This is a genomic window from Thermanaerothrix solaris (assembly GCF_032334255.1).
In the GTDB taxonomy this organism is placed as follows: Bacteria; Chloroflexota; Anaerolineae; order Anaerolineales; family Anaerolineaceae; genus Thermanaerothrix; species Thermanaerothrix solaris.
Genome location: NZ_JAUHMF010000002.1, coordinates 286,435 through 517,120, shown reverse-complemented (window position 1 = coordinate 517,120; position 230,686 = coordinate 286,435). Strand labels below are relative to the sequence as shown.

The 230,686-nt window shown below is 57.9% G+C and carries 202 protein-coding genes, 4 tRNA genes, 2 pseudogenes and 3 riboswitches (2 of these 211 running past the window's edge); of the genes and pseudogenes, 106 read left to right on the top strand and 102 right to left on the bottom strand.

The features are described 5' to 3' along the window. Positions 1–312, top strand: partial view of an SDR family oxidoreductase gene (locus tag QYE77_RS10520; RefSeq protein ID WP_315625365.1) — the 3' portion only. The gene continues 444 nt to the left of window position 1, outside the view; the window shows 312 of its 756 coding nt (coding positions 445–756); the start codon falls outside the window, past its left edge; the stop codon is at positions 310–312. 85 nt (positions 313–397) lie between these two features. Here the strand turns inward: QYE77_RS10520 and QYE77_RS10515 are convergent, their stop codons facing one another. The 18 genes from QYE77_RS10515 to QYE77_RS10430 all read right to left on the bottom strand — a co-directional run bounded on the left by QYE77_RS10515 (position 398) and on the right by QYE77_RS10430 (position 19,803). After that, positions 398–1,429, bottom strand: coding sequence for an ABC transporter permease (locus QYE77_RS10515; protein WP_315625364.1), 1,032 nt, complete (start codon positions 1,427–1,429; stop codon positions 398–400). A gap of 469 nt (positions 1,430–1,898) precedes the next feature. After that, positions 1,899–2,855 (bottom strand): sugar-binding transcriptional regulator, encoded by a 957-nt coding sequence (locus QYE77_RS10510; RefSeq protein ID WP_315625363.1) that lies wholly within the window; start codon positions 2,853–2,855, stop codon positions 1,899–1,901. Between the two features lie 518 nt (positions 2,856–3,373). Further along, positions 3,374–3,447: transfer RNA gene (locus tag QYE77_RS10505), tRNA-Arg, on the bottom strand. Positions 3,448–3,473: 26 nt separating this feature from the next. Then, the gene (locus QYE77_RS10500) at positions 3,474–4,919 is read right to left on the bottom strand and encodes an NADH-quinone oxidoreductase subunit N (protein WP_315625362.1); all 1,446 of its coding nucleotides are present in this window, start codon (positions 4,917–4,919) and stop codon (positions 3,474–3,476) included. A 9-nt stretch (positions 4,920–4,928) separates the two neighbouring features. After that, entirely contained in the window at positions 4,929–6,437 is a 1,509-nt protein-coding gene (locus QYE77_RS10495) for a complex I subunit 4 family protein (RefSeq protein ID WP_315625361.1), read from the bottom strand. A gap of 42 nt (positions 6,438–6,479) precedes the next feature. Beyond that, positions 6,480–8,459, bottom strand: coding sequence for an NADH-quinone oxidoreductase subunit L (gene nuoL / locus QYE77_RS10490; protein WP_315625360.1), 1,980 nt, complete (start codon positions 8,457–8,459; stop codon positions 6,480–6,482). 7 nt (positions 8,460–8,466) lie between these two features. Further along, positions 8,467–8,766 carry an NADH-quinone oxidoreductase subunit NuoK gene (gene nuoK / locus QYE77_RS10485; protein ID WP_315625359.1) on the bottom strand — a complete coding sequence of 100 codons (300 nt, stop codon included), beginning with the start codon at positions 8,764–8,766 and terminating at the stop codon, positions 8,467–8,469. Between the two features lie 6 nt (positions 8,767–8,772). Next, a complete protein-coding gene (locus tag QYE77_RS10480) occupies positions 8,773–9,333 on the bottom strand; it encodes an NADH-quinone oxidoreductase subunit J family protein (RefSeq protein ID WP_315625358.1) in 561 nt (186 codons plus the stop codon). Positions 9,334–9,342: 9 nt separating this feature from the next. Then, complete coding sequence (nuoI, locus tag QYE77_RS10475) at positions 9,343–9,834, bottom strand: NADH-quinone oxidoreductase subunit NuoI (RefSeq protein WP_315625357.1); 492 nt, start codon at positions 9,832–9,834, stop codon at positions 9,343–9,345. A gap of 3 nt (positions 9,835–9,837) precedes the next feature. Continuing rightward, positions 9,838–10,842 carry an NADH-quinone oxidoreductase subunit NuoH gene (gene nuoH, locus QYE77_RS10470; protein ID WP_315625356.1) on the bottom strand — a complete coding sequence of 335 codons (1,005 nt, stop codon included), beginning with the start codon at positions 10,840–10,842 and terminating at the stop codon, positions 9,838–9,840. Positions 10,843–10,851: 9 nt separating this feature from the next. Then, positions 10,852–13,329 (bottom strand): NADH-quinone oxidoreductase subunit NuoG, encoded by a 2,478-nt coding sequence (gene nuoG, locus QYE77_RS10465; RefSeq protein ID WP_315625355.1) that lies wholly within the window; start codon positions 13,327–13,329, stop codon positions 10,852–10,854. Next, positions 13,322–14,587: an NADH-quinone oxidoreductase subunit NuoF gene (gene nuoF, locus QYE77_RS10460; RefSeq protein WP_315625354.1), complete on the bottom strand. Its 1,266-nt coding sequence runs from the start codon at positions 14,585–14,587 to the stop codon at positions 13,322–13,324. The genes nuoG and nuoF overlap by 8 nt, the downstream gene beginning before the upstream one ends. Beyond that, positions 14,584–15,105, bottom strand: coding sequence for a complex I 24 kDa subunit family protein (locus QYE77_RS10455; protein WP_315625353.1), 522 nt, complete (start codon positions 15,103–15,105; stop codon positions 14,584–14,586). The genes nuoF and QYE77_RS10455 overlap by 4 nt, the downstream gene beginning before the upstream one ends. Then, positions 15,102–16,331: an NADH dehydrogenase (quinone) subunit D gene (gene nuoD, locus QYE77_RS10450; RefSeq protein ID WP_315625352.1), complete on the bottom strand. Its 1,230-nt coding sequence runs from the start codon at positions 16,329–16,331 to the stop codon at positions 15,102–15,104. Before nuoD ends, QYE77_RS10455 begins: the two co-directional genes overlap by 4 nt. Positions 16,332–16,345: 14 nt before the next feature. Next, positions 16,346–16,870 (bottom strand): NADH-quinone oxidoreductase subunit C, encoded by a 525-nt coding sequence (locus QYE77_RS10445; RefSeq protein ID WP_315625351.1) that lies wholly within the window; start codon positions 16,868–16,870, stop codon positions 16,346–16,348. An 89-nt stretch (positions 16,871–16,959) separates the two neighbouring features. Next, a complete protein-coding gene (locus QYE77_RS10440; protein ID WP_299030334.1) occupies positions 16,960–17,442 on the bottom strand; it encodes an NADH-quinone oxidoreductase subunit B in 483 nt (160 codons plus the stop codon). Further along, positions 17,433–17,789: an NADH-quinone oxidoreductase subunit A gene (locus QYE77_RS10435; RefSeq protein ID WP_315625350.1), complete on the bottom strand. Its 357-nt coding sequence runs from the start codon at positions 17,787–17,789 to the stop codon at positions 17,433–17,435. Before QYE77_RS10435 ends, QYE77_RS10440 begins: the two co-directional genes overlap by 10 nt. A 136-nt stretch (positions 17,790–17,925) precedes the next feature. Then, the gene (locus QYE77_RS10430; RefSeq protein WP_315625349.1) at positions 17,926–19,803 is read right to left on the bottom strand and encodes a hypothetical protein; all 1,878 of its coding nucleotides are present in this window, start codon (positions 19,801–19,803) and stop codon (positions 17,926–17,928) included. A gap of 133 nt (positions 19,804–19,936) precedes the next feature. Between QYE77_RS10430 and QYE77_RS10425 the strand changes: the two genes are divergently transcribed. The 4 genes from QYE77_RS10425 to QYE77_RS10410 all read left to right on the top strand — a co-directional run bounded on the left by QYE77_RS10425 (position 19,937) and on the right by QYE77_RS10410 (position 27,210). After that, positions 19,937–20,836 carry a CPBP family intramembrane glutamic endopeptidase gene (locus tag QYE77_RS10425; protein WP_315625348.1) on the top strand — a complete coding sequence of 300 codons (900 nt, stop codon included), beginning with the start codon at positions 19,937–19,939 and terminating at the stop codon, positions 20,834–20,836. Beyond that, complete coding sequence (locus tag QYE77_RS10420) at positions 20,833–22,563, top strand: DUF2207 domain-containing protein (RefSeq protein WP_315625347.1); 1,731 nt, start codon at positions 20,833–20,835, stop codon at positions 22,561–22,563. Before QYE77_RS10425 ends, QYE77_RS10420 begins: the two co-directional genes overlap by 4 nt. A gap of 93 nt (positions 22,564–22,656) precedes the next feature. Then, positions 22,657–23,175, top strand: a complete 519-nt coding sequence (gene nusG / locus QYE77_RS10415) for a transcription termination/antitermination protein NusG (protein ID WP_315625346.1) — start codon at positions 22,657–22,659, stop codon at positions 23,173–23,175. A gap of 21 nt (positions 23,176–23,196) precedes the next feature. Beyond that, positions 23,197–27,210, top strand: coding sequence for a GAF domain-containing protein (locus QYE77_RS10410; protein WP_315625345.1), 4,014 nt, complete (start codon positions 23,197–23,199; stop codon positions 27,208–27,210). Positions 27,211–27,248: 38 nt separating this feature from the next. Here QYE77_RS10410 and QYE77_RS10405 read toward each other — a convergent pair whose 3' ends face one another. From QYE77_RS10405 to QYE77_RS10395, 3 genes are read right to left on the bottom strand one after another with little or no spacing between them, the layout of a single operon-like run. Then, entirely contained in the window at positions 27,249–27,653 is a 405-nt protein-coding gene (locus QYE77_RS10405) for a thiol-disulfide oxidoreductase DCC family protein (RefSeq protein WP_315625344.1), read from the bottom strand. 1 nt (position 27,654) lies between these two features. Next, positions 27,655–28,926 carry an alkaline phosphatase family protein gene (locus tag QYE77_RS10400; RefSeq protein ID WP_315625343.1) on the bottom strand — a complete coding sequence of 424 codons (1,272 nt, stop codon included), beginning with the start codon at positions 28,924–28,926 and terminating at the stop codon, positions 27,655–27,657. Positions 28,927–28,934: 8 nt separating this feature from the next. Then, positions 28,935–29,999, bottom strand: coding sequence for an L-threonylcarbamoyladenylate synthase (locus QYE77_RS10395; protein WP_315625342.1), 1,065 nt, complete (start codon positions 29,997–29,999; stop codon positions 28,935–28,937). Between the two features lie 188 nt (positions 30,000–30,187). Here QYE77_RS10395 and QYE77_RS10390 point away from each other — a divergent pair, with 188 nt between their 5' ends. After that, positions 30,188–30,706 carry an HIT family protein gene (locus tag QYE77_RS10390; protein WP_315625341.1) on the top strand — a complete coding sequence of 173 codons (519 nt, stop codon included), beginning with the start codon at positions 30,188–30,190 and terminating at the stop codon, positions 30,704–30,706. On the opposite strand, the gene QYE77_RS10385 is transcribed toward QYE77_RS10390, so the two are convergent. The 4 genes from QYE77_RS10385 to QYE77_RS10370 form a co-directional block, all read right to left on the bottom strand. Beyond that, positions 30,703–31,917: a DUF5667 domain-containing protein gene (locus tag QYE77_RS10385; protein ID WP_315625340.1), complete on the bottom strand. Its 1,215-nt coding sequence runs from the start codon at positions 31,915–31,917 to the stop codon at positions 30,703–30,705. The two genes, QYE77_RS10390 and QYE77_RS10385, sit on opposite strands and share 4 nt — an antisense overlap. Continuing rightward, the gene (locus QYE77_RS10380; RefSeq protein WP_315625339.1) at positions 31,914–32,603 is read right to left on the bottom strand and encodes a sigma-70 family RNA polymerase sigma factor; all 690 of its coding nucleotides are present in this window, start codon (positions 32,601–32,603) and stop codon (positions 31,914–31,916) included. Before QYE77_RS10380 ends, QYE77_RS10385 begins: the two co-directional genes overlap by 4 nt. Before the next feature lie 10 nt (positions 32,604–32,613). Next, positions 32,614–33,813: a DUF5666 domain-containing protein gene (locus QYE77_RS10375; RefSeq protein WP_315625338.1), complete on the bottom strand. Its 1,200-nt coding sequence runs from the start codon at positions 33,811–33,813 to the stop codon at positions 32,614–32,616. A 152-nt stretch (positions 33,814–33,965) separates the two neighbouring features. Further along, positions 33,966–34,039 (bottom strand) — tRNA-Val (locus QYE77_RS10370). 116 nt (positions 34,040–34,155) lie between these two features. On the opposite strand from QYE77_RS10370, the gene QYE77_RS10365 reads away from it, so the two are divergent. The 6 genes from QYE77_RS10365 to QYE77_RS10340 all read left to right on the top strand — a co-directional run bounded on the left by QYE77_RS10365 (position 34,156) and on the right by QYE77_RS10340 (position 39,587). Then, the gene (locus QYE77_RS10365; RefSeq protein ID WP_315625337.1) at positions 34,156–35,754 is read left to right on the top strand and encodes an ABC transporter permease; all 1,599 of its coding nucleotides are present in this window, start codon (positions 34,156–34,158) and stop codon (positions 35,752–35,754) included. A 100-nt stretch (positions 35,755–35,854) separates the two neighbouring features. Further along, entirely contained in the window at positions 35,855–37,186 is a 1,332-nt protein-coding gene (locus tag QYE77_RS10360; protein WP_315625336.1) for an NfeD family protein, read from the top strand. A gap of 151 nt (positions 37,187–37,337) precedes the next feature. Continuing rightward, positions 37,338–37,742 carry a DUF4332 domain-containing protein gene (locus QYE77_RS10355; RefSeq protein ID WP_315625335.1) on the top strand — a complete coding sequence of 135 codons (405 nt, stop codon included), beginning with the start codon at positions 37,338–37,340 and terminating at the stop codon, positions 37,740–37,742. A gap of 185 nt (positions 37,743–37,927) precedes the next feature. Then, the gene (locus QYE77_RS10350) at positions 37,928–38,281 is read left to right on the top strand and encodes a VOC family protein (RefSeq protein ID WP_315625334.1); all 354 of its coding nucleotides are present in this window, start codon (positions 37,928–37,930) and stop codon (positions 38,279–38,281) included. 180 nt (positions 38,282–38,461) lie between these two features. Beyond that, positions 38,462–38,534, top strand: a tRNA-Gly gene (locus QYE77_RS10345). A gap of 54 nt (positions 38,535–38,588) precedes the next feature. Then, positions 38,589–39,587, top strand: coding sequence for a zinc-dependent alcohol dehydrogenase family protein (locus tag QYE77_RS10340; protein ID WP_315625333.1), 999 nt, complete (start codon positions 38,589–38,591; stop codon positions 39,585–39,587). 5 nt (positions 39,588–39,592) lie between these two features. Here the strand turns inward: QYE77_RS10340 and QYE77_RS10335 are convergent, their stop codons facing one another. Together QYE77_RS10335 and QYE77_RS10330 are read right to left on the bottom strand one after the other, a co-directional pair. Next, a complete protein-coding gene (locus tag QYE77_RS10335) occupies positions 39,593–41,779 on the bottom strand; it encodes a heavy metal translocating P-type ATPase (protein WP_315625332.1) in 2,187 nt (728 codons plus the stop codon). Beyond that, positions 41,772–42,176 (bottom strand): ArsR/SmtB family transcription factor, encoded by a 405-nt coding sequence (locus QYE77_RS10330; RefSeq protein ID WP_315625331.1) that lies wholly within the window; start codon positions 42,174–42,176, stop codon positions 41,772–41,774. The genes QYE77_RS10335 and QYE77_RS10330 overlap by 8 nt, the downstream gene beginning before the upstream one ends. A 162-nt stretch (positions 42,177–42,338) precedes the next feature. Between QYE77_RS10330 and QYE77_RS10325 the strand changes: the two genes are divergently transcribed. Continuing rightward, on the top strand, positions 42,339–42,833 hold the full coding sequence (locus tag QYE77_RS10325; protein ID WP_315625330.1) for a GNAT family N-acetyltransferase: 495 nt from the start codon (positions 42,339–42,341) through the stop codon (positions 42,831–42,833). Here QYE77_RS10325 and QYE77_RS10320 read toward each other — a convergent pair. The 10 genes from QYE77_RS10320 to QYE77_RS10275 all read right to left on the bottom strand — a co-directional run bounded on the left by QYE77_RS10320 (position 42,828) and on the right by QYE77_RS10275 (position 53,012). Continuing rightward, positions 42,828–44,468, bottom strand: coding sequence for a hypothetical protein (locus QYE77_RS10320; protein WP_315625329.1), 1,641 nt, complete (start codon positions 44,466–44,468; stop codon positions 42,828–42,830). The two genes, QYE77_RS10325 and QYE77_RS10320, sit on opposite strands and share 6 nt — an antisense overlap. Positions 44,469–44,541: 73 nt before the next feature. Continuing rightward, a complete protein-coding gene (locus QYE77_RS10315) occupies positions 44,542–45,867 on the bottom strand; it encodes an ABC transporter permease (protein ID WP_315625328.1) in 1,326 nt (441 codons plus the stop codon). 18 nt (positions 45,868–45,885) lie between these two features. After that, entirely contained in the window at positions 45,886–47,463 is a 1,578-nt protein-coding gene (locus QYE77_RS10310) for a COG1361 S-layer family protein (RefSeq protein ID WP_315625327.1), read from the bottom strand. 8 nt (positions 47,464–47,471) lie between these two features. Next, the gene (locus QYE77_RS10305) at positions 47,472–47,663 is read right to left on the bottom strand and encodes a hypothetical protein (protein ID WP_315625326.1); all 192 of its coding nucleotides are present in this window, start codon (positions 47,661–47,663) and stop codon (positions 47,472–47,474) included. Beyond that, on the bottom strand, positions 47,660–48,400 hold the full coding sequence (locus QYE77_RS10300) for an ABC transporter ATP-binding protein (protein ID WP_315625325.1): 741 nt from the start codon (positions 48,398–48,400) through the stop codon (positions 47,660–47,662). Before QYE77_RS10300 ends, QYE77_RS10305 begins: the two co-directional genes overlap by 4 nt. 12 nt (positions 48,401–48,412) lie before the next feature. Next, positions 48,413–49,201, bottom strand: a complete 789-nt coding sequence (locus tag QYE77_RS10295) for a YIP1 family protein (RefSeq protein ID WP_315625324.1) — start codon at positions 49,199–49,201, stop codon at positions 48,413–48,415. Between the two features lie 498 nt (positions 49,202–49,699). Further along, complete coding sequence (locus QYE77_RS10290) at positions 49,700–50,539, bottom strand: energy-coupling factor ABC transporter ATP-binding protein (RefSeq protein ID WP_315625323.1); 840 nt, start codon at positions 50,537–50,539, stop codon at positions 49,700–49,702. Between the two features lie 13 nt (positions 50,540–50,552). Further along, on the bottom strand, positions 50,553–51,422 hold the full coding sequence (locus QYE77_RS10285; protein WP_315625322.1) for an energy-coupling factor ABC transporter ATP-binding protein: 870 nt from the start codon (positions 51,420–51,422) through the stop codon (positions 50,553–50,555). Positions 51,423–51,430: 8 nt separating this feature from the next. After that, a complete protein-coding gene (locus QYE77_RS10280) occupies positions 51,431–52,291 on the bottom strand; it encodes an energy-coupling factor transporter transmembrane component T family protein (RefSeq protein WP_315625321.1) in 861 nt (286 codons plus the stop codon). Positions 52,292–52,382: 91 nt separating this feature from the next. Continuing rightward, a complete protein-coding gene (locus QYE77_RS10275) occupies positions 52,383–53,012 on the bottom strand; it encodes a hypothetical protein (protein ID WP_315625319.1) in 630 nt (209 codons plus the stop codon). A 369-nt stretch (positions 53,013–53,381) separates the two neighbouring features. Here QYE77_RS10275 and QYE77_RS10270 point away from each other — a divergent pair, with 369 nt between their 5' ends. The 3 genes from QYE77_RS10270 to QYE77_RS10260 all read left to right on the top strand — a co-directional run bounded on the left by QYE77_RS10270 (position 53,382) and on the right by QYE77_RS10260 (position 55,099). Next, on the top strand, positions 53,382–53,900 hold the full coding sequence (locus QYE77_RS10270; RefSeq protein ID WP_315625318.1) for a flavin reductase family protein: 519 nt from the start codon (positions 53,382–53,384) through the stop codon (positions 53,898–53,900). Positions 53,901–53,972: 72 nt separating this feature from the next. Beyond that, on the top strand, positions 53,973–54,203 hold the full coding sequence (locus tag QYE77_RS10265) for a hypothetical protein (RefSeq protein ID WP_315625317.1): 231 nt from the start codon (positions 53,973–53,975) through the stop codon (positions 54,201–54,203). A gap of 197 nt (positions 54,204–54,400) precedes the next feature. Next, entirely contained in the window at positions 54,401–55,099 is a 699-nt protein-coding gene (locus QYE77_RS10260; RefSeq protein WP_315625316.1) for a hypothetical protein, read from the top strand. Positions 55,100–55,111: 12 nt separating this feature from the next. On the opposite strand, the gene QYE77_RS10255 is transcribed toward QYE77_RS10260, so the two are convergent. Then, a complete protein-coding gene (locus QYE77_RS10255) occupies positions 55,112–55,789 on the bottom strand; it encodes an Ig-like domain-containing protein (protein WP_315625315.1) in 678 nt (225 codons plus the stop codon). Between the two features lie 67 nt (positions 55,790–55,856). On the opposite strand from QYE77_RS10255, the gene QYE77_RS10250 reads away from it, so the two are divergent. Further along, on the top strand, positions 55,857–57,059 hold the full coding sequence (locus QYE77_RS10250; protein ID WP_315625314.1) for an ISAs1 family transposase: 1,203 nt from the start codon (positions 55,857–55,859) through the stop codon (positions 57,057–57,059). 170 nt (positions 57,060–57,229) lie between these two features. Here the strand turns inward: QYE77_RS10250 and QYE77_RS10245 are convergent, their stop codons facing one another. From QYE77_RS10245 to QYE77_RS10225, 5 genes are all read right to left on the bottom strand, one after another. After that, positions 57,230–58,018, bottom strand: a complete 789-nt coding sequence (locus tag QYE77_RS10245; protein ID WP_315625313.1) for an ABC transporter permease subunit — start codon at positions 58,016–58,018, stop codon at positions 57,230–57,232. A gap of 2 nt (positions 58,019–58,020) precedes the next feature. After that, entirely contained in the window at positions 58,021–58,956 is a 936-nt protein-coding gene (locus QYE77_RS10240; protein WP_315625312.1) for an ABC transporter ATP-binding protein, read from the bottom strand. Further along, positions 58,919–59,533, bottom strand: a complete 615-nt coding sequence (locus tag QYE77_RS10235; protein ID WP_315625311.1) for a helix-turn-helix domain-containing protein — start codon at positions 59,531–59,533, stop codon at positions 58,919–58,921. The genes QYE77_RS10240 and QYE77_RS10235 overlap by 38 nt, the downstream gene beginning before the upstream one ends. Further along, complete coding sequence (locus QYE77_RS10230) at positions 59,520–60,431, bottom strand: CPBP family intramembrane glutamic endopeptidase (protein ID WP_315625310.1); 912 nt, start codon at positions 60,429–60,431, stop codon at positions 59,520–59,522. Before QYE77_RS10230 ends, QYE77_RS10235 begins: the two co-directional genes overlap by 14 nt. A 131-nt stretch (positions 60,432–60,562) precedes the next feature. Continuing rightward, a complete protein-coding gene (locus QYE77_RS10225; protein WP_315625309.1) occupies positions 60,563–61,843 on the bottom strand; it encodes an MFS transporter in 1,281 nt (426 codons plus the stop codon). Positions 61,844–62,085: 242 nt separating this feature from the next. Between QYE77_RS10225 and QYE77_RS10220 the strand changes: the two genes are divergently transcribed. The 5 genes from QYE77_RS10220 (at position 62,086) to QYE77_RS10200 (ending at position 67,306) form a co-directional block, all read left to right on the top strand. Beyond that, complete coding sequence (locus QYE77_RS10220) at positions 62,086–63,069, top strand: thiamine pyrophosphate-dependent dehydrogenase E1 component subunit alpha (RefSeq protein ID WP_315625308.1); 984 nt, start codon at positions 62,086–62,088, stop codon at positions 63,067–63,069. Then, positions 63,062–64,045: an alpha-ketoacid dehydrogenase subunit beta gene (locus tag QYE77_RS10215; protein ID WP_315625307.1), complete on the top strand. Its 984-nt coding sequence runs from the start codon at positions 63,062–63,064 to the stop codon at positions 64,043–64,045. The genes QYE77_RS10220 and QYE77_RS10215 overlap by 8 nt, the downstream gene beginning before the upstream one ends. A gap of 12 nt (positions 64,046–64,057) precedes the next feature. After that, positions 64,058–65,326 (top strand): dihydrolipoamide acetyltransferase family protein, encoded by a 1,269-nt coding sequence (locus QYE77_RS10210; protein ID WP_315625306.1) that lies wholly within the window; start codon positions 64,058–64,060, stop codon positions 65,324–65,326. Positions 65,327–65,418: 92 nt separating this feature from the next. Further along, the gene (gene lpdA / locus QYE77_RS10205; protein ID WP_315625305.1) at positions 65,419–66,816 is read left to right on the top strand and encodes a dihydrolipoyl dehydrogenase; all 1,398 of its coding nucleotides are present in this window, start codon (positions 65,419–65,421) and stop codon (positions 66,814–66,816) included. Between the two features lie 88 nt (positions 66,817–66,904). Then, on the top strand, positions 66,905–67,306 hold the full coding sequence (locus tag QYE77_RS10200) for a DUF2087 domain-containing protein (protein WP_315625304.1): 402 nt from the start codon (positions 66,905–66,907) through the stop codon (positions 67,304–67,306). A gap of 84 nt (positions 67,307–67,390) precedes the next feature. Here the strand turns inward: QYE77_RS10200 and QYE77_RS10195 are convergent, their stop codons facing one another. Together QYE77_RS10195 and QYE77_RS10190 are read right to left on the bottom strand one after the other, a co-directional pair. Further along, entirely contained in the window at positions 67,391–67,876 is a 486-nt protein-coding gene (locus QYE77_RS10195) for a nucleotidyltransferase domain-containing protein (protein WP_315625303.1), read from the bottom strand. Positions 67,877–67,894: 18 nt separating this feature from the next. Then, on the bottom strand, positions 67,895–68,392 hold the full coding sequence (locus QYE77_RS10190; protein ID WP_315625302.1) for a pyridoxamine 5'-phosphate oxidase family protein: 498 nt from the start codon (positions 68,390–68,392) through the stop codon (positions 67,895–67,897). 170 nt (positions 68,393–68,562) lie between these two features. Between QYE77_RS10190 and QYE77_RS10185 the strand changes: the two genes are divergently transcribed. The 17 genes and pseudogenes from QYE77_RS10185 (at position 68,563) to QYE77_RS10110 (ending at position 85,767) form a co-directional block, all read left to right on the top strand. After that, complete coding sequence (locus QYE77_RS10185; RefSeq protein ID WP_315625301.1) at positions 68,563–68,784, top strand: aldehyde ferredoxin oxidoreductase N-terminal domain-containing protein; 222 nt, start codon at positions 68,563–68,565, stop codon at positions 68,782–68,784. A gap of 488 nt (positions 68,785–69,272) precedes the next feature. Next, positions 69,273–70,274 carry a LacI family DNA-binding transcriptional regulator gene (locus QYE77_RS10180; protein ID WP_315625300.1) on the top strand — a complete coding sequence of 334 codons (1,002 nt, stop codon included), beginning with the start codon at positions 69,273–69,275 and terminating at the stop codon, positions 70,272–70,274. Beyond that, positions 70,271–71,188: a ribokinase gene (rbsK, locus tag QYE77_RS10175; RefSeq protein ID WP_315625299.1), complete on the top strand. Its 918-nt coding sequence runs from the start codon at positions 70,271–70,273 to the stop codon at positions 71,186–71,188. Before QYE77_RS10180 ends, rbsK begins: the two co-directional genes overlap by 4 nt. Next, positions 71,185–71,580 (top strand): D-ribose pyranase, encoded by a 396-nt coding sequence (rbsD, locus tag QYE77_RS10170; protein ID WP_315625298.1) that lies wholly within the window; start codon positions 71,185–71,187, stop codon positions 71,578–71,580. Before rbsK ends, rbsD begins: the two co-directional genes overlap by 4 nt. A gap of 21 nt (positions 71,581–71,601) precedes the next feature. Beyond that, on the top strand, positions 71,602–72,567 hold the full coding sequence (locus QYE77_RS10165) for an ABC transporter permease (protein ID WP_399390585.1): 966 nt from the start codon (positions 71,602–71,604) through the stop codon (positions 72,565–72,567). A 116-nt stretch (positions 72,568–72,683) separates the two neighbouring features. Beyond that, positions 72,684–73,607: pseudogene (gene rbsB, locus QYE77_RS15380) on the top strand (ribose ABC transporter substrate-binding protein RbsB); the annotation flags it as partial. Positions 73,608–73,634: 27 nt separating this feature from the next. Further along, positions 73,635–74,474: pseudogene (rbsB, locus tag QYE77_RS15375) on the top strand (ribose ABC transporter substrate-binding protein RbsB); the annotation flags it as partial. Between the two features lie 59 nt (positions 74,475–74,533). Continuing rightward, on the top strand, positions 74,534–76,048 hold the full coding sequence (locus QYE77_RS10155; RefSeq protein ID WP_315625295.1) for a sugar ABC transporter ATP-binding protein: 1,515 nt from the start codon (positions 74,534–74,536) through the stop codon (positions 76,046–76,048). Beyond that, the gene (locus tag QYE77_RS10150) at positions 76,045–77,055 is read left to right on the top strand and encodes an ABC transporter permease (protein ID WP_315625294.1); all 1,011 of its coding nucleotides are present in this window, start codon (positions 76,045–76,047) and stop codon (positions 77,053–77,055) included. The genes QYE77_RS10155 and QYE77_RS10150 overlap by 4 nt, the downstream gene beginning before the upstream one ends. 136 nt (positions 77,056–77,191) lie before the next feature. Continuing rightward, positions 77,192–77,614: a single-stranded DNA-binding protein gene (locus QYE77_RS10145; RefSeq protein WP_315625293.1), complete on the top strand. Its 423-nt coding sequence runs from the start codon at positions 77,192–77,194 to the stop codon at positions 77,612–77,614. Then, the gene (locus tag QYE77_RS10140) at positions 77,615–78,298 is read left to right on the top strand and encodes a haloacid dehalogenase (protein WP_315625292.1); all 684 of its coding nucleotides are present in this window, start codon (positions 77,615–77,617) and stop codon (positions 78,296–78,298) included. Further along, on the top strand, positions 78,270–78,515 hold the full coding sequence (locus QYE77_RS10135; RefSeq protein ID WP_315625291.1) for a hypothetical protein: 246 nt from the start codon (positions 78,270–78,272) through the stop codon (positions 78,513–78,515). The genes QYE77_RS10140 and QYE77_RS10135 overlap by 29 nt, the downstream gene beginning before the upstream one ends. Then, the gene (locus tag QYE77_RS10130; protein ID WP_315625290.1) at positions 78,512–79,027 is read left to right on the top strand and encodes a CRISPR-associated protein Cas4; all 516 of its coding nucleotides are present in this window, start codon (positions 78,512–78,514) and stop codon (positions 79,025–79,027) included. The genes QYE77_RS10135 and QYE77_RS10130 overlap by 4 nt, the downstream gene beginning before the upstream one ends. A 39-nt stretch (positions 79,028–79,066) precedes the next feature. Continuing rightward, positions 79,067–79,936: an NAD(+)/NADH kinase gene (locus QYE77_RS10125; RefSeq protein WP_315625289.1), complete on the top strand. Its 870-nt coding sequence runs from the start codon at positions 79,067–79,069 to the stop codon at positions 79,934–79,936. Beyond that, a complete protein-coding gene (locus QYE77_RS10120; protein WP_315625288.1) occupies positions 79,933–80,457 on the top strand; it encodes a B-box zinc finger protein in 525 nt (174 codons plus the stop codon). Before QYE77_RS10125 ends, QYE77_RS10120 begins: the two co-directional genes overlap by 4 nt. 13 nt (positions 80,458–80,470) lie before the next feature. Further along, positions 80,471–82,234 (top strand): DNA repair protein RecN, encoded by a 1,764-nt coding sequence (gene recN, locus QYE77_RS10115; RefSeq protein WP_315625287.1) that lies wholly within the window; start codon positions 80,471–80,473, stop codon positions 82,232–82,234. Positions 82,235–82,254: 20 nt separating this feature from the next. Next, the gene (locus QYE77_RS10110; RefSeq protein ID WP_315625286.1) at positions 82,255–85,767 is read left to right on the top strand and encodes an AAA family ATPase; all 3,513 of its coding nucleotides are present in this window, start codon (positions 82,255–82,257) and stop codon (positions 85,765–85,767) included. Positions 85,768–85,910: 143 nt separating this feature from the next. On the opposite strand, the gene QYE77_RS10105 is transcribed toward QYE77_RS10110, so the two are convergent. Then, complete coding sequence (locus tag QYE77_RS10105) at positions 85,911–88,322, bottom strand: endonuclease MutS2 (protein WP_315625285.1); 2,412 nt, start codon at positions 88,320–88,322, stop codon at positions 85,911–85,913. A gap of 143 nt (positions 88,323–88,465) precedes the next feature. Here QYE77_RS10105 and QYE77_RS10100 point away from each other — a divergent pair, with 143 nt between their 5' ends. The 11 genes from QYE77_RS10100 (at position 88,466) to csx15 (ending at position 100,917) form a co-directional block, all read left to right on the top strand. Beyond that, on the top strand, positions 88,466–88,942 hold the full coding sequence (locus tag QYE77_RS10100) for a hypothetical protein (RefSeq protein ID WP_315625284.1): 477 nt from the start codon (positions 88,466–88,468) through the stop codon (positions 88,940–88,942). A gap of 82 nt (positions 88,943–89,024) precedes the next feature. Beyond that, positions 89,025–89,906, top strand: coding sequence for a CRISPR-associated ring nuclease (locus QYE77_RS10095; RefSeq protein ID WP_315625283.1), 882 nt, complete (start codon positions 89,025–89,027; stop codon positions 89,904–89,906). A 126-nt stretch (positions 89,907–90,032) separates the two neighbouring features. Further along, complete coding sequence (gene cas10 / locus QYE77_RS10090; RefSeq protein WP_315625282.1) at positions 90,033–92,657, top strand: type III-A CRISPR-associated protein Cas10/Csm1; 2,625 nt, start codon at positions 90,033–90,035, stop codon at positions 92,655–92,657. An 18-nt stretch (positions 92,658–92,675) separates the two neighbouring features. After that, positions 92,676–94,745, top strand: coding sequence for an NACHT domain-containing protein (locus QYE77_RS10085; protein ID WP_315625281.1), 2,070 nt, complete (start codon positions 92,676–92,678; stop codon positions 94,743–94,745). A 16-nt stretch (positions 94,746–94,761) separates the two neighbouring features. Then, complete coding sequence (gene csm2 / locus QYE77_RS10080) at positions 94,762–95,172, top strand: type III-A CRISPR-associated protein Csm2 (protein ID WP_315625280.1); 411 nt, start codon at positions 94,762–94,764, stop codon at positions 95,170–95,172. A 17-nt stretch (positions 95,173–95,189) separates the two neighbouring features. After that, positions 95,190–95,999, top strand: a complete 810-nt coding sequence (gene csm3, locus QYE77_RS10075; RefSeq protein ID WP_315625279.1) for a type III-A CRISPR-associated RAMP protein Csm3 — start codon at positions 95,190–95,192, stop codon at positions 95,997–95,999. Between the two features lie 18 nt (positions 96,000–96,017). Next, positions 96,018–97,166, top strand: coding sequence for a type III-A CRISPR-associated RAMP protein Csm4 (gene csm4 / locus QYE77_RS10070; RefSeq protein ID WP_315625278.1), 1,149 nt, complete (start codon positions 96,018–96,020; stop codon positions 97,164–97,166). A gap of 9 nt (positions 97,167–97,175) precedes the next feature. Further along, entirely contained in the window at positions 97,176–98,297 is a 1,122-nt protein-coding gene (gene csm5, locus QYE77_RS10065; protein ID WP_315625277.1) for a type III-A CRISPR-associated RAMP protein Csm5, read from the top strand. Positions 98,298–98,312: 15 nt separating this feature from the next. After that, the gene (gene csx2 / locus QYE77_RS10060) at positions 98,313–99,635 is read left to right on the top strand and encodes a TIGR02221 family CRISPR-associated protein (RefSeq protein WP_315625276.1); all 1,323 of its coding nucleotides are present in this window, start codon (positions 98,313–98,315) and stop codon (positions 99,633–99,635) included. Then, positions 99,590–100,498 carry a Card1-like endonuclease domain-containing protein gene (locus QYE77_RS10055; RefSeq protein ID WP_315625275.1) on the top strand — a complete coding sequence of 303 codons (909 nt, stop codon included), beginning with the start codon at positions 99,590–99,592 and terminating at the stop codon, positions 100,496–100,498. Before csx2 ends, QYE77_RS10055 begins: the two co-directional genes overlap by 46 nt. Positions 100,499–100,521: 23 nt before the next feature. Beyond that, positions 100,522–100,917 carry a CRISPR-associated protein Csx15 gene (csx15, locus tag QYE77_RS10050; RefSeq protein WP_315625274.1) on the top strand — a complete coding sequence of 132 codons (396 nt, stop codon included), beginning with the start codon at positions 100,522–100,524 and terminating at the stop codon, positions 100,915–100,917. Positions 100,918–100,993: 76 nt separating this feature from the next. Here csx15 and QYE77_RS10045 read toward each other — a convergent pair whose 3' ends face one another. Then, on the bottom strand, positions 100,994–101,257 hold the full coding sequence (locus QYE77_RS10045; protein ID WP_315625273.1) for a nuclease-related domain-containing protein: 264 nt from the start codon (positions 101,255–101,257) through the stop codon (positions 100,994–100,996). A gap of 120 nt (positions 101,258–101,377) precedes the next feature. Continuing rightward, a riboswitch (Fluoride riboswitch) is annotated at positions 101,378–101,446 on the top strand. Positions 101,447–101,483: 37 nt separating this feature from the next. Here QYE77_RS10045 and QYE77_RS10040 point away from each other — a divergent pair. Genes QYE77_RS10040 through QYE77_RS10030 form a run of 3 tightly spaced genes read left to right on the top strand, consistent with a single transcriptional unit; the run spans position 101,484 to position 103,174 of the window. Continuing rightward, a complete protein-coding gene (locus QYE77_RS10040) occupies positions 101,484–101,972 on the top strand; it encodes a hypothetical protein (RefSeq protein ID WP_315625272.1) in 489 nt (162 codons plus the stop codon). After that, entirely contained in the window at positions 101,965–102,411 is a 447-nt protein-coding gene (locus QYE77_RS10035) for a hypothetical protein (RefSeq protein ID WP_315625271.1), read from the top strand. Before QYE77_RS10040 ends, QYE77_RS10035 begins: the two co-directional genes overlap by 8 nt. A 7-nt stretch (positions 102,412–102,418) precedes the next feature. Beyond that, the gene (locus QYE77_RS10030) at positions 102,419–103,174 is read left to right on the top strand and encodes a DUF6062 family protein (RefSeq protein ID WP_315625270.1); all 756 of its coding nucleotides are present in this window, start codon (positions 102,419–102,421) and stop codon (positions 103,172–103,174) included. Here QYE77_RS10030 and QYE77_RS10025 read toward each other — a convergent pair. The 6 genes from QYE77_RS10025 to QYE77_RS10000 all read right to left on the bottom strand — a co-directional run bounded on the left by QYE77_RS10025 (position 103,106) and on the right by QYE77_RS10000 (position 111,385). Next, positions 103,106–103,564 carry a HEAT repeat domain-containing protein gene (locus QYE77_RS10025; protein ID WP_315625269.1) on the bottom strand — a complete coding sequence of 153 codons (459 nt, stop codon included), beginning with the start codon at positions 103,562–103,564 and terminating at the stop codon, positions 103,106–103,108. The two genes, QYE77_RS10030 and QYE77_RS10025, sit on opposite strands and share 69 nt — an antisense overlap. A 6-nt stretch (positions 103,565–103,570) precedes the next feature. Continuing rightward, positions 103,571–104,266: a response regulator transcription factor gene (locus QYE77_RS10020; protein ID WP_315625268.1), complete on the bottom strand. Its 696-nt coding sequence runs from the start codon at positions 104,264–104,266 to the stop codon at positions 103,571–103,573. Then, entirely contained in the window at positions 104,256–106,520 is a 2,265-nt protein-coding gene (locus tag QYE77_RS10015; RefSeq protein WP_315625267.1) for a sensor histidine kinase, read from the bottom strand. The genes QYE77_RS10020 and QYE77_RS10015 overlap by 11 nt, the downstream gene beginning before the upstream one ends. Before the next feature lie 83 nt (positions 106,521–106,603). Further along, positions 106,604–106,810, bottom strand: a complete 207-nt coding sequence (locus QYE77_RS10010; protein ID WP_315625266.1) for a hypothetical protein — start codon at positions 106,808–106,810, stop codon at positions 106,604–106,606. Positions 106,811–107,353: 543 nt separating this feature from the next. Continuing rightward, entirely contained in the window at positions 107,354–110,908 is a 3,555-nt protein-coding gene (locus tag QYE77_RS10005) for a P-loop domain-containing protein (protein WP_315625265.1), read from the bottom strand. A gap of 6 nt (positions 110,909–110,914) precedes the next feature. Then, positions 110,915–111,385, bottom strand: coding sequence for a hypothetical protein (locus QYE77_RS10000; RefSeq protein WP_315625264.1), 471 nt, complete (start codon positions 111,383–111,385; stop codon positions 110,915–110,917). 426 nt (positions 111,386–111,811) lie between these two features. On the opposite strand from QYE77_RS10000, the gene QYE77_RS09995 reads away from it, so the two are divergent. Continuing rightward, entirely contained in the window at positions 111,812–113,122 is a 1,311-nt protein-coding gene (locus QYE77_RS09995; protein ID WP_315625263.1) for a hypothetical protein, read from the top strand. Position 113,123: 1 nt separating this feature from the next. Here the strand turns inward: QYE77_RS09995 and QYE77_RS09990 are convergent, their stop codons facing one another. Then, on the bottom strand, positions 113,124–114,833 hold the full coding sequence (locus QYE77_RS09990) for a CapA family protein (RefSeq protein WP_315625262.1): 1,710 nt from the start codon (positions 114,831–114,833) through the stop codon (positions 113,124–113,126). Between the two features lie 132 nt (positions 114,834–114,965). On the opposite strand from QYE77_RS09990, the gene QYE77_RS09985 reads away from it, so the two are divergent. Next, complete coding sequence (locus tag QYE77_RS09985) at positions 114,966–115,556, top strand: O-methyltransferase (protein WP_315625261.1); 591 nt, start codon at positions 114,966–114,968, stop codon at positions 115,554–115,556. Positions 115,557–115,566: 10 nt separating this feature from the next. On the opposite strand, the gene QYE77_RS09980 is transcribed toward QYE77_RS09985, so the two are convergent. Further along, positions 115,567–116,226, bottom strand: a complete 660-nt coding sequence (locus QYE77_RS09980; protein WP_315625260.1) for a hypothetical protein — start codon at positions 116,224–116,226, stop codon at positions 115,567–115,569. Between the two features lie 178 nt (positions 116,227–116,404). Here QYE77_RS09980 and QYE77_RS09975 point away from each other — a divergent pair, with 178 nt between their 5' ends. After that, positions 116,405–117,172 carry an HAD-IIA family hydrolase gene (locus QYE77_RS09975; protein WP_315625259.1) on the top strand — a complete coding sequence of 256 codons (768 nt, stop codon included), beginning with the start codon at positions 116,405–116,407 and terminating at the stop codon, positions 117,170–117,172. Here QYE77_RS09975 and QYE77_RS09970 read toward each other — a convergent pair. Beyond that, the gene (locus tag QYE77_RS09970; protein ID WP_315625258.1) at positions 117,141–120,185 is read right to left on the bottom strand and encodes a histidine kinase N-terminal 7TM domain-containing protein; all 3,045 of its coding nucleotides are present in this window, start codon (positions 120,183–120,185) and stop codon (positions 117,141–117,143) included. The two genes, QYE77_RS09975 and QYE77_RS09970, sit on opposite strands and share 32 nt — an antisense overlap. Before the next feature lie 231 nt (positions 120,186–120,416). Between QYE77_RS09970 and QYE77_RS09965 the strand changes: the two genes are divergently transcribed. The 3 genes from QYE77_RS09965 to QYE77_RS09955 are packed head-to-tail and all read left to right on the top strand — an operon-like array spanning position 120,417 to position 123,156. Then, positions 120,417–121,310 carry a TIGR03619 family F420-dependent LLM class oxidoreductase gene (locus tag QYE77_RS09965; RefSeq protein WP_315625257.1) on the top strand — a complete coding sequence of 298 codons (894 nt, stop codon included), beginning with the start codon at positions 120,417–120,419 and terminating at the stop codon, positions 121,308–121,310. Further along, a complete protein-coding gene (locus QYE77_RS09960; protein WP_315625256.1) occupies positions 121,307–122,320 on the top strand; it encodes a hypothetical protein in 1,014 nt (337 codons plus the stop codon). The genes QYE77_RS09965 and QYE77_RS09960 overlap by 4 nt, the downstream gene beginning before the upstream one ends. A 2-nt stretch (positions 122,321–122,322) precedes the next feature. Then, positions 122,323–123,156, top strand: coding sequence for a class I SAM-dependent methyltransferase (locus QYE77_RS09955; RefSeq protein ID WP_315625255.1), 834 nt, complete (start codon positions 122,323–122,325; stop codon positions 123,154–123,156). 77 nt (positions 123,157–123,233) lie between these two features. Here QYE77_RS09955 and QYE77_RS09950 read toward each other — a convergent pair whose 3' ends face one another. Continuing rightward, positions 123,234–124,646: a hypothetical protein gene (locus tag QYE77_RS09950; protein ID WP_315625254.1), complete on the bottom strand. Its 1,413-nt coding sequence runs from the start codon at positions 124,644–124,646 to the stop codon at positions 123,234–123,236. Positions 124,647–124,797: 151 nt separating this feature from the next. On the opposite strand from QYE77_RS09950, the gene QYE77_RS09945 reads away from it, so the two are divergent. After that, positions 124,798–125,268 carry a carboxypeptidase-like regulatory domain-containing protein gene (locus tag QYE77_RS09945; protein ID WP_315625253.1) on the top strand — a complete coding sequence of 157 codons (471 nt, stop codon included), beginning with the start codon at positions 124,798–124,800 and terminating at the stop codon, positions 125,266–125,268. Positions 125,269–125,272: 4 nt separating this feature from the next. On the opposite strand, the gene QYE77_RS09940 is transcribed toward QYE77_RS09945, so the two are convergent. The 3 genes from QYE77_RS09940 to QYE77_RS09930 are packed head-to-tail and all read right to left on the bottom strand — an operon-like array spanning position 125,273 to position 128,929. Beyond that, positions 125,273–126,424: a glycosyltransferase family 4 protein gene (locus QYE77_RS09940; protein ID WP_315625252.1), complete on the bottom strand. Its 1,152-nt coding sequence runs from the start codon at positions 126,422–126,424 to the stop codon at positions 125,273–125,275. Then, positions 126,421–127,698 carry a polysaccharide pyruvyl transferase family protein gene (locus tag QYE77_RS09935; protein WP_315625251.1) on the bottom strand — a complete coding sequence of 426 codons (1,278 nt, stop codon included), beginning with the start codon at positions 127,696–127,698 and terminating at the stop codon, positions 126,421–126,423. The genes QYE77_RS09940 and QYE77_RS09935 overlap by 4 nt, the downstream gene beginning before the upstream one ends. Positions 127,699–127,702: 4 nt before the next feature. Next, positions 127,703–128,929: a lipopolysaccharide biosynthesis protein gene (locus QYE77_RS09930; protein WP_315625250.1), complete on the bottom strand. Its 1,227-nt coding sequence runs from the start codon at positions 128,927–128,929 to the stop codon at positions 127,703–127,705. A gap of 91 nt (positions 128,930–129,020) precedes the next feature. Here QYE77_RS09930 and QYE77_RS09925 point away from each other — a divergent pair, with 91 nt between their 5' ends. Next, a complete protein-coding gene (locus QYE77_RS09925; RefSeq protein WP_315625249.1) occupies positions 129,021–130,232 on the top strand; it encodes a glycosyltransferase family 4 protein in 1,212 nt (403 codons plus the stop codon). Here the strand turns inward: QYE77_RS09925 and QYE77_RS09920 are convergent. Further along, positions 130,172–131,338: a glycosyltransferase gene (locus QYE77_RS09920; protein WP_315625248.1), complete on the bottom strand. Its 1,167-nt coding sequence runs from the start codon at positions 131,336–131,338 to the stop codon at positions 130,172–130,174. The genes QYE77_RS09925 and QYE77_RS09920 overlap by 61 nt on opposite strands. Positions 131,339–131,883: 545 nt before the next feature. On the opposite strand from QYE77_RS09920, the gene QYE77_RS09915 reads away from it, so the two are divergent. The 3 genes from QYE77_RS09915 (at position 131,884) to QYE77_RS09905 (ending at position 134,910) form a co-directional block, all read left to right on the top strand. Then, on the top strand, positions 131,884–133,221 hold the full coding sequence (locus QYE77_RS09915; protein WP_315625247.1) for a hypothetical protein: 1,338 nt from the start codon (positions 131,884–131,886) through the stop codon (positions 133,219–133,221). Between the two features lie 369 nt (positions 133,222–133,590). Further along, positions 133,591–134,037, top strand: a complete 447-nt coding sequence (locus tag QYE77_RS09910) for a CBS domain-containing protein (RefSeq protein WP_315625246.1) — start codon at positions 133,591–133,593, stop codon at positions 134,035–134,037. Between the two features lie 21 nt (positions 134,038–134,058). Beyond that, positions 134,059–134,910 (top strand): sulfite exporter TauE/SafE family protein, encoded by an 852-nt coding sequence (locus tag QYE77_RS09905; protein WP_315625245.1) that lies wholly within the window; start codon positions 134,059–134,061, stop codon positions 134,908–134,910. Here the strand turns inward: QYE77_RS09905 and QYE77_RS09900 are convergent. Both QYE77_RS09900 and QYE77_RS09895 read right to left on the bottom strand, forming a co-directional pair. Further along, positions 134,883–136,100, bottom strand: coding sequence for an MFS transporter (locus QYE77_RS09900; RefSeq protein WP_315625244.1), 1,218 nt, complete (start codon positions 136,098–136,100; stop codon positions 134,883–134,885). The genes QYE77_RS09905 and QYE77_RS09900 overlap by 28 nt on opposite strands. Next, complete coding sequence (locus QYE77_RS09895; protein WP_315625243.1) at positions 136,097–136,678, bottom strand: Chromate resistance protein ChrB; 582 nt, start codon at positions 136,676–136,678, stop codon at positions 136,097–136,099. Before QYE77_RS09895 ends, QYE77_RS09900 begins: the two co-directional genes overlap by 4 nt. Positions 136,679–136,844: 166 nt before the next feature. On the opposite strand from QYE77_RS09895, the gene QYE77_RS09890 reads away from it, so the two are divergent. Genes QYE77_RS09890 through QYE77_RS09880 form a run of 3 tightly spaced genes read left to right on the top strand, consistent with a single transcriptional unit; the run spans position 136,845 to position 139,732 of the window. Beyond that, positions 136,845–137,198, top strand: a complete 354-nt coding sequence (locus QYE77_RS09890; protein WP_315625242.1) for a hypothetical protein — start codon at positions 136,845–136,847, stop codon at positions 137,196–137,198. Between the two features lie 4 nt (positions 137,199–137,202). Next, on the top strand, positions 137,203–138,195 hold the full coding sequence (locus tag QYE77_RS09885; protein ID WP_315625241.1) for a sodium:calcium antiporter: 993 nt from the start codon (positions 137,203–137,205) through the stop codon (positions 138,193–138,195). A 46-nt stretch (positions 138,196–138,241) separates the two neighbouring features. Continuing rightward, positions 138,242–139,732 carry a serine hydrolase gene (locus QYE77_RS09880; protein WP_315625240.1) on the top strand — a complete coding sequence of 497 codons (1,491 nt, stop codon included), beginning with the start codon at positions 138,242–138,244 and terminating at the stop codon, positions 139,730–139,732. A gap of 12 nt (positions 139,733–139,744) precedes the next feature. On the opposite strand, the gene QYE77_RS09875 is transcribed toward QYE77_RS09880, so the two are convergent. Continuing rightward, positions 139,745–140,431, bottom strand: coding sequence for a metal-dependent hydrolase (locus QYE77_RS09875; protein WP_315625239.1), 687 nt, complete (start codon positions 140,429–140,431; stop codon positions 139,745–139,747). A gap of 186 nt (positions 140,432–140,617) precedes the next feature. Here QYE77_RS09875 and QYE77_RS09870 point away from each other — a divergent pair, with 186 nt between their 5' ends. From QYE77_RS09870 to QYE77_RS09830, 9 genes are all read left to right on the top strand, one after another. Further along, positions 140,618–141,352 (top strand): GntR family transcriptional regulator, encoded by a 735-nt coding sequence (locus QYE77_RS09870; protein ID WP_315625238.1) that lies wholly within the window; start codon positions 140,618–140,620, stop codon positions 141,350–141,352. A 24-nt stretch (positions 141,353–141,376) separates the two neighbouring features. Continuing rightward, entirely contained in the window at positions 141,377–141,661 is a 285-nt protein-coding gene (locus QYE77_RS09865) for a PTS sugar transporter subunit IIB (protein WP_315625237.1), read from the top strand. 151 nt (positions 141,662–141,812) lie between these two features. Then, complete coding sequence (locus QYE77_RS09860; protein ID WP_315625236.1) at positions 141,813–143,108, top strand: PTS ascorbate transporter subunit IIC; 1,296 nt, start codon at positions 141,813–141,815, stop codon at positions 143,106–143,108. A 78-nt stretch (positions 143,109–143,186) separates the two neighbouring features. Then, the gene (locus QYE77_RS09855; RefSeq protein WP_315625235.1) at positions 143,187–143,939 is read left to right on the top strand and encodes an SIS domain-containing protein; all 753 of its coding nucleotides are present in this window, start codon (positions 143,187–143,189) and stop codon (positions 143,937–143,939) included. A 13-nt stretch (positions 143,940–143,952) separates the two neighbouring features. Continuing rightward, positions 143,953–144,387: a PTS sugar transporter subunit IIA gene (locus QYE77_RS09850; RefSeq protein WP_315625234.1), complete on the top strand. Its 435-nt coding sequence runs from the start codon at positions 143,953–143,955 to the stop codon at positions 144,385–144,387. Positions 144,388–144,689: 302 nt separating this feature from the next. Continuing rightward, on the top strand, positions 144,690–145,940 hold the full coding sequence (locus QYE77_RS09845) for a trans-sulfuration enzyme family protein (RefSeq protein ID WP_315625232.1): 1,251 nt from the start codon (positions 144,690–144,692) through the stop codon (positions 145,938–145,940). A 110-nt stretch (positions 145,941–146,050) separates the two neighbouring features. Further along, the gene (locus QYE77_RS09840; RefSeq protein ID WP_315625231.1) at positions 146,051–146,494 is read left to right on the top strand and encodes a CBS domain-containing protein; all 444 of its coding nucleotides are present in this window, start codon (positions 146,051–146,053) and stop codon (positions 146,492–146,494) included. A gap of 11 nt (positions 146,495–146,505) precedes the next feature. After that, on the top strand, positions 146,506–146,940 hold the full coding sequence (locus QYE77_RS09835; protein ID WP_315625230.1) for a CBS domain-containing protein: 435 nt from the start codon (positions 146,506–146,508) through the stop codon (positions 146,938–146,940). After that, positions 146,922–148,172, top strand: coding sequence for a class I SAM-dependent RNA methyltransferase (locus QYE77_RS09830; protein WP_315625229.1), 1,251 nt, complete (start codon positions 146,922–146,924; stop codon positions 148,170–148,172). Before QYE77_RS09835 ends, QYE77_RS09830 begins: the two co-directional genes overlap by 19 nt. Positions 148,173–148,175: 3 nt before the next feature. On the opposite strand, the gene QYE77_RS09825 is transcribed toward QYE77_RS09830, so the two are convergent. The 3 genes from QYE77_RS09825 to QYE77_RS09815 are packed head-to-tail and all read right to left on the bottom strand — an operon-like array spanning position 148,176 to position 151,707. Next, positions 148,176–149,906, bottom strand: a complete 1,731-nt coding sequence (locus QYE77_RS09825; RefSeq protein ID WP_315625228.1) for an ABC transporter permease — start codon at positions 149,904–149,906, stop codon at positions 148,176–148,178. Further along, positions 149,903–151,042, bottom strand: a complete 1,140-nt coding sequence (locus tag QYE77_RS09820; protein ID WP_315625227.1) for a thiamine ABC transporter substrate-binding protein — start codon at positions 151,040–151,042, stop codon at positions 149,903–149,905. Before QYE77_RS09820 ends, QYE77_RS09825 begins: the two co-directional genes overlap by 4 nt. After that, positions 151,039–151,707 carry a thiamine diphosphokinase gene (locus QYE77_RS09815; RefSeq protein ID WP_315625226.1) on the bottom strand — a complete coding sequence of 223 codons (669 nt, stop codon included), beginning with the start codon at positions 151,705–151,707 and terminating at the stop codon, positions 151,039–151,041. The genes QYE77_RS09820 and QYE77_RS09815 overlap by 4 nt, the downstream gene beginning before the upstream one ends. Positions 151,708–151,765: 58 nt before the next feature. Next, a riboswitch (TPP riboswitch) is annotated at positions 151,766–151,878 on the bottom strand. A gap of 165 nt (positions 151,879–152,043) precedes the next feature. Between QYE77_RS09815 and QYE77_RS09810 the strand changes: the two genes are divergently transcribed. Genes QYE77_RS09810 through QYE77_RS09795 form a run of 4 tightly spaced genes read left to right on the top strand, consistent with a single transcriptional unit; the run spans position 152,044 to position 157,345 of the window. Further along, complete coding sequence (locus QYE77_RS09810; RefSeq protein WP_315625225.1) at positions 152,044–152,607, top strand: GrpB family protein; 564 nt, start codon at positions 152,044–152,046, stop codon at positions 152,605–152,607. A gap of 59 nt (positions 152,608–152,666) precedes the next feature. Continuing rightward, entirely contained in the window at positions 152,667–154,448 is a 1,782-nt protein-coding gene (locus tag QYE77_RS09805; RefSeq protein ID WP_315625224.1) for a M3 family oligoendopeptidase, read from the top strand. Positions 154,449–154,460: 12 nt separating this feature from the next. Then, positions 154,461–155,108: a methyltransferase family protein gene (locus QYE77_RS09800; RefSeq protein WP_315625223.1), complete on the top strand. Its 648-nt coding sequence runs from the start codon at positions 154,461–154,463 to the stop codon at positions 155,106–155,108. Next, on the top strand, positions 155,075–157,345 hold the full coding sequence (locus QYE77_RS09795) for a ComEC/Rec2 family competence protein (protein ID WP_315625222.1): 2,271 nt from the start codon (positions 155,075–155,077) through the stop codon (positions 157,343–157,345). Before QYE77_RS09800 ends, QYE77_RS09795 begins: the two co-directional genes overlap by 34 nt. Before the next feature lie 32 nt (positions 157,346–157,377). On the opposite strand, the gene QYE77_RS09790 is transcribed toward QYE77_RS09795, so the two are convergent. From QYE77_RS09790 to QYE77_RS09775, 4 genes are read right to left on the bottom strand one after another with little or no spacing between them, the layout of a single operon-like run. Then, positions 157,378–157,932, bottom strand: a complete 555-nt coding sequence (locus QYE77_RS09790; RefSeq protein WP_315625221.1) for a 2-oxoacid:acceptor oxidoreductase family protein — start codon at positions 157,930–157,932, stop codon at positions 157,378–157,380. Between the two features lie 15 nt (positions 157,933–157,947). After that, a complete protein-coding gene (locus tag QYE77_RS09785; protein WP_315625220.1) occupies positions 157,948–158,724 on the bottom strand; it encodes a thiamine pyrophosphate-dependent enzyme in 777 nt (258 codons plus the stop codon). Positions 158,725–158,736: 12 nt separating this feature from the next. Next, positions 158,737–159,849: a 3-methyl-2-oxobutanoate dehydrogenase subunit VorB gene (vorB, locus tag QYE77_RS09780; RefSeq protein ID WP_315625219.1), complete on the bottom strand. Its 1,113-nt coding sequence runs from the start codon at positions 159,847–159,849 to the stop codon at positions 158,737–158,739. A gap of 10 nt (positions 159,850–159,859) precedes the next feature. Next, on the bottom strand, positions 159,860–160,216 hold the full coding sequence (locus QYE77_RS09775; protein ID WP_315625218.1) for a 4Fe-4S dicluster domain-containing protein: 357 nt from the start codon (positions 160,214–160,216) through the stop codon (positions 159,860–159,862). Between the two features lie 177 nt (positions 160,217–160,393). Here QYE77_RS09775 and moaA point away from each other — a divergent pair, with 177 nt between their 5' ends. The 4 genes from moaA to QYE77_RS09755 all read left to right on the top strand — a co-directional run bounded on the left by moaA (position 160,394) and on the right by QYE77_RS09755 (position 164,292). Further along, the gene (gene moaA, locus QYE77_RS09770) at positions 160,394–161,374 is read left to right on the top strand and encodes a GTP 3',8-cyclase MoaA (RefSeq protein ID WP_315625217.1); all 981 of its coding nucleotides are present in this window, start codon (positions 160,394–160,396) and stop codon (positions 161,372–161,374) included. Positions 161,375–161,454: 80 nt separating this feature from the next. Beyond that, positions 161,455–161,590, top strand: a riboswitch (FMN riboswitch). 85 nt (positions 161,591–161,675) lie between these two features. Continuing rightward, positions 161,676–162,491 carry an ABC transporter permease gene (locus QYE77_RS09765; RefSeq protein ID WP_315625216.1) on the top strand — a complete coding sequence of 272 codons (816 nt, stop codon included), beginning with the start codon at positions 161,676–161,678 and terminating at the stop codon, positions 162,489–162,491. Positions 162,492–162,520: 29 nt separating this feature from the next. After that, positions 162,521–163,543, top strand: a complete 1,023-nt coding sequence (locus QYE77_RS09760; RefSeq protein ID WP_315625215.1) for an ABC transporter substrate-binding protein — start codon at positions 162,521–162,523, stop codon at positions 163,541–163,543. Beyond that, positions 163,540–164,292 (top strand): ABC transporter ATP-binding protein, encoded by a 753-nt coding sequence (locus QYE77_RS09755; protein WP_315625214.1) that lies wholly within the window; start codon positions 163,540–163,542, stop codon positions 164,290–164,292. Before QYE77_RS09760 ends, QYE77_RS09755 begins: the two co-directional genes overlap by 4 nt. Here the strand turns inward: QYE77_RS09755 and QYE77_RS09750 are convergent, their stop codons facing one another. From QYE77_RS09750 to QYE77_RS09705, 10 genes are all read right to left on the bottom strand, one after another. Continuing rightward, on the bottom strand, positions 164,293–165,900 hold the full coding sequence (locus QYE77_RS09750; protein WP_315625213.1) for a tetratricopeptide repeat protein: 1,608 nt from the start codon (positions 165,898–165,900) through the stop codon (positions 164,293–164,295). Between the two features lie 34 nt (positions 165,901–165,934). After that, entirely contained in the window at positions 165,935–167,122 is a 1,188-nt protein-coding gene (locus QYE77_RS09745; RefSeq protein WP_399390583.1) for a glycine C-acetyltransferase, read from the bottom strand. Positions 167,123–167,385: 263 nt separating this feature from the next. After that, complete coding sequence (locus QYE77_RS09740; RefSeq protein WP_315625211.1) at positions 167,386–169,626, bottom strand: TolB family protein; 2,241 nt, start codon at positions 169,624–169,626, stop codon at positions 167,386–167,388. Beyond that, complete coding sequence (locus tag QYE77_RS09735) at positions 169,619–170,194, bottom strand: RNA polymerase sigma factor (RefSeq protein ID WP_315625210.1); 576 nt, start codon at positions 170,192–170,194, stop codon at positions 169,619–169,621. The genes QYE77_RS09740 and QYE77_RS09735 overlap by 8 nt, the downstream gene beginning before the upstream one ends. Positions 170,195–170,520: 326 nt before the next feature. Further along, positions 170,521–172,158: a helicase-associated domain-containing protein gene (locus tag QYE77_RS09730; protein ID WP_315625209.1), complete on the bottom strand. Its 1,638-nt coding sequence runs from the start codon at positions 172,156–172,158 to the stop codon at positions 170,521–170,523. A gap of 19 nt (positions 172,159–172,177) precedes the next feature. Then, positions 172,178–173,098, bottom strand: coding sequence for a diacylglycerol/lipid kinase family protein (locus QYE77_RS09725; protein WP_315625208.1), 921 nt, complete (start codon positions 173,096–173,098; stop codon positions 172,178–172,180). A 52-nt stretch (positions 173,099–173,150) separates the two neighbouring features. Continuing rightward, the gene (locus tag QYE77_RS09720; protein WP_315625207.1) at positions 173,151–173,648 is read right to left on the bottom strand and encodes a YbaK/EbsC family protein; all 498 of its coding nucleotides are present in this window, start codon (positions 173,646–173,648) and stop codon (positions 173,151–173,153) included. Positions 173,649–173,664: 16 nt separating this feature from the next. Continuing rightward, on the bottom strand, positions 173,665–174,417 hold the full coding sequence (gene rlmB / locus QYE77_RS09715; protein ID WP_315625206.1) for a 23S rRNA (guanosine(2251)-2'-O)-methyltransferase RlmB: 753 nt from the start codon (positions 174,415–174,417) through the stop codon (positions 173,665–173,667). A 10-nt stretch (positions 174,418–174,427) separates the two neighbouring features. Beyond that, complete coding sequence (cysS, locus tag QYE77_RS09710) at positions 174,428–175,834, bottom strand: cysteine--tRNA ligase (protein ID WP_315625205.1); 1,407 nt, start codon at positions 175,832–175,834, stop codon at positions 174,428–174,430. A gap of 27 nt (positions 175,835–175,861) precedes the next feature. Continuing rightward, the gene (locus tag QYE77_RS09705) at positions 175,862–176,938 is read right to left on the bottom strand and encodes a PIN/TRAM domain-containing protein (RefSeq protein WP_315625204.1); all 1,077 of its coding nucleotides are present in this window, start codon (positions 176,936–176,938) and stop codon (positions 175,862–175,864) included. A gap of 729 nt (positions 176,939–177,667) precedes the next feature. On the opposite strand from QYE77_RS09705, the gene QYE77_RS09700 reads away from it, so the two are divergent. Genes QYE77_RS09700 through QYE77_RS09690 form a run of 3 tightly spaced genes read left to right on the top strand, consistent with a single transcriptional unit; the run spans position 177,668 to position 182,353 of the window. After that, positions 177,668–178,723 (top strand): glycosyltransferase family 87 protein, encoded by a 1,056-nt coding sequence (locus QYE77_RS09700; protein ID WP_315625203.1) that lies wholly within the window; start codon positions 177,668–177,670, stop codon positions 178,721–178,723. Positions 178,724–178,748: 25 nt separating this feature from the next. Continuing rightward, positions 178,749–180,785 (top strand): hypothetical protein, encoded by a 2,037-nt coding sequence (locus QYE77_RS09695; protein WP_315625202.1) that lies wholly within the window; start codon positions 178,749–178,751, stop codon positions 180,783–180,785. Beyond that, entirely contained in the window at positions 180,782–182,353 is a 1,572-nt protein-coding gene (locus QYE77_RS09690; RefSeq protein ID WP_315625201.1) for a phospholipid carrier-dependent glycosyltransferase, read from the top strand. Before QYE77_RS09695 ends, QYE77_RS09690 begins: the two co-directional genes overlap by 4 nt. Here the strand turns inward: QYE77_RS09690 and QYE77_RS09685 are convergent. From QYE77_RS09685 to fadR, 7 genes are all read right to left on the bottom strand, one after another. Next, positions 182,338–184,149 carry an ATP-binding protein gene (locus QYE77_RS09685; RefSeq protein WP_315625200.1) on the bottom strand — a complete coding sequence of 604 codons (1,812 nt, stop codon included), beginning with the start codon at positions 184,147–184,149 and terminating at the stop codon, positions 182,338–182,340. The genes QYE77_RS09690 and QYE77_RS09685 overlap by 16 nt on opposite strands. A gap of 2 nt (positions 184,150–184,151) precedes the next feature. Further along, positions 184,152–185,303, bottom strand: a complete 1,152-nt coding sequence (locus QYE77_RS09680; protein WP_315625199.1) for a DNA double-strand break repair nuclease NurA — start codon at positions 185,301–185,303, stop codon at positions 184,152–184,154. Further along, positions 185,300–186,448, bottom strand: coding sequence for a Druantia anti-phage system protein DruA (locus QYE77_RS09675; RefSeq protein WP_315625198.1), 1,149 nt, complete (start codon positions 186,446–186,448; stop codon positions 185,300–185,302). The genes QYE77_RS09680 and QYE77_RS09675 overlap by 4 nt, the downstream gene beginning before the upstream one ends. Before the next feature lie 129 nt (positions 186,449–186,577). Beyond that, a complete protein-coding gene (locus QYE77_RS09670) occupies positions 186,578–188,125 on the bottom strand; it encodes an FGGY-family carbohydrate kinase (RefSeq protein WP_315625197.1) in 1,548 nt (515 codons plus the stop codon). Positions 188,126–188,135: 10 nt separating this feature from the next. Beyond that, entirely contained in the window at positions 188,136–189,869 is a 1,734-nt protein-coding gene (locus QYE77_RS09665; RefSeq protein WP_315625196.1) for an FAD-binding oxidoreductase, read from the bottom strand. A gap of 18 nt (positions 189,870–189,887) precedes the next feature. Next, complete coding sequence (locus QYE77_RS09660; RefSeq protein ID WP_315625195.1) at positions 189,888–191,477, bottom strand: glycerol-3-phosphate dehydrogenase/oxidase; 1,590 nt, start codon at positions 191,475–191,477, stop codon at positions 189,888–189,890. Between the two features lie 47 nt (positions 191,478–191,524). Then, positions 191,525–192,235, bottom strand: coding sequence for a fatty acid metabolism transcriptional regulator FadR (gene fadR, locus QYE77_RS09655; RefSeq protein ID WP_315625194.1), 711 nt, complete (start codon positions 192,233–192,235; stop codon positions 191,525–191,527). Positions 192,236–192,357: 122 nt separating this feature from the next. On the opposite strand from fadR, the gene QYE77_RS09650 reads away from it, so the two are divergent. The 3 genes from QYE77_RS09650 (at position 192,358) to galE (ending at position 196,484) form a co-directional block, all read left to right on the top strand. Next, positions 192,358–193,338, top strand: a complete 981-nt coding sequence (locus tag QYE77_RS09650) for a glycosyltransferase family 2 protein (protein WP_315625193.1) — start codon at positions 192,358–192,360, stop codon at positions 193,336–193,338. Between the two features lie 4 nt (positions 193,339–193,342). Then, positions 193,343–195,376, top strand: coding sequence for a tetratricopeptide repeat protein (locus tag QYE77_RS09645; protein ID WP_315625192.1), 2,034 nt, complete (start codon positions 193,343–193,345; stop codon positions 195,374–195,376). 70 nt (positions 195,377–195,446) lie between these two features. Next, complete coding sequence (galE, locus tag QYE77_RS09640) at positions 195,447–196,484, top strand: UDP-glucose 4-epimerase GalE (protein ID WP_315625191.1); 1,038 nt, start codon at positions 195,447–195,449, stop codon at positions 196,482–196,484. Between the two features lie 36 nt (positions 196,485–196,520). Here the strand turns inward: galE and QYE77_RS09635 are convergent, their stop codons facing one another. Further along, positions 196,521–197,909, bottom strand: a complete 1,389-nt coding sequence (locus QYE77_RS09635; RefSeq protein WP_315625190.1) for a Gfo/Idh/MocA family protein — start codon at positions 197,907–197,909, stop codon at positions 196,521–196,523. Between the two features lie 156 nt (positions 197,910–198,065). Here QYE77_RS09635 and QYE77_RS09630 point away from each other — a divergent pair, with 156 nt between their 5' ends. Further along, positions 198,066–198,626, top strand: a complete 561-nt coding sequence (locus QYE77_RS09630; protein ID WP_315625189.1) for a GNAT family N-acetyltransferase — start codon at positions 198,066–198,068, stop codon at positions 198,624–198,626. A 76-nt stretch (positions 198,627–198,702) separates the two neighbouring features. Here QYE77_RS09630 and QYE77_RS09625 read toward each other — a convergent pair whose 3' ends face one another. From QYE77_RS09625 to QYE77_RS09590, 8 genes are all read right to left on the bottom strand, one after another. Then, on the bottom strand, positions 198,703–199,701 hold the full coding sequence (locus QYE77_RS09625; protein WP_315625188.1) for an ABC transporter ATP-binding protein: 999 nt from the start codon (positions 199,699–199,701) through the stop codon (positions 198,703–198,705). Next, on the bottom strand, positions 199,698–200,684 hold the full coding sequence (locus QYE77_RS09620) for an ABC transporter ATP-binding protein (RefSeq protein ID WP_315625187.1): 987 nt from the start codon (positions 200,682–200,684) through the stop codon (positions 199,698–199,700). The genes QYE77_RS09625 and QYE77_RS09620 overlap by 4 nt, the downstream gene beginning before the upstream one ends. A 15-nt stretch (positions 200,685–200,699) precedes the next feature. Beyond that, the gene (locus QYE77_RS09615) at positions 200,700–201,656 is read right to left on the bottom strand and encodes an ABC transporter permease (protein ID WP_315625186.1); all 957 of its coding nucleotides are present in this window, start codon (positions 201,654–201,656) and stop codon (positions 200,700–200,702) included. A gap of 12 nt (positions 201,657–201,668) precedes the next feature. After that, positions 201,669–202,823: an ABC transporter permease gene (locus tag QYE77_RS09610; RefSeq protein WP_315625185.1), complete on the bottom strand. Its 1,155-nt coding sequence runs from the start codon at positions 202,821–202,823 to the stop codon at positions 201,669–201,671. Positions 202,824–203,027: 204 nt separating this feature from the next. Beyond that, the gene (locus QYE77_RS09605) at positions 203,028–205,097 is read right to left on the bottom strand and encodes an ABC transporter substrate-binding protein (protein WP_315625184.1); all 2,070 of its coding nucleotides are present in this window, start codon (positions 205,095–205,097) and stop codon (positions 203,028–203,030) included. 250 nt (positions 205,098–205,347) lie between these two features. Then, on the bottom strand, positions 205,348–205,848 hold the full coding sequence (locus QYE77_RS09600; RefSeq protein ID WP_315625182.1) for a ribonuclease FAU-1 family protein: 501 nt from the start codon (positions 205,846–205,848) through the stop codon (positions 205,348–205,350). Further along, positions 205,845–206,900 carry an ABC transporter ATP-binding protein gene (locus QYE77_RS09595; protein WP_315625181.1) on the bottom strand — a complete coding sequence of 352 codons (1,056 nt, stop codon included), beginning with the start codon at positions 206,898–206,900 and terminating at the stop codon, positions 205,845–205,847. The genes QYE77_RS09600 and QYE77_RS09595 overlap by 4 nt, the downstream gene beginning before the upstream one ends. Before the next feature lie 147 nt (positions 206,901–207,047). After that, a tRNA-Leu gene (locus tag QYE77_RS09590) sits at positions 207,048–207,132 on the bottom strand. A gap of 54 nt (positions 207,133–207,186) precedes the next feature. Between QYE77_RS09590 and ychF the strand changes: the two genes are divergently transcribed. Then, positions 207,187–208,254, top strand: coding sequence for a redox-regulated ATPase YchF (ychF, locus tag QYE77_RS09585; protein WP_315625180.1), 1,068 nt, complete (start codon positions 207,187–207,189; stop codon positions 208,252–208,254). A 77-nt stretch (positions 208,255–208,331) separates the two neighbouring features. On the opposite strand, the gene QYE77_RS09580 is transcribed toward ychF, so the two are convergent. Both QYE77_RS09580 and QYE77_RS09575 read right to left on the bottom strand, forming a co-directional pair. Continuing rightward, the gene (locus QYE77_RS09580) at positions 208,332–209,609 is read right to left on the bottom strand and encodes a vWA domain-containing protein (protein WP_315625179.1); all 1,278 of its coding nucleotides are present in this window, start codon (positions 209,607–209,609) and stop codon (positions 208,332–208,334) included. 46 nt (positions 209,610–209,655) lie between these two features. After that, positions 209,656–210,255, bottom strand: coding sequence for a MerR family transcriptional regulator (locus QYE77_RS09575; RefSeq protein WP_315625178.1), 600 nt, complete (start codon positions 210,253–210,255; stop codon positions 209,656–209,658). A 255-nt stretch (positions 210,256–210,510) separates the two neighbouring features. Between QYE77_RS09575 and QYE77_RS09570 the strand changes: the two genes are divergently transcribed. The 8 genes from QYE77_RS09570 to QYE77_RS09535 are packed head-to-tail and all read left to right on the top strand — an operon-like array spanning position 210,511 to position 218,708. Next, on the top strand, positions 210,511–211,434 hold the full coding sequence (locus QYE77_RS09570; RefSeq protein WP_315625177.1) for a hypothetical protein: 924 nt from the start codon (positions 210,511–210,513) through the stop codon (positions 211,432–211,434). Positions 211,435–211,472: 38 nt separating this feature from the next. Next, positions 211,473–213,098 carry a R3H domain-containing nucleic acid-binding protein gene (locus QYE77_RS09565; protein ID WP_315625176.1) on the top strand — a complete coding sequence of 542 codons (1,626 nt, stop codon included), beginning with the start codon at positions 211,473–211,475 and terminating at the stop codon, positions 213,096–213,098. Between the two features lie 35 nt (positions 213,099–213,133). Then, positions 213,134–213,793, top strand: coding sequence for a dTMP kinase (gene tmk / locus QYE77_RS09560; RefSeq protein ID WP_315625175.1), 660 nt, complete (start codon positions 213,134–213,136; stop codon positions 213,791–213,793). Further along, positions 213,790–215,028 (top strand): peptidylprolyl isomerase, encoded by a 1,239-nt coding sequence (locus QYE77_RS09555; RefSeq protein WP_315625174.1) that lies wholly within the window; start codon positions 213,790–213,792, stop codon positions 215,026–215,028. Before tmk ends, QYE77_RS09555 begins: the two co-directional genes overlap by 4 nt. Continuing rightward, a complete protein-coding gene (locus QYE77_RS09550; RefSeq protein WP_315625173.1) occupies positions 215,025–216,272 on the top strand; it encodes a PrsW family glutamic-type intramembrane protease in 1,248 nt (415 codons plus the stop codon). The genes QYE77_RS09555 and QYE77_RS09550 overlap by 4 nt, the downstream gene beginning before the upstream one ends. A gap of 22 nt (positions 216,273–216,294) precedes the next feature. Beyond that, complete coding sequence (locus tag QYE77_RS09545) at positions 216,295–216,966, top strand: DedA family protein (protein WP_315625172.1); 672 nt, start codon at positions 216,295–216,297, stop codon at positions 216,964–216,966. 14 nt (positions 216,967–216,980) lie between these two features. Then, the gene (locus QYE77_RS09540; RefSeq protein WP_315625171.1) at positions 216,981–217,712 is read left to right on the top strand and encodes a lysophospholipid acyltransferase family protein; all 732 of its coding nucleotides are present in this window, start codon (positions 216,981–216,983) and stop codon (positions 217,710–217,712) included. A 30-nt stretch (positions 217,713–217,742) separates the two neighbouring features. Continuing rightward, positions 217,743–218,708: a DMT family transporter gene (locus QYE77_RS09535; RefSeq protein WP_315625170.1), complete on the top strand. Its 966-nt coding sequence runs from the start codon at positions 217,743–217,745 to the stop codon at positions 218,706–218,708. On the opposite strand, the gene QYE77_RS09530 is transcribed toward QYE77_RS09535, so the two are convergent. Next, complete coding sequence (locus QYE77_RS09530) at positions 218,705–219,217, bottom strand: redoxin domain-containing protein (RefSeq protein ID WP_315625169.1); 513 nt, start codon at positions 219,215–219,217, stop codon at positions 218,705–218,707. The two genes, QYE77_RS09535 and QYE77_RS09530, sit on opposite strands and share 4 nt — an antisense overlap. Before the next feature lie 124 nt (positions 219,218–219,341). On the opposite strand from QYE77_RS09530, the gene QYE77_RS09525 reads away from it, so the two are divergent. The 6 genes from QYE77_RS09525 to QYE77_RS09500 all read left to right on the top strand — a co-directional run bounded on the left by QYE77_RS09525 (position 219,342) and on the right by QYE77_RS09500 (position 227,601). Further along, entirely contained in the window at positions 219,342–221,093 is a 1,752-nt protein-coding gene (locus QYE77_RS09525; protein ID WP_315625168.1) for a phosphatidylglycerol lysyltransferase domain-containing protein, read from the top strand. After that, positions 221,090–223,429, top strand: a complete 2,340-nt coding sequence (locus tag QYE77_RS09520) for a plasma-membrane proton-efflux P-type ATPase (RefSeq protein WP_315625167.1) — start codon at positions 221,090–221,092, stop codon at positions 223,427–223,429. The genes QYE77_RS09525 and QYE77_RS09520 overlap by 4 nt, the downstream gene beginning before the upstream one ends. A 119-nt stretch (positions 223,430–223,548) precedes the next feature. Continuing rightward, positions 223,549–224,844 carry a hydroxymethylglutaryl-CoA reductase, degradative gene (locus QYE77_RS09515; protein ID WP_315625166.1) on the top strand — a complete coding sequence of 432 codons (1,296 nt, stop codon included), beginning with the start codon at positions 223,549–223,551 and terminating at the stop codon, positions 224,842–224,844. Next, a complete protein-coding gene (locus QYE77_RS09510) occupies positions 224,841–225,920 on the top strand; it encodes a hydroxymethylglutaryl-CoA synthase (RefSeq protein ID WP_315625165.1) in 1,080 nt (359 codons plus the stop codon). The genes QYE77_RS09515 and QYE77_RS09510 overlap by 4 nt, the downstream gene beginning before the upstream one ends. Before the next feature lie 11 nt (positions 225,921–225,931). Further along, complete coding sequence (locus QYE77_RS09505; RefSeq protein ID WP_315625164.1) at positions 225,932–227,092, top strand: thiolase C-terminal domain-containing protein; 1,161 nt, start codon at positions 225,932–225,934, stop codon at positions 227,090–227,092. 101 nt (positions 227,093–227,193) lie between these two features. Continuing rightward, positions 227,194–227,601, top strand: coding sequence for a Zn-ribbon domain-containing OB-fold protein (locus QYE77_RS09500; protein ID WP_315625163.1), 408 nt, complete (start codon positions 227,194–227,196; stop codon positions 227,599–227,601). 457 nt (positions 227,602–228,058) lie between these two features. On the opposite strand, the gene QYE77_RS09495 is transcribed toward QYE77_RS09500, so the two are convergent. Together QYE77_RS09495 and QYE77_RS09490 are read right to left on the bottom strand one after the other, a co-directional pair. Beyond that, the gene (locus tag QYE77_RS09495) at positions 228,059–229,231 is read right to left on the bottom strand and encodes an HlyD family secretion protein (protein WP_315625162.1); all 1,173 of its coding nucleotides are present in this window, start codon (positions 229,229–229,231) and stop codon (positions 228,059–228,061) included. Between the two features lie 22 nt (positions 229,232–229,253). Continuing rightward, positions 229,254–230,686 carry the 3' portion of an ABC transporter permease gene (locus tag QYE77_RS09490; RefSeq protein WP_315625161.1) on the bottom strand. It continues 976 nt past the right edge of the window, so 1,433 of the gene's 2,409 nt are visible here — the last part of the coding sequence; its start codon lies beyond the right edge, outside the window; it ends in the stop codon at positions 229,254–229,256.

Here is a 230,686-nt window from a genome sequence, read left to right as displayed (position 1 = left end):
GATAACCGAACTGCCTATTGCGCCGCCAAATGGGGCTTAGAAGGATTAACCGCCGCACTTTCGGAGGAACTTCGTCGCTACAATATCCACGTTCACTTAATATCCCCAGCAGCGACCAATACGCCTTGGTGGCGAGAGGTTCCTGCCAATTTAACCCCCGAAGTTATCGCGAGGATGATCCCACCCGAGGTCGTTGCTCAAGCCGTGCGATGGATGATAAGCCTGCCGGATCAAGTACATGTTCCCGACCTGCCCATCTATAATTTTCAAAATCCTTTTGAGGGGAAAAATTCACCTTTTGAAGGTCTTTAGGAGTCCCTCAAGATAAATAGAGCGGAACGGTGAGCATTTACGCCCACCGTTCCGCAAAGGAGAAAGGAGGATGCGGAGACATCCTTCAGGATTGTGCCAATGGTGATTTCGCCCTTCCTGGCACAGGGCCTAAACGAATTCGTGCTTTTTGAACCTCGAGCAGTAACGCTACCAGGATGATTAAACCGCGCACGCCTGTGATCCAGAAAGGATCAACCTCCATAATGTTTAATCCGGTATCTACGATGGAGAGCAGCAGAACTCCAGAAAATGCTCCCACAATGCTCCCGGCGCCACCTGAGAGCGCAACACCACCAATGACCGCCGAGGCAACTGTTTCAAGGGTCATCCCCTGACCTAGTGTTGGTGTTGAAACCTCTAACCGCCCTAGAAGCATCCAGGACGCCAAACCCGCCATGAAGCCGCCAATCACATAGGCCTGCGTAATGGTGCGCTCGGGCTTAAATCCGGAGGCGCGGGCAGCATCGCGATTTGCTCCAACAGCATAAAGTTCGCGACCAAATCGGGTGTATCGAACAAAAAATTCAAAAACCAGAAATAGAAGAAGGGTAACCACAACCGAGACTGGAATCGCTCCGATTCGTCCGCCCCCCAACCAGTTAAATTCCTTAGGGGTGCCCGGCATAATCGCCCCCAAACTGATCACATATGCGATTCCTCGCAAAAACAACTGCATGGCCAAAGTTACAATAAAGTTATTCATCCGTAACCGTGTAATCAACAACCCGTTGATCCAACCGATCAGAGTTCCCAGGATAAGCATCAATGGGATAACAATGAAAGGCGAAAGTTCCCAGCCGATCCCCCCGGCTTGGGCCAGGGTCATTTCACGATAGGGCAACATAAGCCAGGCGGCAAGGACAGTAAGCAACGAGACAATCCCTTCGGCAGAAAGGTCGAAATTTCCGCTCAAAAGACAAATGGTTTGTCCAATGGTCAACACCCCCAACACGCTGGCATGTAAAAGCACGTTAATTAAAGTGACGCCGCTCAGAAATATCCCCCCCGTCCTAAGGGTGAAGAAGATCACCACTAATATGAGGATAAACCAGATCATTTGATCAAGGATAAACTGAAGCCACTTGCTTCTGGTCATGAGCATTGCCTCCTTCAATTGCCAGCAGTATATTCTCGGGGGTGGTTTGGGGATCATCCGCCTTAAACTCAGCGCTGATACGCCCCTTATACATTACTAGGATACGATCACACACCCCTAACAATTCGCGTACCTCTGACGAGATGATTAGAATCCCTATTCCCTGAGATGCTAATTGTCACAGCGCCACCACCCCCATGTTGAGCATCGCCGGGATGAATAAATAGAGCCGGTGTTCCACAACAGGAAAGCAAATGAGCCAAGCGATAAGCAACTGCGTGGGAGGTACCCGCACCCGCTACCAGCACATGGCCTTCACAGGCAAGTAATACTTGCACAGCCCTTACAAAACTCTGGTCCAGTTGGGGTAACAGAGAAGCTACCGCCTCCGCTTCTCGTCGTATCACATCCTGGGCTATTTCAATCAGAGCATCATCCGATAGGGTATGCGAAGTGGTCATTTCGTTAATCACCTTACCAATTGAGATGCCGTTATATGGTCGGTTATCAGCACGTTAATCAACCTTCCTCGAAGTGCCCCCCGTATTACATCTATCTTTTGAGGGCCACCCGCTACACCAACGACGCGCTTAATTTGACGCAGTTGCTCCAAAGTAATTCCGATAACCCGTTGATCTACCTCTGAGATAATTGCCTGCCCCCAGGCATCAAAGAAGCGCAAAGCGATATCACCGACTGCGCCCTTTTTCAGAAGATCATCCAGCATATCCCAAGAAAGGATGGAACCATCCCGCATGATCACCGAATCGGGAGTAGGGGCACCAATCCCAACGTAGGCCACATTTATTTGTGAAAATAGGTTAAATGCATGTCGTACATGACTATCCGATAAAATAGCCTCCTTTACTTCTACATGGTCAACGATTCCAGGCGCTGGGAGTAGGGTCAGGCGACATTGAAGAAGTTGAGCCAAGCGCCGGCACAAATCTGTAGCGTGGACCTCCGATTCGGGTGGTCCGAGCCCTCCAATAATCTGAACCACATGGGCACCTGGTGTGGGTCGAGGTTGCAGGGCTGCTACCATGTAACTCAGCGTAGTGCCCCATGAAATTCCGATCACATCGTTGTCCTGCAATGTGCGCAACAAGTAATTTGCCGCGGCTATCCCCAATTCGCGTGAGAGCAACGACTGCGATTGAGGATCGCGCGCTTCAACCACTATCGCCTCACTCAGGTGATACCGATTTTCCAGTTCGGCTTCAAGATCGGGGAACAACCCCGGCGGGGAGACGACAGTGATTTTTACAATTCCCCTCTCGCGGGCCCTTTGAAGCAACCGCGACACCTTAGAGCGTGAGAGTTGCAGGCGCTCCATGATCTCATCTTGGGTCAAGTTCTCTTCGTAGTAGAGTTTACTGACCTTGGTGAGCAGACGAAGGTCTTCTTCTTGTTTAGGCCGGGGCATAGGGGAGAACCATAAATGAAAAATTTTTCAATAATAAAAATTTTCTCACTTTCATCAACTATTATAGCAAGAAAATCAAGAAAGTCAAGATCATTGTGAGGAGAGGGAGTGACTACTTTCGTGGAGCAATAAATTCAAATACATGGATAGGAAAATAGGAATAGACTTGCGATTTCTTGTAAGAAATGGGCGATTAGCAAGACCTAGTAGTACAGACAACCCCAGAAAAACAACCCTTTACCGGTTTCTATACGATGTTGTTATTCGCTTCTCCCTCGCGTGTTTTTCCTATCTTATTACCCCCTCTTTGGGTTGATACCCCTCTGTTTTTCAGCACTTTCCTAATTTAAGAAATTTGACAAGCCAAAAATCTTTATTGCAACTTACACGCGATTTAGAGTGTTGAAAAAGTTATGTATAACACACTTTTATACAAAGAGAAGGCTTTTCTTTATAGTAAAAAGCCCTCACCTGAAGAACACCTATACTTACACCACAACCCCTTTTGTGGCTTTCAGCGCCCCCGGCGGGGCTCGAACCCGCAACCTCTGGATTCGAAGTCCATTACTCTATCCAATTGAGCTACGGGGGCGTTCGTCTTTATTATACCGCATTCACCTAGGGCAGGTGCAGTACCGCTTGCGCCGCCAGATTCAGAACCTGCACCGGTACCACACTGAGCACCACCACCGCTGCCGCTGTCCCAATTGCCACCAGGTTCAACCATCCATCGCGGCGCACTTTCGGTTCACCCGGGCGCATGTACATGATCACCACCACCCGCAGGTAGTAGTAAGCCGAGATCACCGAGGTAAGCAAGCCGATGATCGCCAGATCCACATATCCCGCCGCAACCGCCGTGCGGAAGAGGAACAACTTACCCCAAAAGCCCAACGTCAACGGCACCCCGGTCAACGAGAGCATAAAAATGAGCATTGTTACCCCTAGCCAGGGGTATTTAGGTCCCAAGCCGGCGTAATCCTCTAATGTCAAACCGCGTCCTTCGGCCTGCTCTAAAGCCACCACCACCGCCCAGGCGCCAAAGGTGGTCAACCCGTAAGCCAGCAAATAGAATAACATCGAAGATACCGCTTGCGAGGCCACCTGCGCATTCCCATACGGCACGAAAGCCATCAGCAAATAGCCGGCGTTAGCGATACTGGAATAAGCCAACAGGCGCTTGATATTCGATTGCGCCAAGGCCAGCAAATTGCCCACAATCATCGTCAAGGCCGCGACACCCCAAAAGATTGGGGTGAGATTGGAAGCCAAATTGGGGAAGAGGGTCAAGAACAGGCGCATCAACACGGCAAAACCGGCGGCCTTGGTTGCCACAGCCATGAAACTGGTCACTGGCGTCGGCGAGCCATGATACACATCGGGAGCCCATTCGTGGAAGGGCACCGCCGCTACCTTGAACCCAAACCCCACCAGCACCATCACCGCACCCGCAGTAAAGAACCCCATTTCCGCGGTTCCATGACGCACGGCCTCAACCACGCCGGTTACGCTGGCGCTAGCCGTGGCACCGAAAATCAACGCAATCCCGTATAAAACAAAGGCAGAGGAGAACGCCCCTAACAGGAAATACTTCAAGGCTGCCTCTTCCGATTCGAGGCGTGGGCGGGCAAACCCCGCCAGGACGTAAAGGGGTATCGAGAGGAACTCCAAAGCCAGGAAAACCAAAATCAGATGATTGGCTTGGGTCAGCAACATCATCCCCGCGATGGAGAAGAGCAGCATGGCGTAAAATTCGCCCCGCTCGATTTCCATCCGTTTGAGGTAGTCGTATCCTAACGCCAGAGCAATCAAACCACTGACCAGGTAGAGGGCGTTCAGGTAAACGGCAAAGTTATCCAGTACGATCATCTCGTGAAACGCCTGTCCCCCACGGCCACTTTGCGCTAAATCCAATCCCAGTCCTACCGCTAGGCCCAATGCCGTGAGCAAGGCCAGCCATCCCCGGCGTTCACGCGGTAGCCATAAATCCAACAATAATAGGACTACCGCCCAAACCAAGATAAAGGCAATCGGGAGCACCATCACGATGTCGCTTAGAGTCATCTTGTCCTCCTAATGGGCGGCCAGGGCCACCGATTGCACCAACGCCACCAATTGCTCAGCGCTGGGGTTGATCAGATTCAAAAAGGGTTGTGGGTATAACCCAATCCAGAAAATAAGCACCAGTATGGGCACCAAAGTTAGCACCTCGCGGGCGTTTAAGTCTGGCAGGGTGCGGTTTTCTTCATGGCGTACCGGCCCCAGGAACACTTTCTCAAACATGGTCAATAAATACACCGCCGCCAGGATCACCCCGACCGTGGCTACCCCGGCAAACCAGGGGCTTCCCAGTACCGTCGAACGGAATGCCCCTAATAGAATGGTAAGCTCACCCACAAAACCGTTTAAACCCGGCAAGCCTAACGATGAAAGGGTCACCACCAGTGAAAGGGCCCCCAAAACCGGCATTATTTTCCAAATCCCGCCAAAGGCGCTCATCTGACGGGTGTGGCGGCGCTCATAAAGCATCCCCACAATCAAAAACAGGGCGCCGGTGCTCAAACCATGGTTGACCATCTGGAGCACGGCACCAGCCAGCCCTTGCGCGGTGAGGGCAAAGGTACCTAACATCACAAACCCCAGATGGCTCACTGAGGAATATGCCACCAGTTTCTTAACATCCTGCTGGGCATAGGCCACGGCTGCCCCGTAGAGGATGCCGACCACGGCCAAGCCCGCCATCCAAGGTGCCAATTGCAACGTGGCTTGTGGGAAGAGCGGTAGATTGAATCGTAGAAAACCATACGCCCCCATCTTCAGCAGAACGCCAGCCAGGATCACCGAACCGGCCGTTGGGGCTTCCACATGAGCATCGGGCAACCAGGTGTGGAGCGGGAACATGGGTACCTTAATCGCAAAGGCCAGGCCAAAGGCCAGGAAGAGCCACAATTGGGCTGCGGCAAACACCCCACGTTGTTGGAGGAGGGCATCCCAGGCAAAGGTGCGCGTCTGCAACCCCAAATAAAGGATCCCCAACAACATTAACACCGAGCCAACCATGGTGAAGAGGAAGAACTTTACCGCAGCATAAACGCGCCGTTCCCCACCCCACACGCCGATCAGGAAAATCATCGGCACCAGGGTGAATTCCCAGAAGATATAAAAAAGCACCAAATCCAAAGCCAGAAAGACCCCCAACATACCGCTTTCCAGCAGCAGGAAGAAGAGCATAAAACCTTTGACCCGCTCTTCTACCGCGCTCCAGGTTGAGAGGATGGCAATAGGGGTCAGGAAGGCCGTCAACAAAACCATCAGTAGGCTAAGGCCATCCACACCCAGGTAAAACTCAATCGTCACATCGCCGATGCGCACCCAGGGTTGGCGCACCACCATTTGCAAGTTCGGGTTTCCGACTTGAAACTGCGCCAGCACCCCCAGGGCGACGACGAACGTCGCCAGTGAGGTCAGCAACGCCACCCATCGCAGGGCTTTTTTGGCTTCAGAGGGAATAAAAAGCAGAATCACAAACCCCACTAACGGGAGCGCAATTAACCCAATCAGTCCGTTTATACCCAGGATCATTCTCAACCCTCGTTCCTTCGGAATCGGTAGCGATTCAGTCGCCTAGCGCAAGAGCAAATAGGCCACGATCAATACCACGCCCACGACAATGCTTAAGGCATAAGAACGCACATAACCGTTCTGCCATTGACGCCACCACAGCGCAAGCCGGCGCGCCACGTACCCAATCCCATTGACAATACCATCAATGAACCCCAAGTCCACCACTTGCGCCAACACATGGGCTAAACCGTGATATGGACGCACCACCAGCGCGTGATAAATCTCGTCCACCCACCACTTGCGCTCCAGAGCATGGTAAACCCCGTCCAATACTCGCGCCAGAGGATCGGTTTCGCGCGGGCTGGGCAATGGGCGACGTCCGTAAAGCCACCAGGCCAAACCCAGGCCCGCCAGAGCCACCGCCAGCGATGAAGCCGCAATGCTCACCTGGAACGGAATAGCCTCAACCGTATGCAGGGTGTGTTCAAGCCAATGTTCCAGTGCATATGAACCCGGTAGGTTGATCAGACCGCCCAGCACTGATAGCACCGCGAGAACGATCAGCGGCACGGTCACAATCGGCGCGCTCTCGGTTGCTTTCTCGGCGGCTTCACTGCGCGGCTCGCCGAAGAACACCAGCGCCAACTGCCGTCCCATGTAAAGCGCCGTTAGCAGAGCAGAAAAAAGCAAAAGGCCAAAAACAGCCGGGAACTTCGCGCTGGCTGCGGCCAAAATTTCATCTTTGGAGAAGAACCCCGCCAAAGGCGCTACACCGGCTAACGCCAACGCGCCGATCAGATAAACCCAAAAAGTCACCGGCATGCGCTGGCGCAGTCCCCCCATGAAACGCATGTCTTGAACATCAATTTCAACCTGATGGTGATGCCCGGACTCGTGTCCGCGTTCCATGCCCAAAATGACCGAGCCGGCAGAGAGGAAGAGCAGTGCCTTGAAGAAGGCATGTGTCACCAGGTGGAACATCCCCGCTACCGCGGCACCCATTCCCACTGCAGCGACCATGAAGCCCAACTGGCTAATGGTGGAGTAAGCCAATACCCGTTTGATGTCATACTGACCAAGCGCGATAGTTGCAGCCAGCAGTGCTGTCAACCCGCCAACCCAGGTCACCGTGCTCTGCGCCAACGGCACCTCGATATACAGCGCCTGCGAACGCGCCACCAGATAGACACCCGCAGTCACCATCGTCGCCGCATGGATCAGCGCTGAAACCGGTGTGGGGCCGGCCATTGCATCCGGCAACCACACATAGAGTGGGATTTGGGCCGATTTTCCCGTCACGCCCAGCAACATGAACAGCGTGATCGCCGTCAGTATGCCAGGTGCAACCTGTGCCAACTGCGGCGCCTGACGAAACACAGCCTCAAAATCCAGCGTGCCAAAATTGGCAAAGATCAAGAACAGCGCGATCAACAGGCCAAAATCGCCGATGCGGTTGACCACAAACGCCTTTTTTGCTGCCAATGCGTTTCCGATACCGCCGGCGCCCTTCTCGAACCAGAATCCGATCAGCAAATACGAACACAGACCGACCCCTTCCCAACCCACGAAGAGCATCAGGAAGTTGTTCGCACTGACCAGGATCATCATCGCCGCGATGAACAGATTGAGAAAGACAAAAAAGCGGCGGAAGCGGCGCGGATCCCCCTGGTGGCGGACATCCTCGTGCATATACCCGATGGAATAGATATGAATGAGCGCCCCGACACCGGCTACAACCAACATCATCACCACCGAGAGGGTATCCACACGGAAAACCCAATCCACGCGGAAATCACCGATGTGGATCCAGGTCAGCAAGGGGACTACCGCTCCTTCGGGATGGCGGGTCAACCCAACGGCCAGCGCTACCGCCACGCCAAAGGCACCCACCGTGGCCAGGCTGGCGATCCACCCTACCACCTTTTCATTCCAGCGCTCCCCCAAGAACAGGTTCAATAGGATGCCCACCACCGGTAGGAACACCACCCCCGGCGCCAGGCGGAACAACGGTTCGGTTACGGTCATAACCTCCATGTGCATGGGCGGTTTATCCTTTCAACTGACTCATTTGATCCAGGTCAATGGAATGCTTGGTGCGGAAGATCGCCACAATCAACGCCAATCCAATCGCCACCTCGGCGGCAGCCGTCGTAATGACGAAAAACACGAAAATTTCACCATCCAGCACCTTGTGAAAGGCCGCAAACGCCACAAAAGCCAAATTGGCGGCGTTGAACATCAGTTCCAGCCCCATGAACACGACCAGAGGGTTGCGCCGCAATACTACGGCCAAGATCCCGATAGTGAACATAAATGCCGAAAGCCCTAGATAGTACACCAATGGCATAGCGGCCTACTCCTTCCGTTCTCCAAATTGCCCCTGGCGACCTTTGCCCTTACCCACCATGGGGGTTTCCAGACGCGCCAGGAAAATCGCCCCCACCACGGCGATCAGCAACAAGAAGCCCGTAATCTCAAAAGGAAGCAAATACTTTTCGATAATCATGCGCCCAACCACGACCGGGCTTTCAAACCCGAACCCGATCTCTGCTGCCCATTCCGGCGCACTGGTGCGCAGGTACAAAAAGGCCGCGGATTCAACTAGAAAAAGACCTCCGGCCAGCAAACCCAGCCAGCGCTGCCCACGCAGAGGCTCATGAACCGGGAACTGCTCTGCCCCCAACAGCATGATGACAAACACAAACAGCACCATGATGGAGCCGGCATAGACGGCCACCTGAGCGAATGAAATAAACGGCGCCCCCAAGATCAGATACAGCACACCCACCGCAATGAAGTTGAGCACCAGAAAGAGCGCCGAATAAATCGCGTTGCGGCTGAGCAGCATCCCCACAGCCGAGCCGGCCACCACCAGACCTAAGACAGCAAAAACGATGAGGGTTCCAAGGGACATTCAGCCTCCCTAATCGGTGGGATCTTGCATGATAGGTATCGAGCGGGTGTACACCCCGGGTTCCACTTTTTGCGGCGTAGGCTTACCCCCTTCCGGCACCGGCTCCAAAAGCATTTCTTTGGTGTAGATGGACTGGTGACGGTCGGTGAAAGTAAGTTCGTAGTTGTCCGTGAGCACAATCGCCTCAGTCGGGCAGGCATCCTCACAGAAGCCGCAGAAGATACAGCGCAGCATGTTGATCTCATACACCCGCGCGTAACGTTCACCCGGCGAGTAACGCTCATCATCCGTGTTTTCTGCCGCCTCAACAAAGATGGCATCCGAGGGGCAGGCCGCGGCACACAGGGCGCAACCAATACAGCGCTCCAAGCCGTTTTCATACCGGCGCAGGATGTGTCGCCCACGGAAGCGTGCCCGCACCGGGCGTTTGACCTCAGGGTACTGAATCGTGACCGGCTTTTCGGTCATCGAACGGAGTGTTTCGAGCAAACCTTTAAGCATGGCTTATCCTCCAACCCAGACCACCACCAAGGCGGTAATGACCGCGTTCAGCAGTCCCAGCGGGAACATCACCTTCCAGCCTAACTGCATCAGGCGGTCATAGCGAATGCGCGGTAACGTGGCGCGCAGCCAAATCATCACAAACAGCCACACCGCCACTTTGAGGAAGAGGTAAATCGGGCCCAGCCAGGGGAAGCGATCCACAAACGGCCCCATGTATCCGCCCAGGAAAAGCGAGGCGCCGATCATCGCTACCGCAATCATTTTGATGTACTCGGCCATGAAGAAGAGCGCGAACTTCATCCCCGAATACTCAGCATGGTAACCGGCAGTGAGTTCCTGCTCAGCTTCGGGCATATCAAATGGCGCCCGGTTAACCTCGGCCAGCGAAGCCATAAAGTAAAGCAAGAACGCCGCCGGCTGGAGCACGATATACCACAAATGCTTTTGGGCATTAATAATATCCATCAGGCTCAGTGAACCGGCCAACAAAATCGGGCCGACAAACGAAAGCCCCAACGCCAGTTCGTAACTGATCATTTGAGCGGTGGAACGCAAACCACCCAACAGGGCATATTTGTTATTCGAAGCCCACCCTGCCAGGGCAATGCCATAGACCGAAATAGACGCTACCGCCAGAATATACAGGATGCCCACATTGATATCCGTGAGATAGAGGCGGATGACGCGTCCACCGATCACCACGGCATCCCCCCACGGCACCACCGCCGTGATGACCAACGAAGGCAAAACCGTGATGATGGGCGCCAGAAAGAACAGCACCTTATCCGCCCCCGCCGGAGTCAACTCTTCTTTGAAGATTAACTTAATCCCATCGGCTACCGGTTGGAGCAAGCCAAACGGGCCCGCCCGGTTCGGCCCAATGCGCACCTGAATGCGGGCAATGACACGACGCTCATACAGGGTAGCATAGGCAAACCCCCCGGTCAGCACCAGCACGATAATCAGTGACTTGATTACCCACTCCCAAAACAAGGCAGCGTCCATGCGAACTCCTTAACTCCCAGCCTGAGGTTCAAGCACGGCGCGTTGAGCGCGCACCCACTGTGGTTGACGTAACGCCACCCCGCTACTGCGTGGTACTAAACCTGCCCCGGCGGGCACGTTCGCCACCACCTGAACGGACAGCGTTTCCGACCACCCATCCGCACTAATCTGAACATGCTCTCCGTTTTGCACCCCCAACTGGGCCGCCGTCTGCGGCGCCAGGTAAAGAACCGCCTGGGCAACGCGTCGGTGCAGCAAACGCGAAGGCCGCAAAGTTTGTCCCTGATCATAGAGGCGGACGAACGGCACCAGATACAGCGCTTCGGGTGTATGCACCTCCGCCGGTGCGACGTCGGGGAAAGCTATCGCCTCCGCTTCCGCGCTCACCCGCGCCAAGCGCACCCCTAAGCCCTGGGTGTTCTCATAGGCTGTGCCGCCATAGTAGAGATCACTACGCCCAACTATTGGCCATTGTTCCACCACCTCGGCCAAGCGGGTGTAAGAAAGACCGGCAAACGCGGGCAGGGCCTGTGCAATCGCCTGGAAGACACGGAGCGCTGAACGCCCCTCCAATGCCAAGCCCAAGTGTTCGGCCACCTGCGCCACAATGGCAAAATCGGCGCGGGTGCCCTCTAACTCGGGCAAAGCCGGGTAGAAACGCTGTACCCGCCGCTCTCCCGTTGTCCACGTGCCTTCGCGCTCGGTAAACGCCTGCACCGGGAAGACCACATCGGCACGACGGGCCGTCTCGGTCAAGAAGAGGTCTTGCACGATGACAAACCCGGCCTTTTCCAGGGCACGCGCCAGAGCCACATCATCCCCGGCCGGATCGGCAGCCGCTACCCACACCACATCGGCAGCGCTTAGGGTTTCAGCGAGCCGAGGGTCAGGCCGGAAGCCGATTTCCCAGGCTCCCTGGGTGTTGGCATGCGGCCACACCGCCACCAGGCCGCTCAACGGGCGCTCCACCTGCCCGTTTTGCACCAACAGACGCGCCAACATAGCCGCCAGCGCCTCAGAGGCTTCCAGGGACAACCCTTCACTGCCGTAGAAAATAACCAGATTGGCCGCACTGGCCAACGCCTGGGCTTCGGGAGCATTTCCTGTCAATAGGGTTTGCACCTTGAGCAGGGCATCCTGGTAGGTGTAGCGCATGACATGAGCGGCATAACGTTCCAGCTTGGTAGGACGGGCATTGGCGACAACCAACGTCGCCCCCCGTTCAGCTGCCTGCTTGACCCGCAGCCACCATAACGGCGCTTCCTCGTGCAAGTCGGTGGCCACCACCAGGATGGCGTCCCCCTTGCCCAAGGCTGCCAGGTTCGCCTCCCCGCTCAGGCCATAACGCTGCACATAGTCCCCGCCACCCATGGTGGAATAGAGCACAGCCCGCCCCTGCCGAGCCTCGGTCAGTCGGTAGAGGTTGAACAGATCCTCATTGCTCAACCGTCCTCCGGCCAGGCTCACCAGGCGCTGATGGGTGCGCAGCCCTTCCGCTGCTGCCCGCAGTGCTTCGTCCCAGGAAGCAGGTTGCAGGGTTCCATCTTTGCGCACCAACGGCTGGCGCAGGCGCTCGGGGCTCTCAGTATAGTGATAGCCAAAACGCCCTTTATCGCAAATCCAAATCTCATTAACCCACTCGTTCTGGCGCGGCATAACCCGCTTGATCACCTCACGCCCCCCTGCGGCGGCCTCACGGCGCACGTTGAAGGTGATATTACACCCCACCGGACAGTGAGGGCAAATCGAGGCACTTGGCGTCATCTCCCACGGACGCGCGCCAAAACGGAAATCGGCGGTAGTCAACGCCCCTACCGGGCAGATATCGGTCGTATTTCCGGAGAAGTAGGAATCAAAGCCAGGTTCTGAAAAGGTCACAATTTGCAGTGCCCGCCCGCGCTGGCTAAAAGCGATCACCGGATCGTCCGCAACCGTGGATTGGAAGCGCACGCACCGCCCGCACAAGATACAGCGTTCACGATCCAGGTAGATCAGTTCGCCCAGCGGAAGATGCTTGGCCAAGTGCATCTTATCCTCGTAGCGGAAGCGCGATTCCCCCGGCCCATAGGCCATGGTCAGGTTCTGGAGGGGGCACTCCCCGCCTTTATCGCAAATCGGGCAGTCGAGCGGGTGCGAGGTAAGCAGGAATTCGATGATCCCTTGGCACGCCTCGGCGACCACCTGGGTTTGGGTGCGCACCACCATCCCTTCGCTCACGGGCGTGGTGCAGGCCGTCTCTAATTTCGGCCCAAATTGGATCTTGGGACTGCCATCCGCCTCCAATACCGGTTGACCGGTGGCACGGTCAATTACCGGACGACCGACTTCCACCAGACACATCCGGCACATCCCCACCGGTTCCATCTTAGGGTGATAGCAAAAGACCGGGATGTCAATCCCCGCTTTCTTGGCCGCATCCACAATCAGCGTCCCCTGCGGCACGCTGACGACCTGATCATCAATGGTGAGGGTCACCATTTTACCCATAAACCGGCTCCTTAGTTACAACGGCTTCGTAATCCGCACGGAAGCGATCAATGCTGGAAACCACCGCCAGGGTAGAGAATTCACCCAGCGCGCACAGGCACTTCCCCTGCATTTGACGCGCTACCTGATAGAGCAATTCCACCTCACGGGCTTCTCCCTGCCCACGCGCAATGCGTTCGGCCAGGCGATTCATCCAGTAGGTGCCCTCGCGGCAGGGGGTGCATTTACCACAGGATTCATGTTTGAAGAAATTGACCGTCTTATAGGTCAGCCAGGCCATGTTGACCGAATCATCCAGCACGATCACCGAGGCTGAACCCAGCGAACCGCCGAATTTGTTCAGCGATTCGTAATCCATGGGGGTATCCAACACGCTTTCATCCATCGGGATCAAGACCGAGGACGCCCCTGCCGTCATCACCGCCTTGAGCGTTCGCCCCTCGGGCACCCCACCGCCGTGTTCAAAAATCAACTCGCGGAAAGTCACCCCGAACGGCAGTTCGTAGTTGCCTGGGCGGTTAACACAACCGGATAGGCTGAATACCTTTGTGCCAGGGCTTTTATCCGTGCCGTAGTTGTGATACCAGGCCGGCCCATGGAGCACGATCAGGGGCACATTTGCCAGGGTCTCCACGTTATTGACCACCGTGGGGCGGTTGTAGAGTCCAGCCGTCGCCGGGAAGGGCGGACGCAAGCGCGGCTGGCCGATTTTGCCTTCCAGCGACTCCAACAAGGCGGTCTCTTCGCCACAGATATAGGCGCCAGCGCCCAAGTGGGTATAGAGCCGCAGGGAATAATCCGTGCCGAAGAGGTTTTCACCCAGCAGTCCGGCTTGTTCCAGTTCGGCAATCTTCTGATCCAGCCATTTCGCAATATGCCAGTACTCGCCACGGATGTAGATATAGGCCACCCGCGCCTGGACGGCGTACGATGCAATCATCAGCCCTTCCAAAAACTGGAAGGGGTTGGATTCCATAATTTCACGATCTTTGAAGGTTCCCGGCTCGGATTCATCCGCGTTGGCAACCACGTAGTGCGGCCACAGGTCATTCGGCAGGAACGACCATTTTAGCCCGGTGGGAAAGCCCGCTCCACCGCGTCCGCGCAGTCCCGAGTCCTTGACCATCTGAATGATCTGGGCCGGCTGGAGTTCGGTTACCGCCTTCTTGAACGCCGCAAACCCCTGATGCTCCAAATACACCGGCAAACGTTCCAGACCAGGAATGGCGCGGTGGCGCAGAATCAGATACTCGCTCATGCCGTGCCCTCCTTCTCTTGGTGCGCTTTTTGACGCAGGGCTTCAATGACCGCCAACGCCGTCTCCAAGGTTTGGTTCTCATGAAAGACAATCTCGCCATCCCCCTGCACCTGGAAGACCGGCGCGCGGTGGCACGCCCCAATGCACTTCACTTCTTCCACGGTAAAAAGCCCGTCTGGCGTCACCTGTCCCACCCCAATACCCAGCGCCTGGCACAGGGCTTTGAGAAAATCCTCCGCGCCGCGCAAGGCACAGGGTAAATCGGTGCAAACCTGGATATGGTAGCGCCCATGGGGCTGGTCATAGTACAGCGAATAAAAACCCACCACCGAGGCCACATCCGTGATCGAGATCTCCAAGATCTCGGCAATCTCGGCCATCGCCTGCGCAGTGACATAACCCTCTTCGCGCTGGGCGAGATAGAGCAGTGGCATCACCGCCGAGCGCTTATGCTCCGGCGGATACTTGGCCAAAATGGCCTCAATCTCATCGGCATACTTAGCGCGTAGCGTGTTCACCGGTCACAATCTCCCAGGACGATATCAATGCTGCCGATGATTCCCACCACATCGGCGATAAAGTGATTGCGGGTCAAGATGGGCATGACCTGCAAATTGGCAAACGAGGGGGTGACATAGTGGACACGATAGGGTTTAGGCCCACCATCCCCTTCCAGGAAGACCCCCAATTCGCCGCGCGGGCTTTCAATCGCGGCATAGACCGATTCCTTGGGGGCGGAGAAACCTTCCGTCCACAACTTGAAGTGATGGATCACCGCCTCCATGCTCACCCCCAACTCAGAGCGCGGCGGCGGTACAAATTTGCGGTTGTTGCTACGCACCGGGCCATAGGGCAGTTTATCCAGCGCCTGGCGGATGATGCGCAGGGATTGGCGCATCTCTTCCACCCGCACCAAGTAGCGCGAATAGACATCGCCATCTTGCTGGGTGGGGATATCAAACTCGTACTGTTCATAACCGCTGTACGGGCGCACCTTACGCAAGTCGTATTTTAACCCGGCCGCTCGCGCCACCGGCCCGGAAATGCCCCATTGGATACACTCCTCCGCCGTAATCACCCCAATGCCGCGGGTGCGATCCAGGAAGAGTTCGTTGGTGGTCAACAGCCGTTCGTATTCATCAATGCGCCGCGGCATGATCTCCAACACCCGCCGCACCGCATCTTCAAACTCTACCGGCACATCCCGCCATAGCCCACCGGGACGGACGTAGGTAGTCATCATGCGCTGTCCGGAACACATCTCGAAAATGTCCAGGATCATTTCGCGCTCACGCATGGTGTAAAGGAAGGTGGACATGGCGGCTAAATCAAGCGAACTGGTGCCCAGCCAAAGCAGGTGCGAGCCGATACGTGTCAATTCCGCCAAGATCACTCGGATCGCCTGAGCGCGCGGGGGCACATCCAATCCCACCAGTTTTTCTACCGCCAGGCAGTAGACTAAGTTATTGCCGATGGGGTTGAGGTAATCCAAGCGATCCGTCATCACCTCGGCTTTCTGGTAGGTCTTGGCTTCCATGTTCTTTTCAACGCCGGTGTGCAGAAAGCCGATATCGGGGATGCAATTAAGCACAATCTCGCCATCCAGTTCCAACAGCAGGCGCAGCACGCCGTGCGTGCTGGGGTGCTGCGGCCCCATGTTCAACAACATGGTCTCACCCGCCAGCGCCCGCTCCGAAACCAGATGACGCAGTTCATCTACCGAAACTTCACGTAACATGACCATGGCCGACTCCACCCCTAAGACTTGGCATAAGGCTTGCGGCGATCAATCTCTTCCGCATTGAACGAGAACTGCACCTCTTCGTAGCCCAACGGATAATCCTTGCGTAGCGGATGCCCCTGCCAATCTGCCGGCATCAAGATGCGTCGCAAGTCCGAGTGCCCGTCGAAGACGATGCCGAACATATCCCAAATCTCGCGCTCTTTCCAATTCGCATTGGGAAACACTTTTTCCATGGTATCCACATGCGGCGCGTTGCCGTTGAGCGGAACGCGCAGGCGCAAGATCAGGTTATGGGGCATGGAATAGAGATGATAAACCACGTGAAAACGCGGCGTCGTCTGGGGCCAGTAATCCACCGCCGTTTCATCAATCAGCACATTGAAACCAAAGGTATCGCGCAACGTCTGCGCCGCCTCGATGATGTTCTCCGGGGGGATAATCAACGTGACTTCGTCCCGAAAGCGATGTTCGGTAGCGCCGAAACGTTCCTTGATGACCTTTACCGCCTCTTCCAAAACCTCGGTATTTGCCTTTGTCATCACTCCGACCTCGTCTTTATGACTCGTTCAGCCGGCACCCCCATCCTCGGGCATAAACTTAAGATGACGGGGTTACCCGGCATGCCGGATTAAGCCCACTTGGTCAGTTTTTCTTTCTGTACCTTATCGTGCAGGGTCAAAATGCCGTGGATCAATCCTTCCGGACGCGGCGGACAACCCGCCACATAGACATCCACCGGCACAACCTCATCCACACCCTGTACAATAGCGTAGTTATTGAAGATGCCGCCACAAGAGGCACAATCGCCCATGGCAATGACCCACTTGGGCTCGGGCATTTGATCATATAATAAGCGCAAAACCGGCGCCATCTTGCGCGAAACCCGCCCGGCCACGATCATCAAATCGGATTGGCGCGGGCTGGCGCGCATCAGTTCCATACCGAAGCGGCTCAGGTCATAACTGGACGCCTGCGCCGCCATCATCTCAATCGCACAACAGGCCAGGCCGAACAGCATCGGCCACATTGAGCGCGTGCGCGCCCAATTGACCATTTGCTCCAGGGTGGTCGTCACCACCCCCATTTGAGCGGTTTTTTGTTCTAGTCCCATTCCAGCGCTCCTTTCTTCCACGCATAGACGTGGGCTACCTCTAAAATCACCAGGAACACCAGCATTGCCCCCAGGCCAAGCCACCCCAACTGACGAGCGGCCGCGGCCCAGAAGATCACAAAAATCACTTCGACATCAAAAAGAATAAAAAGGACGGCTACGAGGTAAAAACGCACCGATACTCGCCGCCGCCCCGGTCCATAGGGTACAATTCCTGATTCATACGGCGCCGCCTTGCGTGGGGTGGGCCGCCGTGGGCCAAAGAGCATCCCCAGCAAGATGGCAATGAGGGCAATGGCAAAGGCAACGACCAAAATGACGAACAAGGGGAGATAATCTTGAAGCATGAGCGGTCCTCACGATAGGAATTGTCTATCTGACCGGCACAATCTTGCCCTAGTATATCACAAGTGCTGTCTGGTGGCAATTTTCACAAAATAATCTGTATAAAAATCACCCGCAAAGTCGTCAATTGTCTGGACATTACGGCGCTTCCAGAGCATAAATGAACACCCCCTGACGGCGATAGATTGGCACCACGCCACGGCACTGATTGAGCGCGGCGGGTTGTAAACGTCCTACACCCTCGCGCACATATACATACTCAAGTTCTGCTTCTTTAACGAGAAGCCAAAAGGCTTCATCACAATCCTTCAATTCGGCGGCCTGCACTGCCCAGCGATTGATCTGCGCTGCGATCTCCGGATCACCCCAGGCGTACAGCACTGGCGGTAAGATGCTCATGCGCCCGGCATAAGGGAGCAGCCAATAGCCCCCATCCACCCCGCGATATGTCCCCCCTTGCCAGGAGGTCACGTTGATCAAAAAGCGCGCCTCCGGCGGCAGATTCTCACGCACCCAGTCCAGTGCCATCTTATCGGCAGCGTCGGCCAGTTGCGTGGTCGGATTGGTCACCGTACGCGTGGACCAAGCTCCCCAGCTCAAAACCGCCAGCGCTAACCCTGCCCCCACTCCCCAGGCAATACGGCGCGCCGCGGGTGAGGATAGTTGATCTACAATAAAATGCCATCCCCCAACGCCGCCATCCGCCAGACACACCGCCGCTGGGAGGAAAAGGACAATCGCCATGTGATCGGGACGAAACGGCCCCAGACGTATCCCCCAGGGCAACATCAAAAACGCCAACACCCAACCCCAAACCGCTATGAGACGGCTACGCGCTTGCGTTAAACCATAAATAGCCCCTAAACCCGCCAAGCCCATCAGGATATGATTGTGGCGCGGCCCAAGCAAATCCAGGATATAACGCCAATACCCCAGTTGGGAAGCATCCAGCGGCGAGACCACCCGCACCGCCGCCTGCCCGCCCAGGTGCCAGATCACGCGCCACAACCAGGGCAATGCCAAACCACCGCCCAACCCCAACCCCAGGCCCAGCGCTACCAGGGGAAGCAGCCGTTGCGCACGCGCTTCCGGTGGGGAAAGCCGCCAAACACCCCAACTCACCCCCAGCACGACCACCAGGCAAAACACCCCCAGTAACAATAATGCCGTGTAATGGCTCAAGGCCACGCCTGCTGAGAGCACTCCCAAGCGCACGAACGTCTCCACCGATCCCGGCCGGCGCAGAATCTCCACCACCGCCGCCATCGCCAGAGGTAGCATGACCAAACCCGTTAAAAGCGTGTAGCGCCCCCAGGCGAGGTAGTACGCCGGCATCTGAAAGGCAAATCCCACCAGCAATGCCGCCAGGCCGGAGCGTCGTGAGTCACCCCAGAGTGCCTTCCCCAGCCGATATACCGAAAGCGCAACCAGGGCATTTAACCCCTGCCCCAGCCACAACACCGCCTCAGTGGCTTCTAGACCGCCCAGACGGGCAAACCAGGCCGTGATGAGATGAAACGCGTAGTGATATGAGAAAAACGTCTCAATCTCGGGTGCCAGGGTCTCCGGCAGACCGCCTAACGCCATGATCTTGCGCACGATAAACACGTGGTGCACCGAATCCACCCAAGCCGGGAAGACCATCCCCCGTGCCTGGTAGAACCGCCAAACCACGATGCCCGCTAACGCGCCCAGGCCGACCCCAAACCACAGCATCGAACGCGAGAAACGCACCTCCGCCCAGCGCACACCTCTCAAGCGCCAGGCCACTCCCCCCGCACAGGCAATCCCCAGAACGGCATAGGCCACGCGCAAGTCGCCCCCGGTGAGCCTCTCGCCCAAGATAAAGAAAAGCAAACCGCCTAAGGCCGTTAAAGCCACTGAAAGCCCTAGCGCCTCGGCCAATTGCTCCAGTCCATCCTGATCAGTGGGCTGGCGCCATACCACCCACACCGCCCCCGGCAAGAAGAGCACCACGATCGCCAGCAAAACCAGCCCAACTGGATTATTAACCACGCCTTGAAAGCCCCTTGATCCGCCGTTAATCTGTCAGGGTTATTATAATAGGGGAAACAATCCCTCCCCTCTACATCATGCTTACCGATTTCATCACGGCTTTCATTCCCCAATATCCGCACAAGGAGTCAAGATGGTTTCTTCCTATCTATCCGCGGCACACGAAGGACGCCATGAAGCCTGGCGTTATGTCGCCACTCTGGCTCTGGTGATCTGGCTATTCATCAGCGTTTCATTTTTCTTCAGTCTTATCGCCGTTATCCTGACCGGAAGCACCGATCTCAATGCCTTTCCGCCCTTATTGCTCTTGGTCATTGCCTTACTGCCCTTCCCTTTGGGGGGGCTGCTCGGCCTGATCATCGGCTTGCGTTTGTTCCATCACCGCCCACTTCTCGCCCTGATCAACCCCGCCGGGCGGGTGCGCTGGGCCTACTTTTGGCGCTCTTTTGGCCTGTGGCTGTTCTTGTGCGGTTTGAGCGATGCAATTCTCTGGCTCATCAACCCCTCCAATTACGTTTGGGCCGCCGATTGGTCGCGCTTTCTTCCCTACGCCGTGGTAGCCATATTGCTCATCCCCTTACAGACCAGCACCGAAGAACTGATCTTCCGCGGTTACCTGACCCAATGGATTGGGCGCTCACGTCTGGGGTATTGGGTCACTTTGATCTTGCCCAACCTTATTTTTGCCGCGTTGCACGGTTTGAACCCCGAGGTGCAAACTTACGGCGCCTGGTTGACGATGCCGCTTTATTTTGGGATCGGCGTGGTGCTTTCGTGGGCAACACTGCACAGCGGCGGGTTGGAATATGCCCTGGGCATGCATGCCGCAAACAATCTCTACGCCGCCCTGGTGGTCACCTTCCCCGCCTCGGCTCTGCCCTCACCCGCCCTAGTTCACATGCGCACCTACGACCCGGTCATTGGCTTAATTTCCTTCGTCCTCATGGCGACCGTTTATTTGTTCCTCCTTTCCCGTCGTTCCAATACCAGGGAACAGACGGTTGAGCCAACCCACACAGGGAGGGCAGAATGACCGTTCGTCAGTTACGCCTTGTTCTCTTGCTTGCCACGCTGATTGGGCTGTTGGCGCTGCTGGGGGCACCCCGAGGTAACGCCGACGCCCGCGCTTACTACGCCGAACGCTACGACGTGGTGCTCCAAATCCAGGCCGAAAACCGCATTCAGGTTGAAGAAACGGTGACCTTTCGCTTTGAGGGTGGGCCTTATACCTACGCCTTCCGCCAGTTAACCCTGGATCAATTGGAACATGTTGAAATTCAAAGTGCCAGCCTGGACGGCGTGACGCTCCCCGAAGGGAATCAGCCCAACCAGGTTGAGATCAAACGCAACGCGGATCCCATCGAAATCACCTGGCATTTTCCACCCACCCAAGACGCCACGCGCACCCTCGGCTTGCGCTATCTCGTGAGCGGGCACATCCATCTGCGTGACAACGCCGAAGGGATTTTATGGCAGGCCATCCCCGAAGAACATGAGTACACCATCCGTCAGGCGCGCATCACCGTACGCTACCCCTCCCATCTGACCCCAGCCGAAACGCCCCAGTTGCGAGGAGCACAGTACACTACCACCCACACCCGCGGTGAGTTTGTCTTCACTGCCCAGGACATCCCTGCCAATCAGGGCATCACGATCGAGATGCTCTTCCCCCGCGGCAGTCTGATCGCGCAACCACCCGATTGGCAGGCGCGCTTGCTGGCGCGCGGCGCTCAGGCGCGCCAGATGGCACCATGGGCTATTGGGTTAGGGCTAGGCGTAGCCCTGCTGTCCTTGATCGGGGTTTGGCTGTACCGCCGCCAGCGCCAGGGCTCGACAGTGATCATCCCACCGGGCATCATTAGCAATCCGCCAGATGCGCTTTCGCCGGCCCAAGCCGCGTTTCTGCTCAACCCTGGCGCGGCCACGCCCGCTCAGATTGCCGCCGTCTTGATCCACCTCGCTCAGCGCGGCTGGCTGCGCCTCGAAGCCACCCCAGCCGGGCGGGGGCTGTTCAAAACACGGGATTATACCCTCCACCGCCTGCGCGATAAGACCGGATTACACGACCATGAACAGGTGCTCTTCCAGGCCCTCTTCACCACCCGTCAGGGCTGGCAAGACACCATCCGCCTCAGTCGCTTGGGCAATAAACTTCCGGGTATCCTGCCCGCCCTCAAACAAGCCCTGACCCGCGAGTTAATCGCCCAGGGGTTATTGGACGCCCACCGTCTGGATGAGCGCAAACGGTTGAACGCGCTGGCCGTGCTAGCCTTTTTAATCGAATTTCCGTTGCTCATCGTGGGATTATTGCTGGTTTTGGGCAGCGATCAGTTGGCCGGGGTCGGCACCCTCGGCTTGGGCTTGGCCGGTGGCTTGATGGTTGCAGGCAGTGCGTTATTGCTCACAGCCAACGCCTGGCCCTTGCTCACCCCTCAGGGCGAGACCCGCGCCGCGCGCTGGAAGGGGTTTAAGCAATACCTGGGACAATTGGTCAAACAGCGCAGTGGCCTGCAAGGGGAATGGCTGGAAGCCTATCTGCCCTATGCGCTGGCATTTGGCAGCGGACTGCAGTGGGCAGAAGCGTTTCGCGAGCAAGGTTTTGCCCCCACCGTTTCCTGGTTGCTCACCGCCAGCGGGGCCGGTGGCATGGATGACCTGTTGGGTGCCATCGCGGCTACCAGTGTGGTCACCTCCAGCGGCGGAGACGGCGGTGGGGCCGGCGCCGGGGGAGGAGGAGGCGGTGCCAGCGGGGCAGGCTAATCGGTGTACTTAAGAAAACTGTAAACCGCCCCCATGCAAACAGCAGAGGGGATTTTCATTATAATTTGGTTACCTCCATCCTATGAGTGCCTTATGTCCTTACATTGGTATGCCATCCACAGTCATCCCCACCGCGAAGAGAGCCTGGCCCGCTACATGACCGAAAAAGGGCTGGAGGTTTTCTATCCCCATCTTAAGGTTAAACCGGTTAACCCCCGCGCGCGCCGCATCCGTGCTTATTTTCCGGGCTACGTCTTTGTCCGCGCCGATCTGGAGCAGACCGGGGCTTCACTCTTCCAATGGATGCCTTTTGCCACCGGTCTGGTGGCATTTGGTGGCGAACCGGCCATTGTGCCTGATGCCCTGATCACGGCGTTACAAAACCACCTGGAACGGCTTAATCAGATGGCTGCGCAATCCCCCGCAGACCAGTATCAGAAGGGGGAACGCGTTGAAATTGAAAGTGGGCCATTTGCCGGGTACGAAGCTATCTTCGATACCCGCTTACCAGGGCGGGAGCGCGTGCGGGTGCTGCTTAAGTTCCTGGGGGAGCGGCGAGTGCCGCTGGAACTCGACTCCCGTCAGGTGCGTAAACCCCCGGCATCGGCATGATCCATCGGTGGAGACAACCACATGGTTGAATCACACCCCCAAACCTTGACGTATCCCCTCTCCAGGATTTCGGTCTGGCGAAGTGCACGCACCCCGATCCTGCTCTGGCTGGCCGCGTTGAGTATGATCGTCCTTAGTTTACCGTTTACCAGTGCAGCCTGGTTAGCCCGTCCTTCACTGGGAACGCTGATCTTACCTGGGATGCGTGTGGGTGCGTCTCTCAGCCCGGCGGCGGTAGTGACTACCCCCGGGAGTACGCGGTTACAACTCGGCGACCGCCTCTTGCGCGTAGATGGGCGCGCTGTTCCCACCGGCGCCGCGCTGTGGGCCAGCCTGGAAAACAAAAAAAGTGGTCAGGAAGTTTTCTTAAGCGTTGAAACCCCACCAGGGGACTATGTCACCCGCATCCAAGTTCTGCAACCCTGGCCACGTTATTGGCAGGTGCGATTAAATGATTTTCCCATCAGCCTGGGTGTGCTCATGCTTGCCCTGGCCTGGCTGGTCTTCCTGCGCCTCCCGGATCATCCCACCAATCGCGCCCTCGTTCTTTTAGCGGCTTCCTTGGGGTTTGTCCTGGCCGGCAGCGTTGATCTGTGGCAAACACATCGCCTGACCTTGCTCTGGTTGCTTGCCTTCGCCCTTACCGCCGCCGCATCGTTCGACCTTTCCCTCAGTGCCTCGGAATGGGCGCTCCCTTCTGAATGGGTGGTGCGCTTACGCCGCGGGGGTTATGGCGCGGGACTACTTGTCGCTCTGTTAGCAGGAAGTTTCTATGTGCGCAATGCCGCCCAACGCATGACCACGAGCTGGTGGCTAGAACTGATCTGGTTGCTCATTGCCGGTCTGTTTGCGGTGGCCATTCTGATCATAGCCGCTCGCCGCGCCGAAACCGCTCCTCACCGTAACCGCAGTTTGGGGATGCTGGCCGCCGAAATCCTCTCCCTTCCGGCGCTTTATTTATGGGCCGGCACGCTCTTGCTGCATATCAGCCAGCCGGGTATGGCAACCCCCATCTTGGCGGCGCTCACGCTAGCCCTTCCGCTCACAACCGCCTTGAACCAAAGCCGCCCCACCATGACCTCGCCCCAGCGTCTGTTGTGGCAGGCAGGTCTCTACGCCCTGGCCGGGATCGGCTATGCGCTTGTCGTGGCAGGCATGATGACCGTTTTCAGCGCCTTTAACCTCGCCCTGCGCCCCATCGTTACCGGCATTGCTTTCGCGCTGGTAGCATTGAGCCTGTTGCCGCTGTACCGCGGAATCGAAAAGAATCTGGACGCACTTTTCTTGCCTGGCGAGAGAATTCGGCAAGAGCGCCTTAACCGCTTTATCCGCGACCTCACGCATGCGGTAGAACTTCCTGAAATTTTGCGCATTTTGCGCACGACCCTTCAAGAAACGTTGCGTCCCACCTTAGTGCACATCTATCTTTATGACCCGTTGAGCGATCAATACGTTGCTACACCCGATGCCAGCGGCCAGCCCACCAGTGACCTGCGTTTTGCTGCCAACAGCACCCTCGTGCAAACCCTGCACCGACAATCTGGCCCACTCTATGTGAGCAATCCCTCTCACCTGCCGGATACTCTTTACGGCGAGCAGGCTCGTTTGGCTCTGCTGGGTGCCCGGATTTATTTTCCGCTCAAAACGCGCACTCAACTCAGTGGTTGGATCGCACTGGGGCAACCCGATCACGCCCCTTCCTACACCACCCGCGATTATGCCTTTCTGAGCGCCCTGGCCGATCAAGCCAGCCTAGCCATCGAACGCGCCCAGGTGATTGCCGATCTTAACCAGCGCGTGCGCCAGATGAATGTACTCATCCGCGTCGCCCAGGGGGTTAACGTCACCCTGGCGTTGGAAGATATCTACGAACTCCTCTATGCCCAAACCGCTCAGGTCATCCCCATCGAGACGTTTCAACTTGCCCTCCACGACCCGGAAAACGAGGCTTTGCGCGTTGTCTTTGAGGTCTGGGGCGATGAGCGCCTGAGCGAACGTGAAAATCGCCTCATCCCCCTGAGCACCAGCCTCGAAGGGAGTGTCCTGCGCCAACGTAAACCAATTCTGACCGACGATTACACCCGCGAGTGCCGTGCCCGCGGCATTTTGAGCCCTCAAGCCGACCTTTATGCCTGGGTGGGCGTACCCCTGAACACCGGTGCTGAAACCATTGGCGTGCTCTGCCTGGGTTCACAGCGCCCCGACGTCCACTACACCCAGGAACAGGTTAACCTGCTTCAGGCCATCGCAGATCAAGCGGCCGGTGCCATCGCTAAAGCACGCCTGCTGAATGAAGCAGAACGACGCGCCCGCCAATTGCGGACACTTCACGAGGTTACCCAGAAACTTTCCTCCACGCTCGACCTGGAACCTCTACTTCACACCATCCTCGAAAATGCAGTGGACATCCTCGTCTGCGAGGCAGGCAGTCTGTTGCTGTGGGATGAAGCCAGCGACGAACTGGTCTTCCGTGTGGTGCTTGGGCCGGTGGCGCAGAACCTGCTCAACCAACGCATGCCCTCCGACCGTGGCCTGGCCGGAAAAGCCTTCCAAACCCGCCAGCCGCAAATTGTCAACGACGTCAGCACCTCCCCCGAGTGGTTCCGCCTGCCGGATGAAATCACCGGCTTCACCACCCGGGCTGTGTTAGCCGTCCCGTTGGTTGTCAAAGAACGGGCCATCGGGGTGCTGGAAGTCGTCAACCGCAAGGATGGCCGGAACTTTACCCCCGAGGATGCCGAGTTATTGAGCGCCTTTGCAGCCCAAGCAGCCATCGCCATTGAAAATGCCCGTCTTTATACCCTCACCGATCAGGCGCTGGCTGCCAGGGTAGAGGAACTTTCGATCATGCAGCGCATTGACCGTGAACTCAACGCCACCCTGGATCTTGGCCAGGCCATGTCCATCACGTTGAACTGGGCAATGCGCCGTTCGCGGGCTAGTGTCGGTCTAATCGGTGTCATCGAGGGCTCGGTCTTTCGCCCAATTGCCTGGCAAGGGATTGAGGATCACGCTCTTCCTAATCCCGAAACCCTTGCCGCCAGCTTACCTTTGACCCTGATCAAGGAAAACGGTAAACCCCTGCGGCGCGATCTCGCTACCTCAACCGCCCGATTGCGCGCCGACAGCCGCGTTCAGGTGCTCTTGCCCATTCGCCAGGAAGAGCAGGTAAGTAGTTTGTTGATCCTCGAATCCGACAACGCGGATTTTGGCGCACCGGAGACGCTGGACTTTCTCCAACGGCTTTGCGACCATGCCGCCATTGCCCTGGCCAACGCCCAACTCTATGCCGCCGTGCGTGCCGCCAACCTGGCCAAGAGCGAATTCGTTTCCTTCGTAGCCCATGAACTCAAGAATCCAATGACCTCGATCAAGGGCTACACCGAACTGCTCATCGCCGGTGCGGTCGGGCCGATTAGCGACGCTCAGGCCAGTTTCCTCAATGTCATCCGCTCCAACGTTGACCGCATGAGCACACTGGTTTCGGATTTGAATGATCTCTCCAAGATCGAAGCCGGGCGGATGCGCCTGGAATTTGCTGCCCTCAACCTGGCCGAGATCGTCGGCGAGGTTGAACGCTCAACCCGCCGCCAAATCGAGGAGAAACAACAGCGCTTTACCATCCATCTGCCCGCTGATTTGCCTCTAGTGTGGGCAGATCGCACGCGTCTGATCCAGATCCTGGTTAATTTAGTCAACAACGCGCACAAATACACCGAGCCCGGCGGGCAAATCATCCTGGGGGCAGAGCAAACCACCAACCGCTGGGATCCTAACGGCGCGCGGGACGTGGTTCACATCTGGGTTCAAGATACCGGCATCGGCATCGCCCCCGAGGATCAGCCCAAGATTTTCCAGAAATTCTTCCGCTCCGAAGACCCCAAGACCCGCGAGGTGCCTGGGAGTGGGCTGGGCCTGAACATCACCCGCAGTCTGGTTGAGATGCAGGGGGGCAAAATCTGGTTTGAATCCGAGTTCCGCAAAGGCACCACTTTCCACTTCACAGTGCCGGTAGCCGAGATCGCCGCGTCCTAACCGCGTTCTTTGGCCGTCTTCGTGCCAAGCGTTGGGGATTAGCGGTCTCCCGGTGGCGCCGGTCTCATGGCAGGAGCACATGTGCCGGCGCAGGTTGAGCGCCGTCCCCAAACCCAGCGATGTCGCGCGACCCAATCATAGATTGGGTCACCAATCCCGAGACGCCGTACCAGAACAATCCACGGCCACAGTGGCCAAAGCAACGGCAGCCGCGCTGCAACGGCTTCCACGGCGGCAATGCCTTCCAGGGTGCGTCCGGCGACTTGTACCTGGAGGCGTGCCTCGGCGCGTGCCGGATCCAACCCGTAGGTCGCTATCACCCCCGGGGCGCGGAACGAAAGCAGAACTAAACGCCGCCGCCAATCCAGTTTTTGGAGCAGGCGGGCTATCCGCGTGCACAGCGAGCATGCACCATCGTAAAATACATAAAGCGAAGCGTTCATTTCACAATACCCAGGCACATAAGGGCACCAGCATTTCGCGTGGATGCAGGCCACCATGCCGCCCAAAGAGGCTGTTCTCCTTATTCGCCCACCATAGATAAGCCTGCTCACGCGGCAAGAGCACCCACTCGCCCAAGCGCTCGTAAAGGATCGGGTTGGGCTGCCCGGGGCCGAATAAACCGCTTTGTATCGCTTGTTGGGTCGAGATCACCTCAAACTCCCCTGGCCAAGCCGATTCAACGTAGGCTCGTACATCCTCCGCCCGCCCTGGGCGTGGGAAGAGGTATGGTAGGCGGTTCTCACCCGAGGGAGGCATGAGTAAATCCTGTTTAAGTTGCGGATGCTGACGCAGTTCATAGCGCGCATAACGCGGGGTAGACACAAACCCATGATCGGCCACGACCAGGAAAAGGGTATCTTCCCAGCGTCGTGATAAGCGCGGTTGAAGCAGCTGCTGCAGCAGCAGGCGCAAGACGTTAAACTCTAAATCCACCCGTGCGTCTTCCGGTCCAAAGCGGTGTGAGAGTTCATCCAGATCTCCCCAGTAGGCATAGATATAACTGGTGCGATTCGTGGTCTCATCCAGGATGTGTTCCAGGGTGACCCAGAGGTCACTGCTGTTGCGGAACGGCAGAATATCACACCCCCGCATCAGCATTTGCGAGAGGCCAGAGCGGGCAATCGCCACGTGCATCAGCCCCAATGTGCGCACGCCGTAAGAGGCCAGATGAGGCGCCAACACCGGCACCGAAAGAAACGTCTCCGGATCAAACCCGGCCAGCCGGAGCGAGCCAAAATCGCCGTTATACGAGGCTGGATTGTGTAAAATCATATTGGCAATGAGGCCATATTCTTTTAGCCACATTTCGTAACCCAAGATGCCATGACGTGCAGGATAGGTGCCCGTCCACAACGTCGTCAGGGCTGTCGCCGTGGTGCTGGGGACGATGCTGGTGAGAGGGAGGGCATAAATTGGATCAACCCCTGCCAAGGCCAATCCGCCCCGTTGCTGTGTAAAATACCACCCCAGCCCATCCACCACCAGCACCACCACCCGTCGAAAGCGCGAGTTCAACGGCTGATGATAAGGCTCGGCCAGCGGCGGTGCGGCGCCTTCGAGTAGTGGCACACCCAACCAGGCACAAATGCTGCTGGGTAAATTCGCGATTGAGTAACCTTCGTAAGCAGGAAAAGTGCGATCCGGTGCAGAGGGTAAACCCGGCAATGAGGTTGCAGCAAGAGATTCGGGGGTGAGGGGCACGTATCGAGCCATCAGGACCTCTATGGTTCAGGGGATAGAGTAACCACTTCCGAAGCCGCACGGCGCAGGCGATCCCGGATGGCCAGACCCAAACCGTGACTCCCAAAGTCGCGGGTAACGATGGCCGTGATTCCCTGGGCATCTAACTGCCGCAGTGCTGCATAAAGATTGCGGGCAATCTCGGTTAAATCGGTTTGCGAACCTAGGGCTAGCAGGCTCACACCCGGCAACTGGGCTTCGACCCGCCGTGCATCCTCATCGGTGAGCAGTACACCCACCCGCTCGCCTTGGGCGCTCAAGGTACGCGCAATGTCCACCACACGGGCAGTAAGCGCCTCAGCCTCACCGCCCAAGACCAGGATCAGGCGGGCGCGGGGGGCATAGTGTTTCGCCAACAAACCCGGAGAGGGTTGAGCACCACCGCCAGAAGCACCTTCCCACACCGCCACGGGGCCCAAAACCGCTTCCAGGGCTTCGCGGGGGGTACCCCCGGGACGTAAAATGCGCGGTGGTCGGGTGGAGAGATCAAGAACGGTAGATTCCACCCCAATTGGGGTCGGCCCGGCATCCAAAATACAGGCAATCCGTCCGGCCAGATCCTGCCAGACATGCTCCGCCGTGGTCGGGCTTACCCCACCAAAGCGGTTCGCCGAGGGCGCCGCAATCGGCAGATCGCTGGCACGTAAGAGCGCTAACGCCACCGGATGCGCCGGCACGCGCACCGCAACGGTGGGCAGGCCAGCCGTAACTTCTGACGGCACCGCCGCATTCCGGGGCAGTATTAACGTCAGCGGCCCCGGCCAGAAGCGCGTGGCCAGGATGCCCACCTCCGGCGGAACCGATGCCACTACCCGCGATAACCATTCCGCACCGGCCAAATGCACGATGAGCGGATCATTCGCCGGGCGCCCTTTGGCTTCAAAAATGCGGCGCACGGCCACGGCATCCAGGGCATTGGCCCCCAGACCGTAGACGGTCTCGGTCGGGAAGGCTACCAATTGTCCCTGACGCACCAATGCCGCCGCTTCAGCAATCGCCTCATCTTCAGGATGCAAAGGATCAACGCGAATCAACCGGGTTTTCATCGCCCCTAATCATACCAGGGCAAAACACTTCCTGCAACCGAACCGTCTGACCATAATTTGATGCCGAGAAAAGGGGCAAACTTGTGATAAAATCGGCTCAACTGAGGGCCTGCTCGCGGGGGTGCGTTTCGCGGTGCCGTTAAAGTTAACGCGTGTGGGTTGAAATCCCTAGTTATTGGGAGCAACACATGGAACGATTATGGTCCCCCTGGCGTAGCCAGTACATTGAGCAAAATAACCGCAGTCAAGGCTGTGTCTTCTGTGAAGCCGTGCAACAACCCGATAGTGATCAAAACCTGATCATTGCGCGCGGCTGTTTTGCCTTTGTCATTCTGAATCGTTTTCCTTATACCAGTGGTCATCTGATGGTGGTGCCTTACCAGCACGTATCTTCCTTGGAAGCACTGGACGCACCAACGCGCACGGAGATCTTTGATTTAATTACCGCCAGTGTGCAGGTCATCCGTGAGGTCTATCGGCCAGAAGGGTTTAACATCGGCGCCAACATTGGGACAGCAGCCGGTGCCGGAATCGCTGACCATGTGCATTTCCACGTGGTACCGCGCTGGGCTGGCGATACCAACTTCATGTCCACGCTGGCCGGAACGCGCGTCCTGCCGGAAGCCCTGGAAGACACTTACCGCCGCTTGCGCGAGGGCTGGGAACGTCTCTTCTCCCCTGGCGCCCCCCGCGAGCAGGATCGCTAGTCATCTTCTTCGTGTTCTGATTTGGTTTCCTGTTCGGTCGGCGCGGGACTCTTAGCCTCGAACTCAGTCGGTTTGGGGGTCTTGCTCGGGCGCAATGTGCGTGTGGGTTCGGGTGTCTTGTCTCCCCTCTCATCTTCCGGTTCCGCGGTTATTTCTAAACGCGCCGTGGGGAGAGGCTGTTCGGTCTGTTTCGATAAACCGGGTGGTACGATAGGCCGGGCTCCCGGCGTATTATCTCGGCGCGTGGGCGAGGGCAAAATGCGGGGGAGATCGCGCCGCAATTCCGGCCACGGCGTCGCCGAAACATCAAGAGTAGGAGGCGCACCATCCCCGCCCTGCCCCTGCACGACCAGAGCCAGATACTGTTCCTGTGCCAGTCGCACCACCGTTGCCGAGATAGACTGCCCAACCCGCACTGTACCACGGCGCTGGGTAGCCGGGCTGAGCCAAAGGGTGAGCCCATCTAAACGAAGATGCTCAGAGGACATCTCCCGCAGAGTACCACGCACGGTGAGCAGTTGGAGCTCCAGACGCCGGGCTTTTACCCCCAACAATGGTTCGGTCTCGCCGAAAACATTCACATAAGCACCCTCTAAGGAACGGGCCAGCGCTTCTTGATCGGGGGAAAGCAGTAACGGGATTTGGTTAACTTCCCACACCCCCATCGCGCCGCGAGAGAGGAAGCCAGCAAACGTCACCGCCTGCCGCCGCCCCTGCTTAATGAGTGCCTGCACCTCCGCCGCCCGCTTTTGATCCAGGGTTTCGGCCAACGACAATCGTGCCCCCGGCTCGGTAGTAAGGTTATATTGAACGGCTTCAACCGCCCGCTTTACGGGATAGAGGGGTTGTCCCGGGAGCGCCTGGGCCGACGCCAGCGTGGTGACCACCAGGCTCATGAGCAGCACCAGGATAACCGCAAGGCTTCCCCAGGCCCAGCCTATGCGTGGTAAGCGGGCGATAGGAGAAACCGGCGTAGTGCGCAAATGCTTTGCCCGCTCCAGGAAACGCGCCCGGCTGCGTGCCCGCGCCGCAGAGGGAACCCGCAGAGTATCGGCCATGGCTCGTCCGCTCTGCGCCGCCCGTAAAAGAGGAGCTAAGTTCCGAGCCTGTTCGGGATAACGGGCAAGGATCGCCTCGATCGGTTGGCCCTGCTCCAGGGCTTGCAGGCAGGCTTCGATCAACTCAGGCGTCACCTCTTCCCGGTGCTTCATGCCCCCTCCCGTTCCAGCCATCGGCGCAAGGCCATCAGGGCACGGAATTGGAGCACCTTTACCGCATTGACGCTCTTACCCATCAGTGCGGCGGTCTCTTCCAGAGAACACTCTTGCGAGAAACGCAGCGTCAGCACGTGTTGTTGTTCCGGGGTCAAATGACGCATTGCCCGTTGCACGGCTTCTAAACGCTGTTGGGCTTCTAAGGCTTGTTCGGGATGAACCTGAGGGTCAGGATGACCGCCATCTAACGCCTGAACCGCATGACGATAATGCTGGCGGAGATAATCCATCACCAGATGATGTGCCGTGGTAAAACACCAGGCCCGCAAATTCTCCCCGCGCACCCGTCTGGCACGTAACGCCTCCAACAAACGCAGGAAGACCTCGGCAGTCAGGTCTTCGCTCAGCGGGCCATGTCCCAGACGATAGGCAATGTAACGATAAATGGCCGGATACAACGCATCGTGCAAAGTGGCTAGAGCATCCGCATCCAGAACACGCGCACGGGATATTAAATCGCTGAAATCATCCATCCCGGCCAGCGCCAAAAGGAGTACCGTCCTCTCCCCCCAGTATACCCCATCTCGAGCCAGGAAGGATGGCCCCCGCCTGTGGCCTTGACCGCAGCGGGGCAAGGGCCAAGTGGTGATCAATTCAGGCAGGGACCATCCTATCGCGTTCATTCAAAGCCTTCTAGTCATTACCCTCGTGATCGTCATCATCACTTTTGCCCCCATGATCTTTACCCTCAGAATTGCCGTAGGAACGATCATCATGGGATTCTTTGGGCTGCGGTGTGCTGAGCAATGAATCCGATTCGTGATCATCCTCACTGCCCGGCGTGGCGCGGAAGTCCAAGCGCCCGCTCCCGCTCTCCTTGACTTTGATCTGGGTTGCGAGATAGGTGCCATCCGCCTGCACTAGCGCTTTCACTTCTACCTGGCTGCCCACACTGGGGTTGCCCTGGAGTTTGGTGTTGGTATCTACGGTCACCGTGACGCCACTGACCACCCAGGTTGAGCCGTTAATGCTTTCAACCGTGCCGTAAAACTTGAAATTACGGGCTTGGGGTGCCCCAGCCGTGGGGAAAGAGCGAATTTTCTCAATCTCATGCGCGACATAGCCGCCATCGGTTTGAACGGCATGGACCTTAACCAGGTCACCCAGTCGAGGGTTGCCCTTGAGTTCGGTCTCGGGGGTCACCTGTACGGTTTGATCACCGATGATCCACGCCCCCTCGGTCATTTGATTGAGCACCCCAAACCATTCGACCTCATTATTTTCTTCGGACTCACCTGGGGTCGGCTGGGGTGAAGGTTGCACCTCATCATCTTCTAGGCTGATCTTATAGGCAATCAGGTTACCCTCACTGACCACGCCCTCCACCTCCACCAGACTGCCTACCTCGATACCGGCCTCAATCTGGGTTTCCAAAGTGACCTGGATGGTTTCACCCGAAACAACCCAGGTGGTTCCGCTAATGCTCTCTACAACGCCGTAGAACTTGAATTCGCTCTCATCCGGTGTTTTTTCCAACCGCGTTACTTCCAGCGCATAGCGGCTGTCATCCGGCAACAATACCGCTTTAACAACTACCGCGTCACCGGTCTGCAATCCCTCGGGCAACGCCGTTTGCTCATCAATACGAAAAGTCAATCCCTCCACAACCAGGGAATCCGAGCTCAGACTATCTACGGTGCCCTTGAAGGACACCACACCTAATGTCGGTATTTGGGTCGGAGTAGCCCCCGGTTCTGCCGCTGAGGTACTGTTACTCAGCGTTTGAAGCGCACTAAACGCGGCGCTGGCATCTAACGTCGTACAACCGGCCAGCATGAGCAAGAGCAAACCACTTACCATCACCAGTAGCATTCGCCAGGAAATCTTTTTCATTCTGTCTTCCTCCTAACTAGGGTAGGGATAAAGGGTATTCTCATAAGAATAGTCGCTTATGGGGGGCAAAAGTTACGGGCGAAAAAGTTTGCGCGGCAAAAAATTTGCCGCGCAATGATTAGGTGGGGGATGGAGGGGTGGATCGGGGGAGGTGGGCGGTATAGGACTCGAACCTACGACCTCCGCGATGTCAACGCGACGCTCTAACCAACTGAGCTAACCGCCCAATTGCTTTATTATTATACTCGGACGCAGGCAAAAAGACAATATTTTGGCATCGTCTTGCCCTCTGGAACCCACCCTCAAGAAAGTGAAGGGACCTTCTCGTAATAAAATAAGATTATGCGCTCGCGATCCTTCTCCAACGTTGTCATCACCTTATCGTTTCTACTTCTCTCTCTGGTCGGTGTGGGCGGCTTGCTTTATGCCCTGCGTTGGGGGCCATGGGTGTATAGCGATTCGGTGGCCTATATCCTCTCTGCCTACAATTGGATCACAGGACGAGGGTTGGGCATTTTTAACCCCAGCGGCGAATTCGACCCTATGATGCCTCCCGGGTACCCCTGGTTGATCGGGGCATTCCTGGTACTTAACCTTGACCCCTTGCATGCTATCACCGTGGTGAACAGCCTGTGTTTTGCCCTGGGTCTGTTTTTACTTGGGTGGGGCACATGGCGTCTCTCCGGTTCCTGGTTCTGGGGATGGACGACCGCGATGCTTGTCCTTCTGGCACCGTGGGTGATCTCAAACTTTGACGGCGCTATGAGTGAACCCCCTTACATGCTGCTGACGTTGCTCAATCTCTTTCTCCTGGCCCATTACACCCACTCACCACGGCTGGAGGTGGGAATTGCAGCGGCATTGTGTGCAGCCGGGGCCGGGCTCATGCGCACCATCGGGCTGGTCAATCTAGTTGTGGGTGTTCTGGTCATCCTGGTTGTCCATCGCCGATCCCAGCGAGAAGCCGCCATTCGGGCTTCAGGATATGCCATAATGGCCGGGATGTTACCCCTGGTCTGGCTCTTTCGAGAAACGTTGCCCAACCGACCCTTTGTTTGGGATTCTTCACTTCTCACCCAAGCCAATACGTTTCGTCAGAGCGTAACACGATTATCGCTTCAGTGGGTGCCGATCTTCAAGATGCTACCGGCATCCTGGCTCAAATCGCTGGCTTTGGTGACAATGGGGTTGTTGGCGGGCTGGGGGGCAGGATGGGCTTGGAAGCAGGCCCGGCGAGAAGGGAACCCCCAGCCGGAACTCGCGGGCGGATTGACCTGGTGGGCCATCGTAACGCTCTATGCTCTGGGCTACCTGTTGTTCTTGGGGTTATCTTATCTATTTTCGTCCCTGACGCCGGATATTGATACTCGCCTGTTGATGCCGTTCTTTATTGCCCTGGCCGTCGTTATCCCCGGTGGATTCTTTTTGGCCATGCGAGCGCGCTCCGTCGCACCTCATTGGGAAGGACTACTGGCTGCACTCATCTTTCTCTCAACCTTGATCTATTACCTGCCAACCACGGTTTCTTATCTGAGTCAACGCCATACCACAGGTAGTGGCTATAGCGGCTTGCGCTGGCGCGATTCCGAAACACTGCGCGCGGCGCAAGACCTTCCGGCAAACCTGCCGTTGGTGTCTAACCAACCTATCGCCGTACTTTTCTACACCCAGCGTTTTCCCTACGAGATAACTCGTCTGGTACAGCCGGACCGAGCAGTGCTAGAGCAACCTTTTGGCAATGGCATGAGCGAGGACGAACTCGTTTTTCGCACCCGCTGTGCTGCGCTGATCCTGTTTGAACCGGAATTCAGCCAGCAAATGCGCGCCCTCTACGGCGATCAAACCGCCCGCTACCAAGCCATTTTTACCGCTGGCCTGCGCCTTTACCGTCGCCTAGATGACGGCGTCATTTACTTCTATCCTACCTGCCCCACACCTTAAAGTCATACCATAACCTCAAGCAAGGTTTGACGAAACCACCAAGTCTATTGGTGAGCGGGATGGCTACGGCTATAATTGAGATGTAGGAAAGGAGCATGTAATGCGACGAGGGTGGCTCATCCTCCTGTTATGGTTTATCGGTTGGTCGCTGTTGGGATTACCGCTGGCGCCATCCGTACAGGCACAAAGCCCCAGCGGGCAACCCCAGGTGTTGCTCTTAACAGCTGAGGGACCACTGACACCGGTGCTGGTGAGTTATATCGAACGGGGGATAGATGTAGCACAACGTGAAGGCGCCGAGATGCTGATTCTGCAACTCAATACGCCGGGCGGAAGCATTGATCTCATGAATCGGATCATCCAGATCATCCGCGGGAGCCCGGTGCCGGTCATCGTCTATGTGGCACCTCGAGGTGCCATGGCCGGCAGCGCCGGTACCCTGATCACCTTGGCCGGGCACGCCAGTGCTATGGCGCCGGAAACGGCCATTGGGGCCGCCAGCCCGGTCGGAGCCCAGGGTGAGGAATTGGGAGAAACCCTAGCCACCAAGGAAAAGGAGATTCTTCGCGCCACTGCCCGTTCCTTGGCTGAACGGCGCCCCGCCGAGGCGATTGCGCTGGCCGAAGATACCATTGAAAAAGCACGCGCCGTCTCAGCCTCTGAGGCTTTAGAAGTAGGATTGGTGGATTTCATCGCTTCCGATGTCAACGATTTACTGCGCCAATTGAACGGTTATACGGTGACCGTACTGGACACGCCCCGCACCCTGCACACCCAGAACGCCGTGGTTCGTTCGTTCAACCTGACTGCGGTAGAGCAAGCCTTGCAATTACTCACCAATCCCAACATTGTTTTTCTTCTATTAACCATTGGTGTGCAAGCCATCCTGATCGAACTTTCCAACCCCGGTGGGTGGGTGGCTGGGTTCATCGGTGCCGTCTGCCTGGCACTGGCAATTTACGGTTTAGGCCTGCTACCGGTCAACCTGTTTGGCTTAATTTTCATCATCATGGCGTTTGTCCTCTTCATTCTGGAAGTTAAGGTAGGCTTTTCCGGCGCGCTGACCATTGCCGGCGTGGCGTCGTTTATCGCGGGGGCGCTAATCTTGTTCAACTCGGTTCGCCTGCCCGGTTTTCCACGCATTTCCATCCCTTTGGTCATCGGCACGGCCATCGTCGTTGCCGTTTCCTTCCTGACGATCGTGGGTTTTGCCCTGCGCGCCTTACGCCTGCCACCCGGCATGGGCAAGGAAACACTGGTGGGCAAACAAGGCATCGTGCGCGAGCCCCTTGACCCGGTGGGCAACATTCAATTAGAAGGCGAATTATGGACTGCCGAAGCCACCGATGAGAACATCCCTATCCCCGTAGGGGCTAAGGTCGAAGTCATTGGGGTGGAAGGGTTACGCCTGAAAGTGCGCCGGGTGCGCTAGGCAACCTCACCCATGGAGAAAAATTAGGGGGCACTCCAACTTGCTTTTTCATCGGTGAAGCCTATAATGAAAATTGCTGCGCTGGTCATATCTCTGATCAGCACCACAACCGGCCCAGAAAGCCATCCCGAGCCAAGAGGAGGAGTTGAGCATGGCAAAACTAATCTATGTGGAAGGTATTGGTGAGGCCTATGCACGTAAACTAGAGGCCATTGGTGTGGACACAACCGCTAAATTATACAAAGCGGGTTCTACCCCCAAAGGGCGTAAGGAATTGGCCGAAAAATCAGGAATCTCAGAAAACCTGATTCTAGAGTGGGTCAATCACCTAGATTTGTATCGAATCAAAGGCGTTGGTTCGGAATACGCTGATCTATTGGAGGAAGCCGGGGTAGATACGGTACCCGAATTAGCCCAGCGTAATCCCGAAAATCTGTTTAATAAACTGGTTGAGGTCAATAAAGAGAAAAAGTTGGTACGGCGTCTGCCCACCCTCTCCCAAGTTAAGAATTGGGTGGAGCAGGCCAAGCAACTGCCGCGGGTGATCGAGTACTAAGCCGCCGGGGTTACCCCCACCGCCTCGGATGCGGTGGGCCGAAGAATCAAATAGACCATTTCGGATCAAGGTGCATCTTTCTCGCGCCGATGGGATTAAATTTTCTCTTATGACTGGTGAGCGGTAAAAATTTTAGGGAGTGGCTCAAGAACCTCGGTTTTCCCTTCGTCACAAAGATAGATACGGTGTTACTGCGGGTACAGAATCTCGAATCGGCCGCCGAGTGGTACACCCACGTCTTGGGTTTCAAGCCCGTTTACACGGCTCCAGAAGAGCGTCTGATTGTCCTGGCCGTGGGCACAGAAACCAGCCTGACCTTGCATAAGCAAGGATCCACCAGCGCCACAGTGACCCACCAGATTCCCCGCTGCTACCCGATTTTTTACACCCCTGATATCGAGGCCGCTCATGAACGCTTAAGAGCCATAGGGGTGGAGGTGCAGCCCATTTCCGGCAAGGAAGGAGAAACACGCTGGTTTGCATTCCGGGATGGCGAAGGTAATTACCTTGAAATGTGCCATTACGAGACCTCGGGATGAGCGTCTCGGATAATCCCCTACCGGCTTCCCCCTCCACTTGGCATGATGGTATCAAAGATGGGGCACTAAAATATGTCAATGCAAAATATGTCAATGCAAAATATGTCAATGCAAAATATGTCAATGCAAAATATTGACGATTCACGCACTTCTTGCTATACTTTGAATCGCAACAGGATTGCGGGCGTGGTTCAGTTGGTAGAACGTCTCCTTGCCAAGGAGAAGGTCGTGGGTTCGAGTCCCATCGCCCGCTCTAGCCCCCGAAAAGGGGGCTTTTCGTTTCCTGCCCATCACAGGGAGGTGCACTATGCGCGTTTGGCAAGTCACCCACGCTGGACCGATTGAGTCCCACCCCTTACACCTTGCCGAAATCCCCATCCCACAACCCGGCCCGGGACAGGTGCTCTTGCGGGTGCGGGTCTGTGGCATCTGTCATACCGATTTGCACATTGCTGAAGGCGATCTTATCCCGCCGGCCTATCCGGTGGTGCCGGGGCATCAGGTCGTGGGAGAAATCGTCGCCCTCGGGGAGGGAGTCTCTAATCTTATAATTGGGCAGCGCGTAGGGGTTCCTTGGTTGCACCAGGCCTGTGGGGCCTGCGAATTTTGCCAGCGGGGGGAGGAAAACCTGTGCCCCTCTGCCCGCTTCACCGGACTGCACGTGCCAGGGGGCTTTGCTGAATACCTGCTGGCCGATGCCAATTTCGTGCTTCCTCTACCTGAAAGCCTAAATGACGTTGAAGCTGCCCCCTTACTGTGCGCCGGGATCATTGGCTATCGCTCGCTACGCAAAGCCGAGGTGCAACCGGGAGAACGTCTGGGGTTGTTCGGCTTTGGTGCCAGTGCCCACCTGGTTCTGCAGGTTGCCCGCTATTGGGGGTGTGACGTATACGTTTTTACCCGTTCCGAAGCCCACCGCCAACACGCTCTGGAATTAGGTGCAACCTGGGCAGGACGGGCCGAAGATACTCCCCCTCATCTCCTCGACCGCGCCATCACCTTTGCCCCGGTAGGCGAGATCATCCCTTTGGCATTGGCTAAATTGCGCCCCGGAGGCACTCTGGCCATCAATGCCGTGCACCTGACCCCAATCCCAAGCTTCGAATATCCTCTAATTTACGGTGAACGCACCCTGCGCAGCGTGGCTAATGCCACCCGCCAGGATGGCCGGGAATTCTTACACCTGGCGGCTCAAATCCCCATCCGCCCCACCGTCACGTTGTATCCGTTCGATGCCTTGAACCAGGCACTCGCCGATTTGAAACACAGCCGCCTGAACGGCCAGGCCGTGCTACACGTGGAATAGGGCCGTTAGTCCACGCTTTTGGGATGCCCACTCAGCCCCAATGGGCGCATGCCATTGAAGACCACCACCAGAGACACCCCCATGTCGGCCAGCACCGCCATCCACAGGGTGGCTTGGCCTAAAACCGCTAAGACAAGGAAGGCTAGTTTGGTCAGCAGGCTAAATGCCACATTTTGGCGCACCAAGCGGTGGGTGAGGTCGGCCAGGCGGAAAAGGAACGGTAACGGCTTGAGTGTATCGTTCATGAGTACAACATCAGCCGTCTCCATCGCCTGGGCACTGTGAACACCTCCGACGGCAATACCCACCTGCGCTGTAGCCAGGGCCGGCGTGTCGTTCACTCCATCCCCAACCATCGCCACCACACCAAAACGGCGTTGCAGATCACGGAGCACGTCCATTTTTTCTGTTGGCAGCAAGGGGGCATACACCTCATCTATCCCCAAGCCCTTGCCAATAGTCTGAGCAACCACACGTTGATCCCCGCTGAGCAGTGCTGTATGCCGCCCACGCTGCTGCAACCAGGCAATAGTTGCACGGCTCTCGGGACGTGGGATATCCATAAAGGCCAGATAGCCCCGCACCATACCTCCGTATTGGAGCAACACCGTGGTCTGTCCCTGTTCTTCCAGGGCATTGATTTCGCGGCAAAGGGCTTCCGGGTGAGGTTGGAACTCATCGAACCAGCGATGGTTGCCCAAAATGGCTTCATGTCCGTTAAAGCGCGCCTTCATCCCCATGCCCGGCACCAATGCGACGGCATGAGGGGAAGGATAGCGAACCTCCAAACCACGTTCTACAACCGCCTGGGATACGGCGCGCGCCAGCGGATGGTGGCTCTCACGCTCGATAGCATCAGCCAGCGCCAATAGATCATCACAGCGGGAGCAACGTTCACCCCCTTCGCAGTCTATGGCCCGCACAACCGTTAATTGCGGTTGCCCCAACGTCAACGTGCCCGTTTTGTCAAACGCCACGACCCGCACCTGATGCAGGGCCTCCAGGTGAACCCCACCTTTGACCAGGATACCCCGCCGTGCGGCTGCCGTAAGCGCGCTGAAATAAGTAATCGGAGTGCTCATCACCAGTGCACAGGGGCAGGCAATCACCAGCAGCGCCAGGCCGCGGTAAAGCCAACCTCGCCCGCCTTCAGGTGAGTTGAAGAAAGGCTGTCCAAATGCCAGAGGGGGGACAATGGCAATCAGCACGGCTAAAATGGTCACGGCGGGGGTGTAGTAACGCGCAAAGCGATCTACGAAGCGCTGGAACGATGGGCGCTGCGCTTGCGCCGCCAGCACGCCCTCCAAAATGCGCTGCAAGGTACTTTCACGCGCCGGACGAGTCACCTCAATTTCCAGGCTACCCTGGCCGTTAATACTGCCGGCAAACACCTCATCTCCGGGGTGTTTCTCCACCGGCTGACTTTCACCGGTAAGCGGGGCTTGATTCACCTCACTGCTTCCCACCAACACCCTTCCATCCACCGGAATACGCTCATCTGGACGGATGCGCAGGCGATCACCTACCCGCACTTGCTCCACTGCTACCCGTTCCTCCCCCTCAGGCGTCAAGCGAGTGGCCTCTTCAGGCAACAAGGTACGCAGATTATCCAGGGAACGTCGTGTACGGTCGGTGGTGTAACCTTCCAGCGCCTCGGCTAAAGCAAAAAGAACCACCAACGTGGCTGCTTCGGTGATCTCGCCGATAGCAACCGCACCCACGGCTGCCAGGGTCATGAGCGCATTGATGCCAAGTTCACGGCTATAGCGCCACCCATTCCAGGCGTGCCGAGCCAAAGGCACGCCGGCCAAAAGCAGCGCCCCCACCTGGAAAATCATTGCCAGGGAATAAATCGAGGGCCAAAGCATCAACAGCAAACCTATTCCCACCAGTAACGCACCGATCAAGGTGAGGCGGGTTTCGCGTTCTGCCCAGAGATAGACCAAAAAACTGGGACGTTGAACCGGCCCCGATTGAGGTGAAGCGGTCAGGGACTGCAGGCGATAGCCCAAGGACTGGACGCGTTTAGCCACGGTCTGTTCGGGGATGGTTTCACCCTCTAAATGGAGCAAGCCGCTGGCAAAATCCAAATGAACCCGGTTCAAGCCAGGGACTTCACGCAAGGCTTGTTCAATTTCGCGGGCACAATCGGCACAATCTAATCCCATTACACGATAGCGCTGTTCAGGCATGAGTGCGTTCCTCGGATTCAACTTGAGATTGGTTTTGGTGACGGATGTGTTCCAACCCACGTTCGAGCAGGTCACGGATATGTTCGTCATCCAGGGTGTAGAACACGGTGCGCCCCTCCTTGCGAAAACGCACCAGGTGCAGGGCGCGCAACAAGCGCAACTGATGCGAGACAGCGCTCTGACTCATCCCCAATACCGCCGCCAGGTCGTGGACGCACAGTTCGGCCTCGGCCAGGGCTGCCAGCAAGCGGATGCGGCTGGGGTCACTGAGCGCAGCGAAGACCTCCGCCAGGCGGGTGGCAGTTAGACCATCCAGCAAATGCGCCTGCACCTGCCGCACCAATGATTCGTGAATCTGGTTATCCTCACAATGGGGCGAAGCACCGTTTTTACCCATAGACACCTTAATCATGAATATATGAACATATCTTCACATATTATATCCACAGGGAAGAAGTTGTCAAGCCATGTGGGCGAGGAATCAAAAGGATCTTTTTGGAAATAAGTGCGCTACAATAGAAGCGGGCATTGTTGTTCAGACATGTTGACGGGGAGGGTTATGATGGAGGCTGTTTTAACCTTCCAACTGGCTCGGGATGAGCAAATTGATGAATTCCTGGAACTGATGCGCCAGGAAGCCGCCGATTATGTGCACCCCACATTGGAGAAATTGGGTTGGTCGTGGGAAGAGTTCATCCAACGAGCGCGCGGTGTAGGTTGGGTGTTTTGTATCTACTACGCCGGGAAAAAAGTCGGGGCCTATTGGATCGAGGAACGGGAACGGGTGGTACATCTTCACGGCATTGTGATTGCGCCTTCGTATCAAGGACAGGGCATCGGCACCCAGGTGCTCAAACATCTGATGGAGCAATACCAAGGGCGCATGGATGCCATTGAGTTAGGTGTACACACATCCAACGTGCGGGCCAGGGCACTCTATGAGCGACTGGGGTTTCGCATCGTTAAGGTGTTACCTGACGTCGGTTTTTACATTATGCAATGCCCGTTGAAGGCAGCTTCCGAAGCAAACCAGCACCAGCAAAAGGCTCTATAAAACGGGTTTTTCTACGCGCATTAACCAACCATCTCCCACAGCCACCAAGGCCAACCACCCCAGCAGGCGCACCTGAACGCCGATTTGCGCGGCATGCCGTTCAATTTCGAGCGGATTCCCGTGCCAGACGAGAAACATCAAGGGATAAAGGCTGACCAAAAAGATCGAAACTAGCACCCAGACGGAATGGGTGTCCTGACCGCGCCAATAGACAATGGCACCAATCAATCCCAACCATAGAAAAGCCCCCAAGACAACCACCCCGCGTGGATACATAATTGCATCAATCCGTTCAAGCCGGCGTGAAAGAGGACCTAGGGGATGACGATATTCCGTATTATTCCCATTGAGTAAGTGAAGCGCGTGGTGCAAGGGCTCAAACAGAGTTGGAAGAGGTCGTGATAACAGATATGCCAGGTAGGTTGCACGTCCTTTTTTCTCAATCCACTCACGCACGGGTTGCAACGTTGGCTCGGTGACCATGGCAACCTGATATTGGCGCTGGCTGAACGTCTGAATCTCTAGAAACCGAGGAGTGAGAGGCAGACCAGCATTGACAAAGAACGCGCGTGCTTGTGGATCAGGCATAATGCGAACCTTCAAATTATCGTAAATGTGGATTTGCCAGCGGTTGCCGTGAATCAGGGTGTAATTTTGAACCCCGAATAGTACCAGAGTGCCTAGAATTAACCCTATGAACGGCCAGCGCAAGTACAAGGTCTTCCACTTTAGCCCCAAATAAAGCAAAAACACAATGAGAGCGGTAAGCAAGAAATAGAGGTTAGAATCACGGGTAAAACTGTAAAGCCCCATAAAGATAAAACTCATCAACGTAAGAATACCCCCAAGCAAGAAGGCTCCACGGAACTCATGCTCTCCTAACCTGAGTAAGATCAACCAACTGGCCAACACCAGAGCAAAGAAAGAAAAAGAAAGGGATTCTGAAAGCAATAAGAAATCCCACAAACTCACTTCCAGAGCAAGGCTGAACAACAGGATAATCGTAAATCCCACCAAGCGCATCCACCGCTGACGCAACGATAAAGCCACTGTGATTGCAAGCCCACTCCATGCGATAACGGAGAGCCATTTCTGTGTGATCGCAACACGATACATTACCCCGGCATCGTTAAAATTTGCCAAAGTCACCCCCAACATCTTGTAAAGTAAGGGCAATGTAAACGACCGCTCGGCAACCCAAAAGGCTGCTGATGTAAGCGGTTTTTCGGCCACCACAACATAGGAATAGGTATCATAATACGTGCGGGGGGCCTCGCTAAATCCAAAGGTCTTTTTAAGCGCCAGGAAAATTCCCCACACTTCAAGATAAGCCAATCCCCAGAAGAGCCCATTGAGAAAACGATATTCGACGCTTTGCCGGTAAGATAACCTCCCCTCTGGTGAAACGCCCTGAAAGACCAACCAATAACGCCTCAAAGGGGTGTAGGTGAGCAAAAAGGCTGGTAAAGCCAACCCAAATCCAACCACACTCAAAATCCTCCAACCTTGGGGGAAAGGAAGGAAATCCACCCCTGGAAAGTTCTCAAGGATGGCTAGGCCTAAAAGTCCTTGACCCAATACCAAAATCAGGTGAGGAATATACAAGCCCAGTTTGCGCCATAAGGAAGTGAGCATATACGTACCCCGAAGAAAATAGGCCCCCATCCATGCAATGAGTGCCGATCTTCAATTTTACTGCACTTCCATCCTACTCATACTTCAATGCCGTCACCGGCACCAGGGTCGCGGCGCGCAGGGCCGGATAAAGCCCGGAGATCAGCCCAATCAGGGTGGCGAAAGCCAGTGCAAACAAGGGCAACCACAGCGGGGTGAACGTGGCTGCGGTCATCGGAGCACCGCCCTGGCTCTGGCTGGAAAGATAGGTAACCGCTACCACATTCAGCATGGCACTGCCCAACCAACCGATGAGAACGCCACCTAAACCACCCAGGAAGCCGATTCCCGCCGCTTCACCCAGGAAGATGCTCAGGACGTCGCGGTTGGTCGCTCCCAATGCTTTCATCAAGCCAATCTCACGCGTACGCTCCAGGATAGCCATGGTCATGGTATTGGCAATACCGATGGCCGCCACCAGCAACGCAATCGCTCCCACCCCGCCAAAGATCAATTGCAAGACGAGATAGAAATTGTTGATCCCCTGGACAAAGGATTGGGGCGTGGATGCCATATACCCCATCGCATTAATTTGATCTGCCAGTTCCAGTACTTTGTCGGGGTCGCGGGCACGAACGACCAGCATGTTATAACCCTCACGGTTGCGGTTGATACGCTGCCCGCGCGCCCATTCCTCCCATGCGGTTGCTTCATCCATGCGCACAAATAGCGCCCCATCCGCCTCGCTGCGGCTCTCGGCCAGAATACCCACAATTCGCAGGTTGACCGTTTTGGTGATGACCTGGCCATCTTGAGTCCACTTTTGCAACACCAGGCGCACTTGCTGATTGAGCAACTCCGGTTGTGGCGGCGGCTCCTGGCCGGGACGCTGACGCGGGTCGTAGAACTGACGCGCCGCCCAACTGCCAATAATGGCCGTACCCCGTTCCAGGCGAGTCGTCCCCGCCTCGAGCGGATAGTCGAAGATCGCCAAGTCGTCAGTGTCAACGGCCAACAGGGATGGATAGTTTTCCAACCGGCCAACCTTGAGTACGGCGCTTACCCCCACCCAATTGCGCGGAATGGCATATTCCACGCCTTCCAGAGCGCGGATTTCTTCAATGGCGGCCGGGGTGAGCAGTTTCTGCCCACCAGAAGTACCCCCCTTTCCACCCGGTTCAATCACGACCGCCATCGGGCCACCTTCGCCCCCACCGTAATTGGGATACACCTCAATCCGGCGCAAATCGCTGATGCCCCACAACTGACTGGTGGCATTGCGCTGCAATCCCAGGCCGAGCGAGACCAATAAAATTACCGCCGCCGTGCCGATGATCACCCCCAGGGTAGTCAGGGCGACCCGGCCCTTGCGCCGTCCCAAATTATAGAGCACCAAACTGAGTAAATCACCGAAGCGCATTCTTTACTCCACACCACCCTAACCTTTACCGCCCGGCCCAACCGGCACCGGAACCGGCACCTCGCCGGGGGGCATTTCAGGGGTAATCGGCGTAGGCTGAGGGCGACCACTGCCCAAACCCAAGAGGCCCTTGATAAAACGCCAGAGAACATCCCAGAAGGTCTCCGGGGCGGTAGGTTCCGCCGGCAACCCACCCTCACCGGGGAACATCGGCGTCTCCATCACCGGCGCTTCCATCACGTCCACGGTCAGGGTTTGGATAATACTGCGCGGCTGGTTAAAGTCATCCGTGTAGGTAATGGTCACCGTGATGTCCTGCGGCCCGGCCTGGTAAGGCGTGAAGTTCACATCCAGGGTGAAATAGCCGCCCGGCTCCAGTGCGCCGACCAGGGAAACGTTGTTGCTCAACTCTGCATTTTCGGCGCTCACCTTCATGTTCCCCAACACAGCCGATTTGCGCCCCAGGTTGGTGACCTGCAAGGGCAACACGGCAGGCATACCGGCTTGGAAGAAACCCGGATCGCGGTAAAAGCCGACCTCTACCTGGGGCAACGAATACACGAGCAGGGTAATCACCTGGTCATTGACCTGGCGGTTGCCCTTTTCATCATCATAGACGAAGGAAATTTTGAACGGATAAGCGCCAGGGTTGGCATTGACATTGACGATCAACTGGGTGCTGGTCTTAAGCGCCTGCCCTAGTGGCACATCGCCGAGGTAAATGATGTTAGAACTCCCTAACGGGGCGAAGGTTGAGAGGTCGCTACCGCTAGCCGAGACCCCGCCCGGCGCCGGCGTACCGCTGTTATCACCGCTAAGGGTACCCCCACCCAGGATCATGACCACATTGCGCGCGTTGCTGCTGCCCAGGTTTTCAATTTCCAGGTCAAGGGTGAAGATGGATCCGGGCTGGAGCTGATCCACATCACTGCGATAGCCCATCACGACCAATTGGGGGCGGCTGATCGCCGTCGGCGTGGCAGTCGGTCGCGCCGGCCCGGAGGCATAGGCCGGCGGTTTCAGGTCAATCGTCACCGTGAGGGTCGTGGTATAGGCCGTGCCAGCGGGGTCGTTATAGGTTACATTCACCGTAATCGTTGCCAGGCTGCCGCTCAGGGTAGGGCTGGCCAGAAAACGCTGCACCACATCCAGCCGTTCCTCGGGCGCCAGGCCGCTCAAGGTGCGCACACCCCCCGTGTTGAGAGGCAAAAAGCCCTCGCCGCTGAAGGTGAAGATGATATCCCGCGCAGCACTGCGCCCCACGTTGGCCATGCGCAGGCGCAGGCCGAATTCCTGCCCCGGCGCAATCGGGCCACCTTCTTCAATACCATAGGATTCCATGACCACCAACGGGCGCCCACTGGGTGGCAAGGTCGCCGTAGGTGGAACAAACGCACGCGTGGTCAGAGCCACACTTCCTAGCCCGGTATTAGTCGTTGCCTCTAACAACTGAACCGTGGTTACTTCGGTGGCGCCATTTGGGGCTGTAGCCGGAACCGCCACTGCTACAATGACATTCCGGCTTTCACTCGCGGCCAATGTAAACGTGAGCGGATCTGTGGTTACCGGCCAGGCATTCAAACCTTGAGTGATCACTTTGAGGCTTACATCGGTAGCACCAGTATTAATAACGTAAGGGTATAGAAGACCACACTACCCACTTGTCCATCTCTCTGGGTGGCATCGGGCGTAATGGTGACTGAGCCACTCTGAGCATAAATGACATAAGCAGGTGCCAAAACCAAACCCACCAGCACCAGAATCAAGCCCAAACGAAAGTAGTGCCAATGCTTCATCTTTCAGGTCCTCCTTGGGTAAGTGCGGCAAAATTGGCCGCGGCCTCATAGTCTTCGCGGGTTACCACCCGCCCGTCCAACAAATAGACCAAGTGAGTGGCAAAGCGGTGCATGCGGGTGTCGTGGGTTACTACGATAATGGTGTGGCCGGCGCGATGCAGTTCCGAGAGCAACTGCATGATGCTATAGCCGCTGGCCGTATCCAGGTTACCGGTTGGCTCATCGGCCAGGATGATGCGCGGTTGGTGCACCAGGGCCCGAGCAATGGCCACCCGCTGCTGCTGCCCGCCCGAAAGTTCGGTTGGGCGGTGGTGGGCGCGGTTCTCCAGCCCTACCTGACGCAAGAGGTTGAGCGCAATCTGGCGGCGGCGCGCCGGCGGCACCCCTGAAAAACGCAACGGGAAAGCCACATTTTCCAGTGCCGTCATCGAAGAAACCAGATTAAACGCCTGGAAGATAAATCCCACCATCTTGCGCCGGTATTCAGCCAACTGATTTTCATCCAGTGTTTCCAGGCGCTGCCCGTTGACTTGAATACTGCCTGCAGTAGGGCGATCCAATCCCCCGATCAGATGTAGCAAGGTGGATTTGCCCGAGCCAGAAGGCCCCATCACGACGGTAAAACTCCCGGCAGGGATGTCCAGATCCACCCCGGCGAGAGCCTGCACCGCCTGCTGGCGTCCCATAGGGTACACCTTGCGCAAGCCACGGATCATGATCAGAATGCTGTCATCCATGCGCCTGACCGACTAAAAGAAAAAAGGGCGCGTCACAAACAGATTACCCAATCGTGCCGTAAAATAGCCCGGCAGCGCCTGCAAGGCTAAGGTCAGCAGAATAGCGAGCAGGGTCAACCCCCAGGCTTTGACACGTTGGAGCCCCGAAAAGAGTGGCACACCAATCAACAAGAGGATGACCATCCAAAGCCAATACAGATCAATCTGAGCCAGGGCGGCCCGCGCAAAGAGGGCTAAACCGGTTACATCGCTCGGAATGAAGCCAGAGAGTCCCGGCGCGCTGATGGCCTGCCGCGTGATCAGGATGGCTAGGCTCTGCACCAGATAGCGCAGACCGAGTGGCACACTGCTCCAGGCCACCAGGTTGAACGTGGCGACCCCGTTGCCGCGGCTGCCGCCGAGCGTCAGCGCCAGGTGGAGCAGACTGCTCAGGATCAGCCAGGGCAGCCAGACTGCAGCCAGATTCGCCAGCGCAGGAAAGATAAAGACAAAGAGCGGATTCGCTCGCTGTTGCTGGGCTTGGAAATACTGTTGCTGCTGTTCTTGTGGCCAGTACTGGAAATCCGGCGGAGGTTCGGGGATAATCTGCGCCTGTTGCAGGCGTACCGGTGCGCCAGCCAATGCCAGCACTAACGCCAACAGCGTCAGCACCACCATAGGGGTGAGCCAGGTGGCATTCTCCTGCTCGCGCAAAGCAAGCAAGGTACGGCGCGGGCGGAACAAGATGCCCGGAAGAAAGGCGAAGTGCCAGCGGCGGGGGGTAATTTCAGCAGGGGGTGAAAGCGTTTCGGTATCGGTCATCACATCACCTCAGAGCAACGAAAACCTGTGTTTGCCGAACAGAACCTTCATTCTTGTTTAACGTTTCTCCCCCTATAAAAGTTCCCATTTTTATGTCCCGGGGTAATTGTAACCTACTCTAAACAAGTGGTATGGAAGCAAATTCTGTATAAAAAGGGACTTTGATGGGACGTGCTTTCTACTCCATAATAAAATACTGTTACATTAGCGTCCTCGCTCTCTTTCTCGCTTGCGAGCAACTCTTCCCCATATGAACCCAACATTTACCATAGCACCCGGTCTAAATAGCAGGCTAAAAGATATAGGCACTTGCTTCATAGAGTTTCTAAAGCAAGTGCCCGTTTAATGAACAGGGATCTAAGCTGCTTAGCTAGCAGGTACTTCTATAATATTAATATCCCTAACCAAACAAAAGGTTGGGAAAAACCATGAAAAACGAGAGGGCACAAAAGTTCTAGTGCCCTCTCGGGTAAACCATCACTACTTGATCAATACGGCTCAGGCCTTACTTAATCGTTGAAACTGTGCCAACATCTGCTCAACCGTCAAGGTGCCCGGGTCGAATCCCAGATGTTGGCAGCGCTGGGCCAGTTGAGTGATCTGCGGCGGCTCCAAATGCGTCCTGGCAAGCACCTCGGCCTGTTTGAACACCTCGGCGGTTGGCCCATCGGCCAACACCTGCCCCAGCCCCATCACCACCACACGGCGGGCATAGTGCGCGACGATGGGCATATCATGCGTGATGATGATAATGGTGTGACCGTGATTCTCGTTAAGGTCTTTAAGAAAATCCATAATCTCGAAAGATTGGCGTGAATCCTGGCCGGTGGTGGGCTCATCTACAATGATCACCTTGGGGCGCAGTGCCAAAATGGAGGCGATTGCCACCCGCTGGCGCAGTCCCTTGGAAAGGAAGAAAGGATGCGAATCAAAGTAGGCCTCTGCCAGGCCAACCACCCGTGCGGCTTCAATAACCCGTTCTTTGACCTCAGCCTCGGGTAAAAGGATGTTACGCGGCCCGTAAGCAATCTCATCCCAGCAGGTGCTATTAAAGAGTTGATGATCCGGGTTTTGGAACACATAACCCACCCGTTTGACCATTTGCACGATGGGGGTGGTTTTAGAGTTTAACCCGTCCACAATCACATCACCCCGGGTGGGTTTGAGCAAACCGTTCAGGCACTTTGAAAGGGTGGTTTTTCCGGATCCATTTTGCCCGATGAGCGCGATAAACTCACCCTCATAGATGTCGAGATTCACATCGGTGAGAGCACGCGTGCCATCCGGATAGTCATAAGTGAGATTAATAACGCGAATATAGGGTTGTGGTGCGTTCATGGTCACCTTTTGATCAACGCGTGGAATGATGAGGCATCAAAATCGCCTCCAACTTAGTCGCGGCCTCATCCAGGGTAATCGGGAGGTCGCCGTTATACCATCCTCTTTGGACCAAACGGTAAAAGAACTGCATCGCCTCCGGTGGGTAGATCCCCTTCTCCAGCAAGAAGGCAATTTCCTGGAAAAATTCGCGCGTCGGTGCTTGTAAAGCGACTTTGCCTTCCGAAAGCAGGATCATGCGATCGGCGAGCGGGATCAGGTTCTCCAGACTGTGTTCGATGACGATAACTGTATTGTGCTGTTCTTGTTTTAACCGCCCCAGAACCTCAAAGATGCGCTTGCGACTGATCGGGTCGAGCATGGAGGTAGGCTCATCCAACACCATCACCTTGGGCATCATTGCAAGCACGGCTGCCAGGGCTACACGCTGTTTCTGCCCTCCGGAAATTTCATAAGGAGGTTTGGGGAGGAGAGGTTTGAGTGCTGTCAGTTCGGTCACCCACTCCAAGCGTTCGCGAATCTCGGGAATGCTTAAGCCGAGGTTTTCCAACCCGAATACCAGTTCGTCTTCAACTGTCATGGCGGTAAATTGGGCTTCGGGATCGGAAAACACCACCCCCACCTGACGCTGCAACTGGCCACGCGGGTAATCCTCTACCTCTTTACCCATCACCTTGACCGTGCCCTGTTTAACCCCGTGGTATTGACCGGGGATTAAGCCATCCATAGAAAGCGCCAGGGTGGTTTTTCCCGCCCCATTCGGGCCGATAATTCCCACAAACTCCCCCTCATAAATATCCAGGCTGATCGCATCCAGAGCGGGCTTTTCGGTATTCAGATACTGCCAAGTGTAATCACGGATTTCGATAATCGCCGACACCATAGCCTCCTTCAGGACAAGACAGCATGCAACCACTGGATAAACCAGGAATCATCCAAGCCAAAGTAGTTAAACCCGTAGCGCGCCACCAAAAGCGCCACGAATGCCAGGGTAATAAGGGCAGTAAAGATCACATCGTGGGGCTTGAAGGAATAATGGGTCAAAATATAATCAGCGCGCTTGACACGACTCGCCTCGCCGGTGAAGGCATAACCCCGCGCTACCAGCGCGTTGGTGAATTCCTCGGAACGGCGCAACGAGAGTGCAAATAAGGGGATCATATACATGATGTACTTACGAATTTTATAAGTAAGTGGCTTACCGGTAGTATCAAACCCGCGGGCCTGCTCGGCTTGGCGGACGATTTGGAAATCTTCTAACACCATGCCGGCCGCGCGCAAGGCCATAGCAAAAACGTAAGTCACCACGAAGGGCAAGCGGATGGTGCGCATGGCGACGATGATGTCGCGCTCGCGCGACGTGCTGAGAAAGAATACCATCGTAGCAATCATGGGCAAAATGCGGAAATACACGACCAGCGCATCCCGCACCCGTTCCCAATAAATCGGCAGGCCAAACAGGTTAAAGATGACCTGAAACTCCGGATGGCGTCCCCCCAGGATGGTGTAGGAAATTAAAATGATGCTCCCCATTGAAATCGCCACCGGGATATAAATGCGCACAATCCGAATATCCACACGGCTGATCACCATAAGCGCCAGAATGAAGACCAAAAGGAAAAAATTCCATTCTGGCGCCGCTACAAACATGGGAAAAAGACTGACGATGAGCAAGAAATATAACTTGACGAAGGGATGTACGGCGTAAATCGGTGACTCTTTGGGCACATAGCCCAGCATGGTTTTATTCATAAGCCTTCTCGCCTTTCGACATGAATGCGTCTCAATAGACGGGATGGGGCATCCCCTGCCCCATCCCGTGTCTGCCGCAAACGGCAACCGACTAAGCCCACCACCGCTTCACGAACGCCGGGGTGCGAATGACCACGCCCGAAAGCGCCTTAAGCAGGATGAAGTTGAAGACGATGCCCGCAACCATGTTGCCGCCGAACCACCCCCACACGAACAGGGGCACCGATTCAGTGGTCAGCAACCCAAAACCGCGCAGCACCACCAACGGCGACCACAGCGCACCGAAAGCGTTCGCGACCAGCATTGAAAGGAAGAGGATGAGGTAATCACGGCCGCTCTTCAAGCGCGGGTCGGCCTTGAAGCGACGGAACGCCCAAGCCGGGAGGAATGCCTGTACTGCATTGGCCGGCACATAACCCAGTGAGACGTAAAACGGCGTGCCAGCAATCGCATTAGAGAAGAAGGGGAAAATCGCACCGGCCAGCACACCCCAACCGCCAAACCAGATACCACCGACTTGCTGCACGGCGATGCCGGTCCAGAAGAAATTAACCCCAAAGCCAAGAGGGAAAGAAATACTACCAAAGGCGCCGACGACGAAACCAATGCCGATCAGCAAGGCCAAAATGACAATATGAATAACGCCCACCGAACGGCGTTCACCGGGCTGAACGGTCCAGATTTGTTCAGCCGTTAAGTCCTTGGGGGAAGCCGTAGCCATGGAACACCTCCTGAAAAGTGTGGATTTGTTCAGGTCACGAAAGAATGAACCAGGTTGGGAACAATGAGAGGGCAATGAACAAAGGAAAGAGAAATCATGGAGTTAGAAAAGGCTAGGATAGGGACTGGTTGAATTATTGTTGGCGTCGCACCACCTCCTCCGGGGTTGAGGATGGGTATGAAGATGTGCTCGCTCTTCCCCCCTTTTCTAAAGGGTATTATAGAAAACTTTACCCGGTATTTCAAGCAGTAGATGTCAGATGTCTGACGAAGGAATGACATGTATCCCGAAACCCGGGCACCGTTACTAGGTTTTGGAAAAGGTTATACATCCTGTACTTCATATCCAGTAAATTGAGAAAATAAAATTATGCAATACACCTCATGGTTCTATCCCATGCATCTAGCCCTACTGGCAGTGGGCGAGAATTTTATACCCATCGCCTGGTGGACGCCCATCTCAAAAACCCCGTTCCGCTTTCTTTTTGCCGTAGATAAGAATAATTACACACTTGCCCTTTTACGTGAGAAGGGCGAAGCGGCGTTATGCTTCCTGGCGTGGGAAGAACGTGCCTGGATAGTTCAGGCTGGATACTTGAGTGGTCGCCAAGTTTCCAAATCCCAACAATTGGGTATTTCACTTCGCCCCGCACGCCACCTGGCAACCACAAAACTGCCCGAGCGTTCCCTTGCCGTCTTCGAACTTCGGGTGCATGAATTGCCATTGGATGGGGATCACGTTGTGTTTACAGGAGATGTGATTCATGCCGAAGGGGAAGCGGAGGCCAAGGAGCGCCCCATTCTCTTCCTGGGGTTTCGTGACTTTGCCACGCTGGGTGAGCGGTGGCGGTTTGAGCCAAGACCAAAAAGGCGGAAAAAAATCCCTTGACGCTTCGCGCCCATAGTATAATCTGAATAAAGGTAACGGTTACTTATAGGCAAAATCTGTTGGGAGGCAGCGATGGCGGAACGGCGATGGGAAGTTTTAAAGGTGCGGTTTTGTGAGCGGGCCGGTTGCGAGGTAGCCCTGGAAGCCCAGATGGCCTACCCCTCTGAGGTGTTGCCGGATCAGCCCCCACGGTTGATCTCCAAGCGCTGCTCGCGTGGCCTGGAATGCAACTTCTGGGATCATATGACCTGCGTGTGGGCGGGCACTAACCCGCTTTACGATCCTTTCGAACAAAACCCCTAACTGCTAAAAGGCAACTCCACACTACCCCTCATCCCGAGGGGTTTTCTGCTTTAATCCACATTAAATTTGCTCTCTGTACCGCGGGATGGATCATTCACCCTTTTTATTCATCCTAACGCCACATTCTATGCTATGATAGTTTAATAAGGAAAACAACCAACAACCGACCTCGAAGAACATAGGAGATGGAGGTCACAATGCCCAAAACCTTTGAACAGATTCTGAATGAATTAGCGGTACCATTTCATAGCGCCTCAATTGAATGGAAACCGCAAGCCCTGAGCGCGGATAAGAAGCGGGCCCTGGCCGCCGCCTACGTGGATATGCGCGATTATGAAGACCGCCTGGATAAGGTCTTCCCCCAATGGACCTCCTCGGTGCAGTTCGTGATGACCGAGAAGAAGGTGGCGGCTATTGTCTCCCTGACCATTGCCGGCATCACCCGGGTCAACGTGGGTGAGGCCTCCCTGGACGATGAGAACGCCTTCACCACGGCCTACGCCCAGGGATTTAAGCGGGTCTGCTCCGATTTCGGCCTCGGGCGCTACCTCTATCGCCTGCCTCAAGTGTGGTGCGACTACGATGAGAAACGGCACGCGATCATTAGCGCCCCCGAATTGCCAGATTGGGCCCGCCATCCCGATGAACTGACCGCCCCTGAAGTCCTGCCCGAAGCCATCCCCGCGGAGGTCGCAGAGACCCCGGCAAGCGCAGCACTACCCCCTCAAGAGGAAGTGATTCCCTTCGGGCGCTACAAGGGCAAACGTCTGGGTGAGGTGGATGCCGGCTGGCTGAAGTGGCTGGCGCAGGTTTTTCGCCCGCGCACTCCGGCCGAGGAACGTCTACAAGCCGCTGCGCGCGAGATCCTAGAAAGTGAGAAACCTGCTGAAAAGTAACCTCAGCAGCGCTCAATCCAAAAAACGCGACCGATCGAGCAACTCGCGCAGGCGTTCCTCTTCGCTCTGAGGTGAAACAACCCCCGGCGCGGAGGGCGCGGCTTGCTGGCGTTCGGCCTGCTCAGCCGCCGCCAACTCCGCCGGCGTGGCGCGGCGCATTACACTCCACCGCCCACACGCCTCACAGCGGTCCAGGCGGCCCACCCCAAGTGTGATTGACCACAGGTGCAAGGGGGTCGCCCGCTTGCAGCGCGGGCAAATGGCACCGCCAACCAGGCCATACTTTCGCGGCGCACCTAGGGGCAAAGGTTGGCTCGACTTGCGGCCCAAGAGGAGGAATTGTAAACCCATCCCCAGTGCCATCAACCCCAGCACACCCCCCAGCAGGGGCACCAGTATGCGCACCATAGCCTGACGCTCGACCTCAGCGCTGACAAATTCGATGCGCCGCGCGGGGGTATAAAACACCTGTCCATCGGCGGTCACAACCTCGGCACTCAGTTCGTGCCACCCCAGGGGATAATCGCCGGTGTTAAAGCGAAACCGAAACGGCGGCGTGTTGACGGTGGCCATAGGCTGACCGTCCATCAAGAATGTGACCTGGCTGACCCCGCTTTCCGGCACCAGGCTTAACGTGAAATCGCCACGAATCTGGCTGCCCCCGATGGCATTCTCAAAGTTCCTTGACAAATAAATAAAAAGGGTCCTCTTCGGTAAAATTGGGAGCGCAAACAACCCCAACACCGAGGAGGACGACATGGAGTATAGCACACTTCGGCCCTGGCAGGAGATCAACGAAAACGGCGTCATCTACGATGCAAGCAGTTTGTATGCCTATTTTCAAAGGATTAGCGACCCGCGCAAGGCGCGCGGCAAGCGTTATCATCTAACGACCCTGTTGGCGCTCATCTTTTTGGGGAAATTGAGTGGGAAGGACACGCCGGTTGAGATAGCCGATTGGGCAAGCAATCACGCGGAAGCATTGGCCAGACACTTGAAATTGAAACGAACCCGGATGCCGCACCACAACACCATTCGTCGGGTGTTCCAGAACATTTTGGACGAAGCCGAATTCGACCGGCTGATGCGCGACTATCAACGGCAAGCGGTCAAGGGTGGAGAGCAGCTGGCGATGGATGGCAAGACCTTGCGCGGCACGCGGCTCGCCGCTGAAGAGCTAGCCGATCAGGTGTTGAGCGTGTACGATGTTGATGAACAGTGCGTGATGGCTCAAATCGCCGTGGATCGGAAGGAAAACGAGATCGTAGCGGCTCCGCGGGCTTTGGAACAAGTGGCAATCGCAGGGAAAATTATCACGGGCGATGCCATGCATGCCCAACGAGCGCTTTCGGCCCAGATTGTTGCCCGCGGCGGAGACTATCTGTGGGTGGTGAAGGAAAACCAGGAGCGCTTGTATCGGGATATTGAGCGCTTGTTTGCCCCGGACAAGCCCAAACCAGGCTTTGGGCGGACCACCACCGACTTTCTGCAGGCGGAAACCGTCAACAAGGGACATGGACGCATTGAGAAACGGCAGATACAAACCAGCACCATGCTCAATGACTATCTCGATTGGCCCGGTCTGAAGCAAGTCTATCGGATGGAGCGCCATTTTACCTGGATACGCCAGGGGAAAGCGATCAAGACCAGCCGGGAGGTGGAGTACGGCATCACCAGCCTGTCGCGAGAAAAAGCCTTGCCCAAGCGGCTGCTGCAAGTCAGACGGAAGCATTGGCAGATTGAAACCGGCTTGCATTATCGGCGAGATGTGACCTTTCGCGAAGACGCCACCCGCATGACCAAAGGCGCTGCAGGTCGAATTCTGGCGACCATCCACAACCTTGTCCTGGCGTTGATCAAGCGAGCCGGTTTTCACAACGCTGCCCAGGCTCGCAGATGGTTTGATGGACACCTTGACCAGGCTTTCGCCTTGCTGGTTTCGGGAGATTCGCGACTTTGAGAAAGCCATGGGCTGCCCCCACCATAACCAAAGTTACGTCGTAGCCCCAAACGATAAGACATCACCGGTGGGGTCGCCGTAGCTGCCATGATGCCCAGCGCAACCAGCAGGCTAAAAAGCACGTACCATTTACGCAACGTCCAAACCGGCCTCATGGGTAACCTCCCGGCTTAGCGCCAACGGGTTAGGATTGTCTCGCGCTGGAACAACCGCGCTCCCAGATAGATCAGAGCGACATCCAGCACAAGCAGAACAGCGATCATGATCAGCATCAGCGACGGGCTGAGGATGATAAAGCCGATAATCTGGGCGAAGAAGAGCGCCAGCAAGGGCACGATTAATACCGCCGCCAGTTGCTCGGCCACGCGGGGGTCGTTAACGCGCGATGAGACCATCAACGCAAAATTCACTGCCGCCACGGCCATCAGCGGCGCAGCGACAAAAATGCCCAACAACCAGGTCGGGCCCAGCGCATGGGCGCGTGCTGCCTCACCCGCCCCCACCAGCGGCAGCGCCAACAAAAAGATACCGAAACATACCCAGGTAGCCGCGAGGGCCGGGATCACTGCCGCCAGGGCCTTCCCGGCCAGCAACGTCTCCGTGGTAATCGGCGTTGCCAACAAGGGCTCCAGGCTGCGGGTGGTTTTCTCGCCCACCACGCTGTACGCCGCGATGGTGATCGGGATGATCAGCGGCATCATCATGTACAGCAGCATAAACTGGTCAATCACATAGATTTGTAAACAATCCCGCGCCGAGAGGGTACCACAGGCCAGCAGAAACGCTTCTGGCACATCGGCGGCATCGGCCCCTTCGGGCATTGCCCCGGTCATAAAATGCAAACTGACCAGGGGGAGGGCCGTAAACAACAGTGGCATGAACACCAGGGTAAAAAAGACGATTTTATTCTTAAAAACTTCCGCCCATTCTTTATCAATGATTGTGAGCAGGTGATGCATGGCTACTCTCCCAAACCTTGCAACGTGCGCAGGTAAACGTCTTCCAGCGTGTGACGTAACTCACCCACAAATTGAATCTCTGCCCCCGCTTCCACCAGGCGCCGTACCAGCACAGGGTTCTGTTCTTCGGGGTTCGGCAACCCTACGATGATGCGGTTCTCCAAGGTGCTCACCTCTTCCACGAAGGGGAAAGAACGTAGCAACTCCACCCACTGCGGCTGCACCTGGCGCAGATGAAAAACCACTTTTCGCCCAAACAAACGCTTACGCAGGTTTTCAGGGGTATCTACGGCGATCAGGCGCGTCTTGAAGATGACCACCCGATGGCACAACCGTTCCGCCTCATCCAGGTTGTGGGTACAGAGGACAATGGTCCGTCCTTCCGACTCCAATTCCTCGATGAAATCGCGCACCAGTTTCGCCGCCTCAGGATCCAGCCCGCTGGTCGGCTCATCCAGGAAGAGCACCTGCGGTTCGTGCAGGAGTGCGCGAGCGATCGCCAGTTTTTGGCGCATACCCTTGGAAAAACTCCCCACCGGATCAGCGCGGCGCTCCCACAGTCCCAACATGCGCAGATATTTCTCAACCTGGCCCTTAACATCGCGGACGTTGTAAAGGCGGGCGTAGATGGTCAAATTCTTTTCAGCCGAGAGGGCTTCGTACATGCCCGGCGCCTCGGTCAGCAGCCCCACCGATTGGCGAATTTGGCGGTCATCCCGTCCCACCTTCCAGGGTCCAACAAAGGCCTGTCCTGCGGTAGGCGCGATAAGGGTGGTCAGCATGCGCACGGTGGTGGTTTTACCCGCGCCGTTTGGACCCAGTAAACCAAATACTTCACCGGGATGAATATCCAGGTTCAGGTCCTCCACCGCCACAATGGGAGGTTGATTACGGCGGGTGTTAAAGATTTTGGTCAGGTTCTCGGTGATGATCCTCATGAGGGTTCTTTTCTCCTCCCAACGTCATCTCAGAATTAGAAGTGATCTCCAAAGGCATCAAGATCGTCGCAAACAGGCGCGGAATACGACCAGGCGCAGCCTGGTTTTGGGCAAAGGGAAGCAAGGCATGATTGAGCGCCCGCACGAAGGCCTGAAACTCCGCCTCATTCAAGAAGAACACGTGTTGATGAAATCCCACCCCATCGGCTTGCAAATCCGGGGCAGGGTGAGCTGCCAAGTAACGGGCATAATCCCCGAGCAGGCTGCTCAAAAAGGTCACAAAGAACTCGAGGTGTTCCTCGCGACTCAGATGAGCCATAGTGGCTTGATCCAGAATCAACTGTTCGGTCGCCAGGGTGTACGATTTTTCCACCGTGCCCCGTACGGCGCGCTGCCCTACCACTCGCACCAGGCCGCCCTCCTCCAGGCGTCTCAAATGGCGGTAGAGGGTGGGACGCGAGACCTCGGGAATGGCAGCCTGCAGGTCGTCCACCGTGCGCTCACCTTTGACCAATTCCAGGATCAAGCGCAGGCGCACCGGATGCAACACCAGTTCGAGACGGTTACGCCACGCCATCGTCCGGCCAACGCACAAAGAAGAAAAGATAAACTGCAATAAGCAACCACCCAGCGGAGCCGATCAGCGCCACCGGAAGAGGTCCCAACACCGGGTTGGGCTGTCCCCGCACCGCCAGCAGGGCCACTCCACTGATGCCGTTGATCACGGCATGGGCGATCACCGCCGGCCAGACGCTCCGCCCGCGCAGGGTAATCCAGGCGAAGAAAACCCCCAGCAACACGCACGCCCAGGTCATGGCGAGGATTCCCAGCCAGGGAAAACCGGGATAATCCAGGCCGTAGTTGTGCCCCATGGCGATCACCGGTGCATGCCACACTCCCCAGATGATGCCACTGAGCAAAGCGGCACGGCGAGGACCCAAGGGCAAGAGTTTTTGCAACAGGTAGGCCCGCCAACCAAATTCCTCGCCAAACGTGAAGAGGCTATTTATAACCGTGGCGACCAGCATGGCTTGCACAATCATCAGGCCAACCAAGAGCCAGGGATTAAGCGTCGCCAGAGGACCGCTATTCGCCAAGGCAGCCCGGAGTTGAAGCAGATCCGGGTCAAAGTACTGGGGAAAGAGCGCGAAGAAAACGGCGGCCCCGACCAGTGTTGCCAAAAGGGGAGTAAACCAGGCAATCAACCAGGTGCGCCAAGCGGTCCGAAAACGAGGCCGCAGCCACAGGTCGTGCCAACCCTCACGGGTCACCAGGCGCGTGAGGACGTGCGCCAGTGCCGGGGCCCACATGTAACCGGTGGCGATGAGCACCACGGCCAGATTAAGCCCACCGGGTAGCGATGGACTATGGACCAGACCACCGGTCAAGGCCACCACACCACCCACGGCCCAGGCCAACCCAAAGGCAAAGAGGATGAAAATAAAGACCCGCCGACGATCGAAGGATGGATTCATAACGCCTCCTTTGATAACAAAAATGATTATATTATCAATTTTGAAAACAATCAAGAGCCAATCCAGGATAGCCCCTTTAACCCAAAGGGGTTGGCTCCCCGAGAACCGTATGACGACTTACGGAGCCTGCCCTAGGTCTGGTTGGGCGTGTTTTGGCGGGGCTGAACGCGCACCCCCACCAGGGGCAAGGCAGCCAAGATGGTCGCAGCGGCAGCGGCCTGGAAGATCAACGGTGTGGGGATGAAGCCCGGCTTGCCGTTCAGCACGGTTGGGATGCCGTAGTGCGTTGCCAACCATCCCCCCACCAGCGGCCCAGGGATCATGGTAAAAGCCACGGTAAAGAGGATGACATAACCGGCGAATTGACCGCGCTTATCCTCCGGGAAGAGGTCTTTGCTCCAGGCATTGGTGGCAATGCCCCAGGCCGTGCCGGCACCAAGCCAGAGGATACCGGTCAATGCCAGGGTGGCTTCTGATCGTGCCAGAGAAAACGCACTCAGGCCGATGATCTCGAACAGGACGGCCAGCGCTGCCATGCGCTTGCGGCCCCAACGGTCCGTGAGCAACCCCAGCGGGTAAGCGCTGAGAATGCTACCGAACAAGATGGCGATAAAGACGAGCAATGTAGCGGTGCTGGGGGGTAAATCCAGATAATGGTTGAGATAAATGAGCAGGTAGGGGAAGAAAATTTGTTGCGCCACCCCCCATAATCCCATAGCCAACAAAAGCAGGAAAAAATCCCGGTGCTGACGCAGGCTCTGCCAGCGGAAGGTATCGGCAATTTGCCCCCAGTAACTGCCCACAGGCGCAGAGGGAAGAGGTGGCTCCTGGATCAGCAGCCCGCCGATAAGTCCGAGCAGGATCACGCCACCGCCGATGAGGTAGAAAAGCGGGAAATATCCCCAACGCTCGATGATCATTCCCGCGCCGGCGTAGATGATCAGGTTTGCCACAGCCGAAGCGATATACAGCACGCTGACCAGGCGCCCGCGGTTGCTGGGCGTGGTCACGTCAGTCACATAGGCGTTGAGCGCGGCATCGTTGGCCGTGGAACCGAAGAAGGTCATCACACAGTCGAAAAGGATGGCCATACCCACCGCCAGGCCGATCGGATGAAACAACGCTGCGGAAGGGAAAGCCGCAGTTGCCACACCCCACAGCAAATAACCCACCAGGATAAAAGGACGCCGCCGGCCCCAATGGGTACGGGTACGGTCGCTCAGCGCACCCATCAAAATGCTGGTCAGAGTAGCGGTGATGGCACTGGCAGCCACCATCCAGGAAATCGGACGAGGATCAGGGGTGATCGTATCATAGACAAAGGTGTTGAAAAACTGGTTTTCCACTGCCCACGCCAGGGCGCCAATGAATCCGAGCAGGCTCACGCCGATCCAGGTGCGTTTTAATAGCATAAGGGTCTCCCTGAAGCCGAGGTATAGGGTTGGAAAAAACTTGAGGATACTACGTTGCTATGATTGTATCTTAACCTGGCCCCAACCGCTTTATTACGGATTTGCCCGTTACTTTGGAGCAGCGATGGGGTTTTAGGCTAGGGGAACGCTCTTATTGCCCTGCACCCGGTTGTAAAGTACACTATTTGCAGGATGTTAATCCAATTGTTACAGGTTTCCCAGATTAAAGGAGGCCCTTTACCATGACCCTATCGGAACCACAGCAGATGGACATGTTCTGGTACATGCTGTTGGCACGCCGCCTGGACGAACGGGCGTGGGTACTGCATCGTCAGGGCAAAATCGCCTTTCACATCTCCGGGATTGGGCAGGAGGCCGCCCAGATTGGCGCAGCATTTGCCCTGCGTAAGGGCGAAGATTGGGTGGTGCCCTACTACCGTGACCTGGCATTGATGCTCTATCTGGGTTACACCCCGCGCGAGTTCATGCTCAGCTTAATGGGAAAACGCGAAGAACCCAGTTCGGGCGGGCGGCAAATGCCCAGCCACTGGAGCCTGCGCCGTGCCAACGTCGTCAGTCATTCGGCACCGGTCGCCACGCAGACCCCGCACGCGGTAGGAATCGCCCTGGCGATCAAAATGCGCCGCGAGGACAAGGTGGTGCTCACCACCATCGGCGAAGGCGCGACCTCGCAAGGCGAGTGGTATGAAGCCGTTAACTGGGCGGCCATTCATCGCTTACCGGTGATCTTTATGGTCGAAAACAATCGTTACGCCATCTCCGAACCGGTCGAGAAGCAAATGGCCGTAGAGGGAGCGGCGGCCAAAGCCTGCGGCCTGGGATTGGAAGGGATCGCCGTGGATGGTACGGATGCGCTGGCTGTGTATGACGCCGTCGCCCGGGCCGTAGAAAAAGCGCGCCGCGGCGAAGGCCCCACGTTGATTGAAGCCCGCATGTACCGTCTGACACCTCACTCCTCGGACGACGACGACCGTTCCTATCGCTCACGCGAAGAGGTCGAAGCGCACAAGCGCCGTGACCCCCTGCTCCGCATGCGCCAGCACCTGGAAGCGCAGGGTTGGCTCAGCGCTGAACGTTTGCAAGCCATGGAAGCCGAGATCAAGGCACTGGTGGACACCGCTGTCAACGAAGCCACCCAGGCCCCTTACCCCGCGCCCGAAGAGGCTGCCGGTCCTGTGTTCTGCACGGAGGTGTCTCATGCCTGAGATGACTCTGGTCGAAGCCATTCGACAGGCCATGGATGAAGAGATGGCCCGCGACGAGCGGGTGTTCATCGTGGGTGAGGACGTGGGCCAACGGGGCGGGGTTTTCCGCGCCACCCTGGGCTTATATGATAAATACGGCCCAGAACGCGTCATAGACTCCCCCCTGGCGGAGGCTTCGATTGTGGGGGTGGGTATCGGCGCGGCGCTCTATGGTATGCGCCCCATCTGCGAAATCCAATTCGCCGATTTTATCTTCCCCGCCTTCAATCAAATCGTGAACGAGGCCGCCCGCATGTGCTACCGTTCGAATGGCGAGTGGTGCGTGCCGCTGGTTATCCGCGCGCCCTACGGAGGCGGGATCGGCGGCGGTTTGTACCACTCCCAAAGCGTGGAAGCGTTCTTTGCTCACGTGCCGGGGCTTAAAGTGGTGATCCCCTCGAACCCTTACGATGCCAAGGGCTTGCTCAAAGCGGCCGTGCGCGACCCTAACCCCGTGCTGTTCCTGGAGCCCAAGAAAGGCTATCGCCTTTTGCGGGGCGAGGTACCCACCGAAGACTACACGGTACCCATTGGCCCGGCGCGCGTCACCCGTCCCGGCCGCGACATCAGCCTTTTCACCTATGGGATGATGCACTATTACGCCCTGCAAGCAGCGGAGATGGTCGCCGCCGAGGGCATCGAGGTCGAAGTGGTGGATTTGCGCACCCTGGCCCCGGTGGATCGGACTACTATTTTGGATTCGGCACGCAAGACCGGCAAAGTTCTTATTGTTCACGAAGACAATGTGACCGGCGGCTACGGTGCCGAGATTGCCGCTCTCATCGCTGAAGAAGCGTTTGAGGCGCTGGATGCCCCGGTGCGCCGCCTGTGCGGGCCGGATGTGCCCGGCGTGCCCTTCAGCCATCCTATGCAGGACTGGTTCATGCCCAACGCGCAAAAAATCGCCGCGGCATTGCGCGCTCTGGCTGCGTATTAGGGAGGTACTCCAATGGCAACCCCTGTAATCATGCCTCAGTTAGGTGAATCGGTGGTGGAAGGTACGGTCTTACGCTGGCTCAAACAACCCGGCGAAGCCGTGGCCGAATTTGAACCCCTGCTGGAAGTCAGCACCGATAAAGTGGATTCGGAGATACCCAGCCCGGCCGGCGGAATCGTGCTGCAAATTGTGGTGCCCGCCGGGCAGACCGTACGCGCCGGCACTGTGCTGGCCTGGATCGGCGCCGCCGGCGAAGCCCTCAGCGGTGAGGAAGCGGCGACCGTCAGCCCCACCCCCACGGAAACGCCGGCTACCCCCGCTGCGCCGCCCCCACCGCCGGGGCGCGACCGCGACCTCGGCTTCATCTCCCCCGTGGTTGCCCGCCTGGCACGCGAGCACAACCTCGATTTGCGCCAAATTCAAGGCACGGGCGAGGGGGGAAGGATCACCAAAAAAGACGTCTTGCGCTATCTCGAAACCCACCCAACCACCACGCCAGAAGCACCTGCGGCCTGGGAAACCCCCGGTGAGGGCGATCTCTTCCGTCCGACCGAAGAAACACCGGCGGCACCCCCTGCCCCATCGCCGAAAGCAGCGGAAGGGCGGCTCATTCCCCTAACCCCCATGCGTCAGAAAATTGCTGAGCGCCTTTCGTACAGCGCGCGCACCATCCCCCATGTGACTACCGTGATGGAAGCCGACCTCAAGCGCGTTGTGACGCACTACACCGCCCATAAACCGCTCTTTGCCCGCGATGGCGTCAACCTGACCTATACCGCCTACTTTGCCCTCGCCACCGTCGCTGCGTTGCGGGCTTACCCCTTGCTCAACGCCTCATGGACGGATGAAGGTATCCGTGTCTATGAGACGATCAACTTAGGCATCGCCGTCTCACTGGGCGAAGAAGGGCTGGTCGTGCCCGTCATTCGCCAGGCGGAGGGGCTTTCACTGCTGGGCATGGCGCGGGCGATCAATGATCTGGCAACACGGGCACGAGGGCGCCGCCTGACGCCGGAAGATCTTCAAGGTGGCACTTTCACAATCACCAATCACGGCGTGGGTGGCTCGCTCTTTGCGACTCCCATTATCCTGCCCCCACAGTGCGCCATCCTGGGTGTGGGCAAGATCACCCCGCGCCCAGTGGTGGTCGAGGATGCCATTGCCATTCGCCCCATGGTCTATCTCTCCCTCACGTTTGATCACCGCATTCTGGATGGTGCTGTGGCAGATGCCTTTTTAAGCAAGATTGTGCAAACCTTACAGACCTGGCCCGAGGCCTGAGCGGCTTCCAGGTATAATATCCAGGGTAATGTCTTGCTTCCCTGCCCCCTTACCGCGCAGGGAGGCTCATCAAGGCACAAGAGGGAGTTGCTATGAGCGATTATGATGTTCTGGTTCTTGGCGCCGGCCCGGGCGGTTATGTGTGTGCGATTCGCGCCGCCCAACTGGGGCTGAAGACGGCGATTGTGGATAAACAATGGCTCGGTGGGGTCTGCCTGAATGTGGGCTGCATCCCTTCCAAAGCCCTCCTTAAGAACGCGGAGGTCGCCCACACCCTGCGCGAACGCGGTAAAGAGTTTGGCTTCGCATTTGAAAACCTGCAACTGGATTACAGCGTTGCGGTCAAGCGCTCGCGCCAGGTGTCCGACCGCCTCACCCGCGGTGTGGCCTTCCTGATGAAGAAGAATAACATTACGGTTTACATGGGAACCGCCCAACTTACTGCCCGCGACACCGTACGGGTGACCGATAAAGACGGTAAGACCACCGACCTGAAGGCGAAGAACATCGTCATCGCCACCGGCGCCAGCGTGGCCGTGCCTGCCGGTTGGCCCGTAGATGGCGAGAAGGTGGTGACCTATCTCGAAGCCATCCTGCAAGAGAAGCGCCCAGCGTCGGCAATCATCATCGGCGCCGGTGCCATTGGGGTGGAATTCGCCACCATCTGGAGCGCCTACGGTAGTCAGGTCACGATTGTGGAGATGCTGCCACGCCTGTTGCCGCTGGAAGACGAAGAGATCAGCGCCGAACTGAAAAAAGCCTTTGAGAAGCGCGGTATTCGCTGCCTGACCGGCCATAAAGTCGAAGCGGTTGAGGCTACGCCGAACGGCGCGCGGGTAACCGTCTCCGCCGAAGGACAAACCCAGGTGCTGGAAGCCGAGCAGGCGCTGGTCGCCATTGGCTTTCGCCCTAACTCCAAGGGCTTAGGGCTGGAGGAACTCGGCGTGCACCTGGATCAGCGTGGCTTCATCGTGATTGATGAGCGCATGGCGACCAACGTCCCCGGCATTTGGGCGATTGGGGATGTTACCGGCAAACTGATGCTGGCCCATGTGGCATCCGCCCAGGGTATCGTTTGCGCCGAAAACATCGCCGGGGCGGAGACGACTACTTTGGATTATCGTATGATGCCCCGCGCCACCTACTGCCAGCCGCAGGTCGCCTCATTTGGCCTCACCGAAGCCCAGGCGCGGGCTGAGGGCTACGAGGTCAAAGTGGGGCGCTTCCCCTTCCAGGCTAATGGCAAAGCGCTGGGATTGGGTGAATCGGGCGGCTTCGTCAAGATCATCACCGATGCCAAATACGGGGAGATCCTGGGCGCCCACATGATCGGCCCGGAGGTCACCGAACTACTACCCGAACTGACCCTCGCGCAACGCATGGAACTGACTCCCGCCGAAATCGCGCGCAACGTCCATGCGCACCCCACCCTGAGCGAGGTGATCATGGAAGCTGCCCATGCTGCCGAGGGGCACGCCATTCATATTTAGCACCGCGGGGTCAGTCTGAAATCCGAGACCTATCTGATGGGTGGGCGCCGGCGGTGTCCCACCCTTTTTAAGCCAAAGGAAAATAACCATGGAAACCCTTTCGATCTCCCAATTTAAGCAACGGTTTACCGCCCTGGTGTTGAGCGCGCGGGATTGGCCGCGCAAACCCCAGGATCACCATGTGCTCCTAATCAGTGCGGTCGTGGGATTAGCCCCCGATCGCACCTACTCGGAGGGTGAAATCAACCAGCATCTGCAGCGCTGGTGCCTGCGCTTTGGCCAAAACCTGCCCATTGACCACGTCACCCTCCGCCGCTACTTGATAGACGCCGGCTATTTGCAACGAGACACCGCAGGCCAGGCCTATCGGCGGGCACAAGGGCCGCTCAGCCAGCCTTTTGATCCCGAGATTGAGACTCTGGATCTGGACGATCTCGTTGAGCAGGCCGCGCGAGAACGCGAAGAACGGCGGCGTAAATACAGCGCTTGAACATCCCGGCTTCGCCACTGAGCCGGAACCAGTCAAAGAAATGAATAGGGAAAAGGCTGCCCCGTAACGGTGAGAACAAACTTCTTACGGCGGGTCAAGGGGACGTCCTTGTGCTTCCAACCAGGCCCGAATCTGCGCCGCCTTGGCCCACCGCCCCAATTTGAGATAGGCCTGATACTCATATGCCAGATCCATGACCGGAAGGCGCAATCCTTCATAGTCCACCCAATGGCGGTAACGGGTGATATCCACCGGCGGCTCCCAAGCGCCGTCAACCCACTTCTGAATATCGCCCATAATCTCAACCTGGATACCGCCAATTTTCAACCGACCAAAGTGAGAGCGTAGGCGTTCCGAAACCCACTCGTGCACCGGCTGGGTGATGAACTCCACCAGGCGGTCGGCAATGGCATACGCGCCAATGCGGTCGGTTTGCAGGTCAACATCATGCACCGCCACCGGCATCCCCTGTAGAGCCATGCCCAGACTCCCGGTAAGCACCCAGGGATAAGGGAGAAGGCGCAGGCGGGAATGAATCAGGCGAAGGACCTCGAAGAAACGCGTGTCCATTATATTCCCCGATTTGGGTTATCCTGAGGGAAAGATGAAACGCGTTGGATCCTGGGTGAAATCATTCCAAGCCAGCACTTTACGCGGCACAACCCGGTACAGTCCACCTTCATCCCACTGCGTGGGCGCTGGCGTATAACCGAGTGTGGCATACTTGTTGCCATAGGCTGCCGCCAGCGCCGCGGCCAGAGGGGGCTCAGGGCGGGGCACGCTCATGCCTTCACCCTCCACAATTACCACTTGGGCCCCGCTTTCCAGATGCACGATGACCTGCGGGTTATCGTGCAGGTTACGCGCATGACGGGTCTGCGGGCTGCCGTCAAAGTAGAAACAGCCCCCCACCCACACTCCCCACAGTGGCACAGCATGTGGCCGTCCTTGGGAAGAGACGGTCACCAGCCAGTAGTGAAGCGCAGCCTGCAGTCGCGCTTCCACTTCTGCCCAGGCCAACCAGCGAGTGGGATTGTGTAGATAACCCTCGGGAAAACGGGGGCGAGAAACGTGGGGATTGGACACCCTAACCTCCGAGAACGCCAGAAATGAAATAACCCTTACGATTTGATGTTAAAGTTTATCACCAACTGGCGCAATTCAAAATTCAGCCGCATCTGACGTTGAGAAATTTCGGTTTTGTTTATCTTCAATGAGTAAGCAGATTAAATTCTTCTCTCAAGGAGGGCGTGCGTATGGAACAAAAAAGGTTGTACATAGATTTACCAAAGGGAGAGGTGCACAGCCGGCTCATTCCAGCGGAATGGGTGCGTGATTTTATTGGGGGTGAGGGCGTGGCTATGCGGTTGTTATGGGATCTGATTGTATCCGACGCCGACGGTACCGACCCGCGCCAACCGCTAATTTTCGCCACCGGGCTATCATCAGAGTTAGGATGGGCAGGATTTTTGTTATAGACAGCAAGAAACCCATATAGACCAATACATGGTAGCGTGAAAAAGCATGGTTGCTAGGACCCTGCCGCACGCTTGAAGATAAACCCAGATCATCAGGATCGAGGGCAGGCCAATCTCTACGGCCAGAAGCAGGAATAGCATGGGATCATCGGTCATGAATTTGCCCGGGGTGACTACCAGAGGAAGATGCCACAGCCACCCCTTCACGCCCAGGATCACGCTGGCACTGACTGCCCTTCGGCCCTCCAATAGCCCCCATAAGGCCTATCCACACCAAACAAATTCTTCTTGCAGCAGCCCAGCGGTAAGGAAGGTCGCCTCAAAACCGATTAGCGCATACAGGGGGTTGGACCTAACCAAAGGGGCAAATAGAATAACACCCAGACGCGGGTGAAAATTACCTATTGACTTTTGATTTTAAAATCGCTATATTAGTACTGCAATCGTTTGCGCAAACCTTTGCGCAATCCTTTGCGGAGCCCTGTCCTATGCCCACCATTCGCGAAGTTGCCGCGCGTGCCGGCGTCTCCCCTACCACCGTTTCCCATGTCATCAACAACACCCGCTTCGTCTCACCCGAAGCGCGCGAGCGCGTGCTGCAAGCCATGGAGGAATTGGGCTACCGCCCCAACGTCCTGGCCCGCTCTCTGCGCCGCGGTGAAACGCGCACGCTTGGCCTGATCCTGCCCGATAGCGCCAACCCCTTCTTTGCCGAGGTCGCCCGCGCCATTGAGGATGCCGCCTTCCGTGAGGGTTACAACGTCATCCTCGGCAACAGCGAAAACGAACTGGATAAAGAGCGCCTCTATGTGGAAGTGCTGACGACCAAGCAGGTGGACGGATTGATCTTCGTTGCCGCTGGTGACCGCAGTCAGTCACTGGAAGATCTGATGCGACAAGAGGTCCCAGTCGTGGTGGTAGACCGCCAACTCAGCCATCTGGACGTGGATACCGTGCTTGCCGACAATCTCCAAGGCGGCCTGCTCGCCACGCGTCATCTTATCCGCCTGGGGCATCGGCGCATCGGTTGCATCACCGGGCCTTCCCACCTCACCCCCAGCGCTCAGCGCGTGATCGGTTACCGCCAGGCGCTCGGCGAAGCCGGGTTGGAAGTGGAGGAAGATTTGATCGTGCGGGGTGATTTCTCGCCCCGCTCAGGTTACCTGGCAACCCGGCGACTCTTCACACTTCCCCATCCTCCTACTGCCATCTTTGCCTGCAACGACATGATGGCCATCGGCGCCTTGCGCGCCCTGGCCGAACTGGGGCTGGCCGTGCCGGATGCGGTCGCCATCATCGGCTTTGATGATATTGAACTGGCATCTTACACCTCTCCCCCCTTGACCACCATTCGCCAGGACAAAGTGGCCTTGGGACAATCCGCGGTGCACTTGCTGTTGGAACGCATCGCCAACCGCAACCTGCCGGCGCGGCGCGTGGTTATCCCCACCACCCTGATCGAGCGTGAAACCACACGGAGGGTCTTATGAGTGGAACGGTTGTCATCGTAGGTAGTCTAAACATGGACCTGGTGGTGCGGGCGCCGCGCCACCCCCAGCCCGGTGAAACCATCATCGGCAGTGATTTTCAAACCTTCCCCGGCGGCAAGGGGGCCAATCAAGCCGTGGCCGTGGCGCGCTTGGGGGGCAAGGTGCGAATGATCGGGCGGGTCGGGCAGGATGCCTTCGGAGAGGCTTTATTGGCCACCGTCGCCCAAGACGGCGTGGATACCACCTACATCCGCCGCGATCCAGATGCCCCCACCGGTGTCGCCCTGATTACCCTGGATGCGGCAGGTCAGAACACCATTGTTGTCGCCTCGGGGGCCAACTGGCGTGTCTCGGCGCAGGATGTTTACGCCGCCGAGGCGGCTTTTAAGGGCGCCGAGGTATTGCTGATGCAACTGGAATGCCCCCTGGATGCCGTGGAAGCCGCCACCGACCTGGCGCATCGCTATGGGTTACAGGTCGTGCTCAATCCCGCTCCGGCTCGCCCCCTGCCGCCCCATTTGCTGGCGCGGGTGGATTACCTGCTCCCCAACCAACCCGAATTATCCCTGCTGGCGGGAGGTGAAAGCGACCGCGAAGCCGCCATCCGGTCGGTGCAAGCCATGGGTGCGCGCAACCTGGTGGTCACCCTGGGTGAGGAAGGCGCACTGTTGGCCATTGGAGACCAACGTGAACATCTACCGGCGTATAAAGTGACCGTTGTGGATACCGTGGCGGCAGGCGATGCCTTTGCCGGCGCGTTCGCCCTGGCGCTGAGCGAGGGTAAATCCGTGCGCGAGGCGGCCATCTGGGGCAATGCCGCCGGCGCCATTGCCGTTACCCGCCCCGGCGCCCAGCCCTCCATGCCCCGCCGCGATGAATTGCTCCAATTTCTGAAAGAGAGAGGTCAGCCATGAAGAAGACCCCCTTGCTTAATACCGCCCTTTCCGAACTCATTGCCAGCCTGGGACACGGCGATATGGTCGTCATCGCCGATGCCGGGTTGCCCATTCCTGCCGAGACCTACCGAATTGACCTGGCGTTGACTCGTGGAGTGCCCGGTTTCATTGAGACGGTACGCACGGTACTCAGCGAGATGCAGGTCGAACGGGCCATCATCGCCAACGAGACCGTGCGCGTCAGTCCTCAGGTGATGCAGGATTTGCAAACTCTGCTGACCGGCGTGCCCTTTGAACAGGTTAGTCATGAGGAATTGAAAGATTTGTGCCACCGCGCCCGCGCCGTAGTGCGCACGGGTGAGTTCACCCCTTACGCCAACGTCATCTTGGTGGCTGGGGTGGTCTTTTAACCCCGTTGAATGGAGTGAATGATGACGGTAACTCAACCGGCTGCGCTTCGTTTTGACCGCCGCGCCTTCATTCAGCGCTTCGGACTGGTCTTCTCATTCATGCTGTTGATGCTGGCGCTGACGCTGCTTTCGGACCGTTTTCTCACCGCCTCAAACCTCATCAACATCCTGCGCCAGGCCACCATCAATGGCATCGTCAGCGTGGGCATGACCCTGGTCATTCTCACCGGAGGGATTGACCTCTCGGTGGGTTCGGTGCTGGCTCTGGCTGTGACCATCGGCGCCTCGCTCATGAAACAAGGGCAGCCGGTTGGGCTGGCGGTGCTGGCGGCGCTGGGCATCGGCACACTGCTGGGCGTCATTAACGGGTTGATGATTACCAAGGCACGCATCCCGCCCTTTATTGCCACGTTGGGCATGCTCACCGTGGCGCGTGGATTGACCCTGATGTACACCCAGGGGCAACCGATCACCGGGCTACCGGCGACCTTCCGCTGGATTGGCACCGGTGTGGTGAGCGGTATCCCCGTGCCCATCGTGCTGACAGCACTGGTCTTCTTGCTGGGGTGGATCTTCCTCACCCGCACCCGCTACGGCGCCTATATCTACCTGCTGGGGGATAATCCGACCGCCGCGCGCCTGGCCGGCATACCTACCGAGCGCATCACTGTGTTGGTTTATGCGATCTCGGGGTTCTGTGCTGCACTGGCCGGGCTAGTACTGGTAGCGCGCCTGGACTCCGCACAACCCATCATTGGCCAAGGATATGAATTCAACGCCATCGCCGCCGTGGTTGTCGGTGGCACCAGTTTTGCCGGCGGTGAAGGCGGTTTGGGCGGAACCCTGTTGGGGGCGTTGTTGATCGAAACCCTCAACAATGGCCTCAACCTGCTCAATGTGTCCCCGCTGTGGGAGCAGGTCGTGAAGGGGGTGGTGATTGCCCTGGCACTCTTGCTGTACAAAGCATTCAGCCCGCCCTCACGTTAAGCGGGCCTGGAAAGGAGGTTGGAAGCGAAAAAAAATCGTGATCCAGAGATCGGCTCAGTTAACGTTTAGTCGTCTAATCAACGTATCTAAATCCTGGTAAGAAAAGGAGGAGAAAGATGAAACGTGTAACCTGGTTATTCCATCTGTTGGTCCTCGCGGCCATGGTTCTGGCGGCCTGCGCGCCGGCCCAACCCGCCGCGACCCCAACCGCCGCCCCTAGCGGTGAAATCACGTTAGGGTTGGTGCTCTCGACCCTCAACAACCCCTTCTTCGTCACCCTGCGCGATGGTGCGCAGAAAGCTGCCGATGCTGCGGGCGTCAAACTCATCGTCGTGGACGCCCAGGACGACTCGGCTAAGATGACCGCCGGCATCGAAGACCTCATCAACAAGAAGGTCTCCGCCCTCCTCATCAACCCCACCGACTCCGACGCCGTTGTCCCCGCCATCCAGAAGGCTAACGCCGCCGGTATCCCCGTCTTCACCGTTGATCGCGGCGCCAACGGCGGCCAGGTCGTCAGCCACATCGCCTCCGACAACGTCGCCGGCGGGCGCATGGCCGCAGAGTTCCTCTGCAAGGCCATCGGCGGCAAGGGCAACGTGGTCGAACTCCAGGGTATCGCCGGCACCTCCGCCGCCCGTGACCGCGGCCAGGGCTTCAACGAGTACATGAGCCAGAACTGCAAGGACGCCAAGATCGTCGCCCAACAGACCGCCGACTTCAACCGCGATAAGGGCCTCAAGGTCTTCGAGAATATCCTCCAGGCCCAGCCCGATATCGCCGGCGTCTTCGCCCACAACGATGAGATGGTGCTCGGCGCCATCCAGGCCGCTGAGGCCGCCGGCCGCACCGGCATCGTCTTCGTCGGCTTCGATGCCATTGACGATGCTGTCCAGGCTGTGAAGGACGGCAAGCTGGCGGCCACCGTCGCCCAGCAACCCGCCCTGATGGGCCAACTCGCCGTCGAAACCGCCGTCAAGTACCTCAAGGGCGAGAAGGTCGAGTCGTACGTCCCCGTCCCGCTCAACCTGGTGACGGCCGAATCGCTGGGTGTGACCCCGCCCAAGCCCGCCGGTGAGATCACGCTGGGGTTGGTGCTCTCGACCCTCAACAACCCCTTCTTCGTCACCCTGCGCGATGGTGCGCAGAAAGCTGCCGATGCTGCGGGCGTCAAACTCATCGTCGTGGACGCCCAGGACGACTCGGCTAAGATGACCGCCGGCATCGAAGACCTCATCAACAAGAAGGTCTCCGCCCTCCTCATCAACCCCACCGACTCCGACGCCGTTGTCCCCGCCATCCAGAAGGCTAACGCCGCCGGTATCCCCGTCTTCACCGTTGATCGCGGCGCCAACGGCGGCCAGGTCGTCAGCCACATCGCCTCCGACAACGTCGCCGGCGGGCGCATGGCCGCAGAGTTCCTCTGCAAGGCCATCGGCGGCAAGGGCAACGTGGTCGAACTCCAGGGTATCGCCGGCACCTCCGCCGCCCGTGACCGCGGCCAGGGCTTCAACGAGTACATGAGCCAGAACTGCAAGGACGCCAAGATCGTCGCCCAACAGACCGCCGACTTCAACCGCGATAAGGGCCTCAAGGTCTTCGAGAATATCCTCCAGGCCCAGCCCGATATCGCCGGCGTCTTCGCCCACAACGATGAGATGGTGCTCGGCGCCATCCAGGCCGCTGAGGCCGCCGGCCGCACCGGCATCGTCTTCGTCGGCTTCGATGCCATTGACGATGCTGTCCAGGCTGTGAAGGACGGCAAGCTGGCGGCCACCGTCGCCCAGCAACCCGCCCTGATGGGCCAACTCGCCGTCGAAACCGCCGTCAAGTACCTCAAGGGCGAGAAGGTCGAGTCGTACATTCCCGTCCCGCTCTCGCTGGTCACCAAGGACACCGTTAAATAACCCTGGGCATTGCGATGGGGGGCGAGTTGTCTCGCCCCCCACATTCCCGCCGAGGTGATATGAACGAAACCATCCCACGCTTACGACTAGAACACGTTTCAAAAGCCTTTCCCGGTGTCCAGGCGGTCAATGATGTCAGTTTAGACGTCTATGGGGGTGAGATCCTTGCCCTGGTTGGGGAAAACGGAGCCGGCAAATCCACCCTGATGAACATCATCAATGGCGTGGTGCCGCTGGATTCCGGCAAGATTTACCTCGAAGGCCAACCGGTCTCCATCACCTCACCCCGCCAGGCGCTGGAACTGGGCATCACCATGATTCACCAGGAACTGGCGCTGATCCCCCAACTGACGGTGGGTCAGAACATCTTCCTGGGGCGTGAGCCGCGGCGTTGGCGCTTTTGGGTGGATTGGAAGCGCCTTTACGATCAGGCTCAGGCCGAATTGGATCGCTTGGGGATTGATGTGCCGGTGCAGGCGCGGGTGGCTGATTTAAGCATCGCCCAGCGGCAACTGGTGGAGATTGCCAAAGCCCTTTCTTACAATGCGCGCCTGATTGCCCTGGATGAACCGACCAGCGCCCTCACCGAGCGCGAGACAGAGACGCTCTTCCGCTTGGTACGAGCGCTACGCGATCAAGGTGTGGCTTTGATCTACATCTCCCATCGTCTGGAAGAGGTTTTTGAACTGGCAGACCGAATTGCCGTGATGCGAGATGGGCAATTGGTGGCGGTTGGGCCGGCCCGCGACTTCACCCCGGCAGACGTAGTGCGCTTGATGGTTGGGCGCGAACTGACCGAGTTTTTCCCCAAGGTGCCCACCCGGCGCGGTGAGCCGGTCTTGCGCGCGGTGAACCTGCACGCCGGGCGCGAAGTGCGTGGGGTCAGCCTGGAACTGTATCGGGGTGAGATTGTCGGCTTGGCCGGGTTGGTCGGAGCGGGGCGCACGAACTTGGCACGCCTGCTCTTTGGGGCCGACCGCGCTGAGGCCGGTGAAATTTGGATAGATGGACGGAAGGTGGATATCCGTTCCCCCCGCGACGCTATTCGCCTGGGCATTGGGTTGGTGCCGGAGGACCGCAAATCGCAGGGGCTATTCCTGGGGCAGAGCGTGCGCTTTAACGCTGGAGCCAGTCTGTTGGAACGCCTCTCGCGGCTGGGTTTTATTGATGATCGGCGCATCAACCAGATGGTAAAAACCATCATCGAACGCCTTCGCGTGCGTACCCCCAGTTTGAATCAGCGCGTGCGTAATCTTTCGGGTGGCAACCAGCAGAAAGTGGTCATTTCGCGTTGGTTGACCCTCAACCCGAAAGTGCTGATTCTGGATGAGCCCACTCGTGGCGTAGATGTGGGCGCGAAGGCCGAGATTCACGCCTTGATGAGCGAATTGGCCGCTCAAGGCATGGCAATTCTGATGATTTCCTCGGAATTGCCGGAAATTTTGGGCGTCAGTGATCGCATTTTGGTCATGCACGAGGGGCGCATCGTGGCTGAATTCAGCCGTGAGGAGGCCACCCAAGACTTGATCATGCAGGCAGCAACCGGACAACTGGAACGGAGGGTAGCAGCATGAGCCAGCCACTGAATCATGCCCCTGGCCTGGGTGAGTTCCTGCGCCGTAACAGTACCTACGCGATCCTTGTGGCGATTGGGGTGGGATTCGCTATCCTTTCACCGGATTTTTTGACCCTAAACAACCTCCTCACGGTGGCGCTGCAATCTACCCTGGTGGCATTAGCCGCGATGGGAATGACGTTGACCATCATAACGGGTGGAATTGATCTTTCGGTGGGGTCAGTAGCCGCACTGAGCGGGGCACTAGCAGCAGGGCTCGCGACGCGCGGTGGACTGGGGACCTATCCGGGTTTGCTGATCGGCCTGCTGGCGGGCGCGGGAATTGGCCTGCTTAATGGAGCGATGATTGTGTGGGGCCGCATTCCACCTTTTGTCGCCACCTTGGCCACCATGGCCATTGCGCGCGGACTTACTCTGGTCTATACTCAGGGACGCCCAATTGCCGGGTTGGACCGCGCCTTTACATTTTGGGGTAGTGATAGCCTGCTCGGGGTACCACTGCCAGTGTGGGTTCTGCTGGTGGTAGCGGTGTTGATTCATCTGCTGCTCTCGCAAACAGCGCTGGGATTGCACATCTACGCCGTTGGTGGGGGTGAAGAGACCACCCGCCTGGCAGGCGTAAGCGTGGGTATGGTCAAGTTGTGTGTGTACATTATTAGCGGTGCCACCGCCGCGCTGAGCGGCTTGATCCTCACCGCGCGATTGTGGTCGGCCCAGCCCAACATTGGGGTAGGGCTGGAACTGGATGCCATCGCAGCGGCGGTATTGGGTGGGAGCAGTCTGGCCGGCGGCGTTGGAAGTATCCCGGGCACCCTGGCCGGGGCATTCATCATCGGCGTGCTTTCAAACGGGCTTAACCTGCTGGAGGTACCCTCATACAACCAGCAAGTGATCAAAGGCTTGGTGTTCATCTTGGCAGTGACGTTGGATTACTTTATCAAGCAGCGGCGCAGTCCCAAACTGCGGCGGGTGACGCCACAAGAGAAGACGAGCGAGGGCGCATAAAGCGCCCTCGCTTTTTCGGTTTACCCCTGGTCGTGCAGTATAATAAATACATCCTTTATCTCATCGAGCAATAAAACACGAAGGCGGCTCTGTGACGTGTAAGGAATCTTCTGCGAGGCTCTAGAGGAGGCCAGGGATGTATCATAAGATCATTATTGTGGGCAACTTGGGGCGCGATCCTGAAATGCGCTTTACGCCTAATGGACAACCTGTCACCAGTTTTTCGGTGGCATCCAATCGCCGCTATACCGGTGCGGATGGTCAAATGGTAAACGAGACGATCTGGTTCAGAGTGACGGTATGGGGAAAACAAGCCGAATCGTGCAACCAATACCTGCGCCAAGGTAGCCGCGTCTTGGTCGAGGGCACCCTCATCCCCGATACGTCTACGGGTAGCCCGCGCATCTTCCAGCGCCGTGATGGCACAGCCGGCGCTTCCTTTGAGGTGCGGGCTCAAACGGTGAAATTTCTCAGCGCCCGGGGTGAGACCGCTGAAGGGGCCATGCTCGAAGCCGAGCCCCAAGAAACCATCGAGGGAGAGGATGAGATCCCTTTCTAAATGGCCGCTGAGATGAGGCTAGACGATTTTGAAGCCTTTGCCCGCCAGGTGCACGCCGCACTGGATGCGCTGAATCAGGCCCGCGAGGCCGCCCTCACCCAGGCGCGCCAACTGACACGCGCCTCGGCGTACGCCATCCGCGCCATTCACCGCAGTGAGAGCGATCACGCCGACGCCTTCCTGGCCCAGGCCCGCGCCCTGGCGGAACAATTACAAAACCTGGCGCAGACCTACCCCCAGATTTTCTACGCCGGTTACACCCAGGACGCGTTGAAAGAATACGCCGAGGCCACCCTCACCTGTGCCATCATCGAGGATCGTCCTCTTCCTACCCCCGAAGCCCTGCACCTGGATTATGCCATCTACCTCAACGGCTTAGCCGAAGTGGTGGGTGAACTACGTCGCCGCTGTCTGGATATCCTGCGCCAAGGCTATTCCAGAGAGGCCGAACGCCTGCTGACCTGGATGGACGAAATTTACAACCTGCTGGTAACCCTGGATTACCCGGATGCGTTAACCAACAACCTGCGTCGCCAGACTGACCTGGTGCGCGGTATCGTCGAACGCACCCGTGGCGATTTGACCCTGAGCCTGCGCGAAGAGCGGCTACAGCAGGCCCTCAATCGTCTGGCCCAGCAGTTGCCCGAAACCAGCGATGAGTCCGCGCCCGATTCGCGCCTCTGATCTGGTTACCTACCTCTACTGTCACCGTGCCTGGTGGTATCGTTTACAGGGGGTGGAATCGGCCAACCTTACCCAGATGCAGGCCGGTGAGGTCTTCCATGCGGCCCACGGGCGGCGTGTTTTCCGCGCCCGCTTGCTTCAACTGACCGGTTGGGGGCTGTTGTTGTTTGCAATGCTCTTATTGGTAGCCCTGGTAACTTTATATTGGCTTCAATGATCATTGGGCTGATTTTTGTCTCCCTGCTAGTCCTGGTGGCGTTGTTCCTGCTCTGGCAAGGGCGGCGTGAACAGCAGCGCGCCGGTCTCCCTCTCGGACGCCTGCTTTACACCGATCTTCACCCGCTGCGCCCCACCGAGCGGGTGTTGTTCGATCCCCAAACCGGCTTGAGCGGTAAGCCGGATTATGTGGTTCAACAAGGGGATGTGCTTATCCCGGTTGAAGTCAAAGCCCGTGAAGCCCCTTTACAACCCCATCTAGGGCATATTTACCAGGTTTTGGCCTATTGCTTGTTAATTGAAAGTCATACTGGCCACCGTCCACCCTACGGTGTGCTGCGTTATCGCAATCGCACTTTCGCCATTGATTACACGCCACAGGCCGAGCAAACCCTGCGCGACCTGCTGACTGAAATGCAAAATGCCACCCCGCGCACGCTCGTGCGTTCCCACAACGAGGTTACCCGTTGCGCGCACTGTGGCTATCGTGCCCATTGCGACCAGCGCCTTTGAAACCCGGCCAAAAAGGTCAGGCTGGTATAATAGAAACAGATGTCCAGCCCACACCCTCTCCCGCAGCGATTTGCGATTGGTTATCATCCCACCATGGCCGAAGCCCCGCTGGTTGCTGAGGCCGTGCAGCAATTTCTGGAGCGCCAGGGTTACGCGGTGGTGATCTGTGCGCCGCTGCCGAGCCTGCGCCAGCATCTGCAAGCCGGACAGGCCGATGTGCTGATCGCGTTGGGAGGCGATGGCACCATGTTGCGCGCGGGACATGTGTGTGCCCCGCTACACATCCCGGTGTTAGGGATCAATCTGGGGCGGTTCGGCTTCTTGATGGAAGTGCGTCAGGACGAGTGGCCGCGCCGCTTGCCCCTGCTTTTGAGCGGCCAGTACTGGTTGGAAGAACGCATGATGTTGACGGCATCTCACCTGCGCGGGGAGCAGGTCCTGGGTGAATGGAGCGTGCTCAACGAAGTGGTGGTATGCCGGGGACAGATTGTCCGCCCGGTGCGCCTGACCGCCACCGTAGATGGCTACCCGTTAAGCACCTACATCGCCGACGGGTTGATCGTCGCCACTCCCACCGGCTCCACGGCATATGCCCTGGCTGTGGGTGGGCCGATCATGCCGCCGGAACTGCGTAGCATCCTCATCGTGGCCGTAGCCCCCCATCTCTCCATGGACCGTGCAGTCATCCTGCCACCCGAGTCAGTGGTCACCGTGACCGTGCAATCCAGCCATCAAGCGGTCATGAGTGTGGATGGGCAACCGCCACTTCCGCTGGAAAATGATGATGTGGTGCGGGTGCAGGCCAACCACAACACGGTTCAATTTATCCGCTTTCAAGATCGCGGTTATTTCTATCGCAACATTAATGCCTATATGGAACTCAACCCCGCTGCAATGGATAATGAATGATGAGCACAAACGCCCCCGGCCCACTTTATTGCGTCAACCATCCTGAACGTGAAACCCTGTTGCGTTGCAATCGCTGTGAACGCCCCATTTGCCCGGAATGTGCCGTGCTCACCCCCACCGGCTACCGCTGCAAGGATTGTGTGCGATCCCAGCAGAAAGTCTTTGACACCGCCCAATGGTTTGATTACCCCCTGGCCGTGGTGGTTGCCGGTGTATTGAGTTTTCTGGGCAGCCTGATTGCCAGCCTGCTAGGGTTCCTCACCCTCTTTGTGGCGCCGGTTGCGGGGGTGATTGTGGCCGAGGCAGTGCGCTGGATCACCCAGCGGCGGCGCTCACGCTGGCTCTACCGCGCCGCAACCCTGGCTGCCGTGATCGGCGGCGCCGTGCTGATCCTGGTCCAGGTGGCCGGACTTCTCTTGGGTCGGAATGGGATTTCCCTCTGGCCATTGCTGTGGCAAGGTGCTTATATCGCTCTGGTTGGAAGCACCGTTTTCTATCGTCTGACCGGAATAAAGATTTAGGCTGCGGCACGGGATGTTGCGCGAACTGCGGATCGAGAATTTTGCCATCATTGAGCACCTGGAATTGAATTTTGAGCCGGGGTTGACCGTGTTCACCGGTGAAACCGGGGCAGGTAAATCTATCCTGCTGGATGCGCTGATGATGGTGCTGGGTGGCCCAACCGATGTCACCTTCATCCGCAGTGGCGCCGACCGCGCTATCGTGGAAGCGGTGTTCGAGATCACCCCCTCAGTCCGTGAACCCCTGTTAACCATGCTGGACGCCGAGAACTTGCTCGACGAGGATCGTGAGCATGTTCTGCTGGCGCGTGAACTGCGCCAAGGTGGGCGCAGCTTGGCGCGCGTTAATGGACGCAGCGTCAGCCTGGGTTTGTTGCGCGAGATTGGGCGGTTACTGGTGGACATTCACGGCCAATCTGAACACCTCTCGCTGTTGGACGTGCGCCAGCATCTGCACCTGCTGGATCGCTACGCCGGCAATGCGCCCTGGGTGGAAGCCTACCGCCAAACCTACCGCGAGTGGCGACACCTGGAACGCGAACTCCAGAATCTGCGCGAGGCCGAGCGCGATGCCGCCCAGCGCGTGGATCTGCTCACCTTTCAAATTCGAGAAATCGAAGCCGCCAATCTGCAACCCGGCGAAGAAGACGAACTGCGCCAGGAGCGCAATCGCCTGGCGAATGCCGAGCACTTAGCCACCCAGATACGGCAAGCCTTGCTGTTGCTGGATGAGGGGGAAGGCGAGACTCCGCCGTTAACCGATGTATTGGGGCAGGTGGCTCAGGTATTGCATACCATCGCGCGCCTTGACCCCAGCCAACACGGACTGAGCGAGCAGGCCGAGACCCTGCTCGCCATGGCCGAAGACCTGGCGCGTGAGTTGCGCCGCTATCAGGAACAAATCGAATATAACCCACGCCGTTTGGAAAAAATCGAAGAACGTTTGGATCTTATCCAGCGCCTCAAGCGCAAATACGGTGGCAGCATTGAGGCCATCCTCGCCTATGCCGAAAAGGCCCGCCAGGATCTGGATACCATTACCCACGCAACCGAACGAATTGCCGAATTAGAGGCTCAGCGCGAGGTGCTCTTACAACAACTGCGTGAGCGCGGCCTGGCGCTTTCGGCGCGCCGGCGCGAAGCCGCTACCGGTCTGGCGCGGGCGGTTGAGGCCGAACTGGCTGACCTGAGCATGAGCGGGGCACGGTTTGAAGTCGCCATCACCTTCTTGGAAGATCCCAATGGCCTGCCGCTCGACGATGGCCGCAACGTGCACATTGATGAGCGTGGGTTCGACCAGGTGGAGTTTCTGATCGCCCCTAACCCCGGCGAAGGACTGAAGCCCCTGGTCAAGATTGCTTCGGGTGGCGAGACCTCGCGGCTGATGTTGGCACTGAAACGCGTTCTGACTCAGGCAGATGCTATCCCCACCCTGATCTTCGATGAGATTGATCAGGGCATTGGAGGACGGGTGGGTAGCGTGGTAGGCGAAAAACTCTGGTTGCTGGCGCGCCATCATCAGGTCTTATGCGTGACCCACCTGCCCCAGCTGGCCGCCTACGGAGATCATCATTACGGCGTGCGCAAGCAGGTGCAGGGTGGACGCACCACCACCCAGGTGCAGGCATTGGAAGGCAAAGCGCGAGTCACCGAATTGGCGCAAATGCTGGGGGGGCAAAGCGCAGCGCATCTGAGCGCGGCGCAGGAGACCCTAGAACAGGCCCAACAACGAAGGCAGGTATTATTGACGACTCGGGTGCAAGTAAGGGATGGTTAACATGGTGAAAGCAGGGCCAGATGGATTCTGAGCGTGTTCCTCCACTCCGTATTTTGCTCCTTGGCCCCCCTCAAATTGAATATGGCGGGCGGCCGCTGAGGATTCAGCGCCGCCTATTGCGTACGTTGCTCTACTACCTCGCCGCGCAATCAGAGCCGGTAGGTCGCCAAACGCTCTTAGACCTCTTCTGGCCGGATGAAGATGAAGAGAGCGCGCGCCGTCACCTACGTGAGACTTTGAGCAAACTACGCACGGCGTTACCCCTACCTACATTGCTCCATACCGCCCAAGACCTGGTCGCCCTGGATCAAAACCAGGTTTATGTAGATGCGCGCGAATTCCAGACCCTGTTGCACCAGGTGCGCATTTATCTCAAATTACCCCTCACCGCGCCATTACCCGAGGCCGCGTATCAAAAACTATGCAAGGCGGTGGGATTGTGGCGCGGGCAGCGTTTCTTGGCCGGTGTGGAGTTACCTTCGACCGAAGCCTTCGATGATTGGCTCACCTACACCTCGGCCACCCTGGAAAACGGCCTCCTGACCAGCCTGGAAGTATTAGCCGAGCACGCGGCCCTGAGCGGTGATTTGGATGAGGCCATCCACTGGGCGCGCCAAGCACTACAAATAGATGAGTCTCACTGGCGGTTACGGGCCCACCTGATCGGCTGGTTGTGCGATTTGGGCCAGTACCAAGCAGCGCAGGAAGAGTGTGAACGGGTGCAACGCGACCTCGCTGCGGAGGGCATCACCGAGGTGCCTGAGGAATACCGTGCTCTGTGTCAGCGCTTGCACCAAGCCCTCTTACAGCCCCGTCCACCGGAGCCGGCGCCCTGGTTCAGCCTGCGCACCCTCCACGTCCCCTTTGTGGGTCGGGATGAGGCGTTGGAAACTCTGCGCACCATGGCGTCTCAGGGTGGGATTGCGATCGTCTGGGGTGAGGCCGGCAGTGGGAAGAGCCGCCTGATGTTTGAACTCTATCAATCCCTCCAACCTGCGCCGCGCCTGGTGCTGGCGAACGGCCTGGCTCATGAACGAGATACCCCCTATCACCCTCTGGTTCAGGCGCTACGTGAGGCGGTGCTGACCGAAGAATGGCAGACCTTGCCACCCCATTGGGTGCAAATTTTGCTCCCCCTCTTGCCTGAACTCGCCGTCTATATACCAGCGGGTGCACCCGCTCCCATCGAAAACCGTGAAATACATCTTTCAGCAGCCATAGAACATGTTTTACGCCGCCTTTCCCAACATGGGCGGCTACTTTTATTCCTGGATGATGCCCAATGGTGCGACGAAGCCACATTGCACACCCTGACCCACCTGGTCACGCAACGCTTTTTCACCCGCGGCAATCTTTTGGTCATCGCCGCGCGACCCGAGGAACCCAACCCCGCCCTGCAAGCCTTCCTGACCACCTCGCCGGTTTCCTGGCTGCTAAAGATCATCCCTCTTAATCCGCTGACGGCTTCGGCCGTTGCGCAGATTGTTCGCTACGCTTTGGGTCAGTCAGCTCCCTCAACCTGGGTGGAAGCCCTGGCACGGGCCACAGGTGGCAATCCCCTCTTTGTCTTGGAGACCTTGCGCGCTTTGTTAGAAGCCAACCCCGACCTTAGTCCGGAACACCTGCCCACTACCTTCCCGGTCGCCCAAAGCGTGCGGGCGTTGGCCAACGAACGACTACACCTGCTTCGCCCTCAGACGCGCCAAATCCTGCTGGCGGCAGCCGTCCTGGGCGAAACCTTCCGTTTGGATATTCTCGAGGCTATGTTGCAGGAACCGGCTGAGGCGGTGGTGGAAGCGGTGGAAGAGATGGAACGGGCTTACCTCGTACGCCCTTGTGACCAGGTCCGTGGGGGTTATACGTTCCAACACCCCCTGATTCGTGAGGTCCTGCTCCTGGAATCAAGTGAAGCCCGCTTGCAATTCTTGCATTTGCGGGCAGCGCGGGCATTGGAAGCCGGTGGTGAGGCTCAAAGCGCAGCCGCACAAATTGCCACACACTTTGAAGCCGGTGGCGAGGAATCTCTGGCTGCCCATTACTGGGTCGAAGCGGCTTATCAGGCCGCCCTTGATGCCCAACCGCAAGCGGCTGAAAGCGCCTTTCAGCGCGCAGAAGAACTATTACTACGCCTGGAACGCCCGTTGAGCATAGAATTGATCCACCGGTTATACACCGGCTGGGCTGAATTGGCGTTTAACCGTTATGACCTGGAGACCAGCGAGCGCTGTTATACCGCCTTATTGCGCCACGGTGAACAACGCTACAATGCGCTGATGATTGGAAGCGGACTGAGCGGCCTGGGACGGGTTGCCACAGCGCGCATGCAGGCCCGTCAGGCCCTAAATTTCCTTGAACAGGCGCTGCCCTACCTCGAGAAGAGCGGCCACCTCGAAGAGCAAATGGAAGCGCTTAATCGCAAAGCGGCATCGTTGCTCTTGCTTCAGCGGTTTTATGATGCCGTGTTGCTCTACCAACGCGTGCTGGAAATGGGACAGGCGGCAGAAACTCTGAACGGGCAACGGGCACTGGGGAATGCCCGGTATCAACTGGCCAAGACCTATTACATCCTGGGCTGGCCGGAGCGCACCCGCCTGTTCGCGGAACAGGCACTGGCACAAAGCCGCGCCCTTTACGCCCTGGGATATCGTGGTCGGGCCCTTCTGGCGTTAGCGCTGGCGCAACAAGAAATGGGTGACTTCACAGCAGCGCTGGAAACCTGCCACCAAGGTCTGCAAGAAGCCGCACGGTGGGACAATGCAGCTCTGGCGGCGCGGTTATGGCTCTGCCGCGCACAGGTCTGTTTAAAGTTGGGGTTGATTCAGACGGCTTGGGAAGCCTTGGAACTGGCCCGGACGCAAGTCGCCGCACTCAACAAGCGCAATCCGGTGCTTTCCGAAGTGTACGTCACCCAGGGTGACCTGTGGCTGGCGTTGGGGGATTACGCTGCCGCACTGGCCGAGTTCCGCGCCGGCCTGGAAGTTGCCCAGGACCTGCATTCCTCCACCGAGGCACTTTACCGCTTGGGTTGGGCGCTGGTGCTCAGCGGTCAATCCCAGGGCGGGTTGAATTTCCTTCGCCGCGCCATTGAACTGACCCGCACCGCCGAAGTGACCCACGTTGCCCTGGCGGCGGAGATGGCCCTGGCCGAAGCCCACTATACCCTGGGCAACCTGGAAGAGGCCCAGCGCATCGCCCACCAGGCCGCAGACGAAGCCGCCCAACGCAAAATGGGGTACCTGTTGCTCCGCTATCACGCATTACAGGCCTACATTGCCCATCGCCAACAGGCGCGAGATCTGTTGTTCCGCCATGCGCGCTTGCTCATCGAACAGGCTCAGGCGTACCAATCCCTGTTATTTGAAGCCCTGGGGCTGGGACTGGCACTGCAAGCCATTGAGGAGAGTGAGATCAAAAACACTTTCCAGCAGCGCCTCACAACGCTCCGCCACCAATTGCTTCACAACTTGGCCGCCGATCATCTGCGTGAGCGTTTCGAACAGCGCCTCCAGCAGTGGCTAAATCCTGCCCTTTAAGGCTCTTTTGTCCACGTTTTGGCAACGCCCGGATTGTATACTCTAGTCAAACAAGCGCGTTGCCAACCGGGCAGAGGTACAAGGGACCCTCTGCAAAAAGGGCTGAAAGTGAAAACAAGCGGAGCACTTTCAGCCCTTTGAGCTTAAGTAGCCTCGCTTTTTAGACGGGCGATAGTCACGCCGTCGCCACCCTCGCCTTCCAGACCGCGTTCCCAGGTCGCCACATAGGGGTTTTGCCCCAGCGCCTCGCGGATGGCCTGGCGCAGGCGACCGGTACCCTTGCCGTGAATGATGCGCACGAAGGGCAGGCCGGCCAAGTAAGCGGCTTCCAGGTGGCGCTCCAGCGCGGTTAAAGCGTCATCGGCACGCTGTCCACGCAGGTCGAGTTCAAGGCCCGGCGAAGGGGCGATCAAGGTTGGGCTGGGAGTTGCCGAGGCGGGAGCGGTCTTGCGCCGGCGCGGAGTAGCCGGAGGCGGTGACGGTGGAGTCTCCGTAACTCCGGCACGCTGGATATCGTGGAGTCCTGTGCGCAAGCGCAGATTGCCCAATTGTACTTCCACGTCCTCATCGCCCTGGGCCACCACCGTGCCTTCCAGCCCTAGCGAGCGAATGCGCACCCGCTCGCCGAGTTCCGGGCGTTCAGGCGGAGTGGTCGGGGCGACAGCGGGGCTGAGCGCCTTTTCGGCCTGCTCACCCAGGGCTTCTACGGTTTCAGCCACCCGTTTAATCGCTTCAAGTGGGAGGCGGGCACGTGCCAGTTCTCGGCGTAAGCGCTCAATCTCTGCGCGCAGGGCCGCCAGTTCTGCCTCGGCGTGCTCTGCCGCCTGGCGCAGGATAGCCTGGCGTTCCTCTTCAATGCGTTCCAATTGGCGCGCCAGTTCCTGGCGCAGTGCCTCGGCTTCGGCCCGGGCTTGCTCGGCCTCGGCGCGCGCCCGCTGAGCCAGGTCGCGCTGACGATGAATTTCTTCTAACAGATCCTCGGCTCGCAGATCGGCGGGATTGAGCATCTCCCGCGCTGCAGCAACAATGGAGGGTGGCAACCCCAGGCGTTCGGCGATGGCCAGGGCGTTACTGCGCCCGGGCAACCCAATCGTCAGGTGATAGGTGGGTTGTAGAGTTTGAAGATCAAATTCAACGCTGGCATTGACGACGCCCGGTGTGGCGTGGGCGAAGGCCTTTAGTTCCGGGTAATGGGTGGCCACCAGGCAGGTCACCGGCAGTGCCACCAGGTGCGCCAGAATTGCCCGCGCTAACGCCGATCCTTCCTGCGGATCGGTGCCGGCACCGAGTTCGTCCAACAGCACCAGTGCCTGGGGCGTGGTTTGCTTCAGAATTCGCACAATGTTGGTGATATGTGCCGAGAACGTCGAAAGCGATTGCTCAATGGATTGTTCATCGCCGATATCCGCGAAGACATTGGCAAAGAGGCTCAGGGTGGAGCCCGATTGGGCCGGGATGTGCAAGCCGGCCTGTGCCATCAGCACCAACAGGCCTACCGTCTTTAGCGAGACAGTCTTTCCGCCGGTGTTGGGCCCGGTGATCACCACGGCGTAGGTTTTGTCATCCAACACCACGTCAATCGGCACCACGCGCGCCGGATCAATCAGCGGATGGCGCGCCTGGTAAAGACGAAGGGTACTTCCGGGATGTGCCGGTGATGCGGGTCTGAATGGCAGCACCACCGGTTCAGCCGCGCGTAAGTCATCGGCATATTTGGCGCACATTAAGGCCAGATCAAACTCGGCCAGGGCTTCGACCAGCGTGGTAATGGCTTCGGCTTGAGCCCCTACCTGGGCCGAAAGCGCAGCCAGGATGCGGCGTTCTTCATCCCGTGCCGCCAACTGCAACTCGTGCCAGGCATTGTTCAAATCCACCACGGCCAGCGGCTCGATGAACAAGGTCGCCCCCGAGGCCGATTGATCGTGCACGATGCCGCGCAGGTGGCCCTTGCCCTCAGCCTTGAGCGGGAGGACGTAGCGGTCGTTGCGTAAGGTGATCAGGCTCTCCTGCAGCCAGGGCGCCACCTTGGGATCGTTCATGATCGCATTCAAGCGCCCCAGCAGGCGTTCGTGAGCGATCTTGATCTCACTGCGCAGGCTGGCCAGGCGGGGCGAGGCGCTATCCAGCACCTCACCGCGTTCTGAAACGGCACGTGAGATGGCTTCAATCAAGCCAGGGGGCGGCGCCATGCGGGCGGCAATGGCCGCCAGGTGGGGAAATTCCTGCCCACGGCGTTCAAAGAAACGCGCCAGGTCACGCGCAGATTCTAGCGTGGTCTTGATTTCCAGCAGTTCATGCCCCAAGAGCACGCCGGCGCGGGCGGCGCGCGTCACCAATGGGCGGACATCGCGCGCCCCGCCGACGCTGATCTCGGCATGGCGGCTGAGCAGATGGCGCGCTTCGCGTGTGCACGCCTGACGCCGCGCCACTTCGTCAAAATCGGTACTGGGGCGTAGAGCATGCGCCAGTTCCGCCGAGGCGCTGAACGCGGCGTACCCCGCCAGACGTTCCAGGATCTTGGGAAACTCCAGCATGTGGAGAGATTTCTCGTCCATGGCAGGATGATTTTACCCTGTTTTTGCTTTTTCCATTGGTCAGAGCAGGCTCAAAACGCAGTTTTGGATTAAAATTCGGTTAGGGTTGGGTTGAACTGACCTCAGCCTGCAATGTATAACTCTGTGGGGAGAGATCAACCATCATGAACAACCCTGAGATCACACCTTTCATCGGGCCAAATGGGCTGAAATATCTCAACGTTACCGCCCACCCGCTTAATTTATTTGACCTGGATTGTGGGGAGTTCATCGTACCGCCCAGTGGTTGGGTGGTCAATGTCGAAATTGAGGTGTTAACCAGCCGCCGCGTGGGTGAGATTCAGGTGGATTATACCCGCCCGCTTAAGGATGCCGAAACCGAGCTCCTGTTACGGCAGTGGAAGGCGCGAGATGTGATCATCATCGGCAGTTCAACTGCGGCCATTGCTTACCCCGACCTGGTTTACGCGCCGGTGATGGTGATGAAAAATCAGCGCCTGACCAAAGTGGCTCACGCGCGGCGCTTTTCGGTGCCGGTGTTTGCCGGCGAGGAAACAATGCCGACCATTACTCTGGAATTGGGCATGCCAGAATTTCAACCCCATCTCGATCGGTTAGAGACCGGTTTGAAAGGGGATTGAGAGGTTCTTTAGGCCAAAAAGTTGCTATAATAATGCTATCTTCGCCGCATTCACAACGACTACTATCCACAGGGGGACGCCCTTGCCCGCAAAGTGTGCTCTCATCGCCACCCTAGGAACGGAGCCGCAGGTCGTTACCGCAGGGCTGGATCTGTTGTTAGATCGTCAAGAGCCAGTAAGCCGGGTGGAGGTCATTCATACCGGGGGAAACGCCACCATTGAGCAGGCGGTGGAAACCTTACGCACGGCGTTTGCCATGCCGCCCTATCGTGATCGTATTACGCTGGACCTGACGCCCATTCAGGATAGAAACGGACGCATCGTGAGCGATGTTGAGACCCCCAGCGCCATTCAATGGGCGTTTCGGGTGCTTTATCGTAGCGTATGGCGGGCAAAACAAAACGGCGAGCGTTTGCATCTGTTGCTGGCCGGTGGGCGTAAAACGCTCAGTGTGTTTGCCCTGGTCACCGCGCAATTGCTCTTTGATAAGGAAGACGCGCTGTGGCATCTTTATTCGGCAGGAGAATTCCTTGCCAGTCGCCGTCTGCATCCGCAGCCGGGGGACGAGGTACACCTGATCCCCATCCCGGTGCCGCTACGGGAAGCGCTTTCGCCGGCGCTGACGCACCTGCGGGGAATTGAGGACCCGTATGAGGCATTAGCCCATCTGCAACGGCTGGATTTAGAAAAGCGCACCCGCGAAGCCCAGATCTTTGTTGAAACTGTATTGACCTGGGGCGAGCGGCGGGTGGTGGAGCGGTTGGTGCGCGAGGGGTTGAGCGATGCAGCGCTAGCGCAGACCTTGCATCTCTCACAGCGCACGGTCGAGCAGCATCTGCGTTCGGCTTACAGCAAAGCGGCGGTACATTGGGGGCTGGAAGACGTGAATCGAGCGCAGTTGGTAGCGTTACTGGGGTTGTACTTCCAATATCAGCAGGATAAAAATACGGGAAAACCCTCATGACAAAGATGTTGGGACTTGTTACATTAAAAGCGCCCGTACGGGAGTCGCTGCGAGGGGGAAAGCGACACGGGGTGCAGGACTTACCGGCGGGCCTTTCAGCATTTTGGGACGAGGAAAGGAGGCTGCATGAGTGACGAACGCCGTGAACGCGCCCTGAAACTGGCCCTGGCCGGCCTGCTCCACGATGTGGGGAAGATGAAACTACGTGCGGGAGAGTCCGGTGCCTCGAGAACGTGGGACGATGAAGCCAAGCGAGATTACGGTCGTTTCCATGCCCTATTGACTTATGACATAGTGGGAGACTGGCTACCCCCTTTCCAGGATAGCGAAGCCGTAAAGAACTGGGCCGCCCAACACCATCGCCCCAACAAACGTGAAGATCACCTGGTGCGCTTAGCGGATCGGCTTTCTTCAGGTGAGCGCGAAAAAACCGATCCAGATGATGAGATGGCGACTCAGCCCAAGCAGTTGCTCTCTATCTTTTGCGTGGTAAACGCTGATAATCAAAATAATCTCGATAAACTTTACTGGCCGCTCCGCGCACTGGACTTGAATGAGCAAACAACGGACGAACAATGGTTTCCTGGGCAAGAATGGGCTAAAACCGACGTTGACCGCAGTTATCAGAACCTGTGGAAGGAACTTAACGAACAGGCCCAAAACCTGCGCCAAGCCCACGCTAATGGGGGTGACCTGGAAACGTATCTGGAAAGCCTGCTCTACCTCATGCAGCGTTATACCTGGAGCGTGCCTTCAGCCTATTATCACAGCCTGCCCGACATCAGCCTTTACGACCACAGCCGCATGACCGCTGCGCTGGCTGCTGTTCTGGATGACCTGGCATTATCAGATGAGGAACTGCGTGCGCTCGCCCAAGCCCCTCAGGAAAGTGATACTCCGGTGGCACTGTTGGTTGGTGGCGATCTCTCGGGTGTGCAGGACTTCATATACACCATCACCGACCGCGGCGCTACCAGTGCTTTGCGCGGGCGTTCGTTTTATCTGCAACTGCTCACCGAAGCCGCTGCGCATTACATCCTGCGCCGCCTTGACCTGCCCATCACCAACTTAATTTATGCCGGTGGAGGCAATTTTTACCTGTTAGCGCGTGCCAACGATACCGCGGATTTGAACCGCATCCGCCTGGACATCAGCCGCATCCTCTATAACCACCACCAGGGCGACCTCTATTTGGCGGTGGCCGGTCTACCTCTGGCCGCGCGGGATTTCTTCGCTGGACGTATCAGTTCCAAATGGCAGGAACTGGGCGAGTTGCTCCAAGTAGTCAAGAAACAGCGCTTTGTTGAGTTGCCGGCCTCGGATTTAGCGTGCTTGTTTGAACCCCAAGGGCGCGGCGGAAACGAGGAAAAGCAATGCAGCGTGTGTGGACGCGAATACGAGGACGTCCATCCGGATAAAAATAATCCCGCGGTGCGCAAATGCAAGGCTTGTGAATCCTTTGAAGAAGAGATCGGCGATCCGCTGCGCAAAGCGCGCTATCTGGTGTGGGATTTTGAGCCTCAACTCCCCACCCCACCCGATGGGGTCAGGTCCTCGAATACATCCAGCCCTTGGAAAGCAGTACTCAAAAACCTGGGGGCGCATGTTCACATCGAAGCAACCCTAGAAGAGCTCCATGAGCCCAAAGGGCGGCGGCTGATCCTGGCCTTGGACGAAAAAAGCCTGAACACCCTTAAGCCCGCAGCTCAGATCGCCGTAGGGCGGCGCCTTCTGGTCAACGTGACACCGCTGGTGACGGCGGAAGATGTATCCAAGTACGGAAAAGAGTACCAAATACGAACCGGGCAATCCCTAAAAGAAGGAGCGGTTAAACCGTTTGAACTTATGAGCATGCAGGCTATTGGGATTGAGCGCCTGGGTGTGTTGCGCATGGATGTGGATAACCTGGGGCAACTTTTCGCTCAAGGGCTCGGGGAAAAAGCCACCCTCTCCCGCGTCGCCGCGCTGAGTTTCGCCATCAGCCTGTATTTTGAAGGCTGGGTGGGTGTGCTGGCACGCAAGCGCAACCAGACCCAGGGTGACCGCCTGTATGCCATTTATTCTGGCGGTGACGATTTATTCTTTGTTGGTGCGTGGGATGAGGTGGTGGAACTGGGACGCGAAATCCGGCGTGATTTAACCCCTTATGCAGCCAAACACCCCGGCATCCATACCAGTGCCGGGATCGTGCTTATCGGTGGGAAATACCCCTTGGCGCAAGCGGCACAGGACGCCGGGCGTGCTGAGGAAGCCGCCAAGCGGCATAAATGGTGGGACGACAATAGCGATACTCCCCACACCAAAGATGCCATTTGCTTCCTGGGGCGGGTACTGCCCTGGCAGCGCTTCGGGATGAAAAAAAGTGCCACGGTCTCATTTGAGACTGCCTACGACACACTGGCTTTCTTGGAGGACCTGCTGGCACGCCAAAAAGCCAGCCGCTCATTGATCCGCACCTTGCTGCGCCTGGATGAACGCTACCAGGAGGCCATGGACGTGCGCCGCCGCACCGGGCGCGACCTGGGTGAGAATCATCGTCCCCAGCCCCTGTGGGGACCTTGGAACTGGCTTTTTGAATACCAACTGGCGCGGTTGCAAAGGATGTACGAGGAACAACTAGAGATTAAGAGTAACTTAGAGACACTGTGTCAGGAGATGAAAGAGGCATTTCACCAGCGCATTGAGTGGGTGAGCCTGGCAGCACGCTGGGCGGAGTTGAAGATGAGAAAGGGTGATCAATCAGAGCATTAGTATTGTGGGTAGGCGTGTATGAACAGCGAAGGCTTTTGCTTGGAATTGTTTACCCAGTCCGAGAATTATGAGGAGACCCCTTTGCGCGATCGCAAGGCTTGGATTGAACTTTGGAATCGCAAAGGAAAAGCTGAATTCTTGCGTGACTTTATAGCGTTGGCTAATACTGCACGATGTTTCGGAAAACCCGCCTATCTTCTTTTGGGCATCAATGATAAGGGGGAAATTGTTGGGATTGATCAAATGATTGAGCGTCTTGGATGGAACGGATTGGATGATCATCAAATCGCAGAAAAGATACGCAACCAGGTTAGCAATTTGATACGTGAGTATATTACTCCATCTCATCCCCATTGGGAGTTTAAGTTTTGCAGAACAGAAGAGAAAAAGGCGCTAGGTTACTTTCTAATTGGACCCATTACAAATGGGCCTTTCAGGGTGAAGAAAGCTTTTGGCTATGATGAGGGCTCACTTCAACCTGGACAGTGCTGGATTCGAATGGGAGAAAGCAAACACGAAGTGACATTACGAGAAATTTCTCCCGAGCAGGAGCCATACTGCTATTCCCACGCCCAAGTGCCTTATCTGCTCCCCCACCATTGGCGCGATTATATGAAAGGATGCATTAATGAATTGAATGTTAGTCCTAATATTGAACAGCGATATATCGAGTTACAGGCAGATACCGGATCTTTTCTTGAAGAAGAAGTAAGCAAATTTCTGAACGACCCAAATATGCGATGGCTAATTATAGAGGGCGTTGCAGGTAGTGGTAAAACATTGTTCCTCAAGCGCTGGATAAGTAAGCAGGCTGAAAACAACCTGGTAGCCATTGATGAAATTATTCGTCGCGAGGAGTTTGTGCCCCCACCCGACTGGATTCCTGTTTATTTCAGGCTTGGTCAGCGTGATCCTATAACGAATCTAGAAAAACTCACTGAACAATTGCTAAACAACATAAACTCGAAGGGCCGATTTTGGGAAACACGTCCGTCAAAGCCGGAGCAATTATTCGAATATAAAAACCTAAAATGGCTCTTCTGCCTGGATGGGCTGGATGAAATCTATGAGACTAAAAGTATCGGGCAATTCATCAATGCTCTGCGAGAGTTTTTAGAACGATTCCCCAAAGTTAAGGTGATTCTCACCACACGCCCCGGTTTTACTGGTTTGCCAGATGGTACTATTCCTTCCAAGCTCATTCGAATTGAAGGGCTGAGACGGGAACAAATCGAGAACTATATCGGTAAATGCCTATCCACAAGTTCAATAGACCTTCAACCTGAGGACGTTGATGAACTAATGCAGTACCTATTTTCAGATAAAGACCTCGCAGAATTATGTGCCTTGCCAATCTACTTGGAAGCCGCGGTTGAAGAATTGTTGAGCGTCCGTGTGCCTCCACTTGAGGTAAACGAACCTGCTACAACAGAGGCTTCAGAACCAATTAGGGCAGAATCGGAAGAAATTTTATCCAGTAAGATTGGAGACAAAGAACAAAACGGATCGCTGTCTTCTATTCAGGCTCATCTAGATGTAACACACGAAGACATGATCTTGGAAAGTGAAGACTACATCCCAAGAAACGAAGAGCCTTCTTCCATCGGGCCAGAAAAAGACGACGATATAGAAAGAGATTATCTTGCATATACTTTGCCACGAAGAGCGGTACTGATAGATAAGGTTTATCAAAGGTTGTGGAATCGAGAGATAAATCGTCGGGTGGGAAAAGAACGTGAATTCAAGGAATACTTCACAAAGGTGGGTAAATTGGCTCTGAAAATGGATGGAAATATTGAAACGCTTTCTCAAGAAGAGGCAAAGAAGTGTTTTACAAAAAGAGGACTAGAGTGGGTCCTAAATATGGGAGGAGTGCTTTTACAAACAAAATCGGGGTGGATAGAGTTCTATAACCGGCTAGCAAAAATCTATTTTGCGGCTAGTTTTATCAAACCCCATGTTGAGAATGGCACTTGTTCGGATATTGGACGTCTAATCTGCATGTGTCAACCAGAATTCAGATCGTCAGTACATGAGTTTCTCGCCGAATTGACCGCTCAAGAGTTAGAACCCATTTTTAGTTGCTAAGAAAAGGAGGTTACCCATGCCTGTCAATCTAAATGATCTCAAAACTATCATTACCGACCCTGAAGGCGCCGAGACCTTAGTCCAGGTCGCAGACCGGTTGGGGAAACAGCTGAAAGAGAATGGTCTCACGACCAGTCAAATCCGTGCACTCTTTGGTGAAGTGCGCCAGATTCAAGCCCAGTGGAGCCTGGGCGGCGAGCAGGGTAAAAATGCCCACCGTCGTCTGGTATTACTCAAACCCAAGATGGCCTACCGCGCCCGTAAAGAGCGCGGTAAAGCCGTGGGGGAACTGGTAGATGTGCTCCAACCGGCGCTGGATCTGGTCATCGAAGCCAAGGACGAAAAAGAAAAAGAAAAACGCTTCAATCATTTTGTTCAATTCTTTGAGGCTATCTTGGCCTACCATAAATCTTATGGTGGCAACTAAATTTGGAGGAGGGTATCATGGCCAACAATCAGCGTATTCAACTCAAAGGGCGTGTATTTATCACCTTCAACATCAAGGCCGTGACCGGCTTGCATATCGGCGGAACGGAAAGCGGGATTGAAATCGGTGGGGTGGATAAAACCGTCATTCGTGATCCGTTGACCAATCGCCCCTACATCCCCGGCTCGTCGCTCAAGGGCAAGATGCGCAGCCTGCTGGAGAAGTATAAGGGGCTGCGCCAGAACCAGCGCATCGGGCAAGGCTATATCCACTCTTGTGACAACCCAGAAGAATATCCCAACTGCGAGGTATGCCAGGTTTTCGGCGTGCCCGGCGAACGTGACTTTGCCACCCCCACCCGCTTGGTGGTGCGAGATGTGATGATGACCGATAAAAGTGCCCAAGACCTAGAGGTCAGCGGGCGCACCGACCTACCATACACTGAGGTTAAAACCGAGGTTTCCATTGATCGCGTCACCTCGGCCGCCAACCCGCGCCAGATGGAACGCGTCCCGGCCGGCACCGAGTTCGGACCGGCAGAACTGGTTTACAGCCTCTACGATGGCGATGGCTGTGATGTGCAGAAAGATATTGAGCACCTGCGCACCTTGGTGGAAGGGTTGCAGTTGCTCGAAGATGACTACCTGGGTGGGTTGGGTTCGCGCGGCTCAGGCAAGGTTAAATTAGAGAACATCACTGTAGCCCTGCGCGTTGGTGAAACCTATGCCGAGGAGAAGAAACTACTAGATAAATTTGAGAATCTTGGGTGTCTGGTTGAAAAATTAAAGGAATTACAGGACCAGATTCGCCAGCACGTGGGCAAATAACGCCCAGAGGAGGGCATAATGCCGCATCTGACGGCTTATCATCTCGCGTTCAAGAGTGGGCTCCACGTTGGTCAGGGCGCTGAAAGCCTGGAAGAGACCCTGGGCCATCTGCCTGCCGATACCCTCTTCGCCGCCCTGGTGCAGACCTGGCGCCATCTGGGTGAAGATGTCGAGGCGTGGTTACAGCCTTTTACCCAAGAGCCGCCCAATCCGCCATTTCGGCTCACCTCGGGCTTTCCTTTTGCCGGCCAGGTACGGTTTTACCCCATGCCGGTGGACTTGAGTAGCCTGTTCTCGACTCAAACGCTGCGAGACGCCCGTTACGGCAAACGTCTCAAACGCATTCGTTACCTTTCCGAGGGGTTGGTGCGTAAAGCCCAGGCCGGTGAAAGCCTGGACGCCTATCTCTTCCCTCCGGGAGAAGATGAAGAACCTGACCGGGGCGTGGCTCTGCAAGGGGGAACCTTGTGGTTGTTGAGAGACGAGATTGAAGGACTGCCCGAGAGTCTGCGCAACCTGAAGAACGGCACCAAGCGCCCACCGCGCGCCTTACGCTTCCTGCCCATTTGGCAAGAGCAGGAAGTTCCCCGCGTAACGGTGAACCGCATTAACCAGGGGTCAACCATTTATCATTCGGCGCGGGTGGTCTTTGCGCCCGGGTGTGGATTGTGGTTTGGCGTGGAGTGGTTGCGTCCCAATGAAGAACTCCGCCCCAACCTTAGTTTCAAGGCAGCGTTCGAACATGTCTTGCACACCCTGGAACAGCAAGGTTTAGGAGGTGAGCGCACCAGTGGCTATGGGGCATTCACGGTAACCCAAACAGAAGACATCACCCTGGCATCCCCTGAACCCGGGCAATGCGGGCTACTGCTCAGCCGCTATCACCCGCGCACCCAAGAAGAGATCGCTGCCAGTTTACAGAAAGGTGATTCGGCCATCTCCCTGGTAGCCGTGGGCGGTTGGCTTCACAGCATGGGGCAAGCAGCCCAACGGCGCAAACGGGTGTGGCTGATCGGTGAGGGCAGCCTGGTGACATGGGCTGAACAGCCTGTCCTGGGCAATCTATGTGATGTGCGTCCGGAGTACCATAGCCAGACCTTTCCCCACCCGGTCTATCGTTACGGCCTTGCCCTGGCTATTACCTGGCCGGGAATCCAGCAGGCCTAGGAGGTGAACATGGCCGATTATGCGCTTTACCGCCTCAAGATTTCATTGCTCACCCCGCTGCACATCGGCAACGGGCGTGAGTTGATGCACGAATACGACTACGCGCTCTACAAAGGGGCTACCTGGCGGCTCAATGAGGCGGCGCTGTTGGAAGCACAAAACGTTGAAGACCCCCTCCTGGCGGACAAACTCGCCCAAACTCCGCCGGCGCAACTGCTCAAAGACACTGATTTCGACCCCCAGAACCCTTACTTTCGCTATGTCATACGCGGTCTACCCCGTTCACGTGCTGAGGGGGCTGTGGTGCGGGAACAACTCAAAGACCCCTTTGATCGCCTATATCTGCCCGGTAGCTCTCTCAAAGGCGCCTTGCGTACTGCCTTGGCCTGGTACGCCTGGGGAGAACGTAAACTGCGCCCTGATTTAGCACGCCTGGGGCGGGATCGCCGTTTTGCCGCGCAGGGTTATGAGCACGACCTTTTCGGCCCGGACTCCAACCACGATGCGCTACGCGCCCTGATCATCTCCGACTCCCAGCCCCTGCCAGTGAATGATCGTCTCTTCCTGGCTAATGTGCGCGTCCTCAACCGCGGCGGCAGCTTGGGCTCCCCGATTGAAGTGGAAGCCGTTCGCGCCGACACCACCTTTGAGGCCATACTCAAACTAGACTTAGCGCTGTTTTCCGAGTGGGCTCGCCGCCACAAACTTAATCTCAGCGGTGAGGAATGGCTGCGCAACCTGGCACAGGTGGTGCAAACCCACAGCCAGGAGCGCATACGACGTGAAAAAGCCTGGTTTGCTTCGATCCCCAATGGAACGCGTTTACACCAGTTCTATGCGCGATTAGAAATGAGCCAGGTGCCGGAAAATGCTTTCCTGCTCCAATTGGGATGGGGCACCGGCTGGGAAGATAAGACCTTTGGCACCCGCCTGAGCAATGATGGTCAGTTCATGGAACGATTGATTCAGCAGTACAAACTGGCCCGGGGACGGCGCAAACCGGGAGATCCCTTCCCTAAGAGCCGCCGCGTGATCATGGTTTACCAGCATGATTCTTCGGGCAAAGTGACCGGTGAACAACCCGCTTTACCCTTGGGTTGGCTGCTGGTGGAGATGGAGAAAGTGAAATAGTCTGGGGAGGTGAACATGGGACACACAGTGATCACGTTTCTCGGTGTACGCCCAAATAAAACAGAGTATGAGTATCAGGGAAAAACCTACACAGGCGAGGTATTTGCTGAGGCCATGCGCGAGTTCCTTGAATTCGATCGCATGCTGGTCTTCGTCACTGAGGAGGCTAAGAAAGAGTCCTGGCCTGTTCTTCAGAAACACAATGACCCCAGAATCCAGGAAGTACTCATCCCTACCGGCGAAAGCGAAACAGAAGTATGGGAAATTTTTGATACCGTCATCCAACACGTGCCGGAAGGTGAGGAAGTAACCTTTGATATCACACACGGATTGCGCTCCATTCCATTCCTGGTCTTCCTGTTCGCGGCTTATCTTCGCTCTGCCAAACAGGTCAAGATCCGCTCAATTCTCTATGGGGCATTCGAATTGCGTAAAAGGGAAGGGAATCAATCCCGACCGGCGCCGGTATTTGACCTCTCTAAATTTACCACCATGTTGGAATGGATTAACGCCACCGATCAGTTCATCCAAACCGGTGATGCTTACCGTCTGGCCGCACTGCTTGAAGAAGTCAAACAACAAAAGAAAGCCGCTGAAACCCTGAAAAATGTTTCCCAGGCCGCGCTGTTGTGTCAACCGCTAACTTTAATGAAAAAAGCGAATGAATTGGAACCGGATCTAAATAAAGCCGCCGACTCTTTTTCCACCACATCACAGCCCTTTAAGGTACTGAGCAAACGCATTTTGGACACCTTTAGCGCCTTTGCCTTGAGGGAACCCCTAAAGAATCCCCAGCAATTTCTGGAACGCGAATGGAAACTTATTCAATGGTATCGCGAACACGGACAACTCATCCAGGCGCTTACACTGGCGCGTGAATTCCTTTTAGATTTTATTTACTACAAACTAAAGAATTCCATTGATTTAAAACGAAGAGAACGCATGAAAATGGAGCGAGCGTTGTCTGGTTTAGAACAACTGATGATTAACCAGAAAAAAACAAACCGTGCCAGTGACCAAAATCAAGACGAATCATCCAACGGCCAAGTATGTACTCCGGAAGATCTAAATCCTTATGGCCGCCAAATCCATGATCAATGGGAAAACTGGGAAGACATTGCTTGCTTATATTCCGAGCTCGGTCAGGTACGCAACCAATTAAACCATGCCGAGCACCAAGCAGACGCAATGAAACTTAGAAAAATTAAGCAAAAAGCAGAAGAAAACCTTGACCAACTTCACAAGTTGCTGGTGGACATGCAATTCCTGACTATACCGCCCCAAGAACAGCCATGCACCTCTTCACCCTCCTCGGCGAACAACCCATCCCTAACCTGATCCCGTTGTGGCAGGCGCCGCGAGCCTACACCCGGGTCACGTTCGTGGTCACCTCGCGCACCCTGCCCCAGGTGGAGGTGCTCAAAGCCGCTATTGCCCACGATCCCGCACTGCGCCAGGTACAGGTCTCCCCACCGCTGGTGGTCGAAGCCTACGACCTCGCCCAGGCACGCACAGCGCTCGTCCGGGCCCTCGAGCAAGCAACGTCCCCGCTGTATCTCAACCCCACCGGTGGCACCAAGATCATGAGCCTGGCCGCCCAGCAGGCTGCACACGTCCTCGGCGTACCCTGGCTCTACGTCAGCACCGAGATTGGTCAGATCATCCACTACACGGCTGCAGGCGAGGAGGTAAAACGCGAGCCGATCCGCGTGCGGGTGAGCGTGGAGACCTATCTGCGCGCGCATGGGCTGGAGGTGAGCCTGGGCAAACCCATCGGCGCCTGGCACAACATCAAAACGCCGCCCCCTACCCCCGGCCACACCCTGGAGGAGGACGTTCACCAAGCCCTGGTGCAAAGCGGGCGCTTTGACGATGTCCAACGCAACGTCTATATCCGCAAGCGCGGGAGCAGTGGGCACTTTATTGACAACGAACTGGACATCATGGTCACCTACAACGGATTGCTGGCGGTCGGTTCGTGCAAAACCGGCAAAACCCTCTCCACCCACCTCTACGAACTTAGCGCGCTCTCACGACGCGAAGTGGCCGGCATCTACGCTCGCAAAGCCCTTATCTACCGCGACACCGAACCACGTCCGGGCATCCGCCGCCGTGCCCGCCTGGATGATATCGCCCTTGTGCCCGCTGCAGACCTGAACCAGGTGGTGAATGAATTTTCCCGTTTACTGGGTCAATCTTAACGTCATGGAGGTATCATTGACGTATGATCATCCTGAATTTCGCCCATCCCCTCACCGCCGAGCACCGCAGTCAAATCGAAGCCCTGACCGGCGAGACTATCGAGCAGGTTCTCAACCTGGCCGTGCATTTCGATAACGCCGCACCGTTCTTGCCGCAACTGGAAGCCCTCATGGCCCAGATCCCGCTGGATGCGGAAACCTGGCAAACCGCCTCGATCCTGGTCAATCCGCCTTCTCTCAATTTCATCACGGCTCTGCTGCTCGCCGAACTGCACGGGCGGATGGGGTACTTCCCGCCCATTATCCGCCTCCGCCCGCTCAACACCGTCCCGCCGCGCTACGAAGTGGCCGAAATCCTCAACCTCAATGCCGTGCGCGAGGCCGCGCGCGCCCGGCGCTACTCCTCACCCCAGGGCTAGGGGTGGGATTAGAAGACATCCAGCCAACCGGCCTGAATCAGGCGCTCATAAAAGCGCGGCAAACGCCCACTGCAACTCAAATACAACCGTGATCGCGCCCACGGATCACTGCCTCATGAGGGTTGGCACTGACGATGTTCACCCAATCCTTGACTTCCAACACCACGTAGCCATAATTGGTGAGCACCACAAAGTCAGGATGGCGAATATCGCGCTTCTTGCGCAGGGGTGGCTCCACATAAATCACAAATTCCTTGGGTAGGTGACTACGCAAATACCTGAGCGTTTCCTGCTCACCATAAGTCGCCTCGTTGCGCAGATAACCGATAACCTCTGCCATGCCGGCCCCCTTGGATGGTAAAAAGATCGGGATGTATTTAATTATAGCGCAACCCACACACAACCTTAAAACCAGGTATAATCAGAGCAAGGAAAAGTCTTTCCCCATCTACTTGGGGGCTTTCCTCGCGGCGATGAGGCTCGCCGCGCATCCTCAACCGCCCATTGGGCTGATAGCCTCTGTCGGTTATCCGGACAGGGGCTTTTGTGTTATAAGAGGTGTACATATGAATCGGATCCATTTTGCCCAGCGCAATTTCATTCACGCTAGCCTGCAATCGTTTGAAGAAACCCTGGCTCAGGCCGAGCACTGGCTGGCACACCGCACCGAAACGGGTGCGCTTTATCGGTATCACCTGTACCTGACGCCCGAGCGCGAGGCCGAGGTGCGCCAGATGCTCCGCACCGCTCGTGCTGAAATCGCCACCCTGAGCGCACGTCTGGGGTTATCCCCCCACGAGGAGAGCGTCAATCGCTTGTTAGCCGCGCGCTTCAGCCAGTGTTGGACGGAATTAGTAGATACCCATCCCCAACGGCTTAAGGGCTATGGCGAGGTTGATCCACACCTGGTTGAAACCTTTGGTGCGGCCTTTGAGCACCTGGCGACTCTGGCCCTGCAACTGAGCCGCCTCTTTGGCGCAGACAGCCCGGCGCCAACCATCTCCGGCGATGATGGACGTGCGACAAGAGACTCAGAGGGAGGCGCCCATGCTTGAGGGAATGATGTTAACCGCGGATGGCAAGGTGCAACTGACGATCGAGATAGATGCCGAGACGGCGGCTGAGATTGAAGCCACGTTGCGCGCTGAAGGCTGGCAGCCCGCCGAAGGATATCGTCTTCTGCTCGGTGCCGGTCTAGGCTTTGCCCAGGGGCAAGATCTACTACGCCAGGTTGAGGCAGGGCAACTCAGCGAACCAGAGGCAGTGCGTCAGTTGCTGGAACGCCTGACCCTGGTGGAGGGCAAACTCGCTAACGCGCGTTTTCGCCTCTTTGAAGTAGAAACCGAAAACAAGCATTGGCATCTCACCAGCGGCGCCATCCGCACCCAGAACGCCATCCTGAGCGAGTACGTAGAGAAACTGAAGGCCGAGAACGAAGCCTTGCGCCGAGACGTTGACGCACTGCGCACACAGATGGAAAACAGCAGAAAGTGAGGCTGCAATGGCGTTCGCCCTGACCCTGGTTCACCTGGAAGAAGCGCTACAAAAACCCGGTTGTCCCATCTGCCGTCTGGGAGACGAGGCTGCGCGCCGTTCTGTGGACGGCTTCCTATGGGAAAACGTCAACGACCCCGAATCGCGCCGACCACTGCAGGAGGCTTACGGCTTCTGCCCTGAACACACCCGCCTGTTGGTCGCCACCGAGATGGAGAGCAGCGGTGTACTGCTCGGCGTTAACTTGATCTACGAATCACTGGCGCGCCAGGCCCTGCGCGATCTGCAAAAAGGGGGCACCCTGCAATCACCCCGGAAAGGTATAGGGGACTGGCTGGCGCGCTTCTGGCGACGTTCCAGGCCTTCCACCCCTCAACCAGTGCGCCCGGCCTGCCCATTGTGCCGCGCGGTGGAAGAGGTGCAAGCCAATGCCCTGGTTACCCTCATGGAAGATCTAACCGTGCATGGCGAGCATGCGCAGGCGCTCTACCGCCAGGCGGATGGGCTGTGCCTGCCGCACCTGCGCCAGGCATTGGCGCAGCATGCCGAACGTTACCCCGCAGCGGCCCGCTTTTTACGCGCGGAAACCGTGCAGCGGTTAGAAAGCCTCTCAGCCCACATGCGGGAATACATCCGCAAGCAGAACTGGGCTTACCGCGAGGAAGCCCTGACCGAAGAGGAACGCGTGGCCTGGTTACGCGTTTTGGTCTTCTTCACCGGCTACACCCCCGAGCGGCTGGTGCGGCGCATCGAACCCTTCTAAGCCTTCCACCTGTGCCAGCAAGTCATGCGCTAAGCGGGCAATCAGGTCGGCGGGATGGTGGGTGGCCCGGCGGAGCAGAGCCACCCGGCGCGGATCAGGAATACGTGCAACCGCTTCTAACACCGCCCGCAGCAGGTAGTAGTCATACTGCTCATCTTGTAATTCATCCAGCAGAGCCTCAAAGGCCGGTAAAGCCTCCGCTGCGCCCAACTCCCCCAGCACCTGGGCGGCAATGACCCGCCGCTCGGGAATGGGGTGGTGCAGGGCATGGATCAGTTTCTGAGGATAGGACAAATTCTCAAACTCAGACAAGTCGTAACCGCAATGCGGGCAAAGCGTGGCCTTGCCCTCCAGTGTATGCCAGCAGTGGGGACAGTAATAGGTCAGCATAACCACTCAGGGTGTTTCTCCCTCGTTCAGACGATAACCATAACCACGCACAGTAAGGATGTAACGGGGGTTTTCCGGGTTGGGTTCGATCTTCTTGCGCAACAACCAGATATAACGTCGGATCAATGCCGTATCTTCGGTCCGGTGGCTACCCCAAACGATCCGTAACAAATCTTCTTCGGCGACGACACGCCCTTGGGCCTGCGCCAAAACCTCTAAGAGGCGAAATTCGGTGGGAGTGAGGGGAATAACCTGCCGCTGACGCCGCACCTCGCGACGATCAAAATCAATCTCCAAATCACCCAGGTGCAGAGAATGGGTCTTATCGTCCTGAGCGCGTCGGGCACGGTTAAGCACGGCTTGGATGCGCGCCTTGAGTTCGGCAAAACTAAACGGCTTGGTAATGTAGTCATCCACGCCCAGACGAAAACCGCGCAGTTTATCGGCTTCGGTATTTTTGGCCGTGAGTAAGATGATAGGCACGTCTGACATTTCGCGCAGGCGCGTTGTCACCTGCCATCCATCCATGCCGGGCATCATCACATCCAAGAGCACCAAATGAGGATGCTCACGATAAGCCAGACGCAACGCCTCCGCACCCCCAGTTGCGGTGAGGACAACATATCCCTCATCTTGCAGGTAATCGCGTAGGAAGCGCAATAGCGTGGAATCGTCATCCACGACCAGCAATTTAGGCTTCATGGTCACCCTCCGCCGCAAGCACCCCGGGTTCGGCCCCGAGAGATTCTATATCGGTCAAGGGTAGCCTGCAACTGAAACAAGCACCACCTTGAGGGCGATTTTCCGCCCACACCTGACCTCCCATGGCCTCGGCCAGGCGGCGCACGATGTAAAGCCCCAGACCATGCCCGTAAGTTTCCTGGGCATCGCTGGCGGCAACGCGATAAAAAGGTTGAAAGAGCAGTGGAAGCGCCTCTTCGGGTAAACCGGGACCCTCGTCCAGAACTTGCAATAACAGATGATTAGCCTGGACCTGAGCAGTAACGCGCACCTCCCCCTGAGGCGCGTACTTCAAGGCATTATCAATCAAGTGGAAAAGGATGCTGCTCAACGCTTGTTCATCGGCGAGCACTGGGGGGAGTGTAGAAGGAATATCCCAAACCAGGCGTGCCATTTGGGGATGATGGGCCCATTGTCGTTGCAGACGTTGCATAACGCCCGCTACCTCAAGCGGAGCCGGGTAAAGTGGAAGGCGTCCGGCCTCAAGCGCAGAGAGATCCAAAATAGTTTCAACAAAACGACTTAAGCGCTCGATTTCGGCTTGTACCAAAACCAAATGTTCCCGAGTAGTAGCCGGAAGGCGCGCCGCTTTGCTGAGCACTAATTCCAGCCCCCCTTTGATATTGGTCAAGGGCGCCCGCAATTCGTGGGAAACCAATGAGACAAAATCTGATTTGAGGCGATCCAACTCGCGCAAGGCGCGGTTTTGGGCTTCCAAGCGCGCATAAGCAGCGCTGAGGTCGGCTGTCTTTTCTGCCACCAGTCGTTCCAGATCGGCGTTGAGGCGCTCTAACTGAGCTCGATCGGCCTCAATTTGTTCTAACGCCGCCTGAAGGGCTGCTTGTTGCGCTTTTTGCTGGCTCAGATCATGCGCCGTGCCGGCCAGTGCCAGGCGCTCACGTTCAACCGGAACAATGCGGCGCAAGGAAAGAAAAACCGGGATACGCCGTCCATCCCGAGTGAGCAATTCGGTCTCCCCGGACCAGGCAATGTCACCCTCACTTTCGCCTTCAAGGGTCAGGTGGACCCAATCCGCCAGACGATCGGAAGGGGCAAACCATTCAAGCAAGGGCGTTCCCAACACAGGTTGGTCTTGGTCCACCCCAACCGCGCGGCAGAAAGCAGGGTTAACCAGACGCAATACCCCACGGCGGTCACAGATAAACGCTGGTTCAGCAATGCTATAAACCAAGCCGGCATACTGGCGAAATTCCGTCTCACCGATGATCAAGCCCTGGCGAGCGATCAATCCCAAGGTAAGCCATAGCGTTACCCATAAACCGAGTAAATCCACCCGCCCTTGCAATTGATACCGAATCAGCACCGTCCATCCCAGAATTAGGGTGAGAAGCAGAGGAAACAGGTTTTGAAGGCGAAGACCCGCATAACGCCAGCCGCGCTGCCAGCGGGTTGAGCCCGGTGACGTGGCAGCCGCAGGAACAGCCAATAATGCCCCTGTGCCTAACACCATCATCCCCAGGATGCTTCCGGTGTCAAGAGGGGTACCGACGACATAAGCGTCGCGCAACCAAAGCCCCCAATAGGCCTGATCACCAAGGGCAAGGATCAGCCAACCCAATCCCCATAACCCTAACGCGGCGGGAAAAGATTTGATATCCGCCAGCAGAAAGCGGTTGAGTGTTACTAAAACCGGTAACCAGGCCGTCTGCAGCCCTAACCATATGAGCAACCCCTCTCGAGCCATAGTGCCATTCAAAACCGGGCGGAACACCAGCAACCCGAGCAGGGTAAGCGAAGCCGTTGACGTAAGGATGGTATCCATCATCAGCCGCATGCGTGAGGCGGGAGTGCGAAGAGGGTGTCCGTATTGCCCCAAGCCCCATGCGGTTAACAGCGCTGCCAGTCCGTAAATCAGGCCGAGTATGGCAGGAAAAGAGGCCGACTCGGCGGGTAGGATGGTCATGAGCCATCGTAACCCATCCCCACCCGCGCGCACGGTGAAGCCCAACGCCAACCAGCGCCAGGCGCCGCATCCTTTGCCGGCGGCTTGCCAGGTCAGCCAGAGTACCATCCCGAGGGGAATCGCGAGGGTCAAATACCCCAGCCAAAGCCGCTCCCAGGTACTATCTCGCCCCCACAACACCCAAGCGAAATGCAGGCCTAACCCAAGGCCAACACCGCCGAGCCAATCGCGGAGTCCGAGCCAGGGTTGGGGAGAGGCAAGCCTCAACGCCCGAACCTCAAAAGATTGCATTTGTCCTAATTGTAGAACAAGGCGGAATGAGATGCAAATAGTTTCTTATTTATCGGACGTAGCCCGCGGCCAGATGCGGTAATTCAGACATGAGCCAGGACAGTCGAGAGCACAATAGCAGTAAATGAGGCTAAAGCATCCTTGATCATCCCCTGCCACTCGCGGTCTGGAAGCCACCCTTCCTGTCTGATCAAGGTGAGCAAACCCGAATAGCGCCGCCCTTTCCTGTCGGTCATGAACAGAACGGACACCCGGTAGGTGAATTGCGGGTAGGGTATTGTTCGGTTCATGGAGCGTCTCGCCATCCAAGTGATCTCGCAGGTTTTCCCCGATCACGAGGGCGATGGCATAAAGCCAACAGGCAGACCCGCGCACGGTGCTGGGGCGGTTGTTGGAGGAAACGCTGGATGGGTTTGTCATTGGCCTCGTTGCTGCCGCACAGGTGAGCGGCAATCTCGCTCAAACACAGCGAGCGCGCCACCAACCTGGCTGCTCCGATTCCAACCGCGTTTCGGACGATTCAACGATTGCCAAAGATGTGTTGCATGAAACCGAGAAGAGAGCTTTACTTGTGCATAGGAGTCTCCTCGCCGCTTGGTTTTAACCAACTGAGTTTTTCGGTTGCAAGGCTGTTTCAATCCTCCCGGCCCACCTTATGTCCGAAGAACAGCCACAACAGGGGTGTTTATTTCCAGCGTTTGAGTATCATGTTTATTCTGGTAAATGATGGATACCCAATCCATGGCAACGGACTGCTGGTCGGCGCAGCCAGACGTATGTTGCTCCGACCAGGCCCATCATCTCAGGCAGGTGCGCAATGGCAAGCCATTGTCTTACGGCCACCAGCGGCCCACATCCTGGATGGCGCGGAAGGTTTCAACGATAGCCTGCTCGCCGCCCAAGGCGTGGATGAGCGGGATCAGAGCAGGCAAATCGGAAAGCAGGTCGGTGCGGGTGCGGCTGGCCAGGATGGGCAGCGTTTCAGCCCAGAGGGGGTAGAGCCAGGAAAGTGGCTGGTCAGCCAGATGTTTGGCCAGTGCGTCTAGGGCAAGAGCGCGGTAGTATTTATTGCGGATTTCCCTGGCGGCGGCCAGGGCCTCACGCAGCAAGTCCGGCGGCAGGTGGAGGGCCATCCTGACCAAGGCTTCGGCGCGGTAGTATTCATTGATTTCCCTGGCGGCGGCCAGGGCGTCGTCCGGCGGCAGGTGGGGGGCCAGCCCGACCAGGGCTTCGGCGCGGTAGTATTCATTGCGGATTTCCCTGGCGGCGGCCAGGGCGTCGTCCGGCGGCAGGTAGGGGACCAGCCCGACCAGGGCTTCGGCACGGGCATCTTCATCCCTGATTTCCCTGGCGGCGGCCAGGGCCTCCCGCAGCGCCCGCTCCTGAAGGTCCGGCGGCAGGTGGGGGGCCAGCCCGGCCAGGGCACGGGCACGGGCATCTTCATCCCTGATTTCCCTGGCGGCGGCCAGGGCCTCCCGCAGCGCCCGCTCCTGAAGGTCCGGCGGCAGGTGGGGGGCCAGCCCGGCCAGGGCACGGGCACGGGCATCTTCATCCCTGATTTCCCTGGCGGCGGCCAGGGCCTCCCGCAGCAAGTCCGGCGGCAGGTGGGGGGCCAGCCCGACCAGGGCTTCGGCGCGGTAGCGTTCATTGTGGATTTCCATGGCGGCGGCCAGGGCCTCACGCAGCAAGTCCGGCGGCAACCGTTCCGCCAGCGCGCGCAGGACTAGGGCACGACGATACGCATCCCGGATTTCCCGCGCCGCCCCCAGGACTTCGGGCAGCAGATCCGGCGGCAACCGTTCCGCCAGCGCGCGCAGGACGCCGGCGCGTCCACCCTCATCCCGGATTTCCCGCGCCGCCGCCAGGGCTTCGGGCAGCAGATCCGGCGGCAACCGTTCCGCCAGCGCGCGCAGGACTAGGGCACGACGATCCTCATCCTGGAGTTCCCGCGCCGCCGCCAGGACTTCGGGCAGCAGATCCGGCGGCAGATGTGGCGACAGGGCGCGCAGGACTTCGGCGCGGGCATACGCATCCCGGATTTCCCGCGCCGCCGCCAGGGCTTCAGGCAGCAAGTCCGGCAACCGTTCCGCCAGCGCGCTCAGGACTAGGGCGCGTTCACCCTCATCCCGGATTTCCCGCGCCGCCGCCAGGGCTGCGGGCAGCAGGTCCGGCAACCGTTCCGCCAGCGCGCTCAGGACTGCGGCACGACGATCCTCATCCTGGAGTTCCCGCGCCGCCCCCAGGACTTCGGGCAGCAGGTCCGGCAACCGTTCCGCCAGGGCGCGCAGGACTAGGGCACGACGATACGCATCCCGGAGTTCCCGCGCTGCCGCCAAGGCTTCGGGCAGCAGATCCGGCAACCGTTCCGCCAAGGTGCTCAGGACTTCGGCGCGTTCACCCTCATCCTGGATTTCCCGCGCTGCCGCCAAGGCTTCAGGCAGCAGATCCGGCAACCGTTCCGCCAAGGTGCTCAGGACTTCGGCGCGTTCACCCTCATCCTGGAGTTCCCGCGCCGCCGCCAGGGCTTCGGGCAGCAGGTCCGGCGGCAACCGTTCCGCCAGCGCGCTCAGGACTAGGGCGCGTTCACCCTCATCCTGGAGTTCCCGCGCCGCCGCCAGGGCTTCGGGCAGCAGGTCCGGCGGCAACCGTTCCGCCAGCGCGCTCAGGACCAGGGCGCGCTGCCAATCACTCGGCATCTGACGGAGATAGGTCATCGCGCGCGACGCCGTCCAGACCCCATGTGCCACCAGCGCCGCCAGCAACTCCGGCGGGAGGTTCGCCGCCAGGCTGTGAACGCTGGCTTCCATCAGCGCGCAGCGGATTTCCAGCCCCAGGCGCGGGGCGGGCTCGCCGTGTGCGGTGGCATGGCGGTTTTCCTCTGCGGCAAACCGCCCCAGGGCGCGCAGGTCGCGCAGGAAAACGTGCGTTTGCCCGCGACCTTCCTGCACCACAAACCACAGATTGCGGCCCTCCCGTTCCAGGTTGAGCAGGCGCTGCAGGGCATCAAAATCACCCGCCTTTTCCAGGTGCAGTCCCAGGTAGCGCAGGGCATATGGGTTCTGCTCACTGGCCGGCACAGAAAGCCCGGGCAGGCCCGAATCCAGCCCACCCCAGGCTTGCAGGAAATGCGCAGCAATGCGCCGATGGGCGGCCTGCAGGTCGCACCACCAGGTCACGGCACGCTGGCGATCGGAGAGAAATTCGGCCAGCGACCAGTGATACCGCCAGTAGTGGCCGCTTTCTCTCAGGCCCGGGTCGAGCAACGGCCTGAGATGTTCCAGGCGCTGGTGAAGCGGCCGCGGTTCGCACACCAGCAGTTCGGCCAACTCTTCCAACGTGAGCGGTTCCTGAAGAGCCAGCAAAGTCTCGACCAGGTCTGCGCCGCCGTTCTCCCAGAAGTTTCGCCCGATGTGGGTGGTGAACAGGTAGGCATAAAACTCATCCAGGCTGGACACGGCGGGCAGATGTTCGAAATCCTGTATTTTGCCCTCCGCAATCAGCGGCAGCACGGTAGAAAGAATCAGGAAATTCCATTCGTAATGGCGGCCCAGGCGCTCGGCGAAGGTCTGGGCATCCCACTCTCTCCCCTGGGACTGAACGGCCTGTCGTAAACGTGGCTGCTTTGCCCAGGCATCCTTGAGGTAGGCCATCACGTCGGCCTGGTTTTCGGAGCTATCAGCCTGCAATACTTTGGGCGAAACCGGGCGCAGGGTTTCACGGATTTCGCTTTTATCGCGTGCCAGCAGGATGAAGCGCACCTGAGGGGGAAAATCAGCCGCTCCGGCCAGAAGTTCCACGATGTTCGGGTGGTTTTGATAAGCCTGCCAGGCTTCGTCCAGCGCATCCACGAGCAGGGTCAAGGGGGGCAACTTCCCCTGCTCTGCCAGCAGTCGCAACGGTTGACGCAGGCCCACATCGAAGGCGCGTTCGGGCGGTATATCGCTGAGTCGCTCAATAATTTTGACCGCGGTGACATCGGCGCCGGGTTCAATATTTTCTGTTTCGATGTAGCCATGTGCCTCGATGGGTCGCCGACTCTGACGCCAGCGACGTTCCTCAACTTCTTGAAAGGCCGCGGTAAAGCCGGGCACCGTAGTGCGCAACTGCTCATGCAGGGATTCGACGAAAACGATTGGCTCCACTGTCCCGCCGCGGTTGGCTATGCAGAAGTGCACAGCGGTCGGCAGGTGGTGATTCAGCCAGAGATGGGCGGCGAAGGCGCTCTTGCCAATCCCCGGCTCACCGGTGATGAGCAGGAAGCGGGGAGCATCCGGCTGATTCTGCCACTCGCGCACCTCTTCAACCAGCCATTCGCGGCCGGTGAAGTCTTTCAAGCGGCCGCGGGCGTAGTCTTCAAAATCTCGTAGCAGCGAAGAAACCCCTGGCATACTGGCTCAGTCCTCTGAGATTTCTACCCCCGTCACCCCGCCGGAAACATCCCTGGCTTTGACGTTGCTATCGATACGATCAGGGCTTTCCCCTTTGACTTTGACGCCAGTGACTTTTCCGCCACGGTGGACATCTCGGACTTCCACATTGCTGGAAACGCTGGTTCCAAGCAGGCGCGCCGCTTCTGCGGCCAGATCGGGGTTTTCTTTCAGGATTTCTTCCAGGTAGAGTTCCAGCATATCGCGCACGCGCGGGTCATCGGGACTGGCGGCGGCACGTTGCAAGGCGTCCACCGCGGCGGGTTTGTCGCCTGCCTTCTGCCGGATTTTCTCCACCAGTTTCTTCATACCATCCCATGAATCGGCAGAGAGTTTCTTCCCCAATTCCCCCGCAGCAGCCTTGGCGAGTTCGATGCCACCCTTAATGAGATAGGGCATGACTGGCGCAAGAAAGGCGGCGAGATCAGATGGGTCCATAAAATTCTCCTTTCATTCAGGCAAGTGAGGATTATTATTGCAGGTCAAAGGTATTGTGAAGGGCCTTTTTTCCAGATAGCCAACCGGTGATCATGAATGCAATCTCGGCTTGCGAATTGCTGGTGTTTAAGAAATTATATTTATAAGGAGTAGTAACCACCAAATCTTAGGCGTCTGAAATTCAGACACGATTTAGGACAGTCGAGAGCACAACAGCAGTAAATGAGGCTAAAGCATCCTTTTTCGGCGGCTTGGTCGGCTGTTATGGGGTCAGCGAAGCGTTGCTGATGGTTACCAACCAATTTGATCGGTTTGGAGGCTTCTTCTTATTTGGGTGTCCTAACTCATGTCCGAAGATCAGTAGATGGCGTTGCTCAGCCTGCGCCTTTGGGGTAAAGTTAAGTGATTCCATACCTGGGAGGGCCAATGTCCGCCGTTCTCTTTGCCTGCGGCACCGAATATCATGTGCTGATGGCGTTCATCCTCGCCACCACCACCTATGCCGAAAGCCCCAAAATTCTCTTGCTCTATGCGACAAACCGCACCCTGCCCTACCTGGAGCGGGCACGTGCTCTGGGCATTTGGGATGACGTGGTCCTGATTGAACCCGATGCACCACTTTCAGCCTATGAACCCCTCTTTACCGATTTGCTGCAGCGCGCCGTTGCATTGCATACCTTCACCTGGGGTTTTCCTCATTTCAACGCGCTGATGGCGCGGAGCCATGCGGCGGGTGTGCCGGTCATCCTGACCGACGAGGGATTACTTACGTATAGCCCGCAGCGTCGCTTTGCCGACTGGCTGGCCCAGAAGCACGATGGGACTGTGTTGGCCCAGGGCTTCACCTTCGAGGCGATCCGTGAAATCTGGCTGCTCATGCCTGCATTGTTCGCCGAAACGCCGTGGTGCCCTCTGCGCGCGATAAATTTAGCCGATTTTTTATCCATCTGCCGTGCCGATCCGACCCTGCGTACGCGCTTTGACTACCTGTTTGATTTAGAAAATATTGAACCGTTTCAGGCTGAGGCGCTATATTTTCGGCAGTATTTTCCTCTCCTCGAGGTGCTACCGCCAGAAATAGATGCCTGGCTCGATGATAGGGTAACCGCGCTCTTCAGTCCGGTGCGCCTGGCAATCAAAAATCATCCGGCCTGGGTCAACCCCCGCGTCACGCGGGCGGGCAACAACTTTCCTGCCGCCGACCGTCCCTGGGAAGCCCTCCTCTTATGGGCCCAGATGCAACGTCCCGGAGGCATCTCTTTGCCACGCGTTTATCTCAGCCTCACCTCCTCGGCCATGCTGAAGACGGCTTTGCTGGGCGTGACGGGCACTTTTCTCTTTTTGCACCGCCTGATGGCGCGCTATAGCGGCTGGCAAGATGCCACTATAGACGACTTGGTCGAGCGACTAGCGGCAAATTTTCCCCAGGCTCATTTCGTGGCGCCTGCTAATTGGGAAGACCTTCGGGTCGCCTTAACCGAATTGGGCCATCGTGAAGGCTGGCAACTTAACCTCGATGCCTTACCCACGGCGAGGGATGAAATTGCCCTGCTGCGAGACGTCAGCCTCACCTATTGGCGGCAGAGCCGTGAACAGGCCCGGCGCCTGCACAATCTGGAGCCTGAGGTCAACGCCTTGCGCGCCCAGGTGGCTCAAAAGGAGGCTCTTCTGCGCGAAGTCGTTCGTCTCATGACGCTGACCGCCGATATTCTCAAGAAAGACCTGGGTGAAGGATGAGTCACCACCCGCTGGCGCTGAAGACGGTCTCGAGCAGAGCACGGCGCTCCTCGGCGGTCATCGGACGCGAGCGCGCAAAATCCTCAAAACGGAGGGTGAGTAGTTCGGTACTGAGGTAACGGCCCGCATAAAAGACGTGGCGGTCAATGAAGGCCTGATCGAACGGCGCCCCCAGGCTCCACTGATCAAAGAGGAGGTTACCCAGGCCATAATGGAGGAACGCCCCGGCGTGAAATTCCATGGCCTGGGGGAGGTGCCCCTGACTGCCCGAGACAATCACCGCACCGGCCCGAGCCACGCGCTCAAAATCGCGCACCGCCAGGGGATTGGCGGCAAAGGTCTCGTATTCAATATGCGAGAACGTGACAATGGGCAAATAACCCCCGGCACGCAGATCGGCGATGGCCGCCGTCAGGCGGTCAAAATCGCATAAGGCGGCGCCCGGCTGAGTGGCCGAGGCCTGGGCATAACCCGGTCCCTTAGCGTTACAGCCGATAAAGGCAATGCGGTTGCCGTTATGTTCAAATACGGCCGGACGATAGCCTTCATCTAGGGTTGCCCCACCCCCGTAGGTCTGCCACCCCCGCTGATGATACCGGTCTAAGGTGTAGAGCACGTCTTCGGGGTGCGCATCAATGAAGTGATCGCCGGTCATCTCGACGACGTCGGTGCCCAGCGCTTCCAGCACGGCCAGGTAACGGCTATCGCTGCAGGGGAAGACGATCACCCCCTGGGCGTTAAGGCCATCGTTGACATGGGGGCAGTTCTCACGGAAAGCCACCTCGTTATTGATGTGGGTAATGTCGGCCTCGCGCAACCACGGTGCAATCTCTTGAATGGCGTAATCTATGCCGCGCACGTCCAGCGTCCAGGCGGTCGCGCGCACGATAGCGGTTACCCCGGTCACTGCTACTACGGTCAATTTGGCAGGGTCACGGTTACCGGTCGGGAGAAACGCGGTCACCCCGGCCGCCTGCGCCGCCGACTGAAACGCCGCTAACGCCGCCGCGTCACCCTGGAGGGCAAAGGGCAGTGCCAGCGGGTAGCGCGCCGGGTTAAAATCCTTATGGAGGGGCGATTGACCCTCCACAGCAACGACCTTGAGCCGTGGCTCCAGGCGCTCAAAAGGTACAATGCCCCGCGCCTCCGGGTGCGCCCACAGAGTTTCAACCAACTCATCGGCGGCTACGGTTTGCACAACGCCGGGCGCCGGCGCTCCCCACGCCGCACTCAAGGCCGCCAGGGTCGCTTCATCCATCCACAAGGACATCGGCTGTGCCCCCTGCCAGACCTGGCGCAACCATTCTGCGCTCACCTCGTCCTCCAGGGTAGGAAAGCGCCCGACCAGCGCATAGACCCAATAACCCTGGGCATCCTGGGGAGCGCTCAGGGCCAAACGCAGGGTCGCCGTCTCGGCGGTGGGGGCGAAATCCCAGCCTGGCGGCAGCCTGACCTGAGAACGCAAGTCGGGCGGCAAGGCCGGATCGAGCCAGAGCGTCGGGGCCGGGTGTGAGGTCGCCGTGGGAACGGGAGAGGTCGTCGGCCGTGGCTGGAACGGGGTCACGGTGGGGGGAGGGTTTTGAGGTAATCCGGCCAGGGCAGCCCCAGCCGGGTTCTGGCATGCCACCAGCAGGGCCAGGCTGAGGAGCCCAAACGCAAACCCTCGATATACCATGCGCCGTGAAGGAAAGAACTTCCGTCTGAACTGCATTGTTCCTCGCCGCAATGACCGCCCCGATTATACCCCCGTTGGGACGATGATGAGGGATGCTTTTCGTTCTCCGACCTCACTTTTTTCGAATGAACGGATAAAATAGGCCTAAATTCTTTTGGTGAGGACACCATGTTTTATTCCATTCCACCCGCCATGCAGGCCCGCATGCAGGAATTGGAAGCGCGCGATGCCCGCGAACGCGCTTTGGGCCTGCCCACTGCTCAGCGCTTACGACAAGTAGCCCCGGATACCGGGCGCTTCCTGGCACTGATGGCCGCTGCCGCTCCGGCGGGCACTTACGTCGAGATCGGCACCAGCGGTGGCTACTCCACCCTGTGGATCGCCCTGGGCGCGCGTTCCCAGGGGCGAAAGGTGGTCACGTTTGAGATTGATCCCCAAAAAGTCCACCTGGCGCGGGAGACCTTTCACCTTGCTCAGGTAGAAGACGTGGTCACAGTGATCGAAGGGGATGCCTTGGCGCATCTACCGGCGTTGGCGCAGATTGCCTTCTGTTTTTTGGACGCTGAGAAAGACCTCTACGCGCCGTGCTACGACTTGGTGGTACCGCGCTTGTGCCCGGGCGGTTGGCTGATTGCCGATAACGTGATCAGCCACCGCGAGGTCTTGCAATCCTTGGTGGATCGCGCCTTGGCCGACCCGCGGGTAGATGCCCTGGTGCTGCCGTTGGATCGCGGGCTACTGCTGTGCCGCAAGGGGTGAGCGAACGTTTTCATGGCGGGGGATACGGCCTCAAAGTAGGCGTAGGTGGCGTCGAGGGTAAAGGCGTCGCCGGAGGCGGGTAGGCCGGAGCGGTCGCGGTAGGCGGACGCGGCGTGGGGCTCGGCGGCAGTGGGGTTGAAGTAGGTAGTGGCGTCGCTGTTGGCGGTGGCGGTTGGGGGGTACGTGTCGGGCGTGGGTCCGCAGTCGGGCTAACCTCTGCGGTAGGGCTGAAGGTGGAGGTCGGGAGCGCCATCGTCTGGGTCACCGTGGGCGTCGAGGTCAGAGTAAGCGTTACCGGCATCGTTGTTATCCCCGGCCAAGACGATGCCGTCGGCGTGGCCGGCAAAACCAACGGACGGTTGGCCGTAGCGGTCGGGATAGGGGTCTCCAGTTGGCGCAGTACGGCCTCGGCTTGGGCCTGAGGCTGGCGTTCCTGAAGGGCCTGGCGAATCAGGTCGAGGGAGACCGCCGGGATGGCCGCCAGGTGGGGCTCGGCGTGGTAATCTGCCTGCCGAACCGGGGCGAGGGCCAGAGGAATCAGGTGCACCTGTGGCTCAAACCGCCAGGGCGGGATGAACCACAGCGCGGCCAGGCCCAACGCCATCAGCACCGCAAGCAGGGCGAACCAGAATCTTTCCCGCGACCACGATCGGCGACGCAACCTTGGCATCGGTCCTCCAATCCTTCCCGGCTGATTGGAGTATAGACGGTTTTTCTCACGGCTGAGTTTACACCTGGCTTTCAGTTTTCGCTTTGCAGAACCAACCCGTTCAACTTGAGAAGATACAATCTTCGGCTATAATCGAAATATAATTTTTGGCCTACATCATCCAGGATGGGAGGGAAGTATGCCCACAGCCAAGGCATTTTTAATTGATATGGACGGGGTCCTGATCAGCGGGCAAACCCTTATCCCGGGAGCCGATGCGTTTATCGCGCGGTTGCGCCGGAAGGGGATCCCGTTTCTGGTTTTGACCAACAACTCGATGTACACCCCTGCCGATTTGGCACACCGTTTGCAGCATCTGGGCCTAGAGATCTCCAAAGAACAGATTTTTACCTCAGCGTTAGCCACGGCGCGCTTTGTACACACCCAAAAGCCGCAGGGAAAAGCCTTCGTGATTGGCGAGAGCGGGTTGCTGGTGGCATTGCACGAGGTTGGCTACATTCAGACCGATATTGACCCCGATTACGTCATCCTGGGGGAGACGTTTTCCTACCATCTGGAATACATCACCAAGGCGGTGCGCTTGGTCCTGGCCGGGGCACGCTTCATTGCCACCAACCCCGATCCCACTGGCCCGGGCGAGGGCGGGATCGTGCCTGCCTGCGGCGCCATGGCCGCACTCATTGAACGGGCCACCGGACGCGCCCCCTTCTTTATCGGCAAACCCAACCCCTTCATGATGCGTTCGGCATTGAATTACCTCGGCGTGCACTCCGAGGATACGGTCATGGTGGGTGACCGCATGGATACCGACATCCTGGCCGGCACCCAATCCGGATTACAAACCATCCTGGTGCTGAGCGGCGTCACGCGGCGCGAGGAAATCGAGAAATTCCCCTACCGTCCCCACCAAGTCTTCAACTCGGTGGCGGAGATTCCGCTGGATTAATATCCTGACGTTTGGGCGCACCGGGCGGGGGAGTAGGGGCGCCGTTGTGCCACAGCCCCACGCACCCCTTGCCCTGCGCCTTGGCCCAGTAAAGCGCACGGTCGGCACGCTCAATTAAATCGTCCAGGACCAGACAAGTGGCCTCCAATTCGGCCACCCCGACGCTGATTGAGATGGGGAAGGTCTTGCCATCCGCCTGGAGCACTTCGCGGCTCAGGTGACTCCGGATGCGTTCGGCCACGTGGGCAGCTTTTTCCAGGGTGGTCTCGGGCAGGAGGACGATGAATTCATCCCCACCGTAGCGGGCCGCAATATCCGGTTGGCGTAATTGATGCCGGATCGCGTGCCCCACGGTTTGCAACAAACGGTCCCCCAACAGGTGGCCGCCCTGATCGTTCACGATCTTAAGGTTATCCACGTCCAAGATAAAGAGCGAGAGCGCCGAGCCGTAGCGGCGGGCACGGGCGAACTCGCGCCGTGCCAGATCGAAGAAATGGCGGCGGTTGGCCAAACCGGTGAGCGCATCGGTGATCGCCGCTTGCTGTACTTGTTCAAAGAGACGCGCGTTCTCTAACGCAATCGCCGCCTGGTTGGCAAAGGCTTGGGCCAGGCGGGCATGTTCCTCGGTATAGGCGCCAGGGGTGCGGCTATCAATGGTCAGGTAGCCAATCGGTTGGCCGCGGGCGATCAGCGGCAACCCAATCCAGCCGCGGATGTGTTCAGCGCCGCCCCAGCGTTGAAAGCGCGGGTCTTGCTGGGCATCGTAGAGCACCACCGGGCGTCCGGTGCGAAAGGCTTCTTCCACCAGCGGGTTGCCCGAGGGGAAGCGGTGCCCCAGGATCGTCTCAAGGTGTTCAAAGCCGGCCCCCCGCACCAAGCGCACATAGCCCTTCTCAAGTAAAAAGACCGAGCAACTATCATACGGCACCACGCGGCGCAGGTTGGCGATGATCAAATCCAGCACCTGCTCCAGGTTCAGCGCTGAAGTCACGGCAGCCGCGGCCTCGCGCAGCGTCTCGGCTTCCACCGCGCGGCGCTGGGCTTCGGCAAACAGGCGTGCGTTTTCCAGCGCAATGCCGGCATGGCTGGCGAAGATCATCAGCATCTCGGCGTGTTCCGGACGATAGAAGTCGGGTTGGGTGCTTTCGAGCGAAAAGAACCCAATGGTCTCGCCGTGGACTACAATCGGCGCCCCAACCCAGGAACGGATATAACTGGTCTCGTCCAGGACAATCCAATTGGGGTCTTGGGACACATCGGCGATGATCAGGGGCTGTTTGTTAACGCTCATCCAAACGAAGTTTTGCCCCCATTCAAGATTGAAAACAAAGTTGCGCACTGCTTCAACCACATGTGGGCCAAATTGTTCATAGCCGCGCATTTTAGCCACATAGGCTTTGCCATCGTCGCGGAAGAGGATCACGCTTCCCGAATCGTACGGCACCACCTGCGCCACTTGCTCCAGCAGTTGCTCCAGCACCACATTGAAATCCAGGCTGGCAGTGACGGTGAGCGCGGCTTGGCGCAGGGCTTGTGCCAACTCGCGCTGCCGGCGCTCTTCCTGCGCCACATAGTGCAGTTCCTCCTGCGCAGCCTTGAAGGCCGTGATGTCGCGCACCAGACCCATGATCTCAAGGTGTTCTTCGTGATTGTGCGGGAAGCGCAGGGCAAGCAACGTGGCCTGGGCAAAAAAGCGCTCGCCAGCGGCCGTTTGACCCACATAATCCAGAGAAAGCATGCCCTCTTCCTGAATGACAGCCCGCAGAGTCGCAGTTAAGCGCGGCGCATCTTCCGAGGTGGCAAATTCGCACCAGGAACGCCCGAGCAAAGCGGTCTCATTCTCCACCTTGAACAGGCGTACCGCCTGAGGATTGACCAGGGTGAAGCGCCCTTCGGCATCAAGCAGGAAAATGGCTTCGGGCGAGGCTTCAATCAGGCGGCGGTAGCGTGCTTCGCTTTCGCGCAACGCCTGCTCGATGCGTTTGCGGGGGGTGAGATCATGCAAACGGAGTAAAGCACCCACCGGCTGCCCCTCGGGAGTTCGGACAGGGGTGTAATGCAATTCGGCCCAACAGCCGGGGCTGGGCTGTATTTCCAGGCCGGCCGATTCCGCATCCGGAGAGTGTAGCCATTCGGCCCACTGTGGCCAAACGGCCAGGGCAACCTGCGCCGGGCGACCCACCACCGCTTCAGCCTGCACCTGGAGCATACGGCAGGCCGCCGGGTTAATATCCAGGATACGCCCTGTGGCATCCAGCACCAGCAAGCCCTCATCGGTCACTTCGACCACTTTGGTGCGTGCCAGCGGCGTCAGCGCCCCGGGTGGGGTGCGGTACAGCCCAAAGAGCAAGATGATGCCGGAAAGAAGCAGACCCACAGGGGTGAGATCCAGCGGCAAGGATGGCAGCAAATCTAACAGACGCACCAAATTGACCAGCCAAGGCAGGGCAATTGCCCCGAGGATCAAATGCATCTGAGCCCGGTAGTACGCCGAATGCCGCCACAGGGTAAGCAAGAGCAAAACCGTGCCGGCCAGGAGCAAGGCATAGGAATAGACCGCGTGCAACCAAAACAAGGGCCCATAGGTGGGATGCAGGACCGCCAACCCATCCCACGAGATGCGCTCAAGGGCGGTAAAGAACAAGCGATGGGATGAATTGGTCCACAGCGCCACTTGTACCAGAAGCGGTTCTAGTGCCAGTCCCGCCAGGAGCAGTCCCACGCGCCGCGGCAGGCGCTCGGTGAAGGTGAGGGCAAAAAGCAGCCACCCCGCCGGCACCAGGGTTACGCCCAGGTAGCCCAGGCGGTAAAACACAACGGCCAGCGCTTCCTGCCGGCTGGCCAATTCTAAACCATACAGACCGAACCAGATGGCTAAGCCGAAAAAGAGGAAACTCAACGGCGCTGCCCCGCGTCCCGGACGTCGTTGCCAGGCCAGTCCCCCTAAAACCAACGCTACACTTGCAGCCAGCAAGAGCAAGACAGAAGGGGGAGAGAAATACCACGAGGTCACAGGTGCAATCTCTGAAGCCTCAGTTCTAGGTCGGCAAAAAGCGTGAACCCAAATTCGCCACACCAGCACCGACCGGGGTTTGGGTGTGTTGGTGTGGAGTTGATCTGATTATATATCATTATGACGTTTATGATCATACCGCGGTCCCAGATTATGTAAGGGAGGCTCAAGGATCAATAAGGAGCGTGCTATAATCGTGCCAGATACACCCTTGGCAACAGGAGATAAGGCGTGGAATTTGGGGTGGCTCTCCCCTCTTATGGCCCGCAAGCCACACGGTTGAACATCTTGGATACCGCCCTGGCTGCCGAGAGCCTGGGATTTGATCACGTTTGGGTGCCCGATCATCTGGCCTTGCCCCAAGCGGATGCCGAGCGCTTTGGCCATATCTTTGAGGCCATTACGACCCTGGCCTATGTGGCCGGCTGCACCCGCCGCATTGGGCTAGGGGTTTCCGCGCTAGTGCTCCCCCAGCGCAACCCGCTCGAAGTCGCCAAGCAGATTGCCACCCTGGATGTGCTCTCCGGGGGCCGCGTGACCCTGGCCGTAGCGGTGGGATGGTCGGCGGGGGAGTATGCCAACCTGGGTTACGAATTTCACAACCGCGGCGCGCGCATGGACGATGCGATCAAGGTCTTGCGCACGCTGTGGCGCGGGGGACGGGTGATCTCGTATCAGGGGCCGTTTTACCGCTTTGAGCAGGTGGTGTTTTCGCCGCCGCCGGTGCAAAGCGGCGGGCCGCGTCTGTGGGTTGCGGGCGATTCCCCGCGGGCGTTGCGGCGGGCGGTGTGGTTGGGCGATGGCTGGCACCCGAATGCGCTGGCCCCTCAGGCGTTGGCAGCGGCACTGGAGCGCGTGCGCCCGCTGTTGGGCGGACGGCCGTTTGACGTCATCGTGCGCACCCGGCTGACGTTCGACCAACCCCCGCCGGCCGAGGGTTACCTGGGCGGGGATGGAGAAGCCGTCATCGCGCAACTGCGCGCCCTGCAAGCGGCCGGCGCGACCGGGGTGGTGATCACCTTTCAGGCTGAGACCCAGGCCGAACGGGAACGCGCCCTGCGCCGCTTCGCTACCGACATCTTACCTGCTTTTGCCCCTCGTGCTACCGGGAAGGACAGCGTATGAAACGCCTTGCCTTGATCTGGGGATTACTGGTCGCGGGAACCTTGCTCGGGTTGGCAGCCTGCCAGAGCGGATTGCCTGCGCCGACGATTGCCACTCCTCTCCTGACCGAAACCCCCTCGCCACCGCCGGCCAATCCCATCGCCGCAGCAAAGGGGGAAGCGACCCTGCCCTTTGCCGCGCTGCCCAGCCCGACGCCCAGCGCCACCTTGACCCCCCTCCCCCCGACCGAGACATCCACCCCCAGTTCGACGCCCAGCCCCACGTATCCGCCGGGATGGCGGCCTTCGCCCACGCGCTGGCGTTACATCACCCGCACGCCTACCGTCACCCGTACTCCAACCCCGCCCCCGCCCTTCATGCGTATCAACCGGCCTGGGCCGTATTCCAAATTGATCTCACCCATCCAAGTGGAGGCTTTGATCAGCCCCGGCGAGGACGGTTTTGTGTATGTGGATCTGATCGGCGCGGATGGGCGCTACCTCGTTCGACAGGCGCTGGATTTTCGCGCCTATCGCGAGCGACGTTTCTACATTGCCCCAGAAATCCCCTTTGAAATCGAGGAACCGGCAGAACTCGCACGGCTGGTGCTCTCCACCCGCGACCGCTTTGGGCGCACCATCTACCTTTGCAGCACCGATGTCGTGCTGCAGCAATTGGGGCGCAACGCGCTGGAAGCACCCTGGGTAGATTTGGAGCCTTTTCTGGTGCGTTCGCCGCGCGAAGGGGAGACGGTGCGCGGCGGGGTGTTGGTCGTGCGCGGGGTGGTGCGTCCGCTGACCAGCCGCCCAATCCTGATCGAACTGATTGCACCGGATGGGAGTGTGGTCGGTTCGGCGGAAGTGACCCCGGGCATGCCCTATGGAGATCTGAGCCACGTGCCGTTTGAGGCGTATGTACCTTATACAGTAAGCGGGCCAACGGAAGTACGCCTGACCCTGCGCCAGGAGAGCGATTCGCGCATCCCCGGCACGGTCGCGCTGAACTCATGGCTGATCACACTGGAGCCGTGAGCATGGTCGTGCTATCCCATTATCAGGTGGCAGCATGGTTAGCCGCGCGCGGGCAAGCGGAGACCCTGCGCACCTCGCTGGATTTGGGGCGCAGTGAGGCCGAGGTACGCCTGGAAACTGAAGGGGTGCGCTTACCCGATGGCAGGATACTGCCCTGGTCGGCGGTGCAACGCGTAGCCGAAGACCCCGGCGGATGCTACCGCCTGGACGGGGATGAGGTGGTGCGCATCCAGACCTTTTCGGCTCGCAGCGGGCGCGCCTACAGCCTCTACCCCACCCCGGCCGCACCGACTCTGCTCATTTCGGGCATCCCGATGCACCGCATCAAAGGCACTGACCCCTGGCAGGATACATTGAGCAAGATCCGTGTGGCGAACCCACGCGGATGGGTACTGGATACTTGTATGGGGCTGGGTTACACGGCCATTGCCGCAGCGCGCACAGCAGAATGGGTGCTCACCATTGAACTCGACCCCGCGGTGGTGGCGATTGCGCGCCAGAACCCCTGGTCGCAACCGTTGTTTGAACACCCCCACATCCAGATTTTGATCGGGGACAGCGGTGAGATCCTGCCGGCGTTGGCGAGCGGGGTGTTCTCGTGCGTGATTCACGATCCGCCCACGTTTGCCCTGGCGGGTGAGTTATACCGGGAAGAATTTTATGCCGAGGTATATCGGGTGTTACGCCCGCGCGGGCGGATGTTTCACTACATTGGCGACCCGGCGAGCAAGAGCGGCGCGGCAGTGACCGCGCGGGTGCGCCAGCGCCTGCGCCAGGCCGGCTTCCAACGCCTCACCCCCGCCCCTCACGCCTTCGGCCTACTCGCGGGGAAGTGAGGGGGGAATAGAAAGGGACCGCCTACTTGAGACAGTCCCTGTTAAATTTATTATCCCTCTGATGCAACATTTTTGGTTTATGGTATAGGGATGCCCGTGTAATCCTCTCCTGGTACTTCAGTGGAGGAAACGTAAGTTTGAATTCGCACTACAACCGCTAATTGACTGCCCGCGGGTCCCTCCACCACCGCAGAACCGCCAAAAGTACCATCGGGGTAATAGCCAAACTCATTGCCTAACGCGCCGATCATCGAAGCGTTAGAGTTCACCTTCCCCCCGGCTGGAATTCCACCGAGTGTATGGGTACCCACCAAATTTCCGTTCTTATCGTAATATTTAACACTCACTGCCCCTGCGGGCAGATCAGATTCCCCCACGTTCTGAATAGCAATGAAAGCCCGTTGACGCGTACCATTTGTCCAACCACTTTGAGTGTAGCGAACATAGGGAAGCGCCACCTTTGAGGCCCCGCTTGTAAACCCAAGGAAAGCCGTGTAAAGGCCACCGCCATAAACTTTACCAATCGCCACAATGTTCCCACCCGTTGCTTCAATAACTGCGGAACCTATAAAGCCTGGGCTATTGACTGCACAGCCATCAAAGCTTCGTTTTCCTCCTGCGGAGATTGAATATGGGCCATCAATGGCGCCAGAACTATATTTCACCGTTACTTGAACCGGAGCGGAGGATACATTTTGAACTGCATAGGCCGTGGTCTGTTGGGCTGCTGTGTATTTGCATAAAGCTGATGGCATGTAAACCTTACTACCCGCTTCTGCTGTCCCTTCAAATGCGTAGGCTCTATTATCCGAAATACCAAGTTCCATTGAAGTGGCCACCACGTTACCGGGATCGTTTGTTCCCGCTTTTTTCGCGGTCACTTTAAGAGCCCCATTAAACGAAGTTCCCAGTTGGCTCATTTGGCCTAAGTCATAGTACTTAGCCGCACCGGCGGGTAGATTATTGAGGGGAATCTGAATTGGGGAGCCACTTGTAGGGACAAAATCCAAAGTCAGATCGGCTGCCACGGTATCCACATTCTGAACTACAACGATAGAGTTGGTTCCAAACGTATTCTTCAGAACGGTAGGAACCCCGACTTCTGCGGCCCCACTAGCAAACGCATTCGATAATGGTCTGGCTTTCAAACTGCTGCCAGAGGGTGGAACTTGAACCAAAGTGGCTACAAGAGGTTGGTCTGATTGAATTACGGCTGACCCCTTAAAGCCACTGGCAATTTCAGAAAGGCTACCCACATAAATCGAGGTACCTGCCATTGGAGCCAATTGAGGCCTAGTTATAGTGATTGGACTTCCGTTCGCCTCGGGATAAAATAGTATGGTAATATTCGCATTGGCATTTCCCACATTCTGATAGGTTATCGATGTGGTAAAGGATGTACCATAGGCCGCTGCGATTACCGATGAAGTGTTCCATGGGGTTAACAGCAACCCCACGATAAGTAATAATACTAAGATGACCTTTCGCATTTCTTTCCCTCCATTCAAAATGTTTCAATAGTTCTGTTATGGATTATGCCCAAGAGAGATTGCGGTTTCAATAACTCTTTAGTATTATTTTGTCGGAATGAGGAAAAACAGTTTTTTCCAGTAATTGCATGAATTAGGAGAAATAAACGCGATGGTTCAAAAAACACTGAGACCACAGGCTTATTTATCAATACCCTTTCTCTTTATTATTTTGGTCATTACGCTAAGTGGATGCAGTACTATCTCACATCAAGAAAAGTCTTTACCTTCCCCTGAAACAGGCAAGGCCATCATCATTGGACGGGTGCTTGACTTAAATGGGAATTCTCTTAAGGGCACTACGATTCGATTAGCCGAGGTTTATCGCGAATCCCAAGCCTCCGAAAATGGTGCTTTTGTCCTGGATACGGCCTTTAGCCCGGGTGCCGTAACCGATGAAAACGGTTTCTTTACTGTCCTAAATATTTCCCCAGGCGAATATGTACTCGTGGTTGGAGATGTTGAAAATAATAATTACACGATCGTTGCTCAAGAAAATGGGCAACCCCGAGTTTGGAGGGTTTCTGCAGACCAAATCCTCGACATTGGGACTTTGAAGGTACAATACACCTCCCGTCAGTAAAGGCTCATGAGTTGAGAAGCTCTTGAAAAAGGGCGATATACTGATCAGCAACCTTATCAATAGAAAAATGTTCGACCTTTTTTCGTCCTGCTTCACTCACTTGTGTTCTAAGATGAGGTGAGCGAAGCGCAAAGATGATTTTCTCTGCCAGCGCTTTGGGATCTCTAGGGGGTACTAACCAACCATCAATCCCATCTTCGATAAGCTCATCAGTACCTGGAATGTTAGTAGCAATGACTGGCACACCCGCTGCCATGCTTTCAAGGATAACGGTGGGCAATCCTTCCAATAATGAGGGGAGAACAAATAGATCTAACTGGCTGAGAAATTCGTATATATGAGGATGTTGCCCAAGTAGAAAAACGATATCGGTAAGTCCTTTTTGTAATATTAGATCCTGTAAAGCCCCCCTGAGTTCTCCCTCTCCCGCGATCAAAAATTTCACATCTGGGATCTGTTGGCATACGATAGAGGCAGCTTCGATCAGATATCTTATTCCTTTATGTTCAATAAGACGAGCAGCTGTTCCAATGATAAACTTATTTTGTTCCCGGGATGTTCTAGTAGGTATATTATATGGAATAGGGATGGAATTGTATATAACAGCAGGCTGACGTTTAGCAAACCTCTGCCCCCAATATTTCTTAATATTTTGCAGAACCGATTTTGAAACTGCAACCTGAGCATCTACGAATAAAGGAAATACAATTTCTCCCCAAATTAACCTGTTTATTCTGCTATAAAGGGAATCTTCCCACTCTTGGGTTATGTGAGCAGTTCGAACGACTTTCACATTCCCCATTCTCAGAGCCACATAAAGGGCAGCCAATGTTCCAAATTGAGTATGAGAGTGATATAAGTCAAAAGGATGTTTGGTTTGATAGTCAAGGAGTTTTTTTGTGCCCTTGACAAACTCGGATCGGCTAGAATTCCCTTTCCATGTAGCCAAAGAAATAACAGTGACCCCCGCTTCCTCTATTTTATCCAGCCAGTATTTCTCCAATTCTGTGTAAGTCTTGAAGAAAACACAAATTTCTATTGGAATACCTTTTTTTGCAAGTGCAATAGAAAGGTCAACGCCAAATCTCTCAGCACCTCCACTTATTCCCCCTATGTCTAACCCCTTAATAATTTCGAGTACGCGTATATCTTTCATTGACAACCCCTTTTGGAAAAAGCATCGGAGTGATAACAAAATGACACTTTAGTAGCAAGACTTGCAACTAGGAGGTTGAGCTCTTTTGATATTCTTTCCTTCGCTGCCCAGGTTTTCTCTAATAACAGAACCAAATCTTGAACTCTCAGATTAGATAGTTCAAGCCCGTATTGTTCCAATCCCAAGGTCTTCAGGACCCCCTTTGTTTTTAAAAGATATCCAATAAATATTGTAGGGACGCCCATGCTCATCGAAAATATACCGGAATGCAAGCGCGAAGCTAAAAACAAATCCATTTCGCCATAACAAGCCTTCAGCAACGAAGGGGGGTACGCACCATCAACAAAATAGGCATTAACCTGAGAACGGACCTTTTGGTAGAGAGAGAGAGTCGGGATCCGATCGTCTTCCAAGGTTGTTGGCCCGGTAACCTGGGTAAAAAATACAATTTGAAGATTATGTTCCAATGCAAAGCGCGGTAATGCCTCTGATAATACAAGATAATAGTTTTCTACTAATTTTGGACTAAGGGATTTACCCATTGGGGCAATAACAGTCACACCAAGGGATGGAATATTTGGATTCCAATCAAAAGATATTAGTAGTTCACAAGCCTGTTCCCTTGGTGCCGGCGTCAAACCAAATGCAGGATCAGGAGCGTAAGAAACTTTGTCCATTGGTAAACCGATAGACCTGGCCACCTCCAACGAAATTTGATCTCTTAGAAAAACGTGCTCTGCTCGCGAATACGCCCAACGAATAAGGGCTTTCTCCCACCAACGGCGAAAGGGTCCAATCGACTGCGGTAGGACATAAAGAGGTTTATTGAATAAATGCGCTAATGCAACGCTCATGATAGTAACAGGGAATGGCCAACCGAATCTCCCCATCGAGTAGAATTGGTTTCCCGGAACGGCTACAACCATGTCGCATGTCTCATAAGTCTCAAAAAGTTTTTTCCATGGCTGGGAAACCAATCTCCTAAAAACCTTAATTTTAAAAATGAAAGCAAAGAGGCAACCTAAGAGAAACTTAATCAACTGAATTAGAGGTGAATAATTTTTTGTCTTGCCTATAAGATAAGAGGGCGATGGAATAACTTGGTGCTCTTGTTGCTGATACCATGCTTCTTCCGGGTAATTTGCTGAGATGAAAAATTTTGCCCGCGGGAGCCTTTTTTTAATAGAATACATAGACATTTCTAGCAAGGCGAGATCCCCTGCATTTTGGGTCGAATGAACCAAAATTAGAAGAATTTTTGTAGAATCATTCATTTAATCAGACGGATGTCCTCGTTTTTAGAATAACCAGAAGTGCGTACCCAGTTAATAGTAACAATTCACTGAAATTATAAGTCAAAGCTGCGCCCTTAGCCCCGTAAATTGGAATTAATAAAAGATTTAATCCTAAGTTCGCTGTGGCCGCTAGAGCCTGAGGAATCAAGCGATGTTTTTGCCAGCCTGATGCCACAATGATAGCTGCTAGGCCATACTGAAGGGATTTTAGGAATAATATTGGGCTTAACAGCAAAAGCAGATTACTTGTCTCTTCAAACGCACCTCCTAAGATAGGAGAAATAAGCCATTTGCTTCCTAAACCAACCCCAAAGGTTAATAGTAAACCTAGCATGCCTAGCCCACCCATGGATATAAAAACAGTACGATCAAAAAAATGTCGCTGTACGGATATTTTTCGGCTAAAAATCGGTATTAATGCAAGATGTATCGTGTTGGGAATTATAAACAATGCACTAAGTACGCTAGAAGCAGGGCTATATAACCCTACTTCCAATGGAGATGTCAGTATTGAAAGCAGAGAGACATCTGCAACTACGTAAATCTGTACAAACACTTCTGACAGAACAAAGGGAATTAATTCTTTCAAATGAATCGGTACTTGCCTCGCCAATCTCCATCTTTGAAAGGGCTTGAATATAGCCAAGGCAACACTTAGGCTAATTCCTGTAAACAACAACCTACATAAAGCGAAAACTAAGGGTGAGTATATATTTTGCCACACTAAGATCAATGCTCCGATTAGTCGTCCCAAGCGAGAGAATATGAGCAATATAGTGATTTTTGAGTAGCGTTTTTGAATATTTAGACCATAAATAATAGTAAAAAAGCTATTATCCCACCAAATATCCAGAGCGCAGATGAAAAGGAATAAAGGAGCAATTGAAGATTTTCGAAATAAATAGATTCCCAAAACAAAAGGGGCCCAAATCAAAAAAATCAGAAATTTATTTTTAAGGATTTTTCCTGCAATATGCTCGGGATGCCTCTCAACGCTTCCTCTTTGAAGGTACCAGGTATCCATGCCAAAGCCAAGAATGAAGGTCCACAACCCAATAAGGGAATATCCGGAAGCATAATAACCATATCCCTGCGGACCCAAATGTCGGGCTAGAATCAATGCATATAGCATCATGATCCCTTGGGATATCGTGGCGCTAAATGTATACTCGGTTAACCCCCAACCTTTTGAAATTATCCTCTTTATCACAGAATTACCAAGGTTTGATGAGAACAATTTTTGAAAAAAGTATGGGTACTTTAATGCTGTTGGATGTAATCAGTTATAATCCAAAGAAGAGATGAAATTTCATTTTCTTCTCACCCAGGATTTATCGAGCCCAGGTGGCCTTGGCCGCTATTTGCCTTGGGCAAAAGAACTAACACGCTTGGGACACTGTGTTCGTATTTCGGCTACTCACAGCAATTATAAAGCATTGCATAGGAAAAAATTAGTTATCAATGATGTGGAAGTTGAGTATATAGGTCAAATGCATGTTCTCAAAAAAGGGTCAAAGAAAACCTACTACTCGCTATTAAGATTTGTCTGGGTTGTGCTTAATGCAACGCTTAGGTTATCCTGGGCCGCAATGAAATATCCTACTGATGTCATCATTGTTGGTAAGCCTCATCCGATGAATGGGATAGCAGGTATCCTTGGGTCAAAGCGCTGGAGGTGTTTGCTTGTTGTAGATGTGGACGATGACGAAGAATATTCGGGGAATTTTAGGCACGGGTGGCAACGAAAGATCGTTGGGTGGTTCCAAAAGAAGTTGCCAATCTGGGCTGACCAGGTCACTACAAATACTCATTACATGCGACAAAAATTACAAGGTTTTGGTGTTCCTTTAAGCCGTGTATACTACTTGCCCAATGGCGTTGAACCAGCTCGGTTTCCACCCATCTCAGCAAAAAAGATTATCGCCCTAAAAAATAAGTTAGGAGTGGCTGATAAAAAAATCATTGTGTATCTCGGAAGTATTGCATTGGTAAATCACCCTCTCCAATTGCTAATCGAAGCCTTTATCAAAGTGCATCGAAGTGATCCTGAAACAACGCTGCTGCTGGTGGGCGGTGGTGAAAGTATCGATGAGGTGAGATCCATTGTAAAAGAGAAGGAGATAGAGAGCTCTGTAATCCTGATTGGGAGAGTACCCCCCGAGGAAGTGGCCAAATATTATGCGATAGCGAATGTCTCAGTTGACCCGGTTTATGATGATTTAACGGCGCGTGGGCGTTGTCCGCTGAAGTTATTTGAAAGCTGGATTTGCGGTGTTCCGTTTGTAACTGGAGACGTAGGAGACCGCCGGCTTTTAGCAGGAGATCCACCGGCTATAAAAATTTGTAAGCCAGGAGACCCCGATTCACTCGCGGCTAGTATAATTGAAATTCTCAATAATAAAGAGTTAGCCGATCGTATGATTGAACTTGGAAAGGAAAGAGTAAAAGAATTTTATTGGGACTCGCTTATTCCGCGATTCTTAAGGGAACTAGTATCACTTAGGACTTTCTGAAAGAGCATTGCTAGATCTAACCATAAATTATTGGTAGGGCCTTTATCTTCACTAATAGAGGTGTCCATTCTCATTTTCTTTTCCAAAGCATGTTGTATTGCAACAGCTAATTGCCCTGTATCTCGAACGGGAAATTTCACGACAATATCTGAGTTACAGAGCACATCATCACAAATTATATCCGAGACCACAATAGGCAAGCCAAATCCCATTGCTAATTTCACCGCTCCACTTTGTGTGCCCGATATGTAGGGGGCCACAAATATATCTGCAGCCGAAAAGTACAACGGGACCTCTTCGTTAGGAATATAACGATTTTCTAAATAAACAAGATCAGAAATTTCTAGTTTTCTTATCAATTGCTGATATTTATTAATATCCTCCCAGAATTCGCCTACAACTAATACTTGGATAAAATATCCCCGCTGTTTTAAAACGGCAATTGCTTCCAATAAAAGCGATAAGCCTTTATAAGGGCGTACGATTCCAAAAAATAACACTACAGGTAGGCTAGTGTCTAAGCCTAAGTGTGTCTTGGCACTTATGTTATCCAGTCTTAATCCAGCAAAAGGAAAGTAGACAGGATGTGGGTGAAGATAGACTCGAGCGTTTGGCAACAGACTAAGCAATTTATTCTTTTCTTGATCGGATTGGACGATAAACGCATCTCCAAGTCTTAATGTTAGCCACGCTAACCCCCGATCAAGCCATCGCTTCTCATGAGGATAAACATTATGAATCAAGAAAACCACGGGGAATTGCTGCTGACGGCAATAATATCCTATCGTTGTAAAAGCAGGAGACATAAAGGTAGTCCACCATTGAAAAACCACTAAATCTGGATGATCCTCTTTTATACTCTTGGCTGTTCCTACCCATGTATAGGGATTCATTGTGTCTATGGTATAAACCACCGGAAAATAAATGTTCTGTTGGCTGGGCTCTTTATCAGATTTTCCAGGATAAAGCCAGTAAGGGTATTGACGCAAAAAAGAATAAATTAGGACCTCATGTCCAACTTGTTGAAACGCCTCTGCCAGCGAAGCAGTATAATGCGCAATACCCCCCCGATAGGGATACACTGGGCCTATTAATGCTACTCTCATGGCGTTCCTATTTATTTTATTTGATGGCTAGAGTATAACACAATGCTTAGAGTGCCTTTATGATGCTCTGAAATCCCATTTCCTCTTCACCCCCCAAAATACTTATAAAATACCAAGAATCTAACCAAACCTCTTGCTTTTTTTACCGACTTGGGTATAATGGGACAAACAAAGTCAAAATATTGACGTCCTTAACAAAATAAAAGGGTCAAATCCCTTTTACAGGCGGCGTTGAAGCGGGAGCGGTGCGCGTTGGTCGCCCGCCCAGACCCAAAATCTGGGCCACCCCCCGCCGAGCCAGTGGCGAAACCGGCCTCTCTTCTCCTGATGGGCCGGTTTGTTTACTTAAAAGACAAACCGCTACAAAAGGTCCTGTTTATTCGGCGGCGTTGAAGTGCGCATTCCCTGATATGGTCGCTTACCGGTATCCCGGTGGGAGCGCACAGAGCCAATAGCGAAACCGGCCGGACTCATTCACAAGCGGGAAGGCAATTGTGCAGCCTTTATCGCTCGCTACCATTTCGTCTCTGTTCGGAGGTTTTGCTATGTTGTTCCAAAAGTCACCCCTCTTTTATCGTTCGCTGGCCCGCTGGTTTTACCTTCTGGGCGTTGTTACCTTATTGGCAGGATTAGGCCTAAGCCTGTTGGCATTCCCAGCCAGCGCAACTGCATTAGATACTGCTCGTAAACCCACCAATACTCCCAAACCCACCAATACCCCTCAACCAAACTATCAACTTAATTTATCTCACATCGAATGTGTGAACGGGCAGGTAGAAATCCACTTCGTCCTGCTCAATGTCCCCAGTGGAGTCACGCCTGGTAGCCTCACCTATACGTATAGCAACGGTTCAGCAACCTATACCGCTACCATCAGCCCAAGCAAGAACACAGGGAACGTCTGGCATTATTACGATTATCAAAGCCCCGGTTACTACAATATCACCTCGGCATCGGTTAGCGTCAACGGGCAAACCGTTACTCTCCACAATCCCGGTGCCTATGCCGGTTCCTACTGCGCCGTCCCAACTAACACGTCCTCGCCTACTATGACGCCAACGAATACATCCCTTCCCACAGTGATGCCAACGAACACCCCTGTGTCAACCAACACTCCCACACTCGCTGATCTTACCCTCAATGCCGCTTGTGATGGCAATTTGTATTGGACGGTCTTCAACCCCAATCCCTTCCCTATTTCGTTCACTTGGCAGGTGATCAGCGGAGGAAGTGAAAGTGGCAGTGGCACGGTAGGAGCCAATGATTATGCGTACTTCTCAACAAACGGCGGAACGGTAACGGTGCGTCTCTCCTACAACCTGGGTACCTTGGCTCGCACTATCGAACAAACCCAAAGTTGCGAAGCACCCACCGAAGAACCGACCCAAGTAACCCCCACCGAGATTACACCAACGGAAGTAACTCCTACTGAGATTACTCCCACCGAAATTATCCCCACTGAAACCATCCCTACTGAAGTGACTCCTACCGAGGAGGCAACACCAACAGAGGTTACCCCAACCGAAACCATACCTGATGAGCCCACTCCAACGGGTGCAAGCCCCACCGAGATTACGGTTCTGCCTCCTGTAGAAACCGCAACGCCGATGCCAACAGAAACCGTCATCATCCCTCCCAGCGGCGATAACACCCCCACCCCCGACCCGGGCCAGCCCACCCAGCCCACAACGCCACCTACCCTGCCACCCCCACCTCCCTCAACTTCTAGCGGTCAGCCCGGCCTGCTCATCCCGGTCACTGGCGCCGATATGACCCAACCCATGCCACCCCTCTCATCCTTCCTGACCTTCCTCGGGCTGATCTTCCTCGGCTTGGGCATGCTCACCCACAGTGCCGCCCGCCGCGTGGAAATCCACCGCTAATCCAACCATCCTACCGTTGCCGCTTGCGAGCCCCTGCCCCGTGCAGGGGCTCGTGCTTCTTAGATACCAAAACCCTCCCAACCAACACCGTGAGCCTGGTAACCCATAAGATGCTGCGGCATTGACTTATACAACCTTATTTGATACGATTTATCTGTATAAGGGCGCAGCTCGCATTGGCAACCCTCTTTCGTCACCTGGCCGGCCGGATTGTGTTATGATGATAGTAGTCGAAGGGACGAAAGCACATCTGCCGAGATCAAAACATCCTGCAGCCCATCCTTACCAACCGTCTTCGGTGCTCTAGGCACAAAATCACCCTGTCATTCAACCCTCGCTCTTCTTATTCCAAACCAGGAGGCTACGTTGATGAATACCGTGCGACACATCCTTCAGGTCAAAGGAGATTACATTTGGTCTATCAGCCCCGAGGCCACCGTTTATGAAGCCCTGCGTATGATGGCCAATAAGGACGTGGGAGCATTGGCCGTTATGGAAGGCGAGCGCCTGGTGGGCATCATCTCTGAACGCGATTACGCGCGCAAGGTCATTCTGCACGGCAAAGCCTCCAAAGACACCCTCGTGCGCGAGATTATGACCACCGAACTTTACCCCGTGCACCCGGATCAAACCGTCGAGGAGTGCATGGAACTGATGACCTACAAGCGCACCCGCTACTTGCCGGTCATGGAAGGTGACCGTCTGCTGGGCATCATTTCCATCGGCGACGTGGTTAAAGATATCATCAGCCGCCAGCGCCGCATCATCAGCACCCTGGAAGATCGCCTTAAAGAGAGCGGTCAAAGCGGGCTCTAAGCCCCGCCAGGGAAGCCTGACGTGCCGGCCGGAGAAAATTGGGGCCAACGGGTGGCATGGCGGCGGGCCACCCTGGCTTTCCTGAGCGCCATCCCAATCGGCTGGGTCGGGGCGCTAATCGGCTTGGGTGGGGCGGAGTTTCGTCTGCCGGTTCTGGTCGGGGCATTGGGGTTTCCAAGCCGGCGCGCCGTGCCATTGAACCTGGCCGTCAGTTTTCTGACCCTGGGCATAGCCTTCTTCGTGCGGGGGCGCGTGCTGCCGTGGGCACACCTCATCCCCCTATGGCCGATGCTGGGAACATTGCTATTGGGCAGCCTGAGCATGGCTTTCTGGGGCGCCGGATGGTTGCCCCGCGTGCGCCAACGCCACCTGGAACGCGCCATCTTGATCCTCCTGGCGGCCTTGGGATTGCTCTTGATCACCGAAGCCTTCTTGCCCCTTGCCCCGCCCGGGGGCGGATTGCCGACCGGGGTGATCCGCTATGGGATAGCCTTCCTGGCCGGCCTGGGGATTGGCTTGGTCAGCAGTCTGCTCGGCGTGGCCGGTGGCGAATTGATCATCCCCACGCTGGTGATCCTCTTCGGCGTCGAGGTCAAACTGGCCGGCTCGGCCAGCGTGCTCATCGGCCTGCCAACCGTAGCCATAGGCCTGGCGCGCCACCTGCGGCGAGGGCTTATCAGCTCCCAGGAAGGGCTGCAGGTGATCCTACCGATGGGCCTGGGCACCTTCCTGGGAGCCGGGTTGGCGGGGCCGGTATTAGGGCGCATCGCTCCGGCCGCGCTCAAAGTCCTGCTGGGATTGATCCTTCTCTTCTCAGCCTGGCGTGTGTTTCACCCCCACCAGGTTCAGACTGCCACCTCAGGCGAAGTATGAGCGCGTTGTAACAAGCCAAACATCACCAACGCCAGGATTTCGGTCAACGTTACGAACAGCAAAAGCGCGCTGAGCGAACGCTCGTAGAGGAAGCCCATACTGGCGCCGCTGACAAACCAGGCCGCACCATACAGGGTGTTGAAAATGCCATACGCCGAAGCGCGACGGGCCTTGCCCACCATATCAGCAATGGCCGCTCGCATCACCGTCTCATGCGCCGACATCACCACCCCCCATAACACTGCGCTAAATAGAGCCAGTGCGGTGCTCTGGGAAAAGCCCAGGAAGGGGATCGGCAGAGTCAGCAATGGGATCAGCACCATTCCTTTCAGGCCAATCCGGTCATAAATGCGGCCAATCCCCAGCGCAGCGATGGCATCTACGCCCATAGTCAGGGCATAAAGGTAGGCAATTTGGTTGGGGGAAAACAGGCCACGGGCATTCCAGTGGTAAGAAAGCACGGCAAAGGTGGCAAACCCGGCTACGCTGAAGAGGGTAAACAGCGCATAGAACGTGAAGGCGCGCGGCAGGCGCGTGCCGGCAGCATCTGCGGCGCGGGTGTCTTTTTCCAGCCGCTCCGGGGTAGGCACACGCAAGCGGGCGAAGGCCAAGGCGGCCAGCATCAGGATGGCAGGAATCCATAACAGGTTGAATCCGTCACGGTAGGATTGGCGCACGGCGAAGACCAGCCCAAAGAGCAGCGGCCCGGCCACCCCACCCAGTTGATCCAAGAACTCATGGAGAGCAAAGCCACGCCCGCGCCCGGTCTGGGCCGTAGCGTGCGAAAGGATGGTATCGCGAGCCGGGGAGCGGATAGCCTTGCCAATGCGCTCCAAGATCAACAACGCGGCGGCCAGTTCCCAGCGGTTGACGAACGCCAATAGCGGGATGCACAGGATCAAGCCGTAGCCGAGGAACGTGGCGGCCCAATAGGCGCGGGTGCGCTCGGCTAAATAACCGCTGACCAGACGCAGCGCATAGCCGAGAAATTCCCCTAGCCCGGAAACGGTGCCAACGATGGCGGCGCTGGCACCCAGATAGAGCAGATATGGCCCGGCGACACCGCGCGCCGTTTCATAGGTAACATCCCCCAGCGCGCTAACAAGGCCCAGGATAACAATCAACTGCCAGGAAAGGCGTTGACGTTGGGCATCGCTCAGCGTGGTTGTAGACGTGGTTGTGGATTTCATGGTATGGCATCTCCGTCGTTAAGGGTTTGAGATTCGGAATCGGCTGCAGCATTCAGCCCTTCACGAGCATAAACATGACTCACAAAGACGGCAAAGGCCTCGTGGCAGGTCTTTAGGGCCGTGGTAGCCTCAACCGAGAGCGCAGCCCCGAAAAAATCGCGCCCCCGTATCTTACCCAGCCAGTGCTCCAATTTCTCCAGGTCTTCCTCGATCTCTTCCATTTCGGCGTAGGTATACTTCCCTTGTTGGCTCTCTTTGGCAATCTCGGCTAAAAAATCCTGGCAACGCTCCAGGAACTCGCGGTATTCCTCATCGCGTTCAGTACAGAAGCGCGCCCGGATCAGCCCCTCGGCCTCGGCATCTGGCGTCTGTGCCCGAAACAGCCAGGCCTCACCGCCTTGTTGGCGTACCTGGGCGCGTAGATCCTGCAGCCACCGCTCAAGATCGGCGCGTTGCGGTAAGACCCAAACGCCATTCTGGAGCCCAAGGGCACCGATTTGGCGCATCCGACGCCAGACCGTCACCCGCAGGCTGGAAGGGGTCGTCGGCAATTGAGGTAGGAACAGCAGCCAGTCCATGGGCTCTTGCCTGAAACAGATGTTGCATATTATAGCCCCAAGCGCTAAATGCAACAAGTGTTTCATCCGATCTCGTTGCTGTAGGATCACCTGAGGCCAAAAACCGAGGATGGTAGAATCATCTTATCCTGTGCGCGTAAACCCTCATTTTAGAAAGGACTGCCCCATGTACCTGGTGTTGATGGTCGTGGATAACGAAGCCCATGTTGATCCTTTGCTGATGCGATGGGAGAAGGCCGGCGTCAGCGGGGTGACGATTTTAGAAAGCACCGGTTGGGCGCGCCGCAGCCGCAAACGTCCCCTCGCCTTGCGCTACCTTTACGGCCAGAGCGAATCCCACGAAGCGGTGGGAAACTACACCCTGCTGGCGATAGTGCCGGATGAAGCGATGGCGCGGCGCTGCCTAGAAGAAGCCGAAGCCCTGATCGGTGACCTGAATTTGCCCAACACGGGTGTCTTTGCCGCCTGGCCACTGGCGCTGGCGAAAGGCATCCCCTCATCCCCCACAGCCGAGGACTAAACCGATGGTTTGGATCATCTTCATCGTCAGTGCAGGGATCATCGTTTTAGCCGCGGTGCGCCTGGCAGAGTATGGGGATGCCATTGCTCTGCGCACCGGGCTGGGACGACTTTTCGTTGGCGTGATCCTGATCGCAGCCGCCACCTCACTACCTGAGGTGTTAACCACGGTCAATGCCATTTCCCAGGGCGAAGCCAACCTGGCTGCCGGCAATCTCTTGGGCAGTAATATGTTCAACATGGCCTTGCTGGCAATCTTAGATCTGGTCTTCCGCAAACGGCGTATCCTGCGCACCGCCGCGCTCAAACACGCCCTCTCCGGCAGCCTGGCCGTCCTCTTGATCGGCCTAGTGACCTTCTTCATCTTAGCCGATATTCCTTGGCGAATTGGCTGGGTAGGCGGCGACAGTTTGGTCATCATGCTGGGCTATCTGCTGGCCGTGCGGCTACTTCAACGCCATCAGCATGTCGGCTCGGGCGTCGCCACTACCACCGAGGAGATACCGCCCGGCACGCCCAGCCTGGGGATAGCCCTCTTTGGCTTCGGGCTGGCCACGGCCGCGCTGGTTTACGTGACACCCTGGCTAGTGCGCAGCAGTGCCGAGATCGCCATTATCACCGGTTTGGGCAGCACCTTCATCGGCACCACGTTGGTGGCTCTGGTAACCTCGCTGCCCGAACTGGTCACCACCGTTTCCGCTGCGCGCCTGGGTGCCGACGACATGGCCATCGGCAATCTCTTCGGCAGTAACCTGTTCAACATGTTTGCCTTGGGCCTGGGCGATTTATCCTACACTTCCGGCCGCTTCTTGGGTGTGATTGACCCTGCCTTTGTGCTGGTGGGATTGCTCGGTCTCATTTTAACGGCGCTAGCCCTGGTGGGTAACCTGATTCGGTTGGAACGGCGCTGGGGTATGCTGGAAGCCGATGCCTTGCTAATCGGGGTGATTTATCTGGCCGGGTTGTGGGTGCTTTACCAGCGTGGAATCACGCCCTGACTTCTCTGGTAAAATTGCTGCGGCTTAACGATTGGAGGCACCTGCATTGCGAAGAAACACAAGTCCGATCATCCTGCGTTGGGTTTCGGTGGTGCTCATCCTGTTGGCCGTGTTGCTCACGGTCATTCAGCTGGTGCGCTTCAGCCGCCTGCGTGAGACGTTCCCGGCCGGAACCCGCATCGCCGGCGTGCCGGTGGGTGGGCTGGACCGCCAGCAAGCCGCCCAGCGCCTGACCCAAATCTACGGCCTGCCAGTGGAATTGCGTTATGGTGAGGCTATTATCCAGCTGCGCCCCTCGCAGGTGGATTTCCGCCTTGATCTGGAAGGTATGCTGGCCGCGGCAGAGCAGCAACGCTCAAGCGGACAATCCTTCTGGGCCGCGTTTTGGGACTTCCTCTGGGGGCGGCAACCGCGTGCCGTTGATATTCCCCTGCGCGCCACCTATTCTCAAGCCCGCCTGCGTGCATTCCTCGAAAACGAGGTCGCCGCCCGCTACGATCAACCCCCTACCCCCGCCGAGCCGATCCCCGGTAGCACCACGTTTAATCCGGGCAAACCGGGCACGGTGATGGACGTGGAACGCACGCTGACCTTGGTAGACGCTGCCCTGCGCAATCCCACTCGCCGTACGATAAACGTCGTCTTCGCTCAAACCGCACCACCGCGGCCCTCGCTCCAAAACCTGGAAGTTATGTTACGCCAGGTGTTGAGCACGAACAACTTCGACGGCGTGGCTGAGATTTACCTCCTCGACCTGCAAAACGGTCAAGAGTTAGATCTGGCCTATGCCTATGGCCAAAAAGTGGCCCCGGGCATTGCCTTCACCGCCGCCAGCACGATGAAAATCCCCATTATGGTCTCGGTCTTCCGCCGCTTAGAGGAGCCCTTGCCGGCGGAAATCACCAGCCTGATGGAGGCAATGATTGAATTCTCGGAGAATGACCCGGCTGATCGCCTGATGGAGCAGGTCATGGACAAAAACCTCGGCCCGCTGATGGTCACCGAGGATATCCGTACCCTGGGACTTGAAAATACCTTTCTGGCTGGCTTTTTCTACCCTGGCGCGCCTCTGCTCCAACGTATCCAGACTCCCGCCAACCAGCGTACCGATGTCTCTACCGACCCCGACCCCTACAACCAGACCACGGCGATGGACGCCGGCACCCTGCTGGGGGATATTTACCAGTGCGCTCAAACCAGCGGGGGCACCTTTGCCGCCGCGTTCCCGGGGCAGATCACCCAAAGCGAGTGCCGCCTGATGATCAACTACCTGGCACGCAATCGCATTGCCGTGCTGATTGAAGCCGGTTTGCCTGAGGGCACCCAAATTGCTCACAAGCACGGTTGGGTGACCGATCCGCGCGATGGGCTGATTCACACCATCAGCGACGCTGGCATCGTCTACACGCCCGGCGGCAACTATGTACTCGTGATTTTCCTCTACCACCCGGTTCAGTTGCTATTCGATCCGGCCAACCTGCTCATCGCCAACCTGAGCCAGGCCGTGTATAACTTCTACAACCTCGGCAGGCGTTGACCCGGCGTGGCCTCAAGACAGGGTAAACGACTCGCCCGGTCGTAGCAGGTGCACCTTTGCGGTCGTCTCTTGCTCTACCCGCTGCGCCCAGGCGCGGGCGTCTTGGGCAATCAGGTTGAAGGTATCGTAGTGGATCGGGATCACATGCTTGGGTTGGAGCAATTTGACCGCGCGCAGGGCATCTTCGGGGCCCATGGTGTAGTTATCGCCAATCGGCAGAACGGCCAGGTCAAGGCCCTCTTCACCGATCAGCCGCATATCGCCGAATAGCCCCGTATCGCCGGCAATATAGACCTTTTTTCCCTCGGGAGTGGTCAGCAGGAAACCGGCCGGGTTTCCACCATAAGAACCATCGGGCAGGGCCGAGCCGTGCAACGCCTGCGTCAGTTTGAGATAGCCAAAGGGATGGCGATGCCCGCCACCAATGTGCTGGGCGTGGGTCTTGACGCCTTTGGCTGCCAGCCAGTTGCAGATCTCAAAATTGCTGATGACCAGCGCCCCGGTGCGTTTGGCAATCGCTACCGTATCGCCGACATGATCCCCGTGCCCGTGACTGACCAGAATAAACTGGGCTCTGACCTTATCGGCTGTAGTGCTGGCAGCGGGGTTGCCGCTGAAAAACGGATCCACCAGAACGTCATAATCGCCGATTTTCAAACCCAAGGTCGCATGACCGTACCAGGTAAGCGTTAGACTCATGGCACACCTCCAAAAAGAAATAGGTTGAGCCCGGAAAACGCTCTCTATGTCATATATTAACCAAGACAGGGGGGATTTGCAAACCACACTTCGGGTTCTCAATCCTTACGGATAACGACTTAAACCTTAAAAAATTTTGACAACGCACTAAAAATCCTGTATAGTCTATAGTGGTATAGACCAGGTATGACCAGAATGGACATCAACGCCAAAAGTCCCATTCCTCTCTACATCCAATTGAAAGAACTGCTAGTGCGCCAGATCCGGCGGGGCGAACTGCACCCTCATGACCGCCTGCCCTCCGAGCGCGAATTAAGCGAACGCTACGGCATCAGCCGCATGACGGTGCGCCAGGCCCTGCAGCTGTTGGTCAAGGAAGGCGTGCTCTACACCGCTGCCGGCAAGGGCACCTATGTCAGCGAGGTGCTCTTCGAACAGGATCACGCACTGACCGGCTTTTCGGAGCAGATGCAACGGGCTAATTTGCACGCCTCCAGCCGCATCCTGGAAGCCACGGTGATTCCCGCCCCACCTTACATCGCCGGTAAACTGGAAATCCCGGCTCACGGCGGCGTGGTTCTACTCAAGCGGTTGCGTCTGGCTAATGAGAAACCCGTCGCCATTGAGACCGCTTACCTGCCGCAAAACCTGTGCCCGGATCTCTTGCAGCATGACTTCTCGCGCGAATCTCTTTATGCCGTCCTACGCGAAGAGTATGGCTTGGTCCCGGCTTCCGCCATTCAGGTCGTTGAAGCGGCATTGGCTAACGTGGAAGAAGCGCAGTTGCTGGAATTGCACCCGCCGGCGGCCGTGTTACGCATGGAACGGGTGACCCGCACCCCACAAAATGTGGTCATTGAGTATGTGGAATCGGTTTATCGGGGTGACCGCTACAAGTTCTACGCCCATCTGCGGGCATAATCCTAACCTTTGGGAGGGCCGATCATGCTCACAATCCTGACCGTTTGCGGCGTTGGTATGGGAAGTAGCCTGCTTCTCCGCATGTACACCGAAGATGTGCTCAAAGAATTGGGGGTTGAAGCCCAGGTGCAAGCCTCGGATGCCACTCAGGCCCGCGGGGCCCGCGTTGACCTGATCCTGACTTCGCCGGCACTGGTGCCGGTCTGCTCGGGCGGGCATGCACCGGTGCGAGCGATCAAATCCTTTGTGAACAAAGATGAAATCCGCAGCGTATTAACCGAATTTCTAAAAGAAAAAGGGTTGATTTAGGGAGGAGACGAACACCCTAGTGGAAAGGAGGTGATTCTAGCGCTAACAAGGTAGCCAAGACCATCACTCGATTCGTTTTAGGGGGGCTAATCGGTGCATCGTATATGATCCACACCAAATTCCATCCGCGTCCTTTTGGGAGGAGGATTCTATGGATACTCTAATTGCCATAGCCCAATTTATCGCCGATAACATCTTCAGCCAGCCGGCGATTCTGGTTGGTCTGATTGCCATGATCGGCTTGCTGGTGCAAAAGAAGCCTTTCAGCGATGTCGTTACTGGCACCATCAAGACCGCTGTGGGTTTCCTGATCATGTCGCGCGGCGCAGGGATCGTGGTCGAGGCGCTTAATAATTTCACCCCTATTCTTCAGAGCGCTTTCGGCCTGCCTCAGGTTGAATTGGGGGGAATGGGCCTAGACAAACTCATCGCCACTTACGGTGGCGCCGCCAGCCTGATCATGGCATTTGGGTTCATTATTCATGTCTTGTTAGCACGCTTCACTAAATTCAAATACATTTACTTGACCGGCCACCTGATGTTCTGGATCGCGCTGGTGCTGGTGGCAGTTATGCTGGAAATCAACCCCAATATCTCCATGTTCACCATGGTCGCCGTGGGGTCAGTTATCATTGCCCTTTACTGGACCTTCCAGCCGGCCTACATCCAGCCCTGGATGCGCAAAGTCACTGGCACGGACGAATTGGCGCTAGGGCATACCTCATCCAGCGGTGCGTTCCTCTCCGCAGTGTTGGGTAAGTACGTAGGCAAGCCCGAGGATAGCACCGAAAAACTGACCCTGCCCAAGTGGCTGACCTTCTTCCGCGATGTGACGGTTGCCACGGGCGTGGTCATCGCCATTGTAGTTGTTATTGCGGCGCTGGCTGCCGGCCCGGCCGCCGTGGCCGATAAGGCAGGTGGTTTGAACTACATTGTGTATGCTGTCCTGCAGGGTCTGGTCTTCGCCGTCGGTATCACCGTGCTGTTGGTCGGCGTGCGCATGGTTCTGGGTGAGATCATCCCCGCCTTCCGTGGCATTGCCTTGCGCATCGTCCCCAACGCCAAGCCCGCGTTGGACTGCCCCATCGTCTTCGATTACGCACCTACCGCAGTGCTCTTTGGCTTCCTCTCGGCCTTCGTCGTGTTCATCGTCCTGATGGTGATCTTCGGCGCTCTGGGGTGGGCCGTGATCGTGCCCCCGATGATCATGCTCTTCTTCCCCGGCGGTACCTGCGGTGTCTTCGGTAACTCCACGGGCGGGGTGCGCGGTGCCATCTTAGGCGGTGCCATCAACGGTCTGTTCCTGGCCATCGGGCAGGCTATCACCATGCCTATGCTGAGCACTACGGCACCGCAACTGGCCCAACTGGCTGATCCCGACTGGTACATCATCATCTGGGTCTTCAAGCCCTTACTGTCGTTGATCCTGCCGCTCTTCGGTGGATAGTCAAGGTTAGCGCAACCGGCGGTCGGGTAACGCAAAACCCGACCGCCTCAACTATTTTGCGTGGAGGGAAGGCGTTATATGGATCGTTCTTCAGGAATCGAGCGTTATTTTGAAACCGTGTTTCACACCCTTGAGACCGTGCGCCAGGCTGAGGCCGCGACCATGGCCCAGGTCGCCGAACGGATCACGGCCTCACTGGTAGAGGGTGGGGTACTGCACATCTTCGGCGCCGGGCATGCCCACTTGCTGGCCGAGGAGATCAGTTACCGCGCCGGCGGATTGGTGCCGGTCAACCCGATCCTGGACATCGGCTATACACTGATGGCAAACCCACCCTCGCGTACCACAGCCCTGGAACGCCTGGAGGGATATGCCCGCACCCTCATGGACGGTTATGATCTCCGCCCGGGCGAGGTGTTGATCGTCTTTTCGCAATCCGGGATCAACCCCGGCCCGGTAGACGTGGCGCTATATGGTAAGGAGAAGGGATTGACCGTCGTGGCAATCACCTCGCTGACCCAATCGCGCGCTCAAGCCAGCCGCCATTCCAGCGGCAAACGCGTCTTCGAGATCGCCGATTTTGTCATTGATACCCACATCCCCCCCGGCGATGCTGCGGTTGAGATCGCACCCAACTTACCCCGGGTGTCGCCACTCTCCACCGTCGTGGGCGCTGCCATATTACAAGCGTTGGTGGCCGAGGTAGCAACGCGTTGGTACCAGACCCAGGGTACCCCCCCGCCAGTGTGGATGTCGGCCAACCTGCCGGAAGGCGACCGCTACAACCAGCAGTGGATCGCCAAGTTCCCTAGCCGCCGCAAGACTTTCTAGGGAGATCCGCCCCATGTTCACCCCCGAGACCATAGCCCTGCGTGTGCCGGCAACCGACTGGGAAGAGGCCGTGCGCGCCGCCGGTCAGTTACTGGTCGCGAACGGCGCTGCCGAACCCAGATATATTGACGGAATGATCCGCACCGTGCGCGAACTCGGCCCCTATATTGTCATAGCACCCGGCGTTGCGCTGCCCCACGCGCGCCCGGAAGAGGGCGCTCTGCGCGAGGGGTACGCGCTGGTTACCCTGGCCCAGCCGGTGACCTTTGGCAACCCCGATAACGATCCGGTGCAGGTCGTTATCGCTTTTTGTGCCCCGGATGCCTCGGCCCACCTGGAAAGCCTGCGCGTCCTCGCCAAATACCTGGAACGGACGGATTTCGTCCCCCGCCTGTTAGCGGCAAAGTCGGCAGAAGAGGTACTGCTCTATCTTGCTACCGATGCCTAAAATTAACCCGAGAATGCTCCAAAATTGCCTATTGACATTTTCCGCATTCCGCCTATAATCAGGCGCAAGAGGTTACGATTAAGACCATGAGTATCCAATTCGCAAGCGCTGCGTTATCCATTCTAATGGCCATGGGCATGATGATGGCGATGGTCATGCGCCGCTTTTCCCGGCAGGCAGCGCTTGCGGAGGGAAAAGTGATCTGACACCTTATCCCTGAAACGCAAGTGGAGTCAACCAACGGGCTGCCTGCCAACGTAGGCAGCCCGTTTCGTTTATCCCTAATCTCTGGAGGTGATCCCATGACCCAAGTTTCCCCATCCGCCACCGCAGTATCCACCCTGGAAGATGCCCCCACGGCTTCGGAATGGGGCGAATCCACCTGTGCCATCCACGCCGGGAGCGAGCGCTGTAAGCCCTACCATGCCCTCATCGAGCCCGTGGTGCAGACAGCGACCTACACCTTCCGTAATAGCCAGGAAGTGGTGGCCTATCAAGACGCCCATGCGCGCGGCCTGCCCACCGACCGCCTGGAGTACGGGCGCTACGGCAACCCCACTGTGGCCGCCTGCGAGGCGCGCGTGGCCGCATTGGAGCACGCCGAAGCCGCGATCCAATTTGCCTCGGGCATGGCGGCCATCACCACCACCCTGTTGGCCCTCTTGCGCCAGGGCGATCACCTCATCATGACGGATGACTGCTACCGCCGCACACGTCAGTTTTGCCTGGAAACCCTGCCCCGCTTTGGGATTGAAACCACCGTCGTGCCATTGGGGGACTACGAAGCCCTGGAAGCGGCAATTCGCCCCAACACCCGCTTGCTCCTCTCGGAAACCCCAACCAATCCCTATCTGCGCATTCTGGATGTGGAACGCTTTGGCGCGATTGCCCGCCGCCATCATCTGATCAGCGTGGTGGATAGCACCTTCGCCACGCCCTTCAACCTGCGTCCGCTGGATTGGGGCATAGATCTGGTGATTCACTCTGCCACCAAATACCTGGGCGGGCACAACGACCTACTGGCCGGGTTTGTGGCTGGCAGCACCGAGTGGGTAACCCCCGTGCGCGAGTTGCATAACATCCTTGGCGCGACCCCCGACCCCCACAATGCCTACCTTCTGTTGCGCGGCCTTAAAACGCTCAGCCTGCGCGTAGCGCGCCACAACGAAAACGGCCAGCGGGTAGCCGAGTTCCTGACCGGGCATCCCGAAGTGGAGCAGGTTTGGTATCCCGGTCTGCCCTCACACCCCGACTATGCCGTGGCCCAGGCTCAGATGAAAGGCTTCGGCGGTGTGGTCTCGTTCACCGTGCGGGGTGATCTCTGGCGCACGGCACGCTTCATTGACCGCCTGCAGATCCCCTATATCTCGCCCTCGCTGGGCGGGACGGAGAGCCTGGTCATCCAGCCGGCCCTGATGTCGTACTATGATGTACCACCTGAACAACGCCGCCGCCTGGGCATTCGTGACAACCTGGTGCGCCTCTCGTTGGGGCTGGAGGACGCCGATGACTTGATCGCCGACCTGCGTCAGGCATTGGACGGTCTGGAATAAGACAATACCGACATTTTTCATTCAGTTCGCCATAAAACTTGACAAAGCGCCACTTTCGTTGATAATCAATGTAAAGTTGGCTCGACCCCACGCGATGGAGGAACGCAGCGATGGCGATTGTCAAGAACCTGCTCGATAACAAAGGCCGCCAGGTTTGGTCAGTGACGCCACAAACCCCCTTGCGCGAGACGCTGAAACTGATGGCCGAGAAGAACATCGGTGCTGTGCTGGTGCTGGAGGAAGGCAAAATTGTGGGCATCTTCTCCGAACGCGATTATGCCCGTTATGCCGCCAGCCGCGAATCCCTTTTGCTGGATGAGCCGGTGGGCAACTTCATGACCCGCTCGGTGTACTACGTCAGTCCCCAGCAGACCGTGGAAGAGTGCATGGCGCTGATGACCGCCAAGCACATTCGTCACCTACCCGTGTTGGAAGGCGATCAACTCGTCGGCGTGATCTCCATTGGCGATGTGGTCAAGCAGTTGCTGGAAGAAAAAGAGATCACCATCCAGAGTTTGGAAAACTACATTCGTGGCCGCACGCACACCATTTAGGGGTAGCGATCATGACCTCGGTACGCCAGTTGCTTGAAGGAAAAGCCTGCCAGGTGTGGTACGTCACCCCCTCGTCAAGCATTCAGGAAGCGCTAAAACTGATGGCCGAAAAGCACATCGGGGCAGTGGTCGTAGTTGAGGGGGGTAAGATTGTCGGTATCTTCTCCGAGCGCGATTTTGCCCGCCAGGCGATCGGTGGGCGTATCACCATGCAAACCCCGGTGCGCGAGATCATGGTGTCACCGGTTTATTACGTCACGCCGGATCAGACGGTTGAGGATTGCATGGCACTGATGACCCAGCATCGCTTTCGCCACCTACCGGTACTGGAAGGGGAACAATTAATCGGGATCATCTCGATTGGGGATGTGGTCAAGCGCTTACTGGTGGAGAAAGACGCCGAAATCAAAAGCCTGGAAGACTACATTTGGGTCAACATGATCTAAGCCACGCCGTTTATGAGGTGGACCTGCTCGCCCCAGCTCATGGCGGCGTGTGCCTGGGCCGCCTGCCGGATGGGCGCGCGGTTTTTGTGCCCTTTGCCTTGCCCGGCGAGCGGGTGCGGGTGCGCCTGATTGAGAGCAAACGCACCTACGCCCGTGCCGAACTGCTGGACGTAGTGCAGCCCGCCCCTCAGCGAATTGCGCCACGCTGTCCCCATTATGGCCTCTGCGGCGGTTGCCACTACCAGCACACCGATTACGCCACCCAGTGCGCGCTTAAAGAAACGATTTTGCGCGAACAACTTCAGCGCCTGGCTGGCATCCCCGATCCGCCGCTACGCCCCATCGTGCGCTCCCCCCAGCCCTGGAACTACCGCAACACGGTGCAGTTCCACCTCGATGCCCAGGGACGTCTGGGCTACCATCGCGCCGATTCGCACCAGGTGGTGGCGATTCAGGAATGCCACCTGCCCGAGCCGGTGCTCAATCAGGTCTGGCCGCAGTTGGAGTTTGAACCCCTGCTCGGCCTGGAACGGGTGGAATTACGCGTGGGCAGCGGCGAAGAGGTGCTCTTGATCCTGGAAAGTCGCGATCCGCAACCGCCAGAGTTCAGCGTGGACTTTCCGCTCTCGGCCGTCCATCTCAGCCCCGCCGGGACGATTGTGCTGGCCGGTGAGGATTTTCTGGTGATGGAAGTACTGGGGCGCCCCTTCAAGGTCTCTGCCCCGTCGTTCTTTCAGGTCAACACGGCCCAAGCGGCGGCCATGGTGCAGCACCTGCTGGACATCCTGCCCCTGACGCCCCAGACCACCCTGCTGGATGTTTATTGCGGGGTGGGGTTGTTCACCGCTTTCCTTGCCCCGAAGGTGGGGCACTGCCTGGGGGTGGAAGTTTCCCCCAGCGCCTGCGAGGATTTTGCAGTTAACCTGGATGAATTCGACCATGTGGCGCTTTACCAAGGGGCCGCCGAAGAGGTACTGCCCTGGCTGGACGTACACCCAGACGTGGTAGTGGTAGATCCGCCGCGCGCCGGCATGGCCCCCGCCGCCCTGGAAGCGCTGATCCGCTTGGAGCCGCCATTTCTGGCCTACGTCTCATGCGATCCGGCCACCCTGGCGCGGGACCTGCGGCAGTTGATTGCCGCGGGCTACCGGCTGGTCCAGATTACCCCCTTTGACCTCTTCCCCCAAACCTATCACATTGAGAGCATCAGTTTGCTGGTGCGCGCGGCCTGAACCTCACCAGGTCTGCGGCCAGCCCGGCAGGCGCAGGCGTTCGATCACTGCCACCCCCAGCCCACACAATGCCATCAGAATCGTGGACATCGCTAACGCCTGACCGTAATTCAACGCTCCCGGTTGGGAAATGAAACGGTAAATCGCAACCGGCACGGTCGGATATTCCGGACGCACCAGGAACATGGTCGCACCGAACTCGCCCAGCGAGGCGGTGAACGCAAATACGGCCGCCACAATCACCGCGCGCAGGACGATCGGAAAATCCACCTCCCACCACACCCGCCAGGGTGAAGCGCCCAACACCGCCGCGGCCTGGCGCAGATTGGTCGGGATGGCGGCCAGTGCCGGCTGCAGGGTGCGCACCACGAAGGGCAACGCCACCAGGGTATGCGCAATGGGAATCATGAGCGGAAAATCGCGTGCCACCAAAGGCGGACGATTGAAGACCACGATGAATCCCAATCCCAGGGTTACCGCCGAGGTACCCAGCGGGAGCATGAGCAGCGGATCCAGCCAGCGCGGCGGGCGGCGTAACCGCGTCATCGCCGCGGTAGTCAGCCCGCCCAGGCTGAGCGCCAGCGCCATCGTCGCCCCGGCATAAAGCAGCGAATTGCGCGCGGCTTGAATCGGGGGGACGTAAAAATAGGAACCGCGGCGGTTGATGAAGAGTTCGCGGTAATAATCCAGCGTCAGGCCGGGGGTCACCGTCCTGCGCTCGCCTCGCGCGGCTTCCAGGCGGGCCACCGAACGCAACGGCAGTGCCGCCATGGGTAAGAGCAGTAGCACACCCAACACCCCCACCATGCCGACGACGAAAGCACGCTCGCCCGGCGTGTGCGGCGAGTGTATGCCCTCCCCCTGCACCCGCGGCGTCACCGGGACATTAACCTGCGCCGCCACCCGTTGGTAGAGCAGAAGGAAGATCAAGGTGCAGGCCAGTTGCACCACCGAAAGCAAGCCGGCCAGGGGTAAGTTGAGCATTTGCAGAGCTTGCAGGTAGATTTCCACTTCCAGCGTGGCGAAGCGTGGCCCACCCAGCAGCAGAATAACGCCAAAACTGGTGAAATCGAATAAAAACACCAGCAGGGTCGCCGCCAGGATCGCCGGACGGAGCAGGGGCAGGGTGACCTCCCACAACGTGCGCCAGGGCGATGCCCCCAACACCCGCGCCGCCTGTTCCAGGCGTGGGTCGAGTTGGGCCCAGGCGCTGCCGACGACGCGCAGGATGATGGTGGTGTTGTAGAAGACATGCGCCAGTAAGATCGCCCCCAGCGAGTGCATCAAGCGAATCGGGGGCTCGCTCAGCCCCAACGCCTGCATCAGCAGCACGTTAAGCCAACCGCGCGGCCCGATCAGCGCATTGAAACCGGCGGCCACGACGACCGTGGGCAGGATGAACGGCAAGGTGGTTAAGACACGCAGCCAACCCTTACCCGGAAAGGTGAAGCGTCCGAAAAGATACGCCCCGGGCAGGCCGACCAGCAATGTCAGCGCGGTGGAAAGGCCGGCCTGCCAGAGCGTGAAGCGGAGCGGGCGCCACAGGCGCGCCCCCAGCCCGGCGGCAAGGCCCTCGCGGAGTAGGGCCTCACCGGCCAGGCTCAGAATGCTGAGCAGTGGGGTGAAGTAAAAGATGAGCAGGAAGAGCAATGGCGGCAGCCACAGCACCAGCGTAGACCACAACGTCCGGCGCGCGGCGGTTTTCCCCATCGGATAAGGCATCGTGCCGCTCACCGCAGCACCGTCTCCGTCCAGGCCTCGATCCAGGCCTCCCGCTTTTCGGCGATCAGGTTCGGATCCAGCGTCGCCGGCTTTTCGGGAATCTGGGCATACTTCACAAAGGCTTCGGGCAGTTGCGCCTGGCGGTTAACCGGGAAGACGAACATCTGCAACGGCATATCTTCCTGGAAACGGCGATCCAGCATGTAATCCACCCACTTCTCGGCCAGAGCGCGCTGGGAGGTGCCTTTGAGAATGCCCACAAACTCGATCTGGCGGAAGCAGGTGTCCGGTGCGACGATGGACGCCGTGGGCGCCTCATCCAGCGGCTGCTCGGCGAAGATCACCTCGGCCGGCGGGCTGGAACCGTACGAAACCACCATCGGCTGTGGCCCCTTACCCGATGAGCCGCTGAAGTTGGTGTAGTAGGCCGTCTCCCAATCGTTGACCACAACCACGCCGTTCTCACGCAACCCTTTCCAGAAGTCCAGATAGCCCGGATCGCCGAAATGGGCAATGGTGGCCATCAGGAACGCCAGGCCGGGTGAAGACGTGGCCGGGTTTTCCACCACCAGCAAGCCCTTATATTCGGGTTTGAGCAGGTCTTCCAGCGATTGTGGCACCGGCAGGTTGCGCTCGGCGAAATAACGCTTATCGTAGTTGATGCACACATCGCCGTAATCCACCGGCAAGACGCGATACTCGGGATCGAGGATGAACTCAGGGGGGATATTTTCCAGCAAGGGTGAGCGGTAGGGCTCAAAGAGGTCTTCTTTCAGCGCCCGTGAGAGGAAGGTGTTATCCACCCCATAGAGCACATCCGCTAGGGGCGCATTTTTCGTCAAGATGGCCTGGCTGAGCATGGCACCGGTATCACCGCTGGGCAGAATGACCAATTTTACGTTGTACTGGCGCTCAAACTCGGCGATGACCTCTTCGCTGGCGGCGAACGAATCGTGGGTCATGATGCGCAGTTCGGTCGGCGCCGCCGGGGTAGGTGAAGCAGCGGGGGGTGCCGTGGGTTCAACCGGCCCGATCGTCGCCGTTGCCGCGGGGGTCGCGGTAGGCGTCGTGGGGACAGCCGGCGCACAGGCTACCAAGATGAGCGCGAGCATGAACAGAACAACCAGACGTGACATTAAGGCTTTCATCCGACACCTCCGATAAGGGGTTGAGGGGAGCGGTGGGTGTGGATGCAGAGGAGCAGGCCGTGATCCAGCCGCACCGTGGCCTGCGGGGCGATCAGTTCGTTGCTGATGCCGCGGGTGCGCTCCGGGTACAGCGACTCACCCCGCAGGGGGTACCGCAGTCCCTGGGTGGTGATGCCATGCGCCGGACCGGTGAGGGGGAGCAACGAGACCGTCTCCCCTGGTTCGCCCGTGAGGGTCGCCTGATCGCGGATGAGGAAAACTTCCTGTGCACCATCCTCCAAGCGCACATCACAGGTGGCCAGTTCCGGCAGCATGAGCAGGAAAAGGTTGCCCAGGGTCTGATCCAGGCGTCCGCCGAGGGCCGCCACCACGCGGATGGTGTGATAGCCAGCCCGCGCTACCCACAAAAGGGCCAATTCCAGGTCGGTTTCGTTCTTCTCCGCCGGGTAGCGTTCGATGCGCACTCCCCGCGCCTGCAACTCGGCCAGGTGCTCCGCCGTCACCGAATCCAGATCGCCGATGAGCAGATGCGGATAGCGCCCCAGACGGCGAACATGCGCGAGACCACCATCGGCAGCAACCAGGAAATCCTGGGGCTGCAGCCAGCCCGCAATCGCGGTAGGGTTTGGGAGTTCGCCATTGGCAAAGATCACAGCACGCGTCATTCGATGTGCTCCAAAAACGCCCGCCCTCCAAGCGGGGCGGAGGGCGGGAAAATGAGCGATAACTTCGTGCTATCGTCCCTCCGCCGGCATTACCCGGATCAGGTTCTGCGGGTCGAGGGCTGGACGGCCCTCCTCTCAGCCCGGCCTCACCGGGCTCCCCGTTGTCTGCACCTAGTATAGCCAGAAAGAAAGGAAAAGTCAAATAGTTTTATCACCTTCCTGGAAGCCGTCTCGGGAAACCATGGACTCACGTTCTACCTGCCGGCTAAAGCCCATTTATTCCCTCGCGGTGATAGAATAGGTGAAATCCACAAGTATTCGCCTTACGGTTCCCCCATGTCTCCCGAGATTCTCCCCTACCAAGCCGAATGGTCGCAACGCTTTGCCGCGCTGGCCGAAACCCTGCGCCAAGCCCTGGGCAATTTGGTCTTACGGATTGATCACATCGGCTCGACTGCCGTGCCGGGACTGGCCGCCAAAGATGTCATTGATATCCAGATCACCGTGCCTGCTCTCGACCCGCGCGTGATTACGGTATTGCAAGGGCTGGGCTATCTCTGGCGCCCCGAAATCACCCGCGACCACCGTCCGCCCGGCGCAAGCGGCGAGGAGGCGGATTGGGAAAAATGGTTTTTCACCGCGCCCCCCGGCCAGCCACGGGTGCACCTGCACGTACGCGTGCAAGGGCGGGCCAACCAGCGCTACCCGCTCCTCTTTCGCGATTACCTGCGCGCCCACCCGGCCACGGCCGCGGCCTATGCTGAATTGAAACGCCGCCTCGCCCGCTACCTGCCCGATCCCGACGTGTATTCCGAGGTCAAAGACCCGGCAGGCGATTTGATTTATCTGGCCGCCGAAGAATGGGCAGCGACAACCGGCTGGCAGCCCGCCGATTCTTGAGTAAAATAAAACCATTACCCCATCATCGTTCGTGATCTCCCTGGAACGAGGTTACCCCTATGACGGATGCCGTCTTTACCCAAACTCGCTGGTCACTGGATGATCTGTTCCCCGGACCCCAAAGCCCGGAACTGGAAGCCGCCTTTCAACAACTGGAAACACAAACCGCAGCGCTTGAAGCCCTGCGCCCCACCCTGCGCGACGATTTGCCTGAGAGCGAATTCCAGGCCATCCTGGATCGCATTGAGCGCCTCCATGATCTGGCATCCCGCCTTTACGGCTATGCCAACCTGCTGTTCAGTGAAGACACCCGCAACACCACCGCGCAAACCCTGGTGGCGCGGGTGGAGCAGTTCCTGGCCGAACTGGCCAACCGCACCCTGTTCTTCGAACTGTGGTGGAAGGCGCTACCGGATGCCGCCGCAGAACGACTGCTGGCCGTCTCTGGTGACCGACGCTACTGGTTAGAGACCCTGCGCCGCTTCCGTTCCCACACCCTCAGCGAACCGGAAGAGAAGATCATCAACCTCAAAAATGTGACCGGATCGAGCGCCCTCCAGCGCCTCTATGAATCCATCACCAGCCGCTATGTGTTCAAACTGATCGTAGATGGTGAAGAGAAAGCGCTCACCCGCGACGCGCTGATGACCTACGCCCGCGGCCCTAACCCCGATTTGCGCGCCGCGGCTTACCGCGAACTCTACCGCGTTTACGGCGAGGAAGCCCCCATCCTGGCGCAAATCTATCAAGCCATCGTGCGGGATTGGTACAACGAGCAGGTCACCCTGCGCAAGCACCCCAGCCCGATTTCCGCCCGCAATAAGATGAACGACCTGCCGGATGAGGTTGTAGACACACTACTTGAGGTGTGCCGTGCCAATACCGAGGTCTTCCGCCGCTTCTTCCGCCTTAAGGCGCGCTGGTTGGGCGTGGACCGCCTGCGTCGTTATGACATTTATGCCCCGGTCACCCAGGCCGATAAACTCTATCCTTTCGAGCAGGCAGCATGGTTGGTCTTAGACTCCTTCGAGGCGTTTGAGCCGCGCATTGCCCGCCTGGCCCAGCGCGTGTTTGAGCAGAAACACCTCGATTCCGAGATCCGCCACGGCAAACGCGGCGGCGCATTTTGCTGGAGCGCGGTGCCCGGCCTGACCCCCTGGGTGCTGACCAACTACAACGGGCGCACGCACGATGTCGCTACCCTGGCGCACGAATTGGGCCACGCCATCCATTCCATGCTGGCCGAGCACCACAGCGTGCTAACGTTCCATGCCACTCTGCCCCTGGCTGAGACCGCCTCGACCTTCGGTGAGATGCTGTTGGTGGATCGCTTGCTCAACGAAGAGCCGGACGAAGCCGTGCGCGCGGACTTGCTCTTCCGCCAGATGGACGATGCCTACGGCACGATTCAACGTCAGGCCTTCTTTGCCCTCTTTGAACGCCAGGCGCACGAGATGATCCGCCAGGATGCCCCGCTGGAAGACCTGGCGGCAGCATACCTGGAGAACCTGCGCGAGCAGTTCGGGGATGCCGTCGAACTGAGCGAGGAATTCAAATGGGAGTGGGTCTCCATCCCGCATTTTTACGAAGCTCCCTTCTACGTCTATGCCTACGCCTTTGGGCAATTGCTGGTGCTGTCGCTTTATCAACAATACCGGCGCGAAGGGGCATCCTTCCGCCCGCGGTATCTGCGCATCTTGGAAGCCGGTGGTGCCAAAGCCCCGATTCAGATATTGAATGAGGCCGGGGTGGATGTCACCCAAGCCGCCTTTTGGCAGGGCGGGTTTGACGTCCTGAGCGATCTGGTCGCGCAGTTAGAAGCCCTGCCTCTCCCGGCCTAGGGAGACAGCCCCATGACGGCAAGCGGGTTCAGCGCGGTGTTGCTGGCGATGGCGCTTTATGGGGTGCTTCATTCCGTGCTGGCCTCACACACCGTCAAGCGCCTTCTGGCGCATCGCCTGGGAGAAGCCTGGGTGCAGCGCTACTACCGCTTGTTGTTCTCGCTGCTAGGTGGCTTGACCCTGCTCCCGGTGCTGGGGTTGATGGTCCTGCTGCCGGATAGCATCCTCTACCGTCTGAATTGGCCTTGGCTGGGGCTGAGCCTGGCCGCACAGGGGCTTGGAGTATGGATCGTCTGGCGCGGCCTGCGTGCGACGGGTGCCATGGCCTTCTTGGGTTTGCCCCAGGCCTTGGGACAAATGCCCGCGCTGCCGTCGCGCCTGGTGACCGAGGACGTCTATGCCCTGATGCGTCATCCGCTCTACACCGGGTCTTTGCTGGCCTTGTGGTTCATGCCCCTGATGACCTGGAATTTGCTTGCGTTTAACCTGGCCGCCACGGCTTACTTTATCATTGGCGCCCGGCTGGAAGAGGCCAAACTGCGCGCCGAATTCGGGACGGCGTACGTAGATTATGCCCGCCGCACCCCGATGTTCATCCCCCGTCCCGGCGCGCTGGTGAGGGCGCTGTGCCGCTGTTCTGGCTGGCGCTGGCTTTCCTGAGCGGGGTCGGCCTGGCCGCCGCGTTTCCCCTGCCGGCGTGGGGGTGGGGCGGTCTGAGCCTGCTCAGCGCAGCGGGCCTTGCCTGGCCACCGGTACGGCACCGCTGGCGCGTTTCCTGGCTACCCCTGCCATTGCTGGCGCTGCCTCTAGCGCTCGGAACAGGGGCCCTGCGTTACACCCTGCACCAGAGCGCACACAACCCAACCCAACGATTAATCGCCTGGCACGCCCAGGGCCAGGTGACCCTCACGGGGTGGATCTGCGCTCCACCGGATCGGCGGGAACGGGTGACCCTGCTGACGGTCTGCGCCGAGCAGTTGGAAGCCCCCGCTGGGAATATCCAAAAGGTGCAGGGGCGCGTTCTGGTGACCCTCTGGCCGTTCCAGACCTGGGACTACGGCCAGCGCCTGGAACTCCGCGGCGCGCCAAATCCACCAGAAGAGAGCGAGGCCTTTTCCTACCGCGCCTACCTGGAACGCCGCGGCATTTACACTCAAATGACCTACCCCCTGGCGCGACCTTTGCCCGGCTCGCGCGGCAACCTGCTCATCGCCGGCCTGGAGGCCCTACGCCAGCGAGCCTACGCGCTGGCAAATCGCTTTTATCCCCAGCCGGAAGCCGCCTTAGTCAACGGCATCCTGCTGGGTTTGGACGAAGATTTTCCCCTGCCGCTGGAACGGGCTTATCAGATTACCGGCACAGCGCACATCATCGCCATCTCGGGATTCAACATGACCCTGCTCAGCGGCACCCTATTGGCGGTGCTGGGGCGAATTTTCCCCCTGGGCATGGCCAGTTTTCTCTCGTTGATTGGAATGGGGTTGTACGCCCTCCTGGTCGGGGGTGATCCGGCCGTCTTGCGCGCGGCGTTGATGAGCGGTTTGGCGCTGCTGGCGCGGCTGATCGGGCGTTCTTCGGCAGCCCTGAACGCGCTGGCCTTCAGCGCGGCACTGTTGTGCCTCTTCAATCCCACCCTGCCCTGGGAGGTCTCGTTTCAACTCTCGGTGATGGCAACGCTGGGATTGATCCTTTATGCCGAACCGCTGCAAAGCGTATTCACGCGCACCCTCACCCAACGCTGGCGCGCGCCCTGGGCAGGGCGCCTGGCTGCCGCGATGGGGGAGTACGTGCTGGTTACGCTGGCCGCTCAAGTCACCACCTTGCCAGTTCTCCTGGCCCATTTTCGACGCTTCTCGCTCAGCCTGCTCATCGCCAATCCCCTGATCCTGCCGGCCCAACCGGCGCTGATGGTGCTGGGTGGGCTAAGCCTGCTGATTGGTCTCCTCGCCCCTGCCGTAGGGCAGGTGCTGGCCGGGCTGGCCTGGCCATTGGCCGCCTATACCAACCGCATCGTTTTGGGGCTGAGCCAGAACGCCCTGGCCTCGCTGACCCTGCCTCCCTTCGAATTTGGGAGCGTGTTGCTTTACTACGCCGTGGTATTAGGCTTCACCCTCGCTTGGCAGCAGGCGGCCTGGCGCCCGGCCTTGCGCGGAAGCCTCCTGATCGGGGCACTGGGGTTATCCACGGTACTGGCCTGGAACGGCGTGCTCTACCGCCCGGATGGAAATCTGCATCTGGTGTTGTTTGACCTCCCCGACTCACAGGCGGTGTTGATTCGCGCCCCGGGCGGACAGACCCTGCTTCTGGATGGTGCCCCCTCGGCCAATGCCCTGGATGCCCAGTTAGGCCACTACCTTCCGGTGTTGGGGCGACGATTGGATGCCATGCTGGTTACCAGCCCACGGGCCGCGCCGCTGGAAGGGCTGATCCTGAGCCTCCAACGTTACGAAGTAGGCCGAGTATTCTGGGCGACCGCCACGGCTACCACCCGCACCCATACCCGCCTGGCGCGCGCTCTGGATACGGCGGGCATCCCCCAGCAGCCACTGGCCACCGCGCAGGTGCTGGACCTGCCGCCCGACTTGGCCCTGACTGTGCTCCCGGCTGAACAAGGACAGGTGCCATTGCTGGTGCACCATGGCCGTCTTGACCTGCTCATCGCCGGTGCGGTTTGGCCAACCGAGACGCTGGCACACCTCAACGTCCAGGGGGTGACCCTGGATGGCCTCATCTTGCGTGGCGAGGGGATCGCAATCCCTGCCGATGCACTCCCTGACCTGGGGGTGCTGATGGGGCAGCCCGGCCAGCCTTTGCCCCCCGGCTGGCTGGCGACCGGCCTGCATGGCACGCTGGAACTTACCAGCGACGGTCAGAACCTGCGCCTGGGATGGCGATGAAAAAGGCGCGGGGGTCACCCGCGCCCTGAGGTTCAAACCGATTGCAGTTGTTCAGCCAGGTATTTGGCGCCTTCCTGGAGCGCGGCCACGTTGAGCGGCAACAAATTGCGATGGCGTGAGAGCAGATGTGCTTCCATGGCCTTGACCACCGCGTCCAGGGTGAGGATGGGCTGATTGCTCAACATGGCCCCCAACATCACCATGTTGGCCACGCGGCGGTCACCCAGGTGCTCGGCGATCTCGTTGGCCGGAACCAGCACGGTGCGGATATCGCGCCGATCTACATTGCGATCCACCAGCGAGGCGTTAACCACCAGCAACCCACCTGGTTTAACCAGCGGCTCGTATTTATCCAGCGAAGGACGGTTGAGCACCAGCGCCACTTGTGGGTTGCGCACAATGGGCGAACCGATCTCCTCATCGGCAATGATCACCGTACAGTTCGCAGTGCCGCCGCGCATCTCCGGGCCGTAGGAAGGGATCCACGTCACTTCCAGGCCGTTATCCATGGCGGCGTAGGCCAGCAGTTGCCCGGCGAAGAGCACGCCCTGACCGCCAAAACCGGCAATGATAATCTCGGTTTGCATGGTTGCTTGCCCTCCCTAGACCTTGATCTCAGCAACCGCCGGATGCACCTTGTAATCCCCGAGTGGGAAATAGGGGATCATGTGCTCTTCCAGCCATTTGAGCGACTGCACCGGGGTCATGCCCCAGTTGGTCGGGCAAATCGAGAGCAGTTCAACCATCGAAAAGCCCAACCCACGCACCTGAGTTTCCAGTGCCAGACGGATGGCTTTTTTAGCCAGGCGGATGTTCTTAGGATCGTGCAGGCTACGGCGCACCACGTAACTGGCGCCTTCCAGGGTCGCCAACAATTCGGCAGCACGCACCGGGTACCCCTGCGTTTCCACATCCCGCCCGCGCGGCGAGGTGGTGGTCTTTTGCCCCGGCAGGGTAGTGGGCGCCATTTGCCCGCCGGTCATGCCGTAGTTGGCGTTGTTGATAAAGAAGACGGTGATGTTTTCACCCCGCGCCGCTGCGTGCACCACCTCGCCCATACCGATGGACGCCATATCGCCATCGCCCTGGTATGTGATGACCACGCGATCGGGTAGCACGCGCTTGACGCCGGTCGCCATGGCCGGCGCGCGACCATGCGGCGCCTGCACCCAATCGAAATCAAAGTAGTTATAGGCGAACACCGAGCACCCCACCGATGCCACGCCGATGGTGCGCTCGCGCAGGTTCATCTCATCAATGACTTCGGCGATCAGACGATGAGCCACCCCGTGGGTACAACCGGGGCAATAGTGGGTCGGCATCTCGGTCAAGGATGCCGGACGAGCATAAACCAGTGTTTCCAAATCTGCTAAAGTCATGCGCGATCCTCCCTAAGCCTGCGCTAACATGCGTTGTAGCCAACGATCACGCGGATGGCCATCCACGGTGAGCGGCGCCGTAGCCATGCGCTTGATCTCGTCCAGGACTTCATCCGGCAGGGGCATGACACCGCCAACACGGGCGAAGAATTCCACCGGCGCGCGCCCTTCCACCGCGCGTAGCACGTCTTCCAGCATCTGGCCGGTGTTCATCTCCACCACCAAAAAGCCCTCGATCTGTTCGGCCAACTCGCGGATCACCCGGGTTGGGAAGGGGCTGACGGTGATCGGGCGCAGTAACCCCACGCGAATGCCCTCGGCCCGCGCCGCGCGCACCGCCGAAAGCGCCACCCGCCCGGCCGTGCCAAACCCGACGACGACAAAGCGAGCATCGTCCAGGTAATAGCCCTTGTAGCGCACCTCGTTCGCCTCAATCTGCACCCAGCGGCGCAGGATACGCAGATTCGCCTCTTCTTCCAGCGGCGGGTCAAGGTAAATCGAAGAGAGCACGCGCCGCTCGCGGCCCATGGCCCCGCGCACAGCCCAATCGGGGTAGGTAGTCTTGAGCGGGCGCATCGGGGGCATCTCCGCCGGCTCCATCATTTGCCCCAGGCTGCCATCCAGCAATACTACCGTAATCGCGCGATAGGCTTCGGCCAAATCGAACGCCAGCATGGTCAGGTCAATTGCTTCCTGGATACTGGACGGCGCCAGGACAATTGGGCGATAATCGCCGTGCCCGCCGCCATGGACAATCTGGTTGTAATCCCCTTGCGCCGGTGCAATATTACCCAGGCCGGGACCGCCGCGCATAACGTCCACCAGCACCACCGGCACCTCGGTGCCGGCGATGTACGAAAGGCCCTCCATCATCAGACTGATGCCCGGACTGGAGGATGAGGTCATCACCCGCACCCCGGTGCAGGCTGCGCCGTAGACCATGTTAATCGCACCCAATTCACTTTCAGCCTGGACGAAGACCCGTCCCAGTTCGGGCATACGCATGGAGAGGTATTCCAGTAATTCGGTTTGCGGGGTGATGGGGTAGCCAAAATAGGCCTCCAACCCCGCCCGCACCGCGGCTTCGGCAATGGCAATGTTCCCTTTCCACAACTCGCGCGCCATGGGTTGCCTCCTAAGCCGCAGCTGCCGCGACACGCGGGCGCACCGCTTCGCGATAAACCGTGATGGCCGCCTCGGGGCAGACCACCGCGCACACGCCGCACCCGGTACAACCTTCTTTGACCAGCGTCGCCGGGTGATAGCCCTTGACGGTGATGCGGCCCATATCCAGCCCCATCACTTCCTGCGGGCAGGCCGCCACACACAATTCACAACCCTTACAGTATAAGTCATTAACGACAATTCGTCCCTTGGGGGGCATCCGTTCCTCCTGGTTGGTATGGAAATTAATGACAACGAGGCGGGCTGGGATGGGTTCTATTCTGATTATGGAACGCTCCCCCAATCCTTGGGTAGTGTCATGCGTCATACGAAAACACTACAAGTATCCTGATATTTGCTACTTGATTAGTCTATAATGATGTCTCGGACAAATCTCTTCTTTCCTCAAGTCAAAAATCACCCCTCGGGTTATGGCTCAAAGCCCGGGTTTTTTGTATAATGATGAGTAAGAAACGAAGGGTTTCTTTTCAAAGGGAGTTGAAACGTGGCTCTCGACCGTTTTGGTCGCCGCATTCACTATCTGCGCATCAGCCTGACCGATCACTGTAACCTGCGCTGCGTGTACTGCATGCCCGAGGATATGACCTTCCGCCCCCCCGCGGAGATGTTGCAAGACGAAGAAATCATCTTCCTGGTGCGCCTTTTCGCCAGCCTGGGGTTTGACAAAATTCGCTTGACCGGGGGCGAGCCGACCGTGCGCGCCAATGTGGTGGATCTGGTGCGGGAAATCGCCGCCACGCCGGGAATTCGTTCCCTCACCATGACCACCAACGGTGTGTTACTGGGCAAACTGGCCCGCCCGCTCAAAGCCGCCGGGTTACAACGCGTCAATATCAGCCTGGACACCCTGGATCCGGTGCGTTTTCACAAAATTACCCGCTGGGGTAACTTGCGCCAGGTTTGGGAAGGCATCCTGGCCGCCGAGGAAGCCGGCCTCACCCCGATCAAGATCAATGCGGTGGTGGTGCGCGGATATAACGAAGCCGATATTGTGGATCTGGCGCGCCTGACCTATGAGCACGCGTGGCAGGTACGTTTCATCGAGATGATGCCATTGGGCGGTATCAGTGACTTTCAGCGCTCCCAAGTGGTCTCAACTGCCGAGATGCTGGCGCGCCTGGAAGCGGCCTTTGGCGCAGTTGAGCCAATTAACGGCGGTGAACTGGATGGCGAGGCCCGCCTCTACCGCCTGCCGGGTGCATTAGGCACGCTGGGGTTTATCGCTTCGGTGACCCTGCCGTTTTGTGCTGCGTGCACCCGCGCCCGTTTAACCGCCGACGGACGGTTGCGCCTGTGCCTCCTCCGCGATAAAGAAGTGGACTTGCTCACCCCTTTGCGCAACGGCGCCACCTGGGAAGAGATGCGCCAACTCATTGTGGAGAGCATCTGGGAAAAACCCTGGGGGCACGGTCTGGCCGAAGGCGAGATTGCGCTCAATCGGGTCATGAGCGAGATCGGGGGATAGACCGCTTTGTGCACGGACGCACAAAACGGTTGACATTTCCCCCTCCCAGGGTTAAACTAAGACCATCCGACAAGTGCATAGTACGCCTTCGGGGCAGGGTGAGGGAGGTGCGCCTCCCAATTCCCGATCGGTGGTGAAAACCCACGAGCGTCTTACGGCGCAGGATCCGGTGGAATTCCGGAGTCGACGGTAAAGTCCGGATGGGAGAAGGCGGGATGTAAAAACCCTTGAATTGGGTTGTATTCAGATGCCCCGAAGACGTTTATGCCTTCGGGGCATTTACGTTTGGGAGTCAACTGGAATGACAACGCAGGTTAAGGCGATCACCCAATCCCGAGCCAAGCTTCCCCATTGGTTAACCCAAAGTGCCTGGACGCTGGCATCGCTCGGGTTAGCCGTAGCCGCGTGGGAACTTATCGTGCGCCTCACCCGTTTGCCTCCTTTCATCCTCCCCTCACCCGGGCAGGTGGGCGCGCGTTTTGGCATCGCCCTGGCCGATGGCTCCCTGGCGCGCCATACCCTGGCCACCCTGCAAGAGGTCTGCCTGGGGTTGGGGATCGGCGTCACCCTCGCCACCTTCCTGGGTTATCTGCTGGCGCGCTCGCCCCTGTTGGAGCGCCTGATCGGGCCGTACCTGGTTGCCAGTCAAGCCATTCCGACCGTGGCCATCGCGCCCCTGCTGGTGATCTGGTTTGGGCCGGGCATGCTCTCCAAGGTGCTCATCTGCGCCCTGATTGTTTTCTTCCCCGTTCTGGTCAACACAGTCGTTGGGGTGCGGGCGGTGCCGCGTGACTTGCGCGCGCTGATGCACACCCTGCGCGCCACCCGCTGGCAGACCCTGCGCTACCTGGAAATCCCTGCCGCCCTGCCTCTCTTCCTGGGAGGATTGCGCATCGGGGCAACCCTTTCGGTCATCGGCGCCGTGGTGGGCGAACTGGTGGGGTCTAACCGCGGCCTGGGCTTCCTGATCAACGTCGGGCGTGGTCAGTACGACACTGCGCTGGTCTTTGTCGCCACGTTCACCCTGATGACTTTGGCACTGGGGCTGTATGGGCTGGTGCTACTGGCTGAGTGGCGACTACTACGCTGGCAAGGCAGTCCACGCGGTCATCATTGATCCTTTTCAAGAAACGGAGCGTCACCTTCATGAGAGAGTCTCATCCCCGTTCATTCCGCTGGTTCCTGGGCCTAACCATCTTGATTTTGGGCAGCAGCACGCTGTGGGGATGCCGTACGGCGGCAACCGCGCCCACCCTTACCCCCACCCCAACCGCGATTCGCCTGCCGGTGGGCTACATCCCCAACATTCAGTTTGCGCCGCTCTATGTCGCCATCGAGAAGGGCTACTTCCGCTCCGAGGGGCTGGAGGTTAGCCTGGATTACAGCATGGAAACGGATAACGTGGCGCTGGTCGGTGCAGGTAACCTGCCGTTTGCCATCGTCTCCGGTGAGCAGGTGTTACTTGGGCGGGCGCAAGGCTTACCGGTCGTTTACGTCATGGCCTGGTATCGCGATTACCCGGTTGGGGTTGCGGCACCCCAGGGGTTGGGAATACGCACCCCGGCCGATTTGCGCGGGCGGCGCATCGGGCTACCCGGCTTGTACGGCGCCAGTTATATCGGACTGCGCGCTCTGCTCTCGGCGGGAGGCGTGCCCGAGGACCAGGTGCGCCTGGAAGCCATTGGGTACAACCAGGTCGAAGCCCTGATCAGCGGCCAGGTAGATGCCGCCGTGGTGTACGTGACCAACGAGCCGATCCAGTTACGCGCCCGCGGCTACGCCGTGGATGTGCTCCGTGTGGCTGACTATATGGCATTGGTCTCCAATGGACTCATCACCAACGAGCGCACCCTACGGGAACAGCCTGAACTGGTGCGGGGCATGATCCGCGCCATCACGCGTGGGTTACAGGATACGATCAACGATCCCGAGGGTGCCTATGCCATCAGCGAGAAATACGTGGAAAACCTGGCTCAGGCCGACCGCGCGGTGCAAATGGACGTGTTGACCACCTCCATCGGATTGTGGCAGCAAGCCCCGTGGGGCTATAGTGACCCCCAGGCGTGGGAGAATATGGCCCGAGTGCTGCGGGAGATGGGGCTGCTTACCCAACCCCTGGAGATCACCCAGGCTTACAGTAACGCTTACCTGCCACAGGGGCAACCATGACCGAGGTCACCCCACCCGCGCTCGATATCTCTCACCTGAGCGTTAATTTTGAAAACGGCAGTGGGGAATTGCAAGCCCTGGACGATGTGACCTTTCAGGTCTGGCCGCAGGAATTCGTGTGCTTGCTCGGGCCTTCAGGGAGTGGCAAAAGCACCCTGCTGCGCGTCCTGGCCGGGTTGGTGCCGCCTACCCGGGGCGAGATCCGCTTTTCGGGCGATCACCCCCCGCGCATTGGCTATGTGTTTCAGCACGCCAACCTGATGCCCTGGCGCACTGTGATCGAAAATATTATGCTCCCCTTGGAACTGCAGGGGGTCTCCCCACCGGAAGCACGCCGCCAAGCCCAAACATGGGTCGAACGGGTGGGGCTGAGCGGTTTCGAATCGGCCTGGCCGCGCGACCTTTCGGGGGGCATGGCACAACGGGTGGCCATCGCGCGGGCACTGATTCACGACCCTGACCTGCTCTTGCTGGATGAACCCTTCGGCGCGCTGGACGCCCTGACGCGCGAGCGCATGGGCGCGGAATTGCTGCACCTTTGGCAATCCCAGCGCAAGACGGTGCTGATGGTCACACATTCCATCTCAGAAGCCCTGCTATTGGCTGATCGTGTGCTGGTCTTCACCCCCCGTCCGGGACGGGTCAGCCTGGACCTGACGGTGCCTCTGCCCCGCCCACGCAGCGATGATCTGCGCTACACGCTGGAATTTGCCCATCTGGCCCGTCAGTTGCGTCAAGCCATTGGATAATCAAGGATTCAACGCCCAGAAGCGCACCAACCCCTCTTCATCGGCGGTGAGCAACTGAGCACCATCCGGGGTGAAGCGCAGCCCATGGACAGGGCGGGTCGGTCCTTCCAGGCGCTGTTGTAACTGCCCATCGCTCAGCGTCCACACATATACAGCCGGATCCTCACCGCTGGCGGCCAGGCGCTTGCCATCGGGCGCAAAAGCCAGGGCGAAGATCATCCCACTGGGGCCGCGCAAAACGTTCATCTGATTGCCCTCACCATCCCACAGCCAAATTCCTCCATCTTCATTGCCGCCGGCCAGAATCTCGCCGCGGGGCGAATAGGCCAACCGCAAGGTGCGCCCGGTTTCGGGGATGCGGGTGAAGAGGACAGTGCGCGTGCTCAAGTTCCACACCAGGGTGCGACCATCTTCCAGGGCTGCCGCCAGGCGGTTGCCATCCGGCGAGAACGCCAGCGCAAAGACATTGCTCCCTGCCGGTAAGGTCACCGTGGGAAGGCTGTTTTCTTCGCGTGGTACCACCCGCACCTGCCCGCCAGTCTCGGCCAGGGCAATTTGCTGGCCATCCGGCGAGAACGCCAGTGCCGTAACCGGCGCCGTGCTCAGGGTACGGCTCACTTCGCCGCTTTCTACATTCCATAGGCGCGTCGCTGCCCCGTTGGTGACCAGCCAGCGCCCATCCGGTGAAAAGGCCAGGCGCGGCGGGTTGGCGGGGTTTTCCAAGTAGCGCACACGCGCCAGGGTCGTCGCATCAAACAACCCCACGCCGGTCTGGGTAGCCACCGCGATCAGGTTCGCGCGGTTAGACCCATCCAAGGCGAGGATCGGCGCGCCCAGGGCAAGTTGAGGCGGGCCGGCGGTGGGTTCAGGGGTTACCGTTGGCGGGACGGGCGTTTCCGCGGCCACCGTGTCCTGCGGGATGATTTCCTCGGTCGGCATGCTCTCTTCGGTCGGGAGAACGTCCTCGGTAAGCACCACCTCGGTGGTCGCCAAAGGCCCGGTAGGCTCAGCGGGTGGCGGATTTTCCAGGGCTGGGGTTGCGGCAGGGAAAAGCACCGCTACCCAACCGGGCACAGGACTACCCGGCCAAAACCAGAGTGCCACGCCCAGGATAGCCACAACCAACACCAGAATAACACCCCACGCCGGGCGTCCGCGTAAACGGCTGACCCGGCGCAGGGCATCAACCTCCGAGGCCGGCACCTCGTGGTCCTGGCGCACCGAAGAACCCGAAGGCGGTTCCGGCGCAACCGCGGGGGTTGGGGCGGGTGTCGGGCGCGGCGCGGCAGGAGGTGGCGGGGGCGGGGTGCTCTCACGGCGCGACGGCGCCGCCCGGGGTGGGATGCCCCCTGCCGATGATGAAGGCTCTATCCGCGCGCTGATAATCGCCAGGGCTTTGGTGATGTTGGCACTGCGCGGTAGGTGCTTTTGGGCCTCGCGCAGAATCTGCAGGCGCGTCTCATCGTTGGGTTGGGTATCCGCCAGCCACAGCCAGGCTGCCTCGTTGGTCGGCTCGGCGCGCACAATCTCTTCCAAAATTTCACGCGCAGCCGCCTTGTGACCACTGCGGGCCAGTTCAATCGCGCGGATCAGGCGTTCCGAGGGCATAAGACCATTATAGCCCGACTTGTCTTATCCATCCCTAGCCCGCGATCACCCCCAGGCGTTTACCGACGCGGGCAAACGCCTCCAGGCCCCGGTCGAGGTCCTCACGGCTGTGGGCTGCCGAGAGCATGACACGAATGCGCGCTTTTCCCTTAGGTACGGTGGGGTAACCGATGGCCATGGCAAACACGCCCTCGGAAAACAGTTCGCGGCTGAATTGTTGCGCCAGTGGGGCCTCCCCCAGCATGATCGGCGTGATTGGGGTCACGCTCTGCCCGGTATCGAAGCCCAGGCGGCGCATCTCGGCTTTGAAGTAGCGGGCGTTCTCCCATAAGCGATCCACCAGTTCGGTGGACTCTTCCAGCACGTCAATCGCAGCAATGGTGGCCGCCACATCTGCCGCCGGCACTGCCGAGGAGAAGAGGAACGGACGTCCACGCTGGCGCAGCCACTCCACGACCAGGCTGCTCCCGGCGACCGCTCCACCAACCACACCAAACGCCTTGGAGAACGTGCCGACCTCCACATCCACTTTCCCATGCAGGCCGAAGTGATCCACAATCCCGCGCCCGCCTTCACCCAAAACACCCTCACCATGGGCATCATCCACCATCAGCATCAGATCATACTTGCTGCTGATGGCATAGATCTGATCCAGCGGCGCAACATCGCCATCCATGCTGAAGACGCCATCCGTCACCACTAGGCCGCGGCGGTACGTGCCCTGGGCTTCCTGAATTTTTTGCTCCAGGTCGTTAGGATCGCAATGGGCATAGCGCACGATCCGGGCGCCGGAAAGGCGGCAGCCATCAATGATGCTGGCGTGGTTGAGTTCATCGGAGAAGATGACATCTTCTTTGCCCACCAAGGCCGGGATGGCGGCCAGATTGGCGCAGAAACCGGACTGGAAGGTTACCGCCGCCTCGACCCGCTTGAAGGCAGCCAGGCGGCGCTCCAATTCCAGGTGCAGGTCAAGAGTGCCGGCAATCGAACGCACCGCCGCTGGCCCCACGCCATAGCGCGCCAATACCTCGCGCGCAGCGGCCACCAGGCGGGGATGATTGGCCAGCCCCAGGTAATTGTTGGAACAGAAGTTAAGCACGCGCCGACCATCTACCTCAAGCCACGCTCCCTGGGCCGAGGAAATGGTGCGAATAGTGTTATACAACCCACTGGCTTTCAGCGTTTCCAACTCGTCCTGAATCCAAGCCAGGCGTTTGGAAATGTGAACCTCATGCGACGTCATGACTCACCTCGGGAGAAGGATACAAGGGGATAACATTTGACAGGCTTCAAAATCCAAACCCGGTTAGGTAGACCCTACCGCCATAACGATTATAGCACGGTCAAATTTTCTCCTCAGCCACGAAAATGAAGCCGTTTTACTCAGGGTTTTTACGCGATTTCAGGCTTTTCACCCCGCCCAAAAAATAAAAACAGGGGCAGATGACCTGCCCCTGTCCAGTAACACCGTAAGTCTAACCGCGCTCAGGGAACGATGATCCCATTTAACGCACCGCTGATGCCGGGAATAGCATACCCCTCACACGTGGCCGGGGAAATCAGGTAAAGCGCCCCCTCAGGCGCTTCCTCGGTGATTAGACTGACGCCCAGGAAGCGTCCCGTCTTCTCCCAGGCCAAACCATTGATGGCTATTCCGAGTGGCGCCATGATCAATCGGGCGGGCTCCCCATTCACGGGTTTAAGGTAGAGACTACGATTATCGTCTCCACGGTACGCTATCCATTGACCATCTGGTGAAAGAACAGCCATCGGCGCCTTGCGCGAAGACCGTTCCAGGGTGAAGAGATCGGTGGTGATCCCGGTCTGTAGATCTACGGCTCTGAGCAGAAAGCCTTCAGCATGGCCGGGAATCGTGTAATAGAGACGCGTCCCATCGGGTGACCATCCCGCAATGCTTTCGTAGCCCAGGTTGGAAACTTGCTGCATTTGATGATCCATGAGCCGAAGGACAAAAATCCCATATTGCCCATTGGCATTAACGCCGGCAACACGTTGTGCATCGGGGGACCAGGATAAACTGTCACCGAATTGACCGGGGATCACCGTCGTTTCACCGCTGGCCAGGTTTTGGATGACCAGTCCTTCCTCAGTTGCATAAGCGAGATGGTCGCCATCCGGGCTCACCGCAGCGCGCGCACTGCCCTGAACGAGAATTTGCGATTGGGCCACAGTTAGATCGGCACGCACAATCTGCATTTGGGGATAGGTTTGAGAGACAATGACGGTGCCTTTCAGACTTGAGGGAGGATTGGGAAGAGTAGCCAGGGTGTTGGCATCCAAACAAACCTCTGGGGAAGAGGTATCCCTCGCCCCTGATTGCACCGACGAGGGCGTCCAGGTTGTAGACAAAAGAGGGGTGGCCTCCACCTTCCAAAGGTGGGTGATACGGAGATTCAGATGACCAACCGGACGTTGAGTGAAACTGAGGCTCTTCCCAATTCGTCCCGAACCATCACGTCCGCCCCCACCGCCTATAGCCGAAGCCCCTTCCACTTCAACGCTCAAGTCGTAAAGGCCAGGGTCGTTCGCCTCAAAGAGGAAGGTATAGCCTTCGCGTGAATCTGCGGTCACGGACACCAAACGAATGTGGAAGCGATCAAGGGTGAACTCCTGATTTAAGGTCCAGGTCTGCCCCGGTTGAGGTACACCCCCCAAATCTAACGGAATGACCACGGGTGCCGGGAGCGCAATTTCGGTGATAACGCTGCTCGGAAATTCAAGCGTAATCGGAAACTCAATGCCCTGGGCCTTGAACTGTAAAGCCCATGGGATGCTTCCGGACTCCATAGAATCATCCGGGGGTTGGACGTCGTTGGGATAAGCATAAGGCACGTTATGACCCCGCGCATCTGTAACCACCGGCCCAGCGGTGATTTCCAACCATTTCCCTGCAGGAAGACTGGTGCGCACCGTCCCCAACACGATGTAGCCATCCCCGGTCTCGATAACCTTCTCCACCCGGACCTCGGCCTCTGGGGATTGATCGCCCTGAATCATTGAATTCGGGGTTAGGGTTGGCGTGGGGCTACCCGGCAAGGTTGGGGTGGTCAAATCCACGACCGGCAGAACCGTAAAATCAGGCGGTGCCGGCACAAACCGAAGCGCTAACTGCCAATTGGAAGGCACACGGCCGGGAAGCGTGTTGAAAATACATGGCAAGACAAACGTTGCTTCATTCACGTCCGGCGGAATAGGTGCTTCTAATGCCTGACGTGTTCCATCGGGCAGGATCAAATAAGGGGGCTCGGTGCATCCCACAACCCGCTCGTCTGAAGGATAAGCGGATAATGGCACACCGGAAACACCATAATCAATGCGGGTTTCGGTAGCCGTGAGAACGGCCTGATTCACCGCCACAGTGATCCCATCTTGGGTCAGGCTGACCGGCTGCGCCAAAACCCGTAACGGAGCGCTGGTTTCCACCAGACCAAAACCCGGAACATAACCCAGAAACTGTTGAATGGCAGCATAAACGCGTTGTGGCCCGAAAATAAGCGTGCCAAACGCTATGGTTAGAATAACCAAGCCTATTAGAACCCAGGCCGGACGCAGCCTGAAGGCATGAAATCCGGATGGCCTGGCTTGACTGGCGCGGTTTATCAGGTCCAACTCCAACCGCGCAACAAAATCACTGCGGATCGACGGGACGTTAAAAGCGCGCCGAATCTCGTCTTCGAATTGGGTGGGAAGATCATGGTTACTCATAATAGACCTCCATTTGAGCCTGCAAGCGAGCCAACGTTCGTTGCGTGGCTTTTTTAACCGCCGATTCACTCCGGTGGAGTACCTGGGCCATCTCTGCGTAGGTCATCTCACCCAGGAACCGCAACCGCAGTAATTCACGTTCTTCCTCAGGAAGATTGGCGATAAGTTTTGACAACGTAGCCACGCGTTCCGAATGAATGACCTCTGATAAAAGGTCCCGTTCATTCGAATCGGTCAAATTTTCCATGAGTGGGGTAGATCGTTGGCGACGAAAGTAATCCATCACTTTGCTGCGCGCAATGGCGAATAACCACGCCGCAAACGAACCGTTGTTTCGAAACCGGGGGAAATTTTCCAGAGCGCTCAAAAAGGTTTGTGCCGTCAGATCCTCGGCTTCAGGCACTTGCCCAACGCGGCTGTAGATGTAACGAAAAACTCGTTCGACATATTTACGGTACAGAAGACTGAATGAAGATGGATCCCGCTGGGCCAAATGGATGAGAAAAACATCATCATGAACGGTTGGATCAACAAACTCTCCAGGATCAGTCAGGTCACGATCATTCATTTAGTGCTCCTAAGGGTTTCCAAAGATGGGTATCGGCTGACGTCAAGCCTCACAAGTTAAGACGGATAACATTGGGGTTGGGGACATTTTAAATTAGTAAAAACTGCCACATTGGATCAAAACCATCGCATACCCCCCTTGGCGCCTTCAAAATACAGGAACGATTATTTTACGGCATCGGCGAACAGGTGGTTAATGCCTTTGCGGAACCCCGGTTCGTTTAGAATTGAAGCCAGTCGTCGGGGTGGATTCGTCTTTAACTTCGGGGTTCTTGCTGCAGGCTCCTGCCGATCTACGCCAACGCTTGTTTGACCTGTGATCCGGCTTTACCCCTCGATCCTCACCTCGGTCAGGTAACCCTGCTCGGCGAGGGCACGGCGCAGGCGATCCACCTGCCCGGGCCGCACCAGCGCCAGCGTGGGCGAGAGCACTTCCGCCAGGTAACGCACCGCCGGCCCGCGGCGCAATTCAGCCAGTATCTCCGGATGATTGACGCGCAGCAAGATCACCCGCTCAATCCGCGCCGACGTGCCCTGACGTTCCCAGCGCTGCAGGGCGCGCACCAGCATCGGCGGTAAGGGCGTTGCGGCGTGTTTTTGCAGCAACGCCAGCAGGTGCTCCACTTTCAGCCCCTGCTGACGCGCCCGTTGTAGCGAAAGCGGGGTAAGGCGATAATGATACCCCTGGGCATCCGCCGACAGCCACTCCCCAAAACGGGCAATCTGGTAACGCAACCAGCGCGGGGTAAGTGGCGGCAAGGTGAGCGTGGCATCGCCGCGCACCATAATCTGACCGTTTTCCTCGGCCAGACCCGCCGGCGGCTGATCGGCGAGCAATGCCCCGGCCCAGGCCGAAAAGCGAAACGCCACCGCCGGCGCATCGGGGGCAGGGGATGCAGCGGCGAGATCCAACAGCCCCAGCCAATGCAACGGCCCGGTGAGGATAAAACGCACCAGCGCGCCATCCACCTCATCCCAGTGGGCAAAGCCGCGCAGGAACTCTTCACTCCCGGCGCGGCGGATGAACCAGGAATCGTAATCCCCTGCCGGGCGCTGGAAATCGGGAGAGTGCTCGCGCACGGCGGCCACAAAATCCTCAATCCGCCACCAGGTAGGTGTCGGTGGCAGGCTGGTCAAAAGATTGAGCAATGCATCGCGCGCCTGCACGGGGTCGTTTTCCCATTGTCCGTCAAAAGCAAGGTGAGAGAGCATGCGCAGTTCGTTGAAAGTGCGGCTCGTGCGCCAGGCTCGGAAGAGCAGGCGCAAGGCTTCACCCCGCGGCGCTTGTAAAAAGCCCTGAATGGCTTCCGGACGGGGGCGCTGATCGCCATCCAGCAGTCCGGCGCTGGATAAGAGCGTCGTCAGCGTTGCGACGGGGATCTCCCCCAGGGTTTCCGGCAGCGGCAGACCACTACGCAGTGCCGCCAGCAGGGTGCAAGCATGATCGAGGATAGCATCCGTCGCTAACCGCGGGTGCGCCGCCTCGGTCGGTGACGCGGGGGGCAGCATAAAGGTCGGCGAGGTGGTGCCTTCGTGTTGCAGCCAGCGCAGCCATTCATCTGGAATGTACACGTATTCCTGAGGTTCGGCTGAAGATGCGGTCAAAAAAGCCTGCCCGATCAATGCGCGATACCAAAGCACTTCGGCAGGTGAGGCCGGGTTCAGATCCGGACGTTCGCGTTCGCGCTTTGCCGCTCCCATCGGGCGCACGTCGCCATAACGACGGCTGAACGCGGCTCGCGGCATCCGCCCACCCCGTCCGACCAATTCGTCCAGTGCCTCGCGCGCTTCCGGCGGCAGGGATTCGATCATTTCCCAAAACAGCGCCTCATCGCACAAAGCCGCACTCAGGCGCCGCGCAGCACTGCGCTTATCGTTCTCTTCCAGGTCTATGCCCCATAGCCCCGCTATCAGGCGGAGTAAACTCAGGTCATACCCCTGTAACGTGTGGTGTAAATCTGGCATCGCAGGTTATGAATGTGGTTCAGTGGGCGTGGACGAAGCGGATCGCCCCAGGAATAGATTCTACACTCAGGCGGCGAATGGTGGAATCGAAACCGGCATAAATTTCGCCATCGGTATGGATGTAGAGCGGGCGATCGGCTTCCAGGATAAGGTGACGAAACGCCCCATGGCACGTATAGGGCAAGTGATCGTGCTTGCCCCGAATGAAAAAAGGCAGGGTATAAAGCATTTTAGGACGGGAGATGGTGCGCACCCCCACGTAATCAATCTGACCATCGGTCGGGCTGCCCTGCGGCGCCATCCAGAACATCCCCCCTTGGCGCCGACCGTTGCATAGCGTCAGCATCAGTAGTTCCTCTTCCCACACTTGACCATCCGTCTCCAGGCGGAGATGATAGGGTTGGTGGTTGAGCAGAATGGTCTGCAAAGCCGCCACCAGATACACCCCCAACCCCCGCAGCGCCCCACGCACCTGCCGGGTGCGAATATTGACCACGGCATCAAAACCGATGCCCAGGGTATTGGTCCAATATTCACTGTGGCCGCGGTCATCATAGATGCGGGCGATGTCGGTCGGGCAAGTCCTGCCCTCCAAAGCCTGCTGCAGCGCTTCCAGTGGGCGTGGGCTGATCCCCAGGCTGGCGGCAAAATCATTCCCCGAACCCACCGGCACAATACCCACCGCCGGACGTTCTTCCGGCGGCAAAGCCATCAACCCGTTGACTACTTCATGGACGGTACCATCACCCCCCATGGCGATAATCCGCTCCACGCCCTCTGCCGCGGCTTCTTGCGCCAATTTGATGGCGTGTTGGTAATAGGCCGTCTCCCGCCACTCGGCGCCGTAATGGTTGGTGACCAACGGACGCAGTTGGGCCGCCAGAGACGCCGCCCGCCCGTAATTCGCTTTGGGGTTACAAATGAAGCACACAGCAGCCATGCTCAGCATCCTACGGAAGAAGGGTTCTGACTATTATAACCCCCGGCCCGAGTTACCGATTTTTCACCCGTATTACCTGCGCTGCCGTGATGCGGTGTAGATCCGTCGGGGCAATGGGGAAGACAGCATTGGGGGTGCCGGCAGCAGCCCACACTTCGGCGTATTGCAATAAATCCTCGTCCATAAAGGTGGGGATCGGAGTGGCGTGACCCAGCGGCGGTACCCCACCGATGACGAAACCGGTCGTCGCACGCACAAAATCGGCTTCGGCTTTCTCCAACGGCTCGCCCACCTGGGCCGCGGCCACGTCTAAATCCACCCGGTTAGCGCCGCTGGTCAGGATGAGCACGGCCTGGCCGCTCGTTCGCCCGCGAAAGACCAGCGATTTGACGATCTGCCCCACTTCACACCCCACCGCCTCAGCCGCTTCCTGCGCGGTGCGGGTGGAAACGGGCAATTCGATCACCTCAATGGTCAAGCCATGTGCCTTGAGTGCAGCCTGAACGCGTTGCGCCGCCGGGCTGAGCGGAGAAGAAGTCCTTTCGGTCATTGGTCACCTCATGGCTTTAAGAGGATGTGGTAGCGCGATTCTGACGCGCCAACAGGCACAGATAAAGCGCAATGGAACCGGCCACGGCCGCATTGAGCGAATCTACCCGCCCACGCATGGGCAAACGCAGCAAGTAATCACACTGGCGGCGCACCAGCGGGCGCATGCCTTCCCCCTCACTCCCCACCACCAACGCCAGCGGTGCATCCAGGGGAAGGGCCTGTGGGGGCAGAGCCCCAGGGTTAAGATCCAGGCCCACCACCCATAGGCCGGCCGCCTTCAGCCGCTCCAGCGTCTGGGCCAGGTTGGCACGGGCGATGTACAAATGCTCGCTGGCACCCGCCGAGGCATGCACTACCGCCGGCGTCACGCCTACACTGCGCGCCAGCGGCAGAATCACACCATGAACACCCACCGCCTCGGCCGTGCGCAGCAGACTGCCCAGGTTTTGAGGATTTTGGATCAAATCCAGCCCCAGGATCAGAGGCGGCTCGCCCCTGGCGCGGGCGTGGTCAAGGATGGCAGATACATCGCTATAAGGATAATCTGCCACCTGCAAAGCTACGCCCTGGGGGTTCTCACCCAACGAATCAACCTGGGCGCGAGGTGTTGTTTCCACCGGCACGCCTTGCGCTTGAGCCAAGCGCAAAATCTCGGCCAAGCGTCCTTTGATCTCTGCCCCTTGTGCCAGGCGCAAGCGGTAAACCTGGCGACGCTGAGCACGCAGAACTTCGTAAACGGGATTGCGCCCGGTGATCCACTCGCGCATGGGCGTTCGACTACGAAGTTTTCCAGCGCCAGGTCGTGCCTTCGCGCGAATCCTCGAGGATCACCCCCAGTTCGGCCAGGCGATCGCGGATGCGGTCCGAGAGCGCCCAAAGTTTCTGTTTGCGCAGTTCGGTACGCACCTCGACCAGGAGATCAATGAACGGCTCCGCTGCACTGGGGGCGGCAGCAGGTTCTTCCAACGTCAGGCCGAGGACCCCCGTCAGTTCACGCAAAGCGGCCTGAGCCGGGGCAAGTTGTTCATTGGTTGCGCCCTCGCTCCGCGCCTGGTTGATCGCTCGCACCAATTCGAAGAGCGCTGCCAACGCCCCGGAGGTGTTGAAATCATCATCCATGGCTTCAATAAAGCCCTGGCGGGTGGCTTCGATTTGCGCTTGCAAAGCCTGCAAGGTGGCTTCGGGGGCGCCTGTGGCATCGGGCAGGGCCGGGCGCAGAGCCGAACGCAAACGCTCCAGTGCGCGCTCGCTTTGCTGCACCACCTCATCGGTATAGACCAGGGGGCTGCGGTAGTTTGAGTTGAGCACCATCATGCGCAGGACGTCCGCCGGGTGCTGGGCGAGGAACTCTTCAATGGTGATCAGGTTGCCCAGGGATTTGGACATCTTCTCACCGCCCAACTGCACCATGCCGTTGTGCACCCAGTACCGCACGAACGGCTTCCCGGTCAGGCTTTCGCTCTGGGCAATCTCGTTCTCATGATGTGGGAAGATCAGATCGTTGCCTCCTCCGTGGATATCAATCTGCTCGCCCAAGTGGTGCAGGTTCATCGCCGAGCACTCGATATGCCAACCGGGACGGCCCGGTCCCCAAGGACTGGGCCAGGCCGGTTCGCCGGGTTTGGCGGCTTTCCACAACGCAAAGTCCATCGGGTGCTCTTTGCGTTCGTCTACCTCAATGCGCGCGCCAGCCTGCATCTCCTCCAGCCGCCGCCCGGAGAGTTTGCCATAATCGGGATCGCTGGTGACGCGGAAGTAGACATCCCCATCCACGACATAGGCGTGTCCCTTTTCGATCAACCCCTGGATCATCGCGATGATCTGGTCAATTTCCTGAGTGGCGCGCGGGTTGACCGTTGCCGGTTTCACGTTAAGCGCCTGCAAATTTCGACGATAATCCTCAATATAACGTTCAGCCAGACGGAACGGATCTTCGCCCAATTCCTGAGCGCGGCGGATGATCTTATCATCCACATCGGTAAAATTCATCACAAACTTCACTGTGTAGCCACGGTATTCCAGATAGCGACGGATGATATCAAAAACCAGAGCCGACATCGCATGCCCGATGTGAGCCTTATCATAAACGGTGGGGCCGCAGACGTACATCCGCACCACGCCGGGCTCCAGGGTTTCAAATGGCTCTTTCTTGCGCGTTAGGGTGTTATAGATGCGTAAGGTCATCCCAATCAACTCCTACGGTAATGTCGCCTACTCCAGGCGTGCGAAAATCATCCGTCCAGCCGACGTCTGGAGGACTTTGGTAACCACCACATTCACTTGTTGATTGATATAGTCTTTTCCGTTTTCGACCACCACCATGGTGCCATCATCCAGATACCCTACACCCTGACCCGGCTCCTTGCCCTCCTGAATGATGCGAATCGAGAGCATTTCACCGGGGAGCAGGGCTGATTTAACGGCGTTTGCCAGTTCATTGACGTTGAGCACCCGCACCCCTTGCAGTTCGGCCACGCGGTTGAGGTTGTAATCATTGGTCAGGATCGGACAGCGCAACTGTCGTGCCAGGATGACCAGTTTATCATCCACCTCCCGCACCCCCTCGACGTCAATATCGGTGATGCGCACCGGCACGCCGCCCGGTTCCTTCTGCAGTTGGGCCAGCACCTCTAAACCACGCCGCCCGCGCTGCCGCCGCAAACTATCCGAAGAATCGGCAATATACTGCAACTCATTGAGCACGAAGCGCGGGATGAGCAGCGTGCCGGGAATGAATCCGGTGCGGGCAATGTCGGCAATGCGCCCATCAATGATGACACTGGTATCGAGCAGAATGTTGCGGTTCTCATACCAGGATTTCGGTGCCTCTGCATCGCGCGCTGCCCCTTTGGAGAAGCCAGAGAAGAGGTTGAATAGATCATGTTGACGCATGACGAAGACCGTCACGCCCAGGTAGCCGAAGACCAGGACGCCGACAAAGGGGAGCACCTCACCCAGGGGCGAGGGCAAGCGCGAGAGCGGAAAAGCCAGCAGCGCGGCAATGATCAAACCGGCGATAAGTCCAAAGAGAGCGGCAAAGAGCGTTTGCGCCGAGACGCGGGTCAGGGTAGAACGCAGGGCACGCATGGGGCGTGTGGTGAGATAAGGGGTGAGGATAAGTCCGACCAGAGCACCGACCAATCCAATGGTGAGTGCATACTGTTCAACCGAAAACGGGGATGGATTAGGAACCGCATTGGCCAACTGCCCAAGTTGGGTGCCCCAAATAACGCCAATGATACAAAAAACAACCATGCCAATGAGACGAGCAATAAAATCGGCGCTCATGAATGACTCCTTTCTAGATGATTCGATTGTTAAGGTGCGAAACCAGCAATAGATCAAAAGATGAAGAAGATAAGTGCTTATGTATCTAAATCATAGCATGCTCAAGAAGTGGCGTCAATGATAACGCCAAGGTTAAAGGATGTGCAGCGGTTAATGGGTCACCGGATAACGATCTGCATCGGCAGCGTATAGATGGGGAGGCATGATAACGCCACCCCGTGCCGGATGTCGTGCTCATTCAATGGCCCTGGATCATACCAGGGCATGTTCAGGCTGATGTAATTCCAAAGCGTTATCGAAGATGCTAGCGGTAGATTTCGGCGGCGCGAGCGATCTGATCCCCCTTTACCGCCGCACCCAGATTCAGGCGTCGTTTATCCCCGCTCAGTGTGGAAACCGGTGAAAGCGCAGCCGGGCTTGGCATGAACGGAATTAAAGGCGTAGACAGACGCTAGAGGCTGAAAGACGTGCTGCGCCAAGCACAACCAGGACCAGAAGAAAACTGCGCCGATGATTCGCCATGAAATTCTCAATAAGATGAACCTCTTATCAAAGACAAGCCACTCAAAAGGGCGATTCTGATCAAATTGGATGGTTTCTAAATCAACCCTGTCATCGAGAAAGACGCCATCGGCATCGGTTAAGTATTGAGAAGGCGACCACCTTAAGTCAATGTATGCACGGGGCGATATAATATCTTTATCGTCAAAAACAAAAGGGGGCTGTGGTATGACTCGCCCAGCGGGTAATGCCATCCATATTCATGCTCAAATGATAAGTCAAAGATTATCCCAGAAAATTCGACTCACTGAATGGTTAGGGGTGATTCTGGCCTTTGCCATTTTGGCAGTATTCGTTTTGCATCAAAGCGAAGCGGTTTATCCCGTAGATCTGAAGAACTACCTCGATGCCGAAAGGCATACTCTTCAAAGGTACTATTACCTCCCCATTTGGCTACCCATGTTTGAACTCCTGGCAAGGTTGCCTCTAAACGTCGCATGGCTCATCTGGGGGGTGTTAAATATTCTGGGCTTTTGGTTCGCCTGGCGGGTATTTGGTGGAGGGGTGTGGGCTTGGTTTACGGCGACTCTATTTTTTGTGATCTTTTATGGGCAGATTACCGGGATCTTGGCGGCTGGAGTTGCAGTCTTTTGGATGGCTTTGCTGCACGATCGGTGGTTACTGGCAGGAATCGGTGCCTGTATTGCCCTGACCAAGTATCAATGGGGCCTTCCTCTGTTGATTATCCTAGCATTTCTCGCCCGGCGTTCTAAACGCACATACTTCTTGACCACATGCGTTACATTCGCCATCATCGGGATTTTCCTGAGCCTTTATCCAGAGTGGTTGAGCACCCTCGGTACCCGCTACAGTCTTCAACCTCCCAACGACCAGGCCAGTATCTCCTTGTGGCGCTATGTTGGCCCGGTTAGTTTAATCCTTTGGGGAATTCCTTTCCTACTTCCACTCAACGACGTTAAACGTTTAAACTTGCTCTTCCTTTCCATACCGCTGGTCACTCCTTATTTCCAACCTCACGATTTATTAGTCTGGTTTGCCTTCCCATTAGGAATATGGCCCACTTTATCTAACCTGACGTTTGTGATTTTGCCTCATTGGGGCCTTAGTGGGTTGCGCTGGCTGGCGCTGATCCCACTTATGCTTTATATTTATCATCTGGTTCATCCTTCAGGTTCGATGTCCCTATTGCTCTTGAACCCTGCTAGTTCGGTAACCGCAAGGGCCTTCGTTGACCCAGGTTATACTTTAGACGTCCAAGAATAAAATGGGGAACTTTTTACCGACGTTGATGAATAAACTACCCAACCCTCCTTTGTCCCAACGCGATCCAGCACAACGCTGGTTATGGATTTTCGTTTTGTTCAATTTACTCATAGCCCTGTTCATCTTTGACGACTATGGTTTCGCCTGGGATGAGCCGCTGTTTTATGCCTACGGGGATGCTGTAGATTATGCCTATTCCATCGCTGCGCGTTTGAGCGGGGATTTTGACCTAGAGCGCGCCTATGGCCCGAGCGCAACCGATCACAAATATTACGGCCCGGCTTACCTGCTCCTGGGGCGCCCGCTCATAGACATCCTGCGCGCACTGCCCACCCCGGGCGTGCATCGCGATGAGTGGTGGCACCTGGTCAATTTCCTCACCTTTCAGATCGGCGTTATCGGCTTTTATTTCCTGGCGCGGCGCTGGATGAGCGGATGGGCGGCCCTGGGAGCCGCGGTGCTCTTCGCCACCCAACCGGTTCTATGGGGGCATGGATTCATCAACCCTAAAGATATGCCTTTCATGGTCTTCTTCATTCTAACCATTAACGCCGGCTTGAACTGGGTGGATCGGCTGGTAGCATCTTCATCGCCACCCCTGGCAGAGATATCACCTGAAACCGCGTCACCCCAACGGCGGCTGACAGCCTGGCACGCCGCCATGCTGGTGATTGCAACCTGTCTTGCTGCCACTTATCTCCTGGCAGGGTGGCTCCATCAATGGCTGCGCGAAGTGATTACCACGGCTTATTACGCCGAACCGACAACGCTGTTGGGGCGATTGTTCCTCACCATTGCAGCGCGGGCACCTGAAACCCCACCCGAAGCCTATATCAACAAAGCCTGGGTGCTCTTTGTGCGCCTGCGGACGGTGCTCACGGTGCTGATCACGCCGCTTTTCATCCACACCTTTTTGAGCCTGATCTGGCCGGCGGAGATGAAACGCCTGAGTTCGGAAGTGCGCGCCCGCTTAACCCCACTACCCCGCTGGCCGCGGTGGCAAGACCCTGGTGCCTCGTCAACCGAAAAGCGCCATGTTTTCCTTTGGCTGGGGTTGGGGGCGGTATTGCTGGGACTTCTCACCTCGATTCGCGTCCTGGGGCCGTTAGCCGGGGCGCTGGTCGGGCTTTATTTTTTACTCCAACCCTACCCCCGTTCGTGGAAACCCTTGCTCCTTTATGCGGTGATCGCAGCGGTGGTAACTTATTTCACCTGGCCCTTCCTCTGGGATAACCCTATCGCCCGCCTGATTGAAGTGGCACGCCACATGGCCAATAACCCCCACATTCTGCCGGTGCTCTTTAACGGCCAGGTTTATCCCTCTAATCAATTGCCTCGCAGTTATCTACCTACCCTTCTGGAACTCACGTTGACCGAACCAGTATGGCCGCTGGTAGCGCTTGGCATTGGAGTGGGCGGGGTACGCCTTTGGCACCGCCGATTGGAGTGGCGTTCCTTCGCATTGGTCTGTCTCTGGCTCATCCTGCCTCTGGGCTATGTCCTGCTCCGCCGCCCGCCCATGTATGATGGCTATCGCCACTTTCTTTTCCTGGTGCCACCGCTCTTCCTTCTGGCCGGCCTGGGTCTGGATGCCTTATTAACCTGGCTGCACCCTCGCTGGCTACGCTTAGGGCTGAGCCTGTTAATTCTTGCTCCGGGTATATTCGCTCTGGTTCGGCTACACCCTTACCAGTACACCTATTACAATACCTTTATTGGCGGCACCGGTGGCGCATTTCGACGTTTTGAAACCGATTACTGGCTGACCTGTTACAAAGAGACGATGCATTTGATCAACCAGGAAGCCCAAAACCATCCTGTGACCGTGTTTGCCTTACGCCAACCCCAGATTGCGCGCCGCTACGCCGCTGCCAATGTTACTGTGGAGGGTTTTGACCCGGCGAATGACACGACGTACCCGGGTAGCCTGCTCCTGCTCATTACCCGCTATAACCAGGACTTAAGCCACCACCCTAATGACCCGGTGCGTTTTACGGTTGGGCGGGCTGGCGCGCTATTCTGTGTGGTTAAAACGGTGCAGGGAGGCCCAATTTCCCCATGAAACAACGCGCGTGGGAACGTAACGATATCTTCATTGCTGCACTAATCGTGCTCGGTTTGATCGGGGGCTGGCTGGTGGTGACGGCTACCCCTTATGGCATGGGACTGGTCAACGACTCAGCCGTGTATATTGGAGGTGCGCGTCATTTGCTCGCTGGGCAGGGGTATATGCGCCTTTCCGGTGATATGGGGCTCAAACCGATCACCCATTTTCCGCCTCTCTTTTCACTCGCACTGATGTTAACGTCCCTGATCACCCGCACCGACCCCTTGCAGGCGGCGCGCCTCTTACTCCCTCTGCTTTTCGGTTTTAACATTGTGCTTTTGGGGTTCTGGGTGCGCCTGTTGAGCCGACGCAACGATTTGGGGCTGCTGGCCGCTGCGCTGTGGGCGTTCTCGGACTGGGGTCTGAATCTCCACATTTATATGTTGAGCGAACCGCTCTTTTTCACCTTTTTATTGTTGGCTTTGATCACCTGGCACCTCTCTCGTCGTTCATCTCAGTCCCCCTGGGCTGTGCTCAACGGCTTAGCCACCGGTTTAGCCTACCTGACGCGCTATGCCGGCGCGGCCTTGCTGGCAACGTTCGGTTTATTGTGGATCGGGCAGGCTGTACGAGACCGACGCTGGAATAACCTGGGGCGATGGTTACTGGGCGCCTTGCCGTTACCAGCGCTCTGGACGCTTTACACCTGGCAGGTGGGTGAAACGGTGGGCAACCGGCAGATCGCCTGGCATCCAATCAGCCTGGAATCCTTACGGCACGGTCTTCAGAACAGTCTGAACGCTTTTGCGCCAGACTGGCTGATCCGCCTGTTTCCACCTTTAGGGAGCGTCTTTTCGGCGCTGGGGTTGTTGGCATGTGTGCTAATCATCATCGCCGCAAGTCTCGGGCTTCGACAATTGTGGAAAGCCTCGCCAGAAGTTGCTTTACCACCCTGGCTGGCACCGGCGCTGTTTGTCCTCATTTACTGGCTGTTTCTCATTGTCTCGGTGAGCCTGTGGGATGCCAGCATCCCGATCAATGATCGCATCCTCTCTCCGGTCTATCTGATGTTTTTGGCGCTGGGGGTCACTGGTGTGGGCCGGGCTTTGACCTCTCCACACCAGGTAGCGCGTCGGATTGCCCTGGTCGGGTTAATCCTCTGGATGCCGTTGTTGGTATGGGATGGAATCACTACCGCCCAAATGTTGCGCCAGGAAGGCCAGGGTTTTGCCCACCGCGGAGTACAAACGACACGTTTATGGTCTGTGCTCCAGGATTTACCCCCGCAGATGTACATTTACAGTGATCGCCCGGCCATTATTCACATTTATGCCAGGCGCTCCTGTTTGCCTCTCCCCACCCCCATAGACCCGGTACAGGATCAGCCCCGCGCGGACTATGCCCCCGACCTGGCCGAGATGAAAGCGCGCATCCAGGCCGGTCAGGCCGTGCTGGTGTTATTCGATCTGCACCGCAGCGGCGACCCGGACCGACTGGCCGAGGCTACTGCCGGCCTGGGCGAGCCGCAAGAAGTGGATTTTGTGTGGGTGTGGGGGAGAATAAACATTCAGGAGTCCAGGTGATTAACTTTGAGAAATTCCTCAACTGTGTTAAACGCATTGAAGAAAAGCGGAGTACCAGCAAAGGAAAGGGGCGAAACTGGGCCAGTGGTCATAAACGAGTATTCTCGCGAGGTAGAATCGAAAGATGAGTGAGGATCACGGAAAAGCTGATAAAGATCCAGAGCTTTGCTACGCCCACCCACTAATTCACTTAGGGCTTTAAATTCTGCTCCCATGCTTAGCCCAAAACCAAAGAAGAATATTCTTAGTTGATCAAGAATCTCTCGATGCAGACTTGATAAGGTCTGACTAATAAACAACCAGCCCACCCCATATTTTCGAGTAGTGCGAGCAGCATCAATCAATATACCGCGAATAGCCTTCTTCTCATCATTCTCAGGTTCTTCACGCGGAGCTAAGCGATGGGCCTCGTCTATTAATACCAGTGTATTAAGTGTGCGTCCCTTTTTATATGCAATTTCTGCGGCTGTACGAATTCCTTCCAATAATCGTCGGATAACCAATGCTTGAATCATTTCGTTCCAAAATAATGGCGTTTCTTGAGGCTGAGTCTGACCCCCAAAAAGAGGAAGCGCGTTTATGCTATTTGTGGCCTGAGTCACCTGTTCGATAGAGAGGTCAATTATCACAAGCGGCCGCTGAGCCTGATCCGGGTCGAACATATTGGTCAGTAACTGCTCTACTTTTTTCGCATCCCGCCGATCTTCGCGAAACAGCTGTGTAACGGGAAGCCAATAGTTCGCAAAGAAGAAATCGGGATCTGCTTGGTCATACATAGACTGAAATCGTGCTCTTGGCCCATCCGCGCGATAAAATACCTTTTGTACATTTTCATCGCCGAGCAACTCCCAAGCACGCTCAAAGGCTTGACGGGTATGAAGATCTCTTAGCATAACCTTGGCACGCTGTAAGCGATCAGCCAATGTGTTTGCTGCTAACTGCCGATTTTCCCCTTTTGGAATACTCAACTGCTCAAAGAAAGGTGACTCATAAAGAATTTGGGCAAAAAGTTCCCATCGATCTAGCACCAGGTCTCTTACACCATGTACCTGGACCGGTTTCCTAAGCCCACTTAGGATTTTCTGCATTGGTAACCGAAACTCACCCGGCACTGTCTCGCCTCTGGCCTCTTTAGAAAATTCACCCTGCGGATCAATGACCAGAAGAGCCATCATAGGATAACGGGCGTACGCTAGCAAGATCATCTTAGCGAGCACCGACTTACCAGAACCAGTTTTCCCAAAGATTCCCAAGTGATAAGCTTCGCCTGCACCCTCAGGTCCACTATCAAAATGTTTAAACCACAAGGGGAGTAAAGGGGTTGAGCCATAGACATGCCCCAAATAAAACAACTGGTCACGATAGAGCGACAATAATTCTTGAATAACTGTATCGTTGGCAAGATACACTGGGGTGCCTGTGCTAGGTACGGTACCCAAAATGCTGGGGCGATAACTATAATTAGAGCTGGTTGAAAATACAGCGCTAATCACCATTTCTCCCAAATGGGTATCCTGACGTTCACTCACGGCATCAATACGCCCTCGTTGACGTACCAAGCTACGCATTGTAGGGTCTTCATGCCAAACATTGCGCAACTTGATTTCAGTGATTTGTCCCAAGGCATAATGTGCTTGACCATCTTGAACATAGCGAAAGAAGGCCAATTCACCTACCAACTTCTTAGCGGCAGCGGTACCCAGAATATCCAGGGTCAATTCAGAAGTAGAGGAAGGGGAGCCAATCACACCAATACGTTCGGCCTGATTAACCAAGTGATCAATAGTATCTTTCATGATCAAACCCCCGATTCAGTACGATATCCATGAAGGCCTAAGAAGACCTCCTCGATTTTTCCAGGATAAGTTTCGGCAATATGCTGGCTGATAATTTGACGCAGGGCTGGTATAGAACTCGAAAGTTGCTTTACCATTCGGTCCGCCAGATAAAGTGGATAAGGCTCCATAATTGCAGGAGCACTACTTTGGAAGTAAATTGCTTGCATTGCAAGCGCCAAACGATAGGGATTCTCAGCTACACTGCGACTCATCTCAATGCGCAAAGCAGGCATCCATGAATAAGGACGGTAATACACAACTTGCAGGTTATAAAGGGCCTCAGTGACATGTGATACAGTTTGTTCTAGAGACGATTTGTTCCGATCGTTAAGGCCCTCTATGTTTAAGTGCCAGGGTTGACTTGGATTTTGAAGAGGAGTTGGAAAGGTCAGTTCACCTGGTTCGAGAATAAAAGAGAGTAGAGCTCGATCATCATGATTAGTTGACCATTTTAGACGAGAGGCAATTTCTCTCCGTGTAGTATATTTTGGGATAGCCAGCCATAGATGATCTGATCGGGAAGACGTAAGAATCGTAGCGTAGGCTTCCAGGAATTCAAGCATATGATCATTCAAGAATAAAGAAGTACGCAAATGTGGGACTTCTAGCCTTTTGTTCAGCGCTTGGTTAAAGTAGATCAATGGTGTGGTCAACGAACCGTCTAAAAGAACTACGTCATGAGGTGCTTGGGCAGCTAAGATCAGTTCCAGGCCCATCATAATCGCACGTAGCAAAGTTCCAGTTTCACTTTCATGGGGTTCAATCTCTATCCACACCTTGTGATGAGGGAATGGCCAATGCCGAGTCTCAGAAGGAGGTGTTAATCCTTCCACACCAAGCGCTGCAACGACGGCTAAATCATTGGCCAGCAAACGTTCCAGAGCATAGGAGCCATCTATCCCACTAGTAGTAGGAATCTCACCAATAGGAAGACTCGAAACGTGACCCAGGATACTTTCCCTACGAAGTTCCTCGCGCCACCGTACACGTCGGTTTTGAATCTGGTAAAACTCGTCTCCAAGCTCTTTACTCAAGGCTTGCGTATAATTAAGTAACTCCTCAACGAGTGCACCCGGAAGTTCTGCAAAAGGACGTTCGGGGGCTTCCATCATTGGATCTCTCCAGTGGCGGGATCAAGTAACAATAATGGTTTCAATTCCTCTCGACTCCAAGTATGCCATCCATTCACCCGCTCAGCTCGCGGCAATAACCATCGTTCTCGCCACCACCTGACTAGCGTTTCAAAAGGTAGGTCTCGGTATAGGGGGGTGAAAGTACGTCCCTCCATATAATCCTGAAGATTGTCGATGAGGGGGAACAAAAAGGCTTCACGCTTGATCCCATGACGAAGCAAATCTCCGGGTAAATTCAATCGGGCGAGGGCACGCACCATCGTTTGCCACTTCCGGCGCGGGCCAGTGCCAAATCCTCCCCGCGTTGAGATCCCTTGACTCTCAAGAAGTGAGCGAAATAAGGGATAAAACATCATTAGATGAAAACTACCATAGCCCTCCGTGTAACCCAAGGGTTCCGCGATCCACATATCTCGATATTTCAAGCGGTTGTAGAGGCTGCTACGACCAAACGCACTGGTAGTTGTAAGGGCTACCAAATGGGAAGGCAACAGACGTTTCTCTATCTCGGTTGTGCGATAGGCGTATTTTCGTCGATAGGCCTCACGCACTTCATTGGATGCTGCCGCTAGCGCGATAAGTTTTCCTCCCAGAAGACGGCTGTAAGGCGGTACAGCGCCAAGCGTTTGGATGTCCATGGTCTGATTCACAAGTTCAGTCTTCCTGCCCGGTGGATATCGAAACCGGCGATCTCGGGCAGGGAAACTGAGCGGTGGCGATTGAAGGGCTAGAATTCCGATCAATTTACCATTACTCTTATCCATGACTAGGAACCGCAACCGTCGCCCGTAGCCTTTAGAGAAAGGGAGAGACCACAATAAACGTGCAACGCGAAACAAATTTTGCTGCCAAGTTGACTCAACCTCGATTAGAACGGGTTTAATTTTCTCTGGTATTACTTCGGTTCCTTCTGCAAAAAAGGCGGCCACACGAGGCCATACGCGTTGTAGCCAGATTTGATGAGTCTGGAGTTCCATTTGACGCGCGGGCAAATGAAGCTGCCGTAGAAAGTCTTTATTTTCTTCAATCGGGGCATGTAAACGCCCCTCTTCATCAATGGTAAACCCCATCTCCTGAAGAGATCGTAGAATATGATCTTTCAACGCATTATGTTCTGTGTCCATACATAAGGCTTTGCTTTGTTAGGGTAATTCCCCTTGCTTCTTATCTCTAAATAAAAGAGTGCCGGATGGTTGTTATTGACTATATAGTACACTACCTCATACAAGGAATCAAGCATAACGCCTTGGCGACTAGGCCTCTATCCTCTCCATCTCCGCATAGAGGGGGCGCAGGCGATCGTAAAGGCGGCAATAAATCCGATGGTAAAGATCATTATAGCGCCGATGATGCTCGGGAACGGGTTCAAAGCGCTTGCCCGGCCGGGTCATCGTCTGCACGGCGGTGGCGAAATCGGGGTGTAAACCCAGCCCTACCGCTACCACCATAGCCGCTCCCAGCCCCGAGGCTTCATAGACGTGAGGACGCGCTGCCGGCAGGCCAAAAATATCCGCCGTCAGTTGCATGGCGGCTTCGCTCTGGCTACCGCCCCCTGCCACGCGCAACTCGCGAATGGGTACCCGCGTTCGCCGCACAATCCGCTCGCTCCCCTCGCGCAGGGCATAGGCCACCCCTTCCAGAATGGCCCGATACAGATGCGCCCGCGTATGCATGTCGCGAAAACCGATCACCGCCCCACGCGCCTCAGGGCCGGGTTCTTTGAGCCCCGGTGACCAGTAAGGCTGCAAGATCAACCCATCCGAGCCGGGCGGCACCGCATTGACCAGGCGATCAAACAGCATCTCGGGCTCTTGCCCTTGCGCCTGGGCCTGGGCTTCTTCCGGTTGGCCAAACTGCTGGCGGAACCAGCTCACCATCCAGTAACCGCGATAGACCTGGACTTCCAGGCTGTAAGCACCCGGCACCGCCGAAGGGTAAGGGGGGATAAGTGGTGTTACTTCGAGATACCGCTGCGACGTGACGTTGATTGTGGCGGTGGTCCCATAACTCAGGCAGGCCAGATCCGGCGTCAGGCAGCCGCTTCCCAGCACTTCACAGGCTTTATCTGCTGCAGTAGCGATCAGGGGCAGCCCGGCCGGGATACCCGTCGCCGTGGCGGCTTCAGGCGTAATATGGCCGAGCACCTCGCCGGGGTGGCGCAATGGGGGCAGAGCCTCACGTGGCAGGGGCACCACCTGCCATTTCCAATCCCATGCCGCGGCCCAAGCCTGCTTCTTATAATCAAAAGGCAAATAGCCCACCTGACAACCGGTCGAATCCACCAGATCCCCCACCAGACGGTAGGTCAGGTAACCCGAGAGCAACACGTACTTGTGAGTTTGGGCCCAAATTTCGGGCTGATGGGTGCGAATCCACGAGGCCTCAGCCTCGGCTTGAAGATACCTGACCGTGGCAGTCATCCCACTGAGGCGAAAGGCCAATCCCCACAGCCCGCCAATAGGCTTAAGCCCCTGCGTGCGCCGCTGGTCCATCCACACAATGGCCGGACGTAATGGACGCAGATTACGATCCAGGTTGAGCACCGTGGCACGCTGGGTCGTCAGTCCTACCCCACGAATACGCGTCTTATCCACACCTGGCTGCTGCCACAACTTCTGACAAGCCGCACATATCGCCTGCCAGAAGACCTCAGGATCTTGCTCGGCCCAGCCCGGCGCGACCGAATAATAGGGCTCAATCTTTTGCTGCCCTTTGGCGAGCAAGTTACCCTGCAAATCGAATAACAAGGCACGGGCGCTTTGGGTGCCCATGTCAATCGCTAAGATGGTAGGTTCGCTCATGGTGACCTCGCTAGACCTTACCCCAACGTTTTTCGGCTTGCTCCGGGATCATATCCAGACCCAGCGTACCCCCGGGATTGAGAATATGGTGGGGGTCGAAGTAATCCTTCAGAGCCTGTAAAACCCCCCGGCTCGTGGCATCCAGTTGCTCCATCAGCCAGGGTGCGGTTTGCTTGCCCACCCCATGGTGATGACTAACGGCCGCCCCACTGGTGCGAATGGCTTCAATCAGGGCATATTGTACATCGAGATAGTCGCTAATGGAGGTAAAGGGCAGGATGAAGATGAAATACAGGTTAGCCCCTTGCGGATAAACGTGCGAGATGTGGGTCATAACCAGTGGTACGCCGCAGTTTCGGGCTGTTGTGCGCACTTCCTGATAGATAACCGGGAGTTGCCCCCAGGTGCCGGCGCATTCCAGAGTGTCAATGATGACCCCGAAATCCAACAAATCCTCGCGTAAGTAAGGATCGCGAAATCGCTCGCGTTCCCAGCGTTGGGTAATTGGTAGCAGGCTGAGGTTCAGACCCCCATGATCCCCACAAACGGCCCGAATATGCCGCTGCAGGTTGGCCGTAAAACCACGCTCCCCATCACACGAGCCGATCAGCAAACACCGTTCCCAAGGACGGTACCCCAGGCGGGTCAAAAAGCCATCCACCGGCGTGCCGGCCAGGCCGTACATGTGCATGGCTACTTCGGTCTCATCCCCATCCGAAAGGCGAAAGATTGAGGGGGCGCCGGCTTCGGATTGCAGAATCTCCCGCATGGCTGCCTGCCCCTGCTCCCAAGATTTGAAGAAGAAGGCGAAGCGGCGGGTGTTCTCGGGCTGATAGCGAAAAACGCGCAGGGTCGCGTTCAACAGCACCCCATACGCCCCTTCGCTTCCGATCATGATCTGATCCAGATCCGGGCCGATGGCAGCGCGAGGATAAGGGGGTGTCTTCAAACGTCCCACCGGGGTCGCATAATCCTGTGCCAGCACCAGGTCTTCAATCTTGCCGTAATAGGTCGAATTCTGCCCGGCAGAGCGGGTGACCACCCATCCCCCCAGGCTGGAATACTCAAACGATTGTGGAAAATGCCCACACGTATAGCGGCGCTTCGCTCCAAAGCGCTGTGGTGCCTCATTGAGCGCTTTCTCCAAGTCCGGCCCGCGAATGCCCGCCTCTGCCGTGACGGTCTGATCCGTCTCATTGAAGTCTAAAATGCGATTTAAATGACGGCTTAAGTCCAGGGTGATCCCCCCTTGCACCGCCTCGCGCCCGCGAGTAACGGTCGAACCGCCGCCATAGACATAAAGCGGAATGCGATGGGAATGGCAATAGGCCACCACGGCCTGAACGTCTTCCGCCGTGCGCGGCGCCAACACCGCAGCCGGCAGGTTTTCTAGGATGCCCAAGCGCAAACGCAACTGATCCACCATGCCCGCGCCATAGGATGCCCGCACCCGGCTGAAGGTATCGCATCGCAGATTTTCGGCTCCAACCATGTCGGCCAGGGCCCTGAGATGATGTTCTGCGAACGAAGGGGGTGGCAGTTCCGGCACCGGCTCCAAACCAAGCCATTGGGGCGAGGGATCGGTTTTCAGGCGAACGCCCAGGCGTTCCTGCAAAAGACGGATCAGACCCGCATTGGGGTGTTTAAAGGTGTGCGGGTCACCCCACTTGAAAATGGCACGAAATGACCCCGGTGGGGGTGGCGTTTCAATCCAGCGTGGGGTAGAGCCAGAGACAGGGCACATAAGCAACCTCCTGAGACGTTATCCAGTGGGGGATGGACTGTAAAAACGCCGCCAGATCCCGCGGTAGGCATGGACCTCTGCTTCCCAGCGCGCATCCTCCCAGCCCAATTCAGGTTGGATCAGGCTGCGGAGAACATCAAGATGATCCAAACCGCCGTTGGGCAACAACAACCCCAAGCGCACGCGCCGCAGCAGCAAGTCGTCCAAATGAACAACCCCCTCATGCCGTGCGGCCCAGCGCACCTCCGCCCACAGATTGGGCAGGGTGGGAATGGGATGCAGTTCGTCTGCCGGCATCTCGTCCAAAAACCGCAGGATCTCCGGCCCAAGCCGCCCGGCCAGGTAAGCCAGCGTTTCAAAGTCCAGGTCCGGCGCCGGAGCTTCCAACGGGACGGGAGAGAAAAACGCCTTCGCCCCGTGGGGTTTCGCGGGCAGGCTTAGATAACCCGCTGCTGCGCGCAAGGTGTCGTACGCCATGCGGCGGAAGGTGGTCAACTTGCCCCCGGTGATGGTAATCAGTCCGTGCTCATCCCACACACTATGAGCACGGGATTCTTTGGAAGGATGCTCGGCGCCACTCCGAATGATCGGGCGCAAGCCGGCGAACGTGGCCAGGATGTCCTGTGCCCCGGCCTCCACGCGTGGGAAAATGATACGCAAGGCTTCCAACAGGTAATCTATCTCTTCCGCCGTGGCGAAAGGTTCACGATCCTCCCACTCCGGCGGATGGTCGAGATCGGTGGTGCCTAGCAGCGTAACCCCCTCCCAGGGGATGGCAAACATGGCCCGGCGATCATGCGGGTGCAGCAGGGTTACGGCTTCGCTCAGCGGGAACCTGGCCCGCGGGAAGACTAAATGGCTGCCACGGGTACGGCGCAAGCGCGGAGTGCCCCCGACCTCGCGACGCAGGCTATCGGTCCACGGTCCGGTCGCGTTGATCACCACGCGCGCCCGCACCTCGACGGTACGTCCTTGTGGATCCGCCTCATCCCGCACAACGGCACCGCAGACCTGGCCGTTGGCCATACGTAAAAGTTCCACCGCACGCGCATACGAAAGCGCCATCGCACCCGCCTGAACCGCCTCGCGCAGCAGACGCAGCACCAGGCGCGCGTCATCTACCCGGGCATCACCGTAATACACCCCTCCCAGCAAGCCCTCCGGGTTAAGCCAGGGGCAACGCGTCAGCACCGCCTGGGGCGAAAGCGTCCCATGCTGCCAGCGCAACGCCATACCATCGTAAATGAGCACCCCGATTTGGAATTGCCGCAGCGAGGCGCGATAGTGCGGATAAACCGGTAGCACAAACGGCAGTGGCGTCACCAGGTTCGGGGCTGCGCGTAGCAACCACTCCCGCTCGCGCACGGATTCATAAGTCACATTGTACTGGCGGTTACGCAAATAGCGAAAGCCACCATGCACCAATTTGGACGAACGGCTCGAGGTGCCAAAAGAAAAATCACGGGCTTCAATCAGCACCGCCTGCAAACCAAAGAGCGTACACAAGCGCAACAGCCCGGCACCGGTCACCCCGCCCCCGATAATGAGAACATCCCAGGGGCGATCCAACGCCGACCAGACGGCATCGCGCCATCCGCGAGACCACATTGCAACCTCCTGAAGGATGAAATTGGGAATGAACGGAAAGAAATAGATCAGAGCAGGCTGTCGCCATTACTGGCAACGGCGTCCCACAAGCGGATGCTTTCCAGCATCACCGCCCGGGTAAGGGCTTCGGCGGCTTCGGGTTGATTCTGCAGTGCATACTGCCGTAATCCCTCGTAATACGCCCGGGAACGGGCGCGTGCTGCAGCATGGTTGAAATAGCGCCGTGCCATGGTCAAGTAGAGATCATGAAAGCCATTGAGGATGAGGGTAAAGACCGGATTGCCCGAAAGAACGGTGAGGGTGTGGTGCAATTGCCAATCTCCACTGGCAAAGGCTTCGGCTTCATCCGGCAAGGTGCACAAGCGAGTGAGGAGAGCCGCAACCTCCTCCCGGGCTCGCTCGAAGGCCAGGCGGCAATAGGCCGGGGCTAACAAAACGCGCACCTGTAACAGGTTAGGGATAAACGTAGGTGGGAGCGATTCGGGGTGATGGATCAACGCATTGAGGATATTAAGGTTGCCCTCGCGCCAGTAATCGCGCACGCGAGTGGGCCTGCCGTGATGGATTTCAAGCCAACCATCGCGGGCCAGGCGCTGCAAAGCCTCGCGCAGGGTGGGGCGGGTCACGCCCAAACGGGCGGCAAGGTCGCGCTCATTGGGTAATGTGCTGCCGGGGGGAAAGACGCCGCTAAGGATAGCTTCGATCAGACGATATTCGGCCAATTCTGCCGGGCGCGGGGGTGGGGGCGACCAATCCATGGGCACTCCAACAAGAGGTAAGAGGTCAGACCAGTTTTAGTATAGCAAATCTGGAATCGAAATACAAGTGGTTTTTTGATATACTTGAAAACGAAATCCCTTCACGTTTGACGGCCAAGGTTTTGGCATCCGAATTGGTTCCCCACCCTTCGCAAGTCGCCATCGTTATCCCGGTTTTTAACGAAGAAACCGTTGTAGCGGCTTTTCACCAGCGTTTACGCGCGGTCATTGATCCTCTCCCCTACTCATTTTCAATTTACTACATCAACGATGGTTCTACCGATGGCACTCAAGTGGTACTCGAAGCGCTGGTCGAGAGCGATTCCCGTGTTACCGTGGTGGAATTGAGCCGCAACTTCGGCCATCAGGCGGCATTGACCGCCGGGCTGGATCAGGCCGAAGCCGAGTGGGTGATCAGCATGGACGGTGACGGCGAACATCCGCCCGAACTCATCCCCGAAATGCTGGCGCTGGCTGCTCAGGGTTATGAGGTGGTGCTGGCCCAACGGCAGGAACCGCAACAGGCAGGCTGGTTCAAGCGCTGGACTTCAGAAGCGTTCTACCGCCTGATCAACCGTATCGCGTCCACGCCGATCCCGCCGGGGGTTTCAGATTTTCGCTTGCTCCAGCGCCGGGCGGTCGCAGCCTTGCGCCAGATGCGCGAATATCACCGCTTCCTGCGCGGCATGGTGGGCTGGATGGGCTTTCGCACCGTGATCCTACCCTACACACCGGCGCCCCGTCTGGGTGGTCATTCTCATTACTCCCTTCAGAAAATGCTGCGCCTGGCGTTCAATGCCATCTTCTCTTTTTCGTTAGTCCCTTTGTATATCGGTATTTCGCTGGGGGGTGTATTTCTCCTCCTGGCGCTTCTGGAAGCCCTCTACGTCCTAAGTTTCTGGCTGACCGGGCGCCAGGCCAGTTTAGCACCGGGCTGGTCATCGCTCATGTTCGTCCTGCTTTTTGTCGGCGGCTCGCTGATGATCATGCTGGGTATCATCGGCCTATATGTAGGCTATATCTTCCAGGAAGTCAAAGAACGCCCGATTTATCTGATCCGGCAGGTGATCTCCCACTCTCAATCTTCTCGTCAAAACTCATAAGCCCATGGTACGACGCAATCTAACCGCATGGCTTTCCCATTCGATCACCTTTCCATTAATCCTTTTTCTTCTGCTGGTTTTAGCCTATGGGCTTTTCTTACCCTGGCTGGGGTTTTACTGGGACGACCTGCCCATGCTGTGGATCGGCAAGACTTATGGTGCGGAAGGGCTAAAAGCTTATTTTGCCACCAAACGCCCCTTTTGGGGTTTGCTGTACCAGATCTCAATGACGTTCTTGGGCACGGCCCCTTGGCAATGGCAACTGTATGCCTTCTTCTGGCGTTGGCTAGCCGGGGTTATGCTGTGGCTGACCTTGCGCCAGGCTCGCCCCCAGCAACCCACTGAAGCCGCCTGGATCGCGCTGGCTTTCAGCCTTTATCCCGGCTTTGGTCAGCAGCCTATCAGCATTGTCTACAGCCATTTTTTCATCGTCCTCACCGCCTTCTTCGGCTCGTTGTACGCCTCGCTCCGGGCCATCCGCACACCCGCTCACCGCTGGTATTGGCACAGCCTGGGACTCATGCTGAGTGCTATCAACCTGCTCAGTATGGAGTATTTCTTCCTGCTCGACCTGCTGCGCCCGCTCTTGTTGATCCAAGCCCTCACCAGCACGGGCGCGCAACGCTGGCGCCACGCCCTGCGCCACAGCCTGCCATATCTCATCCTCTTTGTAGGCATCGGGCTCTGGCGAGCGTTTTTCTTCCCTTATCAAACCTACAATTACCAGCCCCATATCCTCACCGCTCTGGCCGCTCAACCTCTGACCGCTATTGGGCACGTGCTCACTCGGATCCTCAACGATAGCCTACGCGCAGGTTTGTGGGTATGGTTTTATCCCCTCCAGCGCCTCACGATGTTACCGACTGCCGGCCCACGCACGCTGATCTTTACCCTGGTTGCGCTTGCCGCTGCCCTGAGCCTCCTCTTTTTCATGGGACGGCGTACCTGGCGCCTAACGCCGCCCTCGGGATTTAGCCAGCGCTCGCAAGCCGCGCGCCCGTGGCTGGGGCTGGGAAGCGCGGGGTTACTATTGGCTGGTTGGCCCTTCTGGCTCACCGATTTACCGGTTCACTTTGGCTTTCCTTATGACCGGTTCACCCTGCCTTTCATGCTCGGCGCCGCCTGTCTTTTGGTGGGGCTAGTACGTTTGCTACCTGCCTCACTACCCACAGCCTTCCTGGTCGTCGCGTTAGGATTGGCTACCGCGGCTCAGACCCAAAACAGCGGCGATTGCCGCCGCGATTGGGAGGTACAGCGGGCCTTGTTTTGGCAAATGGCCTGGCGCATCCCAGCCCTCAAGCCCGGCACCACCATCGTGATGCAAGGGTTGCCGTTGCGCTATTACAGCGACAATTCGCTCACTGCCCCGCTCAACTGGATTTATGCCCCTGAAAACCCTACCTCGCGAATGGATTATCTACTGGTAGATCTGGACGTCCGTCGTTCGCATTGGGCCTTGCAATCCGGCATCGCCCACCAACCGGTGCAGGTGGACTATTTAGCCGCAATGTTTACCGGCAGCACCGATCAGGTCTTAGTGCTTTACTACCAACCTCCTGCCTGTCTGCGGGTCGTGGATCCTGTCTTGGAAGCCGATAACCTCTTCCTCCCTCCGCGCCTGCGCCACGTAGCAGCCCGATTAAGCGCTCCCAACCAAATCGAAATCGCGACGCCTGCACCCCGCTTACCCGCTTTTTACGCCCCTGAACCACCTCACGGCTGGTGCTATTATTACGAACAGGCTGATTTAGCCCGCCAGCGCCGAGACTGGGAAACCGTGGTTGCCCTGGCCGAAACTGCCTTCGCTCTGGGCGATTACCCCAACGACCCCGCCGAACGGTTACCGTTCATCGAGGGCTATGCCCACACCGGGCAATGGGAAGCTGCCCTAACCCAAAGCCTGGAAGCAGCGCGAGTGGCCCCGACCATGCATGGCGTGGTTTGCCGCCTGTGGGAGCGCTTGCTGCGCGAGACCCCAACCAGCCCACAACGAGAGCAGGCTCATGAAGCCCTGCGGCAGGAAATTCCTTGTCCCTGATTGGGCATAGCGGGCAAAATCGTCTATAATCACCCTCATGTGACGACATTCATCTACCTCAAGGAGGCGTATGAAAATCCTCGTCAGTGGCGGCGCCGGTTACATCGGGAGTACCATTTGCTCAGCCCTGTTGGATGCCGGCCATACCCCCATCATTCTGGATAACCTCTCCACCGGACGGGTGGAATTCACCCGTGGGCGCATCTTTTATCCCGGCGATATCGCGGATGTCGCCCTCTTGGAGCGCATTTTCCAGGAGCACCCCGATATTCACGCCACCATCCACTGCGCGGCACTGATCGTCGTGCCCGAATCCATGGAAAAGCCCTACGAGTACTACCGTGAGAATGTTGGCAAATCCATTGAGTTCTTTTATCACCTGCAACGCCTGGGGTGTAAGCGGGTCGTGTTCAGTTCCTCGGCCTCGCTCTATGATGTCGTGCCGGGCTTCATGGTGCGCGAGGATTCCCCGCTTAAACCCTCCAGTCCCTACGCCCGCACCAAATACATGATGGAAATGATCCTGCGGGATTATTGTGTGAGTTATGGCATGTACGGCATTGCCCTGCGCTACTTCAACCCTATCGGCGCCGACCCCCAACTGCGCAGTGGCATCCACGTGGAAAACCCCACCCACGTCCTGGGCCGGATGGTGGACACCGCACTGGGTAAATATCCCTATTTCGAGATCACCGGCACCAACTGGCCCACCCGTGATGGCACTGGCATCCGCGATTACATCCACGTCTGGGATTTGGCACAGGCGCACCTGGCCGCCGTGCTGGACTTTGACGCCGTGTTCGAGCGTGCCGGCAATCCGCCAGATCGCTATCTGGTCATCAACCTGGGTACCGGACGCGGTGTCACCGTGCGCGAACTCTTAGATGCCTTCCAGAAGGTGATTGGGCGGCAGATCCCGGTGCGCGAAGCCCCACCCCGCCCCGGCGATATTGCGGGTTCCTATGCCAATGCGGATACCGCCGAGCGTTTGTTGGGTTGGAAAGCACAACTTTCCATCGAAGACGGCATCCGCGATGCGCTACGGTGGGCGGAAAAACGCAAGGAGATTCTCAACCTGCGCACCGAAACCCTGGCCCCCAAGGAATAAGCGCGTCTAACCCCATCCGGTAACCGGGCAGTTCTTCTATTCCATAAAGATGGCCTGCCCGCTGAGGCGCGATTCCTCAGCCGCAAAGGCCAGGCGGTGGCTCTCCAGCGCCTCGCGGGCCGCCTGACGTACCTCCGGCGGGTTGCCGCCGGCACGCACGCAAGCCACAAAATGCGCCATCAGCCCCATATCCCCACCGCCATGGCCCTGGCCGGGGGGCGGGCTGGTATCGTAGGTGCGGCGAGAGAGCGTGCGGTGTTCTTCCACCTGAATCCACCCGCCGCCGTTGCCCATCATGGCCAACAGACGCCCGCGCGTGCCTTCAATGCGGGTGGAGCGGTGCTCAATATGAGAATGCCCATGCATGGTCAGCGTGACCGTGCTGCCGGCGCTGAAGAGCATGCTCACCACCTGGTGATCCACCACGTCGTTATCGCAATGATAGACGCAACGCCCATACGGCCCGCTGCGGAGTGCTTCCAGGATAGCCTCAGGGGTGGGGTCAAGGGCCAGCACGGTCAGTGGCCAGCCGCGATACTCGGTGATCTGACGCAAATCAGGGTAAACCACGCTGAGCAGGCGCACCAACCATGGCCGTTCCACCCACTGGCGCGTCGCCCAGCGAGCAATACCACGTGGCGCTGTCTCGGCGTAATTGTGCCAGAAGGGCTTCATCTCCAGGTAAATATAGGGCGCATAATAGGGGCAGGTTTGTGCTGCCGGACAGCCATCCAGGCAGCGTTCCGGCGCGCCGGGCGGGGCATTTTCAGCCCGGAAGTGCAACAGATTGCCCACGCTGTAGAGGCGCTGACAGCGTTGCCCCAAAACCCAGGGCAGCATATCCAGGTCATGGCAGCATTTGGCCAGGATCATCGGACTGGAAAGAGCGCTATTGCGCCAGTTCCCACGCACGTAAGAGTGCACCATGTGCCAGAAGGCGACGTTTTCGCGGTGATCCACATCCACCACCTCGCCCAGGACGCCCGATTGCACTATCTCACGCAATAATTGATAGTGGCGGGTATAGCGCATCACATGCCCAACGTGCAACTGGCGCCCCACCGCTTCACTGGTGGCCACAATCGCCTCGCACTCATCCGGGCGTGGGGCAAGCGGCTTCTCCAGCAAGACGTGATAACCCGCGCGCAGGGCGGCCAGAGCGGGGGCCGTGTGTAGCGTATCTTGGGTGCAAATGAGCGCTGCATCGGCCATTTGAGGCTCATCCAACAGATCTTCCCAAGTCGAATACTGACGCTCGCGAGGAATATTGTGCTGGGCGGCAAAGCGCGCGCGGCGTTGCGGATCCGGCTCGGCCACCGCCACAAAGCGCAACTGATCCGGATGTTGCAGGGCATAAGGTGCATAGGCTTCGGCACCGCGCTGCCCAGCCCCGATGAGTACTGCTGTGACGGGTTGAACGGACATGACCAGGGCTCCTTTTCAAGGCTGTTTAGGTGGAACGATAAACTCACGACAGGTGGGCGCGTGAGTTACGTCCTCATTATATAATCGAAATAGAAGAAACATCTGAGATTTTGGTATCCTATCCTCATTATGTTTTCGGATTTTCCCCACCGCCCTATGGAAAGTAACCAACCTCCTGACAATGTACTCATCCGCCCGGCGACGCCCAAGGATGCCGAGGGCATCGCCTGGGTGCATGTGGAAACCTGGCGCGCCGCCTATGCTGGCCTCATCCCGGCCAACGTCTTAGCCCAACTTTCCGTCGAACAGGATGCTCAGCAGATCCGAGAAAGGATCACACACCCGCCCCCGGGGAGTTTTTGGTGGGTGGCCGAAAAAGCAGGGCGTATCGTGGGCTTTGCCAGTGGGGGGCCGGAACGAAGCGGGGACGAGATTTACCGGGGTGAAATATATGCTCTGTATGTCCTGCCGACGTTTCAACGCCAGGGTATCGGCACGCGGCTCGTACTCGCCTCGGTGCAGACGTTAATTCAAAACGGGTTGACCTCGATGCTGATCTGGGTCCTGGCCGATAACCACCCGGGCCGGGCATTTTATGCCCGCCTGGGTGGGCAACCAACACGGGAACAGACGATCACTCTCCGCGGCATCTCACTCCAGGAGATCGGGTATGGGTGGGAGGATCTGACCACTTGGCTCGCGAGCCAGAGGGTATGACGTGCAAATCATCCCCAAAGACAACGCCGGGCCCCCTGGCCCGGCGATTGCGTTCCACATGGGAGCAGTGCACCCTCTACACCCGGTAGCACGCAACGAGATGCCCGCCACCCTTATCTTCCAAAGGTGGGTGGTCGTTATCCTCGCAGACTTTAGCCGCGATCGGGCAGCGCTCGTAAAAACGGCAACGCGGGGGCGGGTTGATCGGCTTGCTGATGCTCCCTTTGATCTCCGGCGCACCGCGCTTGAAGGTGGGATCCGGCACCGGCACCGCTGAGATCAAAGCCCGCGTATAGGGATGCAAGGGATGATGTAACACCTCTTCGGTCGGGCCGTATTCCACAATCTTGCCCATGTACATCACGGCCAACATGTCACTGGTGTAGCGCGCCACGGCCAGGTCATGGGTGATGTAGAGATAACTGACCTCGAGTTGCTGGGCCAGATCCATCATCAGATTCATGACCCCGGTGCGGATGGAGACGTCTAACATCGAGGTGGGCTCATCGGCCACCACAAAACTGGGGTTGATAACCAGGGCGCGCGCAATCGCCACGCGCTGGCGCTGCCCCCCCGAAAGTTCATGCGGGTAACGGAACATAAATGAGGTGGCTGGGGTCAGCCCCACTTTCTCCAACATCGTGGCCACCATGATCTCACGGTCCAATACCGTGCCAATTCCCTGCACCGCCAGCGGTTCGGCAACGATATCGAAGATCGTCAGGCGCGGGTTGAGCGACTCATAGGGGTCTTGGAAGATCATTTGCACGCGGCGGCGGAAACGTTTCAGTTCATTGCCCTTGAGCGCAGCCAGGTCTACCAGGTTGCCCTGCTCATCAGCGATGAGAATTTTGCCCTCAGTTGGATCAATCAGACGGGTGAGCAGTTTGCCAGTGGTGGTTTTACCACAGCCCGATTCGCCCACCAGACCTAACGACTTACCGGCGGGAATGGTGAAGGAAATATCATCCACCGCATGCACTTTAAACTTGCCGGGGTTGAAGATATTGCCTCCCACCGGATAATATTTTTTGAGACCAGTGACCTGCACCAGAGGAACATTGTTCGGGGTCATGGCTGCACCTCCACCACCGGAGCAGGATTCCAGCACGCCAGATAGTGCCCACCGCCAATATCCTCAAAGGGGGGCTGCTGCTGTTTGCAAATATCCAGGGCGCGCGGGCAACGCGGGTGGAAACGGCAACCCGGCGGTGGGAAAAGCAGATCTGGGGGCTCACCACCCAACGCCACCAACGGGCGCTTCTCACCGACAATGCTGGGGAACGCTGACATCAGCGCCACGGTGTAGGGATGGCGCGGGCGCTTGAAGATTTCCACCGCGCTGGCCAGTTCGCACATGCGTCCGGCGTACATGATCGCGATCCGTTCGGCCACCTCAGCAATGACGGCAATATCGTGGGAGATGTAAATCATGCTCATGCCCATTTGCTTCTGCACCTGGCGCAGTTCGCGCAGCACCTGGTCCTGGACGATCACGTCCAGTGCGGTCGTCGGTTCGTCGGCAATGATCAGGTCGGGGTTGCAGGCCAGGGCCATGGCAATGATTGCCCGCTGGCGCATTCCGCCGCTGAACTCGTGGGGGTAACGATCCGCCATCTTGGGATCAATCCCGACCAGTTTGAACAGGGCTTCCACGCGCTTGCGTGCCTCTGCCGGATCTATATCGCGTTCATGGCGTTCAATCGCCTCAATAATTTGATCCCCCACTTTATATACCGGGTCGAGCGCGTTCATCGCCGCCTGGAAGACCATGGAGATGCGCTTCCAGCGGATGTTTTGCATCTCATCTTCGCTGAGTTGGGTCAAATCCACGCCATCGAGCAAGATTTGCCCGCCAGTGATCTGGGCATTATCGGGTAAGAGACGTAAAAGTGCCATCGCCACCGAGGTCTTGCCACAGCCCGATTCACCCACCAATCCCAGCGATTCACCGCGCTTCAGGTCAAATGAGACATTATCAATGGCTGAGACCGCGCCTTTGCGCGTCTTGTAGATCATGGAGAGATTACGTACCGAGAGCAAGGGTTTTTCTGCCATAAGCCACATCCTCGCTTAGCGCCGGCGCAGGCGCGGGTTGACCACTTCATCCAGTGCCCGCCCAACCAGGTAGAAGGCACTGCACAAGAGGGTGATCGCCAGGCCCGGCGGAACGATCAGGTACCAATATTTCCAACCGCCCAGCAGGTATCCGGCGGCTTGGGTGGTGTTGATCATGATGCCCCACGACATGCGTAAGTTGAGCAGGCCAAAGAACGAGAGCGCCGCCTCGGAGAAAATGGCACCAGTGACGGTGAACATCATGTTCAAGAAAGCCAATGGCATCAGGTTGGGCACAATGTGGCGGAAGATGATGTGCAAGTCACTCCCTCCAGCCACCTTAGCCGCCTCGATATACGGCTTGACCTTGATGGTCAGCGCCTGGGCTTTGAAAATTATGGTAGTGCCACCGAAGCCGGAGAGGATGCCGATCAAGAGTGCCAGTTCGATCATGCCAAAATCGAAGAAAGCGGTCAGCACCACCAATAAGGCGATGAAAGGCAAGATGTTGATCAGGTCGGCCAGGCGCATGAAAAAGGCATCCAGCGCACCGCCAAAATAAGCCGATATGGCGCCGACCGAGGTGGCAATGGTCACGGTCACAATGGCCGCCAGCAGCCCCAGGATAAATTCGGACTGGGTGCTGTACATCAACTGACTGAGCACATCGCGGCCCACAGGATCGGTACCCAGCAAATGCCGTGCCGAAGGCGGCGAAGGGTGCTGCAAAATGGTGGGATCGTTGCCGATGAAGGGATCATAGATATTGGGCTCCCACACGGTATGCATCAGGATGGGATGCGCCACAGCCATCAAGCCGAAGAAGAGGATGATCCCCAAGCCCACCAGCCCGATTTTGTTTTCGGTGAAGAGCATCCAACTCTGTTTAAACCCCTTCCAGGCGATGCGCAGGCGAATTTTCCACAGGGGCTCCTGAATTTGAAAGGTGGTGTCAGCGGGTGCTGTGGTCATGGCTCATCTCCCTCAGGCATATCGGATGCGTGGGTCAAGGAAGGCATACGCAATATCGGCCACCAGGTGAGCCAGCAGCGCCAACGTGCCAATAAACAGGAACGACCCCATGACCAGCGGAATATCGCCCGTGGTAGAGGCCGTGAGCAGGGTCAAGCCCAACCCCTCCCACGAGAAGACCGTTTCGGTGATGATGCCACCCCCCAAGATGAACGGCAGTGAGATGATCAGGCTGGTGAAGACCGGTAGCACCGCATTCCGTGCCGCGTGTTTATCACGCACCACCCGTTCTGGCAGCCCTTTGGCGCGCGCCGCCATAATATAGTCCTCACGTAACGTCTCCAGCATCGTGGTGCGGGTGAGCAACATGGTCCCGGAGAAGTTGATCAGCGTGAGGACGATGATGGGCAAAGCCATGTGGTAGAGAATGTCACCGGCGTATTTGGCAACCGGCGAGGACGCCCAGAACCCCACCGTGATCGCCGCCCCACCGATCAGAGCGCTCCAGCGGATCAGCGAGGCGCGGTAGGGATTCATGCGACGGGTGAGGTAGTAGACCAGCGCCAAGACAGCGGCCAAGATGGTCATTGTCAGCAGCAGGTTGACAAAGATTTCGTTGGCGGTCAGCCCTTTGGGCGCTGTGCGCCAGAGGTTCACATCCAGGAATTTGCCAATCGGGAACCACTTGAGGGTAAAACCAAACAGGTAAATCATCATCAGGGCAAACCAGGGTGTGAACACGGTATAGAAAAATGCCCCCACCACCGTGATCCCATATTCCAAACCGGTGCCCCGCTGCCAGGCCAGCACCCTACCCAGCCAGTACCCCACAAAGAATTCGATCAGTGTTGCCGTGAGGAAGAGGAAGATAGTGCGGGGTGCGCGCTCCAGCAGCACGTCCATGACCGGCTTGCGATACTGGTAGGATTCTCCCAGGTCACCGCGCAAGGTGTTGCCCATCCATTGGAAGAAGCGCACGTAGGCGGGCTTGTCCAGCCCCAGGCGGCGACGCAGGGCTTCCCGCTGTTCCTTGGTGAATTTAGGGTTGTTCACGTATTGGAGCGTAATATCGCCCGGTTGGGCATCTAAGATAAAATAGGTCAGGGCGAAGAAAATAAAGAGGGTAACGATAATCTGCAATAGGCGGTTGGCGATATATTTGAGCATCCCAACTCCTCAAAAGGTTTTTAAGGTAGGGAAGGATTGGGGTATCTTATCATAATTATTAAGAGATGTCAGCCAGGGGAGGGTAACAAATTTCCGTTTAATGGGGTGATTTTTGACCTGCTTGATCCACCTCCTGGCCATGAGCGGAAATAAAGCGAGAGGTTGAGGGACTTCCCCTCAACCTCTCGGCGTTCACAGGTGATGTTACTGCGCGGCCGGCTTGGCCAGGGTGGGCGCACCGTAGAGCCCGGAGCCGATGCCATCCAGCACCTCGGTGTAGGGGTATTCGAGGTTGCGGAAGGCGTCGTAAACCGGGTTGGTGAAGAGGGTGATGTAGGGCAACTCGGTGGCCAGGATGTTCTGGATCTCAAATGCCAACTCTTTGGCTTTGTTGATGTCGGTCTCGACCAAGAAGGCATCGCACTTCTCTTTCAACGCCGCGCTCTCATACCCATAGGGGTTGGTGGGCACGCCGCTGTCGAAGAAGGTGCAAATGTAATCCGGGTAAATCGTCAAGCCCCAGCCGAGGATGAACATATCGTAATCACCGGTGTCATAGACCGCGGTGAGGATGTTGTTGAAGTTGGTCAACTCGGCCGTGGCGGGGATGCCCAACTGGCGCATCCACTGTTCGATGTAGACACCCGCCGTGGCGCGCAAGGGGTCATAACCCGCGGAGGGCGCCAGCAATTTGACCTCGGGGAATTTCTCGCCATTGGGCAGTTTCAAGCCTTGGCCGTACTCCACCGAACCGCCGCGGGCTTCGTTCCAGGACGGTTCCTTCTCCCAGGTGAAGCCGGCGTCTTTCAGGATTTTCACGGCCTTCTCCATGCGGGTCTTGGTGTCATCGCCGGCGCACCACTTCGGCACGTCAGGGTTGTGCCAGAAACCGTTACCCTCGGGCACCAGGGTGTAAACCGGCAGCACTGCACCTTGAAGGACGCGCTGGCTCAGGAAGTCGAGGTCAATCATACAGGCAATGGCCTGGCGCAGGGCCTTTCCGGCCTCACCCTTGAAGTATGAGCGGTTCTGGTTGAAGGCTAAGTAACGGAAACCGTTCTGCTTGTTCTCGACAATGGTGATGTTGGGGTCTTCCTTCAACTGATCGACAAAACCTTGCTGCAAGCCGCTGGGGTTGAGCAGGAAGTCCACATCGTTGTTACGCAACGCCAGCACTGCCGCATCCGGGTTGCCGTAGAGCGTATAGAGCGCGCTATCGAAGTAGGGGCCACTCTTGTATTCGAGGACTTTCTCGCCCTCGGGGGTGCCGTAGGCGGTGAATTCGTAGGAACCGTCTTCTTTATACTCACGGTAAGCGCCGTTGGCATATTCTTCCACCACCGTGCCGATGAAGAAGTTCTTCTCGTTGACGCGGTTCTCGGCAAAGGCGCCCACTTCCCACTTCTCCAAGCGCCAAGCGCCAAAGGTGGGCTCGCCCTCGTTATCCAATTTATGCAGGATGTCCACCGCTTCTTTTAGTTTGGCATCCAGTTCGCCCTTCTTGGCGTCCAGTTCTTCCTGGGTCGCGGTGCCTTCCTTGACCGCTTTCTCCAGGTCGGCCACCTGCTGCTCAAGCGCTTTGTACTCGTCGCTGTTCACGATGGCCAGGGCATCGGCAATCTTGGGCTCCCAGTAAGCCTTATTAACAAAGGGCGACTGTAAGGCGCCGTACTGCCACAGGGAGAGGCCGGGGATGGTGTTATAGTAGAACTTCACCGTCAACGGATCCACCGCCTCAACCTTGACCAGGTAGTCGGGATTATAGCCGGACTGCCAGTTGAGGCCGAGTTTGAATTTGAGGACGGTGTTGGCGGTGAAAGCGACATCGTCTGCGGTCACCGGGCTACCATCGCTCCACACCAGCCCATCCTTGAGTTTGACCGTGGCAACGTAGAGGTCACCTTCCTGGGTGAACTCGCTGGGGAAATCGGCCGCGACCGCGGGGATGAAGTCATAGCGCTGATCCGAGAGGGTGAACAGCGTTGGCCAGTGATAGATTTGCACCACATAGTTCCAATAGGAAGCGCCGACATCATCAAAGAGCGCCCAGACATTGGTGGTGGTCATGTCCTCCAGGGTGGCGAAGCGAATGACCGGGGCGCGCTCGGTCGTGGGCTGAGTGGGTGTCTCCGCCGGGGGTTGAGTGGGTTGCTCCTGCGCGGGGGGTTGCGTGGCTTGGGCCGGGGGTTGGGTCGGCGTGGCCTGAGCGCACGCAGCCAGCACCATGCTCGCGATCAGAAGCACGCTGAACACGAACCATAGGTGACGTTTCATAACTCTCCTCCTCTATATCAAAAATGTGGGGGTTTAAAAAACGGCGTGGGGAGGCCTTGGACTGCCCTCTCTCGACAGCCACCCGGTTCTGACCCTCCATTTATTCGGGCAACGAGCCGGTGGTTGCCAGTCTCTCATGACCTCTCCAGCCTCACAACCTGCCCATACGGCGATGGGCAAAAAAAGTATAGCATAAGGGGAAAAAGCGCGTCAAGTCAATTCCCGAATAATACGTATTATCTCCGAATTTTCAGGTGGCGAATAACCCGCGCAACCCCTGCCAGCGCAACGGGGCTCCAGGTGCAGCCCAAAGGCTCTGCAACTCCCCTAGCGCCGCCAGAGCGTGCAAGCGCTCATCCACGGTCAGGGGCAAGGCGGCAAACTCGGCCTCGTCCAGCACCTTCTGTTGCCCATCAGGATAAACCAGCAGGTCCAGCGCCAGGTCAACATAGGCAATGGCCTCAACGCTGATCTCCGCCGGGCGGGTGATGTTGGCGTACCAGGCCTTGAGCGCATCGGTATCACGGTCGTGGATTTCGAAGAGGTTGTACCAGCGGTCGCTGAAATAGGCTTCGAGAAAGCGATCTCCCGGGCGCAGAACAACGCCGAAAAAAGGCATTTCTTCGCGGTCGAAAAAGGCCTCCACCAGTGCACCGCAAGGATAACGCGCGACCACCCGCCCGCGGTAGCGCCACATCTCGCGTCCGGTCACGTCCTTTTTGATCACCCACACCCATTCATCGGCGCTCATGCCTCGGCCTCCAAAGGTAGGATGCCATCCGGATCCAGGCTAAGGGTTAGAGACGTGCCGGGTTGAACCGGCTGGGGCAGGGTAAAACTCAGGCGTACGCCATCCCGACAGCGCAATATCATGCGATAACCCTCGCCACGGAAAACCACATCCTCCACCGTTCCTTCGACATGGTTGGGGCCAGCCTGTCCGGGTTCAACCCGGCGCGCGGCGTTCGGGCGCACCAGCGCTGTGACCCTCTGCCCTTCCTGCCAAGACGTGGCGGCATCGGAGGCCACGTCCAACACGCCCAGGGGGGTTTCCAGCCGTAAAGGCTGCCGGCTTTGCACCCGCGCCGGGAGCAAATTGGTCAGGCCGAGGAAGCGCGCCACCCACGGGGTAGCCGGGCGGGCATAGACGGCATCCGGTGGGCCAGCCTGCACCACGCGCCCCTGGTGGAGCAGAATCAGGCGGTCGGCGATGGCAAAGGCTTCTTCCTGGTCATGGGTGACGTAAATCGTTGGGATGCCGCTTGCGTGCAATAGTGTGCGCAAAAACTCGCTTAGTTGCTCGCGCAAGGCACGGTCGAGTGCTCCGAGGGGCTCATCCAGCATCAGCAAGCGCGGGCGCGGTGCCAGGGCACGTGCCAGAGCCACCCGCTGTTGCTCCCCACCGGAGAGATCCGTCACGCGGCGGCGGGCAAACTCCCGCAGGTTGACCCGCGCCAGGGCATCCTCGACGCGCCGAGCAATTTCATCCCGCGGCAGGCCCTGCATGCGCAGGCCAAAAGCCACGTTTTCGGCCACGGTGCGGTGTGGGAAAAGAGCATAATCTTGAAACATCAACCCGAAGTGGCGCTGATGCACCGGCACAGCCGCCAGATCCTCTCCCTGCCACAGCACCTGACCGGCTTCCGGCACCTCCAGCCCGGCGATAATGCGCAGTAACGTGCTCTTACCGCTCCCCGAGGGCCCCAGCAGGCACACCGTTTCACCGGGTCGCACCTCGAACGAGACCCCGCACAGCAGGGGCTGGCCCTCGTAGGATTTCCAAATCTCCCTTACCTCAAGCATGTCCTCAACCTCGCGCGAACCGGCTCGCCGCTAATCCTACCATAAACCGCCCACCGCGGCGATCCATTCCTGCCCATGATATAATTCCCCCTGCCAAAACAAAACAGCGCCAGAAGCAGCGCTGTCAGCCAGATGAGGGTATTCCTCTGGTGCCGAAGGTGGGAGTCGAACCCACACCCCTTTCGGGACACGATTTTGAGTCGTGCGCGTCTGCCAGTTCCGCCACTTCGGCGTGCATCGTTACTTAGTATAATGAGAACTCGGTTCAGGGTCAAGGGATATTGACATGCGCTTGGGAATCATCGGTTTACCTCAATCCGGAAAGACCACGATTTTTAACGCCCTCACCCGCGGGCATCAGCCCACCGGCCTCTCCGCCGGCAAGGTCGCCATGCATACCGCGGTTGTGGATGTGCCCGACCCGCGCGTGGATCGTCTGGCGGCGATGTTCAACCCCAAAAAGGTCATCTACGCCAAAGTGACCTACGTGGATATTGCCGGCATCGAGGGCACGCGCAGTCAGGGGGGACTGCCCGGGCCGCTACTCAATCAACTTACCCAGATGGACGGCTTCATCCAGGTGGTGCGCTGTTTTGAGGATGAGGCCATCCCGCACCCACTGGGCAGCCTCGACCCCCAACGCGACATTGCGGTCATGGAGAGCGAATTCATTCTCAATGACCTAATCGCGGTGGAGCGTAAATTAGAGCGGTTGAACGAAGAACGGCGCAAGGGCGCGCGGGATAAGGCCAGCCTGGAACGCGAGGTGGCCCTCTTCGAACGGCTGCACCAGGCCCTGAGCGCCGAAACCCCGCTCCGCGACCTTGACCTCAGCGCCGAGGATGAACACCTGCTGGCGGGGTTCGGCTTTCTCACCCGCAAACCCATGCTGATCGTGCTCAACCTGGCCGAAGGGCAAACGCCACCCACGGTCTCGTATCCCCACCGGCGCAGTCAGGTGGTGGCGCTGCAGGGCAAGTTGGAGATGGACCTGGCTCAGCTGCCCCCGGAGGAGGCAGCGGAATTCATGCAGGCGTATGGCTTGAGTGAGCCCGGGCTCAATAAGGTCATACGTCTTTCCTATGAGTTGCTGGGGTTGCAGTCGTTCTTCACCGTAGGTCCGGATGAAGTGCGCGCCTGGACGGTGCGCCGTGGCGCCACCGCTCCCGAAGCCGCGGGCGAAATCCATACCGACATGCAGAAGGGTTTCATCCGGGCCGAAGTGATCAGTTATGACGATCTGATGGCCCTGGGAGGCATGAGCGAAGCGCGGGCCAAGGGGAAACTGCGCCTGGAAGGCAAGGAGTACGTGGTGCAGGACGGCGACATCCTGACGATTAGGTTCAGTGGTTAGAGGGATAACCGAAGGATCGCTCAAGGGCACGACACCCCTGAACGATCCTTCTCGTGCTAAAGCGCGGCACCCCCTGTTCACCGCGCGCTAGATGTCTTCCCCGGCTCAGGGCTACCAACTTCACGCCGCCGCCGTTCCACGTGGCGTTGTTGTGACAGCCGCTTGCGTTCGTCTTCTGCCAGGCCCTCTTCAATGCGCTGCACAAACTGCTCATACTCGGTGCGAGTCTGGGCATCCATGGCTGGTCTTACCTGGCTGAAGCGGCTCAGGATGGAACTCCGAGCTTCATGCCGCCGTCCTTCGCGCTCCAGGCGCAGTGCTTCCAGGCTGGCATCAGCCAGGGCCACTTTGGCAAAACGCGCCAGCAAATCCTGGTTGACCGCCTCCGCGGCTACCTCATCCTGACTCGCATAGGTAAACGTGCGCTCCGCCCGAGCTTCCAGAACGCCGTTTGTTTCATCCCGCGCCCGCACCAGGAAGGTGAGCGTGAGGTCCTTCGCCTCGGCATCCGGCGGCGTGGTGACCTCCAGATAGAGTTCCTGCGCGCGTTTGGCCGCCAGAGCGCCGACGGCCAGACGCAGACGCCCATCTTCAAGGGTGTACCGCCAGCCGCCACACACATTGACCGTCACCCCTTTGGGTAGGTCCACCGTGAGTTCAACCTCGCGCGCAGTGATCGTGATCAATTCCTTAAACTCACGGGCAAAGATGTTCGGGATGTCCTGCGGCGCCTCAATGAAATGGAAGTTGCCATCCCCTTCCGTCGCCATGCGCTCCAGCAAATGCTCGTTGAAGTCCAGCCCAACCCCAAAGGTGGAGGTGGATATCCCGCGCCGCGCCAGTTCGCGCGCATGATGCGCCAACTCCTCTGGATCCCTAATGCCCACATTGGCCAGGCCATCGGTCAACAAGAGGACACGGTTGAGGTGTGCCGTGGTCGCGGCTTTAGCCGCCAGTTCGCACCCGGCCAGCCAGCCCCCGGAAAGGTTGGTATAGCCCCTGCTTTCCACTTGCCGGATGGCATGCGCCAGGTGCTGACGGTGCGCAGGGGTCAGCGGGAGGCCGGGGCTGAGGACGTCGACTTGATCATCATAAACCACGAACGCCAATTGATCGGCCTCCTCCAGGGTTTCAACCAGATACAACGCAGCCTGCTTGACGTAATGCAATTTATCCCCGCTCATGGAACCACTGCGATCGAGCACCAGTGCCAGGTTTAACGGAATGCGCTGTCGGGTCTGCTGCGCATGCTCAGGGGCGGTAATGACGACTTCGACGACGCGGTGGGTTGGGGCTTCACGGGCAACAAGCATCTGATCGCCCTCGACATGCAGATGTAGAGGTGACGCAGACATGAGAACACTCCCCTTTCTGATATTGAATTGAGTTAGACCGGTTTAGTTACTCCACACGAAACAGACGACGGGCAAACTCCAACAGTTGACGCACTCGCGAAACAAAGTGGTAGTCGCTGGATTCGCGGATGTGGATCTCCAGGCCCGGGACGATGGTGATGCGTTGCCAGCGGGCAAATTCATCCTCATCCGGCGCCAGTTCCTCCCGGCGCACCTTTCGCAACAACGCAGCGTGCGCCTCTTGGTAGGTTTGAGTTGAATCGGTCCTATCTTCCTCTCGGGTCACCCCCTTTTGCAAAGAACGAATGTAATCTAACGCACTCTGCCCTACCGGTCGGCTCTCAGCCTCTTCCGCCGGCGCCGCATAAGGGGTACGGGGCAAGGTCTCCAGCAGGGCACGGATTTCGGCACTGCTCAGCGAATTGACCAGGCGATGGATCTCCCGCAGGGGGAGAAAGGCCTCTTTGAGTTGGCGGATCAATTCCATCCGCTCAACGTGCTCATCGGTGTAGAGCCCGATGCGCCCCTCTTGCAGGGGTGGGGGAAGCAAGCCTTCTTCGATGTAAAAACGGATCGTGCGCGGCGTAACCCCACAGCGTTCGGCCAGTTCTTGAATCGTGTAGGTTCGTGGGCTCGAGTTTTCCATGGTTGTTCACATTATAACAGTATTACGTAACGTTGTCAATAACCAATTTCTCAGTTTTACGTCATAGTGTCAGAATCCTAGGGCGCCATACGAACAATTGTTCTATACCTATTGTCCATACGGCAAGGTCGTGGTAAAATCAAAATCAGAAAGCGTGGCTTCGGTGGTCATCCTGGAGTTGGCACGATAAAGGCGCGACCTTTTAACTGGGCTGATTTAATAACGTTATATCGCTACCGTCATCAGATAGCGTGCTTGGATAGCGTCCTGGCGCTGACGCGTGGCCGGCCGCTGGGATTCTGGGTCGTCTTGCGCCACCTGCGCCTGGAAGAGAACGCCTTCACCGCGGTCTTGCAACCTGGCGAGGGCCACCCTAACCTGATTGGGCAGGCCAGTCTTCGCAATGACAACACCTTCGGTCAGGTCACCTTTGTCCTGCCCGCCGCGTCCCAAATGACGCTGGTGGCGCGCCTGATGGACGAACTGGCGCGCCAGGTGGGGCAACAGGGTGGACTGGGACTGCTGGCCGCCGTCGAGGATGAAAGCCCACTTTTTGAGGGCCTGCGCCAGAGTGGGTTTGCGGTTTACGCCCGCCAGCGCGTCTGGCGACTGGGCAATTTACCGCTCAACGACGCGCCTGCGGGGGAGTGGTTGCCCCTCACCGCCCTGGATGAGTTTGCCATCCGCAGCCTCTATCAGGCGCTAACCCCACCGCTGGTCCAGCGCGCCGAGCCGTTCGGGGCGCATGGGCTGGCCGGCATGGTCTATCAGCAGGGCGGCGAACTGCTGGGCTTCATGGAAGCCCATTTCGGCCCGCGGGGCATCTTGCTCTACCCGCTGTTCCACCCAGAAGTGCGCCAGCCAGCAGCGGCACTGCGCTCCTACTTGCGCGGCCTGCACTTCTCGCTCGGGCGCCCGGTATATGTGGCCGTGCGCTCTTACCAGGCCTGGTTGGAAGACGCCCTGCGCGACCTGGGTGGCGAAGCGGTGGTTCAACACGCCCTGCTGGTGCGCCACCTGACCTTAGCCCAGCGCGCGCCGGTCTTAGCGCCGGCTACAGCCAGCCGCGATAACCGTCAGCCGGCCCTGATGGGCCCCCTGCCGGAAGAAACGCGCCCCCTTCCGGCCCGGGTCGTTTTACCGGAGGGCGCCATAACGCATGAATCCTATTACAATTGAGTTGCAACCTTGGAACGATTAACAGGTGATGAAGGACTATGACACAACTGCGAATTACCGATGACTTGCAAGCCTTGCTGGATGTCCTGCCGCCGCGGGTTGCCGAAGCCGTGGTGCGCGAGGATGACAGCGACAATTTACTGGAGATCATTCTCGACCTCGGGCGGCCGCCCATGGCCCGCTTCGTGGACCGTGAGGTCGTTTTGTTGGAGCAAGAGGTCACCCACGACGACATCCAAACCGTGGTCTCCCGGGTGGGTGAGTTCGATGCCGATAACCGCGCCGGCCTTGAGCGCACCTTGCACCGCATCTCGGCCATCCGCAACCGCAAAGGGCACATTGTGGGCCTGACCTGCCGCGTGGGCCGCGCTGTCTACGGCACCATTGATATCATCCAGGACCTCATCGAGTCGGGCAAGAGCATCCTGCTCCTGGGGCGTCCGGGCGTGGGCAAGACCACCATGCTGCGCGAAGCGGCGCGCATCCTGGCTGAGAAGACCCGCGTGGTGATTGTAGATACCTCGAACGAAATCGGGGGCGATGGTGATGTGCCGCATCCGGCAGTGGGTAAGGCACGCCGTATGCAGGTGCCCACACCCTCGCTGCAACACGAGGTGATGATCGAGGCGGTGGAAAACCACAACCCCGAGGTCATCATCATTGACGAGATCGGGCGCGAACTGGAAGCTCAGGCCGCCCGCACCATTGCCGAGCGCGGGGTGCAATTGGTGGCTACTGCCCACGGGCGCACGCTGGAAAACCTGCTGCTCAACCCCACCCTCTCCGACCTGGTGGGTGGCGTGGAGTCGGTGACGCTTTCAGACGAAGAAGCACGCCGCCGGGGGACGCAGAAAACGGTGCTGGAGCGCCGCTCGCCACCCACGTTTGACGTGCTGGTCGAGATTCAGGAACGCAATCGCCTGCACGTGCACGCCGATGTGGCCGCGGCAGTGGATGCGTTACTGCGGGGTTACCCCATCCCGCCGGAGATTCGCTATCGCGACGAAAACGGCGAGATCCATATCGAACGCCCGGCGGCACCGGCCATGCCACGCCCCTTGCCGAGCGGGTTGCGCCGTGCCTTCGGCAACGCCACCGATTACGCCCCCGCCACCGGGCGCAGCTCGCGCTCCCCGGCCCAACCCACCCCGACACCGGCGCCCGAGTATGAGCCGAGTCCCGCCACACCCCCGGCACCGCTGCCCACCATTCGCATCTACCCCTATGGCGTGGCCCGTAACCGCCTGCTTCAGGCGGCCAAACGCCTAGGGGTGCCGGCCATCGTCGTCCCTACCCTGGAAGAGGCGGATGTGCTGATGACCCTGCGCACCTACTACCGCTCGCGCCAACAGCCGGTGGTCAACGCCGAGGAACGTCAGATGCCCATTTACGTCTTGCGGGCCAATACCATTAACCAAATGGAGCAATCGCTGGTGGAAATGTTCAACCTGACCCCGGAAAACACGCCGGCAGAGTGGGAGGTCATCGCTGCCCAGACCCAAATCGCCATCCAAAGCGTCTTGAACGGCCAGCGCTATGTGGACCTGCCCCCGGCCTCGGCAGAGGTGCGCCGCTTTCAGCATCAGATGGCCCGGCAGTATAACCTGGTCTCGCATTCCTACGGCAAAGAGCCTAATCGCCGCGTGCGCATCTTCCGCGATTGAGTCCGCCCACGCGTTCTGATCGGGAGCATTCGACCGTGTTCATCACCCTCGAAGGGCCGGAAGGTAGTGGCAAGACCACGCAGGCACGCGAACTGGCCGAGTTTTTACGCCAGCAGGGCTATGCCGTACTCACCACGCGCGAGCCGGGCGGCACCAGCATCGGCGACCAGGTGCGGGCGATCCTGACCGATTTGCAAAATGCGGCCATGCATCCCCGCACCGAAATTTTGCTCTTTTTAGCCGCGCGGGCCCAGTTGGTTGAGGAAGTGATCCGTCCGGCCCTGGCGCAGGGAACGCTGGTGCTGTGTGATCGCTACGCCGATTCCACCCTGGCCTACCAGGGATATGGGCACGGCGTCTCCCTTGAGATCTTGCGCACCCTGCTGGCCTTTGCCACCGGCGGCCTGATCCCCGACCTCACCTTTCTGTTGGATATAGACCCCGAAGTCGGTCTGCAGCGGCGGCGCAGTGCCGGGCAATGGAACCGCCTGGACGCCTACGATCTGGATTTTCACCGCCGGGTGCGCCAGGGCTACCTGGAACTGGCACGCCAGGAACCCCAGCGCTGGGTCGTCGTTGATGCCTCGCAGCCACTGGCGGTGGTACAATCTACCTTACGCCACGTGGTGTTAGAACGCCTGCGTCACCCCACCGCTTCGACAAGCCTGACGGAAAGAAAGGACTCCGCTGCATGAAGAACGTTCTCTGGTTGACAATCCTTGCGCTTATCCTCAGCGCGTGTGCCCCGGCCACCCCGGCACCCACCGCCACCCCCACCCCCGCCCCGACCGAAGCCGCCCCACCCACCGAGTGCCGGGTGGTAGATCTGTTCCCCAGCCCCAAGAATCCGGCTGATCTGAAACTTCCCCCCATCGGCAAGGATGACTACCAACGCGGCGCCAATCACGCCCGGGTGAGCATCCTGGAGTACAGCGATTTCCAATGCCCGTATTGCGGCCTGGCAGCGGGCTTTCTCAAAGATTTTGAAACTCAGCATCCCGAGGACGTCCGGGTTGTTTTTCGCCACTTTCCGCTGAATTCGCACGACAAAGCCCAACTTGCGGCGCAGGTCGCCGAGGCGGCGGCTTTGCAGGGCAAGTTCTGGGAGATGCACGACCTGCTCTTCGGACAGCAGCAAACCTGGGCCACCCAGACCCCGAGTGAGTTTGAAACCTGGGTGCTCCAACAGGCGGCCACGCTGGGATTGGATGCCCAGCGCTTGGCGAAGGACATGAAGAGCACGGCCATCGTGGATAAAGTCAAGCAAGCCTATCAAGCGGCGCTGGATCTCGGGCTCAGCGGCACGCCCTCGCTGTTCATCTTCCTCGATGACCAACTGATCTTCACCCCCACCGACCGCGTGCCTTACGATACCCAAACACTCAATCTCATTCTCGACTTGCACAAATTGCGCGATCGTCAGTACAAGCAATGCCCGCCCATGGTCATCAACCCGAGCAAGCAATACACCGCTACGCTTAAGACCGAAAAGGGCGATATCGTCATTCGCCTCTACGCCGATAAAGCCCCCTTCACCGTCAATAACTTTATCTTCCTGGCGCGCAACGGTTGGTACAACAACGTCACCTTCCATCGTGTGATTCCTGACTTCGTCGCCCAAACCGGCGACCCTACCGGCACCGGGCTGGGCGGGCCGGGTTATCAATTCCCGGATGAAATTGACCCCAGCCTCAAATACGACCGGCCGGGCCTGGTCGGCATGGCCAACGCCGGCCCCAACACCAACGGCAGCCAATTTTTCATCACCTACCAGGCGCTACCCAACCTGGATGGCAACTACACCATCTTCGGTGAGGTAATTGCGGGGATGGATGTCCTCAAAGCACTCACCCCGCGCGACCCCGATCAAAGTCAGGGCCCGCTCCCCCCAGGGGATAAAATCCTCAGTGTGACCATCACCGAGCAATGACCGATTCGCCTTCACCGGCTTCGATGCCCTCGTCCTGGCAAAGCGTGCTTTTTCTCATCTTCAGCAGCCTTGGGGTTCTGCTGGGGCTGGGTGGAGCCGCCGTGCTGGCGTTTTTGGGTCTGCTGGCGCTGACAGCCGGTGAAACCGCGGGCGTGCAGCAAGCCACCGGCGCCATGAGTCTAGCCGCCGCGGCACTCCTGGTCGCCGTGGTATGCCTGCCCGGCGTGGTGCACTCCTATCGGACTTGGCGTGGACGGCCCCAACCCATGCGCGCGCTGGGGCGCTGGTTGCCCGCCCTGACTCTGGGCATGCTCCTGTGGCCGCTGCTGATCACCGTTTACAGCGCCCTGGAAAAGGTTGCCGTCGCCTGGCTGCTCTTGCCACCCCTGCTTTTGGTAGGGGCGCTGGTGCCCTTGCTGTGGTTTTTGCACCTCGGGGCTCACGGATTGGCTCTGGAGTGGGAGAGCGATTGGTGGGGCACGATCAGCACCAGCCTGGTTGTGACCATGCCACTGATCCTGATCGTGGAGGTGGGCCTGTTTGTGATCCTGGGCCTGGTGGCTATGGCCTGGATCGCTGCGCGGCCCGACCTGGCACAACAGTTACGGGAGCTCCTCTCCACCCTGGAGACGGTAGACCCACGCGTTTTGGAAGCCTACTTTCAGGATCTCTTCGCCCAGCCCGGCGTCATCACGCTGACCCTACTCCTGGTGGCAGGGGCGATCCCGCTGATCGAGGAACTGCTCAAACCGCTGGCGTTGTGGACATTTGTGGGGCGCAGGATCACCCCGGCCCAGGGGTTTCTGCTCGGTGTGTTGTCCGGGGCCTGTTTTGCCCTGCTGGAAAACCTGAGCGCCCTTAGCGGTATCGCCGGGATGGGCAGCCTGCCCACCCTGATCGGGCGCCTGGGCACCGGCCTGCTCCACATGACCACTACCGGGCTGATCGGCTGGGCATTAGCCGCCGCCTGGCAAGGTGGCAGCCCCTGGCGCGTCGTCGGCGCCTACTTGCTGGCCGTCGCTCTGCACGGTCTGTGGAATACGTTTGGCCTGCTGCTGGGCATCGGCACCCTTTTCCCGCTCCCGGAGAGCACGGCCTCGCCTCTGGCTCACCTGAGCAACTTTGCCCCGATCATCTTGGGGCTGTTGGGCGTGCTTAATTTGATCTTCATAACGGCGGCTAACCGTTACCTGCGCCGCTCTGCCACCCCCTCGACGACATCCGTCTCGCCGCTGAAGGGGTGAAATCTCACTTGGAAGGTGCACTGTGGACTGGATTTCCTTTGGCATTGATCTGATCCTGCATTTGGATCGCTACCTTGACCTGATTATCCGCAGTTTTGGCTTGTGGACGTATCTCATTTTGTTTATAGTGATCTTTATTGAAACCGGGCTGGTGGTCACGCCGTTCCTGCCCGGCGATTCGCTACTCTTCGCCGCCGGGGCATTTGCCGCCAAGGGCTCGTTCAACGTCTCACTGCTTTTCTTCATGCTCTGGCTGGCAGCCGTTTTAGGCGATACGGCCAACTACTGGATTGGCCACTTCGTCGGCCCGCGTGTCTTCCGCGAGAACGTGCGCTGGCTCAAGCGCGAGTACCTGGAACGCACCCAGGCTTTTTATGACAAGCATGGTGGCAAAACCATCTTCCTGGCGCGCTTCATCCCCATCATTCGTACCTTCGCGCCGTTCGTGGCCGGGATCGGTCAGATGCGCTACGGTTATTTCATCACCTATAACATCGTTGGAGGCCTGGTCTGGACGGCTTTGTTTATCTTCGGGGGCTACTTCTTCGGCAACCTGCCGTTCGTGAAGAATAACTTCTCTTTCATCATTATCGCCATCATCCTGATTTCGGTGTTGCCGGCTGTGCTTGAGGCGGTGCGCAACCGGCGGGCAGGTGTTCCGGCTGCCCAACCGAAAACTTCGGTGGAACAATAGGGTTATACTTAAGCATGGAACAATCCCTTCAACGTTCGGCCCAACCCACCATGACCCGCGAGCAGTTACAAGCGCTGTTACGCTTCTTGTACCAGCACCTCACCCGCACCGAGTTCGTCGGCCTGGAACATCTGCCCCGCGAGGGCGGGGTTCTGGTGGTGACCAACCACATTAGCCGCCTGGATGTGCCCTTGCTGTTCATCAACCCGGTGCGTCCGGACATTACCGCCCTGGTGGCCGATAAGTACCTGCGCTATCCCCTGTTTCGCTTCATGGTTGAAGTCGCCGGGGCGATCTGGATTGACCGCTCCAAGGCCGATTTCACCGCGCTAAAACAAGCGGTAGAAGTCCTGCGTCAGGGACGGGCTTTGGGCATTGCACCGGAGGGCACGCGCAGTTCGACCGGCAAGCTCTTGGAAGGCAAAGCGGGCACGGTGTTGATCGCCCAAAAGGCCGACGTGCCCATTGTACCGGTCGGATTAGCCGGCACCGAAAAGGCGCTCAAGAGCCTGCTAACCCTGCGCCGCGGCAAGATCACCGCCCGCTTTGGCCCCGCCTTCCGCCTGCCACCGCTGGATCCGGCCAATCGCCAGGAAGACCTGCGCCGTCAGACGGATGAAATCATGTGCCGCATTGCGGTCTTGTTGCCCGAAAGTTATCGCGGTTACTACGCTGACCACCCACGGGTCAAAGAACTGGAAGCCGAGGGCAACCCACCCCCACCGCAAGAGATCGTGCGGTTGTAATCCCGGCGGGGAAAACCCTCTCGCCCACCCATGTCAGCCTCGCCGCCTGCCTCTCGCCCTACCCCACCTGCCCCGACCCATCGGCGCGCGGTATTGGAAGCACTGCTGGTCACCTTCTTATGGTCCACCTCATGGGTCTTGATTAAACTGGGGCTCCGGGCGGAACTCCCTTCCCTGACCTTTGCTGGGTTGCGCTATTGCCTGGCCTTTCTCTGTCTCTTGCCCTGGCTGTTAATCTCGCCCCAACACCGGGCCGCCCTGGGCACCCTCTCCTATCGCGATTGGGCCCAGTTACTGCTTTACGGAATAGTCTTCTACGCCCTGGCGCAGGGCGCGCAATTTTTCAGCCTGGGGCTACTCCCCTCGGCCACTGTCTCGTTGGTGCTGAACCTTTCGCCCTTAGCCGTCGCCGTCCTGGCCGCCGCATTGACCCGCGAACGTCCCAGCGGGTGGCAGTGGATAGGCATCGGGCTTTCCATGGGCGGGACATGCCTTTACTTCCTGCCCCTCAATCTCGGCGGCGCGAAAGCGATCGGATTACTGGCGGCTTTGGTAGGGATGCTGGCAAATGCGTTGTCTTCATTGCTGGGGCGGGTGATCAACTCGCGCCGCAACCTCTCACCACTGCTCGTGACCACCCTCAGCATGGGCCTGGGATCCTGGCCACTACTGGCAGCCGGGCTGCTCTGGCAAGGATCGGCCTCCCTGGGGCTGGTTCAGTGGGCGATCATCGCCTGGTTGGCGGTGGTCAATACCGCCATTGCCTTCACCCTCTGGAACCATACCCTGCAAACGCTGAGCGCGGTGGAATCCAGCCTGATGGCTAACACTATGTTGCCCCAAATTGTGCTTCTGACCTGGCTCTTCCTGGGCGAAGGGGTGGACCTGAAAGGAGTGATCGGGCTGATTTTGGTGACCTTAGGGGTGGCGCTGGTGCAATGGCCGCTTCCATCCCGCACGGTTAAAAGTCCCTTCTCGCCACCCTCCCCGGATTAGTGCAGGGTGAGCGCACAGCCATAAGCCAGCGTTTCTTTGATCTCGGGAGCACGCCCGGCCAGCAGCGCCCGCACAGTTTCATCCACATAAGAACGAGTGGGCGTGCGCTGACGGAAGGTGACATCATCGAACGCGCCCTGGTACCGCAGGATGCCCTCGGCATCAATAACAAAGAAATGCGGTGTGGTTTGCACCTGGTAGGCTTTGGCCACTTGCTGGGCGGCATCACGCAACACCAGTGGCAGCCCGCGTTCTTGTGCCGCCTGCCGCAATTGGTCCGGGGTCTCTTCCAGAACCGAGGCAATAGGTAGTAGGACCACTTGCTCACCCCATGTCGCGGCACGTTCAACCACATGGGGGTCGGTGCGCTGGCACCAGGCGCATTCCGCCGACCAGAAGTACAGCACGACAATTTTGCCGCGCAGGCTCTCTAACGACCATTGCCGCCCTTCCAGGTCGGGCAACGAAAATAACGGCGCCGGATGATCCAGGGCAATCGTGGGTGTCATGGTTTATAACCTCTCCATTCGGTCAAACAACCGAAGCAGTTTTCTTCAGAGGGGTAAAATTATAACACGAACGGCTTAATCTTATTACTCGGATTTCTTTTGTCGGGTTATCGGGAGGGTCTGAATGCCGCAATCCCATTCGCCGGCGTCACGTTGGGTAAACCGTATAGAGGTCGGGGTAGAGCAGTGGGGGGTTTCGTTCATTGCCCTGCTGGTCGCGTTGATGGGTGTGGTCAACGTCCTCTCGGCCCTCTCGCCTGCGTTGCATGCGCGCTTGCGAGTATTGGATCGGTTTATGGTGCTGGAGGTGCGCACCGGTAGCCGCCTGGCCGTAACCCTGGCCGGGTTCGCTTTACTTTTACTGTCCCGCAGCCTGTGGCGGCACAAATATGCCGCCTGGGTGTTGACGTTGGGGGTGTTGATCCTTTCGGCACTGGGACATCTGCTCAAAGGTCTGGATTATGAGGAGGCCGGTCTGGCCGCGGTGCTGGCGCTGCTGCTCTGGCTGCTTCGCCATCGCTTTCATGCTCGCTCTGACCCGCCTTCGGTGCGCCAGGGGATACAGGTGCTGCTCAGTGCTTTCCTCTTTACCCTGGTATATGGAACGCTGGGCTTTTACCTGCTCGACCGCCATTTTCACACCCAGTTTGACCTTCCCACCGCCTTGGTGCAGACCGTGCGCATGTTCGTGCAGTTCACCCCACCCGGCCCCGGGCCGGTGACCCATTTCGGACGCTATTTTCTGGATTCGATCTACGTGGTTGCGGTTACAACCTTCGGCTACAGCCTGTGGATGCTCTTGCGTCCGGTGGTGTTGCGCGCCCCCGCCACCCCCGCCGAGCGGGCGCGGGCCGCCGATATTGTCGCGACGCAGGGGCGCACGCCGCTGGCACGCCTGGCGCTACTGAATGACAAGGCCTATTTTTTTACCCCCGGCGGTTCGGTGGTGGCCTTTTCTCTCCAGGGGCGCGTCGCCCTGGCACTGGGCGATCCCATTGGACCACCGGCCGACCTGGCTGATGCCATTCGTGCCTTTCAGGCTTTCTGCGCTCACAATGACTGGCTGGCTGCGTTCTACCAAACCTTGCCGGAGACCCTGGAAGCCTATACCGCAGCCGGGTTTAACGCCTTGAAGATCGGCCAGGAAGCGCTGGTAGATTTAGCCACCTTCAGCCTGGAGGGACGTGCCAATAAAGAATTTCGTAATGTCAAGAATCGCTTCTCCCGCCTGGGGCATACGGCTGTGTTCCACCCACCGCCCCTAGACCACGCACTGCTGGAAGCATTACGGGCCGTCAGCGATGAATGGCTGAGCACGCGGGGAATGGCCGAATTGCGCTTTTCACTGGGCTGGTTCGATGACGACTACCTGCGGCAAAGCCCGGTGATGGTGATCCGCACCGCTGAGGGACGCATCAGTGCCTTTGCCAGCCTGATCCCTGGCCTCCCACCTCAGGGGGTGAGCGTGGACCTGATGCGCCACCGCCGGCGCACTGAAAGTGGCACCATGGATTTTCTCTTTGTCTCGCTGCTGGAATGGGCCAAGGGAATGGGATATGCTGTGTTTGACCTGGGCTTGAGCGCATTGGCCGGCGTGGGAGAACATTCCGATGATCCGGTCATTGAACGCGCTTTGCGCTCACTCTACCGCAACCTCGCGCGCTTCTACAACTATCAGGGGCTCCATGCATTTAAAGCCAAATTCCGCCCGCGCTGGGAACCGCGCTATCTGATTTACCCCCAACCGCTGGACCTACCGGCGGTGGCGCTGGCCGTGGTACGGGCGCATGTGGGCACCTGGCGCGCGTTGCTCCCGGCTTGGCGTCACCCTCCCAAGGCGGACATTATTCCCACCATTGAGGAACGTCCCTCATGAGTCAACTTAATACCGCTACGATTCATGGATTGACCACCACCGAAGCAGCCGACCGCCTGCGCCAATTTGGGCCGAACGCCATCCCTGAGCCCAAACCCCAATTATGGCGCAACCTGCTGAAGAAATTTTGGGGGCCAGTGCCCTGGATGTTGGAGGTCACCATCCTCATTGAGGTGATCCTGACCCGTTATGTGGAAGGGTTGATCATTGCGGCTCTTTTGGTCTTCAACGCGCTCTTGAGTACCTGGCAGGAAAAGCACGCCGCCGATGCGCTGGCCCTGCTGCGCCAGGATCTCAAATTGAAGGTGCGCATCCTGCGGGACGGCGCCTGGCAGGTTTTGACGGCGGAACTGATTGTGCCGGGCGATGCCCTCCATATCCGCATGGGGGATATCCTTCCGGCCGATGTGCGCGTGCTCGAAGGCAACCTGCAGGTGGATCAAGCGGTGCTAACGGGCGAGTCGCTGCCGGTTGAGGTCGGCGTTGGTCAGATGGCGTTTGCCGGCACGCTGGTTCAGCGCGGCGAAGCCACGGTGGAAGTCGTGGCAACCGGCTTGCACACCCGCTTCGGACGGGTGGCACAACTGGTGCAGGAAGCCAAGCACCCCAGCCAGATGGAACAGGTCATTTTTGGCGTGGTGCGGGCGCTCATTGGGCTGGATGGCGTGCTGGCCGCGGTCGTGCTGGGGTACGCGCTCTTTGTCCAACATTTTTCCGCGTTAGAGACGCTCTCCTTTGTGCTGATCCTGCTCGTGGCTTCGGTACCCATTGCCCTGCCGGCCACATTCACCCTGGCGACTGCGCTGGGGGCGCGGGAATTGGCCCGCGCAGGGGTGCTGGTCACCCAACTTTCAGCCATCGAAGAGGCCGCCGGGATGGATGTCCTGTGCTCGGATAAGACCGGCACCATCACCCAGAACCGCTTGAGCCTGGTCGGGCTTTACCCTCAAGCCCCGACGGATGAAGACACGCTCCTGAAAGTCGCGGCCATGGCCAGTGATCCGGCGACGCAGGATCCCCTGGATCTGGCCATCCTTGAAGCTGCCCACCAGCGCCATCTGGAGCCAGAGTGGGCGCAGCGTCGCAGCTTCACCCCCTTTGACCCGGCTACCAAGCGTTCTGAAGCCACCTTCGAGTCCGCGGAAACTACCTGGCGCGTGGTCAAAGGCGCCCCGCAGGCGGTGGCAGCTTTGTGCGCCGCGCCACCTTCCGACCTGGAACGCCAAGTGGAAACGCTGGCCGCCCAGGGTTTGCGCCTCCTGGCCGTAGCCCAGGGTAGCGAATCGGCCCTCACCCTCAGCGGGTTGCTGGCTTTCCAGGATCCACCCCGCCCCGATTCCGCGGCGCTGATCGCACAATTGAAGCATCTGGGGGTGCGGGTGATCATGGTCACCGGGGATGGTGAGGCTACTGCCCGGGCAGTCGCGCGCCAGGTAGGTATCGGTGAGCAGGTGTGTCAGCCCGCGCATGTGGAGGCTGCCGCAGCCGATCCTAGCGCGTGCGATGTGTTCGCCGAGGTGCTGCCGGAGCACAAATTCGCCCTGGTGCAGGCGTTGCAACGCGCCGGACATGTGACCGGGATGACCGGTGATGGCGTCAACGACGCCCCGGCCCTGCGTCAGGCCCAAGTAGGCATTGCCGTGGCCAACGCCACCGACGTCGCCAAAGCCGCTGCCAGCCTGGTGCTCACACAGCCGGGCCTGGGGAATATCGTAGCAGCCATTCAGGCCAGCCGCCGCATTTATCAGCGTATGCGCACGTACACGCTGAATAAAATCATTAAAACGATTCAGATTGCCGGCTTCCTGAGCCTGGGGGTGATCCTGCATGGCCTGTTCGTGGTCACACCCCTGCAAGTGATTTTGCTGTTGTTCGCCAATGACTTCGTGACCATGTCTGTGTCCACCGATAACGTGCGCCCCTCCCCCCAACCGGATCGCTGGCAGGTGCGCTCCCTGGTCTCGACGGCGCTGGCCCTGGCCCTTCCTTTGCTGCTGGCAACCCTGGGCATCTTCCAGTGGGGGTATGGCGTTCTGGGCCTTTCGCGCGGCCAATTGCAGACCCTGGCGTTTATCACCCTGGTGTTCACGGCTCAATGGATGATCTACCTGGTGCGCGAACATGGCCATCTCTGGGCTTCACCTCCCAGCCGCTGGATGCTCCTGGCTTCGACCGCTGCCATTGGCATGACCATCCTGCTGGCCGCCACGGGCACCTTGATGGCCGCCCTGCCTTTACCCTGGGTGCTAGCAGACCTGCTCCTGGTGATGGGAGTCCTGTTGCTGCTGGATACCATTAAGGTGTTCCTCTTGCGCCGCCCGCTGCGGACCACCTGAGCAGAAAGCCCGTTGTGTATAACCTTTGTCACACAAATTGATAGATTTTGAGGGTGGCCTGTGGGTATGATAAAGCAAGTAAACCCCAGATGACCTGACACAGGAGCCGCTTTAGCGTTATGGACGTTTCTCACGGGACACCCCCAAAATTTTATGACCTGAGCCTGGAACAGCGGTGGCAATGGCTGCGTGAGCACACCGACTTAACCCCTGAGGACATCGCCGCCCTCAGCGGGCAGGCCGGGTTGAGTGCCGAGCAGGCCAATCACATGATCGAGAACGTGATCGGCACGTTTGCCCTGCCGCTGGGCATTGCGCGCCATTTCGTCATCAACGGGCGCGAGGTACTGGTGCCGATGGCCATCGAAGAGCCTTCGGTGGTCGCGGGGGCGTCTTTTGCTGCCCGCCTGGCACGTGCCGGGGGTGGGTTTACCGCCCACGCCACCGCCCCGGAGATGATCGGGCAGATGCAAATCCTCAACCTGGCCGATCCCCCTTCCGCCCGCCTGCGCCTGTTGGAAGCGCGCGAAGAATTGCTGGCCGCAGCCGCCGCGGTGGATCCGGTGCTGCAGCGCCTGGGCGGTGGCCCGCGCGATCTCGAGGTGCGCCTGATCGAATCCTCCCCCCTTGGCCCGTTCCTGGTATTGCACCTGATCTACGACGTGCGGGATGCCATGGGCGCTAATGCCGTCAACACCGCCGTGGAACGCCTGGCCGGACGGGTGCAGGCGATCACCGGCGGCAAGGTGCTGCTGCGCATCCTCTCTAACCTGGCCGACCGCCGCCTCGCCCGCGCCCGCTGCACCATACCGCTGCGCGAACTCGCCTTTGGCGATTTTCGCCCCGAAGAGGTGCGCGATGGCATCATCGCCGCCTGGGCTTTCGCCGCTGCCGACCCCTATCGCGCCGCTACCCATAACAAGGGCATCCTAAACGGGGTAGATGCGGTGGTGATCGCCACCGGCAACGACTGGCGCGCCGTGGAAGCCGGCGCCCATGCCTATGCCGCACGCAACGGGCGCTACACCAGTTTGAGCACCTGGGGCAAGGACGAACAGGGCAACCTGGTGGGCACCTTGGAGATGCCCCTGGCGGTGGGCATTGTCGGCGGCGCCACCCGCGTCCATCCGGCAGCGCGCGCGGCGCTCAAACTGATGGGCGTGACGACCGCACGCGAACTGGCCGAGATCATCGTCTCGGTCGGTTTGGCGCAGAACCTGGCCGCCCTGCGCGCTCTGGCCACCGAAGGCATCCAACGCGGACACATGGCCCTGCACGCCCGCCAGGTCGCCATTGCCGCCGGCGCTACCGGCGAAGAGATCGAGCGGCTGGCTGAACAACTGGTACGTGAAAACACCGTGCGCATTGATCGCGCCGAGGAAATCTTACGCGAATGGAGAGAGAAACAAACATGACGGAAGCCCTGGAATCTTCCTCTTATGCTCCCCTCAAGCCAGATCGTCCGGTGGGGATCATCGGCTATGGGGCCTATATCCCGCAATATCGCCTGCCCGCCAGCGAGGTCGCCCGCATCTGGAAGGGTGGCCGCGCTGCCACGCCGATCAAGGAGAAAGCCGTGGCCGGGCTGGATGAGGACGTCGCTACCATGGCCATTGAAGCCGCGCGCAACGCCCTCAAGCGTGCTGGCATCCCGGCCAACCACCTGCGGGCGGTGTGGGTGGGCTCGGAATCGCACCCCTACGCCGTCAAACCCACTTCAACCATCGTGGCCGAAGCCCTTGGCGCCATACCCCACATCCAGGCCGCCGACTGGGAATTTGCCTGCAAAGCCGGCACCGAAGCCCTGGTCGCCAGCATGGGTCTGGTGGGCTCTGGTATGGCACGCTATGCCCTGGCTATCGGCGCCGATACGGCGCAAGGGCGCCCCGGGGATGAACTGGAATTCACCGCTGCCTCGGGCGCTGCGGCGTATATCGTCGGCCCTGCCGATGAAGCCCTGGCGGTGATTGAGGCTTCGTTTTCTTACGTCACCGATACGCCGGATTTCTGGCGCCGCCCGGAGCAGAAATACCCGATGCATGGGCAGCGCTTTACCGGAGAGCCGGCTTACTTCAAGCACATCACCGCGGCCGCCCAGCACCTGCTCAAAGCTACCGGCCTGACGGCGCAGGATTTTCGCTACGCCGTGTTCCACCAGCCCAATACCAAGTTCCCCCAGCGCGTGGCCAGCATGCTCGGCTTCACCCCGGAGCAAATTAAGCCCGGTCTGCTCTCGCCCATCATCGGCAACACCTATGCCGCCGCTGCGCTGGTGGGATTGGCAGCCACACTGGACGTGGCCCAACCCGGCGACCGCATCCTGGTGGTGTCCTTCGGCTCCGGCGCCGGTTCAGATGCCTTCATCCTGCGCACGACCGAAGCCATCATCGCGCGCCAGCCCCTGGCTCCGACGACCCAGACCTATATCGCCCGCCGCGTCGAAATTGACTACGGCACCTACGTGCGCTTCCGCGGCAAACTGGCGGATTAAGGAGGGTGGACATGCGTGAGGTCGTCATTGCTGGCATCGGCATGACCCCGGTGGGCGAGCATTGGGAAATCTCGCTGCGCAGCCTAGCCTATCGCGCCATCCGCGCCGCCCGCCAGGATGCCGGTGGGCTACAGCCCGAAGCGCTTTATGTGGGCAATTTTCTGGCCATAGATACGTCCCAACAGGCAAACCTGGCCTGCCTGATCGCCGATAACGCCGGGTTGAGCGGCATCGAGGCCATGACGGTCGAGGCGGCAGATGCCTCAGGCGGCGCGGCCTTTCACCTGGGTTTTATGGCCGTCGCCTCGGGCCTGGTGGACGTGGCCCTGGTCGTCGGTGTGGAAAAGTACACTGATGCCCTTGGCCCGGAGCAGGAAAGCGCCGTCGCCCAGGCCATGGACTATGACTACGAAGTCATGCAGGGGTTAACCCTGACCGCCCAGGCGGCGCTGGTGATGCAGCGTTACCTCTACGAGTACCGCCCGCCGCGCGAGGCGTTTGCTGCGTTCCCGCTGCTGGCGCACGCCAACGCCGTGACCAACCCCTATGCCATGTACCGCCGGGCGGTGAAGCGCGAGACGTACGAAGGGGCCGAGATTGTGGCCGACCCCTTGCGCCTCTTCGACGTGGCGCCCTACGCCGATGGCGCCGCGGCGGTGCTCCTGACCACCCCGGAGCGGGCGCGTGACCTGCCCCACCCGTTGGTGGCCGTGCGCGGCTCAATGGGGGCTATTGATACCCTCGCCCTGCACGACCGCCCCGATCCGCTGGCGTTTGAGGCCGCTTATCACTCCCTGCGTCGTGCCTGCGAGATGGCCGGCATTGCGCCGGGCGAAGTGGATCTCTTCGAACTGGACGACGCCTACTCGATTTACGCCGTCCTTAGCCTGGAAGCGGCTGGCTTCGCCGAGCGCGGCCAGGGCTGGCGGCTCGCTGAAAACGACAACCTGAGCCTGCGCGGACGGCTGCCCATCCTGACCCTGGGCGGCTCCAAGGCGCGCGGCAACCCCTTGGGCGCGACCGGCGTTTACCAGGTCGTCGAGGCAGCGCTTCAACTACGGGGGGAGGCGGGGGCAAACCAAGTCCCGCGGGCGCGGCGGGCGCTGGTGCAGAACCTGGCCGGCCCGGCCGCGAGCGCCTTCACTCACGTTTTGGAACGCTACACCGGGTGATGCGAGGTTTTGAGAGTCACCACCGGTGAAGTTGATAGGATTTGATAGATGGATGCCCTTAAAGTTAGGCTGATTGTGAACGATAGAAAGGAGATACAGGTATGGAAATTCCGCGACATTGGCGCTTGAAACAACAGCGATACGCTCTGGTGGGCGAGGTGTGCCCCCACTGCAATGAAAAGATCTTCCCGCCCCGCGATGTTTGCCCGTATTGCGGCAACGAGGCCAAAACCCAATTTACCTTCAGCGGGCGCGGCACGGTCTATTCGTTCACCACGTTGACCGAAGCGCCGGCCGGTTTTGAACACGCCGCACCCTACACGGTGGCGCTGGTGAAACTGGAAGAAGGCCCGGTGGTGACTGCCCAGTTGACCGACCTGGGCGATCGCCCGGTGGAAATCGGCATGCCGGTGGAGATGGTCACGCGCAAGATTCGCGCCGAAGATGAGGCGCGCGGGGTCATCATCTACGGCTATAAGTTTCGCCCGGTGCTGAGCGAAGCCCACTAGCCTTCCGGCATTTAATCCCAACCTATAAGCGGTGCTCCCCATCGGGGGTGCCGATTTTATTTTAACGGCGGAAATTAAGGGTACTCCAAGTGCGCTATATCCTCTATCTGGGTGGCGGTGAATCCCACTTTGGGGGTAACGGCCAAACCCCCGGAGCAACATCAGCATTCGATTGAACGACAACCAGCCCACGGCGTTGCATTCGGCGCCATCCGGGGCCAGCACGGTCATCGCCCGCAATGGGCGCAAGGGCGTTTGTGCCCGTAGGAACTGGCTGTAGTTGGCGGGCATGCACCTGCGCCACCTCATGCCAGCAGGGTTAGGAAGCATGCCTGGCATCATGCCGGTGGTTACGGCGCCCTGACGCCGACCAACCCCCATTCCACTTCACCGGGGTGGCCCGAAAAACCGGCCACCCCGGTTTAAACTCAACCCGGAAAATCCGTACGCTCAACCTCTACGGCTTAAACCGCACCTCCACCGTCATCCCCCACCGCAGGCGCGGGTCGGGGTCACTCAGGCGGATGCGCACGGTATAGATGATATCCCCGCCTTTGGTGCTGAACTGGTCGCTGATGCGTTCCACCGTCCCTTTCAGGGTCACTTCAGGCAACGCATCCGCCACCACCTCGGCTTCCTGCCCCACCTTGATGTTGACCACGTCCGTCTCACTCAGATCGGTGGTCTCCACGTAAAGGGTAGCGAGGTCAGCCAGCAGGACAACGGGTTGGTTGGGCATCACCGATTCGCCCGCCGCCACCCGCACCTCCACCACCGTGCCGGCGAAGGGAGCTTTGAGTTCCAAACTATCCAGGCTGGCCTGGGCGGCAGCTACCTGTGCCTCGGCCTGGCGCAACTGCGCTTCGGCCAGCGCCAGGTCGTCCGGGTCAGGGCCGGACTGGCGCTGCTCGTAGGTATGCCGCGCTTCGGCTAAGGCCGCCTCGGCCTCAGCCACCGCCGCCCGCGCCTGCTCCAGGCGGTTGTTCAAGCGGTCGTACTCACGTTGGGCCTTCTCCAGGCGATCCTGGGCGCTTTCCAGGCGATCTTCGGCGCGCTTGCGGGTGGGGTTATCCGGATCGAGGTTCTTGTACTTATCCACCTCTTCCTGGGCATCCTTGACCTCATCCTGGGCTTTGGTCACATCTTCCCAGGCACGGTCAAGTTGGTCCTGGTAGGTATCGGTATCCAAGTCATCCAGCGCCTGCTGAGCATCCAGCAACGCTTGCTCGGCCTGGGCCACAGCCTGACGGGCTTGGGCGCCCGCGAGATCGGCAGTACGTTTGAGGTCATCCAGACGCTGCTGCGCCTGCAAGCGGGCCAGTTCTGCCGCGGCCAGCGCCGCTTCAGCCTGCTCCCGATCCCCCAGGCGGACCAAAACCTGGCCGGCTTCAACCCGCTGGCCTTCTTCAACCAGCACCTCATCCACCCGCCCGCTGACCCGGAAGATCAGCCAGGCCGAGTCGCGCGGCACCACACGTCCCTCGGCAATGATCCCATCAGGACGGCTGCTCGAGGCTGAGACGGTTGGTACAGGGGTGGGGGTTGGTTGGCTCAAAACATTACATCCACCCAGCATGCTCACCAGGATGAGGAACAGGGCGAAAAGTCCCCACACACGTTTTGCGTTCATCTCTAATCCCTCCACAGTGGCGTTATTCATAGGCCAAAACCTCCCGAATGGTCAAACGCACGGCGGTGCGCGCCGGCAGCAGGCTGGCAATCACAGAGAGCACCAGTGCCACCCCTAACCAGGCCAGGAAGCCGGTGGGGGTGTAGGCAAAGAGGGCCGGGGCGTTGAAAATCGCCTGGCTGATAACGTTGGAGAGCAGACGGCTGATGGGAAAGGCTGCCAGTGAAGCCAGTACCCACGACATCAGCCCGATCAGCACGCCCTCCACGATCACCAACAGACGAATCGTGCCATCCGATGCCCCAATGGCGCGCATGATGCCGATTTCGCGCGTGCGTTCCATCACATTCAGGCTCATCGTCCCCGCCAAACCGATGCTTCCCACAGCCGCCGCCAGGCCGGAAAGGATGAGCAGGAAGTTGGTCAGCACATCCAATCCTTTAGCGGTCTTTTCCAACACCGAGAGCCCGGCGCGCGCCTCGCTAACGTGATAACCGCGTGCTTTCAGGAAGGCATCCACCCGCCGCGCCAAGTCTTCCTGTTCGGTTAAGGATAGGTTGGGCCGATCCGCAGCAACGCGGAAGAGTAACCCCCGCCCGCTCTGCCCCAATTGCCGGCTCAGTTCAGGATAGGGCACGTAGGCCATGTGCCCCAGGTTCTGGCCGGCCAATTGGAGAAAGCCGACCACCACCCACTCGCGCTCGCTACCGTTAATCCGCAGGCGCAGCGTATCCCCAACGTGCAGGTTGGGCAGGGTGGCGCGAAAGCGCTCGTTGACCACCAGCACGTTGCGGTCACCCGCTTGCAGCCAGCGCCCCTCGCGCAGGATGGGAGTGACCAGGGTGGTTTCAATCGGGACGCCGATCAACTGCACCGTATCCAACACCTCATCCCCAGTGCCCAGCAAATCGGCGCGGGTGTAAGCCCAGCCCTCAACGTGTCCTACGCCGGGTATTTGGGCGATTTCGTTTTGCACCCGCTGGATGCGCTGAGGTGTCTCAAAGGTCAAGTTTACATCGGCCAAGAAGTAGCGTGATAGTTGCTGGATATAGCGTTCGATGGCTGCCTGGGTGTTGAAGGTGGCGATAAATATAGCCCCGCCCAGCGTCAGCGTGATCAGGGTCAGGATCAGGCGTTGGGTGCGGCGGAACGTATTGCGCAGAGAAATCAGCAGGGGGCGGGGCAGGCGACGGAAGCGCCTTTGCAGGCGCTCGATCCAGTGCGGGCTCTGCACCGCTTCGCTGGGACGAATACCGCTGATCACCTCATGGATGCGTACGCGCACCCCGTGCAGGATCGGGCCCAACGCCGCCCCTTGAGGCACAGCCAACGCCAGCAGCACCTGGACGATGATCGCCAGCGGCACCACCCGGAAGCCCTGCAGTTCCAGGTTAATGCGGTCGGCCAGATAATCCAACAGGACATAAGAGAAGCGCGCCGAGAGCGGTAATGCCA

Coding starts and splice junctions, on each gene's coding strand:
- QYE77_RS10180 (WP_315625300.1), top strand. CDS start 69,273: ATGCCCACCATTCGCGAAGTTGCCGCGCGTGCCGGCGTCTCCCCTACC.
- QYE77_RS09750 (WP_315625213.1), bottom strand. CDS start 165,900: ATGCCCTCGGAACGCCTGATCCGCGCGATTGAACTGGCCCGCAGTGGT.
- QYE77_RS10210 (WP_315625306.1), top strand. CDS start 64,058: ATGGCAACCCCTGTAATCATGCCTCAGTTAGGTGAATCGGTGGTGGAA.
- QYE77_RS09935 (WP_315625251.1), bottom strand. CDS start 127,698: ATGAATGATTCTACAAAAATTCTTCTAATTTTGGTTCATTCGACCCAA.
- QYE77_RS09540 (WP_315625171.1), top strand. CDS start 216,981: ATGGAACAATCCCTTCAACGTTCGGCCCAACCCACCATGACCCGCGAG.
- QYE77_RS09630 (WP_315625189.1), top strand. CDS start 198,066: ATGGAAAGTAACCAACCTCCTGACAATGTACTCATCCGCCCGGCGACG.
- fadR (WP_315625194.1), bottom strand. CDS start 192,235: ATGGATTGGTCGCCCCCACCCCCGCGCCCGGCAGAATTGGCCGAATAT.
- QYE77_RS09735 (WP_315625210.1), bottom strand. CDS start 170,194: ATGAATGATCGTGACCTGACTGATCCTGGAGAGTTTGTTGATCCAACC.
- QYE77_RS09855 (WP_315625235.1), top strand. CDS start 143,187: ATGGATCGTTCTTCAGGAATCGAGCGTTATTTTGAAACCGTGTTTCAC.
- QYE77_RS10230 (WP_315625310.1), bottom strand. CDS start 60,431: ATGAATCCATCCTTCGATCGTCGGCGGGTCTTTATTTTCATCCTCTTT.
- QYE77_RS09525 (WP_315625168.1), top strand. CDS start 219,342: ATGCCGCAATCCCATTCGCCGGCGTCACGTTGGGTAAACCGTATAGAG.
- QYE77_RS10225 (WP_315625309.1), bottom strand. CDS start 61,843: ATGCTATTAAAACGCACCTGGATCGGCGTGAGCCTGCTCGGATTCATT.
- QYE77_RS10045 (WP_315625273.1), bottom strand. CDS start 101,257: ATGGCAGAGGTTATCGGTTATCTGCGCAACGAGGCGACTTATGGTGAG.
- nuoF (WP_315625354.1), bottom strand. CDS start 14,587: ATGAGCGAGTATCTGATTCTGCGCCACCGCGCCATTCCTGGTCTGGAA.
- QYE77_RS10290 (WP_315625323.1), bottom strand. CDS start 50,539: ATGAACGCACCACAACCCTATATTCGCGTTATTAATCTCACTTATGAC.
- QYE77_RS10145 (WP_315625293.1), top strand. CDS start 77,192: ATGTATCATAAGATCATTATTGTGGGCAACTTGGGGCGCGATCCTGAA.
- QYE77_RS10335 (WP_315625332.1), bottom strand. CDS start 41,779: ATGCCTGAACAGCGCTATCGTGTAATGGGATTAGATTGTGCCGATTGT.
- QYE77_RS09495 (WP_315625162.1), bottom strand. CDS start 229,231: ATGAACGCAAAACGTGTGTGGGGACTTTTCGCCCTGTTCCTCATCCTG.
- QYE77_RS09995 (WP_315625263.1), top strand. CDS start 111,812: ATGTCCGCCGTTCTCTTTGCCTGCGGCACCGAATATCATGTGCTGATG.
- QYE77_RS09910 (WP_315625246.1), top strand. CDS start 133,591: ATGAATACCGTGCGACACATCCTTCAGGTCAAAGGAGATTACATTTGG.
- QYE77_RS09685 (WP_315625200.1), bottom strand. CDS start 184,149: ATGAAAGATACTATTGATCACTTGGTTAATCAGGCCGAACGTATTGGT.
- QYE77_RS10100 (WP_315625284.1), top strand. CDS start 88,466: ATGAACAACCCTGAGATCACACCTTTCATCGGGCCAAATGGGCTGAAA.
- QYE77_RS09775 (WP_315625218.1), bottom strand. CDS start 160,216: ATGACGCATGACACTACCCAAGGATTGGGGGAGCGTTCCATAATCAGA.
- QYE77_RS10365 (WP_315625337.1), top strand. CDS start 34,156: ATGCGCTCGCGATCCTTCTCCAACGTTGTCATCACCTTATCGTTTCTA.
- csx15 (WP_315625274.1), top strand. CDS start 100,522: ATGATCATCCTGAATTTCGCCCATCCCCTCACCGCCGAGCACCGCAGT.
- csm2 (WP_315625280.1), top strand. CDS start 94,762: ATGCCTGTCAATCTAAATGATCTCAAAACTATCATTACCGACCCTGAA.
- QYE77_RS09900 (WP_315625244.1), bottom strand. CDS start 136,100: ATGAAATCCACAACCACGTCTACAACCACGCTGAGCGATGCCCAACGT.
- csm3 (WP_315625279.1), top strand. CDS start 95,190: ATGGCCAACAATCAGCGTATTCAACTCAAAGGGCGTGTATTTATCACC.
- QYE77_RS10495 (WP_315625361.1), bottom strand. CDS start 6,437: ATGATCCTGGGTATAAACGGACTGATTGGGTTAATTGCGCTCCCGTTA.
- QYE77_RS10140 (WP_315625292.1), top strand. CDS start 77,615: ATGGCCGCTGAGATGAGGCTAGACGATTTTGAAGCCTTTGCCCGCCAG.
- QYE77_RS09530 (WP_315625169.1), bottom strand. CDS start 219,217: ATGACACCCACGATTGCCCTGGATCATCCGGCGCCGTTATTTTCGTTG.
- QYE77_RS09870 (WP_315625238.1), top strand. CDS start 140,618: ATGACCAGAATGGACATCAACGCCAAAAGTCCCATTCCTCTCTACATC.
- QYE77_RS10270 (WP_315625318.1), top strand. CDS start 53,382: ATGCAATACACCTCATGGTTCTATCCCATGCATCTAGCCCTACTGGCA.
- QYE77_RS09610 (WP_315625185.1), bottom strand. CDS start 202,823: ATGCTCAAATATATCGCCAACCGCCTATTGCAGATTATCGTTACCCTC.
- QYE77_RS10125 (WP_315625289.1), top strand. CDS start 79,067: ATGTCCAGCCCACACCCTCTCCCGCAGCGATTTGCGATTGGTTATCAT.
- QYE77_RS10360 (WP_315625336.1), top strand. CDS start 35,855: ATGCGACGAGGGTGGCTCATCCTCCTGTTATGGTTTATCGGTTGGTCG.
- QYE77_RS09890 (WP_315625242.1), top strand. CDS start 136,845: ATGTACCTGGTGTTGATGGTCGTGGATAACGAAGCCCATGTTGATCCT.
- QYE77_RS09725 (WP_315625208.1), bottom strand. CDS start 173,098: ATGGCTGCTGTGTGCTTCATTTGTAACCCCAAAGCGAATTACGGGCGG.
- QYE77_RS10265 (WP_315625317.1), top strand. CDS start 53,973: ATGGCGGAACGGCGATGGGAAGTTTTAAAGGTGCGGTTTTGTGAGCGG.
- QYE77_RS09535 (WP_315625170.1), top strand. CDS start 217,743: ATGTCAGCCTCGCCGCCTGCCTCTCGCCCTACCCCACCTGCCCCGACC.
- QYE77_RS10135 (WP_315625291.1), top strand. CDS start 78,270: ATGAGTCCGCGCCCGATTCGCGCCTCTGATCTGGTTACCTACCTCTAC.
- QYE77_RS09760 (WP_315625215.1), top strand. CDS start 162,521: ATGAGAGAGTCTCATCCCCGTTCATTCCGCTGGTTCCTGGGCCTAACC.
- QYE77_RS09885 (WP_315625241.1), top strand. CDS start 137,203: ATGGTTTGGATCATCTTCATCGTCAGTGCAGGGATCATCGTTTTAGCC.
- QYE77_RS10380 (WP_315625339.1), bottom strand. CDS start 32,603: ATGAACGCGATAGGATGGTCCCTGCCTGAATTGATCACCACTTGGCCC.
- QYE77_RS09960 (WP_315625256.1), top strand. CDS start 121,307: ATGAAACGCCTTGCCTTGATCTGGGGATTACTGGTCGCGGGAACCTTG.
- QYE77_RS10110 (WP_315625286.1), top strand. CDS start 82,255: ATGGATTCTGAGCGTGTTCCTCCACTCCGTATTTTGCTCCTTGGCCCC.
- QYE77_RS10500 (WP_315625362.1), bottom strand. CDS start 4,919: ATGACTCTAAGCGACATCGTGATGGTGCTCCCGATTGCCTTTATCTTG.
- QYE77_RS09815 (WP_315625226.1), bottom strand. CDS start 151,707: ATGACGCGTGCTGTGATCTTTGCCAATGGCGAACTCCCAAACCCTACC.
- QYE77_RS09595 (WP_315625181.1), bottom strand. CDS start 206,900: ATGCTTGAGGTAAGGGAGATTTGGAAATCCTACGAGGGCCAGCCCCTG.
- QYE77_RS09990 (WP_315625262.1), bottom strand. CDS start 114,833: ATGCAGTTCAGACGGAAGTTCTTTCCTTCACGGCGCATGGTATATCGA.
- cysS (WP_315625205.1), bottom strand. CDS start 175,834: ATGACCTTACGCATCTATAACACCCTAACGCGCAAGAAAGAGCCATTT.
- QYE77_RS09500 (WP_315625163.1), top strand. CDS start 227,194: ATGGAAATTCCGCGACATTGGCGCTTGAAACAACAGCGATACGCTCTG.
- QYE77_RS09505 (WP_315625164.1), top strand. CDS start 225,932: ATGCGTGAGGTCGTCATTGCTGGCATCGGCATGACCCCGGTGGGCGAG.
- QYE77_RS09740 (WP_315625211.1), bottom strand. CDS start 169,626: ATGAGTAACCATGATCTTCCCACCCAATTCGAAGACGAGATTCGGCGC.
- rlmB (WP_315625206.1), bottom strand. CDS start 174,417: ATGCGCGAGTGGATCACCGGGCGCAATCCCGTTTACGAAGTTCTGCGT.
- QYE77_RS09895 (WP_315625243.1), bottom strand. CDS start 136,678: ATGGACTGGCTGCTGTTCCTACCTCAATTGCCGACGACCCCTTCCAGC.
- QYE77_RS10120 (WP_315625288.1), top strand. CDS start 79,933: ATGATGAGCACAAACGCCCCCGGCCCACTTTATTGCGTCAACCATCCT.
- QYE77_RS09865 (WP_315625237.1), top strand. CDS start 141,377: ATGCTCACAATCCTGACCGTTTGCGGCGTTGGTATGGGAAGTAGCCTG.
- QYE77_RS10055 (WP_315625275.1), top strand. CDS start 99,590: ATGCACCTCTTCACCCTCCTCGGCGAACAACCCATCCCTAACCTGATC.
- QYE77_RS10445 (WP_315625351.1), bottom strand. CDS start 16,870: ATGACAAAGGCAAATACCGAGGTTTTGGAAGAGGCGGTAAAGGTCATC.
- QYE77_RS09695 (WP_315625202.1), top strand. CDS start 178,749: ATGAATAAACTACCCAACCCTCCTTTGTCCCAACGCGATCCAGCACAA.
- QYE77_RS10440 (WP_299030334.1), bottom strand. CDS start 17,442: ATGGGACTAGAACAAAAAACCGCTCAAATGGGGGTGGTGACGACCACC.
- QYE77_RS10155 (WP_315625295.1), top strand. CDS start 74,534: ATGAACGAAACCATCCCACGCTTACGACTAGAACACGTTTCAAAAGCC.
- csx2 (WP_315625276.1), top strand. CDS start 98,313: ATGGGACACACAGTGATCACGTTTCTCGGTGTACGCCCAAATAAAACA.
- QYE77_RS10000 (WP_315625264.1), bottom strand. CDS start 111,385: ATGGACCCATCTGATCTCGCCGCCTTTCTTGCGCCAGTCATGCCCTAT.
- QYE77_RS09605 (WP_315625184.1), bottom strand. CDS start 205,097: ATGAAACGTCACCTATGGTTCGTGTTCAGCGTGCTTCTGATCGCGAGC.
- QYE77_RS10010 (WP_315625266.1), bottom strand. CDS start 106,810: ATGAACCGAACAATACCCTACCCGCAATTCACCTACCGGGTGTCCGTT.
- QYE77_RS09835 (WP_315625230.1), top strand. CDS start 146,506: ATGACCTCGGTACGCCAGTTGCTTGAAGGAAAAGCCTGCCAGGTGTGG.
- QYE77_RS09765 (WP_315625216.1), top strand. CDS start 161,676: ATGACAACGCAGGTTAAGGCGATCACCCAATCCCGAGCCAAGCTTCCC.
- QYE77_RS10295 (WP_315625324.1), bottom strand. CDS start 49,201: ATGACCGATACCGAAACGCTTTCACCCCCTGCTGAAATTACCCCCCGC.
- QYE77_RS09975 (WP_315625259.1), top strand. CDS start 116,405: ATGCCCACAGCCAAGGCATTTTTAATTGATATGGACGGGGTCCTGATC.
- rbsD (WP_315625298.1), top strand. CDS start 71,185: ATGAAGAAGACCCCCTTGCTTAATACCGCCCTTTCCGAACTCATTGCC.
- QYE77_RS09665 (WP_315625196.1), bottom strand. CDS start 189,869: ATGTGCCCTGTCTCTGGCTCTACCCCACGCTGGATTGAAACGCCACCC.
- QYE77_RS09925 (WP_315625249.1), top strand. CDS start 129,021: ATGAAATTTCATTTTCTTCTCACCCAGGATTTATCGAGCCCAGGTGGC.
- rbsK (WP_315625299.1), top strand. CDS start 70,271: ATGAGTGGAACGGTTGTCATCGTAGGTAGTCTAAACATGGACCTGGTG.
- QYE77_RS10305 (WP_315625326.1), bottom strand. CDS start 47,663: ATGAAGCATTGGCACTACTTTCGTTTGGGCTTGATTCTGGTGCTGGTG.
- QYE77_RS10245 (WP_315625313.1), bottom strand. CDS start 58,018: ATGCATCACCTGCTCACAATCATTGATAAAGAATGGGCGGAAGTTTTT.
- QYE77_RS10400 (WP_315625343.1), bottom strand. CDS start 28,926: ATGGCTCGATACGTGCCCCTCACCCCCGAATCTCTTGCTGCAACCTCA.
- QYE77_RS10040 (WP_315625272.1), top strand. CDS start 101,484: ATGAATCGGATCCATTTTGCCCAGCGCAATTTCATTCACGCTAGCCTG.
- nuoG (WP_315625355.1), bottom strand. CDS start 13,329: ATGGGTAAAATGGTGACCCTCACCATTGATGATCAGGTCGTCAGCGTG.
- QYE77_RS09730 (WP_315625209.1), bottom strand. CDS start 172,158: ATGCCAGATTTACACCACACGTTACAGGGGTATGACCTGAGTTTACTC.
- QYE77_RS10215 (WP_315625307.1), top strand. CDS start 63,062: ATGCCTGAGATGACTCTGGTCGAAGCCATTCGACAGGCCATGGATGAA.
- QYE77_RS10250 (WP_315625314.1), top strand. CDS start 55,857: ATGGAGTATAGCACACTTCGGCCCTGGCAGGAGATCAACGAAAACGGC.
- QYE77_RS10420 (WP_315625347.1), top strand. CDS start 20,833: ATGACCGTTCGTCAGTTACGCCTTGTTCTCTTGCTTGCCACGCTGATT.
- QYE77_RS09875 (WP_315625239.1), bottom strand. CDS start 140,431: ATGAGTCTAACGCTTACCTGGTACGGTCATGCGACCTTGGGTTTGAAA.
- QYE77_RS09860 (WP_315625236.1), top strand. CDS start 141,813: ATGGATACTCTAATTGCCATAGCCCAATTTATCGCCGATAACATCTTC.
- QYE77_RS09555 (WP_315625174.1), top strand. CDS start 213,790: ATGAAGAACGTTCTCTGGTTGACAATCCTTGCGCTTATCCTCAGCGCG.
- QYE77_RS09755 (WP_315625214.1), top strand. CDS start 163,540: ATGACCGAGGTCACCCCACCCGCGCTCGATATCTCTCACCTGAGCGTT.
- QYE77_RS10515 (WP_315625364.1), bottom strand. CDS start 1,429: ATGACCAGAAGCAAGTGGCTTCAGTTTATCCTTGATCAAATGATCTGG.
- QYE77_RS10185 (WP_315625301.1), top strand. CDS start 68,563: ATGGAACAAAAAAGGTTGTACATAGATTTACCAAAGGGAGAGGTGCAC.
- QYE77_RS10300 (WP_315625325.1), bottom strand. CDS start 48,400: ATGGATGACAGCATTCTGATCATGATCCGTGGCTTGCGCAAGGTGTAC.
- QYE77_RS10020 (WP_315625268.1), bottom strand. CDS start 104,266: ATGAAGCCTAAATTGCTGGTCGTGGATGACGATTCCACGCTATTGCGC.
- ychF (WP_315625180.1), top strand. CDS start 207,187: ATGCGCTTGGGAATCATCGGTTTACCTCAATCCGGAAAGACCACGATT.
- nusG (WP_315625346.1), top strand. CDS start 22,657: ATGTCCTTACATTGGTATGCCATCCACAGTCATCCCCACCGCGAAGAG.
- QYE77_RS09575 (WP_315625178.1), bottom strand. CDS start 210,255: ATGGAAAACTCGAGCCCACGAACCTACACGATTCAAGAACTGGCCGAA.
- QYE77_RS10405 (WP_315625344.1), bottom strand. CDS start 27,653: ATGAACGCTTCGCTTTATGTATTTTACGATGGTGCATGCTCGCTGTGC.
- QYE77_RS09940 (WP_315625252.1), bottom strand. CDS start 126,424: ATGAAAGATATACGCGTACTCGAAATTATTAAGGGGTTAGACATAGGG.
- QYE77_RS09600 (WP_315625182.1), bottom strand. CDS start 205,848: ATGAGCGCCGATGAATGGGTGTGGGTGATCAAAAAGGACGTGACCGGA.
- QYE77_RS09785 (WP_315625220.1), bottom strand. CDS start 158,724: ATGACTTTAGCAGATTTGGAAACACTGGTTTATGCTCGTCCGGCATCC.
- QYE77_RS10015 (WP_315625267.1), bottom strand. CDS start 106,520: ATGCAATCTTTTGAGGTTCGGGCGTTGAGGCTTGCCTCTCCCCAACCC.
- QYE77_RS10480 (WP_315625358.1), bottom strand. CDS start 9,333: ATGTCCCTTGGAACCCTCATCGTTTTTGCTGTCTTAGGTCTGGTGGTG.
- QYE77_RS09680 (WP_315625199.1), bottom strand. CDS start 185,303: ATGATGGAAGCCCCCGAACGTCCTTTTGCAGAACTTCCGGGTGCACTC.
- QYE77_RS10240 (WP_315625312.1), bottom strand. CDS start 58,956: ATGAGGATCATCACCGAGAACCTGACCAAAATCTTTAACACCCGCCGT.
- QYE77_RS09675 (WP_315625198.1), bottom strand. CDS start 186,448: ATGGACACAGAACATAATGCGTTGAAAGATCATATTCTACGATCTCTT.
- QYE77_RS10105 (WP_315625285.1), bottom strand. CDS start 88,322: ATGGACGAGAAATCTCTCCACATGCTGGAGTTTCCCAAGATCCTGGAA.
- QYE77_RS10085 (WP_315625281.1), top strand. CDS start 92,676: ATGAACAGCGAAGGCTTTTGCTTGGAATTGTTTACCCAGTCCGAGAAT.
- QYE77_RS10390 (WP_315625341.1), top strand. CDS start 30,188: ATGGAACGATTATGGTCCCCCTGGCGTAGCCAGTACATTGAGCAAAAT.
- QYE77_RS09820 (WP_315625227.1), bottom strand. CDS start 151,042: ATGAAAGCCTTAATGTCACGTCTGGTTGTTCTGTTCATGCTCGCGCTC.
- QYE77_RS10425 (WP_315625348.1), top strand. CDS start 19,937: ATGGTTTCTTCCTATCTATCCGCGGCACACGAAGGACGCCATGAAGCC.
- QYE77_RS10025 (WP_315625269.1), bottom strand. CDS start 103,564: ATGCTGACCTATTACTGTCCCCACTGCTGGCATACACTGGAGGGCAAG.
- QYE77_RS09620 (WP_315625187.1), bottom strand. CDS start 200,684: ATGGCAGAAAAACCCTTGCTCTCGGTACGTAATCTCTCCATGATCTAC.
- QYE77_RS09670 (WP_315625197.1), bottom strand. CDS start 188,125: ATGAGCGAACCTACCATCTTAGCGATTGACATGGGCACCCAAAGCGCC.
- csm4 (WP_315625278.1), top strand. CDS start 96,018: ATGCCGCATCTGACGGCTTATCATCTCGCGTTCAAGAGTGGGCTCCAC.
- QYE77_RS09950 (WP_315625254.1), bottom strand. CDS start 124,646: ATGCGAAAGGTCATCTTAGTATTATTACTTATCGTGGGGTTGCTGTTA.
- QYE77_RS09915 (WP_315625247.1), top strand. CDS start 131,884: ATGTTGTTCCAAAAGTCACCCCTCTTTTATCGTTCGCTGGCCCGCTGG.
- csm5 (WP_315625277.1), top strand. CDS start 97,176: ATGGCCGATTATGCGCTTTACCGCCTCAAGATTTCATTGCTCACCCCG.
- QYE77_RS10285 (WP_315625322.1), bottom strand. CDS start 51,422: ATGGTGTCGGCGATTATCGAAATCCGTGATTACACTTGGCAGTATCTG.
- QYE77_RS10235 (WP_315625311.1), bottom strand. CDS start 59,533: ATGGCGTGGCGTAACCGTCTCGAACTGGTGTTGCATCCGGTGCGCCTG.
- QYE77_RS10130 (WP_315625290.1), top strand. CDS start 78,512: ATGATCATTGGGCTGATTTTTGTCTCCCTGCTAGTCCTGGTGGCGTTG.
- QYE77_RS09800 (WP_315625223.1), top strand. CDS start 154,461: ATGACGGCAAGCGGGTTCAGCGCGGTGTTGCTGGCGATGGCGCTTTAT.
- QYE77_RS10165 (WP_399390585.1), top strand. CDS start 71,602: ATGACGGTAACTCAACCGGCTGCGCTTCGTTTTGACCGCCGCGCCTTC.
- QYE77_RS10280 (WP_315625321.1), bottom strand. CDS start 52,291: ATGAATAAAACCATGCTGGGCTATGTGCCCAAAGAGTCACCGATTTAC.
- QYE77_RS10200 (WP_315625304.1), top strand. CDS start 66,905: ATGGAAACCCTTTCGATCTCCCAATTTAAGCAACGGTTTACCGCCCTG.
- nuoH (WP_315625356.1), bottom strand. CDS start 10,842: ATGGACGCTGCCTTGTTTTGGGAGTGGGTAATCAAGTCACTGATTATC.
- lpdA (WP_315625305.1), top strand. CDS start 65,419: ATGAGCGATTATGATGTTCTGGTTCTTGGCGCCGGCCCGGGCGGTTAT.
- nuoL (WP_315625360.1), bottom strand. CDS start 8,459: ATGCACATGGAGGTTATGACCGTAACCGAACCGTTGTTCCGCCTGGCG.
- vorB (WP_315625219.1), bottom strand. CDS start 159,849: ATGGCGCGCGAGTTGTGGAAAGGGAACATTGCCATTGCCGAAGCCGCG.
- QYE77_RS09955 (WP_315625255.1), top strand. CDS start 122,323: ATGGTCGTGCTATCCCATTATCAGGTGGCAGCATGGTTAGCCGCGCGC.
- QYE77_RS10260 (WP_315625316.1), top strand. CDS start 54,401: ATGCCCAAAACCTTTGAACAGATTCTGAATGAATTAGCGGTACCATTT.
- QYE77_RS09920 (WP_315625248.1), bottom strand. CDS start 131,338: ATGAGAGTAGCATTAATAGGCCCAGTGTATCCCTATCGGGGGGGTATT.
- QYE77_RS09985 (WP_315625261.1), top strand. CDS start 114,966: ATGTTTTATTCCATTCCACCCGCCATGCAGGCCCGCATGCAGGAATTG.
- QYE77_RS10035 (WP_315625271.1), top strand. CDS start 101,965: ATGCTTGAGGGAATGATGTTAACCGCGGATGGCAAGGTGCAACTGACG.
- QYE77_RS09645 (WP_315625192.1), top strand. CDS start 193,343: ATGGTACGACGCAATCTAACCGCATGGCTTTCCCATTCGATCACCTTT.
- QYE77_RS10275 (WP_315625319.1), bottom strand. CDS start 53,012: ATGGCTACGGCTTCCCCCAAGGACTTAACGGCTGAACAAATCTGGACC.
- QYE77_RS09550 (WP_315625173.1), top strand. CDS start 215,025: ATGACCGATTCGCCTTCACCGGCTTCGATGCCCTCGTCCTGGCAAAGC.
- QYE77_RS10220 (WP_315625308.1), top strand. CDS start 62,086: ATGACCCTATCGGAACCACAGCAGATGGACATGTTCTGGTACATGCTG.
- QYE77_RS10320 (WP_315625329.1), bottom strand. CDS start 44,468: ATGCTCACTTCCTTATGGCGCAAACTGGGCTTGTATATTCCTCACCTG.
- galE (WP_315625191.1), top strand. CDS start 195,447: ATGAAAATCCTCGTCAGTGGCGGCGCCGGTTACATCGGGAGTACCATT.
- QYE77_RS10005 (WP_315625265.1), bottom strand. CDS start 110,908: ATGCCAGGGGTTTCTTCGCTGCTACGAGATTTTGAAGACTACGCCCGC.
- QYE77_RS10435 (WP_315625350.1), bottom strand. CDS start 17,789: ATGCTTCAAGATTATCTCCCCTTGTTCGTCATTTTGGTCGTTGCCTTT.
- QYE77_RS09580 (WP_315625179.1), bottom strand. CDS start 209,609: ATGTCTGCGTCACCTCTACATCTGCATGTCGAGGGCGATCAGATGCTT.
- QYE77_RS10395 (WP_315625342.1), bottom strand. CDS start 29,999: ATGAAAACCCGGTTGATTCGCGTTGATCCTTTGCATCCTGAAGATGAG.
- QYE77_RS10385 (WP_315625340.1), bottom strand. CDS start 31,917: ATGAAGCACCGGGAAGAGGTGACGCCTGAGTTGATCGAAGCCTGCCTG.
- QYE77_RS09945 (WP_315625253.1), top strand. CDS start 124,798: ATGGTTCAAAAAACACTGAGACCACAGGCTTATTTATCAATACCCTTT.
- nuoD (WP_315625352.1), bottom strand. CDS start 16,331: ATGGTCATGTTACGTGAAGTTTCGGTAGATGAACTGCGTCATCTGGTT.
- QYE77_RS09635 (WP_315625190.1), bottom strand. CDS start 197,909: ATGTCCGTTCAACCCGTCACAGCAGTACTCATCGGGGCTGGGCAGCGC.
- QYE77_RS09845 (WP_315625232.1), top strand. CDS start 144,690: ATGACCCAAGTTTCCCCATCCGCCACCGCAGTATCCACCCTGGAAGAT.
- QYE77_RS09520 (WP_315625167.1), top strand. CDS start 221,090: ATGAGTCAACTTAATACCGCTACGATTCATGGATTGACCACCACCGAA.
- nuoK (WP_315625359.1), bottom strand. CDS start 8,766: ATGCCATTGGTGTACTATCTAGGGCTTTCGGCATTTATGTTCACTATC.
- QYE77_RS09790 (WP_315625221.1), bottom strand. CDS start 157,932: ATGCAAACCGAGATTATCATTGCCGGTTTTGGCGGTCAGGGCGTGCTC.
- QYE77_RS09705 (WP_315625204.1), bottom strand. CDS start 176,938: ATGAGCGCCGATTTTATTGCTCGTCTCATTGGCATGGTTGTTTTTTGT.
- QYE77_RS10315 (WP_315625328.1), bottom strand. CDS start 45,867: ATGCGCTTCGGTGATTTACTCAGTTTGGTGCTCTATAATTTGGGACGG.
- QYE77_RS10325 (WP_315625330.1), top strand. CDS start 42,339: ATGATGGAGGCTGTTTTAACCTTCCAACTGGCTCGGGATGAGCAAATT.
- QYE77_RS09840 (WP_315625231.1), top strand. CDS start 146,051: ATGGCGATTGTCAAGAACCTGCTCGATAACAAAGGCCGCCAGGTTTGG.
- QYE77_RS09980 (WP_315625260.1), bottom strand. CDS start 116,226: ATGCCAAGGTTGCGTCGCCGATCGTGGTCGCGGGAAAGATTCTGGTTC.
- QYE77_RS09510 (WP_315625165.1), top strand. CDS start 224,841: ATGACGGAAGCCCTGGAATCTTCCTCTTATGCTCCCCTCAAGCCAGAT.
- QYE77_RS10410 (WP_315625345.1), top strand. CDS start 23,197: ATGGTTGAATCACACCCCCAAACCTTGACGTATCCCCTCTCCAGGATT.
- QYE77_RS09625 (WP_315625188.1), bottom strand. CDS start 199,701: ATGACCCCGAACAATGTTCCTCTGGTGCAGGTCACTGGTCTCAAAAAA.
- QYE77_RS10195 (WP_315625303.1), bottom strand. CDS start 67,876: ATGGACACGCGTTTCTTCGAGGTCCTTCGCCTGATTCATTCCCGCCTG.
- QYE77_RS10150 (WP_315625294.1), top strand. CDS start 76,045: ATGAGCCAGCCACTGAATCATGCCCCTGGCCTGGGTGAGTTCCTGCGC.
- QYE77_RS09565 (WP_315625176.1), top strand. CDS start 211,473: ATGACACAACTGCGAATTACCGATGACTTGCAAGCCTTGCTGGATGTC.
- QYE77_RS09515 (WP_315625166.1), top strand. CDS start 223,549: ATGGACGTTTCTCACGGGACACCCCCAAAATTTTATGACCTGAGCCTG.
- QYE77_RS09850 (WP_315625234.1), top strand. CDS start 143,953: ATGTTCACCCCCGAGACCATAGCCCTGCGTGTGCCGGCAACCGACTGG.
- QYE77_RS09720 (WP_315625207.1), bottom strand. CDS start 173,648: ATGACCGAAAGGACTTCTTCTCCGCTCAGCCCGGCGGCGCAACGCGTT.
- QYE77_RS10340 (WP_315625333.1), top strand. CDS start 38,589: ATGCGCGTTTGGCAAGTCACCCACGCTGGACCGATTGAGTCCCACCCC.
- QYE77_RS09615 (WP_315625186.1), bottom strand. CDS start 201,656: ATGACCACAGCACCCGCTGACACCACCTTTCAAATTCAGGAGCCCCTG.
- cas10 (WP_315625282.1), top strand. CDS start 90,033: ATGAGTGACGAACGCCGTGAACGCGCCCTGAAACTGGCCCTGGCCGGC.
- QYE77_RS10355 (WP_315625335.1), top strand. CDS start 37,338: ATGGCAAAACTAATCTATGTGGAAGGTATTGGTGAGGCCTATGCACGT.
- QYE77_RS09690 (WP_315625201.1), top strand. CDS start 180,782: ATGAAACAACGCGCGTGGGAACGTAACGATATCTTCATTGCTGCACTA.
- QYE77_RS09700 (WP_315625203.1), top strand. CDS start 177,668: ATGACTCGCCCAGCGGGTAATGCCATCCATATTCATGCTCAAATGATA.
- QYE77_RS09660 (WP_315625195.1), bottom strand. CDS start 191,477: ATGTGGTCTCGCGGATGGCGCGATGCCGTCTGGTCGGCGTTGGATCGC.
- QYE77_RS09805 (WP_315625224.1), top strand. CDS start 152,667: ATGACGGATGCCGTCTTTACCCAAACTCGCTGGTCACTGGATGATCTG.
- QYE77_RS10030 (WP_315625270.1), top strand. CDS start 102,419: ATGGCGTTCGCCCTGACCCTGGTTCACCTGGAAGAAGCGCTACAAAAA.
- QYE77_RS10510 (WP_315625363.1), bottom strand. CDS start 2,855: ATGCCCCGGCCTAAACAAGAAGAAGACCTTCGTCTGCTCACCAAGGTC.
- recN (WP_315625287.1), top strand. CDS start 80,471: ATGTTGCGCGAACTGCGGATCGAGAATTTTGCCATCATTGAGCACCTG.
- nuoI (WP_315625357.1), bottom strand. CDS start 9,834: ATGCTTAAAGGTTTGCTCGAAACACTCCGTTCGATGACCGAAAAGCCG.
- QYE77_RS09810 (WP_315625225.1), top strand. CDS start 152,044: ATGTCTCCCGAGATTCTCCCCTACCAAGCCGAATGGTCGCAACGCTTT.
- QYE77_RS10330 (WP_315625331.1), bottom strand. CDS start 42,176: ATGGGTAAAAACGGTGCTTCGCCCCATTGTGAGGATAACCAGATTCAC.
- QYE77_RS10375 (WP_315625338.1), bottom strand. CDS start 33,813: ATGAAAAAGATTTCCTGGCGAATGCTACTGGTGATGGTAAGTGGTTTG.